This is a genomic window from Mycobacterium florentinum (assembly GCF_010730355.1).
GTDB lineage: Bacteria > Actinomycetota > Actinomycetes > Mycobacteriales > Mycobacteriaceae > Mycobacterium > Mycobacterium florentinum.
Map to the genome: position 1 here is coordinate 5,716,683 of NZ_AP022576.1, position 229,110 is coordinate 5,945,792.

Annotated in this window: 223 protein-coding genes, 1 tRNA gene and 1 pseudogene (2 of these 225 running past the window's edge); 133 read left to right on the plus strand and 92 right to left on the minus strand. The window is 63.9% G+C overall.

Annotated elements, in window-relative coordinates; translation table 11 throughout:
* On the minus strand, window positions 1-609 hold the 5' portion of the coding sequence (locus tag G6N55_RS26975) for a sensor histidine kinase (RefSeq protein WP_232078842.1). 762 nt of this gene lie to the left of the window's left edge; 609 of the gene's 1,371 nt are visible here — the first part of the coding sequence; its start codon is at window positions 607-609; its stop codon lies off the left edge, out of view.
* Window positions 610-900: 291 nt separating this feature from the next.
* Here G6N55_RS26975 and G6N55_RS26980 point away from each other — a divergent pair, with 291 nt between their 5' ends.
* Complete coding sequence (locus tag G6N55_RS26980) at window positions 901-1,578, plus strand: TylF/MycF/NovP-related O-methyltransferase (RefSeq protein WP_163667520.1); 678 nt, start codon at window positions 901-903, stop codon at window positions 1,576-1,578.
* A 200-nt stretch (window positions 1,579-1,778) separates the two neighbouring features.
* Here G6N55_RS26980 and G6N55_RS26985 read toward each other — a convergent pair whose 3' ends face one another.
* Genes G6N55_RS26985 through G6N55_RS26995 form a run of 3 tightly spaced genes read right to left on the minus strand, consistent with a single transcriptional unit; the run spans window position 1,779 to window position 4,686 of the window.
* Window positions 1,779-2,519, minus strand: a complete 741-nt coding sequence (locus G6N55_RS26985; protein ID WP_085221336.1) for an esterase — start codon at window positions 2,517-2,519, stop codon at window positions 1,779-1,781.
* Window positions 2,516-3,418 (minus strand): NHL repeat-containing protein, encoded by a 903-nt coding sequence (locus G6N55_RS26990; RefSeq protein ID WP_085221337.1) that lies wholly within the window; start codon window positions 3,416-3,418, stop codon window positions 2,516-2,518. Before G6N55_RS26990 ends, G6N55_RS26985 begins: the two co-directional genes overlap by 4 nt.
* A gap of 8 nt (window positions 3,419-3,426) precedes the next feature.
* Entirely contained in the window at window positions 3,427-4,686 is a 1,260-nt protein-coding gene (locus G6N55_RS26995) for a TolB-like translocation protein (protein WP_232078843.1), read from the minus strand.
* Between the two features lie 210 nt (window positions 4,687-4,896).
* Here G6N55_RS26995 and G6N55_RS27000 point away from each other — a divergent pair, with 210 nt between their 5' ends.
* Together G6N55_RS27000 and G6N55_RS27005 are read left to right on the plus strand one after the other, a co-directional pair.
* Window positions 4,897-6,321, plus strand: a complete 1,425-nt coding sequence (locus G6N55_RS27000) for a serine/threonine-protein kinase (RefSeq protein WP_085221339.1) — start codon at window positions 4,897-4,899, stop codon at window positions 6,319-6,321.
* A 4-nt stretch (window positions 6,322-6,325) separates the two neighbouring features.
* Complete coding sequence (locus G6N55_RS27005) at window positions 6,326-7,474, plus strand: BTAD domain-containing putative transcriptional regulator (RefSeq protein ID WP_085221340.1); 1,149 nt, start codon at window positions 6,326-6,328, stop codon at window positions 7,472-7,474.
* A gap of 16 nt (window positions 7,475-7,490) precedes the next feature.
* Here the strand turns inward: G6N55_RS27005 and G6N55_RS27010 are convergent, their stop codons facing one another.
* Window positions 7,491-7,967: an EXPERA domain-containing protein gene (locus G6N55_RS27010; protein ID WP_139826747.1), complete on the minus strand. Its 477-nt coding sequence runs from the start codon at window positions 7,965-7,967 to the stop codon at window positions 7,491-7,493.
* A gap of 604 nt (window positions 7,968-8,571) precedes the next feature.
* Between G6N55_RS27010 and G6N55_RS27015 the strand changes: the two genes are divergently transcribed.
* The 5 genes from G6N55_RS27015 to G6N55_RS27035 all read left to right on the plus strand — a co-directional run bounded on the left by G6N55_RS27015 (window position 8,572) and on the right by G6N55_RS27035 (window position 12,193).
* Complete coding sequence (locus G6N55_RS27015; protein WP_085221702.1) at window positions 8,572-9,075, plus strand: hypothetical protein; 504 nt, start codon at window positions 8,572-8,574, stop codon at window positions 9,073-9,075.
* 209 nt (window positions 9,076-9,284) lie between these two features.
* A complete protein-coding gene (locus tag G6N55_RS27020; protein ID WP_163667075.1) occupies window positions 9,285-9,458 on the plus strand; it encodes a hypothetical protein in 174 nt (57 codons plus the stop codon).
* Complete coding sequence (locus tag G6N55_RS27025; protein ID WP_085221343.1) at window positions 9,442-10,497, plus strand: M4 family metallopeptidase; 1,056 nt, start codon at window positions 9,442-9,444, stop codon at window positions 10,495-10,497. Before G6N55_RS27020 ends, G6N55_RS27025 begins: the two co-directional genes overlap by 17 nt.
* A 50-nt stretch (window positions 10,498-10,547) precedes the next feature.
* On the plus strand, window positions 10,548-10,814 hold the full coding sequence (locus G6N55_RS27030) for a protealysin inhibitor emfourin (protein ID WP_085221344.1): 267 nt from the start codon (window positions 10,548-10,550) through the stop codon (window positions 10,812-10,814).
* A gap of 461 nt (window positions 10,815-11,275) precedes the next feature.
* Window positions 11,276-12,193, plus strand: coding sequence for a TPM domain-containing protein (locus G6N55_RS27035; RefSeq protein WP_085221345.1), 918 nt, complete (start codon window positions 11,276-11,278; stop codon window positions 12,191-12,193).
* Window positions 12,194-12,218: 25 nt separating this feature from the next.
* Here the strand turns inward: G6N55_RS27035 and G6N55_RS27040 are convergent, their stop codons facing one another.
* On the minus strand, window positions 12,219-12,890 hold the full coding sequence (locus tag G6N55_RS27040) for a C39 family peptidase (protein WP_085221346.1): 672 nt from the start codon (window positions 12,888-12,890) through the stop codon (window positions 12,219-12,221).
* Between the two features lie 168 nt (window positions 12,891-13,058).
* Here G6N55_RS27040 and G6N55_RS27045 point away from each other — a divergent pair, with 168 nt between their 5' ends.
* From G6N55_RS27045 to G6N55_RS27065, 5 genes are all read left to right on the plus strand, one after another.
* Window positions 13,059-14,762, plus strand: coding sequence for a serine/threonine-protein kinase PknH/PknJ (locus G6N55_RS27045; protein ID WP_085221347.1), 1,704 nt, complete (start codon window positions 13,059-13,061; stop codon window positions 14,760-14,762).
* Between the two features lie 20 nt (window positions 14,763-14,782).
* Window positions 14,783-15,271 carry an Rv0361 family membrane protein gene (locus G6N55_RS27050; RefSeq protein ID WP_139826748.1) on the plus strand — a complete coding sequence of 163 codons (489 nt, stop codon included), beginning with the start codon at window positions 14,783-14,785 and terminating at the stop codon, window positions 15,269-15,271.
* 12 nt (window positions 15,272-15,283) lie between these two features.
* A complete protein-coding gene (locus G6N55_RS27055; protein ID WP_085221349.1) occupies window positions 15,284-16,525 on the plus strand; it encodes a DUF7373 family lipoprotein in 1,242 nt (413 codons plus the stop codon).
* A 125-nt stretch (window positions 16,526-16,650) separates the two neighbouring features.
* Window positions 16,651-17,061, plus strand: coding sequence for a YchJ family protein (locus G6N55_RS27060; protein WP_085221350.1), 411 nt, complete (start codon window positions 16,651-16,653; stop codon window positions 17,059-17,061).
* A gap of 58 nt (window positions 17,062-17,119) precedes the next feature.
* Window positions 17,120-18,259, plus strand: coding sequence for a zinc-binding dehydrogenase (locus G6N55_RS27065; RefSeq protein ID WP_085221351.1), 1,140 nt, complete (start codon window positions 17,120-17,122; stop codon window positions 18,257-18,259).
* A 9-nt stretch (window positions 18,260-18,268) separates the two neighbouring features.
* On the opposite strand, the gene G6N55_RS27070 is transcribed toward G6N55_RS27065, so the two are convergent.
* Window positions 18,269-18,342, minus strand: a tRNA-Cys gene (locus G6N55_RS27070).
* A 104-nt stretch (window positions 18,343-18,446) separates the two neighbouring features.
* Here G6N55_RS27070 and G6N55_RS27075 point away from each other — a divergent pair.
* Entirely contained in the window at window positions 18,447-19,505 is a 1,059-nt protein-coding gene (locus G6N55_RS27075) for an alpha/beta hydrolase fold domain-containing protein (protein WP_085221352.1), read from the plus strand.
* Window positions 19,506-19,580: 75 nt separating this feature from the next.
* Here the strand turns inward: G6N55_RS27075 and G6N55_RS27080 are convergent, their stop codons facing one another.
* Window positions 19,581-20,444: an alpha/beta fold hydrolase gene (locus G6N55_RS27080; protein WP_085221703.1), complete on the minus strand. Its 864-nt coding sequence runs from the start codon at window positions 20,442-20,444 to the stop codon at window positions 19,581-19,583.
* A gap of 42 nt (window positions 20,445-20,486) precedes the next feature.
* The gene (locus G6N55_RS27085) at window positions 20,487-20,999 is read right to left on the minus strand and encodes a winged helix-turn-helix transcriptional regulator (RefSeq protein WP_085221353.1); all 513 of its coding nucleotides are present in this window, start codon (window positions 20,997-20,999) and stop codon (window positions 20,487-20,489) included.
* A 240-nt stretch (window positions 21,000-21,239) separates the two neighbouring features.
* Between G6N55_RS27085 and G6N55_RS27090 the strand changes: the two genes are divergently transcribed.
* The 3 genes from G6N55_RS27090 to G6N55_RS27100 all read left to right on the plus strand — a co-directional run bounded on the left by G6N55_RS27090 (window position 21,240) and on the right by G6N55_RS27100 (window position 23,761).
* Entirely contained in the window at window positions 21,240-21,848 is a 609-nt protein-coding gene (locus tag G6N55_RS27090; RefSeq protein WP_085221354.1) for a TetR/AcrR family transcriptional regulator, read from the plus strand.
* 335 nt (window positions 21,849-22,183) lie between these two features.
* On the plus strand, window positions 22,184-22,963 hold the full coding sequence (locus G6N55_RS27095) for a hypothetical protein (RefSeq protein WP_085221355.1): 780 nt from the start codon (window positions 22,184-22,186) through the stop codon (window positions 22,961-22,963).
* 3 nt (window positions 22,964-22,966) lie between these two features.
* A complete protein-coding gene (locus G6N55_RS27100; protein ID WP_085221356.1) occupies window positions 22,967-23,761 on the plus strand; it encodes a TetR/AcrR family transcriptional regulator in 795 nt (264 codons plus the stop codon).
* On the opposite strand, the gene G6N55_RS27105 is transcribed toward G6N55_RS27100, so the two are convergent.
* From G6N55_RS27105 to G6N55_RS27125, 5 genes are all read right to left on the minus strand, one after another.
* Window positions 23,725-24,858 (minus strand): TIGR03857 family LLM class F420-dependent oxidoreductase, encoded by a 1,134-nt coding sequence (locus tag G6N55_RS27105; RefSeq protein ID WP_085221357.1) that lies wholly within the window; start codon window positions 24,856-24,858, stop codon window positions 23,725-23,727. The two genes, G6N55_RS27100 and G6N55_RS27105, sit on opposite strands and share 37 nt — an antisense overlap.
* The gene (locus G6N55_RS27110) at window positions 24,855-26,009 is read right to left on the minus strand and encodes an LLM class flavin-dependent oxidoreductase (protein ID WP_085221358.1); all 1,155 of its coding nucleotides are present in this window, start codon (window positions 26,007-26,009) and stop codon (window positions 24,855-24,857) included. Before G6N55_RS27110 ends, G6N55_RS27105 begins: the two co-directional genes overlap by 4 nt.
* A complete protein-coding gene (locus G6N55_RS27115) occupies window positions 26,006-27,112 on the minus strand; it encodes a phosphotransferase family protein (protein WP_085221359.1) in 1,107 nt (368 codons plus the stop codon). Before G6N55_RS27115 ends, G6N55_RS27110 begins: the two co-directional genes overlap by 4 nt.
* Before the next feature lie 95 nt (window positions 27,113-27,207).
* Window positions 27,208-27,849 carry a TetR/AcrR family transcriptional regulator gene (locus G6N55_RS27120; protein WP_163667527.1) on the minus strand — a complete coding sequence of 214 codons (642 nt, stop codon included), beginning with the start codon at window positions 27,847-27,849 and terminating at the stop codon, window positions 27,208-27,210.
* A gap of 196 nt (window positions 27,850-28,045) precedes the next feature.
* A complete protein-coding gene (locus tag G6N55_RS27125; protein ID WP_163667530.1) occupies window positions 28,046-28,528 on the minus strand; it encodes a DUF305 domain-containing protein in 483 nt (160 codons plus the stop codon).
* 990 nt (window positions 28,529-29,518) lie between these two features.
* Between G6N55_RS27125 and G6N55_RS27130 the strand changes: the two genes are divergently transcribed.
* The 10 genes from G6N55_RS27130 (at window position 29,519) to G6N55_RS27175 (ending at window position 40,767) form a co-directional block, all read left to right on the plus strand.
* A complete protein-coding gene (locus G6N55_RS27130) occupies window positions 29,519-30,316 on the plus strand; it encodes an MlaE family ABC transporter permease (RefSeq protein WP_308206511.1) in 798 nt (265 codons plus the stop codon).
* Window positions 30,313-31,176, plus strand: a complete 864-nt coding sequence (locus G6N55_RS27135) for an ABC transporter permease (protein ID WP_085221362.1) — start codon at window positions 30,313-30,315, stop codon at window positions 31,174-31,176. The genes G6N55_RS27130 and G6N55_RS27135 overlap by 4 nt, the downstream gene beginning before the upstream one ends.
* A gap of 5 nt (window positions 31,177-31,181) precedes the next feature.
* Window positions 31,182-32,594, plus strand: coding sequence for an MCE family protein (locus G6N55_RS27140; RefSeq protein ID WP_085221363.1), 1,413 nt, complete (start codon window positions 31,182-31,184; stop codon window positions 32,592-32,594).
* Window positions 32,595-32,626: 32 nt separating this feature from the next.
* Window positions 32,627-33,655: an MCE family protein gene (locus G6N55_RS27145; protein ID WP_085221364.1), complete on the plus strand. Its 1,029-nt coding sequence runs from the start codon at window positions 32,627-32,629 to the stop codon at window positions 33,653-33,655.
* Between the two features lie 26 nt (window positions 33,656-33,681).
* Window positions 33,682-35,070 (plus strand): MCE family protein, encoded by a 1,389-nt coding sequence (locus G6N55_RS27150; protein ID WP_085221705.1) that lies wholly within the window; start codon window positions 33,682-33,684, stop codon window positions 35,068-35,070.
* 17 nt (window positions 35,071-35,087) lie between these two features.
* Window positions 35,088-36,461 carry an MCE family protein gene (locus G6N55_RS27155; RefSeq protein ID WP_085221706.1) on the plus strand — a complete coding sequence of 458 codons (1,374 nt, stop codon included), beginning with the start codon at window positions 35,088-35,090 and terminating at the stop codon, window positions 36,459-36,461.
* A complete protein-coding gene (locus tag G6N55_RS27160; protein WP_085221365.1) occupies window positions 36,458-37,609 on the plus strand; it encodes an MCE family protein in 1,152 nt (383 codons plus the stop codon). The genes G6N55_RS27155 and G6N55_RS27160 overlap by 4 nt, the downstream gene beginning before the upstream one ends.
* Window position 37,610: 1 nt before the next feature.
* Window positions 37,611-39,122, plus strand: coding sequence for an MCE family protein (locus G6N55_RS27165; protein WP_085221366.1), 1,512 nt, complete (start codon window positions 37,611-37,613; stop codon window positions 39,120-39,122).
* Entirely contained in the window at window positions 39,086-39,775 is a 690-nt protein-coding gene (locus G6N55_RS27170; RefSeq protein ID WP_085221707.1) for a tetratricopeptide repeat protein, read from the plus strand. The genes G6N55_RS27165 and G6N55_RS27170 overlap by 37 nt, the downstream gene beginning before the upstream one ends.
* A gap of 422 nt (window positions 39,776-40,197) precedes the next feature.
* Window positions 40,198-40,767, plus strand: a complete 570-nt coding sequence (locus G6N55_RS27175; protein WP_372517624.1) for a hypothetical protein — start codon at window positions 40,198-40,200, stop codon at window positions 40,765-40,767.
* 2 nt (window positions 40,768-40,769) lie between these two features.
* On the opposite strand, the gene G6N55_RS27180 is transcribed toward G6N55_RS27175, so the two are convergent.
* Together G6N55_RS27180 and G6N55_RS27185 are read right to left on the minus strand one after the other, a co-directional pair.
* Window positions 40,770-41,063, minus strand: a complete 294-nt coding sequence (locus G6N55_RS27180) for a hypothetical protein (RefSeq protein WP_085221367.1) — start codon at window positions 41,061-41,063, stop codon at window positions 40,770-40,772.
* Between the two features lie 237 nt (window positions 41,064-41,300).
* A complete protein-coding gene (locus G6N55_RS27185; RefSeq protein WP_085221368.1) occupies window positions 41,301-41,813 on the minus strand; it encodes a CAP domain-containing protein in 513 nt (170 codons plus the stop codon).
* A 261-nt stretch (window positions 41,814-42,074) separates the two neighbouring features.
* Between G6N55_RS27185 and G6N55_RS27190 the strand changes: the two genes are divergently transcribed.
* Window positions 42,075-42,518: a lipoprotein LpqH gene (locus G6N55_RS27190; RefSeq protein ID WP_163667533.1), complete on the plus strand. Its 444-nt coding sequence runs from the start codon at window positions 42,075-42,077 to the stop codon at window positions 42,516-42,518.
* A gap of 55 nt (window positions 42,519-42,573) precedes the next feature.
* Here the strand turns inward: G6N55_RS27190 and G6N55_RS27195 are convergent, their stop codons facing one another.
* Entirely contained in the window at window positions 42,574-43,461 is an 888-nt protein-coding gene (locus G6N55_RS27195; RefSeq protein ID WP_085221370.1) for an alpha/beta hydrolase-fold protein, read from the minus strand.
* Between the two features lie 363 nt (window positions 43,462-43,824).
* Between G6N55_RS27195 and G6N55_RS29985 the strand changes: the two are divergent.
* The 4 genes and pseudogenes from G6N55_RS29985 to G6N55_RS27210 all read left to right on the plus strand — a co-directional run.
* Window positions 43,825-43,935, plus strand: a pseudogene (locus G6N55_RS29985) (CAP domain-containing protein); the annotation flags it as partial.
* A 460-nt stretch (window positions 43,936-44,395) separates the two neighbouring features.
* On the plus strand, window positions 44,396-45,445 hold the full coding sequence (locus tag G6N55_RS27200) for an LLM class flavin-dependent oxidoreductase (protein ID WP_085221371.1): 1,050 nt from the start codon (window positions 44,396-44,398) through the stop codon (window positions 45,443-45,445).
* 12 nt (window positions 45,446-45,457) lie between these two features.
* A complete protein-coding gene (locus tag G6N55_RS27205) occupies window positions 45,458-46,678 on the plus strand; it encodes an aminoglycoside phosphotransferase family protein (protein ID WP_232078845.1) in 1,221 nt (406 codons plus the stop codon).
* A gap of 24 nt (window positions 46,679-46,702) precedes the next feature.
* A complete protein-coding gene (locus G6N55_RS27210) occupies window positions 46,703-47,869 on the plus strand; it encodes an LLM class flavin-dependent oxidoreductase (protein ID WP_163667536.1) in 1,167 nt (388 codons plus the stop codon).
* A 7-nt stretch (window positions 47,870-47,876) separates the two neighbouring features.
* Here G6N55_RS27210 and G6N55_RS27215 read toward each other — a convergent pair whose 3' ends face one another.
* Window positions 47,877-48,626: an enoyl-CoA hydratase gene (locus G6N55_RS27215; protein WP_085221373.1), complete on the minus strand. Its 750-nt coding sequence runs from the start codon at window positions 48,624-48,626 to the stop codon at window positions 47,877-47,879.
* 260 nt (window positions 48,627-48,886) lie between these two features.
* On the opposite strand from G6N55_RS27215, the gene G6N55_RS27220 reads away from it, so the two are divergent.
* The 7 genes from G6N55_RS27220 (at window position 48,887) to G6N55_RS27250 (ending at window position 56,313) form a co-directional block, all read left to right on the plus strand.
* Complete coding sequence (locus G6N55_RS27220; RefSeq protein ID WP_085221374.1) at window positions 48,887-49,510, plus strand: cytochrome c oxidase subunit 3 family protein; 624 nt, start codon at window positions 48,887-48,889, stop codon at window positions 49,508-49,510.
* Between the two features lie 2 nt (window positions 49,511-49,512).
* Entirely contained in the window at window positions 49,513-49,788 is a 276-nt protein-coding gene (locus tag G6N55_RS27225) for a cytochrome C oxidase subunit IV family protein (protein ID WP_085221710.1), read from the plus strand.
* Between the two features lie 86 nt (window positions 49,789-49,874).
* On the plus strand, window positions 49,875-50,537 hold the full coding sequence (locus tag G6N55_RS27230; protein WP_232078846.1) for a TetR/AcrR family transcriptional regulator: 663 nt from the start codon (window positions 49,875-49,877) through the stop codon (window positions 50,535-50,537).
* A gap of 279 nt (window positions 50,538-50,816) precedes the next feature.
* Window positions 50,817-52,772 (plus strand): flavin-containing monooxygenase, encoded by a 1,956-nt coding sequence (locus G6N55_RS27235; protein WP_085221376.1) that lies wholly within the window; start codon window positions 50,817-50,819, stop codon window positions 52,770-52,772.
* 32 nt (window positions 52,773-52,804) lie between these two features.
* On the plus strand, window positions 52,805-53,977 hold the full coding sequence (locus G6N55_RS27240) for an acyl-CoA dehydrogenase family protein (protein ID WP_085221377.1): 1,173 nt from the start codon (window positions 52,805-52,807) through the stop codon (window positions 53,975-53,977).
* A 222-nt stretch (window positions 53,978-54,199) separates the two neighbouring features.
* Complete coding sequence (locus G6N55_RS27245; RefSeq protein WP_139826750.1) at window positions 54,200-54,976, plus strand: hypothetical protein; 777 nt, start codon at window positions 54,200-54,202, stop codon at window positions 54,974-54,976.
* A gap of 137 nt (window positions 54,977-55,113) precedes the next feature.
* Window positions 55,114-56,313: a phosphotransferase gene (locus G6N55_RS27250; protein WP_085221379.1), complete on the plus strand. Its 1,200-nt coding sequence runs from the start codon at window positions 55,114-55,116 to the stop codon at window positions 56,311-56,313.
* 52 nt (window positions 56,314-56,365) lie between these two features.
* On the opposite strand, the gene G6N55_RS27255 is transcribed toward G6N55_RS27250, so the two are convergent.
* The 5 genes from G6N55_RS27255 to G6N55_RS27275 form a co-directional block, all read right to left on the minus strand.
* Window positions 56,366-57,508: a CaiB/BaiF CoA transferase family protein gene (locus G6N55_RS27255; protein WP_085221380.1), complete on the minus strand. Its 1,143-nt coding sequence runs from the start codon at window positions 57,506-57,508 to the stop codon at window positions 56,366-56,368.
* Window positions 57,505-59,070: an aldehyde dehydrogenase family protein gene (locus G6N55_RS27260; protein WP_179968103.1), complete on the minus strand. Its 1,566-nt coding sequence runs from the start codon at window positions 59,068-59,070 to the stop codon at window positions 57,505-57,507. Before G6N55_RS27260 ends, G6N55_RS27255 begins: the two co-directional genes overlap by 4 nt.
* Before the next feature lie 2 nt (window positions 59,071-59,072).
* Complete coding sequence (locus G6N55_RS27265; protein ID WP_085221382.1) at window positions 59,073-59,267, minus strand: ferredoxin; 195 nt, start codon at window positions 59,265-59,267, stop codon at window positions 59,073-59,075.
* A gap of 19 nt (window positions 59,268-59,286) precedes the next feature.
* Window positions 59,287-60,525 carry a cytochrome P450 gene (locus G6N55_RS27270; RefSeq protein ID WP_085221383.1) on the minus strand — a complete coding sequence of 413 codons (1,239 nt, stop codon included), beginning with the start codon at window positions 60,523-60,525 and terminating at the stop codon, window positions 59,287-59,289.
* Between the two features lie 168 nt (window positions 60,526-60,693).
* Window positions 60,694-61,857 (minus strand): acyl-CoA dehydrogenase family protein, encoded by a 1,164-nt coding sequence (locus G6N55_RS27275; protein WP_085221384.1) that lies wholly within the window; start codon window positions 61,855-61,857, stop codon window positions 60,694-60,696.
* Between the two features lie 334 nt (window positions 61,858-62,191).
* Between G6N55_RS27275 and G6N55_RS27280 the strand changes: the two genes are divergently transcribed.
* From G6N55_RS27280 to G6N55_RS27290, 3 genes are read left to right on the plus strand one after another with little or no spacing between them, the layout of a single operon-like run.
* Entirely contained in the window at window positions 62,192-63,634 is a 1,443-nt protein-coding gene (locus tag G6N55_RS27280; protein WP_139826751.1) for a carotenoid oxygenase family protein, read from the plus strand.
* Entirely contained in the window at window positions 63,635-64,774 is a 1,140-nt protein-coding gene (locus G6N55_RS27285; RefSeq protein ID WP_085221386.1) for an acyl-CoA dehydrogenase family protein, read from the plus strand. It abuts the gene before it with no gap.
* Window positions 64,775-64,786: 12 nt separating this feature from the next.
* Window positions 64,787-65,356 (plus strand): TetR/AcrR family transcriptional regulator, encoded by a 570-nt coding sequence (locus G6N55_RS27290; protein WP_085221387.1) that lies wholly within the window; start codon window positions 64,787-64,789, stop codon window positions 65,354-65,356.
* Here the strand turns inward: G6N55_RS27290 and G6N55_RS27295 are convergent.
* Window positions 65,346-66,149: an alpha/beta fold hydrolase gene (locus G6N55_RS27295; RefSeq protein WP_085221388.1), complete on the minus strand. Its 804-nt coding sequence runs from the start codon at window positions 66,147-66,149 to the stop codon at window positions 65,346-65,348. The genes G6N55_RS27290 and G6N55_RS27295 overlap by 11 nt on opposite strands.
* 68 nt (window positions 66,150-66,217) lie before the next feature.
* Between G6N55_RS27295 and G6N55_RS27300 the strand changes: the two genes are divergently transcribed.
* Window positions 66,218-67,015 carry an enoyl-CoA hydratase/isomerase family protein gene (locus G6N55_RS27300; RefSeq protein WP_085221389.1) on the plus strand — a complete coding sequence of 266 codons (798 nt, stop codon included), beginning with the start codon at window positions 66,218-66,220 and terminating at the stop codon, window positions 67,013-67,015.
* Between the two features lie 70 nt (window positions 67,016-67,085).
* Window positions 67,086-67,484 carry a DUF732 domain-containing protein gene (locus G6N55_RS27305; protein ID WP_085221390.1) on the plus strand — a complete coding sequence of 133 codons (399 nt, stop codon included), beginning with the start codon at window positions 67,086-67,088 and terminating at the stop codon, window positions 67,482-67,484.
* Window positions 67,485-67,506: 22 nt separating this feature from the next.
* On the opposite strand, the gene G6N55_RS27310 is transcribed toward G6N55_RS27305, so the two are convergent.
* The gene (locus tag G6N55_RS27310; RefSeq protein ID WP_085221711.1) at window positions 67,507-68,301 is read right to left on the minus strand and encodes an SDR family NAD(P)-dependent oxidoreductase; all 795 of its coding nucleotides are present in this window, start codon (window positions 68,299-68,301) and stop codon (window positions 67,507-67,509) included.
* A gap of 98 nt (window positions 68,302-68,399) precedes the next feature.
* Between G6N55_RS27310 and fabG the strand changes: the two genes are divergently transcribed.
* The 11 genes from fabG to G6N55_RS27365 are packed head-to-tail and all read left to right on the plus strand — an operon-like array spanning window position 68,400 to window position 78,937.
* Window positions 68,400-69,134: a 3-oxoacyl-ACP reductase FabG gene (gene fabG, locus G6N55_RS27315; RefSeq protein WP_085221391.1), complete on the plus strand. Its 735-nt coding sequence runs from the start codon at window positions 68,400-68,402 to the stop codon at window positions 69,132-69,134.
* Window positions 69,131-69,898 (plus strand): enoyl-CoA hydratase/isomerase family protein, encoded by a 768-nt coding sequence (locus G6N55_RS27320; RefSeq protein ID WP_085221392.1) that lies wholly within the window; start codon window positions 69,131-69,133, stop codon window positions 69,896-69,898. Before fabG ends, G6N55_RS27320 begins: the two co-directional genes overlap by 4 nt.
* Window positions 69,898-70,701, plus strand: a complete 804-nt coding sequence (locus tag G6N55_RS27325) for an enoyl-CoA hydratase/isomerase family protein (protein ID WP_085221393.1) — start codon at window positions 69,898-69,900, stop codon at window positions 70,699-70,701. The genes G6N55_RS27320 and G6N55_RS27325 overlap by 1 nt, the downstream gene beginning before the upstream one ends.
* Window positions 70,698-71,483, plus strand: coding sequence for an enoyl-CoA hydratase/isomerase family protein (locus tag G6N55_RS27330; RefSeq protein ID WP_085221394.1), 786 nt, complete (start codon window positions 70,698-70,700; stop codon window positions 71,481-71,483). Before G6N55_RS27325 ends, G6N55_RS27330 begins: the two co-directional genes overlap by 4 nt.
* Window positions 71,480-73,129: a class I adenylate-forming enzyme family protein gene (locus G6N55_RS27335; protein WP_085221395.1), complete on the plus strand. Its 1,650-nt coding sequence runs from the start codon at window positions 71,480-71,482 to the stop codon at window positions 73,127-73,129. Before G6N55_RS27330 ends, G6N55_RS27335 begins: the two co-directional genes overlap by 4 nt.
* Entirely contained in the window at window positions 73,126-74,397 is a 1,272-nt protein-coding gene (locus G6N55_RS27340; protein ID WP_085221396.1) for an aromatic ring-hydroxylating oxygenase subunit alpha, read from the plus strand. The genes G6N55_RS27335 and G6N55_RS27340 overlap by 4 nt, the downstream gene beginning before the upstream one ends.
* Entirely contained in the window at window positions 74,394-74,924 is a 531-nt protein-coding gene (locus G6N55_RS27345) for an aromatic-ring-hydroxylating dioxygenase subunit beta (protein WP_085221397.1), read from the plus strand. The genes G6N55_RS27340 and G6N55_RS27345 overlap by 4 nt, the downstream gene beginning before the upstream one ends.
* A 6-nt stretch (window positions 74,925-74,930) precedes the next feature.
* The gene (locus G6N55_RS27350) at window positions 74,931-75,185 is read left to right on the plus strand and encodes a hypothetical protein (RefSeq protein ID WP_085221398.1); all 255 of its coding nucleotides are present in this window, start codon (window positions 74,931-74,933) and stop codon (window positions 75,183-75,185) included.
* Entirely contained in the window at window positions 75,182-76,390 is a 1,209-nt protein-coding gene (locus tag G6N55_RS27355) for an acetyl-CoA C-acetyltransferase (protein ID WP_085221399.1), read from the plus strand. Before G6N55_RS27350 ends, G6N55_RS27355 begins: the two co-directional genes overlap by 4 nt.
* Complete coding sequence (locus G6N55_RS27360) at window positions 76,390-77,748, plus strand: OB-fold domain-containing protein (protein WP_085221400.1); 1,359 nt, start codon at window positions 76,390-76,392, stop codon at window positions 77,746-77,748. Before G6N55_RS27355 ends, G6N55_RS27360 begins: the two co-directional genes overlap by 1 nt.
* Window positions 77,741-78,937: an acetyl-CoA acetyltransferase gene (locus G6N55_RS27365; protein ID WP_085221401.1), complete on the plus strand. Its 1,197-nt coding sequence runs from the start codon at window positions 77,741-77,743 to the stop codon at window positions 78,935-78,937. The genes G6N55_RS27360 and G6N55_RS27365 overlap by 8 nt, the downstream gene beginning before the upstream one ends.
* A gap of 12 nt (window positions 78,938-78,949) precedes the next feature.
* Here G6N55_RS27365 and G6N55_RS27370 read toward each other — a convergent pair whose 3' ends face one another.
* On the minus strand, window positions 78,950-79,822 hold the full coding sequence (locus tag G6N55_RS27370) for a hypothetical protein (protein ID WP_139826752.1): 873 nt from the start codon (window positions 79,820-79,822) through the stop codon (window positions 78,950-78,952).
* 80 nt (window positions 79,823-79,902) lie between these two features.
* Window positions 79,903-80,634: a hypothetical protein gene (locus G6N55_RS27375; protein ID WP_085221403.1), complete on the minus strand. Its 732-nt coding sequence runs from the start codon at window positions 80,632-80,634 to the stop codon at window positions 79,903-79,905.
* Between the two features lie 163 nt (window positions 80,635-80,797).
* Between G6N55_RS27375 and G6N55_RS27380 the strand changes: the two genes are divergently transcribed.
* The 3 genes from G6N55_RS27380 to G6N55_RS27390 all read left to right on the plus strand — a co-directional run bounded on the left by G6N55_RS27380 (window position 80,798) and on the right by G6N55_RS27390 (window position 83,942).
* Complete coding sequence (locus G6N55_RS27380; RefSeq protein WP_139826753.1) at window positions 80,798-82,429, plus strand: phytoene desaturase family protein; 1,632 nt, start codon at window positions 80,798-80,800, stop codon at window positions 82,427-82,429.
* Window positions 82,430-82,483: 54 nt separating this feature from the next.
* Window positions 82,484-83,224, plus strand: coding sequence for a hypothetical protein (locus G6N55_RS27385; protein WP_139826754.1), 741 nt, complete (start codon window positions 82,484-82,486; stop codon window positions 83,222-83,224).
* A gap of 61 nt (window positions 83,225-83,285) precedes the next feature.
* Window positions 83,286-83,942 carry a TetR/AcrR family transcriptional regulator gene (locus G6N55_RS27390; RefSeq protein WP_163667539.1) on the plus strand — a complete coding sequence of 219 codons (657 nt, stop codon included), beginning with the start codon at window positions 83,286-83,288 and terminating at the stop codon, window positions 83,940-83,942.
* 30 nt (window positions 83,943-83,972) lie between these two features.
* Here G6N55_RS27390 and G6N55_RS27395 read toward each other — a convergent pair whose 3' ends face one another.
* Together G6N55_RS27395 and G6N55_RS27400 are read right to left on the minus strand one after the other, a co-directional pair.
* Window positions 83,973-84,536, minus strand: a complete 564-nt coding sequence (locus tag G6N55_RS27395) for a TetR/AcrR family transcriptional regulator (RefSeq protein ID WP_085221407.1) — start codon at window positions 84,534-84,536, stop codon at window positions 83,973-83,975.
* A 143-nt stretch (window positions 84,537-84,679) separates the two neighbouring features.
* Window positions 84,680-85,966, minus strand: coding sequence for a cytochrome P450 (locus G6N55_RS27400; protein WP_085221408.1), 1,287 nt, complete (start codon window positions 85,964-85,966; stop codon window positions 84,680-84,682).
* Between the two features lie 157 nt (window positions 85,967-86,123).
* Here G6N55_RS27400 and G6N55_RS27405 point away from each other — a divergent pair, with 157 nt between their 5' ends.
* From G6N55_RS27405 to G6N55_RS27455, 11 genes are all read left to right on the plus strand, one after another.
* Window positions 86,124-86,795, plus strand: coding sequence for a hypothetical protein (locus G6N55_RS27405; RefSeq protein WP_179968104.1), 672 nt, complete (start codon window positions 86,124-86,126; stop codon window positions 86,793-86,795).
* 10 nt (window positions 86,796-86,805) lie between these two features.
* Window positions 86,806-87,423 carry a TetR/AcrR family transcriptional regulator gene (locus G6N55_RS27410; RefSeq protein ID WP_232078848.1) on the plus strand — a complete coding sequence of 206 codons (618 nt, stop codon included), beginning with the start codon at window positions 86,806-86,808 and terminating at the stop codon, window positions 87,421-87,423.
* Between the two features lie 60 nt (window positions 87,424-87,483).
* On the plus strand, window positions 87,484-88,344 hold the full coding sequence (locus tag G6N55_RS27415; protein WP_085221411.1) for a PaaI family thioesterase: 861 nt from the start codon (window positions 87,484-87,486) through the stop codon (window positions 88,342-88,344).
* Window positions 88,320-89,120, plus strand: coding sequence for a hypothetical protein (locus G6N55_RS27420; RefSeq protein WP_139826755.1), 801 nt, complete (start codon window positions 88,320-88,322; stop codon window positions 89,118-89,120). The genes G6N55_RS27415 and G6N55_RS27420 overlap by 25 nt, the downstream gene beginning before the upstream one ends.
* 107 nt (window positions 89,121-89,227) lie before the next feature.
* Window positions 89,228-90,091 carry an SDR family oxidoreductase gene (locus tag G6N55_RS27425; RefSeq protein WP_085221413.1) on the plus strand — a complete coding sequence of 288 codons (864 nt, stop codon included), beginning with the start codon at window positions 89,228-89,230 and terminating at the stop codon, window positions 90,089-90,091.
* A gap of 30 nt (window positions 90,092-90,121) precedes the next feature.
* Window positions 90,122-91,804 carry a class I adenylate-forming enzyme family protein gene (locus G6N55_RS27430; RefSeq protein WP_085221414.1) on the plus strand — a complete coding sequence of 561 codons (1,683 nt, stop codon included), beginning with the start codon at window positions 90,122-90,124 and terminating at the stop codon, window positions 91,802-91,804.
* 65 nt (window positions 91,805-91,869) lie between these two features.
* Window positions 91,870-92,496 carry a TetR/AcrR family transcriptional regulator gene (locus G6N55_RS27435; protein ID WP_139826756.1) on the plus strand — a complete coding sequence of 209 codons (627 nt, stop codon included), beginning with the start codon at window positions 91,870-91,872 and terminating at the stop codon, window positions 92,494-92,496.
* 44 nt (window positions 92,497-92,540) lie between these two features.
* On the plus strand, window positions 92,541-93,698 hold the full coding sequence (locus tag G6N55_RS27440) for an LLM class flavin-dependent oxidoreductase (protein WP_163667542.1): 1,158 nt from the start codon (window positions 92,541-92,543) through the stop codon (window positions 93,696-93,698).
* Window position 93,699: 1 nt separating this feature from the next.
* On the plus strand, window positions 93,700-94,086 hold the full coding sequence (locus G6N55_RS27445) for a DUF4286 family protein (protein ID WP_085221417.1): 387 nt from the start codon (window positions 93,700-93,702) through the stop codon (window positions 94,084-94,086).
* The gene (locus G6N55_RS27450; protein WP_085221418.1) at window positions 94,026-95,243 is read left to right on the plus strand and encodes a sulfotransferase family protein; all 1,218 of its coding nucleotides are present in this window, start codon (window positions 94,026-94,028) and stop codon (window positions 95,241-95,243) included. Before G6N55_RS27445 ends, G6N55_RS27450 begins: the two co-directional genes overlap by 61 nt.
* A gap of 15 nt (window positions 95,244-95,258) precedes the next feature.
* Window positions 95,259-96,443, plus strand: coding sequence for a DUF1214 domain-containing protein (locus G6N55_RS27455; protein ID WP_085221419.1), 1,185 nt, complete (start codon window positions 95,259-95,261; stop codon window positions 96,441-96,443).
* Between the two features lie 476 nt (window positions 96,444-96,919).
* Here the strand turns inward: G6N55_RS27455 and G6N55_RS27460 are convergent, their stop codons facing one another.
* The 6 genes from G6N55_RS27460 to G6N55_RS27485 form a co-directional block, all read right to left on the minus strand.
* Window positions 96,920-97,105: a hypothetical protein gene (locus G6N55_RS27460; protein ID WP_139826757.1), complete on the minus strand. Its 186-nt coding sequence runs from the start codon at window positions 97,103-97,105 to the stop codon at window positions 96,920-96,922.
* Window positions 97,102-97,524, minus strand: a complete 423-nt coding sequence (locus tag G6N55_RS27465; protein WP_085221422.1) for a hypothetical protein — start codon at window positions 97,522-97,524, stop codon at window positions 97,102-97,104. Before G6N55_RS27465 ends, G6N55_RS27460 begins: the two co-directional genes overlap by 4 nt.
* Window positions 97,525-97,846: 322 nt before the next feature.
* Window positions 97,847-98,863, minus strand: a complete 1,017-nt coding sequence (locus G6N55_RS27470; RefSeq protein WP_085221423.1) for a saccharopine dehydrogenase NADP-binding domain-containing protein — start codon at window positions 98,861-98,863, stop codon at window positions 97,847-97,849.
* 95 nt (window positions 98,864-98,958) lie between these two features.
* Entirely contained in the window at window positions 98,959-99,672 is a 714-nt protein-coding gene (locus G6N55_RS27475) for a hypothetical protein (protein ID WP_085221424.1), read from the minus strand.
* A gap of 167 nt (window positions 99,673-99,839) precedes the next feature.
* Entirely contained in the window at window positions 99,840-100,484 is a 645-nt protein-coding gene (locus G6N55_RS27480) for a TetR/AcrR family transcriptional regulator (RefSeq protein WP_085221425.1), read from the minus strand.
* Between the two features lie 244 nt (window positions 100,485-100,728).
* Window positions 100,729-101,484, minus strand: coding sequence for a hypothetical protein (locus tag G6N55_RS27485; protein WP_085221426.1), 756 nt, complete (start codon window positions 101,482-101,484; stop codon window positions 100,729-100,731).
* Window positions 101,485-101,776: 292 nt separating this feature from the next.
* On the opposite strand from G6N55_RS27485, the gene G6N55_RS27490 reads away from it, so the two are divergent.
* Genes G6N55_RS27490 through G6N55_RS27515 form a run of 6 tightly spaced genes read left to right on the plus strand, consistent with a single transcriptional unit; the run spans window position 101,777 to window position 107,380 of the window.
* Entirely contained in the window at window positions 101,777-102,181 is a 405-nt protein-coding gene (locus G6N55_RS27490) for an SCP2 sterol-binding domain-containing protein (protein WP_085221427.1), read from the plus strand.
* 4 nt (window positions 102,182-102,185) lie between these two features.
* On the plus strand, window positions 102,186-103,724 hold the full coding sequence (locus tag G6N55_RS27495; RefSeq protein ID WP_085221428.1) for an acyl-CoA synthetase: 1,539 nt from the start codon (window positions 102,186-102,188) through the stop codon (window positions 103,722-103,724).
* Complete coding sequence (locus tag G6N55_RS27500; RefSeq protein WP_085221429.1) at window positions 103,721-104,986, plus strand: cytochrome P450; 1,266 nt, start codon at window positions 103,721-103,723, stop codon at window positions 104,984-104,986. The genes G6N55_RS27495 and G6N55_RS27500 overlap by 4 nt, the downstream gene beginning before the upstream one ends.
* Before the next feature lie 7 nt (window positions 104,987-104,993).
* Complete coding sequence (locus tag G6N55_RS27505) at window positions 104,994-105,785, plus strand: coniferyl-alcohol dehydrogenase (RefSeq protein ID WP_085221430.1); 792 nt, start codon at window positions 104,994-104,996, stop codon at window positions 105,783-105,785.
* Window positions 105,786-105,803: 18 nt separating this feature from the next.
* On the plus strand, window positions 105,804-107,189 hold the full coding sequence (locus G6N55_RS27510; protein ID WP_085221431.1) for an aldehyde dehydrogenase family protein: 1,386 nt from the start codon (window positions 105,804-105,806) through the stop codon (window positions 107,187-107,189).
* Window positions 107,189-107,380 carry a ferredoxin gene (locus G6N55_RS27515; RefSeq protein ID WP_085221432.1) on the plus strand — a complete coding sequence of 64 codons (192 nt, stop codon included), beginning with the start codon at window positions 107,189-107,191 and terminating at the stop codon, window positions 107,378-107,380. The genes G6N55_RS27510 and G6N55_RS27515 overlap by 1 nt, the downstream gene beginning before the upstream one ends.
* Window positions 107,381-107,437: 57 nt before the next feature.
* Here G6N55_RS27515 and G6N55_RS27520 read toward each other — a convergent pair whose 3' ends face one another.
* Complete coding sequence (locus G6N55_RS27520) at window positions 107,438-109,141, minus strand: phytoene desaturase family protein (RefSeq protein ID WP_085221433.1); 1,704 nt, start codon at window positions 109,139-109,141, stop codon at window positions 107,438-107,440.
* Between the two features lie 264 nt (window positions 109,142-109,405).
* Here G6N55_RS27520 and G6N55_RS27525 point away from each other — a divergent pair, with 264 nt between their 5' ends.
* The 5 genes from G6N55_RS27525 to G6N55_RS27545 all read left to right on the plus strand — a co-directional run bounded on the left by G6N55_RS27525 (window position 109,406) and on the right by G6N55_RS27545 (window position 114,963).
* On the plus strand, window positions 109,406-110,545 hold the full coding sequence (locus G6N55_RS27525) for an epoxide hydrolase family protein (protein WP_085221712.1): 1,140 nt from the start codon (window positions 109,406-109,408) through the stop codon (window positions 110,543-110,545).
* A 115-nt stretch (window positions 110,546-110,660) separates the two neighbouring features.
* Window positions 110,661-112,280: a pyruvate, phosphate dikinase gene (locus G6N55_RS27530; RefSeq protein ID WP_408632724.1), complete on the plus strand. Its 1,620-nt coding sequence runs from the start codon at window positions 110,661-110,663 to the stop codon at window positions 112,278-112,280.
* Window positions 112,273-112,878: a MarR family transcriptional regulator gene (locus G6N55_RS27535; protein WP_085221435.1), complete on the plus strand. Its 606-nt coding sequence runs from the start codon at window positions 112,273-112,275 to the stop codon at window positions 112,876-112,878. Before G6N55_RS27530 ends, G6N55_RS27535 begins: the two co-directional genes overlap by 8 nt.
* 68 nt (window positions 112,879-112,946) lie before the next feature.
* Window positions 112,947-114,107, plus strand: coding sequence for an acyl-CoA dehydrogenase family protein (locus G6N55_RS27540; RefSeq protein WP_085221436.1), 1,161 nt, complete (start codon window positions 112,947-112,949; stop codon window positions 114,105-114,107).
* A gap of 91 nt (window positions 114,108-114,198) precedes the next feature.
* Window positions 114,199-114,963 carry a hypothetical protein gene (locus G6N55_RS27545; protein ID WP_139826759.1) on the plus strand — a complete coding sequence of 255 codons (765 nt, stop codon included), beginning with the start codon at window positions 114,199-114,201 and terminating at the stop codon, window positions 114,961-114,963.
* 8 nt (window positions 114,964-114,971) lie between these two features.
* Here the strand turns inward: G6N55_RS27545 and G6N55_RS27550 are convergent, their stop codons facing one another.
* The gene (locus tag G6N55_RS27550) at window positions 114,972-115,769 is read right to left on the minus strand and encodes an SDR family NAD(P)-dependent oxidoreductase (RefSeq protein ID WP_085221713.1); all 798 of its coding nucleotides are present in this window, start codon (window positions 115,767-115,769) and stop codon (window positions 114,972-114,974) included.
* Window positions 115,770-115,963: 194 nt separating this feature from the next.
* Here G6N55_RS27550 and G6N55_RS27555 point away from each other — a divergent pair, with 194 nt between their 5' ends.
* From G6N55_RS27555 to G6N55_RS27565, 3 genes are all read left to right on the plus strand, one after another.
* On the plus strand, window positions 115,964-116,854 hold the full coding sequence (locus G6N55_RS27555) for a hypothetical protein (protein ID WP_085221438.1): 891 nt from the start codon (window positions 115,964-115,966) through the stop codon (window positions 116,852-116,854).
* Window positions 116,855-116,866: 12 nt separating this feature from the next.
* Complete coding sequence (locus G6N55_RS27560; RefSeq protein WP_085221439.1) at window positions 116,867-118,492, plus strand: PEP-utilizing enzyme; 1,626 nt, start codon at window positions 116,867-116,869, stop codon at window positions 118,490-118,492.
* A 180-nt stretch (window positions 118,493-118,672) separates the two neighbouring features.
* Entirely contained in the window at window positions 118,673-121,543 is a 2,871-nt protein-coding gene (locus G6N55_RS27565) for an MMPL/RND family transporter (protein ID WP_085221440.1), read from the plus strand.
* A 41-nt stretch (window positions 121,544-121,584) separates the two neighbouring features.
* On the opposite strand, the gene G6N55_RS27570 is transcribed toward G6N55_RS27565, so the two are convergent.
* Window positions 121,585-123,183 (minus strand): PEP-utilizing enzyme, encoded by a 1,599-nt coding sequence (locus G6N55_RS27570; protein ID WP_085221441.1) that lies wholly within the window; start codon window positions 123,181-123,183, stop codon window positions 121,585-121,587.
* A 231-nt stretch (window positions 123,184-123,414) separates the two neighbouring features.
* On the opposite strand from G6N55_RS27570, the gene G6N55_RS27575 reads away from it, so the two are divergent.
* Window positions 123,415-124,098, plus strand: a complete 684-nt coding sequence (locus G6N55_RS27575; protein WP_085221442.1) for a hypothetical protein — start codon at window positions 123,415-123,417, stop codon at window positions 124,096-124,098.
* 38 nt (window positions 124,099-124,136) lie between these two features.
* Here G6N55_RS27575 and G6N55_RS27580 read toward each other — a convergent pair whose 3' ends face one another.
* Window positions 124,137-124,706 (minus strand): TetR/AcrR family transcriptional regulator, encoded by a 570-nt coding sequence (locus G6N55_RS27580; RefSeq protein ID WP_163667545.1) that lies wholly within the window; start codon window positions 124,704-124,706, stop codon window positions 124,137-124,139.
* Window positions 124,707-124,897: 191 nt separating this feature from the next.
* On the opposite strand from G6N55_RS27580, the gene G6N55_RS27585 reads away from it, so the two are divergent.
* The 7 genes from G6N55_RS27585 to G6N55_RS27615 all read left to right on the plus strand — a co-directional run bounded on the left by G6N55_RS27585 (window position 124,898) and on the right by G6N55_RS27615 (window position 133,142).
* Window positions 124,898-125,980 (plus strand): TIGR03857 family LLM class F420-dependent oxidoreductase, encoded by a 1,083-nt coding sequence (locus G6N55_RS27585; protein WP_232078849.1) that lies wholly within the window; start codon window positions 124,898-124,900, stop codon window positions 125,978-125,980.
* On the plus strand, window positions 125,977-127,221 hold the full coding sequence (locus G6N55_RS27590) for a cytochrome P450 (RefSeq protein WP_163667548.1): 1,245 nt from the start codon (window positions 125,977-125,979) through the stop codon (window positions 127,219-127,221). The genes G6N55_RS27585 and G6N55_RS27590 overlap by 4 nt, the downstream gene beginning before the upstream one ends.
* The gene (locus G6N55_RS27595) at window positions 127,218-128,192 is read left to right on the plus strand and encodes a hypothetical protein (RefSeq protein WP_163667552.1); all 975 of its coding nucleotides are present in this window, start codon (window positions 127,218-127,220) and stop codon (window positions 128,190-128,192) included. The genes G6N55_RS27590 and G6N55_RS27595 overlap by 4 nt, the downstream gene beginning before the upstream one ends.
* 7 nt (window positions 128,193-128,199) lie before the next feature.
* Window positions 128,200-129,807, plus strand: a complete 1,608-nt coding sequence (locus G6N55_RS27600; protein ID WP_163667555.1) for a PEP-utilizing enzyme — start codon at window positions 128,200-128,202, stop codon at window positions 129,805-129,807.
* A 25-nt stretch (window positions 129,808-129,832) separates the two neighbouring features.
* A complete protein-coding gene (locus tag G6N55_RS27605) occupies window positions 129,833-130,627 on the plus strand; it encodes a hypothetical protein (RefSeq protein WP_139826760.1) in 795 nt (264 codons plus the stop codon).
* Entirely contained in the window at window positions 130,624-131,343 is a 720-nt protein-coding gene (locus G6N55_RS27610) for a hypothetical protein (RefSeq protein WP_085221448.1), read from the plus strand. Before G6N55_RS27605 ends, G6N55_RS27610 begins: the two co-directional genes overlap by 4 nt.
* A 179-nt stretch (window positions 131,344-131,522) precedes the next feature.
* Window positions 131,523-133,142, plus strand: a complete 1,620-nt coding sequence (locus tag G6N55_RS27615; protein WP_085221715.1) for an FAD-dependent oxidoreductase — start codon at window positions 131,523-131,525, stop codon at window positions 133,140-133,142.
* A gap of 15 nt (window positions 133,143-133,157) precedes the next feature.
* Here the strand turns inward: G6N55_RS27615 and G6N55_RS27620 are convergent, their stop codons facing one another.
* Window positions 133,158-133,796 carry a TetR/AcrR family transcriptional regulator gene (locus G6N55_RS27620; RefSeq protein ID WP_085221449.1) on the minus strand — a complete coding sequence of 213 codons (639 nt, stop codon included), beginning with the start codon at window positions 133,794-133,796 and terminating at the stop codon, window positions 133,158-133,160.
* Window positions 133,797-134,015: 219 nt separating this feature from the next.
* On the opposite strand from G6N55_RS27620, the gene G6N55_RS27625 reads away from it, so the two are divergent.
* The 5 genes from G6N55_RS27625 to G6N55_RS27645 all read left to right on the plus strand — a co-directional run bounded on the left by G6N55_RS27625 (window position 134,016) and on the right by G6N55_RS27645 (window position 137,771).
* A complete protein-coding gene (locus G6N55_RS27625) occupies window positions 134,016-135,050 on the plus strand; it encodes a type 1 periplasmic-binding domain-containing protein (protein ID WP_372517625.1) in 1,035 nt (344 codons plus the stop codon).
* Between the two features lie 127 nt (window positions 135,051-135,177).
* Complete coding sequence (locus G6N55_RS27630; RefSeq protein WP_139826761.1) at window positions 135,178-135,891, plus strand: hypothetical protein; 714 nt, start codon at window positions 135,178-135,180, stop codon at window positions 135,889-135,891.
* A complete protein-coding gene (locus G6N55_RS27635) occupies window positions 135,888-136,490 on the plus strand; it encodes a cytochrome c oxidase subunit 3 (RefSeq protein ID WP_085221452.1) in 603 nt (200 codons plus the stop codon). Before G6N55_RS27630 ends, G6N55_RS27635 begins: the two co-directional genes overlap by 4 nt.
* 2 nt (window positions 136,491-136,492) lie before the next feature.
* Window positions 136,493-136,762 carry a cytochrome C oxidase subunit IV family protein gene (locus G6N55_RS27640; RefSeq protein WP_085221453.1) on the plus strand — a complete coding sequence of 90 codons (270 nt, stop codon included), beginning with the start codon at window positions 136,493-136,495 and terminating at the stop codon, window positions 136,760-136,762.
* A 1-nt stretch (window position 136,763) separates the two neighbouring features.
* Window positions 136,764-137,771, plus strand: coding sequence for a DUF7065 domain-containing protein (locus G6N55_RS27645; RefSeq protein WP_085221454.1), 1,008 nt, complete (start codon window positions 136,764-136,766; stop codon window positions 137,769-137,771).
* Here the strand turns inward: G6N55_RS27645 and G6N55_RS27650 are convergent.
* Complete coding sequence (locus G6N55_RS27650) at window positions 137,745-138,335, minus strand: TetR/AcrR family transcriptional regulator (RefSeq protein WP_163667558.1); 591 nt, start codon at window positions 138,333-138,335, stop codon at window positions 137,745-137,747. The genes G6N55_RS27645 and G6N55_RS27650 overlap by 27 nt on opposite strands.
* Window positions 138,336-138,447: 112 nt before the next feature.
* Between G6N55_RS27650 and G6N55_RS27655 the strand changes: the two genes are divergently transcribed.
* Complete coding sequence (locus G6N55_RS27655; RefSeq protein ID WP_085221456.1) at window positions 138,448-139,599, plus strand: LLM class flavin-dependent oxidoreductase; 1,152 nt, start codon at window positions 138,448-138,450, stop codon at window positions 139,597-139,599.
* 94 nt (window positions 139,600-139,693) lie between these two features.
* Complete coding sequence (locus tag G6N55_RS27660; protein ID WP_085221457.1) at window positions 139,694-141,361, plus strand: PEP-utilizing enzyme; 1,668 nt, start codon at window positions 139,694-139,696, stop codon at window positions 141,359-141,361.
* A gap of 90 nt (window positions 141,362-141,451) precedes the next feature.
* Here the strand turns inward: G6N55_RS27660 and G6N55_RS27665 are convergent, their stop codons facing one another.
* The gene (locus G6N55_RS27665; protein WP_163667561.1) at window positions 141,452-142,078 is read right to left on the minus strand and encodes a TetR/AcrR family transcriptional regulator; all 627 of its coding nucleotides are present in this window, start codon (window positions 142,076-142,078) and stop codon (window positions 141,452-141,454) included.
* Between the two features lie 221 nt (window positions 142,079-142,299).
* Here G6N55_RS27665 and G6N55_RS27670 point away from each other — a divergent pair, with 221 nt between their 5' ends.
* Window positions 142,300-143,415 (plus strand): phosphotransferase family protein, encoded by a 1,116-nt coding sequence (locus G6N55_RS27670; RefSeq protein ID WP_085221716.1) that lies wholly within the window; start codon window positions 142,300-142,302, stop codon window positions 143,413-143,415.
* Window positions 143,416-143,442: 27 nt separating this feature from the next.
* Window positions 143,443-144,495, plus strand: coding sequence for a DUF7064 domain-containing protein (locus tag G6N55_RS27675; RefSeq protein WP_085221459.1), 1,053 nt, complete (start codon window positions 143,443-143,445; stop codon window positions 144,493-144,495).
* A gap of 28 nt (window positions 144,496-144,523) precedes the next feature.
* Here the strand turns inward: G6N55_RS27675 and G6N55_RS27680 are convergent, their stop codons facing one another.
* Entirely contained in the window at window positions 144,524-144,853 is a 330-nt protein-coding gene (locus tag G6N55_RS27680; RefSeq protein ID WP_085221460.1) for a hypothetical protein, read from the minus strand.
* Window positions 144,854-144,996: 143 nt separating this feature from the next.
* Between G6N55_RS27680 and G6N55_RS27685 the strand changes: the two genes are divergently transcribed.
* Window positions 144,997-145,401, plus strand: a complete 405-nt coding sequence (locus G6N55_RS27685; protein WP_085221461.1) for a hypothetical protein — start codon at window positions 144,997-144,999, stop codon at window positions 145,399-145,401.
* Here the strand turns inward: G6N55_RS27685 and G6N55_RS27690 are convergent.
* From G6N55_RS27690 to G6N55_RS27710, 5 genes are read right to left on the minus strand one after another with little or no spacing between them, the layout of a single operon-like run.
* Window positions 145,344-146,384, minus strand: a complete 1,041-nt coding sequence (locus G6N55_RS27690) for an acyl-CoA dehydrogenase family protein (protein ID WP_085221462.1) — start codon at window positions 146,382-146,384, stop codon at window positions 145,344-145,346. The genes G6N55_RS27685 and G6N55_RS27690 overlap by 58 nt on opposite strands.
* On the minus strand, window positions 146,381-147,148 hold the full coding sequence (locus G6N55_RS27695) for an SDR family NAD(P)-dependent oxidoreductase (RefSeq protein WP_085221463.1): 768 nt from the start codon (window positions 147,146-147,148) through the stop codon (window positions 146,381-146,383). The genes G6N55_RS27690 and G6N55_RS27695 overlap by 4 nt, the downstream gene beginning before the upstream one ends.
* 34 nt (window positions 147,149-147,182) lie before the next feature.
* Window positions 147,183-148,376, minus strand: a complete 1,194-nt coding sequence (locus G6N55_RS27700; RefSeq protein WP_085221464.1) for a thiolase family protein — start codon at window positions 148,374-148,376, stop codon at window positions 147,183-147,185.
* A gap of 28 nt (window positions 148,377-148,404) precedes the next feature.
* On the minus strand, window positions 148,405-148,824 hold the full coding sequence (locus G6N55_RS27705; protein WP_085221465.1) for a nuclear transport factor 2 family protein: 420 nt from the start codon (window positions 148,822-148,824) through the stop codon (window positions 148,405-148,407).
* Window positions 148,825-148,874: 50 nt separating this feature from the next.
* Window positions 148,875-149,348, minus strand: a complete 474-nt coding sequence (locus tag G6N55_RS27710; protein WP_085221466.1) for a PaaI family thioesterase — start codon at window positions 149,346-149,348, stop codon at window positions 148,875-148,877.
* 191 nt (window positions 149,349-149,539) lie between these two features.
* Here G6N55_RS27710 and G6N55_RS27715 point away from each other — a divergent pair, with 191 nt between their 5' ends.
* The 7 genes from G6N55_RS27715 to G6N55_RS27745 all read left to right on the plus strand — a co-directional run bounded on the left by G6N55_RS27715 (window position 149,540) and on the right by G6N55_RS27745 (window position 157,269).
* Window positions 149,540-150,370 (plus strand): mycofactocin-coupled SDR family oxidoreductase, encoded by an 831-nt coding sequence (locus G6N55_RS27715; RefSeq protein ID WP_085221467.1) that lies wholly within the window; start codon window positions 149,540-149,542, stop codon window positions 150,368-150,370.
* A 43-nt stretch (window positions 150,371-150,413) separates the two neighbouring features.
* A complete protein-coding gene (locus tag G6N55_RS27720; RefSeq protein WP_085221468.1) occupies window positions 150,414-151,589 on the plus strand; it encodes a spirocyclase AveC family protein in 1,176 nt (391 codons plus the stop codon).
* Between the two features lie 119 nt (window positions 151,590-151,708).
* Complete coding sequence (locus G6N55_RS27725) at window positions 151,709-153,352, plus strand: nitric oxide reductase activation protein NorD (RefSeq protein ID WP_139826762.1); 1,644 nt, start codon at window positions 151,709-151,711, stop codon at window positions 153,350-153,352.
* Window positions 153,353-153,366: 14 nt separating this feature from the next.
* Entirely contained in the window at window positions 153,367-154,182 is an 816-nt protein-coding gene (locus G6N55_RS27730; RefSeq protein WP_269474040.1) for a CbbQ/NirQ/NorQ/GpvN family protein, read from the plus strand.
* 138 nt (window positions 154,183-154,320) lie between these two features.
* On the plus strand, window positions 154,321-155,403 hold the full coding sequence (locus G6N55_RS27735) for a spirocyclase AveC family protein (RefSeq protein ID WP_085221471.1): 1,083 nt from the start codon (window positions 154,321-154,323) through the stop codon (window positions 155,401-155,403).
* A complete protein-coding gene (locus tag G6N55_RS27740; protein WP_085221472.1) occupies window positions 155,400-156,485 on the plus strand; it encodes a spirocyclase AveC family protein in 1,086 nt (361 codons plus the stop codon). Before G6N55_RS27735 ends, G6N55_RS27740 begins: the two co-directional genes overlap by 4 nt.
* Before the next feature lie 4 nt (window positions 156,486-156,489).
* Entirely contained in the window at window positions 156,490-157,269 is a 780-nt protein-coding gene (locus G6N55_RS27745) for a hypothetical protein (RefSeq protein WP_085221473.1), read from the plus strand.
* A gap of 63 nt (window positions 157,270-157,332) precedes the next feature.
* On the opposite strand, the gene G6N55_RS27750 is transcribed toward G6N55_RS27745, so the two are convergent.
* The 4 genes from G6N55_RS27750 to G6N55_RS27765 all read right to left on the minus strand — a co-directional run bounded on the left by G6N55_RS27750 (window position 157,333) and on the right by G6N55_RS27765 (window position 160,367).
* The gene (locus G6N55_RS27750) at window positions 157,333-158,076 is read right to left on the minus strand and encodes a hypothetical protein (RefSeq protein WP_085221474.1); all 744 of its coding nucleotides are present in this window, start codon (window positions 158,074-158,076) and stop codon (window positions 157,333-157,335) included.
* A gap of 120 nt (window positions 158,077-158,196) precedes the next feature.
* Window positions 158,197-158,877: a hypothetical protein gene (locus tag G6N55_RS27755; protein ID WP_085221475.1), complete on the minus strand. Its 681-nt coding sequence runs from the start codon at window positions 158,875-158,877 to the stop codon at window positions 158,197-158,199.
* Entirely contained in the window at window positions 158,874-159,608 is a 735-nt protein-coding gene (locus G6N55_RS27760; protein WP_085221476.1) for a hypothetical protein, read from the minus strand. The genes G6N55_RS27755 and G6N55_RS27760 overlap by 4 nt, the downstream gene beginning before the upstream one ends.
* A 150-nt stretch (window positions 159,609-159,758) precedes the next feature.
* A complete protein-coding gene (locus tag G6N55_RS27765) occupies window positions 159,759-160,367 on the minus strand; it encodes a TetR/AcrR family transcriptional regulator (protein WP_085221477.1) in 609 nt (202 codons plus the stop codon).
* A 214-nt stretch (window positions 160,368-160,581) separates the two neighbouring features.
* Between G6N55_RS27765 and G6N55_RS27770 the strand changes: the two genes are divergently transcribed.
* Window positions 160,582-161,895, plus strand: a complete 1,314-nt coding sequence (locus tag G6N55_RS27770) for a protoporphyrinogen/coproporphyrinogen oxidase (RefSeq protein WP_085221478.1) — start codon at window positions 160,582-160,584, stop codon at window positions 161,893-161,895.
* Window positions 161,896-161,983: 88 nt separating this feature from the next.
* Window positions 161,984-163,645, plus strand: coding sequence for a PEP-utilizing enzyme (locus G6N55_RS27775; RefSeq protein ID WP_085221479.1), 1,662 nt, complete (start codon window positions 161,984-161,986; stop codon window positions 163,643-163,645).
* A 143-nt stretch (window positions 163,646-163,788) separates the two neighbouring features.
* Here G6N55_RS27775 and G6N55_RS27780 read toward each other — a convergent pair whose 3' ends face one another.
* Window positions 163,789-164,409: a TetR/AcrR family transcriptional regulator gene (locus tag G6N55_RS27780; RefSeq protein WP_163667563.1), complete on the minus strand. Its 621-nt coding sequence runs from the start codon at window positions 164,407-164,409 to the stop codon at window positions 163,789-163,791.
* An 89-nt stretch (window positions 164,410-164,498) separates the two neighbouring features.
* Between G6N55_RS27780 and G6N55_RS27785 the strand changes: the two genes are divergently transcribed.
* From G6N55_RS27785 to G6N55_RS27800, 4 genes are all read left to right on the plus strand, one after another.
* Window positions 164,499-165,845, plus strand: a complete 1,347-nt coding sequence (locus tag G6N55_RS27785; protein WP_163667566.1) for an NAD(P)/FAD-dependent oxidoreductase — start codon at window positions 164,499-164,501, stop codon at window positions 165,843-165,845.
* Window positions 165,842-166,966 carry a spirocyclase AveC family protein gene (locus G6N55_RS27790; protein WP_085221482.1) on the plus strand — a complete coding sequence of 375 codons (1,125 nt, stop codon included), beginning with the start codon at window positions 165,842-165,844 and terminating at the stop codon, window positions 166,964-166,966. Before G6N55_RS27785 ends, G6N55_RS27790 begins: the two co-directional genes overlap by 4 nt.
* A gap of 44 nt (window positions 166,967-167,010) precedes the next feature.
* Window positions 167,011-167,784, plus strand: coding sequence for a hypothetical protein (locus G6N55_RS27795; RefSeq protein WP_139826763.1), 774 nt, complete (start codon window positions 167,011-167,013; stop codon window positions 167,782-167,784).
* Window positions 167,785-168,020: 236 nt separating this feature from the next.
* A complete protein-coding gene (locus G6N55_RS27800; RefSeq protein WP_163667569.1) occupies window positions 168,021-168,995 on the plus strand; it encodes a spirocyclase AveC family protein in 975 nt (324 codons plus the stop codon).
* On the opposite strand, the gene G6N55_RS27805 is transcribed toward G6N55_RS27800, so the two are convergent.
* The 3 genes from G6N55_RS27805 to G6N55_RS27815 are packed head-to-tail and all read right to left on the minus strand — an operon-like array spanning window position 168,992 to window position 172,866.
* Entirely contained in the window at window positions 168,992-170,131 is a 1,140-nt protein-coding gene (locus G6N55_RS27805; protein WP_085221485.1) for an acyl-CoA dehydrogenase family protein, read from the minus strand. The two genes, G6N55_RS27800 and G6N55_RS27805, sit on opposite strands and share 4 nt — an antisense overlap.
* Window positions 170,128-171,291 (minus strand): acyl-CoA dehydrogenase family protein, encoded by a 1,164-nt coding sequence (locus G6N55_RS27810; protein ID WP_085221486.1) that lies wholly within the window; start codon window positions 171,289-171,291, stop codon window positions 170,128-170,130. Before G6N55_RS27810 ends, G6N55_RS27805 begins: the two co-directional genes overlap by 4 nt.
* Window positions 171,292-172,866, minus strand: coding sequence for an AMP-binding protein (locus G6N55_RS27815; protein WP_085221487.1), 1,575 nt, complete (start codon window positions 172,864-172,866; stop codon window positions 171,292-171,294).
* A 361-nt stretch (window positions 172,867-173,227) separates the two neighbouring features.
* Here G6N55_RS27815 and G6N55_RS27820 point away from each other — a divergent pair, with 361 nt between their 5' ends.
* On the plus strand, window positions 173,228-174,391 hold the full coding sequence (locus G6N55_RS27820) for a cytochrome P450 (protein WP_085221488.1): 1,164 nt from the start codon (window positions 173,228-173,230) through the stop codon (window positions 174,389-174,391).
* On the opposite strand, the gene G6N55_RS27825 is transcribed toward G6N55_RS27820, so the two are convergent.
* The 7 genes from G6N55_RS27825 to G6N55_RS27855 form a co-directional block, all read right to left on the minus strand.
* Window positions 174,392-175,765 (minus strand): protoporphyrinogen/coproporphyrinogen oxidase, encoded by a 1,374-nt coding sequence (locus G6N55_RS27825; protein WP_163667572.1) that lies wholly within the window; start codon window positions 175,763-175,765, stop codon window positions 174,392-174,394.
* A 29-nt stretch (window positions 175,766-175,794) separates the two neighbouring features.
* Entirely contained in the window at window positions 175,795-176,562 is a 768-nt protein-coding gene (locus tag G6N55_RS27830; protein WP_139826765.1) for a hypothetical protein, read from the minus strand.
* A 40-nt stretch (window positions 176,563-176,602) separates the two neighbouring features.
* Window positions 176,603-178,174 carry a phytoene desaturase family protein gene (locus G6N55_RS27835; protein ID WP_085221491.1) on the minus strand — a complete coding sequence of 524 codons (1,572 nt, stop codon included), beginning with the start codon at window positions 178,172-178,174 and terminating at the stop codon, window positions 176,603-176,605.
* A gap of 134 nt (window positions 178,175-178,308) precedes the next feature.
* The gene (locus G6N55_RS27840; protein ID WP_139826766.1) at window positions 178,309-179,136 is read right to left on the minus strand and encodes a hypothetical protein; all 828 of its coding nucleotides are present in this window, start codon (window positions 179,134-179,136) and stop codon (window positions 178,309-178,311) included.
* 19 nt (window positions 179,137-179,155) lie between these two features.
* Complete coding sequence (locus G6N55_RS27845) at window positions 179,156-179,998, minus strand: hypothetical protein (protein WP_085221493.1); 843 nt, start codon at window positions 179,996-179,998, stop codon at window positions 179,156-179,158.
* 6 nt (window positions 179,999-180,004) lie between these two features.
* On the minus strand, window positions 180,005-181,375 hold the full coding sequence (locus G6N55_RS27850; protein WP_085221494.1) for a protoporphyrinogen/coproporphyrinogen oxidase: 1,371 nt from the start codon (window positions 181,373-181,375) through the stop codon (window positions 180,005-180,007).
* Complete coding sequence (locus G6N55_RS27855) at window positions 181,372-182,481, minus strand: spirocyclase AveC family protein (protein WP_085221495.1); 1,110 nt, start codon at window positions 182,479-182,481, stop codon at window positions 181,372-181,374. Before G6N55_RS27855 ends, G6N55_RS27850 begins: the two co-directional genes overlap by 4 nt.
* A gap of 78 nt (window positions 182,482-182,559) precedes the next feature.
* Here G6N55_RS27855 and G6N55_RS27860 point away from each other — a divergent pair, with 78 nt between their 5' ends.
* Window positions 182,560-183,180, plus strand: coding sequence for a TetR/AcrR family transcriptional regulator (locus tag G6N55_RS27860; protein WP_163667576.1), 621 nt, complete (start codon window positions 182,560-182,562; stop codon window positions 183,178-183,180).
* 13 nt (window positions 183,181-183,193) lie between these two features.
* Entirely contained in the window at window positions 183,194-183,322 is a 129-nt protein-coding gene (locus tag G6N55_RS30225) for a hypothetical protein (protein WP_264002004.1), read from the plus strand.
* A 96-nt stretch (window positions 183,323-183,418) separates the two neighbouring features.
* Here the strand turns inward: G6N55_RS30225 and G6N55_RS27865 are convergent, their stop codons facing one another.
* Window positions 183,419-183,880: a pyridoxamine 5'-phosphate oxidase family protein gene (locus tag G6N55_RS27865; RefSeq protein ID WP_197747372.1), complete on the minus strand. Its 462-nt coding sequence runs from the start codon at window positions 183,878-183,880 to the stop codon at window positions 183,419-183,421.
* A 106-nt stretch (window positions 183,881-183,986) separates the two neighbouring features.
* Between G6N55_RS27865 and G6N55_RS27870 the strand changes: the two genes are divergently transcribed.
* The gene (locus G6N55_RS27870) at window positions 183,987-184,346 is read left to right on the plus strand and encodes a hypothetical protein (RefSeq protein WP_139826767.1); all 360 of its coding nucleotides are present in this window, start codon (window positions 183,987-183,989) and stop codon (window positions 184,344-184,346) included.
* 104 nt (window positions 184,347-184,450) lie between these two features.
* Here the strand turns inward: G6N55_RS27870 and G6N55_RS27875 are convergent, their stop codons facing one another.
* Together G6N55_RS27875 and G6N55_RS27880 are read right to left on the minus strand one after the other, a co-directional pair.
* Complete coding sequence (locus G6N55_RS27875) at window positions 184,451-185,941, minus strand: phosphotransferase family protein (RefSeq protein WP_163667578.1); 1,491 nt, start codon at window positions 185,939-185,941, stop codon at window positions 184,451-184,453.
* A gap of 20 nt (window positions 185,942-185,961) precedes the next feature.
* Window positions 185,962-186,939 (minus strand): DUF7065 domain-containing protein, encoded by a 978-nt coding sequence (locus tag G6N55_RS27880; protein ID WP_139826768.1) that lies wholly within the window; start codon window positions 186,937-186,939, stop codon window positions 185,962-185,964.
* Between the two features lie 171 nt (window positions 186,940-187,110).
* On the opposite strand from G6N55_RS27880, the gene G6N55_RS27885 reads away from it, so the two are divergent.
* Both G6N55_RS27885 and G6N55_RS27890 read left to right on the plus strand, forming a co-directional pair.
* A complete protein-coding gene (locus G6N55_RS27885) occupies window positions 187,111-187,635 on the plus strand; it encodes a MarR family winged helix-turn-helix transcriptional regulator (protein ID WP_051641428.1) in 525 nt (174 codons plus the stop codon).
* A 172-nt stretch (window positions 187,636-187,807) separates the two neighbouring features.
* Window positions 187,808-187,963: a hypothetical protein gene (locus tag G6N55_RS27890; protein WP_163667584.1), complete on the plus strand. Its 156-nt coding sequence runs from the start codon at window positions 187,808-187,810 to the stop codon at window positions 187,961-187,963.
* Here G6N55_RS27890 and G6N55_RS27895 read toward each other — a convergent pair.
* From G6N55_RS27895 to G6N55_RS27925, 7 genes are all read right to left on the minus strand, one after another.
* Window positions 187,960-189,192, minus strand: coding sequence for a phosphotransferase (locus G6N55_RS27895; RefSeq protein WP_085221499.1), 1,233 nt, complete (start codon window positions 189,190-189,192; stop codon window positions 187,960-187,962). The two genes, G6N55_RS27890 and G6N55_RS27895, sit on opposite strands and share 4 nt — an antisense overlap.
* 97 nt (window positions 189,193-189,289) lie before the next feature.
* On the minus strand, window positions 189,290-190,048 hold the full coding sequence (locus tag G6N55_RS27900) for a hypothetical protein (RefSeq protein ID WP_139826770.1): 759 nt from the start codon (window positions 190,046-190,048) through the stop codon (window positions 189,290-189,292).
* 144 nt (window positions 190,049-190,192) lie between these two features.
* Window positions 190,193-190,822 carry a TetR/AcrR family transcriptional regulator gene (locus tag G6N55_RS27905; protein ID WP_085221501.1) on the minus strand — a complete coding sequence of 210 codons (630 nt, stop codon included), beginning with the start codon at window positions 190,820-190,822 and terminating at the stop codon, window positions 190,193-190,195.
* Between the two features lie 36 nt (window positions 190,823-190,858).
* A complete protein-coding gene (locus G6N55_RS27910; protein ID WP_085221502.1) occupies window positions 190,859-191,680 on the minus strand; it encodes an enoyl-CoA hydratase/isomerase family protein in 822 nt (273 codons plus the stop codon).
* A gap of 5 nt (window positions 191,681-191,685) precedes the next feature.
* Window positions 191,686-192,717: a DUF7064 domain-containing protein gene (locus tag G6N55_RS27915; RefSeq protein WP_085221503.1), complete on the minus strand. Its 1,032-nt coding sequence runs from the start codon at window positions 192,715-192,717 to the stop codon at window positions 191,686-191,688.
* 13 nt (window positions 192,718-192,730) lie between these two features.
* Entirely contained in the window at window positions 192,731-193,795 is a 1,065-nt protein-coding gene (locus G6N55_RS27920; RefSeq protein WP_085221504.1) for a phosphotransferase family protein, read from the minus strand.
* Window positions 193,788-195,173 carry a protoporphyrinogen/coproporphyrinogen oxidase gene (locus G6N55_RS27925; protein ID WP_308206513.1) on the minus strand — a complete coding sequence of 462 codons (1,386 nt, stop codon included), beginning with the start codon at window positions 195,171-195,173 and terminating at the stop codon, window positions 193,788-193,790. Before G6N55_RS27925 ends, G6N55_RS27920 begins: the two co-directional genes overlap by 8 nt.
* Window positions 195,174-195,389: 216 nt before the next feature.
* Here G6N55_RS27925 and G6N55_RS27930 point away from each other — a divergent pair, with 216 nt between their 5' ends.
* Together G6N55_RS27930 and G6N55_RS27935 are read left to right on the plus strand one after the other, a co-directional pair.
* Window positions 195,390-196,127 (plus strand): hypothetical protein, encoded by a 738-nt coding sequence (locus G6N55_RS27930; protein WP_085221506.1) that lies wholly within the window; start codon window positions 195,390-195,392, stop codon window positions 196,125-196,127.
* A gap of 2 nt (window positions 196,128-196,129) precedes the next feature.
* Window positions 196,130-197,437 carry a protoporphyrinogen/coproporphyrinogen oxidase gene (locus G6N55_RS27935; protein ID WP_085221507.1) on the plus strand — a complete coding sequence of 436 codons (1,308 nt, stop codon included), beginning with the start codon at window positions 196,130-196,132 and terminating at the stop codon, window positions 197,435-197,437.
* Between the two features lie 18 nt (window positions 197,438-197,455).
* Here the strand turns inward: G6N55_RS27935 and G6N55_RS27940 are convergent, their stop codons facing one another.
* Complete coding sequence (locus G6N55_RS27940; RefSeq protein WP_163667590.1) at window positions 197,456-198,109, minus strand: TetR/AcrR family transcriptional regulator; 654 nt, start codon at window positions 198,107-198,109, stop codon at window positions 197,456-197,458.
* Between the two features lie 159 nt (window positions 198,110-198,268).
* Here G6N55_RS27940 and G6N55_RS27945 point away from each other — a divergent pair, with 159 nt between their 5' ends.
* Complete coding sequence (locus tag G6N55_RS27945; protein WP_163667593.1) at window positions 198,269-199,918, plus strand: phytoene desaturase family protein; 1,650 nt, start codon at window positions 198,269-198,271, stop codon at window positions 199,916-199,918.
* Window positions 199,919-199,932: 14 nt separating this feature from the next.
* Here the strand turns inward: G6N55_RS27945 and G6N55_RS27950 are convergent, their stop codons facing one another.
* The 4 genes from G6N55_RS27950 to G6N55_RS27965 form a co-directional block, all read right to left on the minus strand.
* The gene (locus G6N55_RS27950) at window positions 199,933-201,342 is read right to left on the minus strand and encodes a cytochrome P450 (RefSeq protein ID WP_085221510.1); all 1,410 of its coding nucleotides are present in this window, start codon (window positions 201,340-201,342) and stop codon (window positions 199,933-199,935) included.
* A gap of 31 nt (window positions 201,343-201,373) precedes the next feature.
* Window positions 201,374-202,930, minus strand: coding sequence for a phytoene desaturase family protein (locus tag G6N55_RS27955; protein WP_085221511.1), 1,557 nt, complete (start codon window positions 202,928-202,930; stop codon window positions 201,374-201,376).
* Window position 202,931: 1 nt separating this feature from the next.
* Window positions 202,932-203,825 carry a DUF1295 domain-containing protein gene (locus G6N55_RS27960; RefSeq protein WP_139826771.1) on the minus strand — a complete coding sequence of 298 codons (894 nt, stop codon included), beginning with the start codon at window positions 203,823-203,825 and terminating at the stop codon, window positions 202,932-202,934.
* Between the two features lie 92 nt (window positions 203,826-203,917).
* Window positions 203,918-205,126 (minus strand): LLM class flavin-dependent oxidoreductase, encoded by a 1,209-nt coding sequence (locus G6N55_RS27965; RefSeq protein ID WP_163667597.1) that lies wholly within the window; start codon window positions 205,124-205,126, stop codon window positions 203,918-203,920.
* Window positions 205,127-205,267: 141 nt separating this feature from the next.
* Here G6N55_RS27965 and G6N55_RS27970 point away from each other — a divergent pair, with 141 nt between their 5' ends.
* The gene (locus G6N55_RS27970) at window positions 205,268-205,840 is read left to right on the plus strand and encodes a TetR/AcrR family transcriptional regulator (RefSeq protein ID WP_163667600.1); all 573 of its coding nucleotides are present in this window, start codon (window positions 205,268-205,270) and stop codon (window positions 205,838-205,840) included.
* Here G6N55_RS27970 and G6N55_RS27975 read toward each other — a convergent pair.
* Genes G6N55_RS27975 through G6N55_RS27995 form a run of 5 tightly spaced genes read right to left on the minus strand, consistent with a single transcriptional unit; the run spans window position 205,824 to window position 211,422 of the window.
* Window positions 205,824-207,014: an LLM class flavin-dependent oxidoreductase gene (locus G6N55_RS27975; protein WP_085221515.1), complete on the minus strand. Its 1,191-nt coding sequence runs from the start codon at window positions 207,012-207,014 to the stop codon at window positions 205,824-205,826. The two genes, G6N55_RS27970 and G6N55_RS27975, sit on opposite strands and share 17 nt — an antisense overlap.
* Entirely contained in the window at window positions 207,002-208,147 is a 1,146-nt protein-coding gene (locus G6N55_RS27980; protein ID WP_085221516.1) for a TIGR03857 family LLM class F420-dependent oxidoreductase, read from the minus strand. The genes G6N55_RS27975 and G6N55_RS27980 overlap by 13 nt, the downstream gene beginning before the upstream one ends.
* Window positions 208,144-209,205 (minus strand): phosphotransferase family protein, encoded by a 1,062-nt coding sequence (locus G6N55_RS27985; RefSeq protein WP_163667603.1) that lies wholly within the window; start codon window positions 209,203-209,205, stop codon window positions 208,144-208,146. Before G6N55_RS27985 ends, G6N55_RS27980 begins: the two co-directional genes overlap by 4 nt.
* Before the next feature lie 52 nt (window positions 209,206-209,257).
* Complete coding sequence (locus G6N55_RS27990) at window positions 209,258-210,325, minus strand: AraC family transcriptional regulator (protein ID WP_085221518.1); 1,068 nt, start codon at window positions 210,323-210,325, stop codon at window positions 209,258-209,260.
* A 44-nt stretch (window positions 210,326-210,369) separates the two neighbouring features.
* Window positions 210,370-211,422 (minus strand): saccharopine dehydrogenase NADP-binding domain-containing protein, encoded by a 1,053-nt coding sequence (locus tag G6N55_RS27995; RefSeq protein WP_085221519.1) that lies wholly within the window; start codon window positions 211,420-211,422, stop codon window positions 210,370-210,372.
* 102 nt (window positions 211,423-211,524) lie between these two features.
* On the opposite strand from G6N55_RS27995, the gene G6N55_RS28000 reads away from it, so the two are divergent.
* The 4 genes from G6N55_RS28000 to G6N55_RS28015 all read left to right on the plus strand — a co-directional run bounded on the left by G6N55_RS28000 (window position 211,525) and on the right by G6N55_RS28015 (window position 215,699).
* A complete protein-coding gene (locus G6N55_RS28000; RefSeq protein ID WP_085221520.1) occupies window positions 211,525-213,528 on the plus strand; it encodes an SDR family oxidoreductase in 2,004 nt (667 codons plus the stop codon).
* A 104-nt stretch (window positions 213,529-213,632) separates the two neighbouring features.
* The gene (locus G6N55_RS28005; protein WP_163667606.1) at window positions 213,633-214,691 is read left to right on the plus strand and encodes a DUF1214 domain-containing protein; all 1,059 of its coding nucleotides are present in this window, start codon (window positions 213,633-213,635) and stop codon (window positions 214,689-214,691) included.
* The gene (locus G6N55_RS28010; RefSeq protein ID WP_163667610.1) at window positions 214,688-215,269 is read left to right on the plus strand and encodes a TetR/AcrR family transcriptional regulator; all 582 of its coding nucleotides are present in this window, start codon (window positions 214,688-214,690) and stop codon (window positions 215,267-215,269) included. Before G6N55_RS28005 ends, G6N55_RS28010 begins: the two co-directional genes overlap by 4 nt.
* 40 nt (window positions 215,270-215,309) lie before the next feature.
* Window positions 215,310-215,699 (plus strand): nuclear transport factor 2 family protein, encoded by a 390-nt coding sequence (locus G6N55_RS28015; protein ID WP_085221523.1) that lies wholly within the window; start codon window positions 215,310-215,312, stop codon window positions 215,697-215,699.
* Window positions 215,700-215,714: 15 nt separating this feature from the next.
* Here G6N55_RS28015 and G6N55_RS28020 read toward each other — a convergent pair whose 3' ends face one another.
* Genes G6N55_RS28020 through G6N55_RS28030 form a run of 3 tightly spaced genes read right to left on the minus strand, consistent with a single transcriptional unit; the run spans window position 215,715 to window position 218,857 of the window.
* A complete protein-coding gene (locus G6N55_RS28020) occupies window positions 215,715-216,776 on the minus strand; it encodes a phosphotransferase (protein WP_085221717.1) in 1,062 nt (353 codons plus the stop codon).
* 22 nt (window positions 216,777-216,798) lie between these two features.
* Entirely contained in the window at window positions 216,799-217,791 is a 993-nt protein-coding gene (locus G6N55_RS28025; protein ID WP_085221524.1) for a DUF7065 domain-containing protein, read from the minus strand.
* Between the two features lie 19 nt (window positions 217,792-217,810).
* The gene (locus G6N55_RS28030) at window positions 217,811-218,857 is read right to left on the minus strand and encodes an LLM class flavin-dependent oxidoreductase (protein WP_163667614.1); all 1,047 of its coding nucleotides are present in this window, start codon (window positions 218,855-218,857) and stop codon (window positions 217,811-217,813) included.
* Between the two features lie 124 nt (window positions 218,858-218,981).
* Here G6N55_RS28030 and G6N55_RS28035 point away from each other — a divergent pair, with 124 nt between their 5' ends.
* The 5 genes from G6N55_RS28035 to G6N55_RS28055 all read left to right on the plus strand — a co-directional run bounded on the left by G6N55_RS28035 (window position 218,982) and on the right by G6N55_RS28055 (window position 223,812).
* Window positions 218,982-219,536, plus strand: a complete 555-nt coding sequence (locus tag G6N55_RS28035; protein WP_085221525.1) for a TetR/AcrR family transcriptional regulator — start codon at window positions 218,982-218,984, stop codon at window positions 219,534-219,536.
* 130 nt (window positions 219,537-219,666) lie between these two features.
* Window positions 219,667-220,710 (plus strand): LLM class flavin-dependent oxidoreductase, encoded by a 1,044-nt coding sequence (locus tag G6N55_RS28040; protein WP_085221526.1) that lies wholly within the window; start codon window positions 219,667-219,669, stop codon window positions 220,708-220,710.
* A 31-nt stretch (window positions 220,711-220,741) separates the two neighbouring features.
* Complete coding sequence (locus G6N55_RS28045; protein WP_085221527.1) at window positions 220,742-221,740, plus strand: LLM class flavin-dependent oxidoreductase; 999 nt, start codon at window positions 220,742-220,744, stop codon at window positions 221,738-221,740.
* A 6-nt stretch (window positions 221,741-221,746) separates the two neighbouring features.
* On the plus strand, window positions 221,747-223,069 hold the full coding sequence (locus tag G6N55_RS28050) for a protoporphyrinogen/coproporphyrinogen oxidase (RefSeq protein ID WP_085221528.1): 1,323 nt from the start codon (window positions 221,747-221,749) through the stop codon (window positions 223,067-223,069).
* 17 nt (window positions 223,070-223,086) lie between these two features.
* Window positions 223,087-223,812, plus strand: a complete 726-nt coding sequence (locus G6N55_RS28055; RefSeq protein WP_085221529.1) for a hypothetical protein — start codon at window positions 223,087-223,089, stop codon at window positions 223,810-223,812.
* Window positions 223,813-223,818: 6 nt separating this feature from the next.
* Here G6N55_RS28055 and G6N55_RS28060 read toward each other — a convergent pair whose 3' ends face one another.
* The 6 genes in view from G6N55_RS28060 to G6N55_RS28085 are tightly spaced (at most 35 nt apart) and all read right to left on the minus strand, a layout consistent with a single transcriptional unit that may run on beyond the window.
* Complete coding sequence (locus G6N55_RS28060) at window positions 223,819-224,574, minus strand: SDR family NAD(P)-dependent oxidoreductase (RefSeq protein WP_085221530.1); 756 nt, start codon at window positions 224,572-224,574, stop codon at window positions 223,819-223,821.
* A 35-nt stretch (window positions 224,575-224,609) separates the two neighbouring features.
* Window positions 224,610-225,665 (minus strand): phosphotransferase, encoded by a 1,056-nt coding sequence (locus G6N55_RS28065; RefSeq protein ID WP_085221531.1) that lies wholly within the window; start codon window positions 225,663-225,665, stop codon window positions 224,610-224,612.
* The gene (locus G6N55_RS28070) at window positions 225,662-226,657 is read right to left on the minus strand and encodes a hypothetical protein (protein WP_085221532.1); all 996 of its coding nucleotides are present in this window, start codon (window positions 226,655-226,657) and stop codon (window positions 225,662-225,664) included. The genes G6N55_RS28065 and G6N55_RS28070 overlap by 4 nt, the downstream gene beginning before the upstream one ends.
* Window positions 226,654-227,814, minus strand: coding sequence for an LLM class flavin-dependent oxidoreductase (locus G6N55_RS28075; RefSeq protein ID WP_085221533.1), 1,161 nt, complete (start codon window positions 227,812-227,814; stop codon window positions 226,654-226,656). Before G6N55_RS28075 ends, G6N55_RS28070 begins: the two co-directional genes overlap by 4 nt.
* Window positions 227,811-228,821 (minus strand): DUF7065 domain-containing protein, encoded by a 1,011-nt coding sequence (locus G6N55_RS28080; RefSeq protein WP_085221534.1) that lies wholly within the window; start codon window positions 228,819-228,821, stop codon window positions 227,811-227,813. Before G6N55_RS28080 ends, G6N55_RS28075 begins: the two co-directional genes overlap by 4 nt.
* Window positions 228,818-229,110 carry the 3' end of a phytoene desaturase family protein gene (locus tag G6N55_RS28085; RefSeq protein WP_085221535.1) on the minus strand. It continues 1,405 nt past the right edge of the window, so 293 of the gene's 1,698 nt are visible here — the last part of the coding sequence; its start codon lies off the right edge, out of view; its stop codon occupies window positions 228,818-228,820. Before G6N55_RS28085 ends, G6N55_RS28080 begins: the two co-directional genes overlap by 4 nt.

Genomic DNA, 229,110 nt, shown 5'->3' on the forward strand with positions numbered 1-229,110 from the left:
CCATGGCTCTTGGTTGGCCGACCTAGTGATCCAGCACGTCAGAACGAATACGGACAAGGTCGGGATCGCCACCGCCGCACTGATCTTGGGATCCAGCTGCGCCGCGGCGATCAACGGAATCAGGAAGAAGCCATTCCTCATCACGTCTGATGTCCAGTCCTGCGGGGACGTCACGCCGGCGAGTATCGACAGGACAGAAACCATCGTGACGTCGGCGGTCAGCATAAGCAGTGGTACGAGCGTCGTGGTGGATGCCGTCGTGGGCGCCCCACGTCGCAACGCCCACTTACTCCAGCATCCCAGGACGACCGCGTACACCAGCGGGACGGTCACGCAGACCCACTCGTAATGGTCCGGCGGCTCCAGCAACAACGTCGCAACGACCAAGACGATCAGCACCGCGCGCAATCCAAATTGCAACAGAGTGCCCAGCCACAACGTCCGCCGGATGTCCGGTATGACCTGTTGCGCTTGCAGTTCGACCCCACGCTGACGATCTGTAGACATCGGCGGCTCCTGTCGTGTCGCGGTGGCGAAATCATAGCCGCCGATTACCGGCGGGAATGGGCGCGCAGTGTAGCCGCGGCAAACGGATTGGACGTGGTCCAAGAGGAGGGGTGGCTCAGCGCGGCTGGGCGGTAACCGGGATTTTCACAATTTCGGCGTGCATTACCCGTCAAACCTCTACGCTGCCGATCAATCATGGTGAGTCATCCGGCGAGGAGGTTGAGCGCATGAGATTTCGGTCCGCTTGGCGTCAATCGTGTCGACGGTGTTGTGCTTGCCCACGCGTTCTGCCCGTGCGCATGGCCAGATTCAAATAGGGAGACGGCGCCGATGACATCAGACCACCCGCACAGTATGGGGTTCGACTGGGCTCAATTGGTAAGCATGCCCACCGTGAGCGAAGAATGGCACACGGGACATCAGATTCTCAATTTTTATCCGAAGGACAAGGACTATCGGGATTCGCCCGCGGCGCGAGCGATGGTGACCAGATATTTTTGCGATGCAAAGCCACTGAATACGGATGCGGCATTGCTCAAATTCGGCTCTGACCACATTACGCTGCAGGGCGCATACCTGGAGATGGGCGTATGTACAGGTAAGACCATCAATTTTGTTGCGGCGCTCAATCCAGAGCAACAGATCTGGGGATTCGATTCCTTCGACGGCCTGCCTGAACAGTGGGCTCGCACCGATATCACGGTCCCTCAAGGCACTTTTAGGGTCAACGTCGAAGGATGGATGCCACCGGTTCTGCACAATGTAGGGCTGGTGAAGGGCATGTTCCATGAAACCCTTCCGCGATTCAGAGAAGAAATTCTGAAATCCACGCCGATCGCTTTCCTGCATGTCGATTGCGACATCTATGCATCCACGAAAGAGATCTTTGATCAGTTGACCGATAACATCGTGTCCGGCACAGTAATTGTATTCGATGAATTCTATAATTATCCTGGAGCCGAGGAACACGAGTTCAAGGCGTTCCAGGAATTCATGGAACGGACCGGCAAACAAGCTGTCTACCTTGCTTATAACCAGCTCTTTGAACAAGCGGTTGTCCAGATCGCCTGAATTCGAGTCCTGCCCGGGCGGCCCGCCGCCGTCGGCCCACTGTTGAGGCGTTGACTGTCGTCGATGGCCATACCGTCCACGTGATCGACGACGCCGGGCCGCCGATGCTCCGAGCAGACCTCCACCGGCGAGTTCGCCGCCGCAACTTGCGTGGGCAACGCCGGACAGAGTTAGCCGCACGTTCCCGTGTCGCTGTTGGATCAGGCAAGTACCGATGCCAGTTCGGCGCGGGGCACGGTGATCTTGTGTGGTCCTGCGTTGTCCGGCACCACTTGGTCCTGGCCGAAGAAAAAGATCACCGCCTCGTTCGTGATCGCGAAGTTCTGGTACGTCTTCTCGTCGAGATCGACGGTCGGGGCATCGAATTCGCGCTGGGTGATCGGGTTTAGGATCTCCAGCGGGTTTGTCCCGGGCTTGAACAGCGTGTCGAACGTGATCGGGACGCGCTTGCCGAGGTCGAAGTTGAACGATCGGAATGTGGTGTTGGGGTGGCCTTCATGGGCGAAACCGGTGTCATTGTCGATCTTGAGGACGAGGCTTTGGGTGCCCGAGTCCGCCGGCCCCGAACGAAATGTCTTGGCGGTCACCTGGTACTCGTACGGCCGACCACGCCCATCCGACGGCCCGAATTTGGCGACCCAGTCGAGGAATGCGTCGCGGTCGCGCTTCACGAAGTCGGTCACCGCGGGCATATCCGGGTAATCGAGCGGAAAGCCGATGTCGATCTTGTAGGTCGGCGTGGTGCTATGGACGTGGCAGTTTTGGTCGGGTCCAATCGTTCCGTTCAGCTGGGCGCACACTGATCGACCTTGCGCTGCAACCGATGTGGTCGCCGGTGCAGGCGAACTCGATGCGGTCTGGTGAGCGACCGGTGATGTCGCGCATCCGGCCGCACTCGCGATCATGGCCGCCGCGACAACCCATCGAATCACGATCTTCATGATTGGACCGCCAGCTTGAGAATGCGAAAGTGCAGCCCGTCGTTGAGATACACGTTGCCCTTGGAGTCGACCGCCACGCTGGAGGGGTCCTTGAGATCGTTGAACGGCAACACGGTTGGAGCACTCGCGTCCGCATCCAACTTCAACACTCGGTTGGTACCGCGGTCGATGACGTACACATTGCCACTGGTATCCACCGCCAAATCGGTGGGCAGCTTGAGGTTGGTGAACGGCAGCACGCTGGGGGTGGTGGCGCCGGGCGCCAGCTCCAATACTCGCTTGCCGCCCGAGTCGACGGCGTAAACGTTGCCGCTGGTGTCCACCGCCACGCCGTCGGGGTCAATGCCGTTGAACGGCAACACGGTCGGGCTACCGGCACCCGCTGCCAGCTTCAACACCCGCTTATTGCCCGAATCGCTGACGTAGACGTTGCCCGTGGAGTCGACCGCAACACCGGCGATCACGTTGAGGTCGGTGAACGGCAGCACGATGGGGATCGTAGCCCCGGGCATCAACTTCAGCACCCGGTTCAAGGCATCGTCGCTGACATACAGGTTGCCCGCCGCGTCTGCCGCGGCATCGACGGCTCGGCCGAGGCCGGTGAACGGCAGGTGCGTCGGATTGGTTGTGCCCGAGTCCATCTCCCACACCTGGCCGTAGTGCAAGTCGAGCACGTACACGTTGTTCGCCGCGTCGACCGCCACGCCGGCGGGGTGGTTGATCAATTCACCGAACGGCAGCACCACTTGCGGCGCATAAGTTTTGAGGTGCGCAGTGCTCGGTGATGGCGCGGCGGTCGGCGCACCAGGGCCAGAACACCCCGCCACTACCACCGCCGCGGCGATCACGGCTAGGGCGACGAGGCGCCGCCTCAGCCCGCCAACCTGAAGACCGACCATCTCCGTTCCTATCTCTGGCCCGGGTAGGGGATGGCATTGATGACGCCGCCGCCGTTGACGGTCGGCCCGAGCAGCACCGTTGAGGTGCCGGTCGTGGGGTTGTAGTCGATCAGCGATTGGCCGCCACCACACCCGGCCCTGGCCTGCAGGTCGAGATCGCCTCCGTGGACGCCGAGTACGACGACGCTGCGGCCTTTCACTTCGGGCACCTTGACCTGTGTGGTCGTGCCGTCGTCGTTGAGTTTGGCGAGGTATACGACGCCGCACGCGCCGGCGGCCTGCAGGAACGTGCCGGCCGGGAGCTGCCACGCGTTCAGGTCGCCGTAGTCGGGGCCGCGCCCGTCGTTCGGCGCGGTGAGCGCGGTCGGTGTGCCGCCGTCGATCGGCACCAGCCACAGCTGCGACCCTTTGGAACTACCGCAGCGGGCCAGCGCGATCTTCGAGCCCGCGTCCCACCACCGCATCGGCGAGCAGTCCTTCTGCCCCTCGAGTGGCAAAGTCTTACCGGGCACCCCGTCGTTGCCCATCAGAGCGAGGCCGTCGGCCGTGCCCAGCACCAACTGGGTGCCGTCCGGGGTGGAGAGAAACCCTTGAAAGTCCTGCCCCACCGGGTAGGTCAGCTGGTGGTTGCCGTCGAGGTCGACGCGTTCCAGCGACTTAGGCCTCGAGGAGCTCCACCCGTGCAGCAGGAGTGCCTTGCCGTCGGGGCGGGTGTAGCGGGGACTGGCCTCGTTGCCTTCGACGGTGAACGTCCGCTTTGCGCCGCTGCGCAGGTCGACTTCGGTGATGGTCCGGTGGCCCTTCTCGGCCGTGACGAACAGGGCCCGGGTCCCGTCGCCCGACCAGTCGACCAACTCCGGGCGCGAACCCTTGCCCGGCGGCGGGAAGCTGGTGATCGGGTAGCGGCCACCCGCGGGATCGACCAGATACAGCGTCGTCGTGGCCGTCTCCCAGGTTGGCGAGCCGGGCGGAGGCACTTCGCCGGGATGCATGCCCGGCACCGGGCTCCACATCGCGAGCATCCAACCCGGACCGACCTGCGACCAGGGAACGGTCTCGAGAGGGGCCTCGACGGCGTGGGCCGCCATAGCCGGCGACGGCTCGGCATGCGCGGTGGGCGACGGGGTGATCCCCGCCGCGACTATCGCCGTTGCTGCAAGCGCGAGCGTCGTCGTCCCCATCCACCGCCGGAACCCGGCGCGCGGACGGGCGTTGCGAGGGCCGGCGTTTGGCGGCGCGGGGTCTGCGTGATGCGCTGTCGTGATCATTATTCGGTCTCCCTGAAAAACGGGCCCGGTCGGCGGGCTCTTTGCTGGTGGGCTGCGGTGCCCGGTTACGCAGAGGCTGCGCCGCATGCCTTGCGCGTTTCTTGCGTCTTTCTTGGGGCCGCGTCCCGCAGGTGATGGGTTCCGCACCAAATGGGTGCGTGCGTGGGCCGTGAGCGAGATACTGCGTCGGTACCCGAAGGAAGCAAGGGGATGGCGGTGGACTCGCGCGTCGGAATGACGTTCGGCAAATACAACATCACGCGCCTGCTCGGCAAGGGCGGGGGCGGGGCGGTCTACGAAGCCTTCGACACCGGCAAACAGCGAACCGTCGCGGTCAAGATCCTCGCCGACGAGTTGTCCACCAATCCCACGTTTCGCACCCGATTTCAGCGGGAGTCTCAGGCCGCGGCGATTCTGCAGGAACCACACATCATTCCGATCCACGACTGGGGCGAGATCGACGGCAGCCTGTACATCGAAATGCGCCTGGTGCAGGGGCAGACTCTTCTCGACCTGATCGCGGACGGCCCGCTGGCTCCCCGGCGTGCGGTGGCCATTATCGGTCAGGTCGCCGACGCACTGGATGCGGCACACGCCGAGGGGTTGATCCATCGAGACGTCAAGCCGCAGAACATCATCGTCACCCCGGCCGATTTTGTGTATCTCGTCGACTTCGGAATCGCCGAGGGCAGAGGCGATCCGCGGCTGACGACGGTCGGGACTCAGATCGGCACCTTGAATTACATGGCGCCCGAACGGTTTCGCGACGAGATAACCACACCCGCGGTCGACGTCTACTCACTGGCGTGCGTGTTATACGAGGCCCTCACCGCGGACGCCCCGTTCGAGGGCGACAGCCTCGAACATCTGGTGGCCGCCCACATGGCCTTGCCGCCCCCACAACCGAGCGCGGCGAATCCGCGGGTTCCGGTCGCGCTCGACAACGTCGTCGCGCGCGGCATGGCCAAACACCCCGACGACCGGTACGCCACAGCGGGCGCACTGGCCCGGGCGGCGCAGCGCGCCTTGGGAAGCGAACGCGATCTGACCGACGAGATGACGTCACCACGTGGCACATCGGCAGATGCCGACGGCACCCGACCTTTTGCCGCGGCCGTGCAAACCGATCCGATCGCAGCGGAGCCTCCCGACCAAGGTTCAAGAAAGCGCGGATGGGTGCTGCCGGCCGTGATCGCGGGCACCGCGGCTCTGGTCCTCGCGGGCATCGGGTTGGACATCGGTCTGTTCGCGCACGGGCCGACCAGGCAACAGGAAACCCCCGCGCGTGCAGCGCTGCCCCCACTGGTGACCGGCCCCGACCTGAGCACCCTGCATCAGTCCTGCGACCAGGGCTTTTCCTTGCCGAACGCCACTGGGTTCGGCACCCACGCCGGCCGTGGCACGCCGGAAACCTCCTGTCTTTTCGCCAACAGTGTGCTGACCACCTACTGGGCCGAATACGGCGACGCCAGCCCGCTGCCCCGGGCCGTCTCGGCGCCCGGTGCCGTCGACTGCAAGTCCGTGGCCGGCGCGCTGTGCAACGGCTCCAACTTCCTCATGCACTGCCAGCAACACCCCGGGGACAGCTGGATCACGTGCATCGGCGGAAGCAGCGCACGCGTGTACCTGTGGTGACCGCATGCCGGATATCGCGATGACCGACAACGCCCTCCGGTTTGGGCTATTGGGACCGCTGCAGCTGAGCGCCGACGGTACCGATCTGCCGTTGGGTGCGGCAAAACAGCGGGCCGTGCTGGCCCTGCTGCTGATCAATCGAAACCGCACCGTGGCGATCGACTCGTTGATCGACGCCGCGTGGCAGCAGCGCCCACCGCCCGAGGCTCGAGCGAGCCTGCATGCGCACGTGTCCAGGCTGCGCCGGCTCATCGGCGGCATAGGCGCGGATCCCGCCGCGATCTTGGCCAGCGTCCAGCCCGGGTATCGGCTGGCCGTGCCGGAAGAGGCCTGCGATCTCGACCGTTTCGCCATCGAACAAAAGGCCGGATTTGAGGCCGTCGCCGCCGGCCGGTTCGAAAAGGCCAGCGGCCATTTGTCGGCCGCGCTAGCCCAGTGGCGCGGGCCGGTGCTCGAGGATCTGCGTGACTTCGAATTCGTGGACGCCTTCGCGGCGGCACTGGCAGAGGACAAGCTCGTGACAGTCACTGCGCGAGCAGAAGTCGAAATAGCTTGCGGCCGAATGCATTCGATAATCCGTGAGCTCGAAATCTTGGTGGGCGAGCACCCTTACCGAGAACCGCTGTGGGCGCAACTGATCACCGCCTACTATCTGGCGGAACGCCAATACGACGCACTGGACACCTACGGCCGGCTCAAGGCTGTGCTCGCTGACGATTTGGGTATCGATCCCGGTCCCACGTTGCAGCGTCTGCATCAGCGGATCCTTCGCCAGGAGCCGCTCGACGTCGAACAAGCTGCACGCGCAACAGCCAAACGCGTTGCCGTGACTCGTCGGCGGACGACCGAGGTCGCCGAGGAGTCCGCCGTCGCACACCTACTCGATGCCGACGGAAGCCGCTATCCGCTGCGAGGTACCGCCACCAGGATCGGCCGCGTCTTCGACAATGACATCGTCCTCGACGACGACACCGTCAGTCGCCACCACGCGGTGATCGTCGACACCGGAAACAGTTTTGTCATCACCGATCTGCGGTCGGCCAACGGAGTCGAGGTTGCGGGTGAGAAGGTTCGTGTCAGCGCGACGCTGGCCGATGGTGATCGCATTTGTATCTGCGGCCACGAGTTCGTCTTCGAAATGTCCGGAAGTTGACGAGAGCGCCTGCTCCTCAGGCTGTGCGTGGCCAGAATCGGTACGCCACCAGCATCGGCACGATCAGCCAGGGGAGGTTCAGCGGCAGGTAGGTCGCCAGGTGTGAGGGAGGGTTAGGTCCGAGGAATGTCTGCGTGAAGTAGAAGTACATGTTGATCACGGCGCTGACGGCGTAGGCCATGGCCAGTGCGCCCAGCCAAGGCCACGATTTGAGCTTCCAGATGCCGATGGTGAGCACGACGAGCAGCGGAAGTTGAACGAAACCGTCGTACAGGAGCGAGGCCCGCAAGGTGGGCGGCATGACGAGGTGCTGCGGTTCTTGCTCGACACCCCAGGTGTGTAAGGCACGCAACGGTGGCCACGGGCTGTCAGTGGCGACCCGAACCCCGAGCCCTTCCGGCAGACTCAACAAGACGGCGTTGATGATGCCGAGCACGAAGGCTGGGAGCAGGAGATAATCGAGCCGACGCCGGACAAGGGTGCGGGAGTTCATCGGGAAGCCTCGGGCTGCATCTGCTCATCTTGCATCCACGGTCGCGAGGGCATCGTGCGATCGCTTGGATTACGTGAGGCTGTCCTCGAGGTAGCGCAGCGAGTGTCGACCCTGCGACTCCGAGTCACTCTCGGACAGCCAAAGGGCTCTCTCCTGAATCGCTTCCGTCGACCCATAAATCCGGCGATTACAACCGGGGCAAGTCAGGTATGTGTACATGCGGTCGCCGCCTCGCGGCCATTCTTCGGGTGCACCGTCGGGCAGCTGGATCTCGGTGGCCGGTTGCCCGGCACCCCGAATCAGCTGCCCCGCCACGTGTCCCTCCGGACACGTGAGGTCCATGGTCATCAGTCCTCGGTTGCTCATGTGCTACCTCTTCACTCGCTGATACCCCGGCGAGCCGGGATGACGTCGCGGTGGATCAATCCAGTTCACCGTATCCGTTGCTCGCGACCGGTTGGTTAAGGACCAGGTGTGATCGGCGCCGACAACTCCACCGTGGTGGCAGCATGAGGGCATTGGGGCAACCCGCTGCTGGTGTTCGATTGATCGGAGGCAACGCCAAGTGACCACACGTACTCCCTGGAGCGCAACGCTCGTGACGATGTTGGCGATGACCGCGTGCGCAACCGCACCTCACGGCAACGCCGACCCGACAACTCAGCAGTCGCCGTTCCCGACCGGGAAATCCGGCACCACCATCCATGTCACGGAGTACAGCACTGCGACGGCCGACGTCACGCTCAACAACGCGAACTGGGTCTCGTCCGGCTGCTTCGGCGGCGGGGGCTGCAATGTCGTCGAGTTCACCATCGTCGGCAAGTCCGACGCACCATTCACCTACAGCCAAACCTCCATCACCGCCGCCGCGACGCCGTGGCGACAAGACCCGTACCGAGACATCCAGGGCGGCTCGTCCATGGTCGACTACCAGGCGATCAACAAGACGCCGCCCCTGCGCTCAGGCACCGTCGCCAATGGCCAAACCGCTCACGGATTCATCGCCTACGACAGCAACGTGAAACAGGGCGACATCTACATCGAATTCAACGACCCCAACGCTCCAGCGGCGCCCACCCCGTTGGCGGGCTGGAAAGTCCATACCTAGGCCCATTGACTCTTAGACGAGTTAACCAGTCTTCCAAGACGATTGAGGCGCTCGCGGTCCTGCACTCGCGCCGCACGCGTGAATTGAGCCGAATCGAGTAGTCCACTACTCGTGCCCATTACGTATGCGAATCCAATACTTGGCTCGGTTGGACCTCGATGGGTCCGGCTTTCCGCTCCCGCAGAAGGAGGTGGCTGCGAGCCGGGTAGTTGATCTACGTCGTGCGACAAGCGCCGGTCGGCAACGAGGACAATCGCGCCGCGGATTCCGCTGCACGCCAAAGCCTTCAGCGTTTGGAAACGTACTTCGACCTGGCCCGCGAGCCGCAGGAAGAATCGAATCAGCTGTACTGGAAGGATTTTCATCATGTGTGCTCGTCATAGGTGCCAGATCGTTCCGCCGAGCGTGCTAACCAAGCTCGCTGAAGACGAATCGATAGCGGTAGACACGCGCCAAGCTATGCGGGAAAGTGTTGTGCTGGAAGACGCCTGGCGCGGACTGCGCAGTGCGCAGACCGACGCCGTCCAAATGGGTCTGCTTGCAAGGGGAATGACCAGCAATCGGTTTGCGGGCGTCCTCGCGCCGGCGCCATCGGTGCTCGTCGACGATTGCAAGAACACCACTTCGCTGCCCGGGGCGCCCATTGTGACGCCGGAGACCAGTCCGGATGCCACCGCCGTACGCGCCTTGGAGGAAACAACGGCCGTCGCCAAGTTCTACAAGCAATGCTTCGGACGCAACTCCGTCGACGATGCGGGTATGACGCTGATGTCATCGATCCACTACGGCGTGCGCTACATGAACGCCTTCTGGAACGGCTCCCAGATGACGTATGGAGACGGCGACGGGAAGATCTTCCTCGACTTCACGGAATCGAATGACGTGATCGGCCATGAGCTGACGCACGGCGTCACGCAGTACACGGCGGGGCTTGACTACACCGACGAGCCGGGGGCGCTCAATGAGAGTGTCTCCGACGTGTTCGGCTCGATGTTCCGCCAGTGGCAAAAGAAGCAAACGGTCGCCAAGGCTGATTGGCTCATCGGCGCCGACATCATAGGTCCCGCGGCGAAGGCGAAAGGCTATACGTGCCTGCGCAATATGGCTAAGCCCGGCGATCCGCACTGCCTCTCTCCGCAGCCGGACAACTACCGGAACTACATCCCTGGCGGGGATCCGCACGACAACAGCGGCATCCCGAATCACGCCTTCTACCTTGCCGCGACAGCTATCGGCGGACGGTCCTGGCAGAAGGCGGGGAAAATCTGGTTCGAGGCTTTGACCAGCCCGGGCGCCAACAAATCGACGAACATGAAAGAGTTCGCCGACCTTACCCGCGCCGCCGCGAAATCGTTGTTCCCTGCCGATCCCGCCGTATACAGTGCAGTGGATGACGCCTGGACCCAGGTCGGCATCGCGTAAGGCGGAGTTCATCGGCGGGCCCTTGTCAGATCAGGACGATTGAGGCATTTATGCAGGACCGCTACATCATTGAAAGACGTGGCGGCTTCGCCGGCCTGAAGGCTAGCGGCGTCGTCGACGCTGACGCCCTCGATCCCGGTGATCGCGCCACCCTGGACGAACTCCTCAGCAGCGACGAGCCACTGACGAGGGACCCCGGTGCCGACCGCTACACGTACGTCGTCACACGCGAAAGCGATGACGGATGCACGACGCGCGAGATTCCGGAAAGCGTGATGCCCCCTACGGTGGCCGGCGTGGTGCAGACAACGATCTGACGGTCTATCGCAGGGCCATCGGTGCCGCCGCAGCAGGCGACACTGGCCGTGTGCTTGAAGGGCTGTGCGGATCGCCGTATCAAAGTACCCGGGAAGAAAGACATGTAAATCGGTTGGCAACCAAGAGGATTGCGGGTTGCACACCGGTGACGGGCTGGGCCTTGACGAGAGGCCCACGATCCAACGCTACGGCGCCACTTCCTCGATCTGCTTGGCGGTCAGGAGGTCCGTGATCCTGGCGTTTCCGAGCAAGCGTCTTCCGCTGAGGCCGCCATCGGCCCCTGAAACCGTCATGCAGACCGCTCCTTTAGCTCGGAAGACGCACTGGTCGAGCAATGTAAGCACAGCGCTGCCCACACGGTGCTCGTTTTCGACCGGCGTTGGCGGCCGGAGCGCATCGCGGTCGCCCCACGGCACCTGTGCTTGACCTCGGCGCGCCCGCGGCGGGCTAGATTACCCGTATGCGGATTGTTCGCCTGCTCGGTGTAGTTCTGACGATCCTCGCAGCCGGTCTGCCGCTGGCATCCCCGGCCGGCGCGCAGCCGCCGTCCAAGCTCACGGATCACATCACCGACAACACCGGGGTGTTGACGGATTCCGATCGGGCGACGGTCAGCGCGGCAGTCGACCGCCTCTACCAGGATCAGCACGTTCAACTGTGGGTGGTCTACGTCGACAACTTCAACAGGTTCAAACCCGAAAACTGGGCCGACAAAACCCGCAGCGCCAGCGGGATGGACGACCACGACGCGCTGCTGGCCGTGGCCACGAACACCAAGGCGTACGCGTTCTCCGTGCCGGCGAAGGTCCGGGGCCTCACGGCCGCCGACTTGAATAGTCTGCGGAGCAACAAGATTGAACCGGCGGTGGGCGCCAAAGACTGGAGCGGTGCGGCGGTCGCGGCGGCTGACGGGTTGAACCAATCGGCGGGGTCGAACAACCCGCCCGGGGTGAACAAACCACCGGGCTCGTCAAACCTGACCTGGCTGATGATCGCGATAGGCGTCATCGTCGTCGTGGTCATAGTCATCGCGGTGCTCCTGCTCTATCGCGCACGCCACCGGCGCGCCGCGCGGTCGCCGGCCCCCAGCGATGGGCAGCGCGTCGATTCGTTAGGGCAGGCATTGCCCATCGCGGACGCCAGAGTGCGCCAAGTCTCCGACTACGTCGCCAAGCACCGCGAGAGCGTCGGCGCCGAAGCCCGGGCGCGATTCGACGAGGCGAGAAGGCATTTGGCGGCGGCGCACGACAAACAGGCAAGCAACGAGCCCGAAGCGATCGCTCACGCCAACGGGGCATCGACCCTGGCCGCTCAGGCGCAAACGCTGGCAAACGCCGACGTGTTGGCGGCCCATCGCGCGCCTCGACGTCGAGCATGAAAAAGCCTACATATCAACACGATTGCTAAGTAGTGACCGCCATCAACTTGTCGCTGGAGTTCCATGACTGAACGAAGAGCGCCAGCGGGATCTGCTCGTCGCGACCCTGACGGCTGCCGCTGTCGTTGAGGTGCACGACGTCGCTGCGGGTGTCGACACCGGTCACGACCACCGTGTGGTCATGGGCCGGGTTGCCCTGCTCGTCTTTCTGGTCGACGGGCTCGTGCCAGATGAGTTCGCTGTTGAGGCTGACGAGCACCTTGTGGCCGGCGCCCAGTTCCTGCTCGAGTTCCTCAATGCTGCCGTTGCGAATGGTGGCGCCGACGTTGTACTGCGCCAGTAGCGCAGGGATGTCCCGGAACCACATGCCCTCGCCCGAATTCGGGTCCTTGGGATTGGCGGGCCTGGTGTAGATCGGGCCGGGGCCCTGTGAGCTGGGGGTCGCATGGGCCCTGTCGATGATCTCCTCCTCCGGGGGCGCCACGCCGGTCACTTCGCCGATCACATCGGCGCTCGATACGAGGGCGCAGTCGTCCCAGTACTGCTGGTAGCGCCAGTACTTGGCGGCGGCCGCGGGGTCGCCGTACATGGTGCCCGACGTCGCGGTGGCCGGGCCGGCCAATCCCAGCGCCACGGCACCGGCGACAACGGCGACGGCGGCCGTCCTGGCGATGGCGGCGATCGTGAGGGCCTTCATTGAGGGTCCTTTTCTGCTCCGGCTTTGCGCGGGGTGGCTAAGAAGAGGTTCCGATGTCGGCCTTTTCGTTTTCTCAACGATTCCTTGGAGTGATGGTTCGACTCCCACCGAACCTGCTTAACGACGAAAAACGGGCGGGTGTCACCCGCCGGACCGTAGGGTTGATGGGTGCTGGCAAACGGGGCGCTGGTCTGCGGTTACCGCATCCAGGCGGTACTGGGCAGCGGGGGGATGGGCACCGTGTATTTGGCCGCCGACCCCGCGTTGCCCCGGCAAGTCGCCCTCAAGGTGCTCTCGGCCGAGCTGTCGCGCGACCGGGACTTTCGGGCGCGCTTCATCCGCGAAGCCGACACGGCGGCCGCCCTGGCGCATCCCCAGATCGTCTCCGTCTACACGCGCGGACAAACCGACGAAGGCCAGTTGTGGATCGCGATGCAATTCGTCGACGGCACGGACGCCGAGGCCGCGCTCTGCGACGGAACCATGACCCCGCACCGCGCGGTCCACATCATCACCCAGGTGGCCAAGGCGCTCGATTTCGCGCACGCCAACCACGTGATCCACCGTGACGTCAAGCCGGGCAACTTCATGCTGTCCGGCGCCGTCGGCCCCAACGAGCGAGTCCTGCTCGGCGACTTCGGGATTGCCCGCGCTCTCGACGATGTGGGGTTGACCGCCACCGGGGCGGTGGTGGCCACCGTCGGCTACGCCGCACCCGAGGTGCTGTCTAACGGACGCATCGACGGCCGGGTCGACATTTATTCGCTGGGCTGCACGCTGTATCGCTTGCTCACGGGCAACACACCCTTTCCGGCGACCAACGGGGCCGCGGCCGTGATGACGGCCCACCTATTCCAACCCCCGCCCCGACCCAGCGACGCGGTGCCCTCGCTGCCACCCGGCCTCGATCACGTGATCGCGATCGCGATGGCAAAAGATCCCGCCGCCCGGTTCCCGTCGGCGGGCGCACTCGCCGACGCCGCCGTCTCGGCGCTGCACGATCGCAACCGCTACGCGCCGCTGCCACCGATCCCCAGCGGCGACGTTCACTCCTATCCACACACTTCGCAGCCGCCGACGGTGTCCGGCTGGCCTGGGCAGTTCCCGCCGCCGGGTCCCCAACCGCCGGCGGCGAAACGCCGACGCGGTCTGATCGCCGCCGCGCTGGCCGGCGTGGTGCTGCTGGTCGCCACGGTCACCGTGCTGGCCTGGCCCGACACGGCCGGGCCTCGCGCCGATAGCAGCCAGAGCTCCGGATCACCGGGTGCGCCGGCGTCGCCGCAGGGGCCGCCGGCCACCAATGTCGCCCCCGCTCAGCTGCGATCGATCTTGCTGTCCGCGGCCCAGCTTCCGGTCGCGACCACTGGCGACCCGCTGGTACTCGAGCAAGACAGCGCCAGCCTGCTCGACGACTCCGCGGCCGTCGACAACCCCGCATGCCTGGGCGCCTGGGCCCCGGCGCAGCAGAGCGTGTACGGGCAGGGCGCCTACACCGGTGTGGCCGCACAAACGTTGCGCGGCATGAACGAACAGGTTTGGCAAGACAGCGTCACCCAAGCCGTCCTCGCGTTCCCCGGCGACAAGGCAGTCAGCGCCCTGACCGCTCAGGAGGGGCAATGGTCCCTGTGCGGCGGAAAATCCGTCACTGTGACCGAACCGGGCGTGCCCGCCAAAACGTGGGAGTTCGGCCAGCCCCAGACCACCGCCGGTGTGCTGAACCTGACGGCGACCCTGCCTGGCGGCGCCTCATGTCAACACGGAATGATGGTGCGCGGCAACGTCTTAGTCGACATCCGCCAGTGCCGCGCCGGGGGAGGGGCCGACATCGCCGCGCTGGTCACCGCCACCGCGAATAAAGTGCCACGACAATGACGCAACACAGGGGGAGATCGATGAACACTTCCGCACCGGTCATGGCCCGTCTGTGGGCCATCGGTGTGGCCGCGGCGCTGACCGCCTCGTGTACGACGATGACCGGGGGTTCCGCGCAGCCCCAGCACGGCGGCGTCTCGACTTCGCTGCCCGCCGCCGCCCCGTCCGGTGGCCCGGTGACACCGGCCCCCTCCGCCACGCCTTCCGCCCAGGATCAGATCCGGGAGACCCTGATGGCGTTTCAGGACGCGTACAACACCCAAAACTGGGACGCCTATCTGGAATTGATGTGCACCGCGATGCGGACTCAATTCAGCGGCACCGCCATCAATTACGTGAAGAAAAGCCGCGCCCAAAACGGCGTCACCACGATCAAGAACATCACCAACATCGCGATCACCGGCGACACCGCCGACGCCACGTTTGAGGGCCAGAACGAAACGTTGGGCACACGGACCGTCAGCTTGCCGCTGAAACTCGAAGACGGCTGGAAAATCTGCAAGGTGTAGCCACGGATCAATATGAAAAGCGCACTGCTGCAAATATATTCGATGATCGTCGCCACACTGCTGGTGGCTTGTAGCCACACCACCGCCGGCGAAACCGCCCGGGCGCGCGAGTCAACCTCTGCGGCGCCGGTGAACACGTCGGTGCTTGACCCCGGAAAATATCCCGTCGCACCGCAGCCGCCACTGGGCAACGCCGGCAACGACCGTGCGGGGCGACTCGTCGAAGGTCGACGGATGGCTGCCTACGTCGTCGGGCCTTGGCAGATCGAGCCCACACTGATCGGCTTGAGCTCGTCCGGTCCGGCCGTCATCGCCGACTCCAAGGGACTGTCGCGCGCGGTGTGGCCGCCGATCGGCGGGGGCGCCTACAACTTGTCCTTGGTGGTCGGATTCGTCACCGAGCGGCAAAGCCCGGGCGCCAATCCGCAGATGGCACTGCGCAATTCCGTGCTGCGATTCGCCAACCCCGCGGAGGCATCCCAGGCGGCTCAGAACATGACCACGGCGGCCAGGAATATGCCCCGTGATCCCACCGCCACACCGATCGTGACCGAACCCGAACGTCCCCTGCCCATTCCCGGACATCCCGAGGCCAGCGGCACGGTGCTGACTTTCCAAGAGGGCGCCCAGACCGTGCGTGAACTCACTGCGCTCACCGCACATGGTCCCTATGTGTTCGTTCAGGTTGTGCGCTGTGCCGCCGGCCCGGACTGTGAAGCTCAACTCGCCGGGCACACACTGGATCGTCAGGTTCCGCTCATCGACACCTTCGTGCCGACCCAGGCCGTCGAGTTCCCCACGCTTGCATTGGATCCGACCGGCCTTGTCGCTCGCACCCTGCCGCCGCCGGCTGACCAAACCACTTCGATGTCCGGGGCGGCCTATCCGCCGGCGGGCGCGCTGCACCTCGTAGATGACCCCGTGCAAACCGGGCCGCTACTTTCCGCGGCGGGAGTGGACTACGTTTCGGTGAATCTGACCACCGTCTACCAAGCGAAAGATCCCTCCGCCGCGCAGACACTCGCCCAGAGCTACAGCGACCTCGCTGCTAAAACGCCTGCGGCACAAGCTGCTGCACCGGTTCCCGGTCTTCCGGATAGTCACTGCACTCGAGTTGCCGGATCCAACGGTCTGGTACCGCGCTACTGGTGTTTGGCCGCGGCAGGCCGCTACACCATCAAAACGGTTGCCCGCCAACTCGATAACGTCCAGCAGCAGATGGCGGCCCAGTATCGCATCCTGACGGCGAGTTGACGAGATGACCCCACCGGAACGAACTCGGACTTCTGCGGCAGCTTCGACCGGAACTACCACAACTACGCGACCGCGCGGCCGTGACTGCGGGCCCGGCCCCGGCAAGGGTCTGTCAGGCTGTTGACGTGGACGAACTCCTCGGGCCATCGTGTCCATGCGGCAGTGGCGACACCTATCGCAGCTGTTGCGGACCGCTGCACGATGGCGAGTCGCAGGCCCGATCGGCCGAGGAATTGATGCGATCGAGGTATTCGGCATTCGCCCACGGCGACGCCGCCTATCTGTTCCGCACCTGGCACCCGCGAACGCGGCCGGCCGACGTGACCGCCGACCCGCGCATCACCTGGACCGGGCTCGAAGTGATCGACACCGTCGCGGGCGGTCCGGACGACGACCGCGGTGAGGTGGAGTTCAGCGCCCTGTTCGAGTCCGGGGGCCGCGCCGACTGCCTGCATGAGCGCAGTCGCTTCGAGCGCCGCGCCGGCCGATGGTTTTACGTCGACGCCACGGAAGGTCCCGCGACGGAAGATAGGTAGCTGCCTTTCGCGTTGACACGCTCGAAGGCAGACCGACTACAGAAACGAGGCACCGCCCATGACCGCAGATTTACCTGGCGAAGCACTGGAACTGCGCTCGCTGGTGACCTCAGACGGCGCGCTCGAACTCTCGCTGCACCAGGTGCCGGTTCCGACGCCCGGCGCCAATGAGGTGCTGGTGCGAGTGGAAGCCGCGCCGATCAATCCGTCGGATCTGGGTCTGCTCATCGCCAGTGCCGATATGACCAAGGCGACGGTCACGGGCACACCCGAACGCCCCGTCGTCACCGCGTCGGTGGGGAAGGGCAGCGTTGAAGCGCTGTCGGCGCGGCTCGACAAATCACTCCCGGTGGGCAATGAGGGCGCGGGCACCGTGGTGGCCGCGGGGTCCTCGGAACCGGCGCAGGGCCTCATCGGAAAGACCGTCGCGATCGCGGGCGGCGCCATGTACTCGCAGTACCGGGCCGTCGACGCCTCCGCATGCCTGGTCCTGCCCGAGGGGGCCACGGCGAGGGACGGAGCCTCGTCGTTCGTCAACCCGATGACGGCACTGGGAATGACCGAAACCATGCGCCGCGAAGGACATTCGGGCCTGGTGCACACGGCCGCGGCGTCGAACCTGGGCCAAATGCTGGTCAAGCTCTGCCAGAAAGACGACATACCGCTGGTCAATATCGTCCGCAAACCCGAGCAAGAGGAGCTGCTGAGAAAGCTCGGCGCAACTCATGTCCTCAACTCGACGTCGCCGAGCTTCGACAGGGATCTTGTCGAGGCGCTCAAAGAGACATCCGCGACGCTGGCTTTCGACGCCACCGGTGGTGGCACGCTGGCCAGCCAGATCCTCAACGGCATGGAAAAGGCGGCCAACGCGACCGCGGCCGAGTACTCCCGCTACGGGTCGAGCGTCCACAAGCAGGTCTACATCTACGGTGCGCTCGATACCAGTCCCACCGTGCTCACCAGGAGCTTCGGCATGGCGTGGGGCGTCGGCGGCTGGCTGCTCACCCCGTTCATCCAGAACGCGGGCGGCGAGACCTTCGGTCGGTTGCGCGCCCGGGTGGCCGCGGAGCTCACCACGACGTTCGCGAGTAACTACACCCGGGAGGTGTCACTCGCCGGCATGCTTGCGCCCGACGCCTTCAACGAATACGTCAAGCGAGCCACCGGCGAGAAGTTTCTGGTGACGCCACACGCGTAGCGCATGTTGTGGAGCGAGTGACGGGATTCGAACCCGTGTGTACGGCTTTGCAGGCCGCTGCCTAGCCGCTCAGCCACACTCGCACGAACAGTTACCCTGCCAGCGCAGGCCGCCGCGGCCCAGTGTTTTTCTCGGCCCGATCATTTCGGCCTAGCGGCGCCGCAGGCAGCAACAGTACAGTCGCCAAATGACCAACGGTCGTCTTGCTGATCCGGATTGCTGTCTGCGCACCGACCCCCGGGCGGACCCGCGAATGGTCGAAGCACTCGCACAGGTGGGGCTGGACAACAATGCGCCGACGGTGCCACTGACCATCGATGCGCCGCTCGAGGAACGGCTGGCGTATGCCGCGATGGCCGAGGAGGGGATGGGTGCCGTACTCGGCCTGTTCGCGGCGGGCGTTCCGGACGAGAACGGCGGCGTGACGACCACGACGACGACGATCACCGGCGAAGATGGCAACGACGTGACGCTGTACGTCAGCCGGCCCGACGTCGAGGGTCCATTGCCGGCGGTTGTGCATCTGCACGGTGGCGGCATGGCCATCGCGAGCGCGGCCGACGCGACGTACACGCGGCTGCGTGAGTACATAGCCGGCACCGGCCTTGTCGTTGTGGGCGTTGAGTTTCGCAATTCCGGTGGCAAGCTCGGACCCCACGCATTTCCCGCCGGATTGAACGACTGCGCGGCCGGCGTTCGTTGGGTCGCGTCGCATCGCGCGGAACTCGGCGTAAGCCATCTGATCGTCGCCGGCGAGTCCGGCGGAGGCAATCTCACGCTGACCGTGGCACACAAAGCGAAACGCGAAGGGTGGCTGAGCGAAATCGCGGGCTTCTACGCACAGTGCCCGTACATCTCCAACCGGTGGCACGAGCCCCCCGACGAGTTGCCTTCGCTGCGGGAATGCGACGGCTACTTCATCAGCCTTCAACAATTGGAGATACTGGGTTCGCTGTATGACCCCGACAATCAAAACGCGAACGATCCCACCTGCTTTGCCGGCGTCGCGACGGACGAAGACCTGAACGGCCTACCGCCACACGTGATTTCAGTGAACGAAATTGACCCCTTGCGCGACGAAGGACTGGATTACTACCGCCGCCTGGTGCGCGCGGGTGTACCAACCGTCGGCCGGTTGGTCGCGGGCACCTGCCATGGGGGCGACCTGATATTCGCCGGCGCCATGCCCGAGGTCTTCGCAGCCAGCATCCGCGACCTCAGCGGATTCGCCAAGAGCCTCGGGTAGCCGGCGCGGCGGAATTCGCTCCGCCACAGCGCGGTCGGAAAGATCGGGCCGAAGCACGCAAACCGGCAGCCGGGGTTACGGCGGGCTTGCGGCGAGGAATTCCTCGATCGCGGCGACGAGACGGTCGGGCTGATCTTCGGGGATGAATGTGCGACTTCCCGCGATCAGGTCAAATCGCCCCTGCGGCAATAGTTTTGCCAGCCTCCGCCCGTGGTCGCGAGGAAAGATCTTGTCGTTGTCGGCCCATAGCACCAGCGCGGGTTTGTCGAAATTGGTCAGGCTTGCCGCGGCGTCGAACGTGTACTTCGTGTCGACCGCGCGCAGCATGCGCCGAAAGTCACGCCTGACTCCGGGGTTCAGCCGTATCGGGTCGGTGAAGGAACGCATGATGTCCGGCGGCATCGCCCGCGACGTGACAAACCCGTACGCGGTCGGCAAGCGCTGAACGAGCTTGAACTGTGCGGTGTAGGCGACGATCCAGGTGAGCAGCCGCGAGCGCGCCATCGCCTCCAAGTACTTCTGGGGCGTCGGCGGGAACTTCTCGAACGCGTCGCATGAGGTGAGCACCAGCCGCGCGATCCGGCCGGGATGACGCCCGACCAGAGCCTGCGCGACGGCACCGCCGGTGTCGTTGGCGACGACCGTGACGTCCTCGAGATCCAGGGCATCGAGAAAGTCTGCGGTAATCCGGGCCATGCCCGGCAGCGACAGATCGGCATCCGGATCGAGGGGGACCGAATGCGACCCCCAAGGCAGGTCCGGCGTGATGCACCGGTGCCGATCCGCCAGGCGAGGCGCGACGCGCCGCCACAGATCGCCATTGACCGCGACGCCGTGAACAAACACGATCGGCGGGCCGCTGCCGCGATCGCGGTAGCAGATCGCGCCCGCGGGGATGTCGACGCGGTGTTGGGGGCCGAGCTGCGCACTGATCGACATGGCCGGAATCATACTTGTATGATGCAAGCTAAAGGCAATGCCTCAGCGTTGGGCTGGTCGATCTCCCCAGGCGGCGACTTGCGGGGGTGTCAGGGTGGTCGGTTCGCCATCGGGCCCCACGGCGCCGGGCGCCGGCACCACGCGCAGGTCGCGCAGCGTGATCGGAGAGTCGCAGTGCTCGCATCGCAGTGCCGCCCCAGCCGGGTGGCCGCAGCCGGTGTGCAGGATCAACACCTCGGGACCGTCGGGACCCGGGGTATGTCGGTCGGCCCAAGCCATCAGCGATAGCACCACCGGGAAAAGGTCGCGGCCCTTCTTGGTCAGGTGATACGAACCGCGCGGCGCGGTCCGTTCCAGCACGCCGTGGTCGACCAACTTTTGCAAGCGGGTGCTCAGGATGTTCGTCGCCATCCCGAGACTGCGCAGGAACTCGTCGTAGCGGGTCAATCCGTGGAAGGCGTCCCGGACAATCAGTAATGTCCAGCGCTCGCCGAGAATCTCGAGGGCCCGAGCCAGCGCGCAGCTCTGGTCCTCGTACCCGCTCCCAAGTGGCATGGTGCAAGTTTAGTTTTCTTGCCCGGAAAGCCCCACAATCGGACAGTCGCTGCCACGATTGCCAAGCCGCCGCGTAACGCGGGCCACGACGCTTGCCATCCGACCCGGCGCGGCACGCTGGCGAACAGTGTTGATGTGCAAAGAAACTGGGCGCCTCGGGTCGTTCTCGGCCCGGCCCGGAGGCGAACCGACCGTTCACATAGCGCCGAAAAACAGAACGGGTACGGCTACTATCGAGACATGCCGCAAGCCACCGAGACCGCACCGAATGGCGTGCGCAGCCGCCGGCGCGGCCAGGTGCTCGAACGTGCCCTCTACGAAGCGACACTGGCGGAGTTGTCCGAGGTCGGATACGGCGGACTGACGATGGAGGGCATCGCGGCTCGCGCCCAGACGGGCAAGGCCGCGCTGTACCGGCGTTGGGGCAGCAAGCACGACCTGGTGCACGCCGCGCTGGTGTTTGCCTTGCCGTCGCTGTCCGAGCCACGGCAGGGGCGGTCGGCACGCGAGGCTCTGCTGACGGTCTTCACTTCTCACCGCGACCTTTTGGCGGGCAAGACCCCTTTTCCCGGCCTCGACATCATGCATCAGTTGCTGCACGAGCCCGAGATGCGCGCCATCTTCGCCGACGCGGTGGTGCGCCCGCGGCTGAAGATCATTGATTCGATCCTGGCGGCGGCCGTCGAGGCCGGCGATATCGATGCGGCCACGCTGACTCCGCTGACCGCCCGCGTCGGACCGGCCCTGATCAACCACCACTTCCTGTTGACGGGAGAACCGCCGACTCGGCGCGAACTGATGATGGTCGTCAATACGGTGATCCCGCCGCGTCCAACGGCATCTTCGTAAGACCGCTGTCACTGACCGCTCAATCCGGCGGCCGGCGTCACTGGACGTTTCCCGGAAACGGAAACGCTCGTCGCCGACGTGCCACGGCCGTGTTGTCGAATCGGCCCGATCAACGGGGCGGTGAACAATCAGAATCTGCTGGACGAGTCGACAGGCCGCACCCCGTGACGCCGTCGTACGAGGCGGCCCGGTCAATACCAACTCTTGACGAATCCATGCGAACGATCGTTATCATACTTCGGTATGGTTCCTTGTGTGAAGCAGGGCACATCGTGCGGTCACATGTGACACGATGCGCCCGGCACGATTGAACGCATCAGTTGAGAGGGCAATTCATGACGTCATCTACGGCTTCGCCGCCACACAGCACGGTCGATAGTCGCGGCCACTTCTCCCTGGCGAGCCAGCGCGCGATTCTGTGGTGGGGTGTCGCTCTCGCCATCGTCTACGGCCTCGCCTTTGTTCTTCTGTTACAGCAGGCTCCGTTGAAGAACCCGCAGTGGTCGGCCGACCAGGTCGCCCAGTGGTACGTGACCAACGGGACCAAGATCAAGTGGGGCGCGGTCATCTGCAGCTGGACCGGCTGTTTCATGATGCCGATCTGGGCGGTGTTCGCCGCACAGATGGCGCGCGTGGAACCGGGCCGGTGGAAGGTGTGGAGCGCGCTCACCCTTGCTAGCGGCACATTGATGTCGATCTACTTGGCATTGCCCCCGATGTTCTGGGGAGTCGCCGCCTACACCGCACCGCGCAAGAACTCCGAAGTGACCACTCTGATGCACGAGCTGGCTTCTTTGACGATGACGACGACCGATCAGGCTTATATCTTCGCCTGGGTCGCCGTCTCGGTGATCGCCCTGCGGCCGGCCACTCAGCTGGTCAAGAACAACCCGTTCCCGCGGTGGTGGGCCTATGGATCGCTATGGATCACGTTCATGTTCGAGGCGGGTGCATTCGCCTTCCTGCCCCGTACCGGTCCGTTCGCGTGGAACGGGCTCCTGGTGTTCTGGTCGCCATTCGTGCTGTTCACCGTGTGGATCATCATCCAGAGCAACCTGTGCTTCCGGGCGATCCGAGCCCAGCGGGAAGACCCGGACGAGAGCTACTTCGCTTAACACATGACGACCCCGGAGCTCCTGGATCATTCTGTCTTGACGGGGACCTCGGGTATCGCCACGCCCAATCCGCGACACGCGTCTGCCGACATTCGGCCGTCGGGAGATAGCGGTCAATGCGAAAATGGCTGCGTGCCCGGTAAGACGAAGGTCAACGGCCAGGCGGTCACGCGCGGTGAGGGAAGGCGCCTCCTGCTGGAATCGGCGCGCGCCCTGTTTGCCGAGCGCGGCTACGCGGGCACAAGTACGCGGGAAATCGCCCGGGCCGCCTCGGTGTCGGAGCCAATGATTTTCCGGCACTTCGGATCCAAGGCGAAGCTTTTCGAAGAGGCGGTGCTGGCGCCGTTCAACACCTTCGTCTCCGAATACGTGGCGGACTGGGCGGCGCGGCCGCGCGGCATGAAGACCCCTTACGTGGAGACGTATGACTTCTATCGCGGTGTCTACGACGTGCTGTCGGCCAATCGGCGACTGATCCACGAGATGATCGGAGCCCGCGCCGTGGGCGGACCGTTGAGCGCCGAAACCACGTCGGCTCCCCAGATGGGCCGTCTGCTCGAACGCTTCGAAGCCATCATGTACGACGAGATCGCGGAACGCGGATTCCGTCATTTTGACCCTGCGGTCGTCACGCGGGTGATTTTTGGCATGGTGTTTTCGATCGCGGTGTTCGGGGACTGGATGTTCGAGGGCTCAACCCGCCAGCGTCCGAGCGTCGAGGCGTTCCTCGAAGAGATGACCCGCCTGACGATTTTCGGCGCCTACCCGGAAGGTGTAACACCTCCCGCGGCACCTTGAGCCACGCGATCGCGTGCCCGCCATGCGTCGATCAATCCCGCGTTCTGCACGGGTGTGCTGCCGTAGGTTGCGATTTCGTCGGCACCGGCATCGCGGAACCGCTGCAACTGGGTGACGCATTGGTCGACCGAGCCCAGAGCGCAGGTCTCCTCCATCCATGCATCGGGTACCAACCGCGCGGGTTCCATCAGTTGAATCCGGTGATACGTCAGATCCGCCATCTCGTTGTTGCCCCGAAACTGGTTGTGCGCGCGCAGTTTTTCGACCGGAGCGGTGTCCCATTCGTTGGCCCGGACCAGGGCGTCCCCATACTCGGGCGCCTGCAGATACGTGACCGCGCGCGCGTGTGCCAGCGCGCGAGTCTCATCGTCGGACAGGTCGGGCGCGGTGATCACGCATTGGCAGATCCGCACGCTCGCCGGATCCCGGTCGGCGCGCTCGCACGCCTGCCGAATTCGGGCCACGGCCGCCGCGGTCGCGGCCGGGGTGAGCACCGGCGGAAGCAGAACGCCGTCGAACGAGCGAGCGACTGCGTTGGCGGCCTTGGGGAGCGCGAAGGTGCCGTACCAGATCTTCGGCTGCGCACCGTCGTACACGTCTCCGAGCTTGATGCCCTCGTATCGACCCGCAGGCCCTTCGTAGGTAACCGTCTCGCCGTCCCACAGCCGGCGAACAATGTCGACGTAGTCGCACAATCCGTCGAATCCCTGTGTCCGCAAACCTTCGCTACGCAGATAGCTGTGGTCGCCGCGGCCCAGCCCCAGCACGAATCGCGGGCCGAAACACGCATGCATGGTCGCGCCGAATGCGGCCATGTGCAGGACATTACGACGCGCCGGCGAGACCAGACCGGTGGCCACCTCGATGCGGGGTGCGCGTGCAGCCACCGCGGCCAGCAGCACCGCGACTTCTTTGAGATTCCACCGCTCGGAGATGAAGACGCGGCGAAAACCCAGACGGTCGGCAGCTACTCCGTCTGCTATGCCGTCGACGGGTGTGCGCGCACCGGTCTCATCGTGAGTGTCGGCCGGGCGCTGCGAAACCACTCGGCCCGAGATCAAGAATGCGCTGAGGTCGTCGGCGACTCGGTCCGTCATGGATTGCCTGCCTTCTTGAGTCGAGCGCAGATCTCGATATTGCGGGCGAGGCCGGCCTGCGCGTCGGCCGGATCGAGCAGTAGCGGCAGGATGTCGCAGACGCTGACCCAGGTTGCTCCCGCGTCGATGTACTGCTCTACCTGTGCCGCAACGGATTCCGGGGTTCCGTAGACGAACGATTTCTTGGCCATTTCATGCGTGGTGCGGCTGAGCAGGCCATCGATTTCCGGTTGAGTCCACTTCACCGGGAGCAGCTTGACCGCGTAGTGCCAATCACGGGGGAGGGGCGGTTCGATGCCCTCCGCATCCCAAGCACTTTGGTCTAGGCGCCCGAAAACTCCCGCCATCCAGCGCATCAACGGATTGTCGAGGGCGCGCGCCAGGAGATCGGTGTCCTCGTGCACCAACGACATGAACCAGATCCCGAACTCGAACTGTTCTGGATCGCGCCCCTTGCGCTCCAGCTCGGTCTTCATCGTGCTGACCGTTTGGGCCCAAGACTCAGGTGTGGGTGCCACGCACGGCACGATCGCCGAGATGCCGTCGGCATAAGTTGTGGCCAGGTCGAAAAGCTTCGGGCCACCCCCCAATGCCCAGATGTTCGGCCGCTGGGTGCGTGATTGCCCCAGCCAGGCCTGCTTGAAGGTCCAGTGATTACCCGGCAGATCGACCGGCTCGGTGCTGTCCCATAGTGCGTTGAAGCCTTTCAACTGGTCTTCCAGACGCGCCAATCCTTCGGATCTCTTCCAGCCGTAGGGCGTAACCTGCTTGGCTTCCCCGGCGCCGATCATCACCTTGGCCTTGCCGCCGGTCATGTTGGCGAGGGTCATCATGGTCTGGGTGAGTTCGGCGGGTCCGCGACGGATGGCGTCGGTACTGATCGTCATTCCGATGTCCGGCACCGAAGCGGCCAGGTACGCGCTCATTGCGAAGGCGTCGGAGTAGGAGTCCAGATCGGGGATGATCGCGGCCATCGGGCTGTTGTCCGGGTGCCAGAGCTGACGGGGCCAGAAGTTCGTCATCTGGTCCCAGATCAGGAGTTCGTCGACCACTCCGCTTTGCGCTGCCGCGGCGGCCGCAGCGGCGAAATCGCTTGGTGGCGTGTGGCGGTCACACGAAAATGCCAGGGCGGTGGTGGCGGCCTTACTCATCTCAGTAGCTCCATCGACTCGAGATCGCGTGCTTGTTGGGTGTAGGAGCGGACCATGCCGGCGAACAGCGTGTCACCGCGTTCGGTTCGTTCCAACTGGACCGAGAACGGCACGCTGAGCATCAGCCCGTAGAAAATGCACCAGCGGTAGCTTTCCCATACGTCGTCGAACGTGAAGCCGGTGACTCCCTGCGCGATCAGCCCATCGTGGTAGTGGCGCAACAGGTCTCGTTCCTGCCTACGCCGATCCTCCAATGACAGGCAGCCACCGAGGTATACAGCGACGTCAACCAGCGGCGGTCCCAGGCTGGTCGCCTGCCAGTCGAACACCGCTACCGGAGCGGTCGTGTCGTGTGGGAAAAGGATGTTGTCCATGCGGTAGTCGCCGTGCAAGACGACGGCCGGGCCGGCTGTCATCCGGGTGGCCCACGCGTTCGCATACGGCGCGACCTGCTCCACGAACGCGATGTCTTCGGCAGCAAGGCGGTCGCCGAAGCGCTCCACAAACAATGGCAGGGCCGGCTCAACCCCGGCGAAGAAGTTCTGACTACGGCTGGGGTGGGCGAGCCAATCCTTCTCGCGTAACGCCGGATCCGACCAGCGCGGCGCCTGCAGGTTGACGAGCGCCTCGAGCGCCCGGGCGGCTTGGTCGGGCGTACCGCCGGCGATCATGTCACCCGGTGCGCCGATCTCGCTCAGGTCCTCGAGGAGGAGGGTGAACCGGCCGGTCGACGGTTCGATGTCCGCCCAATACACCCCCGGGACCCGGGTGCCGATGGTCGGCGCGATCTCCTGGTAGAAGCGCACTTCGCCCTCGTAGACACCGAGCGTGACCCCTATTGCGCGGCTGCCGGCGTCCTTGGATGGCCACTTGACCATGGCGGTCTGTGGGACGTCGGATCCAGCATCTTCATAGGTGAGGGCCAACCGCGCGACCGATCCCAACTGGCCGACACTCATCAGTTCGCTTGTGAAGGAGGCGACGCGGCCCCCGTCGAGATGGAGTGCATCGGTCAGCCAGGTAGTGGTGATGTCGTCGGCCGAATCGACGATCTTTGCGATCGGAGGGCCCAGGATATCGGCACCCGGCCCGAGCTCTGTCATCGAGCCCGCCGGATATTGAATATATGTTTGATTAAATTCTGAGCTGGCATGAGAACCTCGACCTCCTTGTCGATCTCCGCTTTCGCCGGTGGACTTCAGCGGTTCAGCTGTCTTGTTTTCCGCCGTTTGGGTACGCGGGTGTCGATAGCACCGATGACCATCTGCAGGCCGTCGCAAAAATGCTGTCCGGGGTCGCCGGTCACCAGCGGGCCGAACAGCGAGACTACGTTGGGAAACTCGGCAACGGGTAGGGCGGCCAAGACCGGTCGCGCCGCGGAGTCCATCGCCGCCAGCTCACGCTGCACCGACCCGACCGTGAACGACGTCAGCGTTGCGAACGACGTGATCACGTCGCGGTCCGGCATCCCGACCGCGCGCAATGCGGCGCACACCACCTCGGCTCCCCGGTAGGCGGCCGTGGTGTCGAGGCGTTGGTTGGCAATGATCGGGACGAGCGTCGGATGCTTGAGCATGACCTCGCGCACCGAGCGAAACAACGTCACCATTTGGTCCTGCCAAGCCATGTCGGGGTCGGGCATATCGATCTCGGCCAGATAGCGGTCGGCAAGCACCGCCAGTAGTTGTTCCTTGGTGCGGATGTAGCCGTAGATCGTCATGACCCCGACGCCACAGCGCTCGGCGAGGCGACGCATGGTCACCGCGTCGATGCCATCGGCGTCGGCGATGTCGGCTGCGGCGTCGACCAACGCCTCGAGGCTCACCTTAGGCACGGCCACGCCGGCTACTCCGGGAAGTGGTCGGGGCACGCATGGCTCGCAAGCGTACATGTACGGTAGCGACACGGGAAGAGCCTGAAACAGTAGACGCTAACTGTCTCATCGATATTCGAGCGGCTGCTACGGCTGCCCGAGGGGCGTGCGGAAATCTGGCTGAGCGTGAAGCTGCCGTGAATAGCGTTGCGCGCCAGTCGGGTCAACCGGCGAGGAGCTGTTGCAGCTGGACGACGTCGGCCTGCCGTGCTTTGACGATCTGCTTGGCCAGGCTGACGGCGTCGACGTTCTTTCCATTCGCGACTTCGCCATTGGCGAGGTCGATTGTTGCCTGGTACAGGCTGATCATCGAATTCAGCCAGAGCGTGTCGAACTCGGGACCGTGCAATGTCGAAAGCTTGGCGAGGGTCTGGTTGTTGTCCGGGGCGTTGGGCGCGGTCGGGGGGCTGCTGGTCCCGTTCGGGTTGTCCTGGCCTTCTTTCCATTGCGCCCGCAAGGCTTTCAAGACCTGCGTGTCCACTTGCAGGGCCGATACGGCCTTGGCGGCGAACGCGACAACGTCGGGATTCTCCGAATGGTCGGGGACCAGCCGAGACATGCTGATCCCTTGGTCCTCGCGCGCGGTCGCGTCGTTCGCGAAGGCGACGTCCGCGGGGGTATAGGCGGCGGGTTCGCCAGTGATCACGGGTGTGTCGTCGCTCCGGGTTGGGTGTGCGTGGTTACCCGACGGCGCGCTGCTACACGACGGGAGGAGCAACGCGATGCACCCGGCCGCGAAAGCGGCTGCGATGCGGGTGGCGAGCGACGGCACGTCGTCAGAGTAGTGGACTTCTCGACGGCCGATTTCGTCGCGGCGCCGGCGGGTCCTGATTGATCGCGTGATGGCGGTCGCCGCGCTCGGCTTTTCGTGCAAATCGCCCAGCGCGGCGACCGCATGCGGGATCCCGGGGGACTTCCCGCGTGACGGTAAGGCGGACGTCGAGCAGTCCGCCGCAGCGGGGTGCACCGGTCAGGTCGCCGCGATCGGCAGGCGGCGGCGGTGTAACCGCCTATGAGTCTTATGTGCCTCGGTGCGCCGCGAGATCGCTTTGACGACACGGCCTCTGAAGGTTTAGCGGCGCTAAACCCCATGGCCGAAAGACCATTCGGTCTACCCCGTCGACCAGCAAGGACGTGGCACGGAAACCGCAAGAACACTCCACCGACGGGCACGGGCCAATCTTTAATATTGATAAAATATTAGTTAAGTGCCGCTATATTTAGCGACACTCACGCTCGACCGGCCAACCGTCCAGGATTTCTCGTCCGGTGCGCCAAAATTGAAGCAAGCCAGGGAAAGTCGACTGATCCGGAGCGGTAGCCGGATTACTTGACACGTGTTTTGAGACGGCAAGGTCAGAAAAGTATTGACTTGAGACTGGTTGCTGCATAATGTGGTCCCGCACACATCAGACTCAGAGTGTGGTCCGGCGCGCATCACCTCGAAGCTGGAAATCGCCGCACGAGGGAGATGGATACGGATGGGGGAGATTGACATAGCGCCAGGAGCGTATTCCTATCCGGCGGCGTGGCGGAGGGCATGTGTGGCGACCACACCGGGCCCGTTCGTGCCCTGCCGCGCTGGGTTCGCGGCAGCCCTTAAAGCCGGCAGCCAGCAAACCAGGAGGGGTTGTTAGTGGTCTCGAATGCCCCACTGATCGGGCTGGCCAAAAAGCCGCTGGACAAACCGGTTCGCGAAGTCGGCAGCTTCATGGCGCTGGCGCTGGACACTGCTGTCCAGGCGTTCCGGCCACCGTTCTTCTGGCGCGAGGTCGTCGAGCAGTGCTGGTTCATTGCCCGGGTCGCGACCTTCCCGGCGGTCGCGCAGTCGATCGCCTTCAACGGGATGGTCGTCTTCCTCTTCGGCGTTGCAACGGTCTCCTTCGGTGCGGGTGACGTGATCGGCGCGGCCTCGGGGCTCGCGACGGTATCGCAGATCGGCCCGGTGACCACGGTGTTCGTCCTAAGCGGCGCCGCCGCCACGGCCATGTGCGCCGATTTGGGCTCCCGAACTATTCGCGAAGAGATCGACGCGATGCGAGTCCTGGGCATCGATCCGGTTCACCGCCTGGTGGTACCCCGGGTGGTCGCCCTCCTCATCACCGGCAATCTGATCAATGCCGTCGTGGTGATCGCCGGGCTGAGTGCGGACTACATGTTCGCGGTCTACGCGCTGAACGGTAACCCCGGTGCGTTCGCGTCGAGCCTCACGCTGCTCACCAATGGCCCCACGGTCGTTGTCAGCTTCCTCAAGGCCTCTGTTTTCGGCGTGCTCGCCGGATTGATCGCCTGTTATAAGGGAATGTCGGCCGGCGGTGGCCCGCAGGGTGTCGGAAACGCCGTCAACGAGACCGTGGTCTTCACGTTCATGGCGCTGCTGATCGCGAACATCATCATCAGCGTCCTCACCGCGACACAGACGTTGGCGACATGACCGCAGACGCGAAGATCGTGGTGAGTGCTCGGTACCCGCGGCTGACCCGCACCGCCAAGACATGGGCCGGCGGTTGGACCCGCCTCGGCGAGCAAATGGAGTTCTATGTCAAGGCTCTGCTTGCCATTCGCACAACCATCGTCAAATACAAATCGGAGACCTTGCGCGTCGTCTCCGAGATGAGCTTGGGCGTCGGTGCGTTGGCCCTGATCGGTGGCGAGGTCGTGATCCTCGCCGTGTTGACCGGCAGCGCGGCGGCCATCGTCGGCATCTTCGGCTACATCCAGGCCAGCAGCATCGGTGTCGGCGCGATCGCCGGATTCTTCTCGGCCTACGCCAACGTGCGCCTGCAGCTTCCGCTCATTGTTGCCAACGGCCTTGCGGCCACCATCGGTGCGGGTGCGACCGCACAACTGGGGGCGATGCGGATCAGCGAGGAGATCGATGCGCTCGAAGTCATCGGCATTCGTTCCATCCCGTACTTGGTGACGACCCGGGTGCTGGCTGGCCTGTTGGTGGTTCCGCCGCTGTACTGCATCACCTTTGTCGGATCGGTCTTTACGACTCGGAGCATCGTGCTCCTCACCTACCACCAGGGAGCCGGAGGTTTCGATCATTACTTCAATACCTTCCTGCTGCCCAGGGACGTCCTGGTGTCGGGGCTCGAATGCACGGTGCAGGCGGTGATCGTCATGCTGATCCACACCTATTACGGCTTCACCGCCACGGGTGGGCCCGCGGGTGTCGGTGAGGCGGTCGGTCGCGCGGTTCGGGCGTCCATCGGTGTATCCATCACCCTCACCTTCGTGCTGTCCCTGGTTCTCTACGGGCAGTCCGGCGACTTTCACCTGTCGGGTTAACGCCGATGAAAAAGACACGTGCGCCGCATCCGGGTTGGTACGCGCTGATTCTGGTTGTGTTGGTTATCGCGGCAATCCCGCTATCCGTGATGGCCTTCAAGAGAGACTTCGTCGACTACGCCAACGTGACCCTGGTGTCCGACCGGGCCGGTCTGGTGATGGACGTCAACGCGGTCGTCAAGTATCGCGGTGTGGAAGTCGGCCGGGTCTCGTCGATCGACGCGAAAAATGGCGCGACCCTCGGGCTGGAGCTCAATCCCAGTCAGCTCAGATACATTCCGGCCAACGTTGAAGCGCAGATCAGTTCGCCGACCGTCTTCGGCGCCAAATACGTCGACCTGCGCCCGCCTGCTGACCCGAGCCGCAAACGTCTCGCCGCGGGAGCGGTGTTGACCACGAACAAGGTGAGCATCGAGTCGAACACGGTGCTCAAGGATCTTGTTAACGTGCTCAACCAGATCGATCCCGCCAAGATCAACGCGGTGGTATCCGCGCTGGCGGAAGGTTTTCGCGGCAAGGGCGAAGTCATCGGCCAGGCCATCACCGATTTCAATCAGGTGCTGATGGAGGTCAATCCCCGCAGCGAATTGCTGCGGTCCGACTGGCGCGCGTTCGGTGAGTTCAGCGACACCTACGCGGGCGCGGCGCAGAGCTTGGTGACGGTGCTGGATGCCGGGGCCGACGCCAGTACCGTCATCACGAGGCAATCCAAAGACCTTGATTACGCCCTGGTCACCCTCGCCGGGCTCGGCAAGAGCGGTAACAAGCTGTTCAGCCCGGCCAACACGACCAACCTCATCCATCTGATCAAGGAGCTCGAGCCGACGACGCGGTTGTTGATGAAATACAACCCCGAACTCACCTGTACGTTCCTCGGCGCCAAGCTCGTCATGGATCGCGGCTACGCCGACGCGTTCACGTTCAACGGGCGATCGTTCCTCGCGGACGCCGGCCTGCTTTTCGGTGACGATGCCTATAGGTATCCGGACAATCTGCCCGTCGTGGACATCAAGGGCGGTCCCGGCGGAACCCCGAGCTGCGGCTCGTTGCCCGACGTCGAGAAGAACTTCCCGCAGCGCTACCTGATCACCAACTCGGGCTTCGGTCCGGGCATAGATGTGCGACCGAACCCGGGCATCGGGTTCCCCGGCTACGCCAACTATGGGCCGGGTGGCCGCGGGACACCGTTGCCGCCGACCTTGAAGGACGAGGGCGGTCCGGCGCCAGGCCCGGTGCCGTACCCCGGGGCGCCGCCCTACGGTGCGCAGCGATACGCGCCAGATGGCACGCCGCTGTTCCCGGGTCTGCCGCCGGCTCCGCCCGCCGGACGACCGAAAGACCCAGGGATGGGCAAGCCGCCGGCCGGTTCCGAGCCATTCGTACCACCGTATCCAGGAACGCCGGCCAAGCCCCGCTAGCGCACCCGACCCGCGTCCGAGAAAGGCGAACATTGCACGAGAACTTCCGAGGCATATTGGTGCGGTTTGCCATCTATGCCACCGTGTGTTCGTTGGGCATTGCTTTGCTGCTTGCCGTTTTCAGTCAGTTCCGTTTCGAGGAGTCGAACAACTACAGCGCGGTTTTCGCCAACGTCTCGGGGCTGCGGGAAAACAATTTTGTCCGCATCGCGGGCGTCGAGGTAGGGAAGGTCAAGTCGATCGCCGTTCAGCCCGATTCCACGGTGCGGGTCGAATTCTCTGCGGACAATTCGGTGACGCTCACCGAGGGGAGTAGGGCGGTTATCCGTTACGACGACCTTTTCGGGGGCAGATTCCTTGCGCTGGAGGAAGGTGCGGGGGGCGTCAAGAAACTCAACCCCGGGGCAACCATCCCGCTGGGCCGCACCCAGCCGGCACTGGATCTGGACGCGTTGATCGGGGGTCTGCGGCCCCTGTTTCGTTCGCTTGACCCCGATCAGGTCAACGCGCTGAGCGGTCAGTTGATACAGGCGCTACAGGGCCAGGGCGCGACGATCGGATCGGTGCTGACTCAGGCGGCGTCGGTCACCGGCACGCTGGCCGATCGCGACCAGTTGTTCGGACAACTCATCACGAACCTGAACACAGTGCTCGCTTCGGCTGGCGACCAGGACCAACAGGTCGCCAAGGCGGTGGACTCGCTATCGACGATCATGCAAACGCTCAAGGACCGACGTAACGACGTCGCGAATGGGTTCAAGGGCGCCGCGCGCCTCTTCAAGGTCGGCAACGAGGTTGTCGAGGCGGCGCGGACTCCGCTCAAACCAGTGGTGGATGAGGGGGGCCGCGTCGCGGGAACCATCATGGCAGACAAGGACTTTGTCGACAATCTGATCAACACCCTGCCCGATGATTACCGGATCATCGGCCGAGAGGGCCTGTACGGCGACTTCTTCACTTTCTATCTCTGCGACGCGATATTGAAGGTGAACGGCAAGAACGGACAGCCGACTTACGTGACATTGGCCAGCCAGCGTTCCGGGAGGTGCACCCCGAAATGATCCGTGCATACCGACGTCTCTTCGAGATGAAGCAATTCTCGGAGCGCAATCCATACAAAATCGGAATAATTGGCATGGCCGCCGTTGCGCTGGCGGTGTTCATTGCGCTGAATTACGACAAGCTGACCTTTCTCACCGGCGACAAGGAATACTCGGCATACTTCGCCGAGGCCGGAGGGCTGGAGACCAACAGCGTCGTGGAGGTCTCGGGCGCCCGCGTCGGGCGGGTGTCGTCTGTCGGCCTGGACGGACCAAAGGTATTGGTCAAGTTCCGCATTCCCGGCGACATACGCCTCGGCGACCGCACCGAGGCGTCGGTCAAATTGAAGACCCTGCTGGGCAGCAAGCTCATCGAGCTCACGCCGCGAGGTGACCGTCCGCTCACCGGGGCGATACCGCTGGAGCGGACCACGTCGGCATACCAGCTGCCCGATGTGCTGGGCGACCTTTCGAAGACGGTCGCCAAGTTGAACACCGACCAGCTGTCGACCGCGCTTTCGGTGGTGGCCAACGAATTCAATGGGACCCCACCGCAAGTCAAGGCGGCGGCAGAGGGAGTGGCTCGGTTCGCCAAGACCCTGGATGAGCGCGATAAAGAGCTGCGGAATCTGCTCGGCAACGCCGCGAAGGTGACCAAGGTCCTCGGCGATCGCAGCGAGCAGATTGTCAACCTCGTCGGCGACACCAACATGCTGCTGGCTCGGCTCAAAGCCGAGGACCGCTACCTGGACAGAATCTTCAACGACAACAGCAATATCGTTCGGGCGCTGATGGGAATCATCGACGACAACCACGCGAACTTGAAACCCACCCTGGAGAAACTCAACGGGGTGCTTGGGCTGCTCAACAATCGCAAGGCGCGCATCCAGGAGGCGCTTAAGGGTCTCAACAGCTTCGCCCTCGCGCTGGGCGAGGCGGTGGCCTCGGGTCCCTTCTTCAAGGCCTACCTGGTGAACCTGTTGCCGGGCCAGTTCGTCCAGCCCTTCATCGACTCCGCCTTCTCCGACCTCGGGTTGGATCCCGCGACCCTGCTGCCCTCGCAGCTCACCGATCCGCAGACCGGCCAGCCGGCCACGCCCCCGTTGCCGATGCCCTACCCGCGGACCGGTCAGGGCGGCGATCCGCGCCTGAACATTCCCGACGCCATCACCGGCAACCCCGGCGACCTCCCGTGCAGTGTCCCGGGCAGGCCGGGCGCCCCTGGCTGCTATCCGCTTCGGCCCGAACCCCCAGCGCCGCCGGCGGGCGGACCGCCGCCGGGGCCGCCGCCACTGGGTCCGGGGCCGGGCGATGCGTCGACGGGCCCGGTCCAGGAGCCCGCGCCCGGACAAGTACCACCGAACCAAGGGCCGGTGCTCGCACCGTCTGAATCATTCGGTCCCCGGCCTGGTCCTGCGCAAGGGGGCCAACAGTGAAAACCCGCAAGTCACAGATGATCTTGGCGTCGGTGTTGGCAGTCGTACTCGTTGCCGGGGCGGCGGCGTGGATGTGGTGGCCGAGTGAACGCACGAATGTCGTCGGATACTTCGACAACGCCAACGGCATCTTCGTCGGTGACGACGTAGTGATCCTCGGCGTATCGGTCGGCAAGATCGAGAAAATCGAGCCGCAGCCCGACCGCGTCAAGGTCTCGTTCTGGTACGACGCCAAGTACAAAGTGCCCGCCGATGCCAATGCGGTCGTGCTGTCCCCGTCGCTGGTGACGGTCCGGGCCCTTCAACTGACCCCCGTCTACACGGGAGGCCCGGCGATGACCAACGGCACCGTGCTGCCGCTGGCTCGTACCGCCGTCCCGGTGGAGTGGGACGATCTGCGCGCGCAGCTCGAGAAGCTCACCGACGTCCTACAACCCACCCAACCCGGTGGGGTCAGCACGTTGGGCGAATTCATCGACACCGCGGCCAGCAACCTTCGCGGCCAGGGGGCCGACATCCGAGAGGCGATAATCCATCTGTCCCAGGCGGTTTCGGCGCTTGCCGATCACAGCGGCGATTTGTTCGGATCGTTCAAGAACCTGGCGGCACTGGTGCACGCGCTGCGTGACAGCGGCGGACTGCTTCGCCAACTCAACCAAAACCTGAACGCGGTGTCGTCGGCGTTGGCCGACAACGAGATTGGCGCGTACATGAAGGTGCTCAACGACAACCTCGACCCGATCATCGACTTCCTCAATGAGCATCGTGAGACGCTGGGCGTCACGTCGGACAAGCTGGCGGAGTTGACCGATGCATTGGTGCAGAGTCTCGACGACGTGAAGCAGGCGCTGCACGTGGGGCCCAACGTGTTTCAGAACGTTTTGAACATCTATCAGCCGTCGCAGCTCGCGTTCACCGGCGCGCTGGCATTGCAGAACTTCGCCAATCCACTGCAGTTCCTGTGTTCGGCGGTGCAGGCGGCATCGAGGCTGGGTGCCGAGCAATCCGCCAAACTCTGCGTGCAATACATGGCGCCCATCATCAAGAACCGTCAGGTTAATTTCTTGCCGCTGGGATTCAACCCATTCGTCGGGCAATCGGCGCGTCCCAATGAGGTCACTTACAGCGAGGACTTTTTGCGGCCGGACTACATTCCGCCGTCGGGGCCGCCGCCGACGGAGGCGTTCCGTCATGTGCCGGATCCCGCAGGGCCGCTGCCGCCCGCGAACGAGATTTTCAACTACTTCGGCAACGGGATGATCAACACGAACGCGCCTTACGTACCGGCCAAACCGGCAAACCCGCTTCCGGTCGATCCGGCCAGCGGCCTGCGCTCAATGATGTTGCCGAGCGTCGTGGAAAACATGGGAGACGTCGGAGGTGGGCAGTGAGCCTCAGTAGCTGGCGCCGTTGCGGTGCGCTGCTTCTCATCACGGTGGCCGTAGCCACGGCTTCGGGTTGTGGTGCGCTCCGGGGCTTCCGGGGCGCAAACTCGCTACCGCTGCCGGGTCGGGCGGGGGAAGGGCCGGGGTCCTACACAATCCAGGCGCAGATGCCGGATGTGCAGAACCTCAAGGAGAACTCCCGTGTCGAACTCAACAATGTGGTGATCGGCAATGTGGCCAAGGTGGAACGTCAAGGCTGGCACGCGCTGGTCACCATGAAGATCGAGCCCGACGTCAAGCTCCCGGCAAATTCAACGGCCACGATTGGTCAGACCAGCCTGCTGGGCACGTTGCACATCGAACTTGCCACGCCCCCCGGTGTCGCGCCGGAGGGCCGGTTGCATGACGGATCGGTGATTTCATTGTCGTCGGCCAGTGGCTACCCGACCACCGAGCAGTCGCTGGGCGCCCTGTCGCTCGTGCTCAACGGTGGCGGCTTGGGCCAGCTTCAAGACATCACCCGGGCATTGAGCACCGCGTTTACTGGTCGTGAACAAGACCTGAGAAGTCTGATTGGGCAGTTGGATAAGTTCACCGCCTACCTAGACGATCAAAAACACGACATCATCCGTGCGTTGGACAGCTTCAACAACTTGGTCGGCCAATTCGCCGAACACAAGCCGGTTCTCGATAGGGCGCTGAAGACCATTCCGGATGCGTTGGCGGTCTTGAACAACGAGCGCGGAAAGCTGGGCGAAGCCCTCGATCAATTCGGCAATGCCAGCAACCCTGGTTCGGACGTTCTCGAACAATCCAAGGACAACCTGATCAAGGAACTCGGCGATCTCGGTCCGGTCCTGAAGTCGCTAGCCAACTCCGGCGTTGCGCTAACCCGCAGCCTGGACTACCTCACGGTGCCTTTGTTCTCGAAACCGCCAGTGGCCAAATGGATCCGGGGCGATTACGGAAACTTGACGGCGATCATCGACTTGACGCTGAGCCGCATCGACTCGTCGTTCTTCACCGGCACTCGATGGGAAGGCAATCTCACCGAACTCGAGATGCAGTGGGGCCGCACCCTCGGGGTGATGCCCAGCCCCTACACCGCGCGCAACCCACTCGTTGCGCCCTACCAGTTCAACCAGGGGCCGTGATATGCGACTGAGTCGGCGAACCATGATCACCCTGGCGATCTTCTCCGTGATTTCCATCGTCTCGGCCGGGCTGGTCGGTCTGTACTACGCACACTTGCCCGCCGTGTATCTCGGAATCGGCCGGTACACGGTGAAGGTGCAGCTGGAGCGGGCGGGGGAGTTGTATCGCGCCGGCAACGTCACGTACCGCGGTGTCGAGGTCGGCAAGGTGTCCAAGGTGCAGCTGTCCGACTCTGGGGTCGAGGCGGTGCTCTCGCTCAACTCGGACTACAAGATCCCTGCCGATCTCACCGCGAGCGTGCACAGTGCCTCGGCGATCGGTGAGCAGTACGTGGATCTGGTGCCGCGCAGCGGCAAGGGCCCCATGCTCAAGAACGGTGACGTGATCCCGCAGGATCGGACCACCATTCCGCCGAATATCAATTCACTGCTGTTGGCGGCCACTCGCGGCCTCAACGCGATCCCGCGCGGCAACCTCAAGACGGTGGTCGACGAGTCCTACACCGCGGTGGGGGGACTCGGGCCGGAACTGTCTCGATTCATCGGCGGCGGAGCCACATTGGCCATCGACGCCCGCAAAAACCTGGACGCGATCTTGACCCTGATCGACGAGCCGATGCCGTTGCTGGAAAGCCAGATCGACTCCGCGGATTCGATTCAGGGCTGGGCCGCGCACCTGGCCCACGTCTCCAAAGACATTCAGACGGCCGAGCAAAACGGCGGCAACTTCGGCGGATGGCTTAACAAGATCGGCCCGACGTTCGACACGATCCGCCAGGTGATCGACCGGGTTGAGCCGACGCTTCCGGACGCGGTGTCCAACCTGGACAAGGTCGGTGAGGTCGGACTGACTTACCGCGACAACCTGGAGGCGCTGCTGGTCCAGCTGCCGCAGATTGTTGCCGACGCCCAGGCGATCCAACTGCCCGACAAGGATCTCAAGGGTCCGTATCGGGGTCTTCAACTGGACTTCAACCTGAACCTGAACTGGCCGCCTGCGTGTACGACCGGGTTCTTCCCGGTTCAGCAGCAGCGCTCGGCAGTGTTCGAGGACACTCCGCCGCGTCCGCCGGGGCTGGTGTATTGCCGGATACCGCAGGATTCGCACTTCAACGCGGTTCGCGGTGCGCGCAACTATCCGTGTGAAACACGGCCCGGCAAGCGGGCCGCTACGGTCAAGCAGTGCGAAAGCAATGAGCCCTACATTCCGCTCAACGATGGCTATAACTGGAAGGGCGATCCGAACGCGACGCTGACCGGGCAGGGTGTTCCACAATTTGATCCGGGGGAGCCGATTCCCGCGGGATTCCCCGGGGGGCCGCCGGCTCCGACGGGGCAAGCCCCAGCGGCTTCGCTGGGGCAGGCGCCGCCGATCGCGGCAGCCGAATTTGATCCGGCCACCGGGGAGTATGTTGGTCCGGACGGGCAAAGGTACAAGCAGCCCACGCTGGCTGGGGGTGCCGGCAAGGAGCGAACATGGCAGCAAATGCTGACACCCCCGACGGGGAGCTGAATAAGACGGCAGACAACGTAACTTCGGATAGCGACGTCGACGAGGCCGAGGACTACGACGCCGCAGTCGCAGACGACGTCACTGACGACGACGTCACTGACGAAGAAGACGCCGGCGACGAGGATGCCGGCGAAGACGACGCCGGCGACGAGGATCCGGCGCCGGCCAAGCGGTCGCAGTTGCGATTGGCGGCGATCGTCGGGGCGACCATCATCGTCGCCCTGGCAGCCACCGTCGGGTGGCTGGGTTTCCGTTCGTATCAGTCGCATCAGGCCGAATCGCAGCGCCAGATGTTTCTTCAGATCGGACGGCAATGCGCGCTGAACCTGACGACGATTGATTGGCAGCACGCCGAGGGAGACGTTCAGCGCGTTCTGGACTCGGCGACTGGTCAGTTCTACGACCAATTCTCCAAGCGCAAGCAACCTTTCATCGACGTGCTCAAGAAGGCACAGTCCAAGTCGGTGGGAACAATCACCGAAGCGGGTGTGGAATCCGAGTCGGGCGATAAGGCACAGGTGCTGGTCGCCGTGTCGATCAAGACCACCAATCTCGGTGTGGAGGATCAGGCGCCTCGGCAGTGGCGAATGCGAATCACGGTGGAAAAGTCGGGTAGCGATACCAAAATCTCCAACGTCGCCTTTGTCCCATGACCAAGCCGAAATCCGAAAAACCAGAAGGGGAATCAGCCACTGTGGGGGTTCGAACCGACGCTCAACGCAAGCAGGCCGCCGCGAAGGCGAAGACGACCGATTCGGTCGACAGTGACCTCGAAGACACCGAAAACACGGTGTGTGCCGAGGATTCCGGCGAGGTCGACGCGGTCGAACCCGACGAGGAGGACGGCGAGCAGAGCTCGGAGAACGCTGAATCGGCCGAGGCGAAAAGCCGGCGGCCGTGGGCACGCGCGCGCGGCGTCATAGGCCGGCGAGCAAGCCATCGTCCGCAACCTCGCGCCGGTGGCGAAAGCAAAACCAAGTCCGAGACCGCCGACGACGAATCCGCCCACCCGGTTGAGGAACCACTCGACGACGCAGCGGAAAAGCCTTCGGAAGACCCGGACCTGTTGGACGAGTTGGACAGTGACGAGGCCGAGGCCGCACTAGCCGACGATGCTGACGTCGAAGATACGGCCGAAGAATCGACGAAAGTCAAACGCCGCATCAGCTGGCCCCAGGTGGTGGTGTACGGGTTGCTTCCCGCTCTGGCGCTGGTATTGGCCGGGGCCGCGGGATTTTTGAAGTGGCAGGACTCCTCGGCTCGCGAGACGCAGCTCGCGCGTATCGAATCGCTGGCGGCCGCAAAGGATTCCACGATCGCGTTGCTGTCATACAAGTCCGACACCGTGGAAAAGGACTTGGAAGCCGCCAAAGGTCGGATGACCGGCGCGTTCAAGGATTCCTACTCGCAGCTGATCAACGATGTGGTGATCCCGGGCGCAAAGAAGGAGCACATCTCCACGACGGCGACCGTGCCGGCGGCGGCGGCGGTTTCAGCGACTCCCAACCACGCGGTGACTCTGCTGTTCGTCAACCAGACGGCGGTCGTTGACAAGAGTCCGCCCTCCGATTCCGTGTCGAGTGTTCGAGTGACACTGGACAAGGTCGGCGGACGCTGGTTGATTTCTGGATTCGATCCGGTCTAGGGCTACAGCGTGACGCGCGACGGCGCGATGCTCTGGCAGACGGTCGATGGCGTGCCCGGGCTGTTGCTGCCCTCCAAGACGTCCGCGCATCCTTGGCCTTTGACGATGTACGTCGCCCCGGGCCGGTAGGGGTAGTAGACCACCGCGGGCGTGGGGTCGTATCCCGACCCGCACTGCCCGGCCGATTCGTCGCCGACGATGGATAGGCACACCGTCGCTTCGGTGTGCGCGTGCAGTGTGCACTCGCCCGCGTGCACCGACGCCATCACCTGATTCACGCCCGAGTTGCTGACCACTTTCGGTCCCTCCAGCACGAACGAGCATTGCCCGCTTCCACCCGGGGGAGATGCGGACGAATCTGCGGCGTAGTAAACCCCTAGCGGGCAAATCGCCAAAAAGGTTGAAAAGACGCCGAATGTGCGAATCATGTGCTCAGCGTAGCGTAGCTGCAAACATTTGTGACCAGCTGAATCAAAGTTAAATTACCCGATATCGCTGCAGTGCTGCCTGGAAATCGCTTGTGGCAGCTGATTTTAACCAGGCTGGCCGTAGACCGCGACCAGCACGCTGCGATCCGGGCTGTTCACCGATCGCACGCCGATCTGGGTGTTCGCGCAGTTGGACATGATCGCGAAGTAGTCGGGCCGGTAGTACCAATTCCCAAGGATGTCAATGCCGTTGATCGACGCTGACGGCAGGATGGCCACAGTTTCGGCGACCGTGCCCCGGTAGCCCGCCGCTTGGGCGCGGGCCTGCGCGGTCGACCCGTCCGAGCCGATATCGCCGTCGAGGGCCCGGTTTCCGAGGATGTCCTCAGCGTGGCGCTGCGCCGCCAGCTCGAGCGCCGGGTTGTTCTTCAAGTCGGTCGTGCATCCGGCCTGGCGTTTGACGCTGTAGACGCTTTGGGCGATCCCGTTGTTGAGCCGATTGTTGTCGGCGTTTGCTATCGGCGCGGCGGTGGCGGCGCCCAGCGCAACTACAGTGGCACTAAACATGGCCAAGGTCGGGAGCGCCGAGGCGCGTCGAGCGAGCTCGCTGGCGGTCATAACTTGTGATCATTTCACAGTTCAAGCGGCAAATCCACGAGTCAAGACTGCCTGGTACTCCAGTATCGAAATATGTTCCGCCGCCTATCTACTGACCAGTTCGTCAATTGACCTGGCGTCCGTCCGAGGCCCCGGCGGGGCATCTTTGACGCGCGATTAAAAAAGATCTAGAAATTCTGAACCTTGGCGTCCTAAAATGCTTGTGAGCGCCCGCCGGGTGGCGATAGACTTCCAGCACGATCCACGAAGAGGGGGATTGCCGTGTCGAATAGGGTTTCGTTGGTCGCTGCAGCCGCGTTGGTGATCGGCAGCGGCGCCGCGTGCTCGTCGGAGGCGCTGGCGGAACAAGCCGCGGGAACGTTGCCCCCGGGCTCGGCGCAGGTTGCCATCGACGGCAATCAACTCCCCGCCATGCAGTCCGTACGGTGCGCGCCGCCGGAGCGGCACTTGAGCACGATCTCCGCGGGCAATGACGAGTCGGGCCTAACCGTGATGGTGTCCAACGCGGGCAAGCTCACCGTTGAATTTGTCCGGATCCGTAATCTCGACGGCTTTTCCGGTGACTACAACCAGGGTCTGGCAGGCAACGACGCCACCGTCGTTCTAAACGACAGCACGTACCAGATTGCCGGTGTCGCGGTGGGTTACGGCCCGAAGTCTCCCGAGCCGACGAAGACGCCCTTCACGATCAAGGTGTCGTGCTGACCGACCGACGCATCACGTAAGTCGCGTGCCGGTTTACCCGGTTTTACCTGGGCAGTTATCTGATGTTCGAGGCCAGGTCACCCGACAATGCGCCGAGCTGCTGGCTCCACGTGCCCCAATCGTTGCCGCCCCCGGCTCCCAAATCGAAGTGGCCATTGTGTCCGCCGGCGGCGCGGTAGCTTGCGTAAAAGTCGCGGCAGGTGCTCTGCCAGATATCCGGGAACGCGCCGACCGCGCCACCGTCGCTGGGGCTGCCGGCGGCCGGGCTGAACACCCACAGTCGGGTGTTCTGGTCGACCAGTCGCACCACGTGCACATTCGGGGAATGCCATTGCCAACGGCCGAACTGGGGCGCCCCCCACATGTTCACCGGATCGACGCCGCCTTCATTCTTCAGAACGTTGGTGATGGCACCGTTGACCCCGGTCCGTTCGGGAGTGAGCACGCCCGACAGCGATCCCGCGTAACGAAATCGGTCGGGATGGAAGGTGGCGAGCGCTAACGCGGCGTAACCGCCTTGTGCGGCACCGACGGCGCCGTGCCCGCCCGGCGCCAATCCTTTGTTGGCGGCCAACCAATCCGGGAGCTCGCTCGACAAGAAGGTATCCCACTGCTTGCCGCGGTCCTGGTCCCAATCGGTGTACATGCTGTAGGCGCCGTCGGCGGGTGCGACGACTGAGATTCCCTTGCCCGCAAGTGTATTCATGGCGTTACCGGCCGTGACCCAGTTGCTCACACCCGGTGCGGCGTTGAACGCGTCCAGGAGATACACCGCGTGCGGTCCGCCGCCCATAAAGGCCACCGGGATGTCGCGACCCATTGCCGCCGAAGGCACCATGAGGGATTCGAAGTTCGGGGCCGCCTGGACGGTAACGGTGGAACTGGCTGTCGCCGTGATGCCCCACAGCGCGACGGCGAGGATGACAGCGCTGGCAACCCGCATCGACAAAGCTTTCACATCAACCTCATTCGTCCACCGCCACACCAATTGCGGTAATGCAATTGGCAATTGCTAAACAGTCAACCACTATTCGCTGCTGCGCGGCAAGATCCGGAGCCGTCAAACGAGTCCGATAATCCGGTGCTGTCATGTTGCTCGGCTAGCGAACGGGCGAAGGCGCGTGGATCGCCGGCATTGTTGCCGGTCGGCGAACGATCATTGGTAGAGATCATCGGGCGCGCCGTCGGCGTCGAACATGATGTCGTCGGATGCGCGAACGATCTTTCGCTCGCCACGATAGAAGGCCTACACTCGAGCTTGTTAGGTTGAGGCGAAGCCAAAGCAGTACGGAAAAGGTGATCACACATGGATCAGTACCCCGACTACGACGCGAGTGACGAGCTGGAATACGGCATTGCGGCGCTCGCGTGGCTCGCCAGGGGCCAGTACCCGCCGCCCTACTACGGCTCGAACTAGCGCACGTCTGAGCCGCGGTGATCACTGGCTCTCGCGGCTAACCAGCAGAAACGTCGCTGGCTTGACCCCCTGGCATGCCGGTGACCACCCGGTTGCAACCGCAATCGACCGACGTCGGTGTTGACTTCCCCGCGTCGCGATAACCGGCACCCGGCTGCCATTTAACGTCGCTTCAAATTTTCCTTGTGCGTCCGCAGGGTGGCCCTCACGGCATTGCCGCGGGACTGCTCAACCTCGGCGGGCGGATCCTGGTGCGGTCTCCGAACGATCCGAGTCGAGGCGAAGCCAAGCCGCCGAGATCCTCCCCGACGCGCCCCGGTAGTCCTCGATCCACCGTCGCGATCAATCGCATTCGCCGGGCACGAAGGGTATGGCTTTTCCTCGCCGACCGGATATGGTAGACGTGTGAACGATCGTTCTCACACGATTGCACAATGAAGTCAATCCGAGGAGCGCAGTCATGACGCTATTCGCCCACAGTCGCGTCGGAGTATCGCTGCCGATGCTCAATCAGCCCTACGAGCGCTACCCCGAATTCGCCGCGCTGGCCGAGGATGCGGGCTTCGATTCGGTCTGGGACTACGAGTTCTACCGAAACCCGTTTATTACTCATGCGCTCAACGCGCGGGCGACGTCGCGGATTCAGTTGGGCACCGGGATCGCGACCGCTGCACCGCGCACCCCCTACGAGATGGCCAATGCCGCAGCGGATGTCGACGAGCTGTCCAACGGGCGAACGCTGTTGGGTCTGGGCACCGGCGGCGCCGGTTGGATGGAATGCTTCAACGGTACGGAGATCGACCGCCCGCTCAAGCGCATTCGCGAATACGTTCATGTGGTGCGCCAACTTTGGCGGCACTTCGAGACGGACGAACCGTTCGACTTTCAGGGCGAGATCTACCGCGCATCCAGCCCGCCGCTCAACCCCTGGGGCACCCGTGATCTGGTGCGCCCGCAGATCCCGATTTATCTGGCGGGATTGAGGCCGGGGATGCTTCGGTTGGCCGGTGAAGTGGCAGACGGGGTGTTCGGATTCCTGCCTACACCGTCGTTTGTCCAACAGCATGTTCTGCCCAATGTCGCTGCGGGCGCCGCGAAGGCCGGTCGAGACCCGTCGGACATCGACGTCACCGCGCTGGTGATTTGCAGCGTGTCGCGCGATCGCGACGAAGCGCTGCGCCGGGCCCGCATCAACGTCGGCAACTATGTCGCCTATCCGGTGAGTTCTGTCGTCGTCGAGTTCATGGGACTGCAGGAGGAGCGCGACTATGTGCTGCGCCGGCTCCTCGAGGACGGACCCGCCGCGCTGGCGACTGCGGCATCCGACGCGTTGCTGCAAGCATTTTCGGTCGCCGGTACCCCCGACGAGGTGGCCGGTCAACTCGCCGCTTATGACGGCGTGCTGCCGCACATCGTCTTGCACACGCCGTACGTGCCGCCGATCGATCAGGAGTCAAGCGAGGACGCGTTCCGGTCGATGGTGCAGGCATTCGCGCGGATCAATGCCTGACGCGGCCACACCGTGTCCGTTCAAGCTCGCCTGGCACGTGCCACACTCGCGACTCGGATCGCTTACCACGTCGCCAACGAGCGCATCACGAATCCGCGTCCCGTCACGCTGCGGGAGGTTCCGCCGACGCCGGAGCACCTCACCGACGAATGGCTGACGCTGGCCCTGTGCCGGGGAACCCCGGGTGCGAAAGTTCTGGGCCACAGCCTCGGTCCACGCAGCGACGGAACCTCGTCGCGACGAACGTTGCGGGTGGAGTTCGACGACGTCGGTCGCGAGGCCGGTCTCAACGAATGGCTTTTCACCAAGTCCGGGCCTGGATTCATGACGCGGCTGGTGTCGGCGGCGGTGGGGCTGGGCGAGATCGAGGCATCGTTCTACGCTCAGCTGCGCGCCGAACTCCCGATCGAGGCTCCGGCCACTCGGTACTCGGCGTACGACCCCGCGACCAGTCGTCAGCTGCTGATCATCGACGACGTATCGCGCACCAGGGAAGCGCATTTCGGCACGATCCTCACGCGCCAGCTCGACCGCGCACAGGCCGGGCAGCTGATCGACACGCTGGCTGCGCTCCACGCCCCATTCTGGGGCACTGCGCTGCACCGGCGTTTCGGCCACTGGCTGCTCGACTCGCATGAGTGGATGGCGCGGTTGAACATCACCATCAATGCTCCCAAGCGGATCCTGGTGGGCTTTTCACGTGCGCGAGAGGTGATACCCACCAAGCTCTTTCGCCGCCGCAAAGAAGTACCGGACGCACTGATGAGATCGCTGAAGATCAATATCGAGGGCCCGCAAACCTTGCTGCACGGCGACGTGCATCCCGGAAACTGGTATGTGACAGGCGATAACCAAATGGGCCTGTACGACTGGCAGTGTGCGGTGCGCGGGGGAGCGGCCCGTGACGTCGCCTACGCGTTAGCCACGCATCTGACCGTGGAGGACCGCCGCGCGTGGGAGCGAGACTTGCTCGCCCGTTATTTCGATCGGCTGACCGCGGCAGGCTGCCGAGTTCCCACCGCCGGGGCCGCATTCCTGGCGTATCGGCAACAGATGTTCCACGCCATGTTCATGTGGTTGGTCACCATTGGGCGTTACCGGTTGCAGCCCGAGATGCAGCCGAGGGACGTCACGCTGGAGAGTGTGCGCCGAACCTGCCAGGCGGCAGCGGATCTCGATTCATTGGACGCAATCACCGGGCGCAATCGCGATCGGGTGGTAATGGGCAGTTGAAGACAAATGCGAAAGGAACCACGCATGTCCAGAAGTGTTGAAGTAGGCGTGAACTACTGGCCGAGCCGGTACTTGCCGCCACAGGCCGGTGCGGAGTTCGCCAGCCAGCTGGAAGCCACCGGCGTCGTGGATTGGTTCCAGACCTGGGATCAGCTGGTGAGCTTCCTTCCTCAGGCGCTGTGGCGACCTGACGTCACGCCGATGGCCCGGCTCACCGCCGACTGCGATTCCTACTACAACGCCGCCATGGTGGCGGTGCTGGCCGCGAACGCAACCACTCGGTTGAACATCACCACGACGCTGGACGCGGTTCGCAACGGTCCGGCCGAATTGTTGCAGCAGATGTTGACGTTGGCCGCGGCGACCCCCGCCACCGTGGCACTGCAGTTTGCGGCCGGTGAGCTCAAGCAGTGTAAGCCGTTCGGGTGGAAGCGATCTCAGGGCCTGGCCCGCATGGAGGACATCTTTGTGATCGTCCGCAAGATGCTCGCATCCGACGGTCTCATCGACCACGAGGGCAAACACTGGACCTACGACGGCGCCTGGATCGGCAGCCACTTCCCCAAAATTCCCAAGCTCTGGGCGCTTGGCGGCGGCCCGCAGTTGATCGATATTGCGACATCCCATGCCGACGGGTTCATCAGCATGGTCCCGAGCGCATTCGCCAGCCCCGACCAGTGGGCGTCGCAAGTGGACGAAATCCGCGCCCAACTCGAGCGCAAGGGCCGTGATCCGCAGGCATTCACCTGTGGCTTCTGGCCGTTCGTCCTGCTTTACCAGAACGACGATCAGCGCGAACGCCTCGTGAACAACCCCATCACCAAGTGGATGACGGCTGCATTCGGGCGGCTTCACCACGGCGCGTGGAAAGGCGAAGGAATCGATCTCATCTTCCCCGAGGATTGGCATTACGCCCTACGGATGCTGCCGCATCAAATGAGCCGGGCCGAGGTCGACGACGTGGTAGCCCGCGTGACACCGGAGATGATCGAAAAGTCCTGGCTGATGGGAACACCGGAGGAAGTCGCCGCGCAGTTACGGCCATGGGTAGATGCCGGCGCGGACTACATCGCGCCCAGCGACCTGGCACCGTCGATCATGGAGCCTGAGGAACAGCCGGAGGTTCTGGCGGCGATGATCGAACTCTGCGCCCAGCTGCGTGTCGGCAGCGGCGCGACGGTCGCAACGTAGCGAACGACTACTTGCGGCGTGCCGCGGCGAGGCGTTCCGCGAACTCCGGTGCCTGGATCGAGGTGGCCTGTGGGCCCAACTCGACGGCAACGGCCGCCACGTGCAGCTCGTTGTCCAGGCTGCCCGGGCTGTAGGTCGCCCGCATCGTGGACTTCGTCGCGATCACGACCTCCCGCGGCGCCGATGCCGGACCGGCGGCCAGCTCTCGGGCCGCAGCCACGGGATCATCGGCGACTTTGAGCGCCAGGCCGTGGCTGACCGAGGCATCGGCGTCAAAACGCAGTCCGAACAGCAGCGCGGCGCGGGCCACCTGAGGTCCGACAGCGCGCTGCAACATCCACGTCATGCCTCCGCCGGGGTGGATGCCGAGCTTTTGGAATCGCGCGTCGAACAGCGCTGCCGGCCCAGAGATCCGCACGTCACAGGCCAGTGCCAGGTTGAGCCCGGCGCCAACAGCGGGCCCATTGACCGCCGCCACCGTCGGCAGCGTGCAGTCGGCTACCGCGAGGAAGCCGTCATAGAGGCGCCGCAATCCATCCTCGGCGGCCGAGCCGAGAGCGGACAGGTCCGCGCCCGCGCAGAACGCCTTGCCTGCACCGGTGACGACCACGGCGTGCACGTTCGGATCGTTTTGCGCGGTGTTGACCGCACTGCGCAAACCAGCGGAGATGTCGTCCGTCACCGCGTTGCGCCGGTCTGGGTCGTTGACGGTAATCAAGGCGACACCGCTGTCGACCTCAAGCAGGACGCGATCCACGTCAATCCGTTCCTTTCTCGGCCGCGGCCGCGGCTGGATAGTGGGGGAGCAGCGATCACTCGGAACGTTTTGCGCCGCGCGGTTTCGCGGGAACGAACACTCATCGTCACGCTACGAGATCGGGTGCAACAAAATCAATTCTGATGTGAGTGATCGTTCATGGCAGTAGAGTTCGTTGACGAACGGGCTGCTGGTTGCCTACTATTGAGACGCATTATCTCAAAGATGAGCTTGTTGCACTGACAGCAAAGGATGTGTAAGTGACCGATGTGATCGGGGTGGCGCGGTCCGCCGACGACGCCGACCGTAGCCGGTCACAGACCCCCGAACGTCATGTGCCGGGCGAGCCGGGGATCTGGGTGCTGCTCTTCGGCGACATGATGGTGTTCACGGTCTTGTTCGCGGTGTATCTGCACCAGCGGGCCGGTAAGCCGGGGTTGTTCGCGGAGTCCCAGGGGGCACTCAACCGCTCGCTGGGTGCGACGAACACCCTCGTGCTGCTGACGAGTTCGATTCTCGTGGTGTTCGCCACCCGCGCCTTGCGTCGTCCCGAACAGCGCCACCTGGCGCGACCACTGACCCTGGCCGGCGCGCTGGTGGGCTCGTGCTTCGTGGGGATCAAAGCCTTTGAGTATCACGAAAAGGTAGCGGCCGGGATCACCCCGAGCACCAACGAATTCTTCATGTACTACTTCGTGCTGACCGGACTGCATCTGGCGCACGTGATCATCGGGCTGATCGTTCTGACGGTCCTGTCGACCTTGGCCCGCAAGCCGGAGCCGACCAAAACACATATGGCCTTCTTTGAGGGTGGCGCGTGCTTTTGGCATATGGTCGATCTGCTGTGGATCGTCATTTTCCCTTTGATCTTCCTGGTGAGGTGAACGTGAATTCGGTGGTACGGACCAACGCCTCGCTTGTCTGGTTTGTGCTGTGCGCGCTGACTGTCGTGTCGTGGGCATTGGGCACTGACCACGGATTCGGCGAGGGACATCATCTGCCGGCAAGCCTGGCAATTTTCGTTGTCGCGATCTTCAAGGTCCGCCTGGTCGGCCTCTATTTCATGGAGCTGAAGATGGCTCCGCGCCCGCTGCGCGGCCTTTTTGAGGGTTATTGCGTGGCGCTGTTAGGGCTGCTGACAGGCATGTTCGTCTTCGCCTGATGTCGCCGTGAGCTCGACATTCCACATTGTGCGACATGTAGCCTCTAAACTAGGCACAACTGTAAGGGAGTTCAGTGCCGAAAAATGTGAACGGTAGGACCAACGGCCGCCCACGCGGGCGACCGCGCCTGACCATCGACCGGGACGCCGTCGCGGACGCGGTGGCAGAGCTGTTCCATTCGGGCGGGTACGAGGCGGTTTCCATCGTTGACACCGCGGAGAAATTGTCGGTATCCCGCGCGACGCTGTACCGAACCGTCCCGACCAAGCAGGATCTGCTCGGCATACTCTTCGAGCGCAGTACCCGCGAGATCACCGAGCGAGTCGAAGCCGCGATCCGCAATATTGCCGATCCCGGCGAGCGGCTCAAAGAGATGGTCCGGCTGCAGTCCGAAGCGGCGGTGCAAATGCGCAGCTATATGCCTGTTTTCTTCGACGGCGGTGACCTACCCAACGATGTCGTCCAGCGTTGGCACAAATGGAGCCGGCAATTCGAGAAGCTGTGGGTTTCGGTGGTCGCCGACAATATGGAGGCCGGCAATATCGAAAAAGGCGATCTTGTCGTCACCACCCGATTGATCCTCGGGATGATCCTTTGGGTATCGCGGTGGTATCGCCCCAAGGAAAAGATCACCGCAGATGAGATCGCGGACCACGCAATTGGGCTGCTGCGGTTGGGGTATGTGCCCGCGGAGAACGGTAGTCGCAAGTCCGCGGCGCCGCGGCGCCGGCGCACCACGGCCCGCTAGTCGACGACAGTGCGCACGGTCGTTCTCTGGGGACTGAGTTCATACTCGTAGCTCCCCGATCTGATCTTGCAGTTCAGGGTGCTTTTTGGCCGGCAATGACGATGTTGTCGGCGAACGGGCTCTCGCACGATGATTCGACAGCAGATGTTGCGCCGACCGCGATATTTGTCCTATATTGAGACGCGATAGTTCAAAAAGAGACGACACTGCCACGAGAGGTTTCGCCGTCGGGCGTTGACCGGTTGTCGTGACGCAGAAGTCGGAGGCGGAGGAACGTTCATGACCACTGCCGTGTCGGTGCCCTGGGAGAGAATTCCAAACTGGGTTGAGAAGCTTCGGGTAGCGCTGGAAGATGCCAATCTTCCTACGCTGCTGCTTGTCTTACAGCATCTCACCGGTGACGGAAAGTGGACCAGCCCGCCATTTCGGCCCCTGCGCGGAAAGCCGTTGGACGACAACGACTCCGGCGGTTTATCTCCTGAAATTCAGGCAGAGGTGCGGGCTTCGGCGCTAGAGGCAGTCGTCGCGTACTACGAAGGCCGTCTTGAACCAGTGACCCCGTCCCCGGATGAGGTGACGCGCATGCTCGGCTGCGCGATGGTCGAGGAGGTGCCCCTTGAGTACGGCGAACTCCTCTCGGAGGAAATGGATTTCATCTCACGCGACATCGAGATACCCGCCGAGTCAATCCCCAGCGACTTTCGGGTTGCCATCATCGGAGCGGGCTTGTCCGGCATCTGCATGGCGATCAAACTCGCGGCTGCCGGGGTCGACTTCGTCGTCCTGGAGAAAGACGCCGACCTGGGCGGCACCTGGCTGGAGAACGTCTACCCCGGTTGTGGTGTGGACACCCCCGGCCACCTCTACGCGTTCTCGTTCGCGCCGAACCCGGATATCACCACCTACTTCGCCAAGCGCGACGAGGTGCAGGCCTACATCCAGCGCGTCGCGGCCGAAGCCGATGTCAAGCGGCGCATCCGATTCAGCACCGAGGTGGTGCGCGCACACTTCGAAACCGCCAATGCGACATGGCAGATCGAGATCAAGACCCCCGACGGCGACACCGAGACGCTCGCGGCCAACGTGTTGGTCACTGCCGTAGGCATGGTGAACCGGCCCTCGATTCCGCCCATCGCCGGGCTGGACGATTTCCCCGGGCCGGTGATGCACACCGCGGCATGGGACACCTCGGTCGACCTGACCGACAAGCGCGTCGCCGTGATCGGGAATGGCGCTAGTGCAATGCAAGTGGTGCCATCCATCGTCGATACAGCGCGTCATGTGACCGTCTTCCAGCGGTCGAAGCAGTGGGCCATCCCGCACCCCAACTACCATCGCGCGGTCAAAGAGTCCGTCCGCTTCCTGATGAACGAGGTGCCCTTCTACATCCAATGGTATCGGCTCCGGTCGTTCTGGAACTTCAGTGACAGGCTGCATTCGGCGCTGCGGATCGATCCGGACTGGCCCCATCCGGAGCGCGCAGTCAACGAGGCCAACGATCGCCACCGGATATTTCTCACCAAATACATCACCGAACAGCTCGGCGATCGGACCGATCTGATCGACGCCTGCCTGCCGGACTATCCGCCCTACGGCAAGCGTCCGTTGATCGATAACCGCTGGTACAAGACGATGTGCCGCGACGATGTCACGCTGGTCACCGAGGCGGTGGAGCGGGTCGACGGCGAGAATGTGGTGACTCGCTCGGGGGTTGAAGTGCCATCCGATGTGATCGTCTTGGCCACCGGCTTCAAGGTGCTGCAGTTCCTCTGGCCCATGGACATCATCGGAAATTCCGGCGAGACGCTGCGGGATCAGTGGGGTGCCAATGATGCCCGCGCTTACCTCGGGGTGACCGTTCCGGATTTCCCGAATTTCTTCATCGTCAACGGCCCGAACACGAATGCCGGACACGGCGGCAGCGCGATACACGCAACCGAATTTCAGGTCCGCTACATCATGCAGGCGATTCGTCATCTGCTGGTCAACGAGATTGCCACCGTCGAGGTGGACCGCGGCGTGTTCGAACGGTACAACCAAGAGCTCGACGAAGCGTTGTCGCACTGCATCTGGTCGCACAAGGGGATGACGACCTATTATCGCAATGACGCCGGACGCATCGTGGTCACCGGTCCGTGGAAGTACATCGAATACTGGGACCGGATAAACGAATTCGACGCGAACGATTACCACGAAGTGACAGCCTCCTCGGAGGCCGCCGAACTGTTCGCGTAGACGCCGCTTTCGGCGAAGAGGATTGAAGGTCAATGACTGCTGACACGGGCACCATGTTCACCACCGAACGAGAAGAGCAGGCGATTCGCGACGCGGTCGGCGGAATCGCCGGCTCGTACGGGCCTGCCTACTACCAACAGCAGGTCGACGACGGCGCCAACTGCGCCGAACTCTGGGATGCATTGGGCGCCAAGGGATATCTCGGCGTGCATCTGCCCGAGGAATACGGTGGCGGGGGACTGGGGCTGCGCGAGCTGGCGATTGTCGTTCAGGAAACCGCTCTTGCTGGCTGCCCGTTGCAGGCGATGCTCTTCTCGGCGGGAGTCACCGGGACCATTTTGAGTCGCAGTGCCACCGAAGAGCAGAAGTCGCGATGGCTGCCCGGGGTGGCCACCGGCGAAACGCGGTTGGCGTTCGCGATCACCGAGCCCGATGCCGGAGCCAACGCCCACCGGATCTCCACCGTGGCCAGCCGCCGAGGCGAGCACTACGTCATCAACGGCCAGAAGGTTTTCATCACCGGCATGGAGTCGGCACAGTGGGTGATGGTCGTGGCACGCACCGGCGTCGATGAACGCAGCGGCCGTGGGCGTCTGTCGGTCTTCATGGTCGAAGCCGACACGCCCGGTCTGTCGTGGACGCCCATCCGGACGGTTATGAACCAGCCGGACAAAAGCCATCAAGTGTTCTTCGACAGTGTCCAAGTTCCGGTCGAAAACTTAGTTGGGTCCGAAAACAAAGGGCTGGCAGTCGCTTTCACCGGACTCAACACCGAACGGATCTTGACGAGTTCGATCTGTACTGGGATCGGGCACTATGCCCTGCACAGGGCGGTCGCCTACGCCAACCGGCGGCGGGTGTGGGATCAGCCGATCGGCGCGCATCAGGCGGTCGCTCATCCGCTCGCCGCCGCGCACATCCACCTGCAAGCCGCGCAGTTGGTGGCCAACCGCGCCTGTGAACTCTACGATTCCGGTGCCGAGGTCGGTGAATTGGCCAATATGGCCAAATACCTCGGCGCCGCGGCCGGTTTGGAGGCCCTCGATGCGGCGGTTTCCGTGCACGGCGGCAATGGTGTGACCTATGAGTACCAGCTCGCGCCGTACTTCTGGCTGGTGCGCATGCTCAATATGGGACCGGTCTCGAAGGAGATGATCCTCAACTTCGTTGCCGAGCATTCTCTCGGGTTGCCCCGATCCTACTGATCGACGGTGGGGATACGCCCCGTCGCAGTGCCGAATTGAACGTTGTATCCGGCGGCAGAACTTGTCGTGATCCACTGATCGTTCTGCCAGGATCCGCTTTTGACGTCTTGCTCTATCGAAAGTGTCACTTCTGATCTAAGCTAGTGGCACTCATTAATGGAGTCCGTTTGAAGCCTCGAATTGGCCGATGGCCTGGCGCGAGACAGGGAGGATTCGAAGGTTATGACGGCGGCAGAACTGCGCGGGACCGCGCTTCCGGAGTCACCACACACTGGCTGGCTTGCGTCTTTCCGTATTGACACGGTGGTCATGAGACTGTTCGTCTGGTCCGGTTTGGTTCTGGTATTGATGACCGTTGTCGGCTTCGGGTGGTTGATGCATATGGTTCCGCCGCCATCGCCGAGCAATACCAAACAGGAAACGCTCAAGTTGGTGAGCGAGTATCAGACTTCGATACTCATCGGCGCGGCACTGGTGACCTTCTTCTGGTCCTTCTGGGTGACGTGGGCCGCACCGATTATTCTCTATATCCGTCGTATGGAGCGGGTGCCGCTACTCACGTTCGCAGCTCTGGCCAACGTCGGCGGCGGAGCGGCCGTGATTACGACTATCGCGGTGGCGTGGACGGTGATGGCGTTCCGTGCCGAGGACGCGGCTATCGTTCAAGCGTTCAACGATCTCGGGTTCTTTCTGTTCCTGTACACCTGGCCGCCGTTCGGCATCCTGATGGTCATCATCGCTATCGCAATCTTTCGCGATGTGAACCCGGAACCGACGTTTCCCCGCTGGGTGGCGTTCTACAACATCTATGCCGCGATGGGCATGGCGCCGGCCAGCTTCATGGGTCTGTTCAAGACGGGTCCGCTTGCGTACAACGGCATCTTGGCGTTTTGGGTTGTAGCGGTCGACTTCTTCGTCTGGATGGTGGTCATGTCGATGGTGGTGATGAAACTCATCGCCAAAGACGAGCGGAGGCTACTGGACTTGAATCTGGCCTAGCCCGGGACCCTTGGCTCTTGCATCAGGCTGGACTGGTTCAGCACGGGAATAACCTCATTTATGAGACAATAAATATCTAAAATAACGTTCCTGGGGACTACGTTCGTAGGGCAGCGCAATTGACAGGAGCCAACACCATGTCGGCATCGAGCAACCTCCGGCCCGCAAACTACAAGTTGTGGCTTGCCAAGCGGGCCTTGTCAATCGGTGCGCAGATGATCGGCGAACGATTCCGGCCACCGGAGTTGCGCTCGCGTGCCGACGTCCCACGCAACGGGACCGAACTCAATGAACAGTGGTTGACCGACGTGCTCTGCCACGAGCATCCAGGTGCGCGTGTCACGTCATACGCGACGCCGGGAGGCAGCGTCGGCACATCCACCCGAACCGCACTGCGCGTGACCTACAACGCGGCGGGACAGGACGCCGGCTTGCCGACAATGCTGTTCACCAAAACAACGGCGCAATTGAGCCAGCGTCTCGTGCTCGGCGCCGCCGAGGTCCTTCACGGCGAGACCAACTTCTATCAGAAGTTTCGGCCCGCGGTCACGATGGAAGCTCCCAAAGGATATTGGGGCGGTGTAGACGAGTCTTCATGGCGTTCAATGATTCTCATGGAAGACGTCGCTGTCACCAAGGGCGCGCAATTCATCCGGCCGACCACACCACTGACGCGTGGCCAGGTCGAGGACGTGCTGCTCAACATGGCCGCCTACCACGGCGTCTGGTGGGAGGCACCCGAGTTGAAGATTCTGAAGAACCCGACCGACCACTTCAACAACGTCGCACAGTTCATAGACTTCGAACGTCGTTGCGCTGTCGGCATGGAGCGTGCAAAAAGCGTCATTCCCGCGCAGTTGTATGGTCAGGCTGACCGACTGTGGAGAGGTACCAAGAAGAGCCTGGAGATCTTGACGGAGGTCCTGCCGCCAACGCTATTGCATGGCGATAGTCACGCCGGCCAGACATACATCACCGGCAACGGCCGGATGGGTCTCGGCGACTGGCAGGCCACAATGCAGGGGGGCTGGGCCTACGACTACGCATACTTTGTCAGCTCGGCGTGTGAGCCTGACGATCGCCGCAAGTGGGAGAGGGATCTGCTCGAACTCTACTTGGAAGGGCTCGATGGTGCGGGCGGAAAAGCGCCCGGCTTCGATGAAGCCTGGCTGCGTTACCGGCAGTGTCTCTTCTACCCGTATTCCGCGTGGGCGTTCACCATTGGGCGGGCGTTCTACCAGCCAAAGATGCAGCCCGTGGACGTCTGTCTGACAATCATTGAGCGGATTGCTACCGCGATCGACGATCTCGACAGCTTCGAAGCGCTCGGCATCTGACTCATCGATTGGGGGCGCACCAGCCAGAAGTGCTCGGCAGGTCGCCCCGCCGCTACAGACCGCCGCCTTGCGGGGCGACACCGTCCTCGGCAATCATCCAGTCGCGCAACACATCCGCCGTGTCGGCACCGACAGGGGGAGGCGGCGTCGGACGTCGCGGAACTGTTCTGCTGAACCGGGGGGCGGGCGCCGGTTGAGTCACGCCGCCGACTTCGATGAACGTGTCCCGCGCGGCCAGGTGCGGATGGCCGGCGGCCTCGGTCAGTGACAACACGGGCGCCACGCAGGCGTCCGTGCCCTCGAACACCGCCACCCACTCCTCCTGGGTCCGGGTCGCGAATGCTTGTGCGATCGCCTCGCGTAATTGGGGCCACGTCGAGGGGTCGTCGCGCCCGGCGAGGTCGTCCGAAATCCCCAGCAGCTGGGTGAATTCGGCGTAGAACTTGGACTCCAACGCGCCGACGGCCATCCACCGGTCGTCGGCGGTGCGGTAGGTGTCGTACCAGGGCACGCCGGTGTCGAGGAAGTTGTGCCCCCGCCGATCGACCCACTGCCCGGCGGCCATGAGTCCGTGTAGGAGCGCGGTCAGCGAGCTCGCGCCGTCGACGATCGCCGCGTCGACGATCTGACCGCGGCCGGAGCGGCCGGCTTCCCACACTGCGGCGAGTACGCCGATGACGAGAAACGTTGATCCACCACCGAAGTCACCGACCAGGTTCACCGGTGGTACCGGCGCTTCGCCGGCACGACCCACCGATCCCAGCGCCCCGGTGATCGCGATGTACCCGATGTCGTGGCCGGCGGCCGACGCCAACGGACCCGACTGACCCCAGCCGGTCATGCGTCCGTACACCAGTCGCGGGTTGACGTTCCAGCAGTCGGCCGGACCCAGTCCGAGGCGTTCTGTGACGCCCGGCCGGAAACCTTCCAGCAGCACGTCGGCCTGGGCGGCCAGCGCCAACACGGTGCGCACGCCTTCTGGCTCACGCAGGTCTACTACTATCGATCGGCGGTTGCGCCGCAACACATCCTGTTCGGGGGGAACCGTGCTGGCGGGAGGCCCCGGACGCTCGACACGCACGACGTCGGCGCCCAGATCGGCCAGCAGCATTGCCGCATAAGGCCCGGGACCGATTCCGGCGAGCTCAATGATCTTGAGCCCAGCGAGCGGGCCTGTGGTTGGGGTCTCCGTCACGACTTCGGCCGCAGCCCCAGTCGACGACGCCAGTCGTGCATCTCGACCAGCCGCAGCACTGCGCTGACGATCCGCGCCTTGCGCGATGAGTAAGGGTACCAATGTGTTTCGGTGGGTATGCTGACCTTCTCACTGACCACCGCTTGTGTGCGACAGTATTTCCGAATGCCGTCGGCTCCGCCCATCCGGTGACCGAGGCCGGATTCCTTCCAGCCGCCCATCGGCAGCGGAAATTGGAATACATGGATCATGGCGTTGTTGATGTTGACCCCGCCGGCTTCGATGCGCCGGCTGACTCGTTCGGCGCGATCCTGGCTTGCCGTCCAAATACTGGCACCCAGGCCGTACGTGGTGTCGTTGGCCATGGTGATGGCCTCGTCTTCGCTCGAGACCTTCATGATCGGCAGCAGCGGCCCAAACGTTTCCTCGCGCATGCAGGCCATGGTGTGGTCGACATCCACCAACACGGTCGGCGGGTAGAACAGGCCGCGCTCGGCTCGCTTTCCGCCGGTGAGGACGCGCGCCCCGCGGTCCACCGCATCCTTGACGTGGCGCTCGACGATCGCCATCTGGGCTTCGTTGGCCAATGCGCCGATATCGGCGGAGAAGCTGCCGGCCGCGTCGTGGCCTTGGCGGAGCTTGTTGACCTCTTCGACGAGCCGAGTGGTGAATTCGTCGTACAGCGGCGCCTCGACATAGATCCGTTCGATGGCAACGCAGGACTGACCCGAGTTGAACAGTCCACCCCAAATCGCCCCGCGAATGGTCCGCGGCAACGGTGCATCGGACAGCACGATCATTGCGTCCTTGCCGCCCAGTTCAAGGCTGACCGGGATCAGTCGCTCGGCGCAGCGGATGCCGACCTGGCGGCCGGTCTTGGTGGATCCGGTGAACTGCACCATGTCGACGGCGTCCACAACCGCCCTGCCGGTTTCGCCTCGGCCCGTCACGCAACCCAGCACCGGAGGCGCACCGATCTCGCTCCAGCCACGCACGACCTCGGCCCAGCCCAGCGGGGTTTCCTCGGACGGTTTGGTGAGCACGGCCGCCCCGGCCATCAACGCTTGTGGCACGTCGAGCATCGGCATTCCCAGCGGATAGTTCCAGGGGCAGATCACGCCGACGAGTTCGTAAGGGCGGTAACGGATGCGGAGGCCCTTGGTCGCCGAGGCAGGTCCGTGCGGGCGACGGGTTTCGTCGGCGAGGAACTCTTCGCCGTGCTTGGTGTAGTAGTTGATGACCTCCATGCACACCAGCAGCTCGATCTGGGCATCGCCCCAGGATTTTCCGGCCTCGCGGTGAACCAGGCCCAGAATGCGGTCCTGATTGTCGACGATCCAATCCAGCCAGCGCCGCAGATACACCGCACGGCCGCGCGGGCCGAGCGCCTCCCACGCCGGCTGCGCCGATCGCAGGTCGCGGGCGAGCTGCGCCACCTCGTCGGCCGGCACGTTCGGAACCACTCCGGCGACCGAACCGTCAGCGGGGTTGTGTACCTCGACCACCGAAGCGTCGGCGGACTTGGTAGGCCGGCTTTTCGGTGGGGTCTTCGCAGTAGTCAACGTCAGTCCTCTATACGAATCGCAGCAACTGGACACATCATTGCGGCTTCCTCAACCGCCTTGCGTCGATCTTCGCCGGGCTGAGCGTCGAGCACCGTTACCCATTCTTTGTCGTCTTCGATTTCGAACACGTCGGGTGCGGCGATCGTGCACTCCCCGTGCAGTTCGCAGCGATCGGTGTCGACGATGACCTTCATTGCGCGTCAGTCCCGTTGCTCAGGCGGGGGTGACGGTGACAGGCAGCTCGTACACGCCCCGTGAATAGGCGTCGCGGATGTAGCTGATGTCACCGGCGGGGGTGATGTCCTTGGTGCGTCGCAACAGCTCTTCCATCAGGATCTTCATCTCCAGCCCCGCGACGTGCTTGCCCAGGCACTGGTGTGGGCCGCGGCCGAAGCTGACGTGCGGGTTCTTCTCGCGGGACAGGTCGAAGGCGTTCGGATTGTCGAAGGCGCGCTCGTCGAAATTGCCCGCGGCGAACAGCATCAGGACGATATCGCCTTCTTTGATCTGTTGACCGTGCAACTCGTGATCGGCGGTGGCGGTGCGCACCAGGTGCGTGAACGGGGTTGCGATGCGCACGATTTCCTGGATCGCGGTGCCTGGGATGTCGTTGGCGTGCTCGCGCAGCCAGGCCATCTGTTGCGGGTTGCGCATCAGCTCGTGCATGCCGTGGCTCAGCGCGGTGCGGGTGCTCTCGGCGGCTCCGGAGGCCAGTAACGCCACGTTGCCCATCAGCTCGTCCTCGGAAATGACGTCAGCCCCGGCCTGAACCAGTTGCGTGATCACGTCGTCGCCGGGTTCGTTGCGCTTGACCTCACCCAGCTCTACCGCGTAGCCGAGCAGGGCGAAGATGGCCTGCATCACGTACTCGAACGAGGGGGTGATGCGGGTATCGAATGGCGCCGCGAACGTGTCGACCCAGGCGAAGAACTTCTCCCGGTCGCCGCTGGGGACGCCCAACACGTCACCGAGAGCCTCCATCGGCATCGCGTGACCGATGTCGGTGACGAAGTTGAAAGTGCCTTTTTCCAGTGCCGCGTCGACGATGTTGACGGCGTACTCGCGAAACTTGTCCTCGAGCTTCTTGACCATCCCGGGCGTGAACGCCTTGCTCATCACTCCACGCTGGGTGCGGTGCTTGGCGCCGTCCATGGTCAGCATCGCCGGCTTGCCCCCGACCTTGGGGTCGAGCGGGGTCACCTTCCACATGTTCACCCCGCCGCGGTCGGCGGCGTACAGCTCGGAATTTCGGTCGACTGCCCAGATGTCGTCGTGGCGGCTCACGATCCAGGCGCGGTCGATGAGCATCGGGTCGTTGAATTCGTGCAAGTAGCAGGGTGCCTCATCGCGCAGGTAGGCGTACTGGTCCAACGGCAGCCCGAACGTCGTTGGGTCGCCGTTGGCGTAAGTGTCGGCGTCCAGAACGCGGATGTCGGGTTTTGCCGTCGTCATCTATCGACTCCTAATCGAGAAACACAAAGAGGCTTCGGGGGCACTCGGGCCGATCCGCCCCCTACGGATTATGAGTTAAGCAGTCTCAATTATGGTTTGTGGGTACGGAACGTGTCAAGCGTCATAGTCGCTCCATAACGTGTCGGGTGTCATATGCGAAAGGCCAGGTCAGCGCGGTGGGCGCAGGCCGAATGTGGACGAGATGATGTCGCGCTGGATCTCGTTGGTTCCCGCGTAGATCGTGGGCGCGATACTGAGCCTCAGGTGTCGCTCCATGTCGAATTCGGTGCTGTAGCCGTAGCCTCCCATCATCTGAACGCCTTCTAGCGCAACCTTTTTAGCGGTTTCGGTCACTTTGACTTTGGACATCGACGTCGCCCGGACCCACTCCTCGGGGGTGCCGATCTGGTGCTCGATGTGTTGCACGGTTGCATAGGTGAGTGCTCGTGCTGATTCGATTTCGATGGCCAGGTCGGCGATGCGATGCCGCAGCGCTTGGAACGACCCGATCGGGACGCCGAACTGTTCGCGCTCGGTGACGTAGGCCAGCAAGTCGTCGAAGGCCCGCTGCGCCATGCCGAGGCCCTGTGCCGCGCAGACCAGCCGCTCGCCGTTCAGTCCGGCCATGATCTGCTTCCACGCATTGCCCTCGGTGCCCACCACCGCCGATTCGGGTACGAAGACGTCGGTGAAAAACAGGTCATTGACCTCGCTGCCGCCCATCGTCGAGATTGGCCGGATCTGTAGGCCCTCCGTGTCGGCAGGCACTTCGAGCAGCGTCAGGCCGTCGTGCGGCCGGACACCCCGCGAGCTGCGCACGACCACCAGGATCGTGGTCGCGAACTGTGCGTCGGAGCACCAGGTCTTCTGCCCCCGCACCCGCCAGCCGCCGTCAACCTTCTCGGCCTTGCAGCTGACGCCGGCCGCATCCGATCCGGCGCCCGGTTCGGAGATGCTGATCGACATCACCTTGCCCGAGCAGATGGCGCCCAGTGCGGCCTTCTTTTGCTCCTCGGTGGCAAACCGCTTGTAGATGCCGGCGACGGTATGGGAGCTGCCGGCTCCGTGGACCGGCGCCAGGCCCCGCCAAAGCTGCTCGAACAAGATGACCTGTTCAGTCAGTCCACCCCCGCTGCCGCCGTATTCTTCGGGAATCGAAACTCCGAGATAGCCTGTCTCCGCGAGCTTTTGGTACAGACCAGCGTGGTGTTGTTCGGCGCCGTTATCGGTCAACGCATCGCGCTGCTCGCGGGTGCCGCATTCCTTGCGACAAAAGTCGCGCACGGCAATGGCGAAGTCCCGTTGCTCGTCGGTGAGTCCCACCGCGTCCATCTCAGCTCCTTTGCAGAACGACCGCTCGCGTCGAAGAAGGTTAGCGTCGTCCGGGACTTGTCGTCACCATGGTTCGATTCGCTTCGAATGGTAGGCGGGGGTTTTTGACCGGTCAACACCGCCATCATCAGGCATTGCTACGGCTTCGACAGTTCGTGGGGTCGCCCTCGCCCGGTCGGCATCACGGCCGTACGGAGGTTCTCGGTTCGGCGGCTGAGATAACGGTCGTTTACGATGGTTGAATACCACTGATACAGTCGGTCTGGGGTTGAAAAGGAGCGTCATGGGATATCCGCTGCCGGTAGAGACGGCGCTTCGAGGTCCATTCGCGCCAATGCGGTTCGAGGCGACCGTCGAGGAATGCATCGTCAGTCAGGGTGAGATCCCCAAAGACCTCGCCGGTGGCTACTACCGGGTGGGGCCCACCTGGAAGCGTCCGACCAAACAAGGCACCAACCCGTTGCTGAGTATGGACGGAATGGTCCAGGCCATCACGTTCGAAAACGGGCGTGCGGACTTCCGCAACCGCTGGGTACGGACACCGAAGTACCTGCTGGAGGAGAAGCACCAACGCGGCATGTTCGCCTGGTCGGACGGTGGTTTCCACGACTGGCGCGACTTCGCGTATGGAGACGTGGAACGAGACCGTCACAACGCGCACACCCCGCAGGGCACGAACAACATCAACGTGTTCCCGTTCGCGGGCCACATGGTCGTGTCCGGAGAGCAGGGCGGCGCCCCGATCGCCATCGACCCGATCACGTTGGACACCAAGGGCATCGTCGACTGGTCGCCGGCGCTGTCGCCCGGTCTGCACGAGCCGGTGGCGTTCGGCGACTGCTCCTTTGCCGCGCACCCGAAATGGGACCACGACACCGGCGTGCTCTACGGCTGGACCTACCGTGACGTTGCGCCGTTCGTCACCTTGCACACCGTCCACCCGGACGGCCGCGTCGACTCCCGCGAAATATGGGATGCGCCGTACAACACTGTGGCCCATGATATTTGGCTCACCCCGGAATGGATGGTGATGCCGTTCCAGCCCTTCACGGTGAGCAAGGAACGTATCGCGAAGGGGCTCGGGGTCTGGGGCTGGGAAACCGACCTGCCCATCACCCTGGCGCTGATTCCCCGCCACGACCACGAAGCCGAGATTCGGTGGATCACCACCGGATTGCCCGCGCAGTACGTGATGCACACGATGCAGGCCAACGTCCGCGACGGCAAGCTGCTCTTGGACGCACCGATCTTCAACCGGCCGCCATTCCCGTTCGAACAGGATTTCGCGGAAGGCGACGAGGTCGCATTGTTCTTCTCGATCGCCTCCAGCAGGCTCGGCCGCTGGACGGTCGACCTCGCGACCGGTGACACCACCAGCGAACTGCTATCGGACCGGCCCAGCGAGCTGCCCAAGGTCGACGAGCGGTTCTTCGGCAAGGGTTACCGGTGGGGCTATCAGGTCGGCGGCGTGGTCAAACGCAACGGAATGTCGATGAACAGCCTGGTGGTCACCGACATGGAGACGTTGTCGGACCAGGTGTACCAGATCCGCGACGGACAGCCGGCCGCAGTGCTGGAGGCGAGCTTCGCGCCACGCCACAAAGATTCGCCGGAGGGCGACGGTTATGTGATCGTCCCGGTCTCGTGGTGGGCCGAGAAGCGCAGTGAGTACCTGATTTTCGACACCGATGACATTACTAAGGGGCCGATCTGCACGATCGAGCTGCCGTTCGCGTTCGGGTGGACTCCGCACGGCCACTGGATGGATTTCCGTTAAGTGACGCTCGCGCAGACACGATCGGTTTTCACCCGGGAGCAAGAACAGTTCCGCGACCAGGTGTGCCGGTTCCTCGACGACGACGTGGTGCCGGAATATTCGAGTTGGCTGGCTGATGGCAAGCCGTCGCGACGGTTTTGGCACGGCGCGGCCGAAGCCGGCATTTTGGGGATTGGTGTCCCCGAGCAGTTCGGCGGCATGCCTGGTTCGGACTATCGGCACAGTGCGGTCGTCACCGAAGAGATCCAGGCACGAGGCCTGGCCATCGGTGGTTTGCGCGTACAGACAGATATCTGTCTGCCCTATCTGCTGCACCACGGCTCTGCCGAACAGCGGGCCACCTGGTTGCCCCGGATGGCGCGCGGCGACGTGGTGGTCGCGCTGGGCCTGTCCGAGCCGGGAGCCGGGTCCGATCTCAAGGCGATGTCGACGCGGGCCCGCCGGTCCGGCGATCACTACATGGTGAACGGCGCCAAGACGTTCATCTCCAATGGCGCCGCCGCTGACCTGGTGATTCTGGCGGTCAAGACCGACCCGGACGCGGGTCGGCGCGGGATCAGCCTGCTGCTCGTGGAAACCTCCACACCCGGCTTTGCTCGTGGCCGCAAGCTGGACAAGTTGGGACTGCGTGCACAGGATCTCGCCGAGATCTCGTTCATCGACATGCAGGTCCCCGTCGAAAACCTCCTCGGGGTGGAGAACGACGGGTTCACCTATCTGACGTCGAACCTCGCGCAGGAGCGGTTGTCGATTGCGGTGAATTCGCAGGCCGCTGCCGCCGCCGCGCTTTCCTGGGCGCTCGAGGATCACCCACGCGGCGCAGGTCCGGGCCAGGACGTGAAGTTCACGCTGGCCCAGTGCGCGGCCGAGGTGGCGGCGGGCCAAGCGCTCATCGACCAGGCGCTGTTGCGCCACGTCGAGGGCCGGCTCAGTGGCGCCGACGCCGCGATCGCCAAGCTGTACTGCACCGAATTGCAGGGCCGGGTGGTGGATCGCTGTCTGGCAATCGCTGACCCGTCCACCGCGCTGCTCGCCGACTCCAGGTTGGGCAACGCTTATCTCGATGGCCGGGTAAGCCGGATTTACGGCGGATCCAGCGAAATCATGAAGGTAATCATCGGCCAGAGCCTCGGCTTATGAGAGGCTGCTAGCGTGACGCCCGACGAAAAGATCCTGGCAGCAGCCGAGAAGCTGTTCTTTGAACGTAGTTTTGACGGAGTCGGCGTCGACGAGATCGGCAAGGTCGCCGGCACCACGGGGTCGGCGATCTACCGCCACTTTCCCAGCAAAGATGCGATCTTGGCGGCCCTTTTCGACAAGACCCTCGACACGATTCTGGTGCGTCTTGGCGAGCCCGACGAGGATCCCATCGCCGAGCTGAACAAGCTGGTGCGCGCATTTGTGGGGCTGGCGAAAAGTCACGAGCGGTTGGTGTCCATTTGGCTGCGCGATCAGCGCTCACTTGCCGAGCGCTATCGCCGGGAACACGACCGCCGGCATCGCCGCATCAATCAGCGGTGGATCGATTGCCTGAAGCGGTGTTTCCCCGATCGTTCAACCGACGAGATCATCACGGCCACACGGGGTGTGCAGTTGCTGCTGCTGTCCGAAGCGCTGCGCCCACCTGGAGGACGGCGTGCCAAGCAGGCCGAGGAGCTGCTGGCCCAGATGGCATTGGCATCGATCGGGGCCTTGGAACTGGAAGCCGCCGCTAAGCGCTGACGAAATCCAGCAGCGCGGATTCGAATACGTCCGGTGCCTCGAGCATCGGGTAATGCCCGCAGTCGGGAATCTCAACGAGGGCGGCGTTCTTCAGCTGTTCCTGCAGCCAGCGGGCCCCCTTTGCCGAGTGCACGGGGTCGTTGGTACCGATGATCTGCAACACCGGTTGCTCCACCCGCGGGATGTCGGCCAGCAGATCGGTCGTCAGTAACGATCGGTAGCAGGCCACGGCGGCCCAGGAGGGCATCCGAAGCGAGCAACGGACCAGCCAATCGACCGTTCGCGGATCCGGCTCGTGCGCGAATGCCGAGGCGATCGTGCGGTATCGGGCGCTCACCCGGTTGGTGTGCTCGTCGGCGACCATTCCCGCCAGCAGTGGCTCGGGCGGCCCGCCGAAGGGGAAGTCTGCGCTTCGGCTGGCGCGAACGCCGTTTGACCCCACCAGCACCAATGCCGCGATCAATTCGGGTGCGGTCGCGGCGGCCCGAAAGGCCACCTGCCCGCCGAACGAGTGACCAACCAGCGTCGCGGTCCGCACGTCGCGCCGTTGCAGCGCGGTGACGAGATCGGCTGCGAGCCGGTCGATGTCGTAGCCCTGCAGTGGATTGTCGGACAGCCCGTGACCGCGTTGGTCCACGCATAGGACACGAAATCCGCGCTCGGTGAGCACCCGGACCTGGCGATCCCACAGCTCGTGGTCGAGGCCGAAGCCCGAAATCAGCACCACGGCAGGCCCATCGCCGAGGTCCTGAACGTGAATCCGCACCCCGCCATCGGCGTCGACAAATGCCACTTTAGGTATCACCTTCGATCATGTAGATTTATGAGCTTGTTGATCTTAATAATACGGGGGAAGGCCTGATGAGCACCAGCCTCGAAACATTATCGGTAGGCACCGCAAGCGCCGGCGTCTGCGAGATATCGCTGGCTCGTCCAAAGCTGTTGAATCGGTTCGACAATCAGGCCCAGGTCGAATTGGCGGCCGTGCTCGAAGATCTCGCTAAAGACGAGAGCGTTCGCGCTATCGTGTTGGGCTCGACGGGAAAGGCATTCTCCGCTGGGGGAGACTTTGCCTTGATGCAGGCGGCCCACGATGACGCCGATGCGCGACGCGAAACCGTCGACGCAGGGTTGAAGCTGCTGCGGTCGTTTTCTGAACTGCCCCAGCCCATCATTGCGGCGGTGCAGGGCCCAGCGATTGGACTGGGCGCAACGGTGGCGCTGATGTGCGACATCGTGGTGGCGGCGCGCAGCGCAAAGCTGGCCGACACCCATGTGAAAGTCGGGCTGGTGGCCGGTGACGGCGGTTGTCTGGTGTGGCCGCAGGCGGCCGGGATGCTGCGCGCCCGGCGTCACCTGCTTACTGGTGACGCACTCGACGCGGCCACCGCCTACCAGTTTGGCATGGTGACCGACCTCGTCGATGAGCCTGACGACGCGTTGCCGTGTGCTCGCGAAATCGCAAGGCGGATAGCGGGTCTGGCGCCGCTGGCAGTCCAGGGCACCAAACGCGCGCTGAATCATGTGACATCGCTGCGGGCCGCGGAAGTGGTCGAGCTGGCATTCGAGCTCGAAGAGCACACCCTGATGAGCGACGACCTGCTCGAGGGTATTGCCGCATTCAAGGAAGACCGTGCCGCCAACTTCGTCGGCCGATGACGCCTTGACAATTCGACTCCTTGAATCTGATGCTGATTCAACGAGCGCTCCGCCCTCACGACCACAAAGGATGTCAGCCATGAAGCGTCGCACTTCGCTGGTAGCCGCAACTGTCGCCGTCTGGGGCGTCGCGGGGACGCTGGCACCGCCGGCACACGCCAAGCCGGCGCCCGAGGTGGAGTACGTGTACAACGTCTCAGTGCGCCGGCATTACAACTTTCCGAACAACGACGCGATCGGCTACGGCTACGGGATCTGCAACAAGGTCACCGCTGGCGAGGGCTACCCCCAACTGATGGGGGATGTGAAGAACGACGTCACACCCAACGACGAGTTCGCGGCGAACTACCTGGTCTCGTATGCGGTCGATAATCTGTGTCCCGCGCAGATCCCGCAGCTGCGGAACTCGGCGCAGGGGTATCGCCCGCCGCCCGGTCAGGAGTATTTCGGTAGTCCCGGCGCGGAATAGCGGCCGGCCGAGGGCGGCGTGCCTAGGGCATCGTGGAGCCGCCGCTGACCGAGATGATCTGCCCGGTCACCTGTCGAGCCGCCGTCGGCGAACAGAACCACGCGGTGGCCCGGCCGACATCCTCGGCAGTGGTCAGACGGCGCAGCGGAGTGCCCTTCACCATGTAGTCGATCTGGTCGTCGTTGAACAGTTGGTCTTCGCCGGCCCACAGACTCGATTCGCCGACCGCCTCGGGGCCCTCGGGGATCACCAGGCCGGGGCAGATGGCGTTGGATCGGATGCCGTGCCGGCCGTGTTCACGCGCCACGGTGCGCGCCAAGGCCAGTAGGGCGGCCTTCGACGTCCCGTAGACGCCGGTACGGATCTGGCCGAACGCGGCGTCGCTGGAGATGAACGCGATCGCGCCGCCACCGGCGTCTTTCATCGGGCCGATCGCCGCCTGGGTGGCGGCGATGGCGGTATAGAGGTTTACCTCGATGGTGCGCTGCCATTGATCGCGGTCGGTCTCGGCGGCGATGAATCCCTGTCCGCTCCACCCCGCGTTGTTCACCAGGACATCGATGCCACCCCAGTTGTCCAGGGCGGCGCCGATGGCGGTTTCGGCTCCGCCGGGGGCCGTCAGGTCGGCAATCGCGACTTCCACGGCGCCCGCACCCTTGGCTTGAGCCTCGTCGCGCACCCGCTCCGCCTGCGACTTGTCGATGTCGCTGATGACGACCCGGGCACCCTCTTCGGCGAACACATGCACGATCCCACGCCCGATGTTCGACGCGCCTCCGGTAACCACCACACGCGCGCCAGCTAGTCCAAGGTCCATGGTCTGCTCCCTGTCGTCGGCGGTTGTTGCGACCGCCATGTTAGTTTAACGTAGATTAGAAATCGTGATTATTTGGTTGGATGTGGAGGATTTAGTGCATGGTTGAGTCGCTGCTCGACCAGCGGGTCGCCGTCGTTACCGGCGCAGGTCAGGGAATCGGACGCGAGATCGCGCGATCGCTTGTCGAACACGGCGCCCGAGTTGTGCTGGCCGACATCGACGCAGAACTCGTCGACAAGGCGGCCGCGGAGATCGGCGGGATTGGCATCACGTGCGACATCACCTCCGAGGAGCAAGTACACGAGCTCGTCGCGGCCGCCGTCAGCAACTTCGGCCGTCTGGACGTGTTCGTCAACAATGCCGGGATCACCCGTGATGCTTCCTTGAAGAAGATGACTGTTTCGGATTTCGACGCCGTGATGGCCGTGCACCTGCGCGGCACCTGGTTGGGCGTGCGCGAGGCATCAGCCGTGATGCGCGAACAGAAGTCGGGCAGCATCATCAATATGTCCTCTCTGTCCGGCAAGTCGGGCAATCCGGGGCAGACGAACTACAGCGCGGCAAAGGCAGGCATCGTCGGGCTGACCAAGGCCGCGGCGAAGGAAGTCGCGCATCACAACGTGCGAGTCAACGCGATTCAGCCCGGCTTGATCCGCACCCCGATGACGGCGGCGATGCCCCCAGCGGTCTTTGCCGAGCGCGAGGCCGCTATCCCGATGAAGCGGGCGGGTGAACCCGCGGAGGTCGCCGGCGCGGTCGTCTTTTTGGCATCGGATCTCTCGAGCTACGTGACGGGCGCGGTCATCGAGGTCGGCGGGGGGCGAAACATATGACGCTCGTGCTGCGCGATGCCACCGATGGCGTTGGGGCAATCACGCTCAATCGGCCCGAGCAGATGAACGCGCTTACGGTCGCGCTCGGTGGCGAACTGGAACAAGCCATCCTCGAGCTGGGCGACGACCCCGGGGTGAACGTGGTTGTCATCCGGGGGGCAGGGGGAAACTTTTGCGCGGGCGGCGATTTCAACGAAGTCGAGTCACTGCGCGCGAGTGGTCCCGAGGCGCTGCGCCCCTTGTTTGAGGCATTTCAGCGCGCCTGCGACGCCATCGCGCGTGTGCAGGTCCCGGTGATCGCCGCGGTGGAGGGTGTTGCGATGGCCGGCGGCTTCGAGCTGATGCAGGCCAGTGACATCGTGCTGGTCAGCGACGACGCCAAGATTGCCGACAACCACATCAAGTTCGGCATGATCCCCGGCGGTGGCAGCACCCAACGGTTGAGCCGCTTGGTGGGTCGTCAGGAGGCGCTGGGTCTCCTGCTATCGGGCGACCGCCTGTCCGGGGTGGACGCGGTGCGTCGCGGGCTGGCGTATCGGAGTTTTCCGCAGGCCGAGTTTGCGGGCGGGGTTCAAGGGTTCGTCGCGGATCTGGCCGGGCGGCGCCGTGAGGCCGTAGTCTCCATTAAGCGGCTCGTGTACACCGGCCTCGGGGCTCCGCTGCCCAGCGGATTGGAGCACGAAATCGATTGCGTGGTCGACCACATCTGCGGTGGCGTCGGACAGAACGGCGCGACCGCCTTCCGGCAGCGAGGAACTAGCTGATGAGTGTTGCAGAAACCAGCGCGCCCGTCGCGCTCGACGTGGCCGACGGCGTCGCGCGGCTGCGCTTGAACCGGCCCGAGGCATCCAACGGGATGAACGTGGAGTTCCTCAAGGCGTTGCACGAGGCGGCGCTGACGTGCCACGCCGACCCCGCCGTGCGAGTCGTTCTCCTCACCGGTGAAGGTCGAAACTTCTGTGCGGGCGGCGACATTCACACCTTCGAGTCGAAGGGCGCGGACCTTCCCGACTACCTGCGGGAGGCGACCGCGTGGTTGCAGTTGGCCACCGCCGCGTTGATCCAGCTTCGCGCGCCAGTGGTTGCGGCCGTACAGGGTTTCGCCGCCGGCGGCGGCGGGCTGGGATTGGTGTGTGCGTCCGACATTGTCATCGCGGCGCAGTCGGCCAAGTTCTTTTCGGGCGCGGTCCGAGTCGGCATGGCGCCCGACGGCGGTTCCTCGGTCACGCTGACCCAGCTGGTCGGTCTGCGTCAGGCGTTGCGAATCCTGCTGACCAATCCGACGCTGAGCGCCGCTGAAGCGTTGCAGATCGGATTGGTCACCGAGGTCGTCGACGATGCCGAACTATTCGGCCGCGCAGAGCAAGTCGCGTCTGAATTGGCCGCGATGCCCGGGCGGGCGTTGTCGGCCACCAAGCGGCTGGTCTGGAGCGGGGTGGGCGCATCGGTCGAGCAGCGACTGGCCGAGGAAGCGCGCACCGTCTCGGAGTTGTCCGGAACGGCGGATGCACTGGAGGGCCTGCGAGCCGTTATCGAACGGCGTAAACCGAACTTCACGGGACAATGAGTAGCGACTCTGTCCTCGTCGAGAATCGTGGCGCGGTGCGGATTGTCACGCTGAACCGTCCCGACAAACGCAACGCGATCGATATCGCGGTTCGGCTCGAGCTCGCCAGCGCGATCGAGAATGCCGGACAGGACGCTTCGGTCCGGGCGATAGTGCTGACCGGTGCCGGCAGCGCGTTCTGCTCGGGTGGGGACATTACGTCGATGGAACGTATGTCGCCGGAGCGCGCGATGGAGCGGACGCAGTTGGCCCAGCGGGTGATTCGCGCCATCTGGAACGCGGGCAAGCCAGTCGTCGCCGCGGTGGAGGGTAGTGCCTTCGGTGCGGGAGTCGCCCTGGCGGCCGCATGCGACCGCGTCGTCGCGGCTAGCGACGCGCGATTTGCGACCACGTTCACCAATGTCGGATTGGCCGGCGACATGGGGACATTCGCATCCCTGCCGTCGCGGGTCGGGGCCGCTCGCGCACGCCAGATGTTGATGCTGCCGACCCCCATCGACGCGCCCACGGCGCTGGATATGGGACTCGTCGATGCTCTCGTCGAGCCCGGTACCGCCTTGACGGCGGCACTGGCCGACGCCGAACGCCTGGCCGCCGGGCCTACCCGGGCCTACGGGGTGATCAAATCGATGTTGGCGGCGGGGTCGGCGCTCAGCCCCTTTGAACTCCTCGATCTCGAGGCCGAACACCAATCTCAGCTTTTCGACTCCGACGACTTCGCCGAGGGAATCGCGGCTTTCCGCGAGAAGCGACGTCCGCAGTTCGGATCGGCACCGCCGTGACCGCCAAGTTGTCTGCACGTCTTGATCGCTCGTATCTCGAAGCCGACACCAGCGTCGCGCTCGAGGACTACACCGTGGGTGCACTGCTGGCGGCGCGCGCCAGCACGCACGGCGCCGTCACCGCCCTGGTGGGCCCCGCCCACGGCGACGGCGCGCAGGTGCGTTTGACCTACCGCGAGCTGTTCGACGAAGCTTGCCGCGTCGCTACCGCGTTGACCAGCCTCACCAAGCCCGGCGACTACGTCGCACTGTGGGCGCCGAATGTGGTCGAGTGGCCGATAATTCAGTACGGCGCGGCGCTTGCCGGTGTCGTTCTGGTCGCGTTGAATCCGGCGCTGCGACCCGCCGAATTGGCTTACGCGCTGGGACATTCCCGCGCCAAGGTGCTGATCCACGCGGACCGCAGTCGCAATTACGATACCGCCGCGGTGGTCAGCGAGATCGACACGCGTTTCCTCGGTGCCCGCACCATCAGCCTGTCATCGCGTGAGGAATGGCGAAGCGACGCCATCGACGCCGCCGCGATTGCCCGTGCGCCGGCCGATCCCGAACTGCCGGTGATGTTGCAGTACACGTCGGGAACGACCGGCAGGCCCAAAGGGGTGCTGTTGCGGCACCGTTCGCTGGTCAACGTCGCCAAGTTGACCCTGGAGGGCGCCGGCATTCCCGCGGGCGCGGTGACCGTGAACCCCCTGCCGATGTTCCACACAGCTGCCTGTGTGATCGGCACGTTGGGCCCGCTGTGGATCGGCGGTACCGAGGTGCTGGTCGACCGGTTCGAGGCGACCGCATTGCTCGATACCATGCGCCGCGAATGCGCGACGGTCCTGTTCTTCGTGCCCACGATATTGACGGCTCTTGTTGCCGCGCAACGCGACTCCGGTGAGCGGGCGCCGCGACTTTCAACCTGCCTGGGCGGTGCCTCCACCGTTTCTGCCGGCCTCATCCAGGCCACCGAGCAAACCTTCGGCGCAACAGTGGTCAATGTGTTTGGGCAGACCGAACTTTCGCCGGTGCTCACCGCGACCCGGCCCGACGACAATCGGGCCGACCAACTCCGGACCGTGGGCCGACCGCTTCCTCAGGTTGAGTGCAAAGTCGTCGACCCGGCCACCGGTGCGGTGGTGCCGGTGGGGCAGCCGGGCGAGATCTGTGCGCGCGGCTATCAACAGATGATCGGCTATCTTCACGACCCCGACGCCACGGCGGCGGCGGTGGATGCCGATGGCTTCCTGCATACCGGAGATCTCGGTGTGATGGACGAACGCGGCTATTTGACGCACACGGGCCGGTTGAAGGATCTCATCATCCGCGGTGGCGAGAACATCGCGCCCGCCGAGATCGAGGCGTGTCTGGCCGATCATGAAATGGTCGCCGAAGCCTGCGCGTTCGGTCTGCCCGACGACCGGCTGGGCGAGATCGTTGCGGTCATCGTCATTGCCCGCAGTTCATTACCGGCCGATGCGGGCGACCAGTTTCACACTCACGCAAGCCAGCACCTGACGCCGCATAAAATTCCGCAGCGCTGGTTCGTTGCCGACGAACTACCGAAAACGCCGACCGGCAAAGTGCGCAAGTTCGCCCTGCCAGACCTGATCGCCCAGGGCGGGGTGCGCGAACTGTTCCGAAAGGAGCCCGAACAATGACCTCACTCGTCGATTCGGCAGCCGGTACCGGCAGCCCCTACGACCAGTTGATCAAACGAGACAAGGTGCATGGGTCGCTGTACACCGATCCCGGCATCTTCGCCGAGGAGCTGCGCAGGATCTGGTACCGCACTTGGGTTTTCGTCGGGCACGAAAGTGAAGTGTCGCAACCCAACGACTACGTGCGTAAGCGGCTCGGGCTGCAGGACGTAATCATGACCCGCGACCGCGACGGTGAGCTGCATCTGCTCCTCAACCGTTGCGCACATCGTGGCAATCAAGTCTGCGATGACGCCGGAGGCAATTCCTCGACGTTCCGCTGCCCGTATCACGGGTGGACCTATCGCAATAATGGTGACCTCGTTGGATTCCCGTTTTTCAAGGGCTATGGCGAGCGCAAGCTGGACCTGAATCTGGGACGGGTTCCCCGGATGGAGACCTACCAGGGGTTTGTGTTCGGTAGCTTCGCGGCGGACGGTCCAGGGCTCGTCGAACACCTCGGCGCGGCCGCCGGTGAGATCGATCGGTTGGTGCGGTTGTCACCGGAAGGGGCCGTCGAGCTCACTGCGGGATGGCTGCAGCATCGGACGCGAGCAAATTGGAAGCTGCTGGCGGAGAACGAGACCGACGGGTACCACCCGCAGTTTGTGCACGGCTCGATTTTCGGTGTCACCGGCAGCCCCATCGGTGCCCTCTACAGCGATACGTCCACGGCGGTGACACGCGACCTGGGTCATGGCCACAGCGAGAACGATCTGCGTCCGGAATTCCGCAAATTCGCCGAGCCGATGCGCTGGTTCGGCACCACCGAGGCGCGGGTACCGAATTACGTTGCGGCCATGCGCCAGCGCTACGGAGAGCAAGCCGACAAGATCATGATCGAAGGCGGCCCGCACGTGATGATCTTCCCGAATTTGTTCATCGCCGAGATCCAGGTTTTCAACATCCAACCGGTCGCCGTCGGTGAGTGCACCCAGTACTCCACGGCCGTCCAGATGGTCGGTGCGCCGGAGCTGAACCAGCGCATGGTTTCGCAGTGCATGGGCTCGGTGGGGCCCGCCGGCATGCTGCTGGCCGACGACACCGAAATGTATGAACGCAACCAACTCGGGCTCGAGTGCCTGACCCCCGAATGGCTCGACGTTCGTCGCGGCCTGAACCGGGAAGAGGTCGACGAGAACGGCTTCACCATCGGTGGAGCTACCGACGAGACCGGTATGAGGGGCTTCTGGTCACAGTACAAGACGCTGATGGAGGCCGAATTATGACCAGTACGCTGGACAATCACGCCACCTTGGGTCCGGTGCCCGACGGCTTCGACCCTTGGGAAGTGGAGCAGTTCCTCTACCGCGAAGCCCGCTATGCCGACGAATCCGACTACGACTCGTGGGAAGCGCTATGGACCGACGATGCGCTGTACTGGGTTCCGGTCGCCGGGACCAGTGACCCGACCCGCACGATGTCGGTGATCTATGACAACCGCAGCCGCATTGCCACCCGCCTCAAGCAGGTTCGCACCGGAAAGCGCTACGCGCAGGCGCCACCGTCAAACCTGCGACGGCTGATATCCAACATCGAATTCCTCGGCGGCCGAGCCAATTCCAGCGATGGCACGGATTTGGAGGTGGCAGCGAACTTCATCGTGCTGGAGTCTCGTGCGCGGGGCAACCATCTTTGGGGCGGCCGGACCACCTACCGGCTGCGCCGCCAGGACGGTGACCTACGGCTGGTCTACAAGAAGGTTGTCCTGGTGGACAACGGCGAGCCGATACCGACCCTGGGCTTTCTTATCTGAGCCGCGATGATGATTGAGTTCGGTGATAGTGATTCGGTGGACGTGCCCGGGGTCGGCCCCGTGGTAAGTAGCGAATTCGCGCAGATATCAGTGAGTTTCGATACGGCCGGCAATTCTCCGCGCCTGCGGCTGGAGGATCTTCGCACCGGTCGTGTCCGTTACCTGGATGCATTGGAGTTGGAGACAATTATCTGGTTGTCAGACGATCAGTTGACCGCTTTGATCGATCCTTCCGCGGGCCGCTGGCGGGGTGACACGTGAGGCGCGCCGCGATAGTACGTCCGCTGCGAACCGCCGTCGGAACCTTCGGTGGAAGCCTGCGACCGCTGCGGGCCGAGGATCTCGCCGCCCGCGCGATTGAGGCGGTCGTGGCACGCAGCGGCGTCGACCCCACCTTGATCGAAGACGTGGTATTCGCACAGTCTTACGCCAATTCCGAGGCCCCGTGCATCGGACGGTGGGCCGCGCTACACGCCAACCTCCCGATCAGCGCGCCGGGATTGCAGATCGACCGCCGTTGCGGCGGCGGTCTGCAGGCGGTCGTGACCGCCGCGATGATGGTCCAGACCGGGGCGGCCGACGTGGTGCTGGCCGGCGGTGTCGAATCGATGAGCAATATCGAGCACTACACCACGACCGCGCGATGGGGTTCGCGTTCCGGTAACCAGACGCTGTACGACAGGCTGGACCGCGGTCGCGAACTGTCCCAGCCGATCTGGCGGTTCGGCCCGATCAGCGGCATGATCGAGACCGCCGAGAACCTGGCCGCCGACTATGGTATCGACCGTGAGGCCGCCGACAGCTTCGCGGCGCGCAGCCAACAGCGGGCCGCCGCGGCCCAGCAGGCCGGCCACTTCGACGACGAGATCGTTGCCGTGCAGGTGCCCCAGCGCAAAGGCGAACCGATGGAATTCGCCGACGACGAGGGTATCCGTCCGGACACCACCGTCGAAACGCTGAGCCGGTTACGTCCCCTGATGAAAGACGGCACCGTGACGGCCGGCAACTCGAGCCAGCAGAACGATGCCGCGGCGGCCTGTCTGGTGGTGGCCGAAGACCGGCTCGATGAGCTCGATCTGGAGCCGCTGGGTTTCCTCGAGGGCTGGGCGGCCGTCGGTTGCGAACCGTCGCGGATGGGCATCGGACCGGTCGGCGCCGTCGAAAAGCTGTTCCGTCGAACGGGATTGGGATTCGACGATCTGGATCTGATCGAGGTCAACGAGGCGTTCGCGGTTCAGGTACTCGCCGTGCTGGCCGGCTGGGGCGTCAAACTCAACGACGTCGACGACCGGCTCAATGTCAACGGCTCGGGCATCTCGCTGGGGCACCCGATCGCCGCGACCGGCGTACGGATCCTGACCACGATGCTGCACGAGCTGCGCCGTCGGGGCGGAGGACTGGCGCTGGAGACCATGTGCATCGGCGGGGGACAGGGCTTGGCCGCGATCTTCCGCGGAGCCAGTTGATGAAGCCACTCGTCGGCTACGCCGCGTACCTGCCTGGCTACCGGTTGGCCGGCGCCGACATCGGTGTCCGCCGGGGTGATCGCGTCGTCGCCGCGTTTGACGAGGACAGCACCACGATGGCGGTTGCGGCCTCGGCCGCCATACCGCGGGCGCACCTGGCCAATGCGCTGTATTTCGCCACGAGCACACCGGCTTACGCGGACAAGACCAACGCCACCGCGATCCACGCCGCGCTGGGTCTGCCTCTCGACGCCTTGGCCGTCGACTTTTGCGGATCGGGTCGCAGCGGTTTCGCCGCCATCCTCGCCGCGGCGAACTCCGGCGGAATCGCGGCCAGCGCCGATGTCCGCGTCGGTCGGCCGGGATCGGCCGACGAGAAACTCGGCGGCGACGGCGCGGCGGCCCTGATGTTCGGTGACGACCAGCCCGCCATCGCCGAGGTGCTGGCCGTGACGTCGCTGACCGCGGAGTTCCTCGACCGCTGGCGCGCAACGACTTCGGTAACCGGCGAGCAGTGGGAGGAGCGGTTCGGCGCGGAACGTTACGCCGACCTCATCCGCGCCGCGGTCGAGCGGGTGCTGGACACCGCGGGGCTGACCGGGGTCGACCATGTCGTGCTCACCTGTCCCAACGCCGGGATCGTCAAACGCGCGGCGACGCTGGTGAAGGCGGATAAGTCGGTCGTCAGCTCACCGATCGGCTTCTCGGGTGCCTGCGACGCCGCGCTGGCGCTGTGCGGTGTCCTCGACACCGCGGAGGCCGGGGAGACCGTGCTGATGCTTTCGGCCGTCGACGGTTGCGATGCACTGTTGCTGCGGACCACCGGCGCGCTGCCCGAAACGCGCCAGCCGCATCCGGTCACCGCGCAGCGGGAGGGCGGTGTGACGGTCGGACACCTGATCTACCTGTCGTGGCGAGGACTGGTCGAATTGGAGCCGCCCCGCCGTCCCGAGCCCGACAGGCCGTCCGGGCCCGCCGCCGGTCGTTCGGCGCTGTGGAAGTTCGGTCTGTGCGGTTCGAAGTGTGAGGAATGCGGTTTCATCCATCTACCGCCAGCGCGTGTCTGCAAGCGTTGTGGCGCAACCGATCGGATGGCCGGGGTGCCCGTGGCGGGCCTGCGCGGCGCCGTCGCCACCTACACCGTCGATCACCTGGCGTACTCCCCGTCGCCGCCGGTCGTTTCGGCCGTCATCGATGTGGCCGGTGGTGGGCGATTCACCTGCGAGGTTGCCGACGCCGAGCCCGAGCGATTGCAGGTCGGCTCGCATGTGGAGTTCACCTTCCGCCGGTTGTTCACCGCGGGCGACGTCCACAACTATTTCTGGAAGGCCAGATTGGACGGGAGAAGCCATGGCTAGCAAGGGAATAGCTGGCAAGGTGGCGGTGGTGGCGATGGGCTGCTCGCGGTTCGGCGAGCGCTGGGACAGCTCCGCCGACGACTTGCTGGTCGAGGCGGTCGCCGAATGTCTGGCCTCGGTCCCCAAGCTGGACCGAGAAGACATCGACGCCTACTGGCTCGGCACCCTCAGCTCCGGTATGTCGGGGCTGACGTTGAGCCGGCCGTTGGGCATCGGGGACAAGCCGGTCACCCGGGTCGAAAACATGTGTGCCAGTGGGTCGGAGGCATTTCGGAACGCGTGCTATGCGGTCGCCGCCGGTGCCTACGACGTCGCGATGGCAGTCGGGGTGGAGAAGCTGAAGGATTCCGGCTTCTCGGGGCTGTTGCGCCAGGACCCACCCGGCGACGGCACGGCACCCGAACTGTCGATGACCGCGCCCGCCGCGTTCTCCTTGCTCGACCCGGCCTACTGCGCGAAATACGGCGTCTCCGCCGAAGAGATGCGTGACGCGATGACACACGTCGCGTGGAAAAACCACATAAATGGAGCACGTAACCCCAAGGCGCAGTTCCGTTCTCCGGTCGCCAAGGACAAGATCGACAACGCGCCCAAGGTCGCCGGTCGACTCGGTGTGTTTGACTGCTCCGGGGTTTCCGATGGCGCGGCCTGCGCCATCGTTGTCCCCGCCGAGCACGCGTTGCGGTATACCGATACTCCGATGTATGTGCGGGCGCTCTCATTGGTTGCCGGCTCCGGATTGGGTGCCACCGACCCGGACTACGACTACACCAGCTTCCCCGAAGTCGTGCGCTCCGCCCGTGATGCCTACCAACAGGCGGGTATTGACGATCCGCGCACGGCGTTCTCGCTGGCCGAGGTGCACGATTGTTTTACTCCGACGGAGATCGTGCTGATGGAGGACCTCGGGTTCAGCGATCCCGGCCAGTCGTGGAAAGACGTGTTGGCAGGCGATTTCGACGCTGACGGGCGACTGCCGATCAATCCCGACGGAGGGTTGAAATCGTTCGGGCACCCGGTGGGTGCCAGTGGACTGCGGATGCTTTATGAAGCGTGGCTGCAGTTTCGCGGCGAGGCCGGTGAGCGGCAACTGTCCGATCCGCACACCGCGCTTACCCACAACTTGGGTGGTCGTCCAGGCACCTGCGTTTCCTTCGTCTCGGTGGTGAGCCGGGGACCCGGACGCTAAAGCGCGTCCCTATCACCCGGCGCTCGACACGAGGTGACTTTTCAGCGCGTCTTGCGACGATGGTGTGGGTCGCGCCGACGGCCCGTCGTGGTGGGCCATGATTCGCGTCATTCGCGGCGCAAGCTGTGCGCCGGCGAAGGTGGCTGCGACACCGACAACGATGGTGTAGGTGGCGGCTAGGTCGGCGACAAGAGGGCTGGCGCCGGAATGCAGCGCGGCCACGGTCGGCCAGGTGACGAACGCATATGACACGTACATCGACCCAAACATGATGGGCGGGATCAAGGCGATCATCCACTTGGTCCGGAAACTCATCAGCAACAGAATCAAAAGCGCTGGCACCAGGTCGAACAGCCGGTTGGTGCTGATGAACCAGAGCGGCAACGGAAACCAGTGCTCATTGAAGAAGGGCTGGTTGCCTCCGTAGTAGGTATAGAGTTTGGCGATTTTGATGATCGGTACTTCGAGCAACAGGTCTGCGATCGCAATCCCGCCGAAGATCAGCAGGAAATCTCTTGGCCGACAACCATTTCGTATGCGTTGAATGATGAACAAGGAGCCACCGCCGATAAACCATAGGTAGACCGGTGCGACCCACAGGGGAACGTGGGTCCCCCAGAACTGCACCAGCGGCCAGGCCCCGTACTCCGCGTACCAGAGCTTTCCGGCCCGGTCGACCGCGCCTTCGAAGACGACAGCGCCCAAGGCCCCGCTGCACAGAATCACCGCGCGGAACAACGCTTCCCACCAGTCTCGGTGGCGCAGCGGGGTTCGTAGAGCCAGATAGACGGTCAATACCGCAACGCCGAAGTGCAATGTGCCGAAGATCCACTGCCACGTCGGGTTGACCACCATGGTGATCGGGGCGTCCACCGGTGGATTCATCGATCCTCCCTCGTTCGGTGCATGCTGCTCAGCCCAGACGTTGGCGCGAGCCGGGCAATCGGAAGACGGCACTCATGTTGCTAACCATTGGTCGATCCCAGCGACGTCGCGAATGCGGTTGGGGCAGAGTCGGGCGTTCGGGATTCAGATCCGATCGCTCTAAGCAGCCAGATCACGTTGACGACGAACTGGATCACGAAAACAGTGGCGGGGATCCAGAAGACAAAGATGCCGTTCCAGGCAAATGGTCCATCCTTGAAGAACTGAAGGATCGCGCCAGGTGTGAAGGTGATCGGCGCCCAGATGTCGACGTAGGCCAGCCAGCGGGGAAACACGGGGGTCGTGTCGGTGTCGGTGAGGATCGCGAACGCGAAGGCGAAATTCTGCATCATGAACGGCGGCCAGGGCATCACCAGAAAGATCCAGCTCATGTCGTTCAACAACAGCGTCCATTCGCCCGGCCGCTCGGGCCGAAATGCAGTGACTGCGAAGAACATCGCCGGGACCAGGAACGTCAGGCACCCGAATGCTCCCGCGATCGTCTGGGTGTTCACGACGGCACGATGGACCCCGCGGATACGTTGCATCTGGGCCGAGATCACCGCGGTGTACGAGGCGTAGAACGCGCCGGACAGCAGCATGATGGCTGCCCCGACGCGGATGCCGGTGGCGTGGTCGCGGTAGTGGGCGGCAATGGCGGCAGCCGACGATGACGGGGCCAGGGGCGGGATGAAACCGGCCGCGACGAATGCGCCGAAGAACAGCAGCGGGCAGACGATACCGCTGACGGCACAGATGCGTTGAAACGTCATTTGTGGGTTCACGTCACCTAATTTCCTTGGATTCGCCTACAGGCCAGAACCTCTGGCCGCTCTCGGGCAGGTGGTTGACACGGCTGGGCCACTACGGGACAGTAAGGCATATCGTATAGTAAGCACTATATGACGGTAATTGACAATCGACTACCGAAAACTCGTGAGAAAGGCACAGGTGATGGCCCTCGCCGCCGAAGCCCCCGACGTGCTGATCGTCGGAGCAGGCCACAACGGACTCACCGCCGGTTGCTATCTCGCCCGTGCGGGGTTGCGGGTCCTGGTGGTGGAGGCAGCCGATGCCGTCGGTGGGATGACTTCCACACGATCGGTGTTTGAGCGTGCGCCGGATCACCTCATCAACGAGGGCGCCATGGATTCATCGCTGTGGCGTACCACCACAATCGCCAAGGATCTTGAGCTGGACCGCTTCGGGTTGCGGGAGCTGGAAATCGAGACCCCATACGCGTACCTCGACGAAGACGGTAGTTCGCTGTGCATCCATCGCGATCCCGTGCGTACGGCCGACGAAATCCGGCGATTCGCGCCCGCGGATGCCACAGCCTATCTCGAATTGGCCAACGCCCTGGATGCCGCGATGAATGTCGTCGTGCCTTATATGAACGCCAACCCGACCCGACCTCGCGTGAGTGAGATCATCAGCGGGGCAATCAAATCTGCGCGGCACCCGAGCCGAGTAGGCCCGCTGACCCAATTTCTCACTATCTCGCAGGCCGAGTTCATCGACAGTCGATTCCGGGACCGCCGTATCAAGGCACTGCTTGCCGCTGTGCCGTGTTTCGCGCCGATCTTCGCCGACGGTACCGCGTGGGTGCTGATCTATTTCGGGTTGATCCATAGGTCGGGCGTGGGCCGGTTCCAGGGTGGTACTGGGGCTGTCACCGATGCGTTAGCGGCTTGCTTTACCGCCGCCGGCGGGCAATTGCGGTTCGGCGCCGTGGTCGACAGACTCGCGGTGCAGGGCGGGAGGGTCGTTGGGGCGCACCTGGACACCGGAGAGCAGATCACAGCCGGCCGGGTGATCACCACCAACAACGTCAAGGTGACCCTGTCGCAGTGGCTACCCGATGGGCTGCTTGGCGACGAAGCCGCACGCAGGGTGCGCCACATTCCCACCTCGTCCACCAACGCATCGTCGTTCAAGATCGATGTCGCGCTGCGTGGGCGGGTCACCCTGGCCGGCCATCAAATCAACCGGCGCGATGACGTTGACCTGCGCAAGCCCGCACTCTGCTTGACCAGCTTCGAGGATCACGTCGAGGCGTGGCACGCCTGCGACCGGGGCGAGGTCCCCGATCCGGTGCCCGGGTTTGCCATCGTGCCGACCGGCATGGATCCCACACAGGGTCCCGAAGGCCAGGACACCTTCTGGTTCTGGTCGGGCATCACCCCGGCCCGCCCGATCCGGCCGTGGGCGGAGCTCGCCGAACCCACCGCCGACAAGGTCCTGGTGCATGCCGCCAAGTACCTCGACGGCCTTTCCGGCCTCCAAGTCGATCGCCGCCAGCAGAGCCCACCGGACCTTGCGGCCCGCTTCCGGTCGCCAGACGGAAACGTCTATCACGTCGACCCGGTCGCAACCCGATTCGGACCCTTACGGCCGGCCCTGGGATTCGCCGGATATCGCACTCCGGTCGACGGATTGTTCATCTCCGGTGCCGGCACGCACCCCAGCGCTGGCATCTGCGGGGTCCCTGGCCAACAGGCGGCCCGCGCGGTATTGCGTACCTTGCGCAGCCACCGGATTGCCGACAGGATTCGCGGTGGACGCTAAACCGTTTCTCCAAAAGAGCTTCACCACAATAATTTTCGTCGAAAGGAACAGACCGTGACTGCCACGATCGATGACGTTGCGCACCAGAGCGACTTATCCCGGCGCCGCATCCGACTGGCCTGTATATGGGCATGGCCGGTATGCGTGGTCACCTTTGGCGCCTTTTTTGCCGCCATCGCCGGCTTCATCCCACCGCCCGGCGAGTCGTGGAGTGCCGCCCAGATCGCGGAGTTCTATGCCAACAACCGCACCGCGATTCGCGCCGGGTTGATCGGCGCCATGTTTGCCTCGGCATTGTTGCTGCCGTTTTTCGCCGTCGTGTCCTCCGAGATCAGGAAGCTCGAGGGGCCCAACGCGCTGCTGGCGCCCATCCAGTACGGCGCCGCGGTCATGCTGACGGTGATATTCCAGATCATCTGCCTTTTCTGGCTGTTGGCGAGCTTTCGGCCCGAGATCAGCCCGGAGATCATCCGGGCATTCAACGACTACGGCTGGCTGTGCTGGACCATTTTCATCCCGACCTACTCGATGCAGTACGTCTGCATGGCGATCGCCGCGTTCATCGACCACCGTCACGAACCGGTCTGGCCGCGGTGGGCCGCCTACTGCAACCTGTGGGTCGCTGTCACAGGCGGCGGCGGCGTCTTGGCGGTGTTCTTCAAGACCGGGCCCTTCTCATGGAACGGCCTCATCGGCTTCTGGATCCCGACCCTGGTCTTCGTCGCTGGTACCTGCATGAATGCCTGGCTGCTGCATCGGCGATTCCGCTACGAGTGCGCGCCCGGCCTGGTCTGACACTGCGCTGTTACAGGGGGCGTCGTTACCGGGCTGCCGCACTGGGGATTACCGTGAACCGGTGAGCACCACCGAGCGCACCCGTAGCGGCGTTCACGGCCGCGGTCGCACCCTCATTTTGCATGCGGCCCGAGAAGTATTCGCCGCGAAGGGATTTAGAGGCACATCTACTCGCGACATCGCCAAGCGCGCCCAACTCACCGAGGTGATGATATTCCGCCACTTTGGTACGAAGGCCAACCTCTTTCAAGAAGCGGTGATCACTCCGTTCACCGAGTTCATGGATAGCTACATCAACGATTACCGGTCTCGGGAACATGGAAAGCTCAGTGCCCATCAGGAAGGAATAGCTCTCTACACCGGGCTTTTCAAAGTGTTGCACGACGAACGGGAACTGCTGCTCGCCTTGATGTCGGCGCATCAGTACGACGAGATCAGCCCCGAAGCTTGCGCGCAGATTGACGCCGCATTCGACCGGCTGCTAGCGCTTTTCGAGGAAGTTGTCGCCACCGAGGCCGCGGAACGCCATTTCTCCGATTTCGACCTCCGCCCCACCGTGCGTGCAATGTTCGCGATGGTGCTGTCAACCGCCCTGCACGGCGACTGGATGGGGCTCGGCAAGAAGGTCTCCTACAACCGCATGATCGATGCGATGACGCAACTCACCGTCCGCGGCCTGCAGGTGCCGGAAGATCAAGTGCGCAAACGTAATTCCTGACGCCAAAACGCGTCCCTCAACGCCGCGAACTCACCCGGGCGGGACCGAGCCGAACCGGCCGCCGTCGAGCGCCTCGAGCAGCTGACCGACGATCCACTCCAGCGCCGCCTTGTCGGGGGGCAAGGTCGCCTGCTCGTAGCCGACGAGCAGGTAGACCGCCCAGTCGGCAAACAGTTGCGCCTGGCGTTCGTCGCGCAGAATCTGCGCCGCGCACTCCAGCAGGATCTGGTGGCGCTCGCGATCGACGTCCACCTGTACCGCGTGCACATCGGCATCCGCACCGCTCCACGCGCGGATCGCGGCCTCGGCGCGGTGCGGCAGGTTCAACCCGATGTCGATGATGCTGTCGATGCGTCGGCGCGGATCGGGTTCGGTGCGGATCCACTCCACCAGCCGCACGGTGTTGGCCTGCCGCCAGTGCTCGACCAGCTGCCGCGTGTACGTCGGCCAATTATCGAAGAAGTGATAAAAAGAGCCGGTGCTGACGCCGAGCCGATTGCACACCTCGGCCAGTTTCAGCCCGCCATAGCCGAGGTCGGACAGCACATCCAGGCCTGTCTCGAAGTAGGCCACTCGGGAGACTCCGCTCACCATCCTTGGGACTTTAGTTCGTCAGGTGCGACGTGCGATTCCAGGTGGATGACTTAGGTCGATCGTTTCAACGACACCGCGAAGCATGTCTCCACGGGTAATGAGTGCGCGTTGGCGTGACGCGGCCCCGACCTTGCGGCCGACGGTCACTCGGACTTCGGAGTGAATCGGACGTATTGCCGCTTGATGCCGTTGATGAACGTGCTAGTCAGATACTCAGGCTCACCGACGGCTTCGATGTCTGGCAGTCGACGGTACAGTTCGCCCGTGATGGCCCTCAGCTGCAGCTTCGCCACATGACTGCCGAGGCAGAAATGCGGTCCGCCTCCGCCAAACGCTAAGTGCGGATTGGGCTTGCGGCTCAGGTCGAATCGTCCGGGATCGGCGAAAACCGACGAGTCGCGATTCGCGGAGTTGTAGAACATGACTACCTTGTCGCCGGGCTCGATTGTGACGCCGGAAAGCTCAAACGGCCGCAATGCGGTGCGCCGGAAAGTCATAACCGGCGATGCCCAGCGCAGGAACTCTTCGATCGCGGTATCTATGCGGGAGTCAAAATCCTCCAGCAGGTATGCGCGCTGATCCGGATGCATCGACAGAGCCCGGACGGTATGGGTGGTGGTCTGTTTGGTGGTGTCATTTCCGGCGATGCATAGCAGCGTGAAGAATGCCTTGATCTCTTCGTCGGTCAGCCGGTGGCCGTCGACCTCGGCTTGGATCAGCGCGGAGATGAGGTCGTCTTCGGGTCTTTGTCGGCGCGCATCGATGATCTTCTGACAACTGTCGTGCAAGCTCGTGATCCCGTTGAACATTGCGGTCAGCGGTTCGGCGCCCGCGGTGTTCTCATCGTCGTCCCAACCGATCACGGCATTGGCATGGCCGGTCACTTCTTCGCGCATATCGTCGGGGATCCCGACCATCTCCGAGACGGTCCACATAGGTAGTCGGGCGGCAACACGGCCCACGAATTCCGCGCCGTCGTGGTACTGGACGATGTCGTCGACGATCAGCCGAGCCTGGTTGACGATCTGGCTGCCAATCAACCGCAGACGTCGTGGGGTGAATACCGAACTCACGATGCGGCGGATCTTGCCGTGCCGGGGCGCATCCATCGCGAGAATCGATGATGAAACCTCCAACACCTCGGACGGTAACTCCTCGAACGTCACCCCGCCGATCGCGGAGGAGAAGGCATCGGCGTGCCGGCTGATGGTGACTATGTCCTCGTGTCGCACGACGGCCCAGTAGCCGGGCGGGTCCTCCTGACCCAGCAGGTTCATCAGCGGGCTGCGGATGGGCCGTTGCCAGCTCACCGGCCTCTCGTGGCGGAGTTGGGTCAGGAGCGCATCGCGCTCGTCGGCGGGGCCATTCCACAAGCGGTCGGCGGACAGGTCGATTTTGTCGTGTTCGCGCCGAACGAAAATGCCGGTCATTCGGGACTCCTGCTGGTGGACGTCGATTTGTGATTGACTCCGTTCTAATGTAGTAATTTATACAGTAGTCTTCACTACATTAGCTAGAGCGGAGCTGGAAGGGCCGGACTTGTCGACACCCGATCGCAGATTGATGGTTCTGGCATGGAGCGGGCCGGTGGGAATCGCCCTGGTGCTGCTCGGCTGGATGGTCCTGGCCGGGTTTCTTCCGCCGCCGTCGCCGGATCTCTCGCTGCAGCAAGTGGCAGACCTGTGGTCTCACCACACGAACGCCAAGCGGCTCGGCATGGTCATGTGTGTTTGGGGTGGCACTCTGTATGTGCCATTCACGGTCGCGGTGGGATTACTGCTGCGCCGGACCGAACCGGGCGACCGCGTCCTGTCGACGACTCAGACCGCGCTGGGCACATTCGGAACCGTGTTCTTCACGCTGAATTTCCTGATCCTGGCTGTGGTCGCCTTCCGCCCAGCGCGCCCGTCGGAGATCACCCAAGAACTTCACGATCTCGGCTTCATCATGACGTTTTCGCCCGTTGCGCCGTTTACCTTGCAGTACATCGTGATTGGTGCGGCGATTCTGCTGGATCGATCCGTCACGCCGGTCTTTCCGCGCTGGGTTGCCTACGCGAACATCTGGATCGGATTGCTGTTGGTCCCGGCCTGCCTCATTCCGTTCTTCAAGACCGGGCCGTTGGCGTGGAACGGAATTCTGAGTTTCTGGATCCCGGTGGTGGTGTTCGTGGCGTGGTTCGTGGTCATGTTCTGTGCGATAACCGCGGCGGCTCGCGCTCCGCACATCACGAAAGCCCGCACCGATGCCGCAACATGACCTTCGACCGGTGTCGCTCGCTGCCGTGCGACCGCAGCGGCCGGCGGGGGACGCTACCCGCCGTCGTCTGTTGGCCAGCGGTCGGCGGATCTTCGCCCAAAAGGGTTTCGCCGGTGCGGGAACCCAGGAGATTGTCGCGGACGCGGGCGTGGCGCCGACGGCGCTCTACCATCACTTCGGCAACAAGCTCGGCTTGTTTGTCGCGGTCGGAGCTGAGGTCTACGACATCTTCATCGACCGTCTGAGCGCCGCGGTCGCTTCCGCGCAATCGTTCGATGACCGGTTGGACGCGCTGCTGCGGGCATCCGGTGAGTTGCACCGATCGGATCCGACGCTGGCACCGCTGACCTTCACGGTCCAACTGGAGGTTGCCCGTAGCGACCAGATCCGCGCAGCGATGATCCCTACGTTGACGTCGTTTTCGGCGTTCGTCACTGATCTCGCACGGACAGCGCCCGCGGATCTCACCGAGAGTGTCGGCGTCCGCGGGGTTACCTTGGCGATCGTCGGGCTCCTGCAGGGCATGGGCAGCCTGGGTGCGACATTGGACGATCCGGATGACTTGGTGGCGACAACCGTGGTGTTGCGCCGGCTGCTGTCCAATCGGACCGACGAGGCGGGTCGATGAAATTGCGGCCGACGTCTCGCATTTGGAGCCAATATCGCGCGCGAAGGGAGGCGGGCGCTGGTGCTTGATTCGGTCTGCGAGGTTGACGACCGCACATCTGTCGAGGCGCGCTTCGGGCTTTCTCGGTGCCGGGCGGACGGCATCGGGCGGCGGTGTGATGTTCGGGTCGGCGCATGGTCGCTGGACCGCGAGGGCATGTCGCGGCCCGGCGTATTGGCCACCGCGCTCGACCATGTTCTTGGCGAGTCCCTGGCGGTTCACCGCCCGAAGGGGTGGTGGACCACGACGTCCGAACTCACCATCGATTTTCTCGCCCCGTTCGACCCGCAGAGTCGACTACAGGCCACCGCGGACCCGATTCAGGTAGAGCTTCGCGGCGGCTACGCGCAGGCTCGGCTGATCGACGAGCGCGGATTTGTCGTGGCCGAGGGCTCGACATGGGCGCACCACCTGCCTCCTAGGGGCGCCCCTGCACTGCCGTTGGTGCGGCCCTGGAACGAGCCGGCGTCAACCGTCGCGACGATCGAAGACCATCTGCGGTTCGAGCGCCTCCCGAGCCCCGCTGATTCCGTCTTGCTTACCTTGCGGGCCTCGGCCTCGTGGACAAATATCTTCGGATTGGTGCACGGCGGTGTCTGGACATGCCTAAGCGAGATCGCCGCAGCCCAACTCCTTCGCGAGCACAATCCAAAACTCACCACTGCCCGGCTGCATGTCGCCTTCGTCCGGGCCGCACGCGGGGACGGCCCGATCACCGTGACGGCACGAGCGCGCCATGTGGGATCGGCGTTTGCGGTTGTCGATGTGCTCGGCCGGGCCGCCGACGACACGCTCTGCACGATCTCGACGGTTACCGCACGATCGCGCACCGATAGGACCGGCCCAACACGCGACGCTTGCGGCGCACTGGCGAGAGGATGAGGATGTCCGAACATGACGACTACCTGTGGCAGCGGTTCTTTGCCGCTTGCTCTTTGTTCTTCGTGGTCTTCACCTTCACGGGCCTGGAGATCTTTTGGCCACAACCGCCTTCGTTTGGGTTGAGTGCCGATCAGACCGCGGCCTACTACGTCGATCACCGCACCGGTTTCTTGATCGGCGTCGTGATGTGCAGCATCGGCATGGCCTTCCTGCTGGCATGGACCGTGCAGTTTTGCCTGATGTTGTGGCGACTCGACGCGGGATCGCGTGCGGTCACGGCGGTGACGGTGGCCAGTCTCGCCGCCAGTCCCATCTTGTTGTCGTTTGATTTGGCCATTTTCGGGGTGGTCGCATACCGGCCAAGCGACACAAGCCCGGACATCACCCGCGCATTGAGTGATGTGGCATGGCTTGGCTCACAACATATCTGGCCGATGCTTGCCGCGGGAATGGCCCTGGGCGGCATCCTTATCCTCAAAACGCAAGGGCGCTCGGGGTCACTGCCCGCGTGGCTCGGCTACTTCAGCCTCGTCGTCGCCGTCTGCGAATTCGGGCAGCTTCCCATCTTCTTCTTCAAGACTGGTCCATTTTCGGGGAATGGCGTGGGTGCCTGGTATCTGGCCACATTCACGTGGGGGCCGTGGATTCTGGCCGCGGGCTGGGCAATGTACCGGGCGCTCGGGGGTCAGGAAGCCGAGCGACGCAAGAGCGGAGACCGCTTCGATGCGGGCTCGCCGGGTGTCGGCGCCGGCTCATTGACCGGACAGCCCCGCTGACCGGTAATCCGCAGGCTGCGGCCGGTGGTCGCCTTGACGGCCGCAAAAATTCTAAACTAGATTAAACTCTGAGAGCCAGTAACGCGATACCACGTGGAGGAACCAGAGTGCCCGGAGTGCAGGACAAAGTCGTAATCGTGACCGGAGCCGGCGGGGGATTGGGCCGGGCTTACGCACGCTTCCTCGCCGACAATGGCGCCCTCGTCGTGGTCAACGATCTCGGTGGGGCTCGAGACGGCTCCGGATCGGGCACCACCATGGCCGACACGGTGGTCGAGGAGATCCGCAGTAGCGGAGGCCGGGCGGTCGCTGACTACTCCAGCGTGGCCACCCGGGAAGGGGCCGAGGCGATTGTCGCGACCGCCCTCGAGCACTTCGGTGCCGTACACGGCGTGGTCAGCAACGCGGGAATCCTGCGTGACGGTGCGTTCCACAAAATGACCGATGACAACTGGGATGCGGTGATCAAAGTCCACCTCTACGGTGGGTACCACGTCACTCGCGCGGCGTGGCCGCACCTGCGTGAGCAAAAGTTCGGGCGCGTCGTGATGGCAGCCTCGACCAGCGGGATATACGGCAATTTTGGCCAGGCCAACTACGGCGCCGCGAAGCTCGGACTGGTTGGGTTGATCAACACGCTGGCGATCGAGGGCGTGAAGTACGGGATCACGGCGAATGCGATCGCGCCGATGGCGGCCACCCGGATGACCGCCGACATCGCGCCCCAGGAGGTCTTGGACAAACTGGACCCGGACCACGTCGCGCCGACCGTCGGCTACCTCGTTTCCGAAGAGAACCAGGAGTCCGGCTCGGTTTTCGTCGTCGGCGGTGGATTGGTGCAGCGGGTCGCGCAGTTCCAGAACGACGGTGTCACGTTCGCCGCACCGCCGAGCCTGGAAGAGATCGCCAAGCGCTGGTCGGAGATCAGCGACATGTCGAGCGCGAAGCTCGGCACCAACCCTGTGGGATAGCCACGGAGCAAGCGTGATTCGAGCGGTCAATTGACCACGAGCATCGAGGCGCGACGGGAATCGCTTCGCCGACGTTTCCCCGTGTGGAGACCGCGCGCCCTGGCGCAGTGGCTGGACTGCTGCGGCGACCGATACGGGGATCGTCCGCTGGTGCTCGCCGACGACCATCGGCTCAGTTATGCCGACGTGGCCACGGAGTCTCGACGGCTGGCGGACGGGCTGGCTGCGCTTGGTGTTCGCCCTGGCGACCGAGTCGCCATGATCATGGCGAATTACCCGCAGTTCGTCACGATCAAGTTCGCCATTGCACGAGTCGGAGCGATCGCGGTTCCCGTCAACTTCCTTTACCGACACGACGAATTGCGCTACGTCCTCGACGATTCCGGATGCCGGGTCGTGATCACGATGTCGGGGTTCCGCGGCCTCGACTACCAATCAATGCTTGATGGGATCATGCCGGGCTGGGATGCCCCGGGCCCCGATGCGCCGCGGAACGTGGTGTTGCTCGACACCGACGGCCGGGCCCGCCCGGGTTGCCTGACCGTGGCCGGCCTCGCCGCTCTCGGAGGCGAAAACCCCGGCGCCAGTGCCGGATTGGTGGTCGATCCGGATAGCGCCAGTGACATGCTCTACACCTCCGGCACCACGGGTTCGCCCAAAGGTGTGCTGGTCACGCACGACGCGGTGCTACGGACGGCGTATGCATCGGCGCTGACGCGAGCCTACGAGGACGGCAGACGCATACTGTTCTCGTTGCCCTGCTATCACATGTTCGGCTACATCGAAGGCTTGCTGTCGGTCATGTTTGCCGGAGGGGCGATCATCCCGCGGACGGCATTCAGCGCCGAGAGTTATTTCGCCGGCATCGAGCGACACCGAGCCACCGACGTGCTCTGTGTCCCCACTATGGCAGTCGCGATGGTCGAGAACCCGAACCGCCGGCAGTACGACCTCAGCTCGCTGACCGCGATGCTGTGCGGATCGGCTCCGGCACCGGTATGGCTGTGGCGACAGATCGAGGAGGACTTCGGCGTCAGTGAGATCGTCACCGGGTACGGGATGACCGAATGCGGCGGCGCGATGACGCTTACGCGGCCCGAGGACCCGCTCCACCTGACCTCTGAAACCGTTGGCAAGCCGAAGATGGCTGGCGCGGCGTCGATCCCTGGGACCGACGCGCTCATCGTCTACAAGGCAGTGCACCCGGAAACGGCGCAGGATCTGCCGGCCGGCATCGAGGGCGAATTGGTCTCGTCGGGGCCGACCGCGATGTTGGGGTATTGGAATCGCCCCGCGGACACCACAGCAGCTTTGCGGGACGGCTGGCTCTTCTCCGGGGACCTCGGCCGAGTGCGCGCCGATGGCTACCTCGAGGTGAACGGTCGCGGCAAAGACCTGTACAAGAGCGGTGGCGAACTGGTGATGCCCAAGGAGATTGAGGATCTGCTGGCGGCGCATGACGAGATCAGCCAGGTCTTCGCCGTCGGGCTGGTCGACGACCGTTGGGGCGAAATCGGTTGTGTCGTGGTGGTTCCCACAACCGGATCGGAACTTACCGAAGACGATGTGCTGGATGTCTGTCGCGCAAAGCTGGCGCGCTTCAAGGTACCGAAGCGCGTGGTGTTCTACCGCGCGGAGGATTTGCCCACCACGTCGACCGGCAAGGTTCAAAAATACCGGCTCATCGAGCAGCTCACCTCGGCTGATCGTTGACGACCTGATTTGGATGTGCCCCAAAGGTTCGGGTGGTCGGCCGCGGGTATGGCTACCATTTCAGAATGGTTGCTAGCTCCCGTCGATCCACCGCCGAGGTTCGCCAGCTGTTGGTTGACGCTGCGGCCCGGGTCTTCACCGCCAAGGGCTATGCCTCGGCGACCGCAGACGATATCGCCGCGGAAGCGGGTGTGGCGCGCTCGGCGATCTGGCGCCACTTCACCGATAAGGCAGACCTTTTCGGGGCCGCGGTGCTTGCGCCGTTCGCGGAGTTCTTGGAGAACTACACCGCCGCTTACGACATCAAAAACCCCAAATGGGGTGACTTCGAAATCACCCGCACGATCGTCGAGCTGTTCTACGACAGCTGCACCGCGCACCGGCAGGCGCTCGTGGGTGTCGCGGTGGCGGGACACGAACTCGACACGATCAGCCTGGCCCGGCTGGATGCGCAGTTCGACCGATTTTTTGCCGAGATCATGCGCACCACCAGCCTCGAGGCGCAGCGACGGGGCTGGGTGCCGCAGAGCGGTCTGGGGCTGACCATGCGACTGCTGTTCGGCACGATCGCGTCCATCGTGGTCTTCGATCACCCGCTGGTTCCGGGCGACGACGACAAGCCTTCACGCGACGAGGTGATCGACCACGTGACGAGGGTGTTCCTGTACGGAGCCCGGCTAGCTAAGGACTAACGGTCCCTTGACTAGGGACTGCTAGTCCCTTAATGTCGGTCGGCATGCGCTCTCCCCGGATTGCCGTTGCCTATCCCAACCATCGGTGCACTCCGCTGGCCGGAATCCGGGATTTCGTCGGTGCCCTCGAGCAATCCGGCGCGGTGGACCAGTTCTGGGTGTGGGATGAGCTGACCGGCTGGGCGCCACAAGGTTTCGGTGTCCCCGCTGGTGTCGAGGCTCCGGACGCGCACTCCACCCACGACCCCTTCGTCGAGTGCGCGTTCGCGCTGGCCGCCAGTCCGGGTATCGGCGTGCGGATGACGACCGATGGCGTGCGCTCGCGCCCGGCCGAACTGACCCGGACACTGCTGTCGCTGGCGTCGGCAACCCAAGGCACCGTCACCTGCGCCATCGGCCTGGGCGAGGCCCGGCACATGACGCCCTTTGGGCACCCGACCGGTCAGGCGCTGTCGCGACTGGAAGACGTCCTTGTTCTTACTCGCAAACTGCTCGACACGGATGAGCCGTTCAGCTACAGCGGCAAACGCTGGAGCATCGACCACGGTTATCTGGGCACGTACCGGCCGGCCCGCCCCGAAATCTGGGGCCTCGGCGGGGGACCGAAGTTCACCGAACTGTGCGCCAAGCACGCCGACGGAATCGAGGCGTCGTTTCCCAATGCGGTCGCCAATCTCGACGTCTTCGCCTCGCGTGTGTCCAGCATCCGCGACCGAGTCGAGGCGGCCGGACGGGATCCCGACGCGTTCGGCTTCGGCGTGTGGTTGCCGTGCGGCCTGCACGAGGATCCCGATGTCGTTGCCGCCGCGCAGGAGAGCCCGCAGATCAAGTGGTATTCGGCGAGCTACGGGCGGATGAATCAGGACGAGTGGCGAAATGAAGGACTGCAGAGCGTGTTTCCGGCCGGCTGGCACTACTCCAAGGACTACATGCCGTTCACGATGACGGCTGCCGATGCGGAGACGATCATCCGCGACGTTCCGCGCGAGATGTGCGCCAGATCGGCGACCTGGGGGACACCCGAGGAAGCCGTCAAGGTTGGCCGCGATTGGGTCGAGGCCGGGGCCACCTTCGTCGGACTGCTCGACATCATGCCACTACACACCGGCGCCGCCGGATTCCCGTCGTCGATCAGCCGGCTGCTGCAAGTTGCGGCCGGACTCAAGGCGGAAAGTGCCAACAATCCAACGGAGGAGAACTGAGATGCCGCACGCGATCATGCTCGCGTTTACCCAGCCGACGTCGGCGGAAACCGAAAATGCTTACAACGATTGGTATTCCAACAAGCACATCCACGATCTGGTGACGATCCCCGGCGTCATCGCGGCGACCAGATACAAGATCGCGCAGGACGTCGAGACGTTGCCGGGCGTCGTCGGGCCCGAGCAGGCGTATCTGGCGATCTATGAGATCGAAGGCGAGACCGAAGCGGACCTGGAGAAATTCGCGGCCGTGCTACGGGAGGCGCTTGCCGATGGCACCGCCGACATCTCACCGAATCTCGACATGAGCAAGCTCGGTGCCTCGCTATGCCTGCCGCTGACCGAGCGGTTGGAACGGGTCGTCACCTCGGGCGCCGCGACATCGTGACGGCGGCGCTGCCCCCGCTCGAGCGTGAGCCGCTGATGGCGGCCGCCTCGGCAGCCATCGGTCTGGACGACTGGGGAGACGATACCGGCTTCATCGAGAGCTTGGACATCCTGCTGGCCGACATGCGAACGGAGGCCGACCTCAACGCCATTGGGGTCGTGAGCCAGGCGCAGGACATTCTGCGGCTACTGGTCAACCGGCTCGGCTTCACCCGGGACCTGCGTGCGCACCCCGAGATCCTGGAGCAGGAATTGTTGCCCCCCATCGTGATTCTGGGGCTGCCGCGCACCGGGACGTCGAAGCTGCAGCGCACCATCGCGGCCGATCCGGGCATCCAGCGGCTCGAGGTGTGGCGATTGCTCAATCCCGCGCCGATGCCGGGCGATCCTCAGACCCGTATCGCGCTGGGTGAACAGTTCGAGGCGATGCTGCGCCAAGTGCCGGAGTTCATGGCCCGTCATCCGATGGAGGCCCACGAGCCCGACGAGGACCTGTGGCTGATGGAACTGACCTTTGACGCGCCGGTGGCCTCGCACCGGCTGCACCTGCCGAACCACCGCAAGTGGATCGCCGACCGGCAAGACTCCGCGTACGCCTACATGCGCACCGTGCTGCAGTACCTGCAGTGGCAGGACGGTGGGGCGCGCGGACGTTCATGGGTTATCAAGTCGCCCATGCACATTGGTCAGGTCGCGGTGCTGCATCGACTCTTCCCGGGTGCCACCTTCGTGCAATGCCATCGCGACGTGTACACGGTGCTCGGGTCGTACTGCTCACTGATCGAAGTGGCACGGGGGATGAACTCCGACGTCGTGGACCTCGCTGCACTGGGCCCGGATTTCGCGCAGTTCTGGGGTGCCTACACCGCGCGCAACCTTGCCGCACGGGCGGCGATACCCGATCTCGACATCTACGACGTCGACTACGAGCAGATCCGGGACGACATCGACGGTGTGGTCTCCGAGGTCTATCGCCGCGCCGGACGGTCCATCACCGACGAATCACGCGCCGCGTTCGCGGCGTATAACGCTCGCCGGCCGGAGGGGCACTTCGGTGCCCACGACTACCGGCCATCGCGTTGGGGTGTCACTCCCGAAATGGTCGAGGAGTGTTTTGCGGGGTACCTCAACGCATTTCCGCAACTTGCTCCCCACTAGGAGGAACCGCTTCAGATGACGATCATGGACACCGAAGTCGTCGACGATCCACGTGTGTCGGAGGCCGATCTGTGGAAGACCCTGGGCGAGGCGATCGCTGAAATGGCGACCTACGTCCATGACAACGACAAGGTCGACACACCGCTGCTGCGCGCCGAGGGGCTGCGGTACCTGACCCGGCTACTGCAGTCCGGGATCATGATGACGATGGAGGGGTGGGACGCCCACTACCCCTGGCTGGTCAAATTCATCAGCCCGTACATGCAGTACGGCATCCCGGCGACCGATTGCTGCTACCACTGGGCGGCCGTGCACGGCGACGGCATCTACCGAATCCGCGGTAAGCGTGGGACCGCAAGGCTTTTCGACGTCGAGACGCGTACCGGGCACACCTCGCACCTCGCCGATTGGAAGCTCGTCGATCGCAAGAGCGACTTCCACGTCGAGGACGATGGAACGATCGAGGTGGTGCTGTCGGCGACAGAACAGCCCGGCAACTGGGTACGCACCTGCGAGGGTCCCGGTTCGATCATCGTCCGCCAGTACTACTACGACTGGGATACCGAGGAACCCGCGGAGCTGATCATCGAGCGCGACGGTGTGAACTATCCGCCGCCGACGCTGCAGCCCGCCGATATGGCCGAGCGGCTGCAGTTGCTGATCGATTGGGTCCGGATCGTGCCGGCGGCCTGCAAGCTCGCCGTCGACGAGTATTTCCAGGCACCCCCCGACTCGCTGAAGTTCGTCGAGATCGATTTCGCATGGGCAGACCTGTTGTACGGCAAGGGAATCTACCGCTGCGAGAAGGACCAAGCCGTTATCATCGAAGTCGCGCCGCCGAACGCCAGGTATTGGCAGTACCAGCTGACATCCCATTTCTGGGAAGCACTGGACTGGAACCTGCGCCAAACGTCGCTGAACGGCCACCAGGCGGTGCTCGACGACGACGGCGTGTTCCGTGCGGTCATCGCCCATGAGGACCCGGGTTACGCGAACTGGCTTGACGCGGGCGGTCATACCGTCGGGCTGATCACCGCGCGCTACTACAAGGCGGACAGCACGCCGCTGCCCAAAATCAGAACAGTTCCGCTGTCGGCATTGGCGGCGGAGTTGCCGGCGTCGTCGGCCCGGGTTACACCCGCCGAGCGTCAAGACGCCTTGCGCCGCCGGGCCAGGTCCGTGTGGCGTAGACGGGTATGAAAGTAGCTGTAGATCCTCTGCATCAGCCGGGCGGTCCGACGACCTACTGGACGACCGTCAACGCCGAGGAGGATCTCGCCGGCGTCGTCACGCCGCTCAGTAGCAGCTTCTGGATGCGGCCGGTCACGGTGGGGACGCTTGGGGCGTTCGGCACGCTGGGGGTCCTGCCCGAGACGGCAGTTCGGCACAGCTCCGATAGCGATCGGCGCATCTGCACGGTCATTTATGGTGGTGTTCCGGTCCGATGGCGTCGAGCACGTCATCGAGGCCGAGACCCTAGACCAGGGCTACTACTGGACCTGCTTCGCGCCATCGCAGCTGTGTTCGGCCCGATAACGGACGAGTTCGCCGAGGATTCTTCTCATCCGCTCTCGCTCGATATAGCCGTCGTCGTCCCACCACTTCGCGACGATCTCTTTGCCCTCATTGACAACTCGGGCGTATGCCGAACACAGCAGATCGCCGAGGTCTTCGAATTACATGTAGAAACGGGTGCGCGACATCCCAGTTTCGGCCGCGAGGCGTTCCACGCTGACCTGTGCGAATGTTTCGCCCGACTCCAATATCGCTTGCATGGCGCGCAGCAGGTCGTTGCGGGTCTCGTCTCGTTTGCCTCGGCGCCGACCGTGCTCCTGCCGATCTATCGACGCGGGCGCCATCATGCCGCGGCTCCTCCGCGCAGTGTGCGCCAAAAGATTTCGGTGAGCCCATCCGCCAAAGCCTCCAGCTCACGAGGTCCCGCCTGCGCGACCGACTTAGCCAGTCCGCGCTCACTCATCCACATCGAAAGTGCCGCAAGGGTATTCGCGTCTAACGCCGCATCGACGGTGCCGGACGACTGCCCGGCTTTGATATAGGCCGAAACCGCCGTGGTCGAGCGTGCCATCAGTCCTTCGAACTCGCGCTCGGCACTGCCCCCGGGCATGGGCTCATCGATCGCGACCATGATGGCGCGATGAGCACGATAGGTGCGGAAAATTCCGTCGATGCCCCGACGCAGATCTTCCTTGGACCCGGTCGGGTCGATGGCAAACCACGGTTGGAGCAACTCGTCGAGCACAGCGCCGGCAAGATCGCTCAACAGCGCGTCCTTGTCATCGAACTAGGAGCAGAACGTAGAACGCGTTACCCCCGCCGCGGTGAGCAGTCGTTCCACACTCACCTCGCCGTACGCGAGGCCCTCTTCATGCAGGCGTTCGACGGCGGCGAGTAGCTTAAGCTCGAGGGCCGCTTTACGCCGCTCTCGCAGGGCCGCCGTGTTGCGCGTTCGTTCCGCCACCTGGCTGAGTCCACTCAATCACAGTCGGACAATATGTCACTACGCAATGTTTCGCATCATGCGCGTGTCAAAAATCGCCTACTTTGGCTAATCCATTTGTAACGCAATGCTGTTAAATCTTCGGTCAGCACACCGTAAGTCGAACACCGAGATCGTCGGCGGCCCGCTGGGGCGGGGGAAGGAACTGTCCCGCGTTGCGAAGCCCGGTGCGCTTTCCGGGGCCGGCCAATAGCGCTCGTGCCACCGCGAACGCCCCGCGCCCGGTGATGTCGTAGACGTCGTCGACCGAGCCGGTGACGGTGCATCGTCCCGAGGCGCTTTCGGCCTCGGCCGTCACCAACGAACGCCCACCGCCGGCGTGTGCCGCGGAATGTGCTGGGCGGGCGAGCAATGCGCGGGTAGCCGCCAGGCTGCCCGGAATCCGCCACAACAATCCGCCGGCGGCCAATGCGGGCCCCATGGCGACGGGCTGAACGTGACATTCGATATGTGCCCGCGGATACGCTCTTGCCAGCACCAGTGCGTCCGGGGTGCTGAACAGCGCGCCGCGTCCCGTCGCGAAGCGGTGAATCCGGCTCCCCGCCAATTCCCAACAAACACGGCCGCTCTCGACTATCGGTGCTCCACCTGCCACAAGTTCGACCGTCGAACGCATGGTGGCGGGGGAGGGGCGCATGCCGACGATCTTGACCGCACAGTGCAAGTGCCGCACGCTGCCGGCGCCCCCGACGCGTTCCGCCGCTGCGGTGGCGGCGATGTCGGTTGCCACACCCAGGCCCAGCGAGGGCACGACCGCTATGCCCGCTTGGATGGCCCGGCTCTCGAACTCGTCGACAATGCTTTGCACCCAACGTGGTTCACCGGTGCAATCGACATACGAGGCACCGGCGCGGATGGCCGCGTCGAGTACCGGAGGCCCGAAATGGGTGTACGGACCCGCACACGAGACGACGACCGCAGCGCCGCTAAACGCTGCGTCCAATTCCGCGGGCGCGAGCGACGCCACCCGATAGTCGACACCGAGCCGGGCGAGTGCGGCCAAGTTACGTCCCGTCGCAATCACGGAAATACCTGCGGCTGACGCTAATTGGATGACACGGCGGCCGGTGGCACCGGTCGCTCCGTAGACAACGAGTGTCACTGAAGGGCTCCTGGCGGCGTCGACTGGGCGACCACTGACGCTATAGCGCCCCGCCTAACCCGTCAAGGGACTGGCAGTCCCTTAATGGGCTCGAATCAAACCGCGGCCGGGACTCGCGTCTCGGCGTCCCGCCGCATCCGTGCCACGGCGACGGTGATGCCAACCAGCATCACGAACGCGACGACACCGGTGAGCAGGTACTGCCAGGTCGCAAATCCATTGCCGTAGTAGCCGGCCGTCACGCCCCACCAGAGCACCACCATCGTGGCAAAACACCCGTAGATGACCGGAGACTGCGCAACGGCGGACCGTCGGCGTAAGAGTAGGGCCGTGGTCGCCAACGGCAGCAGGAACAAGGTGATCGCGGGTGCGGCTTGGTAAAGCGGATCGTCCCAGACGATCTTCATGTATTCCCAGACGACCACGAATGCCGCCGCGCCGGCGACGACCAGCGCGCTCCATTGGGCCTGGGTGCCGTTCGGCAGATACTCGGCGCGCCCGACCCGCAGCGCCTGAACGAAGAAGACGAGCTCGAGGATGAGCGCGGTGAGCAAGCCGAGCCAGAACAACTTGAGGAACCAATGGTCGTACACGTTGAACCAGGTGTTGAATCGGGCTACCACGCCGAAATCGTGGGCGAACCACAGGAATGTGCACGGCAGCGGAATCGAGATCCACCCGTCACGCCGGGTCATCACCACCGCGGTGACCATCGCGATGTTTTGCAGGACCATCGCCAACCCGAATCCAACCAGGATCGGTACGGTGTGGTGATCGATGGCGTCCAGGATCGCATGCGTGTCGTACATGGTGAGGCATGGTAACCGTCGCCGCCGCCAACGAGTGCCCGCGGTGGATGACTTTATCGGCTATCCGATCCACGCCGAACTCACAGTCAGGGGTCAGTAGCACGCTTGTCTGAGTCGACCCCGAAACGACTGCGGTATAACCGCTTTGGTGGATCGAACCTGGCCGGCTAGGGCGAATTTTCCCCGGTGATGGCCCGGATTTCGTAGCGGATCATCTCGTTGAGGATGCGTTCGCGCTTTGGTCGTTCGCTCTGCGGGAAGAGCCAGTCGTCGAGCAATGCGGTCGAAATTATCATGGCCATGGTCGCCGGCGCCGCCACTTCGACGTCTATGTCGGCCCACCCCCGATGTGCCGCGTCATCGAGGGCGCGGCCGACGACGGTGTGAATGGTCTGTGCGAACGACATTTTGGTCTCAGTCATCGGATCCTCGCTGTGCGCGTCGGCGGCCAGTAAGGCCATGATGAGACCGCGGTGTCTGACGGTGAAATCGTAGAGCGATCGGGTAAAGCCAGCGATGAGATCGCCGGTGGACAGTACCGACACCGAAGTCTGACGCCAATCGTCGACCAAGTGGGCGACAAAGTCTTCAAACGGTCGGAGCACCGCCTCCTCGAACAACTGCGACTTCGAAGGAAAGTAGCGGTAGAGCACTGCCTGGGTGGTGCCCGCCCTGAGTGCGATTTGGCGAAGAGATGCGCCCTGGTAGCCGACGTCGACAAATGCTTCCCGTGCGGCGCCGACGAGTAGCTCTCTGACTTCGCCGGGCTTGCGTCGTGGCTGGCGCCGCGTCGAATCTGGGCCTATCGCCATCACCGAACCGTACGCGATCTATCAGGCCAGCCACGGCTGCTTGACTGTTGGTAGGGATGCTGGCCTCGTCGCGGGAAGAATTGCGCCCACCCTGCGAAGCCGAGTGCTATAACGACCAGGACGCCGGTGCCGCTCCAGCCGCGAATTTTAATGATCCTTCGACTCACGTCAGTCCTTCGAAATCGGCGGGCAGAGGGTGCGCTGTCGGCCTAAGCCAGCGTTGCCGCCGTGACATGCCCCGGTCCTACATTGCGCTCGTCGCCGAGGCCGCCTCGCGACCAGGGTTAAGCGTCTCGCCGGGTGGCCCGGAAGGAAGTCTCGCCTGCCGGGCAGCAGCCCAAGACATCGTGATGATCCAGCCAAAGAACACGGCGACAGGCATCCAGAAGGTCAGAACACCGTTTTGTGCAAACGGTCCGTGCTTGAAGAAGATCATCATCATCGCCGGCATGAAAAGGATTGCCATCCAAAGGTTCAGGTAGCCCACCCACCGTGGAAGCAAACCATCGCGGCGCATGATTGCCACCGCGATGGCCGCACACCACAGACTGAACGGCGGTACTGCGAACAACACACCGAACCAGCCCGCGTCGTTCCACGTTTGGGTGATCTCCGGGGACACCGAGCCAGCGCGATATGTGCCAATACCCCAAAAGATCGGAATGAACAGGATCACGATCGTGGCAACCGCTACTGAGGCGACCTGAATCCAAGAAAGCAACACCCCCGCCGAGTCGGTTCGTCGAACCACGGCGGCGATGGACAGCCCAAATGGTAAGAAAAGCGCGGCGGAGAAGCACATCACGACACATCCGACCCGGATCCCGGTGAGATTGTCGACGTACATGTGCGCGACCCCGGCCGGGCTGTGCTCAGCGGAGTAAGGCGGCACAAAGAATTTCGCGAGTGGCACAGCTCCGGCGAGAAAGAGCGCAGTCATCGTGGGGCCTGTCCACGCACAAACCTTCAGCACGGCGCGGTACAAAGCGTCGTCGCTCATGGCTCGCCTTCCATCAAAGATAGTAGTCGACTATATCCATCATGAGTGGTGGCGGGCAAGCACCACCCATCGCATTCACGTGTTTGCCCGATGTAGTGGGCAGGCGGAGGCGGGAGACTGCGTGCTGACGGGTAGCCCGCTGAGAAGTTGGCGGACACTGTGCGGCCTTGACCATAAGTCAACTTATGGTAGCGTTCCTGTGACAGAGGTCATAGCCTGTGGTCATGGGGCCAATCCAAGCAAGGCCACTTGTCTGGGGCGGGAATTTAATCGAAAGTAAATTAGGAGAACAATGGGGTTCAAAGACTCGGCGGAGGTCAGGAAGTACATCGGCGGCATCTTCGAGACGGCCTTCGATGACGAGGAGATCGGTCCCAAGCTAGTCGCCACCGGGCTTGTCGTGGCGTTCGACTTCACCGACCCCGAGGCCCTCGTCGTGATCGACATGGGAAACAAGTCGGTGCGCGAGGGTCTGGACGGCGGGCCCGCCCCGACAGCGACGATGTCCATGACGGCTGAAACCGGCAACGGATACTGGCAGGGCAAGGTCAACTTGCCGCTGGCCATGGCCAAGAAGAAGATCAAGGTCGACGGCAATGTGGCGAGCCTGCTCAAGCTGGCTCCGCTGGGCAAGAAGCTCTATCCGAGTTATATCGAGCGACTCAAGAGCGACGGTCGCGACGACCTGCTCGTCTAAACGTATGTTTCCAGGCACACATGCAGCGTCCGCGCCCGATCGGCCGGCCGTGATCCTGGCCGACTCGGGCCGGACGCTCACTTATGGACAACTCGACGACAATTCGGCTCGGCTGGCGTCGGCGCTACATGCCATGGGGCTGCGCAAGGGCGACGTCATCGCGATGCTCTCCGACAATGCCGCCGAGGCGTTCGAAATTTATTGGGCCGCACTGCGGTCCGGTCTGTACATCACCGCGGTCAACTGGCATCTAGCGCCGGAGGAAGCGGCCTACATCGTGCGCGACAGCGGGGCCCGGGTGGTCGTCGCCTCCTCTGGTGTGCGGGAACTGGCCGAACAACTGCTCGACCTGGTTCCCGACGTCGAGCACTGGTACGCGTTCGGTGGGGAGGTCACGGGGTACCGGCCGTACGGCGAGCTATTGGCCACGGCCGGGCCGCGATTGGCCGACGAACCGCGCGGTGCGGAGATGCTGTACTCGTCGGGCACGACCGGACGGCCCAAGGGCATCAAGCCGCATCTGCTGCCGATCCAGGTCGACGAGCCCGGGGACCCGCTGGTCGGGCTGTTGGCACACGTCTTCAAGATCTCCAGCGAGGACGTATACCTTTCGCCGGCACCGATTTACCACACCGCCCCGCTGAAGTGGTGTGCCGGCGTCCAGGCCCTGGGCGGCACGGTCGTTGTGATGGAGCGCTTCGACGCGGAGAAGGCGCTGGCCGCCATCCAGCAGTATCGGGTGACCGTCACCCAGATGGTTCCGACGATGTTCGTCCGGATGCTCCAATTGCCCGAGGCGGTTCGCAACGGCTATGACGTCTCCTCGCTGCGCATCGCGGTGCACGCCGCGGCTCCCTGCCCACCCGAGGTGAAAGACGCCATGATCGGCTGGTGGGGCCCGATCCTCGTCGAATACTACGGTGCGACAGAGCAACACGGCACCACGGTGATCACCACCGCGGAGTGGACGAACAAGCGCGGTTCGGTTGGCAAGGCTGCGCTCGGTGTGCTGCGCATCTGTGACGACGACGGGAACGAGCAGCCACCCGGCGCGGTCGGCACCGTCTACTTCGAACGCGATGTGGTGCCCTTCGAGTATCACAACGATCCCGAGAAGACCGCCTCGTCAAGGCATCCCGCGCACCAGAATTGGTCCACCGTCGGCGACATCGGTTATGTCGACGAGGAGGGCTACCTGTTCCTGACCGATCGCAAGGCATTCGTGATCATCTCCGGCGGGGTGAACATCTATCCGCAGGAGATCGAAAACGTCCTCGCGCTGCACCCCAAGGTCTTCGACGTCGCGGTGATCGGCGTTCCCGACCCGGAGATGGGTGAACAGGTCAAGGCGGTCGTTCAATTGAAGTCCGGGACAACACCATCCGCCGAACTGGCCGACGAGATCATCGCTTACGTCCGAGACCGTATCGCTCACTACAAGGCTCCGCGCACCGTCGACTTCGTCGACGAGCTTCCCCGGACAGCCACCGGGAAGCTGGTGAAGAGGAGCCTGAAGGCCCGTTATCTGGAGGCAAACGCATGACTACTGAGACAACACCGAAGATCGACCGCCCGCCCTTTGATCCGGTAGACATTTCCAAGCAAGCCTTCTGGGCGCAGAGCTTCGACGAGCGCGAGAAGTCCTTCAAGATCCTGCGCGACGAACGGCCGGTCAGCTGGCACCCCCCGATTGAGGGCTCAATGATGGAGCCCGAGATCGACGGCGTTTGGGTGGTAACCCGGCACGAGGATGTCTGCTACGTCAGCAAGACCCCGGAGATCTTCTGTTCCGGGCAGGGCATCACGTTCGAGGCCGTGCCCGAGGAGATGCTCGACGCCACCCAGTCTTTCCTGGGTATGGACGGTGCGAAACACTCGAGCCTGCGGCGGCTCGTCAGCTCGGTCTTCACGCCGCGACAGGTCGCCAAGATCAAGGACCAGATCGAGCACCAGGCCAAATCCATTGTCGACGACCTGATCAAAACGAAGGACGGTGACTTCGTCCAGCAGGTGGCCAAGCGGCTACCGATGTGGACGATTTACGAGATGCTCGGCCTGCCCGAGGATCAGCGTGACGAGGCGGCACACCTGGCCGAGGGCATGGTGGCGTGGGCCGATCCCGATGTCGCGGCCGGACGCGAACCCGGAGAGGTACTGACCGATTCCCTTGTCGGACTGCTCAATATCGGGATCGGCCTGGCCGAGGCGCGACGTGAACATCCGCAGAACGACGTGATGACCTCGCTGGTGCAAGCCGAGATCGATGGGCGGCGACTCACCGACGACGAGCTGGGCCCCTACTTCGTCCTGCTGTCGGTGGCGGGCAATGACACCACCCGCACCACCACCACCTTCACCACACTTGCCCTGCAACAGTTCCCCGAGCAGAAAGCGTTGCTGGAAAAGGATTTCGACGGTCACATCAAGACCGCGATCGAGGAGTTCGTCCGGTGGACCACGCCGGTGATGACATTCCGGCGCACCGCTACCCAGGACACCGAGCTGCACGGCCAGCACATCCGCGAAGGTGACTGGGTCACAATGGTTTACTCGTCGGCGAACCGCGACGAGCGGGTCTTCAGCAACCCCTACGAGTTCGACATCACCCGATCGCCGAACCCCCATGTCGCATTCGGCGGCGGCGGGCCGCACTTCTGCATGGGTGCCTTCATGGGCAAGATGCAGCTGGAGTCGATCTTCCGCGAGCTGATCTTCCGGGCGCCGAACCTGCGGGTGGGCGAACCCGAGTATCTGACCGGCAATTTCATCACCGCAGTCAAATCGCTTCCCTACACCCTCGACTAGGAGAATCATGGCCGACTTCAAGGGCAAACGGTACGTCGTCACCGGCGCGGCATCGGGTATCGGCCATGCGGTCGCCGAGCGCTTGCTAACCGCCGGGGCCGAGGTGCACTGCCTGGACCGCAACACACCGACCGCCAACGTGACCCGCCACGTCGAGGTCGACCTGGCGAATCCGAACAGCATCGACAGCGCCGTGGAGCAACTCGATGGCGAGTTCGACGGGTTGATCAACGTTGCCGGCATTCCCGGCACCGCGCCCGCCGATTTGGTGGTAGCCGTCAACAGCCTTGCGGTGCGGCACTTGACCGAGTCGTTCTTCGAGCGCCTCAAGCCGGGCGGCTCGGTCACGATCGTGTCGTCGACCGCCGGCTTCGGCTGGCCACTGCGTCTCGATGCGATTCGAGACCTGTTGTGCACCGATACCTTCGAAGAGGGTGCGGCATGGTTCAAGGCCAACCCGCAGCAGGGCAATGCGTACAACTTCTCCAAGGAAGTCAGCACGGTCTATGCGATGTCGATGGGTCTGGCGTTGGGCGAGATGGGATTCCGGATCAACGCAGTGCTTCCCGGGCCGGTGGAGACGCCGATTCTGGTCGACTTCGAGGAGTCGATGGGCAAGGACACCCTCGACGGATTGAAGAATCTGCTGGGGCGCCATGCCGATCCCGAGGACATCGCCGACGTCGTGCTGTTTTTGGCATCCGATGATGCGAGGTGGGTCAACGGACAGGCGATTGCTGTCGACGGCGGCATCAGCGGGGCGGTGGGCAGTGGCGTAGTGCCCGCCCCCGAAATCTGAGGCATTTCAGGAGATTCTGTGACAATTCACGCACTGGAGACAACCAACAGCGCCAGCGTGCTTGCCGAGGTTCGCCGGGTCTTCGGTTCCGGCCGGACCCGCGGCTTGGAATGGCGACTGCAGCAGCTGCGTGGGATCGAGCGGTTTGTCGCGGAGCGAGAGCCGGACATCGCGACGGCGTTGGCCGAAGACCTCGGTCGCTCCCCGACGGAGGCGTGGCTGGGTGATATCGCGTCAACCAAGGGCGAAGCCGTCTACGCTCGCAAGAATTTGAAGCGGTGGATGCGCAAGCAGCGCGTGTCATTGCCGTTGGCGCAGTTGCCCGGTCGCGGCTGGGTCCAATACGACCCGCTGGGTGTGGTGCTGATCATCGGGCCCTGGAATTACCCGTTGTATCTGAGCCTGGCGCCGTTGGTGGCCGCGGTAGCTGCCGGCAACTGCGCGGTGATCAAACCTTCCGAGCTCGCGCCCGCAACATCGGCGTTGTTGGCGAAGTTGCTTCCGCTGTACGTCGATCCGGACGCGGTCCGGGTCGTTGAAGGGGATGCGGCCGTGACCCAGGAGCTGCTTGCGGCGGGATTCGACCACGCGCTCTTCACGGGCGGCACCGAGATCGGCAAGAAGATCATGGCCGCCGCTGCGCCGACCCTGACGCCGGTGACGTTGGAACTGGGCGGCAAGAGTCCGGTGATCGTTGCGGCCGACGCCGACATCGATGTCGCCGCGCGACGCATCGCGTGGGTGAAGTTGATGAATTCGGGCCAGACGTGCATCGCACCGGACTATGTGCTGGCCGACCGTCGGGTCGTCGACGAGTTGGTCGGCAAGATCGTCGCGAATGTTCGCGATTTCCGTTCGGGTGAACCGGATCCGGCGTTGCGGATCGTCAACCAACGTCAGTTCGACCGCTTGGTTTCGCTGATCAGTACCACGGACGGCAAGGTGGTTACCGGGGCGCGCGCGGATGGCGCCACGCTGCGGATCGAACCGACCGTTATCCTCAACCCATCACCGACCGATGCGGTGATGACCGACGAGATTTTCGGCCCGATCCTGCCTGTTATAGCGGTCGAATCCCTCGATCACGCAGTCGATTTCGTCAACGAAAGGCCAAAGCCACTGGCGCTCTACATTTTTGCTTCGGGCCAGATCGGCCGCGGCCTGATCGACCGCATTCCGTCGGGTGGAGCGGTGATCAACCATGTGGCCATGCATTGCTTGGTTCCGTCGCTGCCGTTCGGTGGCGTCGGAGCCAGTGGTATGGGTGCCTATCACGGTAAATGGGGCTTCGAGGCGCTGAGCCATCGCCGTGCGGTGCTGGCGAAGTCGGCCAAACCCGATCCCGGCCTGGTCTATCCGCCGTACAGTCAGCGGGCGCTGAACATCATGCGGAGGATGTTCTGATGAAGGTGGCCGTCGACACTACGAAGTGTTCGGGAATCGGATTGTGCGAGATGGCTGCGCCGACGGTGTTCGAGGTCGGCGACGACGGCCAGGCGCAGGCAATCAATCCCGAACCGTCCGAGGATGAGCGTGCCGCGGTCGAGCAAGCCGTGCGAGAGTGCCCGACCAGCGCGCTGTCGATCCAGGACTAGCTCTTTACCCAGAAGTATTGCTGGGGACCAGTTCTCGGCGGCGGCCCGACTGCCGGCTCAGAGTTCAGCCGGGAACGGGTCGTTCTGTCCGCTGGAGTACGGGTCGCTCTCGGCCTTCTTGCGGCGCGTCACCAACTCCTTGAGCACACCCAGCCGGCCACCCTTGTCCTCCAGGTGGAGGTGTTTGAGCATGACGCGCGCCGCGTTCTGGCCGGGCATACCGCTGATGCCGGCGACCGGGTGCGTACCCGACCCGGTGAGGTAGAGGCCGTCGACCGGAGTCTTGTACCCGGCGAAGCCCGCCACCGGCTTGTTCGGGCCGAATCGGGTGATGGTCGGGTCCACGTGATACACCGAACCGTCGATCGCCCAGAACCGCTCCTCGATATCGGGAAGCATCAGCGGCCGCACGGCGACCTGCATGTCCTCGACGCCTTTGTAGTACAGCTCGGCGTCCTTGAGGATGCTGTCGGTGATGTGCTTGCGGGCGACATCCCAGCCGTCTTCGGGGAAGGACGGGGTCAGGCCGGTCCAGAACCACCACAGGTCCTTGCCCGGGGGTGACATCGACGGGTCGAAGGAGTTGGTCACCTGCGCCAGGCCGGGGATCGCGTCGGGCACCTTCCCGAGCACGCAGGACCGCGCGGCATCCAGCGCCTGCTGGTAGGTGTGATAGCAGTTGCACGCCTGCCGCAGGTCGATGCCGTCGCCACGCCATTTCTCGTGCTTGGACATGTCGACGCGGCCCGACAGGGCGACGTTGACCTTGGCGTCGGCGATCCCTCGCTTGCGAGTCGGGATGTGGTCGGCCGCGTTCTGCTTCTTGGGCTCGAGCACGCCGCGCGGGAGCAGCCGGGTCAACGTGGTCTTCGGGCTGCAGGCGGTGAGGACCGCCCGGCGGGCCCGGATTTCGGCGCCGCCCCTGATCCGCACGCCCGTGCAGCGGTTGTTGGCGATGATCAGCTCCTCGACGGGCGAGCTGGTGATCACGTCGCCCTTGTTGTCTTTGATCACGCCGATCAGCGCCTTGGGCAGGGAGCCGGTGCCGCCGTGGAACATCGCGACGCCGTATTTGCTCAGCACGCCCAGGTAGATCAGCGACCACCCGGACATGTCGGCGTCGAACGGCATGAACGGCAGGCTTGAGAGCAGGGGTGCGCGGATCATGTCGTGCTCGAAGCTCTCTTCGATGGCTTCGGCCTGCGAGCTCGACATCCAGCGGCCGAGAGCGGCCAGTTGCTTGCGGTTCTTCACGACCGCGCGCGCGGACTTCAGAATGTTCTTGATCTCGGGCTCGGTGACGCTGGTCTGCATCATCGGCAGGCCGATCTCGACGGCGGCGTCGATGACTTCGTAGAGTTCGAGCAGTGCGCGGGCGTCCTTCTTCGAGAAGTACTCCAGTTCGGCGGCGGTCTTGCGGGGATCGCGCCACAAGCCGAGCGACGCGCCGTCGGCGGAGAGTTGGAAGTGGGCGGGATCGATGACGGTCTGGCGGAGTCCGTACTTGCGCGACAACTCCAAGTCCCGGTCGATGGTCGTGGTGCGGAACAGCGATGCCTGGATCGACGCCTCGTTGATCGTGTATTCGGGCGCCTCGGGGGCAAAGGGATTGGTCGACGTCATCCCGCCGGCCGTCGGCGAGGCCTCGACGACGAGGACGTCGAGACCGGCTTTGGCCAGATACGCCGCCGCGACCAGCCCGTTGTGGCCGGATCCGACGACGACGACGTCGGCCTCACGTGGTGGGGGAGCGTCCTTCATGACCAGTCCTTCGATTGCCGGGAGCGGACATTGCCGCGTTCTGACGTGAATCTAACTGCGATTAAAATCATATCTGACGGGATTCGCCGTGTCGATGAAGCCCCGGCGTCGTTCCCGGCCCGACATCGTACGGATGAGGATGAGAACGATTGTTCTTGACGATGGCAATAGCAGAACTATTCTCATTGCAGCAAAACATAAAACATCCGCACCGAGATGCCAGAGTTTGTAAGTGATCGTTAACTTCGCGGGAGAGTGATCGGCATGGTCGAGTTTCGCAACTTTCGTGTCAAGATTTCCGAGGCCGACATCGCGGATCTGCGCGCTCGTCTGGACCGGACGCGGTGGCCACACGCGGAAACCGTGTCCGACTGGTCACAGGGCATCCCCTCGGGTTACATGCGCGAACTGGTCGAGTATTGGGCGAAAGACTACGACATGAACCGGGTCGCCAACCGGCTCAACGCCTATCCGCAGTTCCACGCGACCGTCGGCGACCTCGGCATCCACTTTCTGCACGTGCGTTCCCCGCATCGTGACGCTCGGCCGCTGATCTTGACGCATGGCTGGCCGGGGTCGGTGGTCGAGTTTCTCGACGTGATCGGCCCCCTGACCGAGCCGGAACGCTTCGGCGGCGTGGCCGAAGACGCCTTTCACGTGGTCATTCCCTCGCTGCCGGGATATGGATTCAGCGACAAGCCAACGACTCCCGGTGTGGGCATCGAGCGAATCGCCGAGGCGTGGGACGAACTGATGGTCGCGTTGGGCTACCCGCAGTACTACGCGCAGGGCGGCGATTGGGGTGGGTTCGTGACTACCGCGATGGGCATCAAGCCCCCCGCCGGGTTGCTCGGGATTCACGTCAACATGGCGCTGGCCTCACCGGAGGCGCTGGGAGGTCTCGGCGAATTGACCCCCGATGAGCTGGCCGTCGGGGGACTGCCGGCATACATGGAGCAGGAGGGTGCCTACGCCGTACAGCAGGCCACCCGCCCGCAGACGTTGGGCTACGGGCTCGCCGATTCGCCGGCCGGTCAACTTGCCTGGATCGCCGAGAAGTTCTACGCGTGGACCGACTGCAGTGGGCACCCGGAGAACGCCGTTGCGCGCGACGTCATTCTGGACAACGTCATGGTGTACTGGTTGACCAACACCGCCGCCTCGTCGGCGCGCCTGTACTGGGAGAGCTTCTCGTTGATCAGCTCATTTGACGAGGTCGCCCTGCCGTCCGCCTACACCCTGTTCCCGAAGGAAATCGTTCGGGTCAGCGAGCGGTGGCTTCGCACCAGGTTCACCGACCTGCGCTACTACCATGCCGTCACCAAGGGCGGTCACTTCGCCGCCTTGGAACAGCCGGACCTCTTCGTCGACGAGGTCCGAGCGGGCATCCGCGCCCTCACTTAGTCGGCGGGGGATCCAAGCCGACCTCTGAACGTCCTGGGTGCGGACGGCGTAGTGTCAAACGAACGTGGATACTGCGAATACGCCTTGTCGGCTAGAATCTAATCTCATGTCAAAAATGTCGGGTGCGGCAGACACCCTCGTCGTCACGTTGGACGGTGGTACCCGCCTGCCTCGTAAGGTCTTGGGCAACAAGGGCTATGGCATTGATTCGATGCGCCGGCAGGGGTTGCCGGTGCCGCCGGCTTTCTGCATCACCACTGAGGTGTGCGCGAAGTTCTTCGCAAGCCCGGGGCGTTGTCTCGACGATATCTGGAACGACGTGCGCGCCAAGATGAGTTGGCTCGAAGCCGAGACATCGCGCACGTTCGGGCACGGTCCGCGACCGCTGCTGGTCAGTGTGCGCAGCGGCGCGGCGCAATCGATGCCCGGCATGATGGACACCGTGCTCGACCTGGGCATCGACGACGCGGTCGAAGGCGCACTCGCAGTCGCCGGGTCCGAGGAATTCGCCCGTGACACCCGCGAGCGCTTCACCGACATGTACCGCCGCATCGTGTTGGGCGGTGACGAAGGCGCTCAAGTGCCTGCCGATCCCTGGGCGCAGCTACGGGGAGCGATCGAGGCCGTCTTCGCGTCGTGGAAAAGCCCACGCGCGATCAGCTACCGGGCCCACCATGGCCTGGACGACGATGGCGGCACCGCCGTCATCGTGCAGGCGATGGTCTTCGGCAATCTGGCGCGCGAATCGGGCACCGGCGTCCTGTTCTCCCGCAATCCGATCACGGGGGCCAACGAACCGTTCGGCGAATGGCTGGCGAACGGCCAGGGAGAGGACGTCGTATCGGGCAGTGTCGACGTCGCGTCGATCGACGCACTGCATCATGAACAACCGGCCGTCTACGAGCAGCTCATGACCGCGGCGCGGTCGTTGGAGCGTTCCGGTGCCGATGTACAAGACATCGAATTCACCGTCGAAGAGGGAAAGCTGTGGCTGCTGCAGACCCGGACCGCCAAGCGGTCGGCTCAGGCCGCCGTGCGTCTGGCATTGCAGCTGCGCCACGAGGGATTGATCGATGACGCGGAGGCATTGCGCCGGGTAACCCCGGCGCATGTCGAGACGTTGCTCGCGCCCGCGCTGCAACCCGAAACACGACTCTCCGCAAAGCTTTTAGCGAGCGGGCTGCCGGCGTGCCCAGGCGTGGTATCCGGCAAGGCGTATACCGACGTCGATGACGCCCTCGATGCGGCCGACGAGGGCGAAGACGTCATCTTGGTGCGGGTGGCGACGAATCCCGATGACGTGCAGGGGATGCTGGCCGCCCGAGGGATCGTCACCGAAATCGGCGGAGCGACATCGCATGCCGCCGTGGTGAGCCGGGAGATCGGCCGACCGGCCGTGGTGGGGTGCGGCGCAGGCGTGGCCGCAGCCCTGGCGGGCAAGATGATCACCGTCGACGGTGACGAAGGCGAGGTGCGCGAGGGTGTCCTCGAACGCACCGCATGGTCCGAGACGGAATCACCCGATCTGGCCGAACTCACCGAGATCGCCCGGGGGATCAGCCCGATCCGTGCCCATGCAAGTGGTGACCTCCCGATGCTTGGCGACACCACTGAGGCGGCGATCGCCGACGCCCTCGCCGCGGGCCATACCGATGTCGTCTCGCCCCATCCACTGATCACGATGCTGATCGCGCTACGAATGAACGAGGACAAGAAGGGACTGGCGAATGTCTGAATTGACTGTGTTGCAGGCGATCCGGCTCAAGGGCCGGATCGGGGAAGACGACCTGATCGCCACTCTGGACGAAGACCCCACCGACGTGGCGGCGACGCTAACGGACTTGACCGGGGCCGGCCTGCTGATTCAGAACAAGACCCTTCGGGTCAGCCCTGAGGGCCGGGAACGGCTCAATGTCCTGCTGGCAGAAGAGCGCTCGGGCATCGACCAGGATGTCCTGGCGAAGTCGTACGACGATTTTCGGGCCGTCAACAACACATTCAAGGCTCTCGTGTCGGACTGGCAGATCAAGGACGGTCAACCGAACCCACACGATGACGCCGACTATGACACCGCGGTGCTGAACCGCCTCGACGAGGTGCATGCTCAGGTGTCGCCGATCGTCGACGCGGTCAGCACTCTGATGCCGAGGCTCGCTGCATACGGCAAGAAGCTGAACGCGGCCCTGGTCAAGGTCAAGGCCGGCGACACAGTGTGGCTGGCCCGGCCGATCATCGACTCCTACCACACGGTCTGGTTCGAACTGCACGAAGAGCTGATCGCTGCCTCGGGTCTTACCCGGGAAGATGAAGCCAAAGCCGGGCACGCGAGTTAGCCAACACCCCAACGCCCGGTGTCTCGGCCAAGAGTTTAATCTAGAATAAAATTTTTGGGTGAGAGGTGATGGATGTGAGCTCTGGGTTGACCGACGAAGAGGTCCTGCTGGTCGAGACGGTTCGTGCCTTCATCGATCGCGACGTCAAACCGACGGTCCGCGATGTGGAACATGCCAACGAATATCCCGAAAAGTGGATCGAGCAGATGAAGCAGATCGGGATCTACGGTCTGGCAGTTCCCGAGGAGTACGGCGGCTCGCCGGTGTCGATGGCCTGCTATGTGTTGGTGACCCAGGAGTTGGCGCGAGGCTGGATGAGCTTGGCCGGCGCCATGGGCGGGCACACCGTCGTGGCCAAACTGCTGACGCTGTTCGGAACCGAGGAGCAGAAGAAGACCTATCTTCCGGCGATGGCGTCCGGCGAGCTCCGCGCGACGATGGCACTCACCGAACCCGGCGGCGGCTCGGACCTGCAGAACATGACGACCACCGCGGTTTCCGACGGTGACGACCTGGTGATCACCGGCGCAAAGACCTGGATCTCCAATGCGCGCCGCTCGGGGCTGATTGCGCTGCTGTGCAAGACCGACCCAAAGGCCACGCCGAAGCACGCCGGCATCTCCATCGTATTGGCCGAACACGGCCCGGGCCTCACGGTTTCGCGGGACCTGCCCAAGTTGGGCTACAAGGGCGTGGAGAGCTGCGAGCTGTCCTTCGATGAATACCGAATCGGCAAATCGTCGATCCTCGGCGGCACGCCCGGTAAGGGATTTGCGCAGATGATGAAGGGCCTGGAAACCGGCCGTATTCAGGTCGCTTCACGCGCGCTGGGGGTGGCGACCGCGGCCTTGGAGGATGCGCTTGCCTATGCGCAGCAGCGGGAGAGTTTTGGTAAGCCGATCTGGAAGCACCAAGCGGTCGGCAATTACCTGGCGGACATGGCCACCAAGCTCACGGCGGCCCGACAGCTCACCCTCTACGCCGCGGAGCGCTATGACAGCGGTGAGCGTTCGGACATGGAGGCCGGTATGGCCAAGCTCTTCGCCTCGGAGGTGGCCATGGAGATCGCGCTGGATGCGGTACGGATCCATGGCGGTTATGGCTATTCCACCGAGTTCGACGTCGAGCGTTACTTCCGTGACGCGCCGTTGATGATCGTCGGTGAAGGCACCAACGAGATCCAGCGCAACGTGATTGCGGGCCAGCTCGTCGCCCGCGGCGGCATCTGACCCGTCGGCCGTCGCGGAGGGGCCAAAATTTTGGAATTTGGCGTCTCATAACCCATTGAGTCCCGGGGTCTGATCGATATTATTTGGTGTGGTGTCTCCCACGGTTCAGAAGGCGTGCGTCTGGGCGGGCCCGCTCATGGGCGCGCTGTTTGTTGTCGGTTTCGTTGTAGCGGGCTTCTTCCCGCCACCGTCCCCGAACCAGAGCGCGGCGCAGGTGGCCGCCATGATCGATGCGCACCGCACCGCTATCCGCGTCGGCATCGTGATCTGCCTGGCATCGTGTCCGTTGCTGATGCCATTCCTGGCATCCTTCACGATGCAGATGCTGCGGATCGAAGGGCTGCGCCCGATCTTGGCGTACACGCAACTGGCCTTAGGGGCGTTGGCGACCGTCGAATTCGTTATCCCTTACGTCTTCATGCTCGTTTCGACCTACCGGGGCGACCAACATCCCGACGTCACCCGGGCTCTGTACGACATCAGCTGGTTTTTCTTCCTCGGCGTGGTCTCGACGTTTGTTCTGCAGCTGGCGATCTTCGGTATAGCCGTGCTGATCGACCGGCGACCGAAGCCGATCTTCCCGCGTTGGCTCGGATACGTAAACCTTTGGCTGGCACTCACATTCACGCCCGCCAGTTTTCTCGTGTTCTTCAAAACAGGACCCTTGGCCTGGAACGGGCTCCTGGTGTGGTGGTTGCCGGTGTGCTCATTCCTGCTGTGGTTCCTGCCCAACTTCGTTTTCCTGCTGCGCGCCATCGACGCCGATGACGATGACGACGACACACCGGTGCAACGACTAGAGCGTGAGGTCGCCAGGCTGCGCGCACGCCTCGATGCGCTTTCGCCCGGCGTCTGAACAGGGGCTTAGCTCAGCATCGCGCGGCAGGCCCGAAACCAGATCTGCCGGGGCAGGTGCGCTCCGACCCAGGCGAAGGCCGCGGCCTGGGGGAGAGGAACGAGTTTTCGCTTGCCGGCGCCCAGTGCCTTGAGACCGGCCCGTGCGCATTCTTCGGCGGTGGCGGTGAGAAATGCGGGCTGACGATTGGTCTGGCGCGCCGCGTTGGCCATCTCCGCGAATTCGGTGGCCACGTTCGCCGGCGCAAGCACCGTCACCGTGACCCCGGCGGGCTTGAGCTCGCAGTGCAGGGATTCGCCCAGCGAAGTGATCGCTGCTTTGGTGGCGGCATAGGGCGCGAAGTAGGGCATTGGCTGGTTGCCGGCCATCGACGACACCAGCAACACCGCTCCCTGCTTGCGGTCGACCATCGGCGGGGTCAGCGCGCGGGTCAGTGCCATGGTGGCCTCGACATTGGTGCGCACCATATCGACTAACCGGTCTGCGGCGTGGTTGAGGTATGGGCCGACCATGCCGAACCCTGCACAAAGGATCAGCACGTCCAGATCGTGGCCCAACGAACTGAGGTCCGCCAGCATGCGGTCGCGGTCGATGGTGTCGGCCAGATCGCAGACCACGACGTCGACCCGGATGCCGTGCTGGTGGCGGAGTTCGGTTGCCAACGCCTCCAGTCGTGCGCGGCGACGTGCCACGAGCACGAGATTGTGTCCGGCGCCGGCGAGTTCGTGCGCGAATGCTTTGCCGATCCCTGACGATGCTCCGGTGACCAATGCCGCCGAATTAGGTTTGGGTACAGGAATACTCATCGAGCGGCGAGCCGAGCCGACGTCGCTGTCGTCATGACGCTCCGATCGCGGTATCAGCGCATGCGGTGTGCGGAGATGGGGGTGCATCACCGCGATTCAAGAAAACGGTACTACGGCGCACCGCAGTCGTGATAGATTTTAATTTCAGTAAAAAAATTGCCGATCAGCCCAATGGTGGGAGGAGCAGCTAGGCGATGACCGTCATCGACATCACCGACGCCTGGGGGCCTTTGGCCGAACCCATCCACTCGGACGCCGCGGGACCGACAGATCCGGTCTGGAAAGACAACGCCTACCTGTCCTTCTGGGACACCGCGAACGAGGTGTTCGGCAGCTTCCACGTTTCGACATCGCCGAATGGCACCGGTGCCCGACGTGCCCGGTGCAGCGTCTCGGTCCGGGGCAATGTTTTGGAGATCATCGAGGACTTACCCCCGGGCAGCTTCGCCAGCGAGTCGATCGACTTTGGGCTGGGCGGCGTGATAGCGGTGCGGCACCCTCGCTTGCGAGCCGATTTGGTCAACACTCCGTTGTTCGTCGCGGCTGACTACGCGGTGGGCGGGGTAGTCCCCGAGTTGGTCCCTGGTAAACCCTTGCAACATTTTCAGCAGGCCTGCGAGCTCACGGGCACGCTGGTGCTTGACGGAGCCGAGTCGCCGGTGCAGGCGCGCGGTATGCGGGATCGCACCTGGGGCTTCCGCGACGAATCCGCCCAATGGATCGAGTACGCCGGCCTGGTAGCGGTCATCGACGACACGTTCATCACAGTGATGAAGTTTCTGGGTGCGGACGGCACCCTGCGATCCGACGGATTTCTGATCGACGCGGACCGATCGCGCACGATTGCCGACGTCACTTTTGGGCGCAACGCCGCCGGGCAGTTCCGGCTGGCCCGCTTGCGCGACGTCGAGGGCGATACCCGGGTGGTCACGCTGTCGTCGAGGCTGGCGGGTTTCTTCGTGCCGATGGGCGCAGACTCCGAGGGGCCGTCGTTCGGCACCTATGACGACTTCATGGCGCTGGAAAGCGACAATCGGTCCGGTGCAGGATTTTTCGAGCAGGGCATCCTGCACCGGGTGTTCTGATTCGCATCGCCGATGAGTAGCCGACGAGTCGTTGCGCAGCAGCTGGACAACCCCGAGATCGATCCGGCACTGACCTGGACCACGGGTAACGTCGCCGAGGCGTTCCCCGGTGTATTCACCACCTTCGGCTACACCTTCATCGAAGAGCCGATGGAGATGGCGTTCCGAAAGATGTTCGTTCGGTTGGGTGTGTACAAAGCCGACGAAATATATCTGCCCGATCGGGCGGACGATATGTGCTGGACATTGTTTGACGGCCGAGCCGCGGCGAACATCAACAAATTCCGCGACATCGCGGGTCTGCTACCGGGAACCTCGGCGTCCGCAACCGAACAGCAGCTGTTCGGCTACGTGCGCCCCGACACCGTCGACAACAATTCTCGTAGCCGCTACCCGGCGATCGCCGTGAAGGCGCCGCTGCTGGTGGCCACCCTGCCCCGCAATCACGACAGGATGGTCGCCGCCTTGCGTTCTTGGCGGCTCGATGCACTAGCCCATCTGGAAGGGCTCGACCGGGCCGGATGTCTGGCATTGCTTGACGACGCGCGGGACCGGTTCGAAAAGATCATGATCCTGCACTTGGTGGTGGCGTTGGTCAGCTCCGGGCTGGCAGAGCGGGTCAAGGCGGCGTTGGCCAGGCTCGGTCTGTCCGAACTGGAAACCTCGGTGCTATCCGGAGTTGGTGCCGACGAGAATCAAGTTGCGGCCGATCTGTGGGCGTTGGCACACGAGCGGATTACGTTGCGCGGCTTCACCGATCGACATGGTTATCACGGACGCGATGAGGGCCAGCTGGCCGGCGTGTCATGGCGCGAGGACCCGTCACCGGTTCTGGCGCGGATGGAAGATTACCGATCGATCGACGCCGACAATCCGCGGGCCCCGCATCTGCGCAGCGCTCAGCAGCTGGCGGCGCGGCAGCAGGCGATGGCGCGAGTAAGGGCGGCCGCACCTGCGCTGCAGCGACCGGCACTGAACTTGATGATGCAGGGCGCGGCACGCTTCCTGGCGCTGCGTGAACAGGGCAAAGCCGGTTATCTGATGACGTTCGATGTGGCGCGCGCCTGTGCGCGACGGCTCGGTGCGGACCTGGTCGCGGCGGGACCCCTGGCACAACCCGATGACGTGTTTCACCTCAGCTACCAGGCCGTGCACAGCGGCCGCCTGGACGACGAACTTCACGAGATCCCGAGTCGGCGTCGGCAATTCGTCGACCGCCAGTCGCGACGTCTGCCCCAGGCGTGGTCAGGTCGACCGCAGATCGTCTCCGTGCACGACGTCTCTTTCGATGGGGATGCCGGCCCCCTGACCGGTGTCGCCGCAAGTCCCGGCGTGGTAACCGGCCGCGCGCGGGTGGTTCGCGATCCGGCAACCACTGAACTGGACGAGGGCGACATTCTGGTATGCGAGACCACCGACCCGAGCTGGGTTGCCTTGTTCCTGGTGGCCGGGGCCGTTGTGACCGATTACGGGGGCTTGCTGAGCCATGGTCCGATCGTGGCCCGCGAATTGGGCATCCCCTGTGTGTGCGGTACCGAGGTCGGTAGCCGGCGAATCCGGGACGGCCAACTGATCCGCGTGGACGGGGACAGCGGGAAAGTGGAGATCGTGGAGCCGGCCGCAAAGGCTTTGAGTTAGGTCTGAGTTTGCTAGGCGGACGGCGCAGACCTAGACCGTGCCCGCGAACCTGTGGTACAAACCACCCACCGTGTTTTTAACCGTGCTTAAATCCGTTGGCTGGCCTCGGCGGCGCACAGTGGCGCCGCGGCAGCAGATCGATGGTGCCCAAGCTCGGACCTTCGGTTTGGTGACGTCGGCATGACCGACGTGGGTCCGGGGCGGCCTCTCCTGCCTCGCCTGATCCGTTGGTGTGCGGTGCCCATCATCATAGGCTGGGTCGCATTGACCGTCGTCGTGAACATGATTGCGCCGCAGTTGGAAGTGGTCGGGGAGCGGCACGCGGCGCCGATGGCCCCGATGGACGCGCCGTCGATGAAAGCGATGATGCGCCTGGGCCATAACTTCCAGGAATTCGATTCCAACAGCACGGTCACGATTGTCTTGGAGGGCCAGCAGGAACTCGCCGCGGCGGCGCACCACTATTACGACAGCATCATCAGCCAGCTGAAGCAAGATCCCCGCCACGTGCAACACATCCAGGACTTCTGGAGCGATCGGTTGACGGCGGCAGGAGTCCAAAGCGCCGATGGCAAGGGCGCTTACGTGATATTGAACCTCGCCGGTGAGCAAGGCACCACGTTGTCCAACGAATCGGTGGAAGCCGTGCGTGAAGTCGTGGCACGCACGCCGGCACCGCCCGGGGTGAAGGCCTATGTCACCGGTTCAACGGCGCATAGCTCCGATGAGTACATGATCGGGAATGCAAGCATGAACAAAATTACTTTGTTCACCCTTGCCGCGATAGCGATCATGTTGTTCCTGGTCTATCGCTCGATCGCCGCGACGCTGATCCAGCTTTTCATGACCCTGATCGAATTGGCCGTCTCTCGCGGCGTCATCGCGGTGCTCGGGAACTACGGGCTCATCGAGCTCGCGGTGTTCGCCACGGCTTTGTTGACGATGCTGGGCATCGCCGCGGGAACCGACTACGGAATTTTCCTTATCGGACGTTATCGAGAGGCGCGTGCGGCGGGTGAGGACCGTGAGACTGCCTATTACACAACCTTTCACGGTGTCACACCCGTGGTACTGGGTTCGGGCCTGACGATCGCGGGAGCGACGTTTTGCCTCGTCTTTACCCGGCTGCCCTGGTTCACCACCATGGGGGTCCCGGTTGCAATCGGCATGCTCGTCGTGGTCGCCGCCGCGCTCACCCTGGGTCCGGCCGTTCTCGTGGTCGCGACCCGGTTCGGCCTGTTGGAACCCAAGGCATCGGGTGGCGGTCGACTGTGGCGGCGGGTCGGTACCGCCGTTGTGCGTTGGCCGGCACCGATTTTGGCCATGAGCACGGTGGCGGTGCTGATCGGGATGATCGGACTGCCCGGATACAAGACGCTGTACAGCGAGCGTTATTACTTGCCGGACAGTGCGCCGGGCAATCTCGGGTACGCGGCCGCGCAGCGGCATTTTTCGGAAGGGCGGCTGAATCCCGACTTGCTGATGATCGAGGCCGACCACGATATGCGCAACCCCGCCGACATGCTGGTGCTGGATCGGGTGGCCAAGAACGTGATCCGGGTCCACGGCATCGTGATGGTTCAGGACATCACCCGGCCGCTGGGGATTCCGATTGAACACAGCTCGATCCCGTTTCTGAACAGCATGCAAAGCCAGACGACGATGCAGAACATGGCGTTTCTGAAACAGCGGATGGCGGATATCCTGAAGATGGCCGATGAGCAGCAGGTCGCAATCGACTACATGGAGCGGCTCTACGACATCACCAACCGGCTGGCCAACGCGACGGATGACACCGCCCGCGACTCCGCGGAAACGGCGGCCATCACCGATGGATTGCGAGACCATATCGCGGATTTCGAGGATACCTGGCGGCCGGTCCGCAACTACTTCTATTGGGACAAGCATTGCTTCGACATCCCGGTCTGTTGGTCGATCCGGTCCTTGTTCGATGGCCTCGACGGGATCGATCAGCTCGACGAGCAGCTGCATAAACTGACGGCGGACATCAAGCGGACCGACGCGCTCACCCACCAAACGGCCGAACTGCTGCCGCCGATGATCGCCAGCATGAAAACCACCCGGGGGCTGACTCTGGCATCGCACAGCACCTTCCAGGCGATGATCAATCAGATGGAGGCGATGAGCAACACCGGCATCGTGATGGGCCAAAGCTTTGACGCCTCTCGAAACGATGACTTCTTCTATCTGCCTCCGGAGGCGTTTGAGAACGCGGAGTTCCAGCGCGGCTTGAAAATGTTCTTGTCGCCGGACGGCAAGTCAGCGCGATTTTTCATCAACCACGAGGGCGATCCCGCGACGCCGGAAGGCATCTCGCGAGTCGATGCGGAGCGGACAGCGGCGCAGGAGGGCCTCAAGCAATCATCCTTGTCGGGAGCCAAGGTCTACCTCGGCGGTACGGCCGCCACCTACAAGGACATGCACGACGGCAACATCTACGACCTGATGATCACCTCGGTGGCTTCGCTCACCTTGATCTTCATGATCATGCTCGTGCTGACGCGAAGCTTGGTCGCCGCGTTGGTCATCGTCGCCACCGCGGCCAGCTCGATCGCGGCATCCATCGGTCTGTCCGTGCTGATTTGGCAAGACCTGTTCGGTATCAGGATGCACTTCTCCGTGATGCTCTTCGCGGTGATCGTCTTGTTGGCGGTCGGCGCCGACTACAACCTGCTACTGGTCCACCGAATACGCCACGAGATCCACGCCGGACTCAAGACCGGAACCATCCGGGCGATGGCGGGAACGGGTGCGGTGGTCACCTCCGCCGGCCTGGTGTTTGCGTTCACGATGGCCGCGATGCTGGGCAGCGATGATCGCATAGTCGCTCAGATGGGTGCCACCATCGCGTTGGGTCTGCTGCTCGACACCCTCGTTGTCCGTACGTTATTCATGCCCTCGATCGCCACCTTGCTGGGCCGCTGGTTCTGGTGGCCGCAAATTGTCCACCCGCGTGGCGCCGATAATGTGCGCCGACCCAAGGCCACGTGCGTTGACACGCCGACACTCTCGATACCCGCGCGACAGTGATTCTGCCTTCAAGGACCTATCACCCAGGCGTGCATGCATTCTCACGGAACGGGTAGCGAGACTCGATCGAGAAGCTCGACCGTGCCCGCGGCGCCGTCGACCCGGACCCGGTCTCCATCACGCAGCAGTTCAGTGCCATGGCGGGTATTGACGACCGCTGGAATGCCTAGTTCACGCGCAACCACCGCCGCGTGGCTGATCACGCCGCCGATGTCCACCACCAGCGCCGCCGAGACGAACATGATCGACGCCCAGCTCGGGTCGGTGGTGTGGCTGACCAGAATTTCCCCCGGTTCGACGTCTGCGAAGCTCGGGTCGGTGACGATACGGACGGTTCCTTCGACCCGTCCAGCGCTTGCACCCACGCCGGATATCACGTCACCGACGACGGCGCGTTCCTGCACCTCGTCAACGGGATCCGGTGTGCCGCGCCACGAGTGGGGTAACCGGATGCGCCGGTAGTCCTCACGGCGGGACCGCCGTGCGTCGACGAGGTCACGGGCACCCCGAGGTAGTCCGGAGCGCAGCTCGGCCAGGGTGAGGTAGAAGATGTCCTGGGGATCGTCGAGGCGGCCCTGTTCGGCATATAGCTGCCCCAGCCGACGTGCCGCTGCGCGCGACACGTCGATTGCCTGGACGAATGCTGCCTTGCCAACGCCGCGCATGGGCAGCGTACGTGCCGCCAGGGCGAGGACCACCCGTGCGGATGCTCGGTGTGCCGGCGGTAGCGCGGCGATCACCTCGCGTTGGGCCCGTGGCAGCGCAGCACGTACCCGGGCATTGTGTGCGATCGGACTTTCGTCGTCACTTCGGTCGGCGTACGCGGTAATGATGCGCCGCAAGGGTTCTGGGTCCTCGCGCCATACTCGACTGGCGACTTCACCCTCTAGCGGGCCATGGTATCCATGCTCGGCGACCACCTCGTCGATGCCGATCTCGGCGCGGGATGCACGCCAGATGTCTTCGACGATCCGCATCTCGGCTCCGCCGCTGCCGCTGAGGATACCGACGTCGCCGACACCTGCGCGCGCCACAAGCGCATGGAGCGCGTGCGTTACCGGGGTGGTGGCGGCGAACAGCACCACTCCATGTTCGGTGAGCAGATGGCGGTAGCGCGCGGCGCCGTCGAGAAGCATTGTGCGGGAGCCGGTTTCGTCGGCGGTCGCGGCTGCGGAAACGCAGCGTTGCCACCAGTCCCTGGTGGGGGAGGAAAGGGCGCGCACCTCGCGGATCGCGCGCCAGGCTGCGACGGGCATCTTGGCGGCGATGACGGGGTAGCGCCGCGGCGTGGGGCTGAACGTCATGGTGTCCGGGACCCGGCCGAGCATGCCGGCGATGGCATCCGGACCGGTGGTTCCCGGCATGCGGTCGCCGATCATGCCCAGCCATTCCATGCACATCGCTATGCGGCCGAAGAAAATTCGGATCACGGGCTCGGCGATGGGTCCCACGGAATCGCGCTCGGACCGGCTGATGATTCCGATGCGAAAAAACAGTTCTCGGTTGGCCGGGTCGCTGTCGCTCTCCCAGATGCTCCAGCCGAGTGGACTCGCGACGCCGGGCATGGCCTCGCCGACATTGTCCGTCGTCCAGTGGGTGGCAGGCGAACCGGGACCGTGCAGCGCACCGGCTTCGGTCATGGTTGCAGAAGCTATCGCATTATCTTACGCTCGTAAAGTATGAGTTCGTCGACAGCCTCGCCGCTTGCCCAACCCATCCGTGCGGACGATCCAGGTGGTTCAGTGCCATGGCGCGACAACGCATTCCTGTCCTTTTGGGACCCGGCGAGAGACGCTTTCGGCACTTTGCACGTCTCCACGTCACCGAACGGCGGCGGCAGAAGGGCGCGTCTTAGCCTGAGCATCGGCGGCATGCTTCGTGAGGTTGTCGAGCCGCTCCAGCCGGGATCCTTTCGCAGCGCCAGTACGCTTTTCGACCTGGAATCTGGTAGTGCCGTCGCCGACGCGCCCGGAATCGAATTGAAGCTCGAGACGACGCCGCTGTTCGCGATCGCAGACTTCCGGTCCAAAGAAGTCATCCCCCGGATGGGAGGCGAGCCACTGCAACACTTTCAGACCACCGTCGCCGTGTCCGGCTATTGCCGAGTCGACGGATACGAGACCATGATCGAAGGACGGGGGATCCGCGACCGCACCTGGGGGCACCGTGACGAATCGGTCAACATCTCGGAATACATATGGACTTTCGTGGCATTCGGTGACTTCTCGGTGACGGCCATGCGCTTCCTCGGCGACGGCGGGCACGACGTCACCGACGGTTTCGTGCTGGATGCGTATGGCCACCGACGCGTCGACGGCCTGGCGCTCACGCGTGATGCCGCGGGGTTATGCGCGGGTGTGGCAATGCAGCTCGCGGGCGGGGGAGTGCTCGACTTACGGTCCGGTGGTCGGCGCGCCGGCTTCTGGGTGCCGATGGGCGACGAGCGTGCCGGCCCGGCGATGAGTTGCTTCGACGAGTTCGCGTCCTTCACCAGCGCCGATGGCCTCGCGGGATTCGGCCTGGCCGAACACGGTGTTGTGCGCAAACTTTTCTGACATGCCGGCCGGTATCCGCCGGTATGACATGACACGCGTTATTTCGCCGGCTTGCGGCTTCGAACCGATCGGGACGTGTTGGAACGCTGGCGCGCTTTCACGTCCTCGCGCAGCGAGCGCATCATCATTTCCAAGCCCATGTCGAAGGAGTTCGGAGGCTCGGTCCGATCGGGGTGTTCGGGCCGAAGCCGATCCAGAAGTGTGTATCCCAGGATGTAGCTGGTCAGCGAGCGCAGCACGTCGGCGCTGTGGCTCTGTGACAAACCCGCCTTCTGCAATGTCGTGATGAGGGCCTGGCGGAAATCGTCGAGCCGGACCGTGTCGGCCTCGGCAATGATCAGCTCGACCACGCCGGGATGCCGCGTCAGGGTGTCGTGGAAATCGTGCATTGCGGCGTCGATCTGGTTGTCCCAGGCTAGTTTTAGATCGAGATCGCTGGCCAGCGGTGCGAGTGCGTGGCCCACCATCGCCGCGAGCAGATCGGCCTTGTCTTCGAAGTAGTGATAGGGCGTCATCGCGCTGATCCCCATGCGCGCCGCGAGTTTGCGGAGGTTCAACGCCGCTAAGCCCTCGGTGTCCACCAGATCCAGGGCGGCCTCGATGACCATCTCGCGACTCAGCGTTGGCTTCGGGCCGCGGCGGCGGCGTAGGTCTGAGGCCATAAGTCTTTCCCTTTACAAGTGTAAGAATAGCTTCTACTGTACAGACTGCGTCAAGGATCGCAGTGTTACGCCCGCGTGTGCGGGTGTCACTGCCGGGCGGACTGTCAGAGGTGGTTATGGTTAGTAGCGACGGTGTAATGGACGAGGTCGTAGGCGATCTCAGCGCGTATGTCATTTCGGGTGCGGTAAGCGCGGTGCAGGGCGACGTCGAATACGAGTCGGACCAGCGCACACCCGCGCAGGGAATCCAGGACGCCGTCGAAGCCGAGAAGCTGGGCTTCCGAGCGGTTTTCCTGTCGGAGCGCTGGGACATCAAACAGGCCGACGTGATCCTGTCCGGCGCGGCGGCGCTCACCTCTCGCGTCGAACTCGGCACCGCCATGGTGTGTCCGCCGACGCGCCAACCCTGGCTGATGGCGGCGTTCGCCGCGACGATGCAGGCCTGCTACGGCCCGCGCTTCACCTTGGGTCTCGGCCGGGGCACGGACGCGATCTGGAACGACATGGGTCTGTCCATGCCCGGCTATCCCGAGATGGCCGACTACGTCGACATCCTGCGCCGGCTGTGGCGTGGTGAGACGGTGGACTACGACGGTCCCGTCGGCAGATTCCCCGCGTTGGCATTTTCCGAAATCGTGCCGGGACCACCGCCGCCGGTGTGGTTCGGCACGTTCGCCCGACCCAAAGGTGCGGCGCTGCTGGCGTCGTCGTTCGACGGTGTGCTGTTGCCGCCTGTGCTGACGCCGGAGGCCACCGCCAATGCCGTTGCCCGAATCAGGGCAGCGTGCGACCGAATCGGTAGACATTCCAAGGAGATTCGGATCTGCCAAGCGGTCATCACGGCGCCCGGACTCGACGACACTGAGACGCGTTCGCTGGCGCACGGCCGAGCGGTCGGCTACCTGCAATATCCCGGCTACGGCGAGACGTTGATCGAGGAGAACGGCTGGGATATCGAGGTGATCCACAAGCTACGTGCGCACCGCCAGCTGGCCGCCAATGAGAAAGTAGCCGACCGGCTTTACCACCGCCACCAGTTGTTGGAGCCCGCCAAGCTGATCCCCGAAGAGTACATGATCGACAGCTGCGCGATCGGGTCGGTGGATGAGTGCGTCGCGTCGCTGCAGCGGTTCCGCGACGCCGGCGCCGACGAAATCGCCACCTACGGCAGCACGCCCGGCCAGAATGCCAAGTTGATCGAGGCATGGAGAAACCGATGACCACCCAAGACGACCAATACGTGTTCAACCCGCTGGACCCCGAGCTTGCGGTCGATCCGTTCCCGATCCTGGCGCGGCTGCGTGCGATCGACCCGGTGTTCGCGGCCGACGCGCTCGGTTCCTTTATCGTGACCGGACACGACCCGGCGTGGGAGGTGTTGGCACGTAGGGATGGTGACCTGCGCTGGGAACAGTTCCAGCGGATGCGCCACGGTGACGGTGTGGTCGACGAACCGTATTTCACGATCATGGCCGATAGCGTCCTGATGAAGGCGGGGGACGACCACACCCGGGTGCGCAAAACCTTTCAGCGCAACTTCCGTCCCGGCCTGGTCGACACTCTGCGACCGGCGATCATCGATCGTGCGCATGAACTGATCGACGCGTTCACCGATCCGGGCGGTGGGCCGGGCCGGGTAGAACTGATGGCCGCCTACGGTTCGCCGCTGCCGCTGTCGGCGATCAGCCAGCTGCTTCGCGTGCCGCATGAGGACGAAGTCGCCATCCACGAGTGGATGCACGGATTCAAACTCGGTATTCAGATGCTGCCGTTGGACGCCAATCAGCTGAAGGTGGCCAACGACTCAATGATCGCGCTGGACAACTACTTCCGGGGGCTGGTGGCCAAGCGTCGCGCCCAGCCCGAGGACGATCTGGTCAACAGCATGATCGCCGATACCGACGACGGGACACTGACCGAGGACGAGCTGATCGCCAACCTGTGGAGCATCTATGTCGGCGGTCACGACACCAGTGCGCTGTCCATCTGCAACGCGGTGGCGACGTTGCTGGGCCATCCGGAGCAACTGGCTGCCCTTCAATCCGACATGTCGTTGCTCCCCAACGCAGTTCAGGAAATCCTGCGGCACATCGGAACTGTGCACGGCACGCACCGGCTCCTCACGGAGGCGATCGAGCTTGGCGGCCATCGGATTCCGGCCAACACACCGATCATGGTGTATCTGTCCGCAGCCAACCATGACGAAAGTTGGTGTCCGCATGCAGAATCCTTCGACATCACCCGGGACGTGCCGTCCGATCACCTGGCATTCGGCCACGGTCCGCACAAGTGTCCGGGACAGCACATGGCCCGCGCGGTGATCGGCATCGGGGTCGAAGCGCTGCTGACGCGATTGCACGGGCTGCGGATCGAGGAACTCGAATGGGAGCGCGATGCGCTGCTCTTCCGCGGACCCGAAAAGCTGGTACTGGCCTGGGATTCGAGCGAGGCGCGAACATGAGCGCGTCGTTGGCCTCGTCGCGGGAGCTTGAACCGGAGCGGGAGTTTCCGGCGCAGAGCTACCCCGACAACATTCCGCTGTGGACCGAGAACTATTGTTTCGTCGCCTACGACCCGACCCGGCAGATCGGACTCTGGACACATCTTGGGCGAGCACCCTTCGATTCAACGCTCTGGCGCGAGCTGTCGATTGTGTATGTGCCCAACGGCGAGCGACTGGTCAACAAGGGATACGGTCGCAGCGAGACTGCGCGTGGACCCGGTGGTGCGACCATGGCTTTCGAGTGTGTCGAGCCATTCCGGCAATGGCGAATGAGCCGCGATGGCGGCTCGGTCCGCACCACCGTGGACCGGCTGTACAACGGCACCGTTGGCGATCAGCGGCACGAACGCGTCGGCTTCGATCTCACCGTGGACTGCTGTGGCGGAGTCTGGGACTGGGGCGAGGTGGAGGATGCCCACAGATGGGGCAAGCTGCACTACGAGCAACTGGTAGGCGTCAAGGGCACGGTCACGGTCGGTGGCGAGGCGATCCCGTTCGACGGCCAAGGGCTGCGCGACCACACCAGCGGGGCAAGGGATTTCACGATCTTTTCCAGTCATATCTGGTCGTGGGCCAACTTCCCCAGCGGCCGCGGATTTATCCTGCTGCACCTGGTGGTGAATGGTCAGTACCTGACCCGTGCCGTGATCCAGCAGGACGGCGTGATCAGGGGTGTCGAGATGCACAACTCGCCGGTGCTGACCGACCGCTCGCAGCACGCCGATCCCTATGTGCTCGAGCTGGGCGAGCATCGGATCGCCGCGGAAATTCTGCATCCGTTTCCCAACGGATTCGACGGTCCCAATGACATTTGCATCGGTTACGACCCCACGATCACCGCGACCGCGAACTTCGAGAACCTGTCGCGATTTGAATGGGACGGTGAAATTGGATACGGCCACACCGAGCGATCAATCAGGCTGGGGTGACGCGCGCGTGACCGACGCCTGGGACCCGCTGCACCAGCCGGGGCGCGATGAAACCCATTGGTCGACAGTCAATGTCGGTGAGGCCTTGCCGGGAATCGCGACGCCGCTGGGTTGGACTATCTGGTCGGACATCGGTGACCGGATGTGCCGGGACCTGTCCTATGCGATCGGTGTGTTCGATGCCGCCGAGCGCAGGCAGCCGCCGCCGGGCCCCGACCGGATCATCACGACCTTCTTTGGCAGGATCGCGATGCGGACCGAGTGGCTGGCCGCCGTCGGCGACCGGATGCCGGGCACCACAGGCGAAGTCGCGATCGCCGGCATGCTTGGAGAGGCCCCGCCGAGCATGGCCTTTACTCCGACGATGCGCCGCTATCCCGTCATCGCACACCGGCTGCCGTACGCGGCGTTGACAATGCCGCGTAGGGTTCGGCGATTGGCGCCACAGATCGATGCCTGGTGGCGCGGTGAGATACCGAAACTGGCCGACGCCGATCTGGCCGGGGCGATTGCGATCTTCGACGGCGCGACCCATCGATTCTCCGAGACCATGACCGCGCACGGTATCGCGTTGTTCTCCGCGATCACGCCACTCATCAATGCGCTGACCGCGTTGGTGCAGCGCACCGGGATCGGCGACGTCGGGGTGCTGTCCGGAAGCGGCGGCGCGGAGATGGCCATGATCGAGGATATTTGGCGGGCTTCACGCGGTGGCCTGACCCTGAACGAGGTTGTCGCCAACCACGGTTTTCACGGACCCCTGGAAGGCGAGATTTCGAGCCGCGTTTGGCGCGAGGATCCTTCGCCGGTTGCGGCCGTGATCGAGCGCTACGCCGCGACCGACGAGAGTGCCAGCCCGCTGGCCCGGGAGCAGGCGGCACGCGAGCGCTTACCCGCAATGCAGTCCGAACTGCTCGCGGCGCTACCGGCGCCGGCGCGTCCCGGAGTTCGGCTGTTGCTCAACCACGCTGCCCGCACGATCCCGTTACGCGGGGTGGGCAAGGCGTCGTTTCTTCAGGCCCTGGATGTCGCCCGCGCCGCCGCGCGCCGCGTCGGGGAACACCTCGCGATGGCCGGTATCCTGGCCGCCGACGACGATGTGTTTTACCTGACCGTCGATGAAATCGTCGGGGGCTTGTCCTCAGACAAGCGGGTCGTGCAGGACCTCGTCGTCCGCCGTCGCGAGCGGCGTACTGATTATCAGCGCCTTGAGCTGCCGTCGTGGTGGCGCGGCACTCCACAGCCGACGGTGATCCCGGAGGCGGACGACAGCGTAGATGACGACTTCGTACTCGATGGAATCGGTGCCGGGAGCGGTGTGGTCGAGGGTCCCGTCCGGGTGGTACATGATCCGGCGGTGGTGGAGGTCGAGCCCGGTGAGATCCTCGTCGCTCCGACCACCGATCCCAGTTGGGCGTCCATCATGTTCGTGTCGGCGGCGCTCGTCGTCGACATCGGCAGCGTGCTCAGTCATGCGGCCGTGGTCGCGCGTGAACTTGGGCTGCCCTGTGTCGTCAACACCCGCACCGGAACTCGCATGCTGCGAGACGGAGACCTGGTGCGGGTCGACGGCGGCGCCGGCACCGTGCAATTGATGAAGCGGGCGCAGAGATAGCCCACCTCAACCGAGAGGTCACCGAATGAACACGACGGCTCAGCGTCTCTGTGCGTGGAGTGGAATCGCCTGCCTTGTCATGTTTCTGGCGGGATTCTGGGTGATCGCGGGATTCATCCCGCCACCGGCGCCGAAACTCACCGGCGAGCAGCTGGGACAACTGTTCACCCAACACGCCGTGCGGATCCGGATCGGCATGATCGTTTCACTGTTCGCCTCGGCGCTGTTGGCCTCGTGGAGCGCGGCCATCACCATCGTGATGCTGCGGATGCGGGGGCGCGTCGGGGCGCTGGCCTATACGAACCTGGCTGTCGGGGCCCTGTTCGTCCTGGAATTCATTATCTCGCTGATTATCTGGCAGTCGATGACGTATCGGTCGCGAGATCCACAGGTCCTGCTGGCGATGAATGACACCGCGTGGTTCCTGTTCGTCTGCATCACCTCGACGCCGATGCTGCAAACCTTCGCAATCGGCACCGCGATTTTCCTCGACACCCAGGACGGGCACCCCGACCCCATATTTCCGCGCTGGGCAGGCTATCTCAATTACTGGGTGGCGGTGTTGTTCACACCCGGCACGATCGCCGTCTTCTTCCACGACGGGCCGTTCGCGTGGAACGGGTTGTTCACCTGGTACCTGCCACTGACGGTGTTCGCGATCTGGATGATCACGATGTCGGTGCTGATGCTGAAGACCGGTGGCGCCCTAGAGGCCGGAGCGCAAGCATATTCCGCCGGAACCGATCTCGCCGACGAGGTTCGGCAGCTGCGTGCCGAGGTCGCCCGGCTGGCCGCGGGGCGAAAGGAAGCCCGGCTGTGACATACCGTAACCAAGTGGTGTGCGCCTGGTGCGGCCCGGCGATGACGCTGCTGTTCTTCATCGGCCTGCTACCGATCGGCCACTTCATCTGGCCGCCCGCGCCCTCGCTGAGCGCGGCGGAGATCGCGGCGTGGTTTGCCCACGACACGGTGGCCAAGCGGATCGGGCTGTTCATCGCGATGCTCGGGACAGGTTTGCTCGCACCGTTTTACGCGGTGATTTCGGCCCAGATGCGTCGGATCGAGGGCGCGCCGCGCACCCTGGTCTACGCACAGCTCGCCGCGGCCGCCTGCACCGTGCTCGAGATCATCTTGCCGCTCATGTTGTGGCAGGGCGTGGCCTATCGTCCCGAGCGTGACCCGGTGGTGACCCAGGCGCTCAACGATGTGGCGTGGCTGACCTTCATCGGCACCACGACCACCGTGCTCATCCAGAACGCGATCATCGGTGCGATCGTGCTGCAAGATCGCAATGCCGTTCCGGTGTTCCCGCGTTGGTATGCGTATCTCAACTTCTTCGCGGTTCTCGGCGTCTTTCCTGCAGGGATGGTGGTGTTCTTCAAGGAAGGACCGTTGGCCTGGAACGGGATCGTTGTCTGGGGGATCGGGGTCGCGATCTTCTTCATCTGGATCTGTGTCAGCGCATATCTGGTGATTGTGGAGGCCCGCCGGGAACGGGGAGTGCAGTCGTTTCCCGAGGCGGCGCTGAGCGCATAGCGCGACCGCATAGCGCGAGATGGTCGGCAATAGCGACCGTAAGTCAACTTATGGTACCGTGGGTACGGAATTGAAAATGGATTAAAAATAGCCGGTTCGGCAGCTCGTCAGGGGTGCCGCTGGCGCAACCCGTGAACACCCGCTCTGCCGGCGCAGAGTCGATCGAGGACCAAGAAGCAGTGACTTTCGTCATCACCCAAAATTGCTGCAAAGACGCCAGTTGCGTGCCGGTGTGCCCGGTGGACTGCATTCGTCCCGTGGCTGGGGCGGGCGAATTAACCGGCACCGAGATGCTGTACATCGACCCCGCGACCTGCATCGACTGCGGAGCTTGTGCAGAGGAGTGCCCGGTCGATGCGATCTATTACGAGGAAGAGCTACCGGCCGAATTCGAGCGGTTCCTGGACATCAACGCGCGCTACTTCGAGCACACGCCGCTGACCATGGAGGTTCAGGCGCGTGGAGACACCCACGCGGCGGTGGCACCCGGCTCGCTGCGGGTTGCCATCGTGGGCGCCGGCCCTTCGGGCTGCTACGCCGCCAATGCGCTCGCTCGCGTCGGCGGGGTGGAGATCGCGCTATTCGAGCGTCTCCCCACACCTTTCGGACTCGTCCGCGCCGGAGTGGCGCCGGATCACCAACGCACCAAGGCGGTGGTCGAGGTCTTCGATCCGGCCCTGACCAGCCGTACGCTGCGTTGTCACCTCAACGTCGCGATTGGGCGAGACATCACGCACGAAGAACTGCTGGCGCACCATCACGCCGTGATCTATGCGGTGGGGGCGTCGCAGAGCCGGGAGCTGGGCATCCCTGGCGAACATCTGCCCGGCAGTCACGCCGCCGCCGACTTCGTCGGGTGGTACAACGGTCACCCCGACCATGCCCATCATGGTTTCGACCTATCCGCCCAGCGGGCCGTCATCATCGGCAACGGCAACGTGGCACTGGACGTCGCCCGGGTCTTGCTCACGGCGCCGGATGAATTGAGGCAGACCGACATCGCCGAACATGCACTAGACAGCTTGTCGGACAGCATGATTCGTGAGGTGCAGATCATCGCCCGTCGGGGACCCCGAGAGGCCGCGTATTCGGTTGGCGAGTTTCTCGCGCTGGGGCATCTGCCCGGCGTCGATATCGTCATCGACAGCGATGACCTGGAGCCGCAGCCTGGCGACGATGCCGAGACGGCCATCAAGCTGGCGATTGCGCGCGAATTCGCGCAGCGCCCGCAGCAACCGGAAAACAAGCGAATTGTCTTCAGGTTCCTCACTTCCCCGATCGAGGTGGTCGGCGACACCCGTACCGAAGGCCTGCGCGTGACACGACCCGGCGGGGAAACCGACGTGATCGCGGCTCGATTGATCTTGCGCTCGGTCGGCTATCGAGGCACGCCGATTGACGGCGTCGCCTTCGATTCCAACAGCGGTGTGGTGCCGAACGACGGTGGTCGCGTCCTCGGCGAGGACGGTCTGCCGGTCCCGGGCGTCTATGTCACCGGGTGGATCAAACGTGGTTCCCGCGGGGTAATCGGGACCAATCGGAGTTGCGCTGAACAGTCGGTGCGCAAACTCTGGGAAGACTTCGACGCCGGTGCGCTCACGCGTGTAGTTGGCGACCAGGATGCGCTGACTTCGTTGCTCGCACAGCGGGTTCGCGAACCCGTCGACTGGCAGGGGTGGTGTGCCATCGACGCCGCTGAGCGTCAACGCGGCGAACAAGTTGATCGGCCCAGAGTGAAACTGGTCGATCTCACTGACATGCTCGCCGCCGTTATGTCTGATTCGACGACGGCGTCGTAAGCCACGCAAGCCGGCTCACGCCGGCGCGTAGAGGGTCCCGCGCCACATGGTGACCAACACGTCGACGGCGGCTTCCTCATCGGCCAGATTCGGTTCGACTCCGAGCCCCGCGATGTAGAGCACTCTTTCGGTGCCCCAGAACAGGGTTGCGGCGAGGGTGCGGCTCGGTACCGGCGAGGTGATGATGCCCGCGGCGCGTTCGCGGTCGATCTCGGCGGCCCCGGCAGAGATGAAGCGTTCGGTGATTCCCAGCCACAGATTGCGCAATTCCGGCTCGGCGTGCCAGTGGTGATTCGCCGCTTGCAATACCGGACGGTGACGATGCCAGGCCTGTGTGACGGCCCGAATGCTGCGCTGCAGGGCGACCGTCGGCGAGTCTTCGGGGGATCGGGCCAGGAAGGGTTGCACGGTCTCGAAGATGTCGTTCATCGCGCGCTCCAGCAGGCCACTGAGCACCGAGAACTTGGAGGAGAAATAGAAGTAGAAGGTTGCCCTCGAGACTCCCGCCTCAGTGAGAATCTGTGCAACGCTGACGTCGCTGAATGGCTCCCGCGCCAGCAGACGCGCGGTCGCCGAGAAGATGCTTTCGGCCACCGACGCTTCGGTATCCACCACGCGCCGACGACCGACCGCTCGCCGAGTCATATCGGTCATCGCCGAAACCTTACCTGCGATCCGCTCGTCTGATCGTGCCCAACAACAGAAATATAAGCATTTTTCAAAACTGGTATACACCTTGTATGGACACCGTGTTAGTGTGAGCTGGTACACAGCTGCCGCGGGGGTTTGCCGGTCGCTACTGGCAGGAAAAACGGCACTTCAGCAGTGGTGCGAGACATTCGTAGCCAGAAAGGTCCGATATCGATGAGTGTGATGCTGAGTAGTAGCAGTTGGTGGCCGCTGGTGGGTGAGGAAGGCTGGCCGCCGAACATCAAGCCGAGCCCCGGTGACTTCATCGCCAGCGCTCCGGCTCAGATCACCTTCTTCTTCGTCGCCGGCGCCGCCGCCGTTATCTTCGCGCTGCCGTGGGCGATCAGGGCGGCCGCGCGGAGCAAGAACTACATTCCGCTGCTCGTCATTGCCAGCGGTTTCATTTGCAGCCAGTGCGAACCCATGCTCGACATGCTGGGCCACTTGCACTGGGCCAAGAACCTGGTGCCGGCCTTCACCAACTTCGGCATCACCGTGCCCGCGCTCATCCCGCTGTGCTACGTGGCTTTTCTCGGTCTCGAGGCGTATTTCTGCTACTTCGTCATCCGTAATGGCGCGCATGCCAAGCACTTCGTCATGCTGCTGGGCTTGGGCATTGCCACCGACGCACTGATGGAGACCATCGGCATCAACCTGCGGACCTACGAGTACTACGGCGTGCAGCCCTACAAGTTCCTCGGTTTCCCCTACTGGTGGGGTTTCATCAACGGCGGCTCTTTCGTCACCATCGGTGCGATGCTGGCCTTCGCGGTGCCGCGCCTGAAGGGGGCGCACAAGCTGTGGCTGTTGCTCGTGGCACCGACCGGCATGATGATGAACTACTTCGGGATCGGCTGGATTCACCTGCTCGCGCACAACTCGACAATGCCGGTCGCGGCGCGCTGGGTGGCTACGACGGTCATGATGGCGATGATGGTCGGCTGGATGTTCGTCCTGCACAAGCTCGTCGGGCGGCCACAGTCGCTGCCGGCACCGAACTGGACGCTGTGGCGGATCTTCGCCTACGGGAAGCTGACGCCGAAGCGCTCGACGCGGATGGCGATGTGGCAGAAGATGTGCGAGGAAGGCGGCGTGAAAGCCGGCGACGGGATCGCGACCAACCCCGAGGATCCGACTCAGGCCTTGATGGTCGGCCCCACCGTCGTATTCGCGGACGGAGCAAGTGCGAAACCGCGCCGGCATCAAGCCTCGGTGTAAGTCATTGCCGTCGTGGGTCGTTCGGGAGAAACCTGGACGACCCACGACGCAACGGCGAAAATTGGATCAATGATTTGAGCCTCGGGAACAAGGGAGTTCTGCGATGACACCAGGCCTTCAGAAGACGATGGCGATCAGCGGCGCATTGTTTGTGCTGACGCTGTTTCCGGCGATGCTGATGATCGGTTTGCTTCCACCGATATCGCCGATGCGCAACGCCGACGAGGTAGCTCATTTCTGGTCGACGAACACCGGACTCAAGCGGCTGGGGCTGGTTCTACTGCTGGCCGCCTCGGGACTTCAGGTGCCGTTCGGAGCGCTCATCGCGGTCCGAATCAGGCAGATGGAGGGCGGAAAGTACTCCGCACTTGCCTACGCAGAAATTGTCGGGGTCGGGCTTGCGGTGATGGCGATCATCATGCCGACCTTTTTCTTCGCCGCGGCGTCGTACCGTCCCGAGCGCAATCCCGAAATCACCCAGGCGCTCAACGACCTTGGCTGGCTGCCTTTCATCATGAACTGGCCACCCGCACTCATCCAGTGTCTGGCCATTGGATTTGCCATCTTTGGTGCGAAACGTGAAGTTTGGCCTCGGTGGCTGGGCTACTTCAACGTCTGGTGTGCGTTCATTTTCTGCGCCGGCGGTTTGGCGGTGTTGTTCAAGAACGGCGTGTTCGCCTGGAACGGCCTGCTGGCGTTCTGGATGGCGGCGGTTTTCTTTGGAACCTGGTTCTTGGTCATGACATGGCAGTTGTGGGTGAGTGTTGGCTCCTCGGAAGATGACTCGATTGACTCGGTGACACCGGAGAGCGGGCCGCGGCGGAGTCAGTTGCAGCGATGACCTTGATCCGGCAATCGCGGGAGCAGCAGACGACCGCGGATACACCGCGCAAAATCCCTGGCGAAGAGGGAATCTGGGTTTTCGTACTGGGCGACATGACAGTGTTCGCCCTGTTCTTCGCGACCTTCATGTACTCCCGCGGCAAGAACCGTGCGTTGTTCGCGCACGACCACACCGAGCTGCACGTTGCGCTCGGTACGATCAATACCGTTCTGCTGCTGTCGAGTTCGCTGTTGGTGGTGCTCGCGGTGCAGCGGGTCCTCGCCGGACGGCGTGCCGGCGCCTGGCGCCTGATCGCGGCCGCGATGTCGTGCGGGTTCGGCTTCATCGCTGTCAAGGCCATCGAATGGACTCAGTTGTTCGCCGCGCACAAAGGGGTGGGCAGCGGCGAGTTCTTCTCGTATTACTTCATGTTCACCGGTATCCATCTGCTGCACGTGGTGATCGGCCTGGCCGTGCTGAGCCGGTTGATCGTCGTGCTCCGCTCGGCGGAGTTCGGGGAGAAGCAGGAACGACTGTGCGAGATCGGTGGAATCTTCTGGCACATGGTCGATTTGCTATGGGTGGTCCTGTTCGCCCTGTTCTATCTGGTGAGGTGACGATGACCGCAACCCGTCGCGTGACCCTGGTGTGGGTGCTGTTGCTGGTATTGACCTTCGGCTCGTTTCTGGTAGGCGTCGAGCAGGGCGCCGGATTCGCTTCGGTGGGTGCGGTGATCATTGTCGGTATCGCGTTGTTCAAGGTGCGGCTCATCGGTATCCATTTCATGGATCTGCGGGTCGCCCCACGAGCCCTGCGGGCGTTGTTCGAGGGCTACGTCCTGGCCGTCTTCGTGGTCTTGGTGGCGCTCGACATCTTCGTGAGGGCTTGAGATGACCGGGGCAACGCATGCGATCCACATCGACGCCGCGGACGAGCACTTCCATGCCCGCAGCGATCATCCGCATTGGAACGAGAGCAGCTGGTTCGGCATCGTTCTGCCGGAGCGCCGGACCACGATCTACGTGTATTTCTTCCACCGGCCGAACATGAATCTGTCGGCCGGCGGCGTGAAGGTGTGGGATCCCTCCGGCAGTAGCGAGTACGACTGCCTCGGCTACGACTACAACCGGCATCTAGCGCTGCCCGTGGGCGCGGACATGTTCGATTTCACGCTCGACAACGGGCTTTCGGTGCAGATGCTGGAACCCTTTGGCCACTTCCGAATTCGTCACCGTGGCGCGATGGACGTCGACCTCGAGTGGCGTAGACTCAGCGACCCGTTCGCGTTCGGCCAGAACAAGGGCCTGGATGGCTGGACCACCGAGTCCGAGGGCTTCACCAACGGGCACTATCAGCAGTACGGACGGATGACCGGCACGGTTTGCGTCGACGGCCAGACGATCGCGGTCGATCATCCGGCGATCCGCGACCGGTCGTGGGGCCCGCGCGACGCGACCGCGGCGCGACGGATGGAGCTGATGTGGTGTTGTGCTTCGGAGCGCAACTACTTCTCGGTGCTGTCGGTGAGCAAACAGCCGCCCGCGCAGGATCCCGTCCTTGGCGTAGACGACGCCGTCGCCTTCGGTTTCTACTGCCGCGACGGCGAAAGCGGGCTCATCACCGGCGGGACCTGCCGCGTCACCGAGCGCGGACCCGATCTGCGGCCCCGGCGCGCCGAACTGCACGCCGTCGACGACCGGGGCCGGTCGCTGGACGCCACCGGGACAGGTCTGAATACGTTGGTATGGCCCGTCTATGACCGCACCTATCAGCTGTGCGCGGGGATGGAGTGGACGTTCGACGGCGTCACCGCGGGCGGCGAGGACTGGTCCTGCCTACCGACCGAGCAGGCCCGCGCGATGCTGCGGGGATCAGGGACCGCTCAGCGACTTCAGTAGGAAAGTCTCGACCAGCATCCGTTCGTATGGCGGATCGGGGATGGGGCGCAGAATCAGCGACGTCAGCACGGTCTGCAACCAGTCGTAGAGGTCTTCGTCGGTGACGTCCCCGCGAATCAGCCCGTCGCGTCGCGCTTCTCGCAACCAAGGCCGCCAGTCGGTGAGTCCGCGTTGTCGCACCGAGGGTTGCCACAATGCCTCGTGCAGGGTCAGGGGCGACCCTTCGCCGAGCAACACGCCAAGCTCGTGATCGTCGCGGATGGACTGCACGACGGCTGCGGTGCGGGCGACAAACGCCTCGACCAGTGACATCGTGCTCCAGTCGTGGGCGAGGATGTCGTCGGCCAGTTCCGCGATCCGGGCCGCGATCGCCGCCTCGATCAGTTCACGACGCCCCGAGAAGTGCTTGTAAACCGTCTGGCGGGATGTCCGCGCGGCACGGGCGATGTCCTCCATGGTGTTGGTGCGTAATCCCGTTCGCAGAAAGCAGCCGCGCGCCGCGTCCAGCACCTGGCTGCGGGCGGCGTCGCGCGCCGTGGGCGGTGAAACCTTGGAGCTCGCCATAGCAGCAGGGTAGCTGTTGACATCGCACAATTTCCGCATATACGTTTAGCCACGAGTGGTTTTACAAAAGATTAAAAATGTAACCGCAGCAATGTCGCAGGTGGGAGCAGCCATGAACGAAATCCGTGCCGGCATTGGTATCTGGGCTTCCAGGCACCTCGACCCCAAGGTCGCCGGGCCGTACGCGGCCGCGTTACAGGCCACTGGCCAGATCGACTACGCGGTGATTTGGGATCAGCTCACCAGCTGGTGGCCCAACAAGTTGTTCGTCCCCGAGAACACGCCGTTGGCTGCGGAGTTTCCGGACATCGACTCGCTGCAGGATCCTTTCGCCACAATGGCATTCGCGCTGAGCGCGGTCGACCAGTTGGGCTTCGCGATATGCACCGACGCGCTGCGGCGCGACGCGCCGGAACTGGCACAAACCATGCTTACCTTGGCATCGTCGACGGCGGGCTCCGCCTTGCTGTCGTTGGGAGCCGGTGAGATGCGCAACATCGGGCCCTTCGGCCGCAAGCGCTCGCTGGGTCTCAAGAGGCTCAACGAGACGTTGCAGGTGCTCCGGCTGTTGTGGACGGCTCGAGAGCCGGTCAATTTCGACGGCGAAATCTTCAAACTCGAAAATGCGTTCATCGGCAATGCCGGTAAGGATCGCCGGCCCGAGGTCATCGCGATGGGTGGTGGGCCGCGGTTGACGGAGATGGCGCTGAAATACGCAGACGGTTTCGGGACCGGGGCGCCGTTCGTCTACGCCGACCCGGTGCGGTACGGGGAGTTGGTGCGTGGGCATCGCCAGACGCTGAAGGAATTGGGCCGCGCCGACGACCCTTTCCATTTCGCCCTGCACCACATCGCCTTCATCACCAAGGGCAAGGACGACTTTGAGCAGTACGTAGATAACCCGTTGGTGAAGTGGTACGCGGCGACGGGGGGCCGGATCAACCAGCGGGACTGGGAGCCCGAAGGAATCGAGCCGGTGATGCCGCTGGATTGGCACTACGCCTTCCATATGAAACCCAATTCGATGACGCTCGACGAGATCAAGGCGGTCACCGACCGGGTGACGCCGGAGATGGTGCGCAAGACCTTCTTCTACGGCACCCCGGACGAGATCGCAAAGGAAATAAGGCCGTTCGTCGAGGCCGGCTCCACGATCAACCTGGTCGCCGACTTTGGGCCCATCCTGGTCCCGGTCGAGCCGGAGGCCACCATTGAGGCTTCGGCGGAGATCTGCCGACTGATCAAACAGGGTGAGCAGAAATAGCAGTGCCAGCGCTGCTTGAATTTAATCGCGATTACAATCTGCGACATGCCTTCGTTCAGCGAGATGGTGCGCACCTTGGCAGGGGAGCGCTGACGTGGCGTCGACCCGGCCGCAACCGGCCACCGATCTGACACCCGAAGATCTGGCCGCCAGCCCGGTCCATTGCCCAGGGTCGAAGTTGCGCTGGACCACAGCCAATGTCGACGAGGGCTTGCCGGGAACCGTCACACCGCTGACCTGGTCGATGTACTTCCCGCCGACGGAATCCACGATGCGCGGCTGCTGGGTGGATCTGGGCGTGCTGCCCAATTCGCAGCGTCCGATTCCCGACGATGTCGACGCTCGTTTTCTCTCGGTGGCCTACGGTCGCGCCATCGCCAACCTCGATCAGATGGGTCGGATGGCCGCGCGCGTGCCGGGCGGCTCGGCCGCTCTGATGGAGGCGCAGCTGTTCGGATCGGTACAGGGCGGCGGTGATCCAGAGCCGACCGGCCTGCGCAAGATGCGCCGCTATCCGTTCGTCGCGGCGAAATTTCCTCGCGCACTGCGAAACGCGATGCGCAGCCTTGAGCCGTGTGCCGCAGAGACGACACGATGGTGGCGGGCCACTGTCTTCGAATCCGACAGGCCAGCAGGCGATTTAGCGGTTGCTACGTTAGTCGAGGCGCGCCGCCGGTTTGAGGCCATTCTGGAGATACACATGGTGCTCTCGATGGCGTGCCAGGGAGTGATGGGGCGCGTCGAAACCATGGCCACCAACGCCGGGATCGAGGGACTGCAGCACGAGCTCATCAGAAGTGACGAGGGGACCGCCGAGTTCGAACTGGTGCGGGACCTGTGGCGGCTGTCGGCCGACTCGATAACCGTCGAGGACTTTCTGCACCGGCACGGCTACCACGGGCCGCGCGAGGGCCTGGTGGAATCGACTGTGTGGCGGGAGGATTCGCGGCCCATTGTCGAGTTGGCCGCAACCTACCGATCCCGTCGCGACGCTGAGGATGTGGATCAGTTGGTACTGCGGCGACGCCGCGAACACGCCGCCGCCGTCCGGCGCCTGGAGCAGGCGCTCGGTGCGTTCCGATCGATCCCGGCGCGGGCACTTGTCCGCTTTGCCGCGCATGCGCCGACGTGGCGCGAGACAGGCCGTGCCAGCATTCTGCGGGCCGTGGATGTCGCGCGGGCCGCGTCGCGCATTATCGGCCGAGATCTCTCCGACGCCGGAGTGCTCGGCGACCCCACCGATATCTGGTTTCTGACCATCGACGAAATCGCCCGCGGCGACCGCGATCGCTGGGCCGAGCTCGTCGGCCAGCGCCAGGCGCATCATGCGATGTTCGACCGGATTTCGCTTCCGCACGTCTTTCGCGGCGAGCCTGACGTCGAGATCACCACAACGGCCGCCGATATCGTGGCGGCAGAATGCCGGCCTGACGTAGTGGAGGGCCTCGGAGTCAGCGCCGGCACCGCCGAGGGAATCGTGCGCGTCGTGCGCGATCTCGATGACGCCGATATCGACGAGGGCAGCGTATTAGTCTGCCGGGCAACCGATCCCAGCTGGGCTTCGTTGTTCCCACTGGCCGAGGCGGTGGTCACCGATGTGGGTAGCGCGATGAGTCACGCGGCCATCGTGTGCCGCGAATTGGGGCTTCCTTGTGTTGCCGGCACCCGTAACGGAACGACCGTCTTGCGTGACGGCATGCGGGTACGCGTCGACGGCACGTCCGGACGGGTGGAGATCCTCAAGGATGCGCCAGCCCCGTAACGCCTGCCGGGTTGGTCATAGTCGAAACCGCAACTCTCTTCTCAAGATTCGCATCGATGATGTTGTGCATGGCTCCGTGGCGGACGAGGGTCATCTAGGGGAGCCCGAGCGCTCCGCGATCTCGATGGCTTCGGCGCGATCGATGCCCAGGGCTCCCAGGAACGCGATGACGCTCGCGCCGTCGACGCTCGGGTCGAGGCGGCCGTCGAGGATTCCGCGCATCACGGCGATGGTCGCACCCACGGTGAACGTGACCGTCGAGTCGACATCCATCGCGGGGAAGCGTCCCGAGTCGATGCCGCGCCGGAGTGCACGTCGGGCATCAGACTGGATCGCCGACGCGAGGCGGACGTCGGCACTTTCAAGGTTCACGATCACGCGCGCGAGCTCTGGCTCGTGGGTCGCCAGGCCGATGAACCACCGGTGCGACCTCGCGGCCGATTCCGCCGGATCGTCGAGCCTCGCGGATGCGGCGATGACGCCGGACGCGAGTCGCTTGACCGTCGCGGTGACGACCTCGCCGATCAACTCGTCCTTGGACTCGAAGTGTTGGTAGAAGGAGCCGACGGCGACGTCAGCTCCGTCCGCGACATCGCGCAGGCGCAGTCCCTCGGCGCCTTGGTTGGCGATGATCTGGGCGGCAGAGGTCAGCAGCCGTTCGCGGGTGCGACCGCGTTTGCGCGCTATGCGTGGCGTGGGTTTCGTCTGGCCGGCCATGGGTGCCATCTTGCCTGTTCCGCGCGCCGACTGTGCGCCTCGGAGGTTGTTCACCGGCCACGGGGTTGCTCGTTCGAGTTCGCTCGTGTCGCGGGGCCGCTGGCCGCCGTGCAATTGCTTGATCCGTACGGGTGTTCATTTTTGAACAGTTGTACGGATATGGTTATGCTGTCGCGGGGAAGGCCCTGGCAGACCGCCAGCGCCGGGATCGGGAGAGCGGCATGGCGTTGGTGGAAAAGATGGATCTCGAGGCGGTGCGCGAAGCACTGGAACGGTGGCTTCGCCCCAGGCTTCGGGATCGCGCGCACGTCGGTGTCTCCGCATTGAGCGCGCCCTCGGCGAGCGGCTTCTCGAACGAGACGCTCTTCTTCGAGGTTTCCTGGGACGACCTCGGGACAACTCGCCGTGAGCCGATGGTCGCCCGGCTACAGGCGGACGGTGCGGGCCTTTACCCGAGCTACGACATCACGGCTCAGTACCGCGTCATGGCTGTGTTGGGCGAGTCGACGAGCGTTCCGGTTCCGGCAATGCTCTGGCTCGAGGAGGACCAATCCATCCTGGGCGCACCATTTTTCGTGATGAGCGGCGTAGACGGGCGAGTCCCGGCTGACGACCCGCCCTTCACCGCCAGTGGTTGGGTCCTCGACCTGACTCCGGGTGAGCGCGCCGAGCTCAACGACAACGCCCTTCGCGTCCTGGCGGAGATCCACGCGCTCGATCCGATCGAACTCGGTCTCGACTTCCTTGCCCGTCCAGAGCTGGGCGATTCTCCGCTGGATCAGGAGATCGCCTACTACGAGCGCTACTACGCCTGGGCGGCCGAAGGCCGCAGCCACCCGACGCTCGAAGGGGCCTTCCGGTGGATCAACGCGAACCGGCCGGCCGAACCCGAGACTGCCGTCCTGAGTTGGGGCGACGCCCGCATCGGGAACATGATTTTCGGCGCCGGGCGTCAGGTGCTCGCAGTACTGGACTGGGAGATGGCGACCCTCGCCAGCCCCGAGCAGGACCTCGGTTGGTGGCTCTTCATGCACCGCCACCACACCGAGGGCTTCGGGCTCCCCCATCCCGACGGTTTCCCGAACCGCGATGAGGTCATACGCCGCTACCAGGAGCTCTCCGGCCGGAAGGTTCGCAACCTCGACTTCTACGAGGCGTTCGCCGCGCTGCGTGGCGCGACGATCATGGTGCGTCTGGCGCGGATGATGATCGACGCCGGGTTGCTCCCGCCCGACGCCGATATGGCCGAAAACAATGGATCGAGCCGCATACTCGCCGGTCTCTGCGGGCTCCCTGCTCCGGCCGGCGAGGGCATCCGACTGATCTCCAAGAACTGACCGCCCCGCGAGGACGAGGAGCAAACGATGCCCCTGACCACGGCGCCGCCGGCGACCGACCTGTACCTGCCGCGACCGGTTACTGGCGCGGCCTGGGATCCCCACACGATCCACACGTACTACTTCGGGTTCTCGATCCCGGAGGCGCGAATTGGCTGTTTCATCTACATCCGTTGCCAGCCGACGTTCGGTGTCTGCGGATCCGGAGTCTCCATCTATCGGGGAACCGACAACCACACCGTCCTGGACGCCGAACATCTCGACTACGAGGTCGTGTCACCGTGGCCGGAGATCACCGGCAACGTGATCCGCACCGCGAACAACCTCATGGTCGACTTCGTCGAGCCTGGTGCCGCGGTCGCTGTCACGTACGAGAGCGCCGACGGCAACGCCTCCTTCGATCTCCGACAGGCCGCCCTGACTCCGCTTGTGGCGCGCGGTCACGTGATGCCGGGTGAGGAGGAGCACCACGAGGCTGCCGCGGCCGGGATCGCCGGTGGCAGTGAGCAGTTCATGCGCTGTACCGGCTCGCTGACACTGCATGGCGAAACCTACGCGATCGACTGCAGCCCGGTCCGCGACCGGTCGTGGTCTCAGGTGCGTACCGAGCGCCGCGCCGCCGTCCTGATGCCGCCGATCGGTTGGACCCCGATGTACTTCGGACCCGACCTCGCGCTGAACCAGATCGGATTCGAGCACCCAGATACCGATCCGGCCTGGGCCGGGCTCTATGACGTCCGTGCCGACGCGCCGACCCACCACTTCGGCTACGTCATCGACGGCACCGCGGTCAACGTCATCACCGACGTCCGGCGCCACGTCCTCGAGTACGACCCCACGGAGTTCGTCGCCCGGCGACAGGAGCTCGAAGTCCGCGACGAGACCGGACGGATCTACCGGTTCAGCGGCGAAGCGATAGCGCTGTGTCCGGTCCCCGCCTGGCCGAACCTGATGGCCCACGAGTGCATCTACCGGTGGACCGACGAGTCTGGCCGGGTCTCGCATCAGCCGTATCAGGAGATGTGGTTCGACTCCTACCAGCGGGCCATGCGCGGCCGGACGCGGGTACCGAGCCGATAACGGTCGCTTGGCCCCAGGCGCGAGATCCTCAGTGCACGTTGCGGATTTGGCCGTCTTCGGAGAGGCCGAAGGCCACTTCGCCGTTGGGTCCGGTCCAGTCGACGACCTCGTCGTAAGCACTGAAGGCCGGACCATTGCGCTCGGGAAGGCCGATGGGGCACCATCCGCCCCAGACCCGCTCGCCGCGATGCAACGTCACTTCCGAGCCGTCGGCCACGTCGATGACGACGCGCTGTGCGAAGCCGGCACGGTTTTTCGGAAGATGCGCGTCGACGATGGTGTGTACCTCCCCGTCGCGAACCAGGGCACCGCCCGTCTTCTGGCTCCCGTCCGGGTGCAGTTGCTTGATCAGGCCCACCGCATAGTCCTCGAATGTTGCCCACAGGAAGAAGTACTCGGCGAACTGCTATGAGTCATCACGGTAACCCCATGTGCGCGTGCGGAATCCGACGGCATCGATGTCGTAGTGCAACCCGAATCGTCTATGGCGCCGGGCTGCTGTTGGCGCCCCGGCTCGTCGGCGGCCATTGGCTTGGCCCGGGCGGCGCCGGAATCGCCACCCACCCACCGCTGCGCAGCCTCGGCATCCGCGACGGCGTGATCGGCTGGGTCACCATTCGCACCGCAGATGACCCACCCGTGGGTGCCCGGGTCGTCGCACTGGGAGCCGCGGGAGACATGGTCGATTGCCTCGGCACACTCATCGCGCACCGGGGCGACGAGCGTGTGCGCCCCGTATACGCGGCGGCTGCCGCGGTGGCGGCAGCGGCAAGCATCGTATTGGCGTGCAAGCTACATCGGCAAAACCTGCCAAATTCGCCACCCGCGTCCGGTGCGGCCGCCACGAACTACGGCGCGGCACCCAAAGCCACGGTCGATGCCAGTGTTTCGCGCGGATTGGAATAGGCCGCGGCGATCACTTGCAGGAAGCGAGCATCGGCGAACGCGTGCGAGATTGGGTATTCGCGCATGTAGCCGTACCCGCCGTGCAGTTGCAGGGACTGGTCGACTGCCTGGGCGCAGACCCTGCTCGCGGTCAGGCGAGCGGCCGCCGCGTCGGCCGCATCCAGTGCACCGGCGGCGCGCTGCTGCACACAGGAGTCGACGAATGCAGTCAGGCTGGCCAGCTCGGCCCACAGCTCGGCCAGGCGGAACCGGGTGTTTTCGAATTCCGCCAGCGGCTGGCCGAAGACCTTTCTGGCGTTCACGTAATCGACCGCCAACGCCATCGCCGTGCGTGCGCTCGCCAGCGCCAGCACGGCAAACCAAAGGTCGAGGTCGCGACTGAACGTGGTCGGGTAGATCAGGTCGGTATTCGCGCCGACGTCGCCGAGCGTCACGTCTGCCAGCCCCGCGTCACGTCCGGCCAGGTTCTCGGAGATCGGGGTGACGACGACACCGGGTCGGTCGAGCGTGGTCAACACAACGCCGTCGCCGTCGTTGTGCACCAGCAGCGCGTCGGCGATGCGCGCCGCGGCGACACCGGACAACGTGGCGGGCGCGGGAACCGCGATCAACTCACCGGTGGCGAGCCCCGGAAGCCACTGCTGTTTGTGCGCCGAACTGCCGTGCTCGAGCAAGAACGGGATCGCGACGCCGGCCTGCAGTGCAAACAGCAGAGCCAGCCCGGTTGCCCCGGCGGCGACCGCTTCCTCGATCAGGACGACCAGGAATCCGAAATCGTCGGCACCGCCGCCGCCGAACTCCTCGGGCACCGCGGTGCCGAGAAACCCGGCTTCGCCGGCGGCCGCGACGACGCTGCGCGGCACGCCGTCGGCGTGGCGCCATTCGTCCAGCTGCGGTACGACCTCGCTGGCGATAAATCGTTTGACGCTGTCGCGGAAGACCTCGTGATCGTCGCCGTAGATACGCCGGCGGCTCGAAATCACCTGGGTGCCATCCGGATTGCGCCGTCGAGGCGAATCGTCTCGCCGTTGAGCATGCCGTTGTCGATGATGGACAACGCCAGGCGGGCGTACTCGTCGGGCAGGCCCAGCCGGCTCGGGTGCGGCACGGTCTTCGCCAATGACGCGCGCACCTCGTCGGAAACCTTGGCGAGCAAGGGTGTGTCGAAGGTGCCGGGCGCGATGGTGCAGACGCGGATCGCCTTGGACGCCAGATCCCGTGCCGCGACGATGGTCATGCCGACGATGCCCGCCTTGGACGACGCGTACGGTATCTGACCGATCTGGCCCTCGAAGGCGGCCACCGATGCGGTCAGGATGACCACCCCACGATCACCGTCGAGCGGTTCGTTGGTGGCCATCTGCGCCGCGGCCAGGCGCAGCACGTTGAACGAGCCGATCAGGTTGATCCCGATGACCTCGGAGTACGTTTCCAGCGAGCCGGGGGATCCGTCCTTGTTGACCACACGCACCGGACCGCCGCGTCCGGCGCAGTGCACCACCGCCCGCAGCGGACCCGCTTCGACGGCCGCGCTGATCGCCGCGCTGACTTCTTCGGGGCTACGCACATCGGCGGCGATGAACTGCACGGTGTCACCGAGTTCCTTGGCGACGGTTTCGCCGTCGGAGGATGCCAGGTCGGCGATGATGACCTTGGCGGCACCGCCTCCGACAAGCCGTTCCACCGTCGCGCGCCCGAGACCGGAAGCACCTCCGGTGACGACCGCGCTGATTCCCTCAATCTGCATGTGTTGCTAGTCCTTTCGAATCCTTATGGGGCTTCTACAGCCGTTCGATGATCGTGGCGTTGGCCATTCCGCCGGCTTCGCACATCGTCTGCAGCCCGAAGCGGCCACCACCGGCCTCGAGCGCGTGCAACATTGTGGTGAGCAGCCGGGCGCCCGAGGCTCCGAGCGGGTGGCCCAGCGCGATGGCGCCGCCGCGAGGGTTGAGTCGTGCCGGGTCGGCCCCGAAGTGCTGCGCCCAGGCCATCGGTACCGGGGCGAAGGCCTCGTTGACTTCGTAGTGGTCGATGTCGGCCAGCGAGAGCTTTGATCGGCGAAGCACCCGCTCGGTCGCCGGGATCGGGCCGGTCAGCATGGTGATCGGATCGTCGGCGGCCAGCCCGAACGCATGGAACCGCGCCCGCGGGGTCAGGCCCAGCTCGGCGGCGGTGTCGTCGCCCATGATCAACACTGCTGACGCACCGTCGGCGAGCTGTGACGAGTTGCCCGCAGTGATGTGCCAGTCGCTGATCTCCGGGAACCGCTCCGCCATTTCTTCGGAGTAGAACGAGGACTTGAGCGTTGCCAAACCTTCGACCGTGGTTGCCGGTCGGACGGTCTCGTCGGTGGTGACCAGGCCGCCGTCCGGTGTGCTGATCGGGACGATCTCGGCGGTGAAGTCGGCGCCGGCCGCGTTCGTGTGGGAGGTGGCGGCGAACTGATCGATGGACTCGCGGTCGAGTTTCCAGCGTGCTGCCACCAACTCGGCCGAGATGCCCTGCGACACCAGCCCGGGCGCGTACCTTTCGGCCACCGATGGGCCGTAGGGGTCCTGACCGATCCGCGCGGTGAACATCGGGACGCGGCTCATCGATTCGACGCCGGCGGCCACGACGATGTCGCACGCTCCGGCGATCACGGCCTGTGCGGCGAAATCGGCGGCCTGCTGGCTGGATCCGCAGGCGCGATGCACCGCCACCGAGGGCACGCTTTCGGGCAGCCCTGCCGAGAGCCAGGCCCAACGGCCCACCGGCCCGGACTGTTCCCCGACCTGGCTTACGCAGCCGGCGATCACGTCGTCGACGCGACTGGGGTCAAAATCGTTGCGCGCCATCAGTTGCCCGATCACCTGACCCAGCAACTCGACCGGATGGACGGCGCTCAAGGCCCCGCCGGGACGCCCGTCCTTGGGTGGCTTGCCTTTGGCCATCGGCGATCGAATGGCATCGACAATGACTGCGCTACGCGACATTTGGTTGCTCCTCAATGACTGACTGTGCTTACGCGGGCTGCGGCTGGGTGATGGCCGCGGAGTCCCAGTAAAACGCCCGGATTTCGCGGACCAGACCCTCGGAGAACGACCACACCTCCAGCGCGGAGTTGGGAACCGCATCGTCGGAGCCGGGGTTTTTCCACTCGAAGGTGATCCAGGCGACCACGTGATCGCCGTCGCCGATCGTGCGCACCAGCGTGAGGTTGGTGGCACCAGCCTGATTGCCCGCCTTGGCGATTCCGGTGAACAGCCCGCGCAGCCGTCGGCTTCCCTCGATGCGGCCCCCATGCGGCAGCGAGGGCGGCCACTCGATCGCGGCGTCCTCGGCAAAGTGGGCGTCGATCGCCGCTCCGATCGCGTCGGGGTCGGCGCCACCGAGCGCGGCATAGAAGTCGGCGACGATTTGGGCGTTCGGTTGCTGCGACATCAGAGACCTCACTGTCCGGGGCGGGAATATTTTAGAACCTTATCGTCTCATTAAGTGCTCGGCAACGTCGGTTCGGCCGATCCGCCGGCGATCATCGTGCCCTGGCTGGTGGCGCAGCGGTTGCCGTTGCGGTCCTCGACGACCACTTCGACGAACTTGGTTCGCCGACCGCCGCCCAGCACCGTCGCCCGAAACGTCAACGGCGCCCGCGCCGGCAGATGGAACTGGATGTGCAGGGAGCCGGTTGCGGGCAGGAGGCCCTTTTCGCTCTGGCGCATGGTGAGCGCGCCCATGATCTGGTCGGCCGCGGCGGTCACGGTGCCACCGTTCACCGCGCCGTTGGGGTTGGTGGTCAGCGTCGAACGTTCCATCCGGAAGGTCGCCGAAGCCGCGTTCAACTCGACGCATTCCAGACCGAGGTCTCGGCAGTACGGCAGCGCGTTGACCCAGGTCAGCCAGTCTTCTGTCGCGTCTGATGCGGGGTGCCACCACGCCATGTCGGGCGCAGCACCGTCGTGGGCCATGGCTCGCTCCGTTCCGTCGCGTTTTTCTTTGCAATGTAAACGATCGTTCTGGCAAGACGATCGGCGCCCAGGTGCGTGTGACCATTGACACAAATGCGCCGATCGGCAATTATGAGACGTTGAACCTTAAAAACGCGACCCGTCGGCAGAACGTCCGTTCGGGAGGACAGAAGACAAGGACAGCTGGATATATGGGACTCGCCGACAACAAGGTCGCCTTCATCTCCGGAGTGGCGCGCGGGCAGGGCCGTTCACACGCGGTGCGGCTGGCCGAAGAGGGTGCCGACATCATCGGCTTCGATATCTGCGCCAACGACGATGCGGTGGAATACCCACTTGCCACCCAGGACGATCTCGAAGAGACGCGCAAGCTGATCGAGAAGTTCGGCCGCAAGGCGCTGCTCTCGGTGGCCGACGTTCGTGACCACGAAGCGGTCAAGCGCATTGTCGACGAGGGTGTGGCGGAGCTGGGTCGACTGGACATCGTCCTGGCGAACGCCGGCGTCATGGCCATTACCGGGCAGCAGCGTCTGGGGCGCGACTCCTTCCTGGCCGGGATCGACATCATGCTCACCGGTGTGTTCAACACCGTGATGCCGGCCATTCCGCACCTGCAGGCCGGTGGGCGCGGGGGGTCGATCGTGATCACCAGCTCGACCGCGGGTTTGGTCGGCGGCCTCGGGGACGGGTCACCGGGCGTGCTGGGCTACACCGCCTCCAAGCACGCCGTCGTCGGGCTGATGCGGGCCTGGGCCAATGTGCTTGCACCGGACGGCATTCGGGTGAACACCATCCACCCGACCGGGGTCAACTCCCCGATGATCGCCAATGAAGCCTTTGGGCGCTATGTGCAGGAATTCCCGACGATCGCGCAGAACCTGCAAAATCCACTGCCGGTGCCCAATGGATTGCTCGAGCCGCAAGACGTAACGGATTCGATCATGCACCTGGTTTCGGACGCGGGCCGCTACATCACCGGCAGCACGTTCGTGATGGATGCGGGCTTCACCAACAACAAATAGCCGTCCGAGTCGCTCTTGAACGCGGTCTAGAAAGGGGCCAACGATGACCCAGATGGCTGAACGGCTGGACCTCCCGAGGCGAGACGGCCCGCCGCTGCCGGTCGATGCCGCGCCCCGCACGTCGGCGCCGGTGAAGTGGTGGGCGGCCGTTGGCGCCGTCTACCTGGTGTTCATGGTGGCGGTGCTGACCAACTGGGTGCTGGGCCCGTTGTTCAAGACCGTGCCGATGGGCCCGACACCCGTCCCGACCTTTATGAAGGTCGCGGTCGTGTTTTTCGAGGTCCTCACGATTCCGGCGATATTGGGCTGCTTCTACTTCATGGTGGTCAAACCGTGGCGGCGGGACGGGAAACTCAGCGTCGACGGGGCGCTGACGCTCGCGTTCGCGACGGTGTGGTTCCAGGACCCGTTGTCCGCCTACAGCGGCACCTGGTTCACCTACAACGCCTACGCGCTCAACTATGGCTCGTGGGTCAACAGCGTTCCCTTCGCGACCGGCAAGGCCGCGCCCGGCGCGATGCTGGTCGAACCGATTCTGATCGTCCCCGGGGCATACGTGTACTGCTTCGTGGTGGCGATGTTCGCCGGTGGCTGGGTGATGCGGACCGCGCGTAAGCGTTGGCCGCAGCTGAGTGCGGTCAAGCTCGGCGCAATCTGCGTCGTGGCGATGTTCGCCTTCGACGTCGTATTGGAAGGCGTCATGTTCATGCCGCTGGGGGTGTGGGAGTACCCGGGTGGACACTTCAACATCTTCCCGAACACCTACCACAAGTTCCCGCTGACCGAGATGATCACGGCCGGTTCGGCATTCGCGTCGGTCGCCATCCTGCGTTTCTTCAAGAACGACCGCGGCGAAACGCTCGCCGACCGCGGTCTCGAGTCGCTGAAGGTCTCGGATCGCCGCAAGAGCGTCTTGCGGGCGCTGGCGATGATCGGTTTCGTCAACATGTTGTTCTTCGGTCTGTACAACGTGGCCAACACGTGGACCGCGACCCGGATGGCCGACTGGCCGGCGGACCTGCAGAAGCGTTCGTATCTGACCAACGGTCTGTGCGGCGAGGGAACCGACCAGATGTGCCCGGGACCGGCAGTTCCTCAGTTCCGCAACAACAATCAGGACCCCAACGGGGGATCGGCACACCTCGACCCGAACGGTAACCTGGTCGTGCCCCCTAACACCACGCTGCCGAGCATGGTGCCCTTCGATCGCGGGAAGTAGTGCGAGGACGCGATATTTCATCGATCACCAGATTCGCTGTCCTGGCATCCGCGATCGCCGCGAGGCCGTTGACCGTCGAAGCAACGCGCGCTGAGCCTACCCACACGGACGGGCGAACGGTGTTCGTTGCCGTCGGCCTGGATGCGGGGGATGTGCGTGATGCGGTCGCGGTGCAGGCCGCACTCCTGGCGGCCGGCACACTGCGTAAAGACCTGATGATGCGACTCGCGCGGCATCGCCCCGCCGTCGCGCAGCGCTATCTGGCGCTGGAACTGGGCCGTGTCGCTGAGCAATTGGATCACGTGCTGCCTGTCCGAACCGCGCGCCGGATGAAATCGGTTGGTTTGCGGCCAGTCTCACGCTCCAGCGACGAGTCGCTCGATCGCGCGCTGGGTCGCGAACGCATCGCGTCGTCCCCGGACTGGGCCGGTGCGTTGCGGCCGTCCCGATTACGACGCGTAAGTGAGGAGGACCTGCGGGCCTCACCCACCGACCATGACCTGGCGCGGCTGGGCCAGCTCGAAGAAGAAGACCCCCAACCGGACGACGACAACACCGACGAGAACGACGAAAGCAAGATCGTCAATCTGTTGTCGGCCCCGGGGATTCCCAATCCGTTGGGGGATGCGATTCAGAAGCTCCTCGGGATGGGCCGCAGCGGACAGGACAAGAATCAGGGTTCGGCCGAAATCCCGGTCGGCAAGCAACGGTTCGGACCCGTCGGGCGAAACGCCAAGAAGGGTTCACTGGCTCGGCTGGTGTCGGCGGTGCTCGACCCGGCTCCGGCCGTCGGCACCCGCTACCCGGAGTGGGACTGCCACAAGGGGGCCTATCGCTTCGATTGGTGCGCTGTCGCCGAATACGATCCGGCCGACATCGAGTCCGCACGCGATGACGCCCCCGCACAGCCTCTCCTGCAGCGGCCCCTTGCCCGGGTCGGCATCGAGCCGCAACGACATCGGCGCCAGTCCGAAGGCGATTCACTGGACCTGTCCGCGTTGGTGGACTACGAAACCGACCGCCGGCACGGCGACCATCCGGACCCGTTCATCTACGAGAGCAGCCGGTTGACCAAGCGCGACCTGTCGGTGCTGGTTCTGCTGGACTGTTCGGGTTCGACCGCGGAAGACTCCGGCGGTCGGGTGGTGTTCGAGGAGGAACGCCGCCTTGCGGGTGACCTCACCGTGGCATTGGAACGGCTCGGCGACCGGGTCGGGACATACGGCTTCTATTCACGCGGCAAGGACGCCGTGCGATTTCTGCGCGTCAAGACGTTCAACGCTCGGTACGACACGGCCGCCAAACGCCGCCTGCAGTCGGTTCAGCCGTCCGGGTTCACCCGCATCGGGGCAGCGATCCGGCACGCGACCCACGTCCTGCAATCGCAGGCGCTGGCAAAGAACATGGTGCTGTTGGTGATTGGCGATGGACTGCCCTACGACGACGGCTACGAGGATCGCTACGCGCGCGCGGACGCGCGGCAGGCGATCAAGGAAGCCGTGCTGCAGGGGATCGGCGTCGCCGGAATCGGCATCCGGTCGTCCACCGAGCCAGAGGTTCTCGAGGATGTCTGGTCGGACGCATCGTTTAGGGTGATCGGACAAAGCGGCGATATTCAGCGCCATCTTCGTGGTCTGTTGCTCAATGCGCTGAGTGTGACCCGCAGCAACGGGCGGCGACGGGAGCTGCTGAGCGAAGAACACCATGGATACCTGCGGTCGCTGCACGCGGCCCGGCGCAGCGCGATGAACACGTACTCCTGAGCAGTGAGGTGGGGATGAGCGAATTGACAATGGATCAGCGGGATGTGACGCGTGACGGCGGCAGGCCGTACATTCCCGTCGGCGATGAAGTCGATGTGTTCAACGCCGCCTGGCGTTCTGGGCTTCCGGTCATGTTGAAGGGGCCGACGGGTTGTGGCAAGACACGGCTGGTCGAGCACATGGCCGACCAGTTCGGGGTGCCGCTGTTCACCGTGTGTTGTCACGAGGACATGACATCGTCAGATCTACTGGGCCGGTTCGTGCTTCGGGATTCGCAAACTGAGTGGGTGGACGGACCCCTGACGCGAGCGGTGCGCCAGGGCGGCATCTGTTACCTCGACGAAGTCGTCGAGGCCCGGCAGGACGCGATCGTCGCGGTGCATTCGCTCGCCGATCACCGCCGCGAACTGAACATCGAAAGACTCGGTGGGCTCAAGCTACAAGCGGCAGAAGGCTTTCAGCTGGTGGTGTCGTACAACCCGGGTTATCAAAGCGTTCTCAAGGACCTGAAGATGTCGACGCGCCAGCGCCTGGTCGGCATCGATCTCGGATTCCCGCCGCCGGAGATCGAGAAGAAGATCTTGCAACAGGAGAGCGGCCTTGACTCCGACGTGCTCGACGACATCATCCGGCTCGGTCAGGCAATTCGGCGCCTCGATGACGCCGCGCTGCGCGAAACCGCCTCCACCCGCGCGCTCGTCGCGACCGCCACCCTCGTGCGTGCCGGTTTGCGGCCACGCGCTGCAGCGGTGTCCGCGATCGCAAGCCCGCTGACCGACGACGCGGAAACGTGCGACCGGTTGACCGTGCTGATCGATTCGTACTTCTGAGCACCCCCTCGGCGCCCGAGCGTGGGCGCTGAGCACGGTAAATGTCACTAATTCGTTCCTGGGCCCCACGCTCGCGGACTCGAATCTGATTTATAAATCATTCTTGAGTACATAATCAGTCAGCGGTACGGTGAAGCGATGACCTCTGACATCCGCACAGCGACCGTGGGTGAGGGCATGGATGCCGGCCGACGGCCGTCGCGCGCGGATGACCAGGCGCTGCGCTCCTGGCGCCCGGTGAGCGCATGGGCGGCGGCCGGGGCGGTGCTGCTGATCTTCGAAGTGGCGGTGCTCGCGCGGTGGGTTCTCGGCCCCAACTTCAAATCCACCCCGCCCGGTCCCGATCAAATCTCATCGGGTCACCAGGTCCTTTTCGTCGCGCTTCAAATCGCGGTGCCGCTTGCCGCGGTTGTGGCCCTGTACTTTTGGGTCTTCCGGCCTTGGCGCAGGGAAGGACGTCTGACCACCGACGGCATGCTCACGCTGAGCGCCGGCATGGTGTTCTTCTGGGACATGTCGATGAACTACACGTCGGTATCCCTGTTGTACAACTCGCATCTGGTCAACCGTGGTGCCTGGGCAAACGGATCTTGGCCGGGATGGGTCAGCCCGGACGCCAACCGTCTGCCGGAATCGCTGTTCATCACCATCCCCGGCTACGTAGCGCTGGTGTTCTCGCAGGTCATGTTCGTGCTGTGGATGCTGCGCAAGATCAAGGCGCGCTGGCCGAAGTTCCGCCCCGCCGCGTCGGTCGCGTTCATCTTCGTCGGCCTGGTTGTGGTGGACACGATCATCGAGTCGATGCTGTTGCGCACCGAAATCTATGCCTACCCCGGGGCGATTCGGGCCATCACGCTCTTCGCCGGCCATACCTACCAGGTGCCCCTGTCGGAGACCGTGCTGTTCGGCGGCATCGCACTCGGCGCGATCGCTTGTCTGAGCCACTTCCGCGACGACCGGGGCCAAACCGTCGTGGAGCGCGGCCTCGACAAGATTCGGGTGGGCCCGAAGTCCAAACAGCTGATCAAGTTCCTCGCCATCTTCGGCGCCGTGCACCTGTCCTTCCTCGTGCTGTATATGGTTCCGCAGCAATGGTTTGCGGTGCATTCCGGTCCGTTCCCAGCCGATTACAAGTCCTACATGATCAACGACATGTGCGCCTCGGGCAGTGACGGGAAAACCTGTCCCGGACCCGGCGTACCCATGCCGAGGCAGCCGTGACGACCCTGGACCGCGCTTCGTCGGTCGATCGCCAAGTCGCCCAACGCAATACGGCGACACTGTGGGTCATCCACGGGGGTCTGTGGTTTGCCCTTATCTGCTATTGCTGGACCGCTTGGGTCGTGAGCGGCGACTTCAAGACGAACACCCTCGGCCGCGGTCAGGAGCCCGGCTGGTATGTGGGCTTGATGCGCGGCTGGGAAGTCTTCGCGCTCGTCGTCACCGTTGCCATCGTGTGGGTCTTCATGATCCGGCCCAAACTCCGCGACGGCCGCTTGTCGTTTGACGGATTGTTCGTCCTCGGATGCGGTTTGATGTTCTTCCAAGAACCGTGGATCAACTGGACGAGTTACCAATTCCTTTACAGCACAACCTCAATCAACTTCGGCAGTTGGCTGGACCACATCCCCGGGTGGAGCTCGCCGAACGCCGCGCTGATACCCGTCTCGATGTGGGCGGGCACCGCATATTTCTGGCTGGTCGCGATCCCCGCGATGGCCGGCTCACGACTCATGGGCTGGTTGACCCGGCGCAAACCCGGCATCAGCAAGCTGCGCCTGATTTTGCTGACATACCTGGCGTTCTGCGTCTTCGATCTGGTGCTGGAAAGCTTCATCACCAGAACCAATCTGTTCAGCTACGCAAGTGTGATCCCGCAGCTGAGCCTTTTCGCCGGAACCGATCACCAGTTCCCGCTGTACGAAACCGTAAGCTGGGCCGGCACCTATGTGTTCTTGTCCAGCGTTCACTTCTTCCGTGACGACCACGGCCGGTCGCTGCCCGAACGGGGAATCGACACCTTCAGATTCGGTGGTAGCCGGCTGAAGACCTTCTTTCGCTTTCTTGCGATCGTCGGCATGTGTCAGTTGTCAATCCTGTTGACCTACAACATCCCTTACCAGCTTTATGCCTTGCATTCGGAGATGTCGAGTGTGTATCTGAAGCAGCCGTGGCGGCTGGGCGGCGTGTGCGGCCCGAACACCAGCTTCGATTGCCCGGGTCCGGGCGTTCCCATCCCTCGCCGCGACAGCACGACCAACCGGGTGGATCTGAGCCCCTCGATCACCGGGCCGAGGAGATGAAGTCATGCTCACACCGCAACCCCCGCTCGATATGATCGTCGACAAAACCGCCGAGTTGGGCATCACCGTTTTCCTGGCCGGCATCGTCAGCGTTGCGCTGGTTCTGTCGTTGATCGTTTGGTTTAGAACCGGTCGACCCTTGGTTCTGCTGCTGATGATTTCCGGCGGCGCCATCATGATTTTTGAGCCGATGGTCGATACGGTGGGTGCCTGTTGGTTCCCTTCGAATTCGTGGACGGCCTTTACCGCCTGGGGCAGACCCTTGCCGGTCTGGTTGTGCCTGGCCTACTTCTTCTATTTCGGCATCGCGACCTCTGCAATCTGGAATGGCTTGCGTAAAGGCCTGACACGGCAGCAGATCTGGCTCGTTTTTTGCGCGGCGATGCTGGGAGACCTGGTGTTCGAAACCGTCTTGCTGACGATGAATCCCTATGTCTATTACGGGTATCAGCCCTTGCTACTCGGCAAGTTTCCACTCTGGTGGATGGCGGTCAACGCCGCCATCCCGCTGGTCCTGGCGGCGCTGATCTACCAGTTCGATTCCTACTTCCGCGGTTGGCGAACAGTGGCGGTTATTCCCTTGGCGCTGACCACCAGTGCCGCGGTCAATGCTGCTGCGGGCTGGCCGTCGTGGCTGGTCATCAACACAAACGTGGGCTGGGTACTGACACAGGTGGGCGGATTGGCCACCTTCGCTGCGGCTGGTGCAGTAGTCAAACTGGTGGCCGCTGTGGTCGCCCATCCGCACCCGGCCCATGAAGCGTTGCCGGCCCCGACCCGATGACCCGATCGGCAGACCGTGCCGACCAACCGATGCGTGAGTGACTCTGCGCGCTTAGGAGTCTGACTACCCCGCGGTGGCGACGGCGTCCAGGCTCTCGACGGCGTGGCCGGGATTGCGGGTGGCCCGCAGCACCGCGGCGCGCATCAAGTAGAACGTCACCAGGAACCAGGCGCCGAACAACACCACCGGGATCCACAGTCCGAACAGCCCGTTCCAGGACCACGGCCCGGAATGGAAGAAGAACAACAGCTGGTCGGGGATGATCAGCATGACCACCATGAAGTTGAAATAGCCTGCCCAGCGCGGGAATACCGGATCGGGGCTCTTGTCGATGAAGGCCGCGAGGGCGATCGAAACGGGCATCGCGGCGAACATCGATACCCCGCCGATGAATTGCAGCCACGCCATGTCGTTGAAAATGTAGGTGAGGTCGGCCGCGCGCTCCGGACGGTAGGCGGCGACCAGCCACCACACAGCCGGGTAGAACGTCAGCACCATATTCCCGCAGCCGCCGATGAGCACGCCGTAGGTAAGCACACCCGGCCCGCCCTCGATCTTGGACAGAAACTGTCCGATGGCGGCGGCGAAGAAGATGAACACACCGGCGGACCACATCACCAGCACCATGCCGATCCGGATGCCGTTGGTGTTGCCCTGGAAGATCTGCGCAATTTCGCCGGCAGTGCGCGACGGCGCAACTGGTGGCAGGAAGCCGGCGAAGGCACCCCAACCAACGAAGAGCAGGATCAAGTATCCGGGGCCGCACCAGGCGCCGAATATTCGAAGTTTGGCTTGAATCGGGGTCATGCGATCTCCTCAGCGAGCGCAGCGACTATGAACGTACGTTCACGTTATCGCAGTAAAGCCCGCTGAAAAAGATGTTCGGCCTTATCCGTGCAGTGCGACCGCTGCGGGCTGAACCTGTTCCTACAACCCGATCGCGCGAAATATCAGGACCGCCATTACGACTATCCACGCGAAGAACGTCAGCACCGGTGACCAAAAGGCCAGCAAGCCGTTCCATGCAAACGGACCCGAGCGGGTGAGGAATGCGATCGCACCCGCCTCGAACATCAGCGCCGTCCACGCGGTGTAGTACCCGAACCACCGCGGAAACGGAGTGTGCACAACGGTATTGGGTATCAACGCGACGGCGGCGATCGCAACCCACATGAAGATGTAGTACTGATCGGTCGTGACGAACGTCAGCATCGCGAGTTCGTGCATGATGGCGGTGATCTCGGGGGCCCGCGTCGGGGTGAAGGCGGCGACACCCCAGAAAATCGGGGGCAGCACCAGGGGCACCGACATCAATGTGCCGCCGGCGAAGGCGAGAGCCGCCCATACCGGTCTACCCGTTTCGTGCCGGGCAATCTGAACTGCCACCACCACCGTGATGGGCACCATGAAGCCACCCGTCCAACTGCAGATGGTGGCGCCGATTTTGATCGAGGAGCCGTGTTGGACGTAGAAGCGGGCAATTTCGTCTGCCGACCACTTCGCGGTGGGCGGCGGCATCATATGAAAAAGCCGCCACCACACCAGCCCGTAGGCGAGGGTGAAGGTGAGGCCCCACCACATCAGAATTCGCTGTGCGCGGGTGCTCATGCGGGTGCGCCGGCCGTCGCGGCCGTAGCGGATTCTTCGGTGAACGCACGTTCTTGCTCGCTGATCGCGCGCAACAGCATCGCCGTGATCAGGCACAACCAGACGGTGAACACCACGACCGGGATCCAAAACGCCAGCAGGCCATTCCACGCCAGCGGTCCGCTCTTGAAGTACGGAATCAGCACGCCGGGCAGATAGATGATCTGCGCCCACAAGTTGAACCACCCCAACCAGCGTGGCAACACGGGCCGTTCGGATTTGTCGCTGAGGATCGCGATGGTGATCGCCATGCCTTGGACGAAGATAGTGCAGACCGGCCCGATGAAAAGCATCCAGGCCATGTCGTTGAAGCGGTGGGTGATCTCGATGTTTTCCAGCGGGCGGAAAGCCGCCGCCTGCCACATCATCACCGGTGCAACGAAGATGAGCACGAAAACGGAGCCCATACCGAGCTGGGTATAGGCCATGGGTGAGTATCGGCCTTCAATGCGCTTGAGCTGCACGCTGATCGCGGCTGCCCACGGGCAGTAGATCGCACCACCGAATCCGACGATGATCAGACCGGCGCGGATCCGGTTGCCGTGTTCGGCGAACATGGTGGCGATCTGGTGGGCATCCATGCTCGGCGCCGGCGGCGGGATGAATCCGGCGAGAAAGAAGAAGCCGACTACCCAGGTAACCGCACACGCCGGTCCGGCCCACGCGCAGATGCGCTGACTGCGAGCATTCATTGCTGACTCCTCCGTCGGCTGGGGTCAGCCTATGAAAAACTGACGCGACGTGTCAATAGCGTAGGTGTGTCAGTTTGGGCAGGTAGATGTCGTCGATCCGCCGAACCCGGTTGCCAGCAACGGGTATTGGGGAAGCTCGGTCCCCGGTGATTACCTGCGGCGGGTCGGTTGGGAGCCGGGCAAGCCGGCCTCGAGCATGCCGAACGCCGTGTCGGCCAGATTGGCCACGTCGTCGCCGCTTTCGATCGCCGCATGCAGCACCGCGCGCAGCGCCGACGCCATCGCCGACGCGAGCACTTGAGTGCGCAGGTGAGTATTGGGGGTGTCGGGCAGGCCGATGGCGAAAAAGCCTTTGAGGATCTCTTCCCATTCGTGGGCGATTTCGAGGTAGCGCCGGCGCGGCACGGGTTCGGTGAACCACAGCCGCATGATCGTCACGCGCAGGTCCGGCTCGAAATTCTCGAAGAACTGCTCCAATTGCGCGGTGACCGCCACGCGCGCGACCGTCCAGCGATCACCCTTACGCGGCGCACTGTCCAGTGCAAGGCGTAATCCTTCGACGACTTCGGAGACGGCGGGGAACAGCACGTCCTCTTTGGTGCCGAAATACCGGTTCAGCGTGCTGCGTGAACACATCGACGCGTGGGCGATTTCCTCCATGCCGACCGAGTCGTAGCCGTGCTGGGTGAACAGTTCCACCGCGGAGCGCACAATTGTGGCGCGCAGCGCTGCTTTCTTTCGCTCCCGTAACGCGGTCATCGGGAGTCAGCATAAGCACAAAACTACGCAGGCAGTGGCGCGGCGTTTTGCGGTGGCGGGGTAGGACGCAGAGCGATCTGGAAACGATGTCACGAGCTGAGGCCCTGTGGTAGCTTGGCCGATGATAACGATCGTTTACAAGGTGGGCGATGAGCCGGTGGAGTTGTGCGATGAAATCTAATAGCCAGCGAATCGGACGCCGGGGCGGCCGGTCATGACCCCGGTCGTTGTGGTCGGAGCGGGCCTGTCCGGACTCGTGGCTGCGTACCGCTTGCAGGAAGGCGGGGCGAAGGTCATCGTCCTGGAATCGGCGAGCCGACCGGGTGGTCGCGTGCAAACCGAGTCACATGGGGACTACATCGTCGACACGGGTCCGGACGCGCTGACCGCCGGATACGCAAGCTATCTGAAGCTGGTCGAGGACCTCGGGCTCGCGGATCGGTTGGTGGATACCAGCGCGGTCATCGGCCTGGTCCGGGGCGGGCGGGTGATCGATATCGACCCCGGCAAGCCGCTGCGCCTACCCTTCACGCCCGCTTTGTCGTTGCCGGGCAAGCTGCGTCTTTTGGCCGGACTCGTTCGATTGCGCAAGGCGATCGGCGATGTCGACTCCTACGATATGGGCCGGTCGGCGGCGCTGGACGATCCCGACGTGTCCGCGCACGACTTCGCGCTGCGTCATTTCGGCCGTGAGGTGGCCGAATATCTGATTGACCCGATGATGCGCCTGACGACCGGATCCGGCGCCCACGAGGCCTCCAGCGTGAATGTGCTAGGCGCATTGGGGGCTTGGTCCGGGGGCCTGCACAGTCTGCGCGGTGGTTTGGCGACGGTGACCAACGAGCTCGCGTCGCGGCTCGACGTGCGATACGGCGCAACCGTCAACCGCGTCGACGAGACCGAATCCGGCGTTGCGGTGTCGTATACCGACAGCAGCGGGACTCACGACGTCAATGCGGGAAGCTGTGTCATCGGCGCTATGTATCACCGCGCGGTCGAGATGTGGCCGACATTGTCGACGGCATCGCCGGCCTTCGGCGACAAGTTACGCAACGTCAAGTTGATCAGTGTCTCGCTCGGCTATCGGGTTCCGACCAAGAGCAGGGCCTACACCATCCTGGTGCCCACCGTCGAGAATCGCGAAGCCCTGCTGATCTTCTTGCAGCACAACAAATCCCCCGACCGCGCGCCTCGCGGGCACAGCCTGGTAACCATTTACACCGACACGGCTGTCACCGACAGGTTCCTCGACTACACCGACGCGCAACTGGAGACATGGGCCGCCGGCATTGTCGAAGGGCTCTGCCCCGAACTAGCCGGGAACCGCGACCTGTCGGTGGTAACGCGTTGGCCGTACGCGGGATACCTCGCCGATCCCGGCTTCTGGCGTCGCAACAGCGCACTGCGTGACTCGCTGCCCACCGACGGCCCGGTGCAGATGGCCGGCGATCTGTTCGGCGCGGGTTCCATGGAATCGGCTGCGCGTTGGGGCGAGAACGCCGCGCGACACATACTCGAGGGCCGCTGACTGCTGCTGGTTGCATATCCGTAGAGGTTTGGACATGCTGTAGTGCGTTAACGATCGCTCACACCATTGTTTTGACGACTGGAGGTTGATGTCCGTTCGTCCAGCAGAGAATGCACCCGGCCGCACCGGCGAGTCGGACTGGCCCGATCCGCTCCACGAGCAGAGCGGTCCGGCAACGTTTTGGAGCACGGTCAATCTGGCCGAAGCGATACCGGGTGTGCCGACACCGATGTCGTGGTCGATCTTCTCGATCGGCAATGAGGTATCGGTACCGTATGCCTACCATCGGCTCGGAGTGCTGCCTCGGCGCTTGACGGGGCGAGCCGACAGCGTCGACGACCGATTCGCCGCGATCTTCTATGGCCGTGCCGCCATGAATGTCACACACTTGCGCCAGATCGCCGATCTCACGCCGGGAACATCCGGGGACGCAATGGAAGAGCAGCTCCTTGGGTCCGTGCGCGACGGGGTGCCGAGCGAAAACTCGTGGCGCCGCTTGCCGTTCGTGCTCGCCCGGTTTCCGGTGGAGGCCGCGCGGTTGCCACTGCGACTGCAGCGGCTGCACCGCGATCAGCATCGATGGTGGAGTGCCGAGACTCGGCGGTCGAATCCGACTCCGAGCCGACGGTTGTTGGCGCAATCGGTCGACCGGTTCGACGCCGCGATGCGCATTCACATGATCGCGGTGGCGGTGACGCAGGCGCTCTTCGAACAAATCACGCGTCTTGCCCGTGCGGCGGGCGATCCGGGCCTGGTCACCCAGTTGGCGGCGGGCTATGGCGGCTATGAAGAGGCGCGGATGGTCGCCGAGCTCTGGAATGTGTCTCGTGGCGCCCTCTCGGTCGATGCCTTTGTGGCCCGCTATGGATTCCACGGCCCAGAGGAAGGCGAAGTATCGGCGACCTCGTGGCGGGAGGACCCCAGTCTGGTGACCTCGATCGCCGATCGGTACACCCGCCACGGCGTCGAGGATCGGGCCACCGAGCAGGCCGATCGTCGCGAAAGACGAGTCTTGGCCGAGCAATCGCTGTTGGCGAATCTGCCTGGGCATCAGCAGATCAAGGCGCGGGCCGTGCTGCGTCTCGCGCAGCGGTATCTGCCGCTGCGCGAAGTGGGAAAGGCGGCATTCTTGATGGGGATTGACGTCGCGCGGTTCGCCGCCCGCCGCCATGGTGCCGAACTGGTCGCCGACGGCGTGTTCGCGCAGCCCGATGATGTGTTCTCTTTTACCGTGTCCGAGGTCGCGCGCGGACTCGACGGTGCGCGCGGCGATGTGGGCGATGTCGCCCGGCGCAGGCAGGCCAAACGGGCCGAGTACCAAACGCTTACCCTCCCGGACCGGTGGGAGGGCATGCCGCAGCCGCACATAGACACCGCCGATCGAATCGAGCTGCGGGCAGGAGACACCGTCACCGGGGTGTCGATCACGGGAGGCGTCGTCGATGGCTCGGCGCGAGTAGCAACCAGCCTGGAGGTGGCCGAGGAACTCGAACCGGGGGAGATCCTGGTATGCGAGGTGACCGACCCGAGCTGGTGCACGCTGTTCCCGCTGGTGGCGGGAATGGTCGTGGACATCGGCGGTCCACTGAGTCACGCGGCGATCGTCGCCCGCGAGATGGGAATTCCCTGTGTGGTGAACACCGGGGAAGCGGTCGCCCGGCTCAAGACGGGGATGCGCATCCGCCTGGACGCCACCAATGGTGTTGTCGTGGTTCTCGACACCTGCAGCGAATCGGTCGCACACCACTGAGAACGGGTTCAGGATTCATGCCGCCACCGGCGCCGAGTAGGGCCGCGGCCGGACCGGGATCCGCCGCGCCGCATCGAATCGTTGCAATGTGAACTCGACGTGCTGCGTTCCGACGTGCTGACCGACCGCTCGCAATCAGTGACTTACGAAATACGTTCGGCTGCAAGCACATAACGTGCGGCACGTTTCGGCGTTACTCCCGCCATCCGCAGTAACATTTCGGCGCAGACGAGATCGGCGCGCTCGCCCAAACGCCCGTCCAGGATGCCCCTGATCACTTCGAACGCCGCCGCGATCGACATCGTCAGGGTGGTCTCGAGGTCGTCGATGACAAAGCATCCTTGGGCCACTCCGCGCTCGAGTAGCGCGCCGGCCTGTGGGCGGATGATCCGCTCGAACCGGCTTTCGGCTTGCTCAAGTTTGACCAGGAGACTGGCAAGCGGGGGATCGTCGTATGCCGTGCGGACGATGGCCCGGGTCGATGCGACGAGTGCGTCTGCCGGATCGTCGAACTCCGGTGATTCTTCGACCGATTGCGCGAGCCCGACAATGGTTTCGGCCACTACCGCTTCGACGATGTCGTCCTTGGTTTTGAACTGGTTGTAGAAGGTGCCGAAGGCAACATCGGCACGCGTGGTGACGTCGCTTACCCGCAGCGCCTCGACTCCGCTTTCCGCGATGATCTCCCGCGCAGCCTGAATCAGATCCGCTCGCGTCTGCGCCTGCCGTCGTGCCGTGCGGGATAGGCCATTCGATGGTTCCACGACCACAGCTTAGAAGCGCCCGCGGCGATCCGGTAATGATTTGTCAATCATTATTGATCTATAGATCATTTCTGCGCTACGTTGTGACCGTGAGGACAGACGCGAGGACCGCCATCGTCGGCGGTGGCATCGCCGGGCTTGCCGCGGCACGACGGATACAACAAGCCGGCGGGACGCCAGTGGTGTTCGAAGCCGAGGACCGGGTCGGAGGGCGAATCAAGACAGTCCGGCGGGGCGGATTCGTTTACGACGTCGGGGCGTTCATCTATCTCGGCAGTTACGCCGAGTCGACGCAGGAGATGCTCGATGTCGGTCTCGGTCCCCAGATGCACAAGTTCAACGCCTTCGGGGCGATGCCGCGCGACGGTGAGTTGAACTTCCTCGACCTCAGTAAGCCACTGAGCTTGGTGAGAACGCCCTACCTGTCCGGTCGGGCCAAGCTCAAGCTAGCCAAGCTGTTGTTCTTCTTGGCCAGGCATTGGAAAGACCTGAACTACGCTGACGCTTCGGGTGTTGCCGCCATCGATACCGACACGGTCACCTCGTACAGCCGGCGCGAGCTGAGCGAGGAGATCCTCGATTACGTTGCCGCCGTGGTGGTCCGGGGACCGTGGTTGAGCGATCCCTCGTACGCGTCGGTGGGTCAGCTGTTGTGGACCATGAAGAATTTCTTCAAGCCGTACTTCTACGGGCTTGACGACGGCATGGATGCGTTGCCGCGGGCGATCGCCGCTCGGCTGAATGACGTTCGGCTGGCGACCCCCGTCACCAACGTTGCGGATGCGGGAGATCGCGTCGAGGTCACCTTCTTGCAAGACGGTCGCGAGGTCACCGAGGAGTTCGCCAACGCCGTCGTGACGACGACAACAGGCAGGGCACTCGAGATATATCCACAGATTTCGGGATTCGCCCGCGAGTACTACGAGAACACCGACTACATCTGCAGCGTCAACTGCCACATCGCCTTGTCGGGGCGACCGTCGAATCCCGCGACATACATCATGTGCTCGCCGCGCGAACAACCCGACCTGTGTGGCGTGATCGTGGATCACCTCAAGGCCAACAACCGATGCCCCGACGGCATGGGGATGATTACGATGTTCTGCCGCCATGAGTGGTGCCTGGACAATCTGGACAGCCCCGACGAGAAGGTCATCGACGCCGTATTGGGTTTCGTCAAGCCCTATTACGGCGATCTGAGTTCCAAAGTCGTCGACTATGAGATCGGGCGCTGGCGCGACGTCGTGCCGATCATGCGCAAGGGCCGCTTCCACGCTGTCGACCGCTTCATGCGCGAGATCGACCCCGCCGCGCGGGTGCAGCTGGCCGGCGATATCGGACCGATCCCAGGCGTCAACGGCGCCTTGGTATCTGGACAAGCCGCAGGGGACCGGATCGTCGGCCAGCTCTCCGCGGCCAGAAAGGTCCCAGCATGACGGCCGCCCCGCCCGCGGCGGCCAAACGCCGCCCGATCGCAGTCGGCGAGCGACCGGTTCCGCCGGTCAAGTGGTGGGCCGCCTTCGGCGCGGTGCTGCTCGCATTTCAGGCCTTCGTGTTGGGCCGGTGGATCACGGGGCCGTATTTCAAGTCGGTCGATCCCGGCCCCACTCCGATGCCCGGATGGATGAAGGGTGCCCTGACGTTCTGGCAGATCGTCTTGCCCATCGCCGGACTGATCGTCCTGTACTGGTTCGTGGTACGGCCCTGGCGGCGCGAACGGCGGATCGGACTCGACGGACTGATGGTCATCGCGTTTCTGACGCTGTCGTTCCACGACCCACTCAGCGCCTATGTCGGCCACTGGTACACCTACAACGCGTGGCAAGTGAACATGGGTTCGTGGCTCAACAGCGTGCCCGGAGCCCTGGCGCCCGGGATACCGGACCACCAGGTCGCTTATCCGCTGCTCATCGTGCCGGGCGCATACGTCGTGGTGTTTTTGTTGGTGACGATGATGGGCGCGGCGATCATGCGCCGGGCACAGGCGCGTTGGCCTGGCATTCCCCGAGTTGGGCTGGCCGCAATCTGTTTTGCGGTCATGGTGCCATTCGACTTGATCTTCGAGGGTGTCATCTTCATGCCAATGGGCTCGTGGGAGTACCCGGGTGGGCATGTCAAGATCTTCGCCGATACCTACCACGCGTATCCGGTCAACGAGGCGCTGACCACCGGCGCGATTTTCACGATGTTCGCCTGCATCAAGTACTTCACCAACGATCGGGGGCAATCGCTGGCTGAGCGGGGCGCCGAACAGCTCGGCGGCGGAGCGGTAAAGGTCACGGCCACAAGGATGCTGGCGGTCATCGGGCTGGTGACATTGGCGATGACGATCGGATACACGTTGCCGAACACCTGGTTTGGGGCGCACTCCACTGCGTGGAACACCGACATTCAGAAGCGGTCCTACCTGACCTACACGTGTGGTGAGGGCCCGGGCGTTGCCTGTCCGGGACCCGATGTGCCGTTGTTGCGCAACGATAACCGGGATCGGGGGGCCAATGGCCCGGCGTTCGGCCGCAACTATCCACCGCAGGTTGCGTACGACCGAGGCCAGTGACGAGCAACAGCGACCGCTGCGGGGAGGAGGAAGGTGTCGATGTGATGAGCGACAAGCGTGTTCAGCTTTGGAGCCTGTATTCGGTTTTCGGCTTCATCGTGGCCTTCCTGATCGGCTGGGTGCTGTTGGCGCGCATGGTTCCGCCGCCGTCGCCAATGAACACGCCCGAGCAGATGGCCCGGTTCTTTCGGGACCACCTGTTCGGCATCCGGGTTGGCATGATCCTTGCGCTCTTCTCCTCGGCGTTGCTGCTGCCGTGGGGTGGGGCCATCTGCGCGCAAATGTTGCGGGTGGAGGGTGCTCGAGCACCTTTGACCTGGGCATGGGCCGCGGCACAGGGCTGCGTCGTCATCGAGTTCGTCTACCCGTGTGCGTTCTGGCTTATGGCCGCTTTTCGTCCCGACGATGCGTCGCGCGTGCAGACCTTCCATGACCTGGGCTGGCTGCCGTTCCTGGGCATCGTGTGCACGGGCATGTTCCAGATGGTCGCGCTGGCCGTGGTCACGGTGCGCGACGAACGCGTGAAGCCGATCTATCCGCGCTGGTTCGCCTACTTTCAACTGTGGTGCGCATTAGGGGTCGGCCTCACTTTCGGAGTCTGGATCTTCAAGACCGGGCCGCTGGCGTGGGACGGCCTCGTCGGATTCTGGATTCCCGTCACCGTCTACTTCGTCTGGGTGGTCACCACAACGGCCATGACCGGGCGCGCCATCGGTAACGACGAATTACCCACTGGCGGACGCACACTCGCGGATCGTGTTGCCGTCCTCGAGGCCGAACTGGCTGCAATTCGACCGCGAATGGAGCTGCAGCCGTGAACACGTCGTTGAGCGCTACGGCGACAGATCAGTCAAACACCGCAACCCTCAACGGGCCCCCCGTCGATCCCACGGTCGGGCCACGCCGCTCAAGGCCGGTGCTGTGGTGGGCAGCGTTCGGTGCAATCTGGCTCTCCTTCATGGCCTACGTGCTGACGCGGTGGATCACCGGCCCCTACTTCCAACGTGTGCCGGTAGGGCCTAGCGATCCACCGATGTACATGAAGGTCTTCTTAATGACCTTGCAGGTCACCATGATTCCCGCGATGGTCGGACTGTTGTGGTGGTTCGTGATTCGGCCGTGGCGGCGCGAACGAACCGTCACTGTCGACGGGGCGCTGACGCTGGCCTTTTGCACCTTGTTCTTCCAAGATCCGCTGTCCAACTACTTCGGCCCTTGGATCACCTACAATTCCTGGTCATTCAACCGAGGATCGTGGGTCAATAGCGTTCCCGGATGGTTGTCGTTCGGTGCACCGGGTGCGACGGTGGTCGAACCACCGATGACCATCATCGGTCTCTATGTCGTGATCATGACCGTCGCTGTCCGCATTGGCGTGGCGACGCTGCGCCGGGTGTCAGGGCGGTGGCCGCAGATCGGCAAGGTTGGCCTCGCCCTGATCTGCTACTGCGTGATGTTTGTCTTCGACGTCCTATTCGAGGGCGTGACCTTCATGCCGCTAGGCGTGTGGACCTATGTCGGTGGACACTTCAGCATCTTCGCCGACACCTATCATGCGTTTCCCTTGCACGAGGCGTTCCTGGTGGGATTTCTGCTTACGGCCTACACGTTCCTGCGCTATTACCTCGACGACCGCGGCCGAACGATCGTCGAACGCGGCTCCGAACGTGTGAAAGCGTCGCCGGCGTGGCACGGGGTCATCCGGGCCTTGTCGATCCTCGGCGCCGTGAACATGATCTTCCTTGGCATCTACGTCCTGCCGCATCTGTTCGTTGGTGCGCACAGCCGCGAGTGGAACCAGGACACCCAGCGGCGCTCCTACTTCCTCGACGGTCTCTGTGGGGGCGACACCGGCCGCGCCTGCCCGGGACCCGCTGTGCCGCTGGTACGAAACGACAATTCCGGCAATGGCGGCGGGTCTGCCTACGTCGGTACGGACGGCAAGCTGCACGTCCCGACCGGAACCGTTCTGCCGTCTCAGGTCCCGTTGAACGTGGGCACCGGCCAGGGCCACCTGGGCTCGAGCTAGCGGAGCCCGAGCGACCCGCTGATGATCTCGCGCTGAATCTCGTTGGTGCCGGCGTAGATCGGCAGCACGAGCGAGTGGCGCACATGGCTTTCCATGTCGTATTCGGTCGCGTAGCCATAGCCGCCCATCATCTGCATGCCCTCGAGCGCGATGCGTTTGGCGACTTCGGAAGTCTTGACCTTGGCCATCGACGTCATCCGCGTGGTGACCGGATCGGCGCCGCGTTCGAGTCGCTGGGCGACCTCATAGGTGAGCAAGCGGGCGCACTCCAGGTCGGTGGCAAGATCGGCGATGCGATGACGCAACGCCTGAAACGTTCCGATGGCCTTGCCGAACTGCTTGCGCTCCTTGACATATGCGATGGTGTCATCGAGCGCGCGCTGGCCGATGCCAAGTCCGACCGCGGCGCCGAGCAACCGCTCGCCGTCGAGACCGGCCATGATTTGGGGGAAGCCGCGGCCGACCTCGCCGACGACGTTTTCGGCCGGAACAAAGCAATCGGTGAAGAAGACGTCGTTGACTTCACGACCCCCCAGGGTGGAAATGCGGCGCGTCTCAATGCCGGGGGTATCGCGAGGTACCTCGAAAATGGTCAGACCGGTGTGCGGTTTCTCGCCGTGGCTCGTTCGCGCCACCAATAAGATTCGCCCGGCCCGGTGTGCATACGAGCACCACGTCTTCTGGCCGTTGAGCACATAGCCGTCGGCGACCGACTCGGCTCGGCACGCGATCGCGGCGACGTCTGATCCCGCACCGGGTTCGGAGATCGAAATCGACATGATCTCTCCGCCGGAGATCGCCGACAGCGCCTCACGCTTCTGCTGGTCCGATCCGAATCGCTTGTAGCACCCCGCAACTGTCGTCGTCGGGCCCAGCGCCTTGACCGGAGCAAGCCCTCGCCAAAGTTCCTCGAAGAGAATCGTCTGCTCTACGTAGGTGCCGCCAGAGCCGCCATATTCCTCGGGGATCGCCACGCCCAGCCAGCCGAGTTGCGCGAGCTTCTGATATAGGACTGATGATTGGTCCTCTTCGTCGGCGTCGAGCAGTGCCTCACGCTGTTCGCGGGTGGCGCATTCGCGCTGGCAGAAGTCGCGTACCGCCTGCTGAAAATCCTGCTGTTCGACGGAAAGCGTCATGCTTGCGGGAATCTGCGGTCGGGAAACAGCCCCGCGGCAACCCCGTTGCGCAGCACCGCCGGTGCGCCACCGGCTACCACGTTGGTGACGCAGTCGCGATGAATGCGCTGAATGGGGTAATCGGTGGTCACGCCGTAGCCCCCATGCAGTTCCATGGCTTTGAGGGTGATCTGCGGGCCCGCGGTGGCGCCGAACAGCTTGGCCTGAGTCACTTCGGCGAGTTTCGGAAACCGGCCCTCGATCGCCGAAGACGCCGCCCGGTAGGCGAGCAGTCGCAGCGCCTCGATCTGGACCCACATGTCGGCCAGCGAGTGGTAGACGGCCTGAAAGTCGATGATCTGCTTGCCAAATGCCTCGCGCTGCTGGGTGTACTTGGCGGCCTCGTCATAGGCGGCCTGGCTGAAGCCCAACCAGAACCCACAGTTGTGCAGGCGCTCGAGGTTGAATGCCGTCATCAATCGGGCGAACTGGCCGGGACCGACGATGACGTTTTCGGCGGGCACCCGGACGTCGGTCAGCACCATGTCGCCGTGGTGGATTCCGCGATCACCGATGTACACCGGGCCGCGTTGGATTTCCACGCCGGGCATCGAGTTCTCCACGACGATGGCGCCGATTCCCTTGGCGCCCGGTACGTCGTCGAAGCGCACGAAAGTCGCATTGAGATCGTTGACGTTAGAACCGGTCAGGAAACTCTTGGTGCCGTTGAGGATGAAGTCCTCACCGTCGCGCCGCGCGGTGGTGCTCAGATGCGTGAGGGCCGAGCCGGCTTGCGGTTCGGTGAGCGCGATATTGCAGGCGCGACGGCCGGCGACGATATCGTACAAGTACTTCTCTCGTACCCGGTCGCTGCCGAGCAGGAACATCGAAGGCCCCGGGCCGCTGGTGCAGAAGACCGGTTCGGGCGGTAGCCAGGACTGGGCATAGCGGAACAACGCCTCCACCACGATGAGGTACTCGATCGCGCCGCCGCCCTGCCCGCCGTACTCGGTGGGCATCGCGACACCGAACAGCCCTTCGGCGCCAACGCGATCGAAGATCTCACGGTAGGGCGCCTCGTCGGACTCGTCCCATTCGCGGGCCTGCTCGGCGAACGAGCGACCGAGCTTCTCGGCGCGCTCCTGCAACTCCACTTGCTGCGGAGTCAATGTGAAATCCATCTAGCGGCGCTCCTGCTTGGCGACGGTCAGATCCATTGCTTCGAAATCCCACGTCTGAGCGGTGTTTCCGGCCTCACGCAACTTGTGCTTCAGGACGCGGCCCACACCATTTCGGGGCAGTGCGTCGAGGAAGTCGACATACCGGGGGATCGCGAAGTAGGGCAAGTTGTTCTTGAAGAAATCGAACAACTCGGCAGCCTCGACCGGCGAGCTGGTGGCAATGCAAGCCTTGATGTCGTCCTCACCGAGCTCGGAAGCCACCGCGACGACCGCGGATTCGATGATGGCCGGGTGGGCGTCGATGGCTTGTTCGAGTTCGAAACTGGAGATGTTCTCCCCGCGGCGGCGAAGGCTGTCCTTCTTGCGATCGATGAACGCAAACGCCCCACTGGGCAGGCGCCTGCCGTTGTCACCGGTGTGATACCACAAACCCCGGAACGCCTCGACTGTCGCCGTGGGATTGTCGAAGTAGCCGTTGAACATCGCGTACGGAACCCTGGGTCGAAGGCAGATCTCACCCGTAGCCTCACCGTCGAGGACGTAGCCCTCGTCGTCGAGCAGGGCCACCTCGAGATCGGGCGCGCCGATACCGCAGCCGTTCGGATCGCGACGGTCCGACGACAGCGTCGTCAATGTGGCTGGCATGCATTCGGTTTGGCCGAAGATGTCGACCCAGGGGTCGACACCGAAACGATCGCGGAACGTTGCCTGCGATTCGAGCGACAACGGAGCGCACATGATGCGGGTGACTTTGTGGTCGCGATCGGCCGGCGACGGCTCGGTCGCCAGTATCGCTGCGCCCATCGCGCCGACCGCGATCATCAGCGTCGCGTCCACTTCCTTGGCGCGAGGGAAGTACGCCCGCGCGCTGAATGTTCCCTGCAGGTAAGCAGGTATGCCGTAGATCAGGGGCAGTGTCACCGTCACCAGTCGTGCCCCGGCGTGAAACAGCGGGAGGCCGGCGAACAGGACGTCGTCCTTGGTGACTTCGAGCGCGGCGCCGATGATTTCGCCGCTTCGGCAGTAGTAGCCGTGGCTGGCGACGCATCCCTTGGGCAGCCCGGTGGTGCCGGAGGTATACAGGATCGACATGGTGTCGGCGGCGGTCAGCTCTACTTCTGGCGGTGCGTCGCCGTGGTCGAACAGACTCGCGTACGGAATCTCGTCGTCTTGGGCCTCGTCGAGCATGATCACTGCCCGCAGATCGGGCAGTTGGCTGCGCACCGGAGCCAGCGCCGCTCGGCCGGCGGCGTCGGTGACCAAAAAGCCGGATCGGGACTGGCGCAGCTGGTGAAGCAGAAAGTCGCCCTTCAGGTATGCGTTCAACGGCACCTGGGCGGCCCCGGTCTTCGCGGCGCCGTAGAACACCTCGAGCAGTTCGATGCGGTTGGGCGCCAGCATCGCGATCTGCTCGCCCTTACCGACCCCCAGCCGCGCCAACCCGGCCGCGAGAGCGTCCGACCGTTGATTCATCTCGGCATAGGTATAGACGTTGTCGTCCATCGCGCAGCAGACGCGATCGGGCGTACTGAGAGCGCGCGCACGCAGGATATTGCCAATAGCGTCACGAACCATTGCGGCAACCGAATCCAGAAATCATGTCTTCCATTTTGGGGGAGCGTTAACGATCATTTACGCGGTTTCCTCGTAGTGCCCAGCGCCTTGGGTCGCCCGCGAAGTGAGTTGTGGTCCTTGCCGACAGCCCCGACTCGTGCGCACTGCGATTATTTTGAGACAGTACGGCTATAAATTATGTCTGTCAACGATGTCGACGCGTCTTGCGGCGGGGCGGACACGGTCGGGGTCGAGGTTGCACGAGTGTGACCTAGGTCACATAACTGCTATTGGATACGTGTGTGATATTGAAGTACAGCGGTACTAACTCAACCTAAAATTTAACATCGATTAACTGTGGTTATGAGTCGGAGGAGCTGTCATGGAGGTCGGCTGCCCTGCGTTACCCGCGCTGGAAACTTTGCCTTTTGCTCAGGACCGCGAATCGGCGTGGCACATGCTCCTGGCGCCCGGCAAAATCGCGGTGTCCGACGCCGGCGTCTACTTCATCAGCGGCGCCGACGTGGTCGAGGAGGCGGCCATCCACCCGGAGCTGTTTTCCTCCTCCGGCGCCTTCGATCTGGTGGGAAGCCCATTTCCGATGGTGCCGATCGCCTTCGATCCGCCCGAACACACCCGGTTTCGCCGCGTGCTGGACAAGTTCTTCGGCCCCCGCCGCATGGCCGAACGCGCACCCGAGTTGCGCAAGCAGGTCGGCGAGCTGATCGATCAGATCGTGGCGTCCGGCGGTAGTGCCGAGGTGATGAGCGCGCTCGCGGTTCCGTTTCCGTCGCAGGTCTTTTTGACGCTGTTCGGTCTGCCGCTCGCCGACCGGGATCTTCTGATCGGCTGGAAAGATGCGGTTTTGGAGTTCTCGGCCGCCGAGGGCTTGGAGCCGTCACCGGAGACTTTGGCCCGGGGAGCTGAGCTGGTGGCCTATCTGAACGGACATGTTGCCGATCGTCGCAGTACCGGGGGCGATGACCTGCTCGGCCAATTGCTTTCCGACTCGAGCGATGGCGCCCTGACCGACCCCGAAATCATCGGGCTGTGCTTCCTGTTCCTGATCGCCGGTCTGGACACCGTGACCGCCGCAACGGGTTTCGCGCTCTATGAGCTGGCGCGCAACCCCGCGCTGCGGGCGACGCTGGTCGATGACGAAGAAGCGGTCACGCACTTCATCGAAGAGGTCTTGCGAATCAACCCGCCGGTCCCTTATGTCCCCCGGGTGACCACCGCCGAGGTCACTGTCGCGGGTGTGACGATCCCGGCGGGATCTCGGTGCTGGCTCGGGCTCGGGACGGCCAACCGGGATCCCGAACGCTATCCCGATGCCGACGTCATGCACCAAAGACGGAACAATCACTTCACCTTCGGTAGGGGACCACACCGCTGCCTGGGCTCTCACCTGGCTCGCCTGGAACTGCGCCTGATCATCGAGGAGTGGAACCGGCGGATCCCCACTTACTCGGTCTTGGAGGAGCCGACGGTTGGATGGCCATGCGGCACACTCCATTTCCAGGAGCTGCACGTGCGGATCGGCTGATCAGTTCGGCTTGCCGACCAGGACGCGTTGGGCTCGGGGTGCCAGCGCCGCATTCATGACGCGATTCGCGGCTTCCTCACCGCTCACCAATGCGCCGTTGAGGCCGGAGATCCGGTCCAAATCGGAGGCGAACTGGACGCGTGAGGTCCAGTCGAGGCGCTTTTGAAAGTCGGCGATTCGTGCGAATCGGCCTTTGTCCATGACCGGGACGGACTCCGGCCATCGTGCGACGGCGTGCTCCTCGAGAGTGTCGACGACACTGCCGTAGTAACAGCGGGCGCGGTCTATCGCGTGCTCCAAGACCTCCTCGTCGCTGAGATCCAGTGTGCGTTCCAGGTATTCGTGCGACAGCAGCACCGTCAGCAGGCCCTTGTCCTCGGGAGCGCGCCCGGGCGCCTTCGCGTGGTCGGCTATCACGGCGATCGTGTCGGGGTCCTCGTGCGGGGACACCATGTAGTAGGTGGCGGGATCCCTCGGGCGTTGCGATAGCCCAAGACAGATGCTGCCGAGGCGCCGGTAGCGGGTCGTCTCGTAGAGCGCGCGGTGGTTTTCGTCCATCTGCGGGAATATCGCCAGCGCGTACTGCGCCTGAGCGGCGACTACGCACGCGTCAAACGACTCGGTGCGTTGATTGCCGCCCTCGGGCGCGAAGGTGACATCCACCGCCGCTCCGGTGTCGTCGACGTTGAGCACGGGATGCTGCGGCCGGATGCGCAGCCGTCGGGCCAGCTCCTCGGGAAGTCCACCGACTCCAGGCCGCAGGTTGTACATCGTGGAGACCAGCATGTTGCGTATCGTCCACAACAGCAACGCAATCGAGGTATCGCCGTCGTCGGCGACCCAGGTGCTGCTGACCAGCGGCCTGCCGGCCCATTGCAGCAATTCCTCGTTGAGCTCGCGACGGAAGTATTCGCGCACGGTCTCGGTGTCCAGCCGGGCGACCTGGTCGTAGCTGTGGTAACCGAGGCTGCCTCTGGCCTTGACCATCGGGCGGATCAACTTCAGGGCCTTGAGCTTGCTGCGTGCCGACAGTGCGCGGGTGGTCAATCCGGTGCGGAGCGGCTTGCCGTAGTCGAGCAGGTGCTTATCGCCCCGCCGGGGCATCACACCCCAGACCGGGACTTCGGTAAACAACGGGCCGAGGCCGAGTTCGTGGATCAAATCAATGGATTCGCGATAGGTGCCGAGGTAGAACGCGGCACCCAGATCCATGATGTAGTCGCCCTTGCGGACTGTCCACACGCGTCCGCCGACTCGGTCACGCGCTTCGAACACCGTGACGTCGAAGCCGCGTTGCTGGAGTCGATAGCCGGCGGTCAGTCCGGCCAGCCCTGCGCCGACGACTGCAACGGTTCCTCTGGGGTCGTCGGGCACGCAGGCTTCTTTCGTTGTGCGGTGGACGGTTACGTTGCGGTGAGCTCGGGTTCGGACCGGTGTCCGGTGAGCCAGTCATTCATGCCGGCTTGCTGCTGAGCGCGCTCGTCTTCGCCGATGGCGCGCAGCAGCAGCACCACCATCACGACGAACCAGCAGAAGTAGACGCACAGCGGGACCCACCAGGCGAATATTCCGTTCCAGGCCAGCGGCCCGGTTTTGAAGAAGGGGATGATCGCCGCGGGCACCCAGATCATCGAAACCCAGATGTTGAAATAGCCTGCCCAGCGCGGGAAGACGGGCTTGGCGCCCTTGTCGAGCAGGATCGCGACGCCCAGCGACGCCACTTGAATGCAGGCCGAGGAGATGATTCCGAGGAACATCAACCAGGCCATGTCGTTGAGCATCTGTACGATCTCGGGACTCCATTCGTGGAGCCGGTACAGCGCGGTCTGCCAGATCGCGAAGGGCACCAGGAACTCCACGCACAGCAGGCCGCCGGAGACCAGTTGCGACTCCGCGAGAACCGACCGGACACCTTCCATCCGGCGGATCTGAGCGGCAATGACCGCACAGAACGGCACCAGCAGCGCACACGCGAAGAGGCTGATCACCAGCCCGAGCCGGATCAAGTTGGTGTGCTCGCTGAACTGGGCGACGAGGGCGGCCCGTGACTTGGCAGGGCTGGGCGGCGGAATGAAGTGGCACAGGAACGCGAACGCCGAAGCCCAGACGGCGATCATGAACGGACCGCACCAGACACACAGCCGTTGGGCCGTCAGATTCATGTTAGGCACCGATCGTCCTCCTCATTCGAGTCGAATCACCTTGTCGCAGTTATTCATTGCGCAGCGCATGCTGGGCGGCCAGTCGTCCGGGCCACCCGGTTACCCCGCCACTGGGATGCGTGCCGGCACCGGATTGGTAGAGCCCCTTGATCGGGGTGTCGTAGCCACCGAGGCCGTGGGCGGGGCGATTCTTGCCTAGCCGGGTCACCAGCATGTCGACGTGGAAGTAGGCGCCCGCCGGCGCGGCGAAGCGAGTCTCCAGATCCTGCGGGGTGGACACCACCCGCCCGATCTCGGTCTCGAGGCCGCCGAGGAAGCGCAGACCTGACTTCCAGATCTGTTCGGTGTAGCCGTCTTTGTTGACGCCCCAGCCGTTGCTCGGATAGCCGGGCACATTCGAATGCAGGTAGAGGACATCGCCCTCGGCCGATGCGATCGATCGATCGGGCGCCGACAGGATGGCCATGTACACCGGCGGTGTGTCGACATTGAGCCCACGCTTCATCGCGTACATCTGCTCGATGTGGTCCTCGAGGGTGCCGGTCATGAACGTGGTGGTGCGGATGTCCTCCCCGTCACGCTTGGCCCGGGCGGCTTCGGCTTTCGGGTAACCAATGCGGCCCGCGGTCGCAACGTCGATCTTGAACGCGGCGGCGTTGACCGAATTCGCCGGGATGAGGGCAATTTTGTTCCGGTCTTCGCGGCTCAGTTGGTCTTGCGGCACAAGCTTTCCGAGCGTGATTTGCGCCGCCGCATTAGAGACGACTCCGCGCCGCGCGCGCAGCTCGGTGCCGTCCTCGAGCTGCACTCCGGTCGCGCGTCCCGAGTCGACAAGGATTTGGTTGACCCCGTTGCCCAGCCGCACCACCCCGCCGTGGCTCTCCAGCTTGCCCTTGAACGCCTCGACGAGGTTGGTCATGCCCCCACGGGGGCGCTGCACACCGAGATGACGGTGCACGCCGGCGAATCCCAGGAAATAGGCGCCCGAGCCGACCGAGTCCGCCGGACCGACCATCGACGACCAGTAGGCCCACAGGCCGCGCATGGCGTCGGACTCGAACGTTTCGGAGATGAGTTCGAAGACGTTCAACGACAGCATGCTGCCCAGGAAGCGGCGGGTGGCCCGGTCGGGGCGGTGCCGTAACAGGTATTTGACGAAATCAACCTTGCCCCACGCGGAGGGGTCCTGGACCGTAAGGATGTCGATCAGATCCATCACCCAGTCGATCGGCCCCCGAAGCTGTTCGTAGGTGCGTGCGTCCTTGGGGGAGAAGTAACGAATGTCGTCCAGGGTGCGGGCGAAATCGCCCCACAGCAGCAGGGTGTCGCCGTCCTCGTTCATCCAGCCGTAGGGGTGCGCAAGGGGGACCGTGTCATACCCGAAATCGGCCAGTCGCATCTCGCGGGCAAGCGGGGTCTGGGCCATGAAAAGGTCGTCCATCGCGCCGATGCTCAGCTTGTGCTCCGGCGCATCCTGCAGATACGGATAGCTCGCCGAAAGGCCACCGAGCACCGGCAGCCGCTCGACCACACACACCGAGCGGCCCTGCTCGGCCAGTGTCGCTGCCGCACAGAGCCCGTTGTGCCCCGCACCTACCACGATGTAATCGAACGTTTCCATATTAAGAATCCTAGGTGAGTCGGGTCAGGGCGCTGGGTAAGCCGGACAATATAGGTAGTGATCACGCATTTTTAGGTAGTCACCCCCAGCTATCGAGCGTAGTCCCGCAGATCGATCGTTCACAACGGCCATGTTCAGGAATGCGAATACGCGGGCGGCCGGCTCTCGCGCTGCGTCGTCGCGGAGGTGGGCGGCGGGAGCAGGCGCCATTGGCCGGTTCCGATCCGGATCAGAGCGTCGATCGCGACCACCCCCAGCGCCATACTCAGCAGCGCCGCCGCCATCCGGACTCCGGTGGGCATGTCGGTGTTGGTGATCGCGAAGTGCGGCATCGCCAATACCCAGGACGCCATATAGGTCGCGAACGGCACGAAAACGAGCAATAGCTGGCGCGCTCCGGTGAAGAACCAGGAGAGACGGACGATCACCACCGCGCCGAACAGCGAGCCCAGGCTGTTGATCACCAGCCAGCTGACCGGAAAGCCGCCGATCGCGAAGGGTTGATTCCCGTAGTACACGTACAGACCGGAGCCGAGCATCGGCAACTCCAGCAACACGTTGAGTACGCCGAAAACGGCTATGCCGCACCACATCGCCCGGTGACTGGCGCCGCGCTTGAACGCCAACGCCATCAGATAGGAGAGCCCACCGAAGAAGACGACGTAGGCCAGCACCACCCACACCGGCACGCCTCTGCCGAAGGCGGTATAGCCGAGCACCCCATCGAGGGGGAAGAAGCAATGGCCGAGCACGTCGACCGTCGCCTCGTTGAAGGAGCAGATGTAGCCACCGATCAACGTCAGCAGGAAGGCCGGCGACCCGGTGCGCCGCCAATCCGCCAGCGCGCCGACGACAAAGGCCGCCACCACCACCGCGAGGATCGCGGTGATGATCGCTTGTGCCGTCGTGGGGGTGGTCATCTCCCAGGGGGGTTGGGCAATCGCAACGATTGAGGTTGTCACGGCCAGATCTCCTGTTCTCCTATGCGTCGACGGCGCTACGGTCGAGGGCACGGCCCGACGGTTTGTCGCCTGTATCCGGTAGTGCCACAACGGGGGTCAGCCGCCGCAGCTGCCCGGTGCCGAGACGGATCAGTGTGTCGATCCCGACCAGGCCGAGTGACATGCTCACGACCGCGGCAATCATCCGGAGGCCATGGGTGGCATCCGTGCCGAGGACCAAGAACAGTGGCATACCCACCGCCCAGGACGACATGAATGTCACAAACGGCACCAGGAGCAGCAGCAGCTGACGCGCGCCGGTGAAAAACCACGAGAACCGGGTGACGGCCACTGCTCCCAACAGCGACCCGAATGCGTTGAACACCAATTGACTAAGCGGGAAGCCGCCTACCACGAACGGCTGATCGCCGTAGTAGACATAGAGATTCGACTGCAAGAGAGGGATCTCCATCGCCAGATTGAGCGCCCCCCAAATTCCAATGCTGATCCACAGCGCTCGGCGGGTGACTCCGCTCGTGAAGGCCACCGACAGCACGTAGGTCAGGCCGCCATAGAAGACGACGTAGGCCAGGATCACCCAGATCGGGATGGACCGGTTGAACACGGTGTGGCCGATCCAGCCGTCGGCCGGAAAGAAACAGTGGCAGAGGAAGTCGATCAGTGGCTCGTTGAACGAGCAGATGTACCCACCCGCCAGCAGCAACAGGAAGGTGGGCCGTTTGGTGCGACGCCAGCCGGCCAACGCGGCGAGGACGAAGCCGGCTACCGCGAGGGCAAGGACGACCGTGATGATCGTCTGCGGTGTCGCGGGCGTCGTTATGCCCCAAGGGGGTTGGTCCCACGCCAAGGTCGTGGCGGTCATCGTGGCCTAGGTTCCCGCGGTACCGATGAGTCGTGCGCGAGGAACTCTGTCGGCGAACTGTGCCGACACGCGGGCGGCGGCCTCCTTGCCGCTGACCAACCCGCCGTTGAGGCCCGGGATGCGGTCCAGATCGCTGGCGAACTGCACCCGCGAGGTTCGGTCGATCTTCCTGCGGAAATCGGCAATTCGCTTGAAGCGACCCTTGTCCAGCACCGGAACGGATTCTGGCCAGCGGAACAGTGCGTGCTCCTCGAGGTCACCAGGAAGCTTGCCGTAGTAGTACTTGACCCGCTCCAGCGCGTGGTCGACCAAGTAGTCGTCGTCGCGATCGTCGGTCCGGTTGAGGTAGGCGGGCGACAGGAGCACCGAGATGAGGCCCTTGCCGCGCGGCGCCCGGCCCGGCGCCTTGTTGTGGTCGGCGATCACCGCGATGGTGTCGGGATCGTCGTAGGGCGAGACCATCGAGAAGGTCCCCGGGTCGTTTGGTCGCGCCGAAAACCCAAGCGACACATTGCCCAATCGGTGGTATCGCGCGGTTCCGTAGAGGTTGCGGTGGTTCTCGTCCATCTGCGGGTACATGTTTAGCGCGGGCTGCGCCGTCGTCGCGATGACCGCGGTGTCGAAGGTTTGGGTCTGTTCGCCCGATGACGGTGTCGTGTAGGTGACTTCGACGGCCGAACCGTTGTCGGTGACATTGGTGACCGTGTGCTCGAGTTTGGTGTCGACCAGCGTCGCCAACTTGACGGGCAGCCCGGCTACGCCGGAGGTCAGGTTGAACACCGACTTGACCAGCATGTTGCGCACTGTCCAGTGCAGCAGGGCAACCGAGGTGTCGTGGTCCTCGTGCACCCAGGTGCCGCTGACCAACGGGGCGGACACGTAGCGGGCGAGCTCGTCGTTGAGCACCCGGTGGCTGTAGTCGTACACCGTCTCGTTGTCGATCTCGGCAAGCTCGTCATAGGTGTCGTAGCCGAGGCTGGCCCGGTGCTTGAAGACATCGGCGAACAATCGAAGGGCCTTGATCTTGGCCGGCCAGGAAATCACCTGCGTGGCCAGGCTGGCCCGGATCGGCTTTGCCAGGTCCAGGTAGTGCTGTTTGCCCTGGCGCGGCATGCCGAAAATGACTGGGGTTTCGACGAATTCGTTGGTCAACCCCACCTCGTGGATCATCGCGACCGCCTCGCGGTAGGTCCCGAGATACACGGCGGTACCCAGGTCCATCACGAAGTCGCCCTTGCGCACGGTCCAGATCCGCCCGCCCACCCGGTCGCGGGTCTCCAACACCGTGACATGGAAACCTGCCTTCGACAGCTCATAGGCGGCCGCCATTCCGGCGATCCCGCCGCCGATTACCGCCGCGGTGCTGTGCTGTGTCATCGATGCCTCTCTGGTAGGAGCTCGGGGCGATCCGGTGCCGACTGACGTGAGATCGGTAGTTTCGGATCGGGACAATTGAAGGCGGTCGTCGGGCCGCACACGCCGCCGTTGCGCCAAGTCCGTTCGATATGCGGCTTGGGCATTGGCCCGGAGTGCAGCGCGTAGAACCAGTACGGCATGTTGAAGGCGATGAAGATCGCCAACTGTGCCGCGCCGGCGATCGCACAGAACCTCGCGAAGGTCTTGAACCCCTCGCGCTTGAACTTCAGTTTGTCGATGCCGCGTTCGGGCCAGGAGCGGCCCCGGTCGTCGCGGAAGAAGTGCAGGCAACTGAGGATGATGAACGTCCCGGGCCAGCTCAGCGGCTCATAGAGCGGGAACTGGTGATCGGTGCCGGCGAACAGTGTCAACCACGGAATGGTCGACGAGTAGCTGATCAGCCCGGTCCTGGTCATGATCAGCTCGACGATGAAGTCGCCCACGATCATGACCAGATACGTCTGGACGATGAGTCGAAATACGCTGCGCGACGGATCTTTTTTGCGCTGATAGGTCATGTAACGGGAGCCGGCGTAGCCGGACATCGCGCACATCCACAGGTAGGCGGTGAAGTACACCATGGGCACCGGAATCAACTGTCCGTTGCCCGAGCTCCAGCCCGGTATGTGCGACAGCCAGCTCCCGAAGTTGACAAACGTTGTCGCGTACTGGAATTGGTAAACGGTCCAATCGATCCAGGGCTCCTGGAAGAACATCAACCACCCGGCCAGGAAGAACAGGCCGTCAAAGCTGAAGCGGCCGGTGCGCAGCTTCGGCCCGATCACGAAGTGCCACAGGATCCAGCCGGTGATGAAGATTCCGAAGACCACTTCGACGCAGCGAACCAGCACCACGTACCAGGTGGGCTCCTGGCCACGGCCGAGTGTGTTGGGGGTGAAATCGCCGCTGACGACCCACATGGCCCAGCAGTACGCGATCAGTGCCAGCCACAGGAAGCCGTGCACGATCCAGACCTTCGCCCATGTCCGCTGAGCCGCGACGGGATCCGGGCCGGCCGCATCCACCCCCACCGATCCCGTCGCCGTTAACGGGCGTTCATCGAGCATGTGATCACGCTAACAGATCGATCTGTCGATGAACAGATATCTATCTGTTCGCCGACAGAATCGTCGTACACTCATGTGGTGCCCACCGCGATCAAACGCCGACCGAAGACGAATCAGGAGCGCGTCGAGGAGTCGACGCTTGCCCTGATCGCGTCGGCGATCCAGCTGTTCGCCCGGCAGGGCTACGAGCGGACGACGGCCGTCGAGATCGGCATCAACGCCGGTTTCAGCCGCAACATGGTGCGTGACCGCTACGGCTCCAAAGACGCCTTGCTGCAGTCGGTTTTCGATACCTTCGCCGATCTTTTGCTTCCCGCCATGCGGCGCGAGCGCGGTGGCACCGGGCTGGACCGTGTGCTCAGTCAGCTCGACGATCTTCTGGACGCGGTAGAGCGCGAACCCGAAACGATGCGGGCGATGATCGTGCTCACCTTCGAGACACCGGCCGCGTTGCAGGGCTTCGCCGGTTGGTTTGACGGTCTTATCGCGGAGTACGAGGCGGAACTCGCCGACCACCTCGCCGCCGGCCAGGCCGACGGCTCGGTCAGAAACGACCTTGATCCCGCGCGCGAGGCCGAAGTCTTCGTGTCCTACGCGATCGGCCTGTGCTTCAGGTCAGCCCTGCGCCACGATGGCTACGACTTCGCGGGAGAGATCAAAGCCTGGAGGGCCCGCCTTGCGCAACAGTACTCCGTCTAACCTCTTGCCCTGTGTGGTCAACACCCGCACGGGAAGCAGCCTGCTGCGCACCGGCGATCGCGTCCGCGTCGACGGCGACACCGGCACCGTCGAAGTCCTCGAACGCGCGCAAGACCGCTTCGCTGCCCAGGAAAGCAGGTGACTGCGGCGTATCACTTCCGGTCGACGAAGCCCGCCGCCGCGACGACAGTCCCTGCCGCTGCTTTGGCTTGCCCGCCAAGCGAACTCGGTCGTTGCGTCACGCTCCGGTACGGGTGCGCGCGTAGCTGAAGTTCAACGCGGTCAGCTTCGTCGGCCGCAATTGGAGGAACACGGCTCCCGGCGGCCCGCCGTCACGCAGGTAGCCTCGGTAGTCATCGGGTGAGTCCGACCAGGACTCTTCGTCGGAACCCAGGTAGCGGTACAGCAGTCGGCGAGCACGTTCGACGTCGTAGTCATGGATCTGCACGGATCCCTGGGCGATGACTTGCTTGACAATCCCATTGTCGAAATCGCCGACATCGACGCAGAACGCGACGCTGGGGTCCTTCTGTACCCGCGCATGCAGTTTTGCCCACGGGCCACTGATGATCCAGAAGGCGCCGCCTTCCCACTGATACCAAAGCGGTCTGATTGTTGGGCCGTTGGTGGCCAGCTGTCCGGTGAGCGGGCCCGACAAGAAGTCGTCGACTTCTTCGGGAGACATGGCGAGATCTTCCACGGTAACTCCTTGCGGCGACGCGAACCTAAGAGTAAAGCTACCACTGGATGTGAACGAGCGTTCCCGCAACCGCGGAGCGCGACCCAGGGAAGGATCTAGGTGCTCAATGGCTCTGACGACGACGACTCTCGCGGCAGCGCGATCAGCGATCGGCGCGAGTGGCTGGCTGATGCCGATCACCGCCGCCAGGCTGTTCGGAATGAACGTCTCCAAGGATGTCAGTGCGGCGCTCTTTCTCAGGCTCGGCGGCACTCGTGACTTTGCGCTGGCCGTCGCACCTTTGGTGACCGAACGCCGGTCGAGGTCTCAGATGTTGAGGGTCGCCGCGGCGTGCGACGTCGGCGATATCCTGGCCGCCGGCATCGCGCACCGGCGTGGCAAGATCTCGGGGTTCAGTGCGGCACTGTTCATATCGGCCTCGCTGGGTTGCTTGGCGTTGAGTGTCAAGGCCCTGTTCGAGCGCTAGGGGATCGACGGCAGCTGCCGCGACGTATTCGCAGACTCTTTCAAGGCGCCGAACGAGTCCAGGTCCTCGATCATGTTCGTCATTCGCTCGAGGTTGGGCCGCCTCTAGCGGCTCGACAGCTGTTCGTAGCTTCGGATAAGTTCTTGCGTGGCCTGAAGAAACCGGGGAATGTAAAGGTGGGGGAGGGCGATCACCTTGAGGTCGTCGATCTGCCTCGCGTACAACTTGGCGCTGACCAGGTTCGCGGCGCAGGCGTTACGGACGTGCCCCCAGATCTGGAAGAAATGAAGCCGACGCTCGTCAATGACGGGTCCGCCCGCGGCTCGGTAGGCGCGGATGAACGCCGCCCAGTCCAGTGCCTCGCCGAGACTGTTGCGGACGTAGGCCAGATCTTCAGCGGGATCACCGAGATGCCCGAATTCCCAATCGATCACGGCCGTGAGGCGGCCGTCGTCGAACAGGAAGTTGTGGAAGCCGATGTCCCCGTGCAGAAGCACCGGATGGCCGTCCGACACTGGCACATGATCCAGCAGCCAGCCAAACAAGGCCATGATCGCGGGCGACGGCAGGTGCGCTTCCCTCGCGAACAGCCCGCGCCAATCAGTTAGGTATGTCCCGACCACGTCCCTGAGCGGACGATTCACAAGCTCGGGACGGATCATCTCTGTCAGGTGGCCGAAATCCTCGAGGCCACGCATCGTGTGAAGCCGAGCCAACAGTTCCGCCAAGGTCTGTGCCAGGTCTTGCGGTACGAGGCTGTTCGGCTCGAACACGGTGCCCCCGGCCACACCTGCGGCGCACCTCATCACCAGGAAATGTCCGCCAGGTAGAAGGCGGTGCTCGGTATCCAGCCAAAGTGCTTCCGGTGCAGGGAAACCACGCGCGTGCACCGCGCGGATGAGTTCGAATTCCTTTTCGATGCGGTGACAGTCGTTGCCGATAAGCGCAATGGCAAGGTCGCGACGCAGGATGTAGGACCCGTTGAGGGCCTTCCCCGAAACGTCGAACAGGTATGTCTGTTTCCCGAAGCCGCCGGCTAGGGCCCGAAAGGCCGTAACCGTAAGCTCCGGCTCAGAGAAGCGATCACGTAGATAGGCGGTCCACCGTTCGTGCGTGGTCTCGGGGGCCGCTTCCACGTCGTCGCTAGCCCCGGGCATCAGGTCCGAGAGATCGGCGGATTCCCAGTCGATAAAGAGATCGGCGATCCGGCCGCGAACGACTTGTGGAAGATCGGATGTGGCAGCGATATTCGCCGCGAGGCGCTGAGTTGCGGCGATCACCTCTCGCCACGCCGCTTCTGCGTCGCCAAGCGAGGCGGCGCCTTTGTTCTCCTCGATCATGATGCAGAGCGCGCGACACTGGGCCTGTAGGGAAGGAGGCGTTAGGAGGCCTTCGACCGACGCTAGACATTTGGACAGGCGATCGATCTGGGACCGCATGAGGCCCGTACCGCCGCTTTCGCGAATGGCGAGCAGGCGTAGCGCCACTGCGAGGCATTGCAGCGCGGAGCCCTCTCCCGGGTTATCCGTCAGCGTGGTCAGCTGGCGTACCTCGCGGTTCGCGGCTTTCAGTACCTGCTCGGCTGGAAACAGCATGGGACCTCTCTCCGAACGGGCTAAGCCCGCAACGAGCGGATGAACTTCCGGGCGTGTTGTAAGGGAAAGAAGTCCATCTCTTCGCCGTAGCAGATTTGGCCGTCGAACTCCCATTCAAACTGAGCCCACCACTGAAACATCCACGGGTACAACACCGTACTGAGTATGGCTTTGGCGTTGCCGACTGCCTTAAACTCCCGCCCGAGTGAATCAATCCCGCACATTTCCATTCGCATCGGGGCGCCGTCGTCACGACGCATGGTGGTCGTGCACGTCCCGTTGGAAAGTGAACCGTAACGCCCACCCTTGAGATACCAGCCCGCGGCAATGCGCAACTTCGTGTCGGTTACCGGGTCACGTTCAGGCGGCAGGTCGGACATCGCGTAGACCTGAAAGCCGCTCTTCTCGGAGGCGATCCCCCACGGGAAGTAACCGCGCGTGTTGTTGACGAGCTTGCGCACCCCCCATGAGTGATCACGCATCGACCAGCAGTCGACATGGAACGTTTCTCCGTCCACCTTGACCGTGCCCTTCATGCGCCCAGGCTGCTCGTAATGCTGTCTTGCCGGCGCCCACTCTTGTTGACCTTCGGGCTGCCCGGTTTGGTGTGGCGGCAGGAAGCTCTCCCAAGTTAGCTCTAGTTCGCAGCCCGCGCCCGCGTAGAAACTGGAGTTCCCGCCGTAGCTCAGCCGATACGTCTTCCAGGGTTCGACGCAGTGCACATGCAGACCGTTGGGGAACCCGAAGTCGTACATCTCCCACGTCGGATCCAGCGGGAAGATACTTCCCATGTCGTAATACCGGCAGTTGTACATCTCTTCCCCAGTCGGATCCCAGATCGCGATCCCGCCCGACGAGTACTTCATGTTCGGGCGGTGGTAGAAGTACACGAATCCGTTGAGGGTTCGCTCCGGAATGCTGAAGCCGAACCATGCACTTTCGTTCCAGAATGGGTCGTCTGTGCGTTGGTGAAACACATCATCTGCGGGACTTATCACGGCTTCCCCTCGTCGAACCGAGAGATAGTCCTCTAGGAGACTGTCTCGCAAGAGACCATAGCAGCGGCCGCAAAGCCGAGTCAATGGCTCGATGGAACGTTTGAGTCGGGTGCGGAATCATCCGCGGCTACCGGAAACGCTGCTAAGCTACCGCGAGAACCGAAGGGCACAATGAAGGCAAAAGAGACGAAGCGCTCCGGCGAAATCTTCAGCCGGACTGCGTTTCTGATCACCGACGTCGCGCGCAGATACCGCGTGACGTTCGACCAGAAGGTGCGCGATTTGAACCTGGCGCGCACCGAGTGGTGGCTGCTGCGCCACCTGTATTTTCTTGAGGGTAGTACGCAGGCCGAGCTTACCGAGCTGATGGATATCACCAAGGGCGGAATGGGCAAGGTCATTGACCGGCTGGAAAAGGAGGGCCTCGTTCGGCGGTGCCCTGACGACAACGACCGACGATCTAACCGCATTTTCCTAACGCCCAAGACGAAGCCGCTGGCCTCCCAGCTTCACCGCTTGTCCGAACAGGTCGAGCGACGAGCATTGTTTCCCCTTTCCGACGAGGAGATTGCAACGCTTGACCACCTTCTCAACAAGATGCGCGACGGCTTTATCGAGTGGGAGAACGAAGGGGTCGAGGAGAAGGTGCAACCTAAAAAGAGGAACGGGCGCTCCACCACCCGAGCGCGGGAGTGAGTTCACCAATGCCCGTGAACGAACGTTTCTAGACCGAGCCTATGACTTCTTCTCGGAATCCACAGGTGCGGATGGCCAAGCGCAAGTGTCAGCCCGGACGGCGGTAGTGGCGACTCGTGACTTTGCGCTGGCCGTCGCACCTTTGGTGACCGAACGCCGGTCGAGGTCTCAGATGTTGAGGGTCGACGCGGCGTGCGACGTCGGCGATATCCTGGCCGCCGGCATCGCGCACCGGCGCGGAAAGATCTCGGGGTTCAGTGCGGCACTGTTCATCTCGGCATCGCTGGGGTGTCTGGCGTTGAGCGTCAAGGCAATTGCCGAAGGCTAAGACGTATACGTGATCGGCGCCGGCGTTGCCGCGGACTGCTGCAGGGCGCCGAACGAGTCCAGATCGTCGATCATCGCCGTCATTCGCTCGAGGTTAGCGAGCGATACCTCATCGGGTTGCATGGCCGGTTGCAGCCGGCCGGCGCCGATCGTATAGAGCCAGAAGACCAGACCGTGGAAGGCCTGTTGACGGTAGGTCAGCCACGCTTCGTCGAAGGAGAGCGCGGGTCCGCCCGCCGCATGAAGCCGGTCGACATACAACTCGATCAGTTCCCGCTCCCAGGCGCGCCGATCATCCACCGTGAGCGCCGAATTGACGGCGTAGGCGACGTCGAGGCCCCAGATGCCGCGACTGATCAGCTGCCAGTCGTAGAGGCCCATGCCACCTGTTGGGGTCAGATACCAGTTGCGGGAATGTACATCGGAATGCAGCAGGGTGTTGGGGGCCGAGTTATGCATCGCCAGCGACGCCATCGTCGCCGGGAAAACATCGGCACGGCGACGGCGGAACCCGGCGGGAAAGACGTCGGCCGCGCGGTCGAAGCCGATCAGGGTGCGACGCGGGAAGTCGATCGTCTCGTTGACATCGATCTGCCACTGCTCGGCGCCCTTGACGAGGACCAGATCGCCGCCGAATCGTGGGCTTTCCCAGAGCGTTCCGTGAACGGTGGCCAACGTGGTGATGATCGCCTCGGCGCGAGTCCGGTCGATGTAGTGCTTGGTCGGGTCGCCGAAGGTCGCGCCCTTGCTGCTCGCCACATCCTCCATCAAGAACATCGAACGCCCGGACCTGTTGTCCACCGCCATGTAGTAGCCACGGGGCGCTTCGATGTCGAGGCTCGGCCGGATCCGGTCGTAGAACAGCGCCTCGCAGGTCAAGGCCGCCGAGGGAACCGTCACCGCGCGGGAGGTGAATTTGGGCGTCGACTTGGTGAAGACCGACGTCGGCAGCCCGGCTTGGCGCCCGACGTCGTTGTAGTCGATAGCCAGCACTCGCCTGGTGGTTGACCCGTCGCTGCCCGAGGCGGTCGACACCGAGGTCACCCATGCCCCCGGGTAGCCGCGGCACAACGCGGCTGTCAGCCATTCGGGCGTCAGCGCATCCACCGATGGTGGGATCTCGGCGAGTGTGGTCGGTTTGGGTCGGCGCAATCGCTCGTTGACGATGTGCGCGCCGATGCGCCCCAACTGGCCGGCGACCCTCAGCTTTTGGACAAGGGAGTCGGGCATGACGGTCTTCTTTCGCCTGACGATGCGTTTTATTGATACAAGTTATATCAAAATTATGTTTCGGCGAGTAGGGCCGCGGCCCGGTTGCCAGCCGCGGTCAGTGCTGGGCTCGGGCACCCACGGCCGCCACGGTTTCTGCCGCGACCGGCGCCGTGATCGACGCACGCTCACGTTGAACCGCTCGCCGAAGGACGATGAAATTGACGATGAAAAAGCCGCTGAACACCACCACAGGGACCCAGACGCCGAAGATGCCGTTCCAAGCGAACGGCCCCTTGTGGAAGAAGAACAGCAGCTGGTCGGGAACGATCGTCAACGCCATCCAACCGTTGGCATAACCGCACCAGCGCGGAAACACCGGCGCTGTGCTCTTGTCGCATAGCGAGACGACCATGATCGTCAGCGGCATCGCCAAGTACATGGTGATGCCGCCGAGGAACTGTAGCCAAGCCATGTCGTTCATCAGATGGATCAGTTCGGCGCGCCGATCGGGGCGGAAGGCCGCGGTGAGCCACCAGATCGCGGGATAGAAGGTCAGCACCATATTGCCGGCCGCGCCCAATAGGAAGGTGTAGGTCAAGACGCCGGCGGTGCCCTCGATGCGTGCAATGAATTGGGATGTCACCGCGGCGAAAGGGATGAAAATCAAGGCCGCGAGCATAACCACCAGCATGGCGATGCGAATTCGCGTGTAGTCGCCCTGGTAGAGGGCAGCGATCTGGGCGGCGTCGGCCGACGGGGCCGTGGGCGGAAGGAAACCGGCTATTGCACCCCAGCCGATGAAAAGTGCAACCAGATAGCCGATCGCACACCACACGCCGAACATCTGGATGCGTGACTTGGTCAAGGGCTCCACGGTGATCTCCTTGCGCCGGCGCGTGGCCACCGCAATTGAGCGCGGGCACCCGTGCGATTGGCCTTCCATGCCAATGCTAGGCAGAATTGGTCCTGGCGTCTTTGAATCCGAAAGATTTTGTTAACGCACGTTTACGGGCTCGCCTTACGCGGAGCGGGCCGAGGATCTCTTTTGCCGGGTGCCCTTCGGTGCTGACGTGGTCTGCGACGCGTTGGTGCCCAACCATTCCAAGCTCTGCAGAGCCATCCCGGTCAGCATGTCGGCAAGCCCGGCGGTCCGCAGCGACTTTTCCGGCCACATCGGGGTCGAGTCGATCAGTCCGTGCGTCGCGTGCACGGCCGCATTGAGCACCTCGCGCGACTGGTTCGGGTAGCAGGCCTGCAGGCAATCCACCCATCGGTCGATGTAACGCTTGATCCGCGCGCTTAACCGCGACCGGTATGCCTTGGGGATCGAATTGCGTTCCCTGGTCCACACACTCATGAGTTCGCGTTCCTCGAGGGCGCGCTGCACGTGCCCGCGCACCAGGTGCTCCAATTCTTCGCGCGGATCGTCGAATTGGCCGCCCGTAGACATCAGTACCCGGTCGATCGCCTCGTCCAGCAGCGTGATCAGGATCTCGTCCTTACCGCTGAAGTAGCGATAGATCGCCGGACCGGACACACCGGCCTTCTCACCGATGAGATCGACTCCGACGCCGTCAAAGCCGCGTTCGTAGAACAGGTGCATCGCGGTGCGCAAAATCTGTTCTGAACGGTCGTTACGCTTCGCCATTTTCTAACGGTAGCGCAGACGGGACGGTGAGCAGCGTCACCTGGCTTGGTCCGGGGGCTTGCGTTCGGTCAGTTGTGCCGGCCGCTTCTCGGCGAACGCCCGAGTCGCTTCGGCGAAGTCGGGTTGCTCCTGCAGCCAACCCTGCGTGTGGGCTTCGTGTTTCAGCTGGTCGGCGAAGTCGGTCCCGAGAGCCCGTTGATGGGCCTGTTTGATCGTCGCGACGCTCACCGAGAGTTCCGCGAAGCGCCGGGCCATGGCGACCGCATCGCCGAGTGCCTGACCGTCCGCGGCCAACTGGTTCACCAAGCCCCACGTGTGCGCTTCGGGGGCCGAGAGACGCTCTGCCAGCAGCGCCATTTCGTTCGCGCGGCCCAGGCCGACCACCCGGGGAAGCAACCAGGTCAGGCCCGCGTCGGGCATCAGCCCGATCTTGGCGAACGACAACTCAAATCGTGCCGACGTCGCGGCGACACGCAGGTCGCACGCCAGTGCCAACGACACTCCCGCCCCGGCCGCGACACCGTTGACGGCGGCGATGATCGGGATTTGCAACGACCGCATCGTCAACACCAGCGGATTCCACGAATCCAGGAGTACCTCGCGGGCATTGCCGACGTCGCCGGAAATGTCTGCGCCCGCACAGAATCCGCGGCCGGCGCCGGTGAGCACGACGGCACGGATCCTGCTGTCGGCCTCCAACTCGAGAAAGGCCGACCTCAACGTGTCTCCGGCCTCCGGAGTAACCGCATTGAGTCGCGCGGGCCGGTTGATCGTGATGATGCCCACCGTCTCGTCACGCTCCACGAGCACGTCGGCCGTGGGTGGCGTACGGTCGGGGCTTGAGGTCGAGGATGTCATTTCCGCTACTTTCCTAAGAACTGTCGGACATAGTCATGCCACTGCACTTGTTGCAGGTCGCCGTGGCAAACCTGACCCTCGCACTCCCAGCGCGCCAGGCAGACCCAGGTATCCATATTCGGCCAGACCGCAAGGCGATTCGCGGCGACGACGTCGCCGCGAATCTGGTAGTCGTTGCCGTCCGCATCCGTCATCACCATTTCGGCGGCGGTCGGGGCCAGTGTCGAGGCGTTGTGGGTGACCCGCTTGCGGGTCGCGACGATCGGAATCAGCTTGCCGTGGCGGCATATCCAACCGCCCTTGGTCGGGTCGCCGCCAGGCACCTGCAGGTGCCCCTTCCAGTCGGGATTGAGGTCGGGATGGTCGTATGCGGTACAACCGAACATGAAGTCCTCGCTGAAGACACCCGTCATCCAGTCGATCGGCGGTGTCGGAGCGTGCTGTTCGCTGCGGTTTTGGCCCCAGGATCGGTCGCGAACATGCGTGCAGTCCACGGTGTATGTTTTGCCGCGCAACGTGAGTTCGCCGCGGGCGCGCACCGCTTGCTCGAAATGCATGCCGGTTTGCAGCAGCATCGGCTCCATCAGGGCTTGGGTCTCGATGTCGAATGCGTTGCCCCGGAATTCGTCGGTGTAGCGCAGCCGATGGCGCTTGAGCGGTTCGATCGTCTGCACGTGATAGCCGTTGTCGAACTTGTACTCCCACAGGTCTTTTGCCAGGACGTCCTCGCTCGCGAACGAGGTCCAGTTGAACAGCTCGGACTGCAGCACATGCTGTTTGACGCCTTGCCACACCCAGGCTCCCCCGCTGACCATGCCCAGGTTGGGGTGATGCCACAGATAGGTCAGCGCGTGGATGTTTTCTTCCGGGACGCTGAAGCCGAAGAACTGTGTCTCAGTCAGATTCGGTGACTGGTTCGAATCCTTGAACTTCGGATGCAGGAAGTCGTCTTCGGCCGTAGCGGTCTGGAACGACAGATTCTTTTCTTCCCAGAACGCTCGCTCATGCGTATCAGTTTGAGTCTTGGTGGACACCATCGATGATCTCCCCTCACGATTCCACGAGTTGCCAACACGGCTGCAGCAATGGCGCCTGGGCTTCCCGATCGGCTTCGGTCATGTTGCGTTGCAGAGCGCTCACCGCGACCAGGATCATGTACGCGGCGAACTTCTTGAAGTAGTCGAAATCGCGCACCGGACGGCCGCCCGCGGCGCGGTACATCTGAAGCCATTCCTCTTCGCTGGGTGGCTGTAATAGACCGCTGTCCGGGGGCGCCGCAAAAATACGGTTGCTTACGCATTGCAACGCGAGATCGGCTTCGGCACGGCCCAGGCTCGACATCTCCCAATCCAGCACGGCGGCCAACCGGGTCCCGTCGAAAAAGTAGTTCTGCAAGGTCGAGTCGCCGTGCATCAGCTCGGGCTCGCCGCCGGGAAGGCGATCGAGTAGCCAGTCGCGCACCGGGACCAACCGCTCGAACGTGGGTAGATGCACCCAGTCCCACGTTTGCCAATACCAATTGATGCAGCGTTCCAGCGGACTGATACCGGGCGCGTCCATGACGAAGTTCTGCAAGCCTCGGGCGTTGATGTCCGTCTTGTGGATGGCGACCAGCGCGGCCATCACCTTGCCGAGCATCTCCTCGCGATCGGCCGGTGAGGCCTCCGCGATCGGGCCCTGGATGAAGGCCGCCGGATGCTGGCCCCTGCCGTGCACCCGGCCCATCACGTAGCCCGCGGTGCCGAGCCAGCGGCCATCGGCGTCGAGCCACAGTGTTTCCGGTACCGGAACGTCGGTGCCGTAGAGAGCCCGTTGGACCTCAAACTGTCGCGACAGGTCGTATTTGAAGAACAGCCGCTTGTCGCTGACCGGCGCATGGCGAAGGACGAGTTCGCGTGTGACACGCCCGCTGCCGGCATCGAAGGTGGCATCGAATAACACCGTGCCACTTGAAGCGCCGACTTCGCCGCCGTCGCCGACCACCGTCACGTCGACCGCCCCGTCGATGTCGGGCTGGTTCTCGATGAAGCCACGAATCTCGTCGGCGCCGATCTTGTGGACGACGTTCTTGCCCGTACCGATCACCGAGCTGAGCATCGATTGCACATCAGCCATGAGCGAACTCCTCGCGTTTCGTTTGGATGGACCGACCGTGGTGCCTGTCCAAATTCGCCGCCGCCCGGTTGCCCCAGGCGACGGCGGTGTTCTGACCGGTCTGCGACAGATAGTCACCGGCGAATTGGATGCGAGACGCCGGATCGATATTCGAGGTGAACTCGGCGATCCGCTGGTAGACGCCAATGCGCGTCTGTGGCAACGCCACTGGCCAGCGGCGCACGTAGGTGAAATCGATCGTTCCCCGCAGCTCGGGGAACAGCCGCAGCACGGTTTGCAGTGCGCGCTCGACGAGTTCGTCATCGCAGCGTTGCGTCCATGCCGCGGCGGCCGACATCTCCCAGCACACCGACAGCAGGCCGTGGCCCGCCGGCGCGCGGTCGGGTGCCTTGTTGTTTTCGACGATGATCATGCAGATCTCGGGGTCCTCGGTGGTCGGCAACTGGACCAGGAACGCCGGCGTATCCGCCGGTCGCGTTGTTCCGATGGCGACGTTGATCGCCTGCGTGAAGCGCAGTGCGTTGTTGAGTGGGTCGAGCTGTGTTTTGGCCTGCGTACAGATGGTGGCTGCTACTGGCAGCGGGGTTGCGACGACGCAGGCGTCGGCCTCGGCGATCTTCGTGATGCCATCGGGGTCGCGATAGCCCAGGCGCACACCGTCGGCGCTTTCGGTCAGCACGAGCACCGGGGAGTTCAAGTGCACCGAGTGCACTCGGGACAGCAGTGCGTCGATGATTGCCGCCTGTCCACCGGCCAGCGTGGACAGCCGGCCGGCGACTGCGTTGACCAGACCCGACATCAGTTCGACGCGGCTGACCTTGTCCGAGTTGGCAAGCAGTAGCGCCCGCGTGATCGGTTCGCCGAGGTAGGCGTCGGCCTCGTCGCCGGCGAGTCTGCGGATGTAGTCGCGCGCCGTCTCGGTGTCAAGCGGTGCGGCAGCGCGCAAATCGTCGTAGGACAGCATTCCGCGCAGGCTGGCACGCGCCACGTCGAATACCACGCGCGCGAGCCGGAGCTTGGTGGACAACGCCAGCACGTCGGTCCGCAGCCCCGAGCGGATCAACCGATCGAGGCGTAACAATCGGATCCGGCCGTCGCGGTACACACCGAGATACGGAGCCGTATCAACGATGCTCAGCCCCAGCTCTTTCGCCAGCTGCGTGGCGATCGGGTAGCGCGCCGCGAATGCGGTGGCCCCGGTATCGATGCAATATCCGTGTTGCCGGATGGTCTCCACGCGTCCACCCGCACGGGGTTCGGATTCGAAGACTTCTACCGCCCAGCCTGCTTGCTGCAGACGGTAGGCGGCGGTGAGGCCGGCGATTCCAGCACCGGCGACGACTGCGCGCCGCGGTTTCACAATCGATGGTCGGGGCACCTGGTGGTTTCTGCGACTCTCGTAACGAAGGTTATTTTGAGACAGTAAGGTTTATAAATGCCTGGTGTCAACCATCGTTTACTGAAATCTGCCGAGGCCTGGGTCAAAGTCATGCACTGCGCGGTAGTCTGTCAACGCAGAGAAGTGGCAACGATCGTTAACACACGTTGAGTCGCTTCGAGCAATCGGATCCCGACCGGCCGGAGAGGGCGCGAAATGCTATCGCCGCAGGCAAATCTGAAACTTCTGCAGCGCACTTCGTGGAGCGGCTTCGTCTACATCACCTTCCTGTTGGTCGGCATCTGGCCGATCGCCGGATTCTTCCCGTCCCAGCCGGCGTATTGGAATGCCGCCCAGATCACCCGGGTGTATCACGACAATGTCACCTGGATCCGTTTCGGCATGGTGCTGGTGCTGGTCGGTTCGATGTTCTACGTGCCGTGGACGGCGATGCTCGCGAAGCTCATCTCGGCCGTCGAGGGCAAGCCGGGAATACTCACCTACTGCCAGATCATTGCCGGCTGCACCAATGTGCTGCTCACCGCGTACCCAGCAGGTTGGTGGCTCACCGCGTCGTTCCGCGAGGACCGCGATCCGCAGATCGTGCAGCTGCTCAACGACATCGCCTGGCTGCAGTTCCTGGGCGTGATCTCGCCGTTCTACTTCGTGGTGCTCAGCATCATCTACGCGTCGCTGGCCGATGAGGACCCGGATCCGATAATTCCGCGCTGGGTCGGCTGGTTCAACATCTTCTTCATGCTGGACCTGATACCGCTCAGCATCATCTTCCTGTTCAAGACGGGTCCGTTTGCGTGGAACGGGCTGTTCGGCTTCTATCTGCCGTTCGCGACGTTCTTTGTCTGGTTCTTCGTGATGTACTACGCGATCCGCAAGTCGTTGCACCGGCTGAACGGCGAGCCCGCGGTGTCGGTGGTCGCGGCCAGGGCCGCGTGAACATGGCGCGCGCCGCGATCATCGGAGCGGGCCTGTCCGGGCTGACGGCGGGCCATCGCCTGCAGGAGGCCGGCTGGCAGGTCGACGTCTTCGAGGCCACCGATGCGCCCGGCGGCCGGGTGCAGACGGTGCGCCGCGACGGCTATGCGATCGACACCGGCGCCTCCGCGCTCGGTTCGACGTACCACAGTTACCTGTCGCTGGCGCGTGAACTCGGCGTCGAAATGCGGCCTACCGCACCGTATATCGGCATTCGCCGGGCCGGAACGACGCATCTGCTCGACATGGACAAGATGGTGAGCTCCGGCCTGACGACACCGCTGCTGTCGCTGGGCGCGAAGTTGCGAGTGCCGCGGTTGGCGGCGGACGTCGTACTGGCCAAGGCGCGTGGGCGCCTGGACTACGCCGACATGCGCAAGGCGGCGCCGCTGGACACCGAAAGCGCCCGCGCCTACGCGCGGCGCGCGCTCTGCGCCGAGCTCGACAGCTACCTGTGCGAGCCGATCGTGCGCACCATGCTGATCGCCGACACCGACAAGGTGTCCAAGGTGGAATTGCTCTCCGGCATCGGCAACATCTTCACCGCCAAGATTCTGGCCGCCGCCGGCGGACAGGGCCGGGTGCCCGAGGCCCTGGCCGCCGCGCTGAAGGTGCACCTGCAAACGCCGGTCACCGAGGTCCGCCGCGTCGAAAACGGGGTCCGCATCACGCATTCGGGGACGACGTCGGAGTACGACGCCTGCGTCGTCACCTGCCCGCTGCCCGAGGCGACGGCGATCTGCGTCGACGATCGCGGCATCCTTGGGCCACTGAACGACAGTCTGGGCTACACCCAATGCGTCAGCGTCGCCGTCGGCACCGTCCGGCCACCGGACTGCCTGGCGTTTCTGGTGATGTTCCCCTCGGTGGAGGATCCGGATATCGCCCTGATGTTCCTCGATCACAACAAGGCCCCAGACCGAGCACCCGCCGGACACGGCCTGCTGAGTTGTCTGTGGGAGACCGGCGCCTCGGAGCGTATGATCGACGCGCCGGACGAGCAATTGATCGATCACACCCTGGCGAGCGTATTCGCGGTCTTCCCCGAACTGCGTGATGCCGTCGAATTCACCCACGTGACTCGCTGGCGGCGGGCATTGCCGTTCACTCGCATCGGCGCCTACCAGGACATCGGGCGCCTCAACGCGGCGCTCGATCCGGCGTCACCGGTGCAGTACGCCGCCGATTTCATGTCGGCGGCCGGGCAGAACACCGCGGTGGAATTCGGAAATCGGGCCGCGCGCAATGTGATTGGCGCACTGTCGAGCTGAGGCTCGGGTGCGGCCGGATCACTGCGGTCCAAACAAGGTGCCTTCCCACATGATCGCCAAGGTTTCCAGCAGGTCCTGTTCGTCTTCGAGATCGTCGTCGGCATCGGTCCCGGCCAGATAGAACAGTTGCTCACTCGACCAGAGCAAAGCCGCACTGCGCTGACGCGCCTTCCTGCCACGGGCCCCTGCGTGGTTGGCGCCCCGCTCCAATTGTCCCGCGATCGCATCGGTGAATTTCTCGACGAGCGCGAGCCACTTGACCCGCAACTCGGGTACGGAGTGCCAATTCTCGTGTGTGGCATGGAAAACCGGGCGGTGTAGCTTCCACAGTTTTGCCGACTCCTGCAGGACTGCGGCAATCGCCTGACTCCGACTGTCGTCGGGGAGTCGCTGGAACAGCGGATCGAGCAGGTCGAACAGTTCGAGCATGACGCGACCCAACACTTCGGCGACCACTTCGCCTTTCGACGAGAAGTAGGCGTAAAACGTCGCCCGGGAAACCTGAGCCTCGCTGAGGATCTGGTCGATGGTGATCTTGTGAAACGGCGTTTCCGCCAACACTCGCTCGGCGGCTTCGACGATCACGGTCATGTAGTCCGGCCGCGTGCGGCCGCTCAGGCGTTCGGCCCTTCGCTTGTCCCGCACCTCGCGGAGAGTCGACGGCTCTGACATGTGCATTCCTCGCTGCTGCGACGGCCGGAGGTGGCCAGGCTCTGCCCGACTGTAATACGCACCTCGCCGCGGCCACCCTAGACGTACTGTTTTCTCTACTATACAGTTCGTTCACATAGGCATACAGTCTGTTTAGTTGAACGTGTGAAGGGGAGCGCCGTGGTCTCGTTGGCAAACAAAGACAGCTCGGCTCCAGACGTGATCGTGGTCGGAGCCGGCCATAACGGATTGACGTGTGCGGCCTATCTGGCTCGGGCAGGCAAAAAGGTATTGGTTTTGGAGGCGCGCGACGTGGTCGGCGGCCTCGCATGGACCATGGAAATGCCGAATGCGCCCGGCTACAAAGTCAATCCGTGTTCGGTCGAGTTTCTGTTGACCGGTGTGGAGCCGTCTATTGATCACGAACTCGAGCTGGAGAAGTACGGACTGCGTTGGGTGTACCCCGATACGCTGCTGACCTGGTTGGGCCCCGATGGGCAGGTGATGCCGATTTGGAAAGACCGCGGCCGGCTGGTCGACGAGATCAAGCGGTACTCGCACAAGGACGCTCGCCGTTACGAGCAGTTGTGCGACGACATCACCGCGACTCTCAAGGTGGCCCTGCCGTATCTGCAGGGGCATCCCGTGCGGGTCCGGCCGGCGGCATTGGCCGAGATGCTGGTCCGAGCGGCCAAGGGGCCCAGGTCGATTGCACGCGGGGCCCGGGCGATGCTGGCCTCCATCGAGCAGGTCTGCGAAGAGTATTTCGACCGCGACGAGATCAAGGTGCCGGTCGCCACCTACTCACTGGCCAGTTTCGCCCCGACGTGGGAAGCCGGTACGGGACTGCACTTGTCGTTGATCGCCGGGTTGCACGAGTGGGGGGTGCGCCATCCGGTCGGCGGCACTGGCGCCTATACCCAGGCCTTGGCCCGCTGCGTGCAAGCGCACGGTGGCACGATCCTCACCGCAGCCAAGGCCAAGGAGATCCTCACCGAAGGTGGCCAGGCCCGAGGCGTCACGCTCGAGGACGGGCGGACATTCACCGCACGCGAGGTGGTTGCCGCTACCGACCCGATCACCCTGGTGACCAAACTGCTCGACCCCGACGTGGTGCCGGCACAAACTCGCGATGAGGTCCGCGGACTTCAGAATCTGCACTCCAACATCTACACGTTCAAGGTCGACTGTGCGCTGGACCGGCGACTCACTTTTCCCCGCCACCAACAGGGACGTAGCCCAGAAGCGTTGTCGGCCATCACGATTTGCCCGAACATGGAGTACCTCAACCGGTCGGCCCATGCCGCGATCAACGGCGAGTTCACCCACGAAATCCCCATTCAGCACATCACCAGTTCGATTTACGACCGCACCCTGGTGCCGGAGGGCAGTGACGGCGACACGCTGTACTTCTATGCGTTCAACACCCCGCGGAAACTCGCGGGCGGTCGGACGTGGGAGGACGAGAAGGAGCAGTACGTCAAGCTGATGATGGACAACTTCGCGCAGTACGCACCGGAATTGGGCGACGCGATCCTCGACGTTCACATCACCACACCCGATGACTTCGAGTCGCGGTACCACGTGGCGCGCGGCAATTACGAACACGTGGATTGTTCGCTGGCGCAGATGGGGCCCTGGCGTCCGACGCCGTCGCTGTCGGCGTGGAAGACACCCGTCGATGGGCTGTGGCACACCGGGGCGGGTGCGTTCCCGATGGCATTCCTCAGCGGCTGGCCGGGGCGCGGCAGTGCTCGGGAGCTGCTGCGACAAAGCGGCACTGGGCGAATCGCCCGGCGATTGGGCAGGCGTGCACGGTTGGCGTCGTGACGGGCTGATCCGGATCAGGTGTGCGTCGAGGACGCATCCCGGGCAACTACCGGGCAGCGTGGCGTCTCGGCCGCCGAGGGTTTTGCCGTCAGGGGGTTGAGCGCAGAGCGGACGCAGATTCGCGCGCCACGGTGCGGCACCAGGATGACGTGCTTAACTCGTTGCCGTTCACCGTGAGCCGCAGTGGTTTTCAGCTCTACCCGGCGAAGGATCTCACGCAACACAACTCTCATCTCCGTCATCGCGAAGGTCGCACCGAGACAGCGCCGATTGCCGCCGCCGAACGGCAGCCAGGTGGTCGGGCTGAGGGTGGCGCCGAGCATCCGGTCCGGGTCGAATCGCTCTGGATGGGGATATTGCCGGGGGCTTGCGTGTACCAGCCCGATGCCCGGAGCGACCATGACGCCGGCAGGCAGGCGGTAGCCCGCCAGCTCGACGGGCTGGGTCAGGACCCGGCCGACGTCGAAGACCACCGGACGGATCCGCAGGATTTCCTTCGCGATCGCATCGAGGTACTCATCGCCCGCCGGGTCACCGGCCGCGCTCGCCTCGGCGGCGCGGACCGCCTTGTCCAGTTGGGCCGGATGCCTGCTGAGCCGCTCCAGCGTCCACGACAGTGCCGTGGCGGTCGTGTCGTGTCCGGCCGACAGGAGCGTCATGAGTTGATCACGCAGTTCGGAATCGGTCATCGTCCGACCGTCGTCGTAGCTGGCCCGCACCAGCATCGCCAGCACGTCGGTGCGGTTCGCGAGGTCGGGATCGGCGCGACGATCGGCGATCTCGGCATACAGCAGCCGGTCGGCCTCGGCGATGTGGCGACGCACGTAGCGCCAGGGGCGGCGGCGTTGCAGCTCGGGATTGGCGATCGCGAGCGTCGCCCACGACCCGAGGTTGAGCAAGCGCGGCAGCACCGTGCGCAGCGCGGCAAGCCGGTCCGGATCGGTAGCGCCGACGACGGTTCGCAGGATCACCTCCAGGGTGATCTCGGACATTTTGGGCGCTACCGGGAACTCCGTACCCACCGGCCAGCCGGCAATGTTGGCCGCCGCGATCTCGGAAATGACGGCGGCCTGGCGCGCGACGGCATCGCGCTGAAACGGCGCCATCATCAGCCGGCGCCGGTCGCGATGCAGGTCCTCGTCGATCACCAGCACCGAACTTTCGCCGACGAACCCCGATAGCAGCGAATTCGCTTCGCCGGCATGGTAAATGGTCGGATCACCGGCAAACACCGTCTTGATGTCGGCGGGATCGTCGAGGTAAACCAGTTCTCCGATCGACGCGATTCGCAGCGTGAAGATGCTGCCGTAGCGGCGCCGGCAGGCGGCCACGAAGCGCGGCCAGTAACGCAGCATCAGCACGGTTTGCACCGACCGGGGCAGGGGAGGCCCGGGCGGCATCGGGTTCGGCGTGCCTGGGCTCATGATCGAAGCATACGAGTGATCCCAGCAGCGGTTATAGGGTTTTGAGGACGGTGCGGGCGGTGGTCCTGCCCGCCCAGCCGTGCACCCCGCCCATTGGATGCGCGCCGGCACCCGTGTGCCACAGGCCCGGGATGGGCGTGCGGTAGCCCGCCAGCGACGCGGTCGGTCGATTGGGCCCCATCTGGTTCAGTGACATGTCGACGACGACGTAGCTGCCCTCATGCGTCATGTCGCGCAGTTCGGCAGGGCTTTTTACCCAGCTGCCGGTGACGGCGCCGGCGAATCCCGGCGCCACCTCGTCGACCTTCTGTATCGCCTGGTCCGCGAAGGACCCGCGATGTTGCGCCCATTGGCTGCCGTCAGCGAAGGTTTGCGGAACCGCGGTGCAGAACAGGTACATGGTGTCGCCCGCGCTTCCCGGCGGCACCTGTGAGCGATCGAAGGCCGACGGCATCAGCGCCCACATCGGCGTCTCGGACGGAATGCGGCCGTGCATCGCGGTGTCGAGCGCGCGGTCGACATAGTCTTTGGTGTCGCCGATCAGCATGTAGCTGCCCCACAGTTCGGGCCTGTCGCACAACAACTTTGGCCGCTCCGATAACGCGACGTCGATCTTGGCGTTATTGATACCCCAGCCGTTGATGCGGATGTTGCGCACCTCGTCGAGCACCGCTTCGGACACGTGAGCCGGGTCAACCAGCTTGCTCATCAGCGTGACCGGGTCGATCGCCGCGATGACCTGCCGGGACTGCAGCACCTCGCCGTTGACCAGCCGCACTCCGGTGGCCTGCCCGCCCCGGACCAGGATCTCTTCGACGGCCGCGTCGGTGCGGGCCTCACCACCGTGGTGGCGCAGGCACGCGGCCAGCGCCGCGGTGAACTCGGCCATACCGCCGACCGGGCGTTTGATGCCCCATCCGATGTGCAGCATGATCACGCCCAGTACGGCTCCCGATCCCGGTTCCCGCAGCGGCGCTTCCGAGCCGGAGGCGTAGATCGCCAGCAGCGACTTGACCTCTTCGGACTCGAACATCGACTCGATGAGCTGATGCGGCGAAGCCATCAGCATGCGGGCGACGGGCGCCAGGTTGCGGCGCTTGCGCACGGCGCGCCAACCGAGTTCCGCGACGGTCTTGGCCCGCGGACGGGTGGGATGGTCCATCAGGTAGGGCGCCGCCACGTACCAGAAGTCGCACCACATCTCGCAGAGTTGCGCGAACTTGGCGGCGTCACGCTTCGAATATCGCCGGATCTCGTCGACGGTGCGGTCGAGCGAGCGCCATAGCCCGATCGACTGGCCTTCCGGCCCGACGTAGGCGCCCCAGGGTTCTGGGCTGTCCTGGCGCAATCCGAAGGATTCCAGCCGCAGCTCGCTGACGATGGAGGGTTCCAGATTGGTGAACAGCAGATCCACCGCACACGGATTCATCACGAATCCCGGTGCTTCGGAGACGGTTTCGCGCGAGTAGGTCATGCCGCCGAGCCACGGATTTCGCTCCAGCACCACGACGCGTTTGCCGGCCCGGGCGAGATAGGTGGCGCAGGTCAGACCGTGGTGGCCCCCGCCGACGATGATGGCGTCATACATCTCAGGCCGCGTTCGCGCTGGCGCGCTGCTGAGCGAGCCGGGCCTGATTGCGCGCAATAGCTTCGTCCGACAACGGAATCGGCAGGAATCGGCGGGTGCGCGCCATCAGCTCCTGATACTCGGGCCGCACGCCCATGTAGTTGTCCTGGAACGCCGAGCCGAGCACCGAGGTCAGCATGATCGTGTTGATGAGCGGGCCCGCAACCGTCCACCAGCAGGACGGATTTCCGGCGACGGCGACCAGCCACATGCCCCACCAGACCGTGGTGGTGCCGAAGTAGTTCGGGTGGCGGCTGTGCTTCCAGACGCCGGTGTTGAGGTAGCGCGGTCGCTCGTCGAGTGCCAGGAAGGCCTGCAGTTGTGCGTCCGCCACCGTCTCGAAGTACAGGCCGACCATGAAGACCACCAGCCCGGCGAATGCGAGCAGGCCGATGCCGCCGTTAGGTGTCCGGTTCTTCAAAATGCCGACCACGGCCGGCATTCCGATCAAGACGATGATCACGGCCTGGGGTTCCATCACCCGGAAGAAGCTCTTCCACCAGTAGCCGGGTGACATCTCTTTGACGAAGTTCAGATAGCGCGGATCGCCGCCATGCACCGGCACGTAGCGCCGCCAGCGTGCCGCCAGATACCACCCGAGCCGGCCGCCGTGCAGCATCACCATGAATAGCAGCAGCGCCGCGGTGACCGATTGGGCGCCGACGATCAGGTAGGCCAACAAGGCCGGGACCGCGAAGGCGAAGCCGTACCAGCCGTCCATCATCGAATGGTTGCCCTGCAACAGGCCCACCACCCACAGGATCGTCACCACCGAGAACGTGAAGATGGCGCAAAACAGAAAGACGCTGAGGTCGCTGGACGGGTTCACGCCCAAGCTGGAGACGAAATCACCCACGCTCATACCGTAACAAATCGTGAGAACGATCGGTAACTAGCAATCGATAGATATCGACAGTAATACCCATAAATGACCGTCGATGAAAGCGTTCACGATCGTTCAGCGGCCGGTATTGGGTCCGGCGCCTCGGTGGGTAGTGGTTGCCCGTTCAGCTTGCGCAGGTGGTTGCAGGTTTCCAGGACGAGGTCGACCTGGCCGGCGGGGTCGCCGAAGTTACCGCTACCGAGAAAAGTGGTGTAGTTGATGACGTTGACCCAGACTTCGTTGCTCTGTGGCACGGCGTCGATGTACGCCTGCAGTTGATCGGCAACCGATTCGGGAGTGCCGCAGGCACGCGCGCGTCGGACTACCTCCGGTGGAGTCTTGTCGATGATCTTCAGGGCATCCTCTCGTGACCATTCGGTCGGCAGCAGATGCGTCGGGTAGGAGTAGTCGGGCCGGATCGGGTGCTCGCCCAGGCCCCAGGCCTGGTAAACGTTCGGTCCGGGGATCACGGCCGCGGCGTCCCACCGTGCGATCCGGTCGTGAGTGTGCCGCTCGACCTTGGCCTCGGTTTCATCGATGATGTTCATCGTCAACAGGTAGAAGATCATCGCGTCCGGGTCGCGACCGGCTTCCTCGGTTTTGCGGCGCGCTGTCGCAACCTCCGCGGCATACCATTCCGGCGACCCGCACGTCGGGACATACGTGATCCAACCATCGGCGTGCTTGGCGGCGATGTCGACGGCGCGGCCCGGCCCGCCGGCAATGAGGATGGGCGGCCGTTTCTCGCCGTAGGGCATCAGCGGGAGCACCGCGTTGCGCAGGTTCCAGTGCGGCCCGTCGTAATTCACTACGTCGGGGGCATCCAACAACAACTTGATGATCTTGACGGACTCTTCCAGGTGTCCGAACGGCTTGGAGCGTGCGATGCCGTACGGCGCGAACTGCTTGATCTCACCCGCGCCCATGCCCAGGAAGAAGCGTCCCTTCGAATAGTGGTCGAGTGTGGCGGTCAGCTGCGCCATATTGGCCGGTGGCCGCCGGATCGAATCGAAGACCGTCGTCCCGATCTGAATCTTGTCGGTGTGGATCGCCACGTCCGTCATCAGCGGCCAGGTGTCCATGAACGTGTCGATATCCCAGAACTCCGACGCTGGAGCCAGGTCGGGTGTCCATAGTGACCGGGGGATGGTGAGCATCATCTGGTCCGACCAGATCATGAAGTCGTAGCCTTGCCGCTCGTACATCTGCCCAACTGCGCGGTTGAGATCCGGGTCGAACATGTGGCCGCAGGGACCGTATTTGACGCTTCGCATCGCCATCCTTCCCGTGTTGAATTCGTCGGCTCGCACCATGTTAGGCCATCTGGCCCAATAGTTGGGCCAGATGGCCTAAACTAGCTGACTAGTGCACGCGGAACAGCGGGAGGCGACGTGTCGCTCGATATGCTGCGCCCTGTGGCAGCAGGTCCCAATATTTCGCCCAACCAGCGGGAGAAACGGCGAGAGATCGTCGAGGCCGCCAAGTCCGCGCTGCTCGCCAACGGGCTGGATCGTTTCACCGCCCGCGCGCTCACCGAGACCGGGTCGTTTAGCCGCAGCGCGATTCATTATTACTTCGATTCGGTCGAAGAGATCGTCGATGCCGCGATGGCCAGCCAACTCGAGTCCTTTCTCGAGATGCTCAACACGGTGGCGGCCGAGCACGAGGCACCACTCGATCGTTTCTGGGCCGTGACGCACCGGTATCTCGCCCACTTCTCTGACCAGCCCGCTCTTACCTTGCTGTGGTTCGACTACTCGATCGCGGCGGTTCAGGCCGGCCGCCCGCACCCGGCCGTCGAGATCGAGTCGCGGTTGCGCGAGATATTCGTCGGGCTGCTGCGAGACTGCGGCGTGCCGGACTGGGAGGCTCGTTCCGAGGCGCTGCTCGCCTTCATGTTGGGCACGACGCTGCGCGGCGTGCTGCATCCGGGGGTATCTGCCGGTGATGTGCGGCGGCAACTCGCCGCGGTCAGCGGGCTGGGGTGAGCGGCTCGCGCGGTGCCGTTAGTGGTCCGCTCGAATACTGTTTGATCAGCCCTGCCGTCTGGATCGAACGCTCGAAAGCGGCTACCGCTTCGACCGGGTCGAGCACCATCGGCAGGTAGTCCATCGGGCACACCCAGTCGGCGCCCGCCGCGACATATTCGGCGATGGTGGCCGCGACTTCCGCCGGAGTTCCGCACACCCAGCCGGACGTCACGTGGGCGTCCGTGGCGGTGCCGAGCACACCCTCGATCAGCGAGTCGGGAGTGTTGCGCGGCAACAGATCGCTGTAGTACCGCCAGCCGTCAGGGAACGGCGACTCGAGGCCGATCTTGTCCCAGTCGGTGGGTTCAATCCGACCGAACACCGCCGCCAGCCATTTGATCAGCGGGTTGGTGAATTTCTCCTCGAGTTGGTTTGTGTCCCTACCGATCAAACAGGGGAACCACACGGCGAATTCGAACTCGCCAGGATCACGGCCCTTGGCGGCGACGGTCTCGAGGATCTGTTCGCGTGCACGAGCGAACTCGTCGGGACCCGCCCACACCGGTGGGCAGGTTGTCGCGAGTCCATCGGCATACGAGGTGGTGTGATCGATGAGGATGGGACCGCCACCCAAGCCCATGATCTTGGGCCGGCGGGGCACCCCGCCGCCGACCGAGGCTCCCGTGTAGTGCCAACGCTTGCCCTCGAAGTCGATCGGTTCACCGCCGCTGTCCAACATCGCACCGAAGATACGAAACAGATCTTCCATTCGCGACATGCCTTGAGAGCGTTTGTAACCGAACGGCGCGCACTGCTTGGCCTCGCCGCCGCCGACCTGCAACGTGACCTCGCCCTCGGTCATGTTGGTAAGAGTCAGCGCCGCCTGGACGAGCTCACCCGGACCGCGCCGCACCGAGTCCGTTGACACGGCGACATCGAGCGTGGGAGCCGCCGCGAGCAGGTAGCCGGCCAGCGTGAACGGATCGGAGTGTGAGTCAGGGTCTGCCAGCGCCGCGGCCGCCGGTGCGATCTCCGGTTTCCACAATTGCGGTGGGATAAAGTTCCCGAACTGATCGGCGATCAGCATGCCGTCGACGCCGCCGGATTCCAGCGCGCGGGCCTGCTCCGCTATCGCACTGGCGGGAATGTGACGATCACCCCAGAGCGCGATCGCAGTTTTCACTCGGGCCATTTCGTCTGTCCTCCATAATCCTTGGACGATTCACGCCATGCCGCCGCCAGGGCGGCGTTCTGGCCGGGGGTGCTGCCATACGTGACGATCTCGTCGGCACCCGCGGCGCGGAACCGTCGAAGTGCAGCGACACACTCGGCAACTGTTCCGATCGCGCAGGAGGCCAGCATCCAGTCGTCGGGGATCAGAGCGGCCGGGCCCAACAGCTCACGGCGATGAAAGCTCAAGTCGCTCACTGCCGTAGGCATCGACGCGAATTGCTGGTGTTCGCGCAAGGCGCGCACCGGGGCCATATCCCAACCATTCAGTTCGACCAGCATCTCGCCGTAACCCGGTGCATCGAGATAGGTGACCGCCCTGGCGTGGGCGAGAGTGCGAGTCTCGATGTCATCGAGATCCGGTGCGGTGATGACGGATTGGCAGATGCGCAGGCTGGCCGGGTCACGGCCGGTCGCCCGGCATTCTTCGTGTAACCGGGCGACGATGGTGTGGGTGGCGTCCGGGGTAAACACCGGCGGCAGCAGCACGCCATCGAAACCTCTGGCCGCGGTGCGCGCCGCCACCGGCTGTCCCAACGTGCCGAACCAGACCGGCGGTGCCACGAAACCGTCACTGACGTCTTCGAGTTGAATCTGGGGGAATTTGCCGAGCGGACCGTCGTAGCTGACGGTTTCGCCCCGCCACAGTTGGCGCAACACGCCTAGGTAGTCTTCGAGTCCGCGATAACCGACCATGTCCAAGCCGGCACCGTGTAGCCAGCCCGAGTTTCCGCGCCCGAGGCCCAGGACCAGGCGGGGCCCGAATGCGGCTTGGAATGTCGCAGCCATCCCCGCCATGTGCAACGGGTGGCGCGCGGGGGTGGTGATAATGCCGGACGCGACGTCGATGCGCTGCGTGCGCGCCGCGATGGCGCCGAGGATCACGCCGGCTTCCTTGAGATTCCACCGTTCGGAGAGAAAGACCCGGCGAAATCCAATCCGCTCGGCCTCGATTCCGTCGAGAATTCCCTGGGCCGGTGTCCGGCAATCCGATTCGTAACCAGCCTCGTCACATGCCAACGACACGCGTCCACCGATCACGTACGCGCTGAGGTCCTCGAGCGCGTCGGGCGTCGCTGTGGTTGCCGTGGTCATTGCAGCGTTCCGAATGCGTCGAGCTCGTCGGCATGCACGAGGGTGCGGAGCACGAGCGCATCGGCAAGTCCGCGTTCATCGGCGGCCAGCTGCATCGCTCCGAGCATCGCGATACCCGGGGCAATCGTGTAGAGCAGGCTCTGCCGATAGTCGCGCACGCACTGGTCGAACGTGTAGCCGCGCACGCCGTGGGAAACCAGCGCGCGGTGATAACGAGCGAGCAGGTCCTGCCAGCTGTCGCGAAGCATGTCCTCGGTCATGCTGCCGGACAGCAGATAGGAGACGTCCTGAGTGCCGCGCGAGCGGCCCGCGAGCTGCCAGTCGATCACGACAGGGGCGCCATCAGGGGCGAAGAATACATTGTCCAGGCGAAAGTCGTTGTGCACAAATGTTTGTGGGCCCTCGGCGCATCGAGCCAGCACTTTGTGCCATTCGGGTGCGGCATTGGCGACGGCGTCGAGGATTTGTTCGCGGACTCGCCCGGAGTAGCGCGCGCGAAGATTGTCCAGCCCACTGCACACGAGTGCGGTGATCATCGCCGCGATCGCCGGGTCGGTCCAGCTGATCAACCGGTCCGGATCGCCGCCCGGGGGCTCGGTATCCCAGAAGCGGGCGTGCAGCACGGCGAGGACGTCGATCAGGCGTGCGGCATCCGTCACCGTCAGGCCCGCTACCTGATCACCGGCTCGAAGGTGTGCGAGATCCTCGAGGACCAGCGGCTCGGTGCCGCCGACCTCACCGACGAAATAGCAGCGCGGGACCCCGACGGGTATCGCATCCGCGATGCGCGAATAGAAAAGTTGTTCGCGCGCCGACAGGCCCATCGCCGCCTCCATTACGCGCTGGTTGTCGCTGTCGCCGCGTCCCTTGAGGATCACGAATCGCGGACCGCTACCTTCGACCGCGTAGCTCAACTCGGCACGAGCCAGGGACCCCGCGGCACTGGCAACCGCGACCGGAGTCAACGACACAGCGTCGACGGCCGTGTTGAGGCGCTCGCTAAACCAATTCGCTTCTAGCGCAGCCAGGCTCGCGGGAACCCCAACGTCTCTTGTCACGAACCCAACCCCTTGATGTCTTGCGCTGTCCAGGAGTTTATGGGTGCTTGGATTACCTTGTCCGGACACTCCTTTGACCGATTCGGACAGGCGCAACATCGGTATGCTCTCGCGTCCACGCGGCGGGTGTCATACCCGTCCAGCGGCGAAACGCGCGGGTGAAGCTCGCCACGCTGGCGTAGCCGAGGTTGCGAGCTGCGTGACGCACCGTGCCGCCCGGCGCCTCGAGCAATTCGATTGCGCGGCGCGCGCACACCTCGTCGGCCAGCGCCCGGTAGGACGTCTCCTCCTCGACCAGCCACCGGCGCAGGGTGCGTGCATCGATATGGAACTCGCGGGCCACTTCGTCGAGTCCGAGCAGCGGGGTAGCCGACCGCTGCAGCACGGCCCGAACCCGGTCGGCGACACTGTCCCGGTTGTGCAACGTCTCAATAAGTTCGTCGCAGTGCGCCAGGCAACGCCGATGGGTGTCCTCGTCCGCGCTGATCAGGGGTTGTTGCAGCACCCAAGTCGGCAGATATATTGCATTGCAAGAACTTTGGGACTCGATATCGAACCCGGGCAGCAGCGCGGCCAGGGCGGCGGTGCGCTCGGCCGGTAGCCGGGCCGTGATGTGCAGCGGTGTCGACGCTCCCACCAATGCCTGCACCGAGGTGACGTTGTAGGCGAGATCTCGTTCGATTACGAACGCGCGGATATCTTCGGGGACTTCGTCATCCGCATACAGAAGAACCACTGAGTCGCACCGGTATTCGAGCGACGGTCGCAGGAAGTTCTCGGACAGTTCGTAGTAACGAGGCCCCACCCGGATGACGTCCGCGATGGTCCGGCACGACGACAGCAGCAGGCCCCACGCGCCCAGCGAGCTGAGCCGCAGGCGTACACCCACTGCGGCGCCCAGACCGGGCGGATCGCCGGTCGCCTCGGCGAGATTGCGGGCGGCCCGAATGGCCTGTTCTGCTTCGATGAGAAGATCGGTGCGATCGATGTCGCTCAGCGACAGTCCGGTGCCGTCAAGGCACACCCGCGCCGGAACGCCCCACTCGCCGCCGACCTCCAGCAGCACCCGCATCGGGCCGAGTCCACGCGGAAAGTCCCAGTAGGGACGGCCGGAACCCATAACAGGAATATAGGAGAACGAACGCTCGCTGAGGCTGGTTCGGGTCAATCGCGGGAGCCGGTCGCGCCGCCTACGGGCTGGCGCAGGCCTACACCAAGGCGCGCGGCCACCTCGGCGGGGTCTCCCACCACGGCCGCCGACATACCGACTCCGGGTGCGCCGTAGCCGTCACACAACCGGTTGGCAACCGCGAACGCGGCCTGGCTGGTCAATTCGTAGGTGTCGTCGACGTCGACCCGCGCAACCGCAGACGTGTGCCCATCGGATGCGGCAACCGCGATTCCGAACTCGCCGCCCGGCCGAACCGGTCTGCCAACGCGATGCTCGACTGCGCGGATCGCGCGCATCGCGGATGCCGAGCGGGCTGCCAACCCGATGCCGGCCAGCAGGCATGCCAACGCGGGCGCTGCCGGAGTCAGCAGGAAACTGTCGATGCTGGCCTGCGGCCACACCGTCGACATCGTCAGTGGATCGGTCAACGGGAATCGCGTGCCAAGTCCGAGCGGAGTGCGGTGGGTGCCGCCGGGTATCACGAAACGCCGCATGCCCTTGTCGATGACGGGGGCGCCGCCGGTGACGATCTCGATCGTCGACTGGATCGTGCCCCTGCTGGGGCGCATACCCCACGGCAAGTAGCCGACAGTGATGTCAGTGACCGGCTCGTCCAGGGCGGCCACCGCCGACTTCGCCGCCAGCCCCGAGCACAAGCCGAGGCCCGCCGACGGCACGATGGTTACCCCGGCAGAGCGTGCTTGCTGGTCGTAGCGGTCCAGAAGTGTTGCCACATAGCGTGGTTCGCCCGTCAAGTCGAGATAGTGCACGCCGGCCGAGAGTGCGGCCTCCAGCACTGGCACCCCGAAGTGGGTATAGGGACCAACGCATGACGCGACGACACTGATGCCCTTGAAAACGGAGCTGACCTGATCCAGCGGGGCGGCGCGTACCTCCGCATCCAGCGGTGCGGCGAGCGCCTCGAGCTCGGCACGCCTGCGTCCTGCCAGCACGACGGGCATTCCATGTGACGCCGCGATTTCGGCGAGGCGACGCCCCACCGCTCCCGTGGCGCCGTAGATCAGAAGTCGATGCTCGGAGTCCATCGCAGCCCTTGCCTTCTGTAATCGCGATCACTAGCTTGTTCAACCAAGCGACTTAGTCACGTGGTTGAAAAATAGCAACCGACGTTCAGGAGGACGCCCGAAATGAACCGATTGGCCGGCAAGGTCGCAGTCATCACCGGTGCGGGGACGGGCCTGGGCCGATCCGCGGCTGTCCTCTTCGCCCGTGAGGGCGCGGCCGTCGTCGGCTGCGGCCGCACCGAATCGACCGGCGCCGAGACGATGCGATTGATTGAGGTCGACGGGGGCGTAGCCAGCTGGGTGGCGGGGGACGTAAGCCGGGGCGAGGACGTAGATCGCATCGTGCGCACCGCCGTCGAGCGCTATGGCCGTATCGACATCGTCGTCAACAACGCGGGTGTGCTGAATAGCCGCCGCGAGACCGGCGCCGGGTCGATGGGGACCACGCTCGAGATCCGGGAGGACGACTGGGACGAGGTGCTCGACGTAAATTTGCGTTCGGTGTTCCTGATGTGCCGGCGGGTGTTGCCGTTGATGCGTGAGCAGGCCGGTGGCGCGATCCTGAACGTCGCCTCCACGGCGGCCAGTCAGGGGTACCCGAACTCGCACCACTACAGCGCCTCCAAGGGCGGCATCTCCGCACTCACCAAGAGTCTCGCGGTCAGCTACGGCGCCTTCAACATCCGGGTGAACGCCCTAATCGCGGGTGGATTCGAATCCCCAGGTGTCGCCGAGCTGATGCCGTTGTTCAAACCGCTGCTCGACGATCCGCAGATGCGTTACCTGTGGTGTCCGCTGGGCCGCCTCGGCACCAGTGACGAACTGGCGAAGACGATGCTCTTTCTGTGCTCGGACGACGCGTCGTATGTGCACGGCGCCGATATCGCTTGTGACGGTGGGCAATCGATCGGTGCCGTGCCCAACTTTGGGCCACGGCCTCCGGCGCCGCCGCTGTTCGCCGAGGATCTACTGGACGCCGCGACGATGGAGACCGGCCTGACGGATTTTGGTGACCGGTCGTTCGTCGAAGGCCTTACGGTGTTCGCGGATGCGCTGCGCACCGAAGCGGGTTTGAGTCGGATCGGACACATGCTTACCGCGGGCGACATTGTGCGGATGCTCACCAATCGGCTGCGCTACCAGCGCGATATGGGCAAGCATCCCGAAATTCACGACGAGCGCATCGTCGCACCGATAGTCGTGACGGGCCTGCCGCGCACGGGCACCTCGAAGCTGCAGCGGATGATGGCCGCTGACCCGGGCGTGCAGCGCCTCGACGTATGGCGGCTGCTGAATCCCGCTCCCTTCCCCGGCGAGCAGCCGGGTGCTCCGCAGCCCAGGATCAATTACGCGCTGGGCGTGGAACATCAACTGGCGAACCAGTTTCCGGACTTCATGGCGCGCCACCCGACTGAGGCGTGCGAGCCCGACGAAGAACTGCTGCTGATGGAGATGACGTTCCAGTCCGTGGTCTCCTCGTTGCGAACCCGCGTTCCGTCCTTCCGTGAGTTCGTCAACACGCGGTCGCCCGAGCCGATGTATGCCTTCATCAAGGAGATGCTGCAGTATCTGCAATGGCAGGATGATGGTGGCCGGGGCAGGCCCTGGATCCTGAAATCGCCGGCTCACCTCGGTCATATCCCGTTGTTGCTCAAGACGTTCCCGGACGCGACGGTGGTGCACTGCCATCGAGATCCGCGGGTGATCATCCCGTCGTTCGCCAGTCTGCTGGAGGCCGGGCGCCGGATGGGCAGTGATGACGTCGACCCGCATCAGGTGGGTATCGACACGCTGGAATACTGGGCGGCGCAGATGCGGCGCAACGTCGCCGATCGCGACACGGTCGATCCCGTGCGGATCATCGATGTCAGCTACGAGCGGATCCGCGACGACGCTATCTCGGTGATCGCCGAGGTGTACGCGCGAGCCGGCCGCGAAATCACGCCTGAGGCGGCCGCGGCCTTTGCCGAGTACGAAAAGCGCCGCCCCGAAGGACATTTCGGGGGGCACAACTACACGGCTGAGCAGTTCGGACTCACCGATGAACGCATCTATGCCGAGTTCGCCGAATACCTGCAACGTTTTCCGGAAGCGCGCTCGAAGACGTCGGCGGGACTGGCCACATGAACGTCGAGATGATCGGCGACGGATCACTGTGGGCCGAGTTCATCGACACAGCGGGACGCGCCGGGGCGATCGTCTACGACGACCCGCGGATCGCGGACGATGCTGTGCAGGCCGAGGGTATCCGCTATCTCACCCGCATCATTGCGGGCGGAATCCCCATGACTATGGAGGCCTGGGACGCCGACTTTCCGCAACTGATCAAATTTCTCTCGCCGACAATCCAATTCGGTCTACCTGCCGCAGATTGCTGCTATCACTGGGCGGCGGTCGAAGCGGGCCGGACTTATCGCATCTCGGGCAAGCGCGGCACCTCCCGGGTGTTCGACGTGGAGACCCGCAGCGGTCATATGGCCCATCTGGGCGACTGGAAGCTACTGGACCGCAGCAGCGATTTTGAGTTCGGGCCCGATGGTGAATTCGAACTGATCATCAGCGACACCCGGCAGCACGGCAACTGGCTGCAGTTGCCAGATGGCAAGGGCTGCATCGTCATTCGGCAGTACTATTACGACTGGCTCACCGAGGAGCCCGCCAACCTGGTGATCGAGCGTGTTGGCGCGCAGTATCCGCCCGCGCCGGTGTCACCGGCCAACGTTGCCGAGGGTATGGAACTGCTCAAGGCGTGGATACAGAACGTACCCAGGGCATGCAGGCACGCTGTCGAGGGCCATTACAACGCCCCGGCAAACACGTTGGAATTCGTTCCGATCGATTTCGGTTGGGCCGATTTGCTGTACGGCAGAGGCCATTACACCTGCGCACCCGACCAGGCGGTGATCGTCGAAATGCCACCTCCCGAAGCGCCATACTGGGGGATCGAGTTGGTGAGTCACTTCTGGGAGGCGCACGACTGGCACCTGCGTCAGACGTCGATCAACGGCCACCAGGCGATGCTCGATTCCGACGGGGTGTTCCGTGCGGTCATTGCCCACACAGATCCCGGTGTACCGAACTGGCTGGACACGGCGGGTCATTCGGTCGGTCTGATTGCCGCGCGGTACTTTCGCGCTAAGACGACATCGGCGCCGACATTGCGAACGGTTGCACTGGCGGCGCTGCGGGACCACCTGCCAGCCGACACGGCGGCTGTCACACCCGCGCAGCGGCAGGAGTCGCTGCGCGCCAGGGCGCTGTCGGTGCGCCGGCGAGGATGCGATTCATGACGACAACCGGACTCGACCGCACGGCCCGGCGCGAGCGCGAAATCCTCGATGCCGCGGCCAAACTGTTCAGCGAACGTGGATACTCATCGACCACTATCCGCGATATTGGCGCCGAGGCGGGTCTCAACCATGCGACCACCAACTACTATTTCCGCGGCAAGGCGGCCGTGCTGTTCGCCATCTACTCCGAAGCGCTCGACGGGTTCTTCTCCGGGCTCGACACGGTAACCGGGAAACCCGATGAGGCGCTGGCCCAAGTGGTGCGCGTTGCCGTGACGGCTGCCGTGCACCGCAGGGATGAGACGGCCGTGTACTTCCAGGAACTGCGCTGGCTGGACCAACTGTTGCCACCCGACATGGCGGCGACCGTCCACGAGCGACAGCATCGGTTTCGCGCCAGGGTCTGCGAGATTGTCGAGGAGGGCATCGCACAGGGGCTGTTTCGTCCCCTCGATCCGGGGATCGCGGTAGAGGCCGTGGTCGCCATGGCCAGATGGGCCTACCAGAACGACGGCACCGTCGGGCCGCACGCCGCAGACGAATGTGCCCAGTTTGTGGTGAATGGACTTCGCCCATAACCGTTGGACGCGATAGCCGCTATGAGGACAGGAGGTTTCGATGACCGTAACGACCACCAGCCGCGACCTGATGACGCGGATGTACGACTCGGCAGCCAAAGCCGACTACGACGATGTGTTCGCGTGTCTGAGTGAGGATCTCGTTGTCAACGAGCCGCCATTCCTGCCGTACGGTGACACCTACCGGGGTCACGAAGGCTTCAAGAGCCTGATCGGCAAGGTCACCCAGGTGCTCGATGTCTCACAGATGCGGGTCATTCGAATGGTCGCGGAAGACGATCGAGCCATCGGCATCATCGAGATGCCCGACATCGCCACGGGTGAACAGATTCTGCTCGCCGAGGAGTCGCTGATTCGCGACGGCAAGGTCGTGGAGATCAACGTCTATTTCCACGAGCCGCGTACGCTGCTCGGCAAGCCCAGGCTGTGAACGCCTGCACTCGGATCACATCAGGCCGGCGAGCTGCGCAGCCTCCAGGTCCAGTGCCATATCCGCGTACCGGCGGGTCTGGTCTGCGATGACGCGGTCGACGCGTTCCGAAGACGCGACCTGGCTGGACAGGCCGCAGAAGAGATAGACGGCATACAGTGCGCCTTCGCGGTAGGCGCGAAAGCAGTCATCGAAGTCGTAGCCCGCGACGCCGGTGGACATCAGACGTTCGTGGAACTCTGCGAGCAGTGCGCGCTCAGCGCGCCGGCGTGCCTTCGTCGAGAGTGAGGAGCCAAGGAAGTATGCCGGGTCCATTCCCGGAGGGCCGAGGCGCACGGTCTGGAAGTCGAGAAGCGTGGCACGCGGGACGGGGTCGAGACTAAAGAGGATGTTGTCTGTTCGGAGGTCGCCGTGCTGAACGACCGACGGGCCGTCCCACGATCTGATCCATTTGCCCGCCTGCGGAATGACGGTCTCGAACAGAGCGACCTGGGGAGGTTCGAGTGCGTGCCCGAAGCGGGCAAGCCACGGATCGAGCCCGGCGGGCATCGAGTCGAAAACCTGCACTGTCCGTTGATGATCGGCGAGCCAGGGCATGGCCGCGGTGATCGGCGAGTTCCACGAGGCGCCCTGGAGACGGGCGAGTTCGGCCAAGACCGCGCTGCACTCGCCGCTGGTGCTCTCCTCGAGGACATCACCCGGGCGCGTGCGCTCGCTGAGGTCTTCGAGAACAAGGGTGAATGCGCCGGTCACTTCATCAAGCTCGGCGAAATAGCAAGTGGGAGTGCCTAAATCGGACAAGTGGGGGAGCAGATCACGGTAGAAGCGCACCTCGAGTTCGTACATCCGCATCGCCTCGGCCAGGGCGCGCGTGCCCGCATCCGACGTCGGGAACTTCACGATCACCGACTCGGGCGAGCCGTTCGCGTCGTCCCAGATCAACGTCGCGCGCACCATGCGGCACATCGCGCCGCCGCCCACCTGGTCGATCCGGGCGGCGGTCACCGTCGGGCCCGGGGAGCCGAGTGCTCGGGTAAACCACTCGGGGGTGAGCTCGTCGGGACTGGACACCGTCATCGTGAGCAACCTTCGTCTCATGTCACGGACGTCCGGCGTGCAACGCCTGGCGCTGGTGGGCACGGATCACGTCGATGTCGAACCAGTCCTGGTTCTCGCCCCAGCCCGGTTCGCCGTCGACGTCCCAATTGGCAAGGCACCACTGCATATGCCAGATGCTGTGCCACTTCAGGCAGTTCTGGACTGTCGACTCCGCGTGGAGCTCGCGGCCGCGGTCGTCAATCAAGTGGAGGGCGACGCGGCGAGGCCGGCCGTCCAGCTCGCGGTCCAGGACAGCCCGCGTGCCACCGACGACATGCGCCATGACTCCGTCCTTGGTCATGTGGCCGTAACTCACTTGATCGATGGACCGGGCCGTCACCGGTGCTTTGGGGTCGGGCCGCGCCGACGTCACCGCGAACGAGGTGCGGTCCGATGCCCAGGCGAAGTCGAACCCGCCGCCGGGAAGGTTGTGCGCCGGGCCGGGCCGCAGTCCCCGCGAGTGGTCCCGGAAGTGGTGGCAGTCCACCGGGATCGTCTCGCCGTGCACGGAGATCGTGCCCGTCACGGTGCCAAGTTGTTCGTAGTGGACCCCGCCGTAGATGTCGAAGCCGTGCTCACCGGAGTAATGCAGGTTCGGCGGCGGGTAGGCGCCCGTCCAGAGCAGATCGAGCGAATAGGTGTCGCTGGAATAGCCCAGGTGGTACTGCTTGATCGGCTCAATGGTCTTGCAGCGCATGCCATTACCCAGCTCGAAATCGAACATGTCGGTGTCGGGAGCCATCGGGTTGAAGTGGAACCATTCCGAGTAGAGGCAGTTGTGTGTCTCCGTGCCGTTGTCGTCCCACAACGCGACGCCCGCCGATGTCAGATTCATGTTCGGCCGGTGCCAGACGTAGAAATAGCCGTCGATCTTGCGCTCGGGAATCATGAACCCGAACAGGCCCGACTCGTTCCAGAACGGGTCGGACGGCCGCGCGTGATAGCGAAATGAGTCGTCTTCTGGCGTGATTTCGCGTTCGGTGTCGATTGTCATCGTCGTCTTTCTCTCGTCGTCACAGTTGCTGCAGCAGAGTCCGTAGTCGCGGGAGCTGTTCGCCGATCACTAGCGCTGCCTGCTGGGGTGCGTAGGTGGTTCCGGTGACATCGCCCAGCAGCAGGTGGGTGGCTCCGGCCTCGGCATAGGGAGCGATCCGCTCGGCGATCTCGTCGGCATTGCCAAGCCAGGCGAGTTCCTCGACGAGCTCGACGGGGATCGTCTCGGCGATCTCGGCGAGACGTTCGGCCTCGATCGTGTGCGGGATGATGTCGGCCTGGCCACGACAGTCCGGCCCACCCGGATGCTCGAGGCCGTACGTCCGCCAGGTTGCGGCGGGCAGGTAGTAGGCGATCAAGCGGGCGACGGGCAGCCGTTCCAGGGTTTGCACAACCTGCTCGCGTGATTCTCCGAGAATCGTCGCGGGTACCAGCGAGGCCACTGGCGTGGGTCGGCCCGCGCTCGCGGCGGCGGCTTTGATGATCGCGAACTGCTCGCGGTAGCGGTCCACGCTGCTGGGCAACGGCAGCCAGCCGTCGGCGTAGGTACCGGTCAGCCGCAGCATCCGCGGATGTTGTGCGGCAACCCAAACCTGCGGGATGCCCTTGTTACCATCGCGCGGAAGTCCGGTGCGGCCAACACCTTTGGGCATGCGACCGTGGTCAAGCATCGATCGGATTTCTTGCAGTGCCCGCTCCACATTGCCGACGGGGGAGTCGTAGTCATACCCGAAGGGGACGATCGATTCCGCCTCGCCCGACCCCAGACCCAGGACGAAGCCGCCCCGGCAGGCATCATGCAGCGTGAGTGCGGCGCGCGCGAGATCGCCTCCGCGCCGTCGGGTGGCATCGGTGACGCACGTGCCAAGTGGCAGCTCGGTCGTGGGGCCCAGAGCCGCCGCGACGCAAAAGGGGTCCAGCAAGGCATCGGGGTCGGGAAGTGCCTGCGCGGCAGGAAACAACGGCCAGATTGCCGGATGGGTGAGGCCCATCATGTGGTCGAGCACCCAGACGTCGTCGACCCCCACTTGCTCCGCGGCATTCAGGGCGGCGCGATTGACGTCCACCGATTGCATCGTGGGGAGTAGCAAGCCAAGTCTCACGGTGTCCCTTGCCGAGGTTGAACCTAACGCCGTAATATTTACACCGTAAATATTTGATGTCAACCGCGATGTTCTACCTTTTGGGGCGATGACCAACGGCAATCGGCCTGGGCGCCGTGCACTCCTGGACGTCGAGCATGTGCTCGACGTCGCGCTGGCGATCCTCGACGCCGATGGCCTCGACGCCGTCAGTTTCCGCCGCCTCAGCGCCGAACTCGGCGTCAGCCACATGACCCTGTATGGCTATTTCGCCTCCAAAGACGCGCTCCTCGAAGCACTTGTCGCGCGCACCATCGCCGTCCCGTCCAGTTCTCAAACCACTGCCGACGACTGGGACACCGTGCTCTTCGACGCCATCCTGGGCTTGCACCGGATCCTCATCAGCCGTCCCGGTATCGCGGAGATCCTGGTCTCGCAGCCACTTACGGGCGACTGGGTTGCGGAAGCGCGCGAAAGCCTCCTCGACATCCTGCGCGGTGGCGGCTATGACGAGCGCCAGGCGACCGACGGAATCAGCGTCGTCTTCAACTACCTGCTTGGCGCGGTCATGATCGAAACGAGACGCGGACGGGGCGGGTCGCCGTCCTCGTTCGAGGTTGGGCTGCGGTACCTGATCACCGGTCTCAAAACCGCGCCACCGTGAGCCCGGCCTGTGAACGCTCGTTATGTCAACGACCGTTCACATCAGAACGCCACACTGATATGCTGCCTGGTATGGTTCTGAATCGCGCGATGTACACGTTCGTTCAGAACTCGGAGCGCTGAGGTATCCGATGCGCATCGGGCATGGGCACTTCTTTCAGAACCTCGACGGGCGATCCGACCACGAAGTCTGGCGAACAGAGATGATGCTCGCCGACCGCGCCGAACAGCTCGGCTTCGATTCGGTCTGGGCGGTCGAGCATCATTTCGCGGACTATTCGATGTCGACCGACCCGCTGCAGTTCTTGACCTGGGTCGCGGCCCGCACCCAGCGCGTGCAGCTCGGCACGATGGTGTCGGTGTTGCCGTGGCACGACCCGGTCCGATTGGCCGAACACGCGTGCGTGCTCGACCACTTGTCCGGCGGACGACTGATCCTCGGCATGGGGCGAGGTTTGGCCCGCCAGGAGTTCGACGGGTTCGGCGTCGAGATGGGCCGCTCCCGACAGCTTTTCGATCAGTACGCCGCCGAGCTGCTGGACGCGTTCGAAACCGGACGCCTGCGGGGTGTTGACCTGAGGCCGGCGCCGTTGGCGCCGTTGCGCGGGCGTGTGTTCGCGTCGTCGATCTCGCCGGAGTCCGCCGAGGTGATGGCGCGTCTTGGCGCCGGGATCATGATTTTTCTGCAGAAGCCCTGGGAGCAAACCATCGGTGACCTGCAGCGGTACGGCGACCACTACCGGCGTTACCGGGGCACCGATCCGCCCAAGCCGATGGTGGTGATTTTCAACGCCTGCCACGAGGATCCAGACGTCGCCGCCCAGCTGTTCGAACAGGTGGTGGCCTACTACCGTTCGACGATCGAGCACTATGGGTTCGCCGACGAGGCGATGGCCGAGATCCCGGGTTATGAGTACTACGGCAACATCGCCCGCACGATCGCCAAACACGGGCGTGAGCAGTTCGCGCATTTCCTGGCCGAGCTGCAGCCGTGGGGGACGCCCGAGGAAGTCGTCGAGAAGACGCGCGAGATCGTGCGTCGCACCGACGCCGGGGGCCTGATCGTCGTATCGGCGTTCGGGAACCTGGCTCCGGACGTCGCGGCGGCCAACCAGGAATGCTTCGCGCGGGTCGTGATGCCCGCGTTGTACGAAACCGTCAGCAGTTCAACCTGAAAGGGGTAGGGACTTGAAACTTGGAATCACAATGCCCAGTCGGACGGCATCGCTGTCGCGCATACCGGAATACGCGCGGATGGCCGACGAGGCGGGGCTGGATTCGGTGTGGACCTATGAGGTGTACCGCAACCCGTTTGCGATGTTGTGCACGTCGGCGTTGGCCACCTCCAACATCGAGCTGTGCTCCGGGTTGGCGACCGCTTTCAACCGTTCGCCGTTCGAGGCGGCGAACGCGGCGGCCGATGTCGACGAGCTATCCGGCGGCCGGATGAAATTCGGCCTCGGCACCGGGGTTCCGGAGTTTCTGGAATCCTTTCACTCCACCGACTTCAACAAGCCGATCAAGCGGTTGAGTGAATACGTCGACGTGTTGCGCCGCTCTTGGGCATATCTCGCCGGGGAGGAAGTCAAGCCGTTCGACGGCTCGTACTATCGGTTCACCGCCCCACCGATCAATCCCTGGGGGCTGCGCGAGATGGTGCGCCCGCAGATTCCGATTCTCGTCGCCGGCATGCGGCCGCAGATGTTGAAATTGTGCGGAGCCAAGGCGGATGGGTGGGTCGGATACCTCTGGACACCAAAGTTTTTCGAGCAGATTGTGCTTCCCAACATCGCCGAGGGCGCGCGCTCGGCCGGCCGGGATCCGGACGGCCTTGATCTGGCCTGCGAGGTCATCTGTTGCGTTCACCCCGACCGTGACGTCGCGCTGGCACGTGCCAAGAAGCACGTCGGGTTCTACATCGCCCACCCGGTCTCCGACGTGGTCGCCGAAATCGAGGGCGTGCAGGACCTGGTCAACGAACTGCGGGTGTCGATGATGCAGAAGGGGCTGGCGGCGTTCGAGGACACGCCCGAAGAACTCGTCGAGCTGTTCTCCATCACCGGCACTCCGGAAGAGTGCCGCCAGAAACTGGACAACTACCAGGGTTTACCGCATCTGGCCCTGCACACGTCCTACGTTCCTCCGTTTACCGCCGAGGAATCCGAGGACTGCTACCTGCAGATCATCGACGCGTTCAAGCGGTAGGCCGCGATGACGGATGACGTCATTGTCGTCGGTGGTGGACCCTCGGGTTTGGCTGCGGCACAACGATTATCCCGGGCCGGCGCCGCCGTCCGGGTGCTGGAGTCCACCGACCGCGTGGGCGGAAAGATGCTCACCTCGCACCGGGACGGTTACATCCTCGACGAGGGCGCGTTCTTCCTGCCGACTACACACCGGACGCTGCTGGCGACCGCCGCCGAGATCGGCATGGCCGACGAGATTGTCCCCGGTGGGTTCATCCTCGGGATCCTGCGCGACGGGATCATCCACGACCTGGATGGCAATCACCTGTTGACCTCGCTGGCCCGGACTCGGGTGCTGTCCCTGCGGGCGAAAGCGGAGGCCGTCAAGGTCCTACCAGAGTTGATTCGCGCGCGCCGAGCCGGCTATGCGCGAATGCCGGAGGTGGGACCGTATGACACCCAGACGGTGTCGGCGTGGTCGCAATCGCGGCTGAGTCCCGAACTGCAGGAGTATCTGGCCGAGACCGTGCTCCGCGGTATCGCCGCTACCAGTGGCGACACGGCGTCGCGGGGAGATTTCCTGGCGATCCTGGCGCTGTTCGGCGGCGCCAAGCTGGTCAGCTTCCGCGACGGCATGGGTTCCTACACAGACCGGCTGGCCCGCGACGTGAAAACCGAAGTGGGCGCGGAGGTTACCTCGGTCGAGGACACCGGAAGTGCCGTCACCGTCACCTGGAAAGATCAGGGTGGCGTCGAACGCGTCGAAGACGCGGCCGCGTGCGTGATCGCGACCCCGGGGGAAACGACTGCGCGGATCCTGCCCGGGCTGGACAGTTGGCGGCGCTCATTCCTCGGCCGGGTGCGCAACGGCAAGCTGATCCTGCTCAAGGTCGGTCTGTCGCAAAGCCCGCGGGGCGTGAAGTCGACTTACCTTCTCGTGCCGCGAGCAAGCCACCCCTTCCTCACCGGAATCATGTTGGACCATCACAAAGCGCCGGGCCGCGCCCCGGCAGGAAAAGGCCTACTCACCATCGCGGCACTGGACTCGTGGAGCGAAGAACACTGGGCGGACGACGACAGCCAGATACGTTCAGCCCTGCTCGGCGCACTGGATCAGATCCTGCCCGGCACCACGGAACACGTCGAGTTCGCTGATGTGCATCGTTGGCGCGAGGAATACACGACCGTTGGCTTCTACCGCGACCTGGGACGGTTCCGCCAACTCTGCGAGCAGGATCGGCGAATACAGCTGGCCGGCGACTCCCAGGCATTCCAGAACTTGGAATCGGCGACGATCTCGGGTCAGCGGGCCGCCGAACGGTTGCTCGCGGGCCAAGTCCTGTCCTGACATTCGAAGGTGCGGTCATGATGACGGAACGACAACAGCGCGTTTGCATATGGGGCGGAATCACTTTCGCCCCGCTCTTCTTCGTCGGATTCTGGCTGCTTGCCGGCTTCATTCCGCCGCCGGCCCCGGGGATGAGCGCCGAAGCGGTAGCGCGGATGTTCGCCGAGGGGCGGGGCCGGATCCGTACCGGCCTCTGGGTCGCCACCGGGGCGGCGCCCTTCCTGGCATTCTTCGTCGCAGCCCTGACGCATCAGATCCGGCGGATCGCGGGCAGTGATTCACCGCTGGCAACGGCGCAGCTGATCGCCGGCTCGTGCTTGATCCTCGAGTTCATCTTCCCCCAATTGGTATGGCAGACGGCCGCATACCGAAGCGAGCGCAGCCCCGAGACGATCCAAATGCTGAACGATCTGGCGTGGCTGCCGTATGTCGGGGTGGTCGGAACCGCGATGGTGCAGATGGCGATCATCGCGATCGTCGTATTCGGAGACCGGCGGTCACAGCCCCTGCTGCCGCGCTGGTGTGCGTACCTCAACATTTGGACCGCGCTGGGCGTCGCGCCGGGCAGTTTCGTCGTCTTCGTGCACAGCGGCCCGGTGGCCTGGAACGGGATACTGGCGTGGTGGCTGCTCTGCGTATCCTTCTTCGTCTGGATGGTGACGATGACGTGGCTGATGTTACGCGCCAGTCACATCGCCGAGGTGGCTGAGAGCAGCGGAACCTTGCAACCTAGCGTCGGCTAGAGTGCGCTACGCCACCGTGTAGCCACCGTCGACGGGAATTGCAGCCCCGGTGAGGTAGGAAGCGCCGTCACCCGCGAGAAAGGCTGCCACCGAGGCGATTTCGTCGGGATGTCCCAATCTGGCCTGGGAGGTCATGGCCACGGCGCGAGCCTTGATCTGCTGGTACATATCGGGAGCCGTCTCTTTGAGGTCGGTGAGCATGGGCGTCTCGATCACCCCCGGAAGTATTGCGTTCACCCGGACGCCGGAATTTCCATACTCGTGTGCGGCGACCCGCGTCAACCCGATCACCCCGGCCTTGCTCGCCGTGTACGCACTCGCTCCCGCGAAGGCGACGACCGCGGCCACCGACGCGATGTTGATGACGGAACCGCCTCCGCTGGAGATCAGCGCCGGAATCGATTTCCTCATCCCGAGATACGCTCCGCGAAGGTTCACGGCGATCACCTGGTCGAAGGTTTCGGGCGCAGATTCTGCCAGGGGAGCGAACACGCCGTCGATGCCCGCATTGTTGACCACAATGTCGAGCCGGCCGAATTCGTCGAGTGTTCTGTCGATCAGGCCGTCGACGTCGTGTTCATTGCTGACGTCGCACACGACGCCGACACTGTCGCGCAGCCCGGATGCCACGTGCTCGGGGTCCCCGCCAACGTCGCAGATCACCACGGATGCTCCACGGTCGTTGAAAGCGCGGGCGATAGCGGCCCCGATCCCGCGAGCCGCCCCGGTGACAATCGCTACTCTGCCGTCGAGTTCGGCCATCTCGCTCCTTTGCGCAGCCGCAATGTTGGCGGACCTCAGAACAAGTCGGCCGACGAGTGCCGCTCGACCGCGGCGCCGAGCCGGCGAACCATGTCGTCGAGCCTGTCGCGCCCCCTCTGGTCGGAGCCTTCCCAGCGGACGTTCGCCATGATCGGCCACAACAGGTTGTACGCCGTCGCCCAGCGGTACTGTTCGCGCGCCTGGTCGGGTTCGTAGTTCGCCAGGCCGCCGCAATAGCGTTGGATGAGAGCATCTTCGATGCCCGCGAGTCGTTCGGGCGGGATGCTGGTGCACAGCAGATATTGGAGTTCCCGGATGCCGCACTCCTGTCCCACCGTCTGGAAGTCGATGAACACCGGTTCACCATTCGCATCGAAAAGCAGGTTGTCCGAGCGCAGTTCGCCGTGGGTGATGCAGGTTGGCGTCGCCAGCGCGTCGATCATCCGTGGCTGCAGCTCGGTGAAGCGATCCGAGATCGAAACCGCGCTGGGCGGTAGCAGTTCCACCAAGGCGTCGCGGCGCAGCCCCCACACATAGGCGAAGAGCTGGCCGTACTGCTGCTGCAGGGCGCGTCCCTCGCCCGAGGAGGTGGGCCAGAACCTGGCGGAATACCGTTGCAGTAATTGCTCTTTGCCCCATGACCAACCATGGAAGCGCGCGAGCGCGTCGGTGATCGCCTCGGCCTGGTGCCGGCTGAATCCCTCGTGCTGGTCGATCTGCACACAATCGCCGGCCAGGTCCTCCATTACCAACACGAAGTCGGTGGAGTCGGCTGCCTGCTCGGCGGAGTAGATTTTCGGCGTGCGCACCGGCAGGTGCGGCGCCAGCTCGCGATAGAACTCGATCTCACGGCTGTAGGTGCCGATACCGTCCAGCATCGCGCGGGTGTCGCCGACGATCGGCATCTTGACCAGCACGCTCGTGGGTGTGCCGGGCGGCGCGTCGAGCGTGAGCCGGAAGAGCCGGCAAGCGAATGCCGTTCCCAATCCCACGCTTTCGTGGTTGGTCACGCGCACCGATGTGCCCAGCGCCTGGCTGGCCCATGAGTCGTCGAGGTCGTCGGCCGACTGTGGAAGCTGTCGCAGGCTCATCGCACCAGGACCGATCGTTCGGTGAGGCCGTAACCAACCTGGCCGTCCCAATTGAATCTGGTCATCGCCTCGGCGAGCAGGTGGTGGCAGCCGTCCCCACGCGCGGCCCCGCGGACGATCTCGCCGGGACCGGCGATTGTCAAAGCGCCGATCTCACCTATCGTCGCCGTCAGCTGGATGGTCTCATTCTCGACTTCCAGAGTGAGCGTGTAATCGTCGCCGCGCCCGTCCCACGAGTCGAGAAGCGGGGCAGCGCTGACCAGCCGGCCGTAGCGCACAGTGTCACCGGTACACACGGCCGCGTGGTTCATCCGCCCGGTACCGTCGCGATTGGCCAGATACATCAGGCAGAACGCGCGGCCGTCAGGCCATTCCGCGTGACACCAGATGTGATTGTGCAGACCCGTCAGATCGCGCACCCCGGTGCTGTGGTCCCGGATCCCGGTGCCGTCCAGCGTGACCGACACGTCGCCGTACGACAGTGTTCCGGTGACGGAACAATGCTGCTCGTAATGCGATGACGCCCAGTTCTGCTCGTGCATCGCGCCGAGCTCGAAGGGCGGGCACATCGCCTCGTAGGTCAGGTCGAAGGACAGCTTGACGTGTAACCCGTCGGCCACGCCGCCGCCGCGCAGTTCATCGCCGGACACCAGCCGGGCCGGTCCGCGAAATGTCTTGCGCCACCGACGCCACGGCTCCATGCACCGATAGGTGAGGGACGGGCCGGCCGGACCCCGCGGCGTTTCACCGCCGTACCCGAATCCGCGTGCCGCCAAGAACATGTCGTTCGGCAGGAAGATCAGGGCCAGCTCGTCCCAGGCCGGCTGGTCGAACGAGACCCGGCCGAGGTGCAGGAACATGCCGATGCGCTCGGCGGGGAAATAGGCCTGGCTCAGATAGTTCTCGACCCAAAGCGGCACATCGGGAACCTGATGCAGGAGCTCGTCGACATCGGCGAGGTGTTGGGGCCCTTCGACCCGGCTCGTCGTCACACGCCCACCCCCGCCGCCTGCTTGATCAGTCCGGAAATTTCGTTGGCGCGGCGCAGCGACTCCGGCCCCTCCAGCGGTCCGAGCGCCAGCGGCGTCATATCCAACCAGCCGACGAATTGCGCACCGGCCTCGACGAATCCAGAGTGCAACTTGGCCATTTCCTGCGGCGTGCCCACGTGGAACGCCTTGCGTGACATCGAAACTGGCGTGGCATTGACGATGCGATTGATTTCCTCGTCGGTCTGCTCGAAGGGAGCCCACTTGACCGCGTAATGCCACCCCTCTGGCATCACCGGCGTCTCGCCTTCTTCGATCCAACGGGCTTGATCCAGGCGGCCGAATTGCCCCGCGAAATAGCGGACTATCGGGTTGGCCAGAACCTTCTCGATGACCTCGGGATCCTCGTGGCAGACGTAGATGCTCCAGATGCCGAATCCGAACGCATCCGGGTCGCGGCCGTAGCTCTGCACCTTCTGGCGCATCGCCGTGACGGTCTCGGAGAATTCCTCCGGTGTCTGAATGGCCTGCGGGGAGGCGGCTTCGAAGCCGTCCGCATACCGGGCCGCGATGTCCAGAAGCACCGGGCCGCCACCTAAAGCCCAGAACTCGGGACGCTTGTCCGGGCGGTGATTGCCGATCGTGGCGTTCTTCAGATGCCAGAAGTTCGTCTCTTGCGTCCACGGCTCCGGCTCGTCGTAGAGACGGCGGACGAGCTGGAAAACGTCCTCGAGCCTCTTGAGGCCTTCGGTCCGCTTGTAGCCGAACGGTTTTGTCTGCCGTAGCTCGCCGGCGCCGACCGCGACCACGACGTCACCGCTGGTCGCGTTGCTCAATGTGAGTACCTTGCGCAGCAGCTCGGCCGGTGCGCTGCGAATCGCGTCGGTCGACAGCCGGATGTTGGCATCGGGGTTGTGCGCCAGGGCGATCGCGGCCTGCAGGAACGGGTCATAGGTGGAGTTACCGTCGATGAATTCGGCCGCCGGCGTGTTGTCCGGGGTCCACAGCTCCCCGGGGAACCATCCGGACAGTTCGTCCCAGAGCCACATGTAATCGATGTTGGGACTGTCGTGGACCGCCCCGGCGAATTGGGTGAACGCCGGGATCGGCGTGGTCCGGTGGTTGTCGAGTGGGTAGCCCGTCACGACATGGGAGTTCATCTGATTGATTCCTTTCTGGGTCTGGCCACGGTGCGCTCGCAGAGCCCGTAGCCGATTTGACCGTTCCAGCTCAGGCGGGCCTGAGATTCGTACACAACGTGGCTGGCGTCGGGCGTGCGGTCGGTGCCGAGCGTCATCTCGACCGGACCCACGAACGAAAACGGCATGGGCGCAATGATTTCCCCGCGTATCTCGTGGATCTGGTCACCAGCCCGCAGTTCGATCCGCCATGGATCGAAGACCTCGGATTCCGCGTCGAGCAGCGCGTCATGGCTGACCAACGACGCATGGGTCATGCCGGCGCCGTCGCCGATGACGTGGAAGTTCAGCAGCGCGTCCCCGCCGCCGCGGCGGGTGATGCACATCGTGGAGAGCCAGCGCCCGTCCGGGAATTCGCCGTGAATCCAGAAGTGGTTGCCCATCACCGACAAGTCGCGCGGTCCCCAGGTGTGGTCTCGCATTCCGGTGCCCTCCACATCGAAGCGCTCACCGTCGAGGGTGATCCGGCCGCTGCAGCTGAAGTGCTGCTCATAGTGGGTGTGCCCGAAGTTGCCCGGGCGCACGTCGCCGACACCGAAGGGTGCCCCCAGCGCGTGGTGCGTCAGCTCGACGTCGAGCCCGACGTGCATTCCCGACGGAGCCGGGCCGTCACGCAGTGTATGGCCGTCGATGAGTTGCGCCGCACCCCGGTAACGGGTGATGTTCTCCTCGAAAGGCGTTGGCGCCTCGAAGGACAAGCTGCCGCCGACCTGGCGTGCGGACGGTGCGTAGCCGAAGCCTTTGCCCACCGCGAATCGGTCACCCGGCAGGTAGACGGCCACCACCTCGCTCCACAGCGCTGTGTCCCACGAAGTGCGGTTGGTGTGCGCGTAGAAGCCGATGTTGCTGCCCGGGCAGTATGCCTGGACCAGGAAGCTCTCCGACCAGCTCGGATCGCCTTGCGGCGGATGGGCGAAATCATCGGAATCGGCGAACTCGTGGGTTCTGACGCGGGCCGCCGGCGTCATTCGACGGTCCTGAATTGCAGGGGCGGCAGCGTCGAGGATGCCGCCTTTTTGCGAGCGCGGCGGCGCAGTCGGGACGGGCCGCGCAGCACCGCGTCCGCGGTGTTACGGCCCGGCCAGCCGCTGATGTAGGCCATCGGGAAAGCGCCCGCCCCGGAATGCCATACCCGCTCAACCGGGCTCTCGTAACCGGCGAGCGCCGGGATGGGCCGCGTCGGGCCGAGCTGGTTCAGGGTGAGATCGACATGCTCGTAGTTGCCGCCGTGGACGAAATAGCGCTCCTGAAAATCCG

Excerpts from the sequence above, each read along its gene's own strand:
- G6N55_RS26985 (WP_085221336.1), bottom strand. The coding sequence starts at position 2,519 with ATGAAGATCGTGATTCGATGGGTTGTCGCGGCGGCCATGATCGCGAGT.
- G6N55_RS26990 (WP_085221337.1), bottom strand. The coding sequence starts at position 3,418 with ATGGTCGGTCTTCAGGTTGGCGGGCTGAGGCGGCGCCTCGTCGCCCTA.
- G6N55_RS26995 (WP_232078843.1), bottom strand. The coding sequence starts at position 4,686 with ATGATCACGACAGCGCATCACGCAGACCCCGCGCCGCCAAACGCCGGC.
- G6N55_RS27000 (WP_085221339.1), top strand. The coding sequence starts at position 4,897 with ATGGCGGTGGACTCGCGCGTCGGAATGACGTTCGGCAAATACAACATC.
- G6N55_RS27005 (WP_085221340.1), top strand. The coding sequence starts at position 6,326 with ATGCCGGATATCGCGATGACCGACAACGCCCTCCGGTTTGGGCTATTG.
- G6N55_RS27010 (WP_139826747.1), bottom strand. The coding sequence starts at position 7,967 with ATGAACTCCCGCACCCTTGTCCGGCGTCGGCTCGATTATCTCCTGCTC.
- G6N55_RS27015 (WP_085221702.1), top strand. The coding sequence starts at position 8,572 with ATGTTGGCGATGACCGCGTGCGCAACCGCACCTCACGGCAACGCCGAC.
- G6N55_RS27025 (WP_085221343.1), top strand. The coding sequence starts at position 9,442 with ATGTGTGCTCGTCATAGGTGCCAGATCGTTCCGCCGAGCGTGCTAACC.
- G6N55_RS27030 (WP_085221344.1), top strand. The coding sequence starts at position 10,548 with ATGCAGGACCGCTACATCATTGAAAGACGTGGCGGCTTCGCCGGCCTG.
- G6N55_RS27035 (WP_085221345.1), top strand. The coding sequence starts at position 11,276 with ATGCGGATTGTTCGCCTGCTCGGTGTAGTTCTGACGATCCTCGCAGCC.
- G6N55_RS27040 (WP_085221346.1), bottom strand. The coding sequence starts at position 12,890 with ATGAAGGCCCTCACGATCGCCGCCATCGCCAGGACGGCCGCCGTCGCC.
- G6N55_RS27050 (WP_139826748.1), top strand. The coding sequence starts at position 14,783 with ATGAACACTTCCGCACCGGTCATGGCCCGTCTGTGGGCCATCGGTGTG.
- G6N55_RS27055 (WP_085221349.1), top strand. The coding sequence starts at position 15,284 with ATGAAAAGCGCACTGCTGCAAATATATTCGATGATCGTCGCCACACTG.
- G6N55_RS27065 (WP_085221351.1), top strand. The coding sequence starts at position 17,120 with ATGACCGCAGATTTACCTGGCGAAGCACTGGAACTGCGCTCGCTGGTG.
- G6N55_RS27075 (WP_085221352.1), top strand. The coding sequence starts at position 18,447 with ATGACCAACGGTCGTCTTGCTGATCCGGATTGCTGTCTGCGCACCGAC.
- G6N55_RS27080 (WP_085221703.1), bottom strand. The coding sequence starts at position 20,444 with ATGTCGATCAGTGCGCAGCTCGGCCCCCAACACCGCGTCGACATCCCC.
- G6N55_RS27085 (WP_085221353.1), bottom strand. The coding sequence starts at position 20,999 with ATGCCACTTGGGAGCGGGTACGAGGACCAGAGCTGCGCGCTGGCTCGG.
- G6N55_RS27090 (WP_085221354.1), top strand. The coding sequence starts at position 21,240 with ATGCCGCAAGCCACCGAGACCGCACCGAATGGCGTGCGCAGCCGCCGG.
- G6N55_RS27095 (WP_085221355.1), top strand. The coding sequence starts at position 22,184 with ATGACGTCATCTACGGCTTCGCCGCCACACAGCACGGTCGATAGTCGC.
- G6N55_RS27100 (WP_085221356.1), top strand. The coding sequence starts at position 22,967 with ATGACGACCCCGGAGCTCCTGGATCATTCTGTCTTGACGGGGACCTCG.
- G6N55_RS27105 (WP_085221357.1), bottom strand. The coding sequence starts at position 24,858 with ATGACGGACCGAGTCGCCGACGACCTCAGCGCATTCTTGATCTCGGGC.
- G6N55_RS27110 (WP_085221358.1), bottom strand. The coding sequence starts at position 26,009 with ATGAGTAAGGCCGCCACCACCGCCCTGGCATTTTCGTGTGACCGCCAC.
- G6N55_RS27115 (WP_085221359.1), bottom strand. The coding sequence starts at position 27,112 with ATGACAGAGCTCGGGCCGGGTGCCGATATCCTGGGCCCTCCGATCGCA.
- G6N55_RS27135 (WP_085221362.1), top strand. The coding sequence starts at position 30,313 with ATGACCGCAGACGCGAAGATCGTGGTGAGTGCTCGGTACCCGCGGCTG.
- G6N55_RS27140 (WP_085221363.1), top strand. The coding sequence starts at position 31,182 with ATGAAAAAGACACGTGCGCCGCATCCGGGTTGGTACGCGCTGATTCTG.
- G6N55_RS27150 (WP_085221705.1), top strand. The coding sequence starts at position 33,682 with ATGAAGCAATTCTCGGAGCGCAATCCATACAAAATCGGAATAATTGGC.
- G6N55_RS27155 (WP_085221706.1), top strand. The coding sequence starts at position 35,088 with ATGATCTTGGCGTCGGTGTTGGCAGTCGTACTCGTTGCCGGGGCGGCG.
- G6N55_RS27165 (WP_085221366.1), top strand. The coding sequence starts at position 37,611 with ATGCGACTGAGTCGGCGAACCATGATCACCCTGGCGATCTTCTCCGTG.
- G6N55_RS27170 (WP_085221707.1), top strand. The coding sequence starts at position 39,086 with ATGGCAGCAAATGCTGACACCCCCGACGGGGAGCTGAATAAGACGGCA.
- G6N55_RS27185 (WP_085221368.1), bottom strand. The coding sequence starts at position 41,813 with ATGACCGCCAGCGAGCTCGCTCGACGCGCCTCGGCGCTCCCGACCTTG.
- G6N55_RS27195 (WP_085221370.1), bottom strand. The coding sequence starts at position 43,461 with ATGCGGGTTGCCAGCGCTGTCATCCTCGCCGTCGCGCTGTGGGGCATC.
- G6N55_RS27200 (WP_085221371.1), top strand. The coding sequence starts at position 44,396 with ATGACGCTATTCGCCCACAGTCGCGTCGGAGTATCGCTGCCGATGCTC.
- G6N55_RS27210 (WP_163667536.1), top strand. The coding sequence starts at position 46,703 with ATGTCCAGAAGTGTTGAAGTAGGCGTGAACTACTGGCCGAGCCGGTAC.
- G6N55_RS27235 (WP_085221376.1), top strand. The coding sequence starts at position 50,817 with ATGACCACTGCCGTGTCGGTGCCCTGGGAGAGAATTCCAAACTGGGTT.
- G6N55_RS27240 (WP_085221377.1), top strand. The coding sequence starts at position 52,805 with ATGACTGCTGACACGGGCACCATGTTCACCACCGAACGAGAAGAGCAG.
- G6N55_RS27245 (WP_139826750.1), top strand. The coding sequence starts at position 54,200 with ATGACGGCGGCAGAACTGCGCGGGACCGCGCTTCCGGAGTCACCACAC.
- G6N55_RS27250 (WP_085221379.1), top strand. The coding sequence starts at position 55,114 with ATGTCGGCATCGAGCAACCTCCGGCCCGCAAACTACAAGTTGTGGCTT.
- G6N55_RS27265 (WP_085221382.1), bottom strand. The coding sequence starts at position 59,267 with ATGAAGGTCATCGTCGACACCGATCGCTGCGAACTGCACGGGGAGTGC.
- G6N55_RS27270 (WP_085221383.1), bottom strand. The coding sequence starts at position 60,525 with ATGACGACGGCAAAACCCGACATCCGCGTTCTGGACGCCGACACTTAC.
- G6N55_RS27275 (WP_085221384.1), bottom strand. The coding sequence starts at position 61,857 with ATGGACGCGGTGGGACTCACCGACGAGCAACGGGACTTCGCCATTGCC.
- G6N55_RS27280 (WP_139826751.1), top strand. The coding sequence starts at position 62,192 with ATGCGGTTCGAGGCGACCGTCGAGGAATGCATCGTCAGTCAGGGTGAG.
- G6N55_RS27300 (WP_085221389.1), top strand. The coding sequence starts at position 66,218 with ATGAGCACCAGCCTCGAAACATTATCGGTAGGCACCGCAAGCGCCGGC.
- G6N55_RS27305 (WP_085221390.1), top strand. The coding sequence starts at position 67,086 with ATGTCAGCCATGAAGCGTCGCACTTCGCTGGTAGCCGCAACTGTCGCC.
- G6N55_RS27310 (WP_085221711.1), bottom strand. The coding sequence starts at position 68,301 with ATGGACCTTGGACTAGCTGGCGCGCGTGTGGTGGTTACCGGAGGCGCG.
- fabG (WP_085221391.1), top strand. The coding sequence starts at position 68,400 with ATGGTTGAGTCGCTGCTCGACCAGCGGGTCGCCGTCGTTACCGGCGCA.
- G6N55_RS27320 (WP_085221392.1), top strand. The coding sequence starts at position 69,131 with ATGACGCTCGTGCTGCGCGATGCCACCGATGGCGTTGGGGCAATCACG.
- G6N55_RS27325 (WP_085221393.1), top strand. The coding sequence starts at position 69,898 with ATGAGTGTTGCAGAAACCAGCGCGCCCGTCGCGCTCGACGTGGCCGAC.
- G6N55_RS27330 (WP_085221394.1), top strand. The coding sequence starts at position 70,698 with ATGAGTAGCGACTCTGTCCTCGTCGAGAATCGTGGCGCGGTGCGGATT.
- G6N55_RS27340 (WP_085221396.1), top strand. The coding sequence starts at position 73,126 with ATGACCTCACTCGTCGATTCGGCAGCCGGTACCGGCAGCCCCTACGAC.
- G6N55_RS27345 (WP_085221397.1), top strand. The coding sequence starts at position 74,394 with ATGACCAGTACGCTGGACAATCACGCCACCTTGGGTCCGGTGCCCGAC.
- G6N55_RS27350 (WP_085221398.1), top strand. The coding sequence starts at position 74,931 with ATGATGATTGAGTTCGGTGATAGTGATTCGGTGGACGTGCCCGGGGTC.
- G6N55_RS27360 (WP_085221400.1), top strand. The coding sequence starts at position 76,390 with ATGAAGCCACTCGTCGGCTACGCCGCGTACCTGCCTGGCTACCGGTTG.
- G6N55_RS27365 (WP_085221401.1), top strand. The coding sequence starts at position 77,741 with ATGGCTAGCAAGGGAATAGCTGGCAAGGTGGCGGTGGTGGCGATGGGC.
- G6N55_RS27370 (WP_139826752.1), bottom strand. The coding sequence starts at position 79,822 with ATGAATCCACCGGTGGACGCCCCGATCACCATGGTGGTCAACCCGACG.
- G6N55_RS27375 (WP_085221403.1), bottom strand. The coding sequence starts at position 80,634 with ATGACGTTTCAACGCATCTGTGCCGTCAGCGGTATCGTCTGCCCGCTG.
- G6N55_RS27395 (WP_085221407.1), bottom strand. The coding sequence starts at position 84,536 with ATGGTGAGCGGAGTCTCCCGAGTGGCCTACTTCGAGACAGGCCTGGAT.
- G6N55_RS27400 (WP_085221408.1), bottom strand. The coding sequence starts at position 85,966 with ATGACCGGCATTTTCGTTCGGCGCGAACACGACAAAATCGACCTGTCC.
- G6N55_RS27435 (WP_139826756.1), top strand. The coding sequence starts at position 91,870 with ATGGTTGCTAGCTCCCGTCGATCCACCGCCGAGGTTCGCCAGCTGTTG.
- G6N55_RS27440 (WP_163667542.1), top strand. The coding sequence starts at position 92,541 with ATGCGCTCTCCCCGGATTGCCGTTGCCTATCCCAACCATCGGTGCACT.
- G6N55_RS27445 (WP_085221417.1), top strand. The coding sequence starts at position 93,700 with ATGCCGCACGCGATCATGCTCGCGTTTACCCAGCCGACGTCGGCGGAA.
- G6N55_RS27450 (WP_085221418.1), top strand. The coding sequence starts at position 94,026 with ATGCCTGCCGCTGACCGAGCGGTTGGAACGGGTCGTCACCTCGGGCGC.
- G6N55_RS27455 (WP_085221419.1), top strand. The coding sequence starts at position 95,259 with ATGACGATCATGGACACCGAAGTCGTCGACGATCCACGTGTGTCGGAG.
- G6N55_RS27460 (WP_139826757.1), bottom strand. The coding sequence starts at position 97,105 with ATGATGGCGCCCGCGTCGATAGATCGGCAGGAGCACGGTCGGCGCCGA.
- G6N55_RS27475 (WP_085221424.1), bottom strand. The coding sequence starts at position 99,672 with ATGTACGACACGCATGCGATCCTGGACGCCATCGATCACCACACCGTA.
- G6N55_RS27480 (WP_085221425.1), bottom strand. The coding sequence starts at position 100,484 with ATGGCGATAGGCCCAGATTCGACGCGGCGCCAGCCACGACGCAAGCCC.
- G6N55_RS27485 (WP_085221426.1), bottom strand. The coding sequence starts at position 101,484 with ATGAGCGACGACGCTTTGTACCGCGCCGTGCTGAAGGTTTGTGCGTGG.
- G6N55_RS27490 (WP_085221427.1), top strand. The coding sequence starts at position 101,777 with ATGGGGTTCAAAGACTCGGCGGAGGTCAGGAAGTACATCGGCGGCATC.
- G6N55_RS27495 (WP_085221428.1), top strand. The coding sequence starts at position 102,186 with ATGTTTCCAGGCACACATGCAGCGTCCGCGCCCGATCGGCCGGCCGTG.
- G6N55_RS27500 (WP_085221429.1), top strand. The coding sequence starts at position 103,721 with ATGACTACTGAGACAACACCGAAGATCGACCGCCCGCCCTTTGATCCG.
- G6N55_RS27505 (WP_085221430.1), top strand. The coding sequence starts at position 104,994 with ATGGCCGACTTCAAGGGCAAACGGTACGTCGTCACCGGCGCGGCATCG.
- G6N55_RS27515 (WP_085221432.1), top strand. The coding sequence starts at position 107,189 with ATGAAGGTGGCCGTCGACACTACGAAGTGTTCGGGAATCGGATTGTGC.
- G6N55_RS27520 (WP_085221433.1), bottom strand. The coding sequence starts at position 109,141 with ATGAAGGACGCTCCCCCACCACGTGAGGCCGACGTCGTCGTCGTCGGA.
- G6N55_RS27525 (WP_085221712.1), top strand. The coding sequence starts at position 109,406 with ATGGTCGAGTTTCGCAACTTTCGTGTCAAGATTTCCGAGGCCGACATC.
- G6N55_RS27530 (WP_408632724.1), top strand. The coding sequence starts at position 110,661 with ATGTCGGGTGCGGCAGACACCCTCGTCGTCACGTTGGACGGTGGTACC.
- G6N55_RS27535 (WP_085221435.1), top strand. The coding sequence starts at position 112,273 with ATGTCTGAATTGACTGTGTTGCAGGCGATCCGGCTCAAGGGCCGGATC.
- G6N55_RS27540 (WP_085221436.1), top strand. The coding sequence starts at position 112,947 with ATGGATGTGAGCTCTGGGTTGACCGACGAAGAGGTCCTGCTGGTCGAG.
- G6N55_RS27550 (WP_085221713.1), bottom strand. The coding sequence starts at position 115,769 with ATGAGTATTCCTGTACCCAAACCTAATTCGGCGGCATTGGTCACCGGA.
- G6N55_RS27555 (WP_085221438.1), top strand. The coding sequence starts at position 115,964 with ATGACCGTCATCGACATCACCGACGCCTGGGGGCCTTTGGCCGAACCC.
- G6N55_RS27560 (WP_085221439.1), top strand. The coding sequence starts at position 116,867 with ATGAGTAGCCGACGAGTCGTTGCGCAGCAGCTGGACAACCCCGAGATC.
- G6N55_RS27565 (WP_085221440.1), top strand. The coding sequence starts at position 118,673 with ATGACCGACGTGGGTCCGGGGCGGCCTCTCCTGCCTCGCCTGATCCGT.
- G6N55_RS27570 (WP_085221441.1), bottom strand. The coding sequence starts at position 123,183 with ATGACCGAAGCCGGTGCGCTGCACGGTCCCGGTTCGCCTGCCACCCAC.
- G6N55_RS27575 (WP_085221442.1), top strand. The coding sequence starts at position 123,415 with ATGCTTCGTGAGGTTGTCGAGCCGCTCCAGCCGGGATCCTTTCGCAGC.
- G6N55_RS27580 (WP_163667545.1), bottom strand. The coding sequence starts at position 124,706 with ATGGTCATCGAGGCCGCCCTGGATCTGGTGGACACCGAGGGCTTAGCG.
- G6N55_RS27585 (WP_232078849.1), top strand. The coding sequence starts at position 124,898 with ATGGACGAGGTCGTAGGCGATCTCAGCGCGTATGTCATTTCGGGTGCG.
- G6N55_RS27590 (WP_163667548.1), top strand. The coding sequence starts at position 125,977 with ATGACCACCCAAGACGACCAATACGTGTTCAACCCGCTGGACCCCGAG.
- G6N55_RS27595 (WP_163667552.1), top strand. The coding sequence starts at position 127,218 with ATGAGCGCGTCGTTGGCCTCGTCGCGGGAGCTTGAACCGGAGCGGGAG.
- G6N55_RS27605 (WP_139826760.1), top strand. The coding sequence starts at position 129,833 with ATGAACACGACGGCTCAGCGTCTCTGTGCGTGGAGTGGAATCGCCTGC.
- G6N55_RS27620 (WP_085221449.1), bottom strand. The coding sequence starts at position 133,796 with ATGACCGATATGACTCGGCGAGCGGTCGGTCGTCGGCGCGTGGTGGAT.
- G6N55_RS27625 (WP_372517625.1), top strand. The coding sequence starts at position 134,016 with ATGCTGAGTAGTAGCAGTTGGTGGCCGCTGGTGGGTGAGGAAGGCTGG.
- G6N55_RS27630 (WP_139826761.1), top strand. The coding sequence starts at position 135,178 with ATGGCGATCAGCGGCGCATTGTTTGTGCTGACGCTGTTTCCGGCGATG.
- G6N55_RS27635 (WP_085221452.1), top strand. The coding sequence starts at position 135,888 with ATGACCTTGATCCGGCAATCGCGGGAGCAGCAGACGACCGCGGATACA.
- G6N55_RS27640 (WP_085221453.1), top strand. The coding sequence starts at position 136,493 with ATGACCGCAACCCGTCGCGTGACCCTGGTGTGGGTGCTGTTGCTGGTA.
- G6N55_RS27645 (WP_085221454.1), top strand. The coding sequence starts at position 136,764 with ATGACCGGGGCAACGCATGCGATCCACATCGACGCCGCGGACGAGCAC.
- G6N55_RS27650 (WP_163667558.1), bottom strand. The coding sequence starts at position 138,335 with ATGGCGAGCTCCAAGGTTTCACCGCCCACGGCGCGCGACGCCGCCCGC.
- G6N55_RS27655 (WP_085221456.1), top strand. The coding sequence starts at position 138,448 with ATGAACGAAATCCGTGCCGGCATTGGTATCTGGGCTTCCAGGCACCTC.
- G6N55_RS27665 (WP_163667561.1), bottom strand. The coding sequence starts at position 142,078 with ATGGCCGGCCAGACGAAACCCACGCCACGCATAGCGCGCAAACGCGGT.
- G6N55_RS27670 (WP_085221716.1), top strand. The coding sequence starts at position 142,300 with ATGGCGTTGGTGGAAAAGATGGATCTCGAGGCGGTGCGCGAAGCACTG.
- G6N55_RS27675 (WP_085221459.1), top strand. The coding sequence starts at position 143,443 with ATGCCCCTGACCACGGCGCCGCCGGCGACCGACCTGTACCTGCCGCGA.
- G6N55_RS27695 (WP_085221463.1), bottom strand. The coding sequence starts at position 147,148 with ATGCAGATTGAGGGAATCAGCGCGGTCGTCACCGGAGGTGCTTCCGGT.
- G6N55_RS27700 (WP_085221464.1), bottom strand. The coding sequence starts at position 148,376 with ATGTCGCGTAGCGCAGTCATTGTCGATGCCATTCGATCGCCGATGGCC.
- G6N55_RS27705 (WP_085221465.1), bottom strand. The coding sequence starts at position 148,824 with ATGTCGCAGCAACCGAACGCCCAAATCGTCGCCGACTTCTATGCCGCG.
- G6N55_RS27710 (WP_085221466.1), bottom strand. The coding sequence starts at position 149,348 with ATGGCCCACGACGGTGCTGCGCCCGACATGGCGTGGTGGCACCCCGCA.
- G6N55_RS27715 (WP_085221467.1), top strand. The coding sequence starts at position 149,540 with ATGGGACTCGCCGACAACAAGGTCGCCTTCATCTCCGGAGTGGCGCGC.
- G6N55_RS27720 (WP_085221468.1), top strand. The coding sequence starts at position 150,414 with ATGACCCAGATGGCTGAACGGCTGGACCTCCCGAGGCGAGACGGCCCG.
- G6N55_RS27730 (WP_269474040.1), top strand. The coding sequence starts at position 153,367 with ATGAGCGAATTGACAATGGATCAGCGGGATGTGACGCGTGACGGCGGC.
- G6N55_RS27735 (WP_085221471.1), top strand. The coding sequence starts at position 154,321 with ATGACCTCTGACATCCGCACAGCGACCGTGGGTGAGGGCATGGATGCC.
- G6N55_RS27745 (WP_085221473.1), top strand. The coding sequence starts at position 156,490 with ATGCTCACACCGCAACCCCCGCTCGATATGATCGTCGACAAAACCGCC.
- G6N55_RS27750 (WP_085221474.1), bottom strand. The coding sequence starts at position 158,076 with ATGACCCCGATTCAAGCCAAACTTCGAATATTCGGCGCCTGGTGCGGC.
- G6N55_RS27755 (WP_085221475.1), bottom strand. The coding sequence starts at position 158,877 with ATGAGCACCCGCGCACAGCGAATTCTGATGTGGTGGGGCCTCACCTTC.
- G6N55_RS27760 (WP_085221476.1), bottom strand. The coding sequence starts at position 159,608 with ATGAATGCTCGCAGTCAGCGCATCTGCGCGTGGGCCGGACCGGCGTGT.
- G6N55_RS27765 (WP_085221477.1), bottom strand. The coding sequence starts at position 160,367 with ATGACCGCGTTACGGGAGCGAAAGAAAGCAGCGCTGCGCGCCACAATT.
- G6N55_RS27770 (WP_085221478.1), top strand. The coding sequence starts at position 160,582 with ATGACCCCGGTCGTTGTGGTCGGAGCGGGCCTGTCCGGACTCGTGGCT.
- G6N55_RS27775 (WP_085221479.1), top strand. The coding sequence starts at position 161,984 with ATGTCCGTTCGTCCAGCAGAGAATGCACCCGGCCGCACCGGCGAGTCG.
- G6N55_RS27790 (WP_085221482.1), top strand. The coding sequence starts at position 165,842 with ATGACGGCCGCCCCGCCCGCGGCGGCCAAACGCCGCCCGATCGCAGTC.
- G6N55_RS27795 (WP_139826763.1), top strand. The coding sequence starts at position 167,011 with ATGAGCGACAAGCGTGTTCAGCTTTGGAGCCTGTATTCGGTTTTCGGC.
- G6N55_RS27800 (WP_163667569.1), top strand. The coding sequence starts at position 168,021 with ATGACCTTGCAGGTCACCATGATTCCCGCGATGGTCGGACTGTTGTGG.
- G6N55_RS27805 (WP_085221485.1), bottom strand. The coding sequence starts at position 170,131 with ATGACGCTTTCCGTCGAACAGCAGGATTTTCAGCAGGCGGTACGCGAC.
- G6N55_RS27810 (WP_085221486.1), bottom strand. The coding sequence starts at position 171,291 with ATGGATTTCACATTGACTCCGCAGCAAGTGGAGTTGCAGGAGCGCGCC.
- G6N55_RS27815 (WP_085221487.1), bottom strand. The coding sequence starts at position 172,866 with ATGGTTCGTGACGCTATTGGCAATATCCTGCGTGCGCGCGCTCTCAGT.
- G6N55_RS27820 (WP_085221488.1), top strand. The coding sequence starts at position 173,228 with ATGGAGGTCGGCTGCCCTGCGTTACCCGCGCTGGAAACTTTGCCTTTT.
- G6N55_RS27835 (WP_085221491.1), bottom strand. The coding sequence starts at position 178,174 with ATGGAAACGTTCGATTACATCGTGGTAGGTGCGGGGCACAACGGGCTC.
- G6N55_RS27845 (WP_085221493.1), bottom strand. The coding sequence starts at position 179,998 with ATGACCGCCACGACCTTGGCGTGGGACCAACCCCCTTGGGGCATAACG.
- G6N55_RS27850 (WP_085221494.1), bottom strand. The coding sequence starts at position 181,375 with ATGACACAGCACAGCACCGCGGCGGTAATCGGCGGCGGGATCGCCGGA.
- G6N55_RS27855 (WP_085221495.1), bottom strand. The coding sequence starts at position 182,481 with ATGCTCGATGAACGCCCGTTAACGGCGACGGGATCGGTGGGGGTGGAT.
- G6N55_RS27870 (WP_139826767.1), top strand. The coding sequence starts at position 183,987 with ATGGCTCTGACGACGACGACTCTCGCGGCAGCGCGATCAGCGATCGGC.
- G6N55_RS27875 (WP_163667578.1), bottom strand. The coding sequence starts at position 185,941 with ATGCTGTTTCCAGCCGAGCAGGTACTGAAAGCCGCGAACCGCGAGGTA.
- G6N55_RS27885 (WP_051641428.1), top strand. The coding sequence starts at position 187,111 with ATGAAGGCAAAAGAGACGAAGCGCTCCGGCGAAATCTTCAGCCGGACT.
- G6N55_RS27890 (WP_163667584.1), top strand. The coding sequence starts at position 187,808 with ATGTTGAGGGTCGACGCGGCGTGCGACGTCGGCGATATCCTGGCCGCC.
- G6N55_RS27895 (WP_085221499.1), bottom strand. The coding sequence starts at position 189,192 with ATGCCCGACTCCCTTGTCCAAAAGCTGAGGGTCGCCGGCCAGTTGGGG.
- G6N55_RS27905 (WP_085221501.1), bottom strand. The coding sequence starts at position 190,822 with ATGGCGAAGCGTAACGACCGTTCAGAACAGATTTTGCGCACCGCGATG.
- G6N55_RS27910 (WP_085221502.1), bottom strand. The coding sequence starts at position 191,680 with ATGACATCCTCGACCTCAAGCCCCGACCGTACGCCACCCACGGCCGAC.
- G6N55_RS27915 (WP_085221503.1), bottom strand. The coding sequence starts at position 192,717 with ATGGTGTCCACCAAGACTCAAACTGATACGCATGAGCGAGCGTTCTGG.
- G6N55_RS27920 (WP_085221504.1), bottom strand. The coding sequence starts at position 193,795 with ATGGCTGATGTGCAATCGATGCTCAGCTCGGTGATCGGTACGGGCAAG.
- G6N55_RS27930 (WP_085221506.1), top strand. The coding sequence starts at position 195,390 with ATGCTATCGCCGCAGGCAAATCTGAAACTTCTGCAGCGCACTTCGTGG.
- G6N55_RS27935 (WP_085221507.1), top strand. The coding sequence starts at position 196,130 with ATGGCGCGCGCCGCGATCATCGGAGCGGGCCTGTCCGGGCTGACGGCG.
- G6N55_RS27940 (WP_163667590.1), bottom strand. The coding sequence starts at position 198,109 with ATGTCAGAGCCGTCGACTCTCCGCGAGGTGCGGGACAAGCGAAGGGCC.
- G6N55_RS27950 (WP_085221510.1), bottom strand. The coding sequence starts at position 201,342 with ATGAGCCCAGGCACGCCGAACCCGATGCCGCCCGGGCCTCCCCTGCCC.
- G6N55_RS27955 (WP_085221511.1), bottom strand. The coding sequence starts at position 202,930 with ATGTATGACGCCATCATCGTCGGCGGGGGCCACCACGGTCTGACCTGC.
- G6N55_RS27965 (WP_163667597.1), bottom strand. The coding sequence starts at position 205,126 with ATGCGAAGCGTCAAATACGGTCCCTGCGGCCACATGTTCGACCCGGAT.
- G6N55_RS27975 (WP_085221515.1), bottom strand. The coding sequence starts at position 207,014 with ATGGCCCGAGTGAAAACTGCGATCGCGCTCTGGGGTGATCGTCACATT.
- G6N55_RS27980 (WP_085221516.1), bottom strand. The coding sequence starts at position 208,147 with ATGACCACGGCAACCACAGCGACGCCCGACGCGCTCGAGGACCTCAGC.
- G6N55_RS27990 (WP_085221518.1), bottom strand. The coding sequence starts at position 210,325 with ATGGGTTCCGGCCGTCCCTACTGGGACTTTCCGCGTGGACTCGGCCCG.
- G6N55_RS27995 (WP_085221519.1), bottom strand. The coding sequence starts at position 211,422 with ATGGACTCCGAGCATCGACTTCTGATCTACGGCGCCACGGGAGCGGTG.
- G6N55_RS28000 (WP_085221520.1), top strand. The coding sequence starts at position 211,525 with ATGAACCGATTGGCCGGCAAGGTCGCAGTCATCACCGGTGCGGGGACG.
- G6N55_RS28010 (WP_163667610.1), top strand. The coding sequence starts at position 214,688 with ATGACGACAACCGGACTCGACCGCACGGCCCGGCGCGAGCGCGAAATC.
- G6N55_RS28015 (WP_085221523.1), top strand. The coding sequence starts at position 215,310 with ATGACCGTAACGACCACCAGCCGCGACCTGATGACGCGGATGTACGAC.
- G6N55_RS28020 (WP_085221717.1), bottom strand. The coding sequence starts at position 216,776 with ATGACGGTGTCCAGTCCCGACGAGCTCACCCCCGAGTGGTTTACCCGA.
- G6N55_RS28025 (WP_085221524.1), bottom strand. The coding sequence starts at position 217,791 with ATGACAATCGACACCGAACGCGAAATCACGCCAGAAGACGACTCATTT.
- G6N55_RS28035 (WP_085221525.1), top strand. The coding sequence starts at position 218,982 with ATGACCAACGGCAATCGGCCTGGGCGCCGTGCACTCCTGGACGTCGAG.
- G6N55_RS28040 (WP_085221526.1), top strand. The coding sequence starts at position 219,667 with ATGCGCATCGGGCATGGGCACTTCTTTCAGAACCTCGACGGGCGATCC.
- G6N55_RS28045 (WP_085221527.1), top strand. The coding sequence starts at position 220,742 with ATGCCCAGTCGGACGGCATCGCTGTCGCGCATACCGGAATACGCGCGG.
- G6N55_RS28050 (WP_085221528.1), top strand. The coding sequence starts at position 221,747 with ATGACGGATGACGTCATTGTCGTCGGTGGTGGACCCTCGGGTTTGGCT.
- G6N55_RS28055 (WP_085221529.1), top strand. The coding sequence starts at position 223,087 with ATGATGACGGAACGACAACAGCGCGTTTGCATATGGGGCGGAATCACT.
- G6N55_RS28060 (WP_085221530.1), bottom strand. The coding sequence starts at position 224,574 with ATGGCCGAACTCGACGGCAGAGTAGCGATTGTCACCGGGGCGGCTCGC.
- G6N55_RS28065 (WP_085221531.1), bottom strand. The coding sequence starts at position 225,665 with ATGAGCCTGCGACAGCTTCCACAGTCGGCCGACGACCTCGACGACTCA.
- G6N55_RS28075 (WP_085221533.1), bottom strand. The coding sequence starts at position 227,814 with ATGAACTCCCATGTCGTGACGGGCTACCCACTCGACAACCACCGGACC.
- G6N55_RS28080 (WP_085221534.1), bottom strand. The coding sequence starts at position 228,821 with ATGACGCCGGCGGCCCGCGTCAGAACCCACGAGTTCGCCGATTCCGAT.